This window comes from Vibrio hannami (assembly GCF_029589055.1).
Lineage (GTDB): Bacteria > Pseudomonadota > Gammaproteobacteria > Enterobacterales > Vibrionaceae > Vibrio > Vibrio hannami.
This window is the reverse complement of sequence record NZ_JARQZP010000003.1, coordinates 1,786,480-1,999,375: the sequence shown is the minus strand read 5'-3', so window position 1 is coordinate 1,999,375 and position 212,896 is coordinate 1,786,480. Positions and strand designations below refer to the sequence as shown.

The following is a 212,896-nucleotide window of genomic DNA, read 5'->3' as shown; positions in this document are numbered from 1 at the left end:
GGCAACCTCAATAAATATAGGTAACTGGCTTGGAAGTGACTTCATAAACTTTAAGTTAAATCTGGTGTTATTTATGGTTTATAGATGGTTAATAAAACTTAGACTACTATTCTCCGCAACACAACAAGAGAGCGAGAGATTTTTATGTTTAAGCACACATTAACCACGTTAGCAGTGTCCGTTTCTGTTTTCGCAAATGTATCAGCATCCGAAGCCCAGCCTATTGAAAAATCGGTTGAGTCTGTCATTTCACTACCTGCCGGTCATTTTTTTGAGAACCTTACGTTTCAAAATAAGGAAGAGCTGGTTGCGACCGATTACACCGGAATGTCGCTGTACAAGTATCATGAAAATGGTCAGGCGACACTCTGGTCTAAAGTAGACGGCCACCCTGTTTCTATCCGTTTTGATGAGCAGGGAGAAGGTCTGCTATCGGTACATGAAACGTCCATATTAGAAGGCAAAAGCTTTCTCAACAGTATGGCCTTGTACAAGGTTAATAAAACTGGCGAACTGACCAGATTACTGGGTATCGAGTCACCAGCTTTCTTAAATGGCATGGCTTACCTCGGCAATAGTAAGTACCTGATTGCGGATGCGATCAATGGAAAAATCTACCAGTTCGACATGAAGACCAACCAATTGATGACCTGGCTTGATAACGCGATATTGCAGCCGGAGCAGGATCGTCCCGGGCTACCAGGTGTTAATGGTATTCAGCTATATAAGGGAGCGCTCTATTTTACGAATTCTGCGAAACAGTTACTCGGGAAAATAAACCTGCAGGATCAAAAAGCAGGTGCCATCGAGATTATAGAATCCGGTATTCAGGCTGATGATTTTGTTATCGATGGTGACGGTACCTGGTTTATTACCACCCATCATCACGAAATCATTAAATTGACCGCTGGAAAAGAGAAATCTGTGGTGTTGAATCATGGTATTGCGGGCAATACCGCTATCCAGATGAGCAGAAAAGAAGCCGGAATCTTTTATATCACTAACGATGGTGGCCTGCTGTTTGGTGGCAAGGACAATGCTGGCTTGCACAAAGTGAAATTTTAATGTTCTTTGATGACGAAACAGATGGGGGACGATTGGTAATGGGCTCTGAACGTATAAAGGCAAAAGAAATCTTAACACTTTACGGAGCAAGTAATGCTCAAAAAGAGGCAATACTTCCACACAGTGCGGATGGTGAAGAAATGAAGCGAAGGAGTCATTATATCGTTTTGATTCATGAGTCTCTGAAGATTCTGCTTCGTGATGATATCTCCAGACGTGACTTTATGCTCAAACCTGGAAAGGGAGATCTTTTTAAGAAAAGGCCCCCCTTGTTGTAATGTCTACTGGGTCAGAGCAGGACATAAAGCAGGTGTATGAAGTGATCAGAAACATGCTCTGCTTTTAGCCCCGACCAGAAAACTTATCGATATGATACGTATGTTATGAGAGCGATGAATCACCATGGCTTTCACCTCGGTAGACTTCGGTTTACCGTGGTCAGGACAGTGGACTGAGTGAACCCCAAAAAGGTGAAGCGTTTATAATGCATGGTGGAGCACGCTGTAGAACCAGCCCTCTCTCCCACCATATCCATTCTACTGATTACGTTTTTTCTTCTTTTTACCCGTACCAGCAGGTTTTGCTCGTGGTTTCATTGGTGCAAAGTAAGCTTCACTTTGATCCTCTTCCACTTCAAAGCCCTCAACCTGTTCACGCTCTAGCTGAAACTTATTCTTCTTCTCTATCACTTTAAAGTGGTGGTAATCATCATAATCTATAAGTGATAGCCCAAGGCCGACTTCGCCTGCACGACCACTTCGCCCAATTCGATGCATATAGTCAGCTGGACTACGTGGAAGGTCAAAGTTAATAACCACTGGTAGCTTTTCTATATCAAGGCCACGAGCCGCGATATCGGTAGCAATAAGTACCTGAATCTCACCAGACTTAAACCCTTCAAGCACACGAGTACGAGCACCCTGCCCCTTATCACCATGGAAAACCTCCGCAGTGATGCCGCGTTTTGACAGTTTTTGAGCTAAGTGGTTACAAGCATTCTTGGCATTAACAAAAATCAAAGTCTGTCGCCACTGGTGCTGTTTGATTAGGTGCGCAAGTACAGCTGTCTTCTGACCTTTGTTAACACTAAACACGCGCTGTACCAAAGTACTGGCTTCCGCACTCTGTAATTGAACTTCAACTGGGTCGTGCAACAAGCCTTTAGCCAGGTTCGTAACTTTTTCAGGGAACGTCGCAGAAAACAGTAATGTCTGCTTCTTCTCTGGTAGTAGTGTAAGAATCTGATTGAGTTCGTCGGTAAATCCTAGGCTCAACATACGGTCGGCTTCATCGAGGACGAGTGTTTTTACCTGATCCAACTTAATGGCGTTATTAGATACCAGATCCAGCAGTCGACCCGGAGTCGCGACAATAACATCACTACCACCACGAAGAGCTTGCATTTGAGGGTTCACCGAAACACCACCAAATACTGCAACCGTTTTGATCTTATCTCTAAGATGGTACGAGTAGGATTTAATGTTGTAAGCCACCTGTGATGCTAACTCACGAGTTGGAACTAAAATCAGGTGAGACACGAAGTTGCCGCGGCGGTTATGTGATGTATCTTGCTGGTAAATTTTTTGCAAAATTGGCAACGCAAAAGCGGCTGTCTTACCAGACCCGGTATTGGCACCGCCAACAATATCTCGCCCTTCAAGTATGTGAGGAATAGTATGAGATTGAATTGGAGTCGGATGGCTATATTCCAGAGATTCTAGTCGCTCTACTAAGGTTGGAATCAAACCAAGATCGGCAAATGTCACTTGCTGTGTGTTATCTGTCATTACGATGAGTGGCTCAGTGCTGGGTAAAGGTTGTGCATAGTATGCTATTTGCCGCGAAGATGTTAGTTATAATGCAAATCTCTACTACGTTCTAACCTGAGGAAACTTTCTGTATTGAAATAATCATGTCTATATCACGCAAATCAGTTTTTGGTACTTATCTGAAATCGTAGCAAGTTCAGTTTATAGGCTGTATTTTCTAGTCGTTTTTGATTGATTAAAAGTTTGTCTGCTTTTCATTTCTATGCGTACAATGTTTATTAGTCACACAATTGCTGATTGCATACTGAAATAAATGTTCTGGATAATAATATTACTCATAATCGCGATATGCGTATTCCTGCCGAGCCTGTGGGTCAAGCACGTGATGGAAAAGTACAGACAGCCGGCTGATCGCTACCACAATCAGGGAAGTGGCGGTGAACTTGCGCGCCACCTGCTGGACCGCTTTGATCTAGGTGACGTCGTGGTAGAGGAGACCTCTGCCGGTGATCACTATGATCCAGTAGCAAAGGCTGTGCGTCTGACGCCTGACAATTATTCAGGGTACTCCCTTACTGCAGTGACTGTGGCCGCACATGAAGTGGGGCATGCCATTCAGGATTCAAGTAGAGAACCATTGTTCCTAACGCGGCAGAAACTCGTTAAGGCTGCCATGGTCGGCGAGCGTATTGCCGGCATGATGCTAGTGGCTGCTCCGCTTGTCCTAATGCTAACTCGCCTGCCTCAGGCGGGCGCTCTAATGATAGTAATCGGCGTTGTTTCAATAGCACTAGGTACCTTGGTGCACCTATTGACCCTTCCGGTTGAGTTCGATGCCAGTTATGGCAAGGCGCTGCCAATCCTTAAGAAAGGTGACTATCTGCACGACGGTGACCTGAAGCACGCGGAGAAAATTCTTAAGGCGGCGGCGCTGACCTATGTCGCTGCATCACTAACCAGCTTGTTAAACTTAGGGCGATGGATCGCAGTGCTCCGTCGATAGTGGATGTTTGATGCCAGAGGCTCGCAAGTGATGTGTCTCTATCATGGTCTTCGCTCAATCATTACATCCATCCCGACCTTATTACGTCTCATTACTACATTAGTTTTGAACCTCCTGATATTTGGATCGTCGAAAAATAGTCTATGGGTTAATACCTCGAAGTCTTCCATATCTTTCGCCAAGCAAATCACCGCAAAATCTGCTTCTCCAGTAATGTAGTAACATTGCTGTACTTGGGGCTCATTAATCATTCTTTTTCGAAAATTATCTAGCATATCGGAGCGCTCTCGCTCCATTTCGACTAAAACTAGAAAGGTCATTTTCCACCCCAGTTGCTCTGGGTCAAGAACAGACACATCTCGCAGAATGACACCACTATCTCGTAACCGTTTTATTCGCCTTTGGACTGTAACCGTTGATAACCCTACTTCATCGGCGATCAGGTCAAGAGGTGAACGACAATCTTCCTGAAGAATAGAGAGTATTGCTAAATCAGCTTTATCAAGTTCTATCATAGTTTTCCTAGATCATCCGTATGCATGAGTCATTTTAACACTTATCGCCCGATATTGATGGATAACCATCAAAAGTACACATAAGTATGAGGTATAGACATCATCTAGAAAAGTTAAGCTATAAAAAAGCACACAGAACTTGGATGTATGATGAACAAGGTAATTTCAGACTATATAGAAATATCGTGTCCAACGAAGCCACTGTCATGGCTAACACACTGTACAGATTATGAACCAACTCCATTGACAGAGTTAGCTCCTGTTGGTGAGGCCATAGGGGGCTCGACTTTATTTATCAAAAATGAAACTAGCAGAATGGGGCTTGGTTCCTTCAAAGCTCTCGGGGGAGCGTATGCCGTTTTTTCTTTGGCTGAAGAAAAGCTGGGTCGAATTTTGAAACGGACTCCCAGCCTAAAAGAGGTAATGCAATTAAGTCATGATTATTTGAAACAAGAAACCATTTGTTGTGCGTCAGCAGGAAATCATGGTCTCTCGGTTGCAAAAGGGGCAGCTCTTCTCGGCTTGAAGTGCGAAGTGTGTATATCTGAGCAGGTTCCTAGGATATTTGAAAACCGTTTGCAGCAATTAAGGGCGAAAGTAATACGTGCAGGAATGACCTACGAGGAATCCATGAGCAACGCTTTGTCTCGTTCACAAGCAGATAAAGTCACTCTCATTACAGATTCATCATGGGCAGGTGAAAAGTACTATCCCTCTTTAGTCATGCAGGGATATTCGGTATTGGCTCAGGAGATGCTAGATGATTTTAAGCGATTAGCCCAATGGCCGACACACGTTGTGTTACAGGCTGGTGTAGGAGGTATGGCAGCGGCTGTAACTCAACACATACGAGACAAATGGCCTGTACAACCTGAAATTATTGTGGTCGAACCCGAATGGGCGAACTGTTTACAGCAGAGTGTCAAACATGGGGTTATAACCTCTGTTAAAGGGCCTGTTTCAAATATGGGAAGGTTAGACTGTAAAGAACCTTCAATCTTGGCATTTGATATCCTCAAAGTAGGTGCAGACAGCTTTGTTACTGTCACAGATGAACAGGCTATAGAGGCTAAAAACATGCTTTATAGCCACGGTATCAATACAACAACATCGGGAGCTGCTGGATTAGCTGGATTAATGTTTTCCACCGTTCCAAGCAATGCTAGACCATTGATCATTGTTACAGAGACCCAATGAGAACGAAAAACAATTTGAACAAGCATAATCCAGCGAAAACCAACAGATCGTTTTTAACAACTTTAAACGATAGATTAGTCAGATGAAAAAAGCGCAAATCTTAGCCTTTGGCGAACCAAGTTTACATATTCCAAGTGCTGAAGTTGATATCAACGAGCCTGGATTGTCCGACGAAATTGAACAACTAATAGTAGCTTTAAAAGAATTCCAGTCTGAGCATGGCTGGGGTAGAGCTATGGCTGCACCGCAAATTGGTATAAACAAGCGTATGATTGCTATTAGGATTAAGCAAAACACCCAAGTATTAATTAACCCTCAAATTACCCGTACAAGCTCAAAGAAAATGGTGGTCTGGGATGATTGCATGAGCATGCCTAATATTGCTGTGGAAGTAGAAAGGCACTGCAGTATCGATATCCGCTATACAGATGAGAGTGGACAGCAGTGTTCGTTGACCAATATAGATCCTGATTTCTCCGAACTTTTGCAGCATGAAATTGATCATTTAGACGGTATTGTAATGACAGATAGGATAATAAGTGGTGGTGCAGTCATTCAACGAGACCTAGTGGAAAAGTATGAGAGACATAGGGAGCTAGCAAAACGACATAGCGGCAGATAGCGGCAAAGCTGAGGCCTTCCACAATACTGGGAAGGCCTTACTTAGGATCACTACCTACCAATGTACATGTCTTGAATAGTACCATTGGGAACGCAGTACTTTTGCTAATGGTTGGCAGCGTTGAGATGGTGAAAGAAATCTCCCATTCCTGTTCACTTTTTAACAATTCGCGTACAGTTTCACATTTACATATTTATACTATTGTTAATAACATTAGGCTAAGTGGCAGATACAGGACTATCTTACTTAGCATTCAAATTTCTATTTATTATCTTGTTAATTTCACCACTGAGAATAAGTTGTTTTTTCCCCGAATCGAACTCATCAACAAGTGCTTTATCATTACACATTATGGTGTATTCCGTTATAGGGAAAATATTGTGGTAATCTACAGCGTCAGTTCTATTACTCAATATAATAGAAGTATTTGAAACCATTTCCATCCATAATTACTACATCAACTCGTTCTCTAAACAGCATCTCAAGTGAATCTGCTAGGTGTTCAACTTCAAAGTAACTCGAGTTGTTATCAGCCATCTTCTTGAAGTCATGACCAAGGTATTTAGATGCTCCAGGAAAGGCAAGAATATTTTTGCCATAAAGGTCATTGATAGAGTTTATTTTGAGCAGGGACCTTTCCAAAGTAATAGCCTTATTATGAAAACTTGAGAAGGCCTCGGTCGATTCAAAGTAACCTCGCTTTGACTTTAGTTCAGGTATAGATGGCGCAACACAGTCAAATCTATCTTGTGTAAGCATTATCATTTCTACTCGCTTTATTGGAACGTAAGTCAAAGCCAGTTCTCTCCCTGCGAAGGAGGCTTGTCGAATATCGTGTTCAATCCCTCCATAAAGATGTCTGTTGTCATCTATTAGGTAGTGAGGTGGAGCATTGTGACTGGCATGAGGTACCGCAATATTAATCAAGCGCTCTGAGGCCGCTAGTGAGTGTCCACCCAAAACACAAAAAATATGAAGACATATTAATGCTAATCTCATGTCAGCCGTCACCCAATAGATACAACATGTTAACTATAGCATTGATTGAGAACGAAGTGCTGTGGTGCATTAAGTAATGCTTTAAGTGCATAGAATAGAATCGTGGCTTAAACAAAATGATGGAAGAAACTGTCCAATTCACTTGTGACGAATATACGCAAACTTCGGATCCTATCATGAGCAACTTTCTGAAACGAAGTTTTATGTCTGCATGATTATGTAATCCTGATGAATGGTAGATCTAACTACTGAACAGTAGTTTTTCTAAGTTAGAAATCGCGGATTACTCCAGTTTAGGCAAGTTTTTATGTAGTGGTCAAATTGATTTGGCCACTACATAGTCATTCTTTAGAATATGCAACTCCTACAGACTGTTAATCTTGTTCAGCTCTGAAACAGGGCAATACATCTTGCTCAAAATACGGAGCTTGGTTAACCCAGAACATGTAGTCGATATTTAAAAACTTGTCAGCAAATGAGTACAGCATGGGAACGATGTTATTTCTCTGGTCGACTATCTTTGTTGTGCCAATTTTTCCTATGTAATTGCCGTCTTGAATAGCGATACCTAGTGGGACGCTGTATTCATTCTCGTGCATCATTGCTAGCGTATGGTTTAACTGCCCTCGACGGCGCATCATCAGGTCAGGGGCACCTAAACCCACTCCAATTTGCTCACCATAAGCATAAATCTCTTTTAAATAACCTTTGTCTTCCCACGGTAGCCATTCACCGGGCATGAAGTTAGCATATTGCATGGTAACGCTCTTTGTAAATGCTCCGCGTAGTGAACGCATATTGGCTTTGATGCCTTCAACATATTTTTCCTCTGAGAAACTTAGATCAGTTTTTGGATCTGCTGCCGCGGCGGTTTCTTGTAAATTAATACCTTCAATTCTACCGTCATACACTTTGCCAAGCTCTGCTATGAGCAAAGCAAATCGCTTTTGTACTACTGGGTTCCAACGTTTAGCACTCCAACCATCTTGGTTACCATTATCATCAAACCTTGGCACAGAACCACCATCAAACTCAACACTATTGAGATAGTCAGGAACACCTCAAAACTCTATGCTGAAAGTGGCGTCTTGAAGCTGTACAAACAGCCTTTTCCCATGAGCTTTAAGATACTGATAATCTTCTTCAATAATCGAAAAATCGTATTGACCTTTTTTGGGCTCAAGCAAAGCCCAAGGATACATAACTTGGGCTCCGGAAAAGCGTTTATTGGTCAAAAAAAGTGGTCTTTAAGAGCAGTACGATTACGCGCAAAGTAGACAAAGTGTTTTATATCGTCCTGCGCAATTGGGCAGGTAGCGCTTAGGTGGTTTTTGTATTCATTTTTATATCTATCTACTGGATTCTCCCACTTTGCAGTAGCCGAGATACTCATGAGCAGCGTTGCCGATATGCCAATAGTCAACGATATTTTGGAGAGAATTGTCATAGTTTTAGGAGTTACTCCAATTGATTTGACAATAGGGCTTTGCCCTAAGAACTAATACTCCCACCGCACCGTTATCAACGGTGCAGTGTTTCAACTGCTTTAGTCGTTTTATCCAGATTATCATCCACTTTATCCGGGATCTTACTGGCGATCGTCACATACAAGCTGTCTATCATCGCCAGCTTAACCAAACGGGCGATGCCGTTTTTACCCAACAGTGGCTCCGGAGATGCCGGGGCATATAGCGGGTAGTCAGAGAGCTGAGAAAGCTCGGCATGGAAGTTATTGGTTATTGAGATGATTGTTGCGCCAGACTGTTTTGCTACACGCACCGCATCCATCAAATCTACGGTTTGACCGGAGTGAGAAACCACCAGCACTACATCTTCTTCAGATAGCACACTGGCAGACATCAACATTAAGTGTCTGTCTCTAGGCACCGAAGCTCTAATGCCAAACCTTAATAGCTTATGCTGAAAATCTTCACAGATGATGGTTGAACCACCCACGGCAAATAGCTCAATGTTTTTGCCTTTAACAATCGCATCTGCTGCCGCACTCACCATTTTAGCATCGACAAAGTTCAGGATTTCGGTTAGCGCATTAATCGAGTTTTGTAGAACCTTTGTCACTATCTGTTCGCAGTTGTCATCGGGCTGAAGCTGTTCGCTAGGCGCATAGGTTTCTGAACCTTTATGAGCGTTTAACGCGTCTTTTAACTGCTTAAACCCACTAAATCCCAGCTTTTTCGATACTTTTACAATCAATGCAGTTGATACGCCTAAGCGTTCAGCCACTTCTTTAATTGACGTCGATTTCTGCAGGAAATGAGGCTTGAGAAAGCTTTCCGCAATAGACTGCTCGGTACGTGTTAGCGAAGGCATACGCATACGTATATTGGGTATTACTTGATTGACATCCACAGACAATAACATTCCTTGTGAAACAATCGGCTCATTATACATAGAGAGTACCTGTTCGTCATGATGGCGGCGCATGGCCGCCATACTGTTTTAAATTAATTGCCAGTGGGAACCAGCCACAGCCTGCTTGCTGCTAAGTACCAAGCCTGCTTTTTGCTGGTTATTAATCGCTTTACCAAAGAATCGAGAGGTCGAAACAGCTTCACCTTCGTTAATGAAGACTTCAACACAAGAGTGGTCACGTAGCACTCGTAGAGAAGTCACATCACCTTCCCATAGAATCATTTCCCACTCACCGGTTTTAAGGTTTTTACGGCATGTTTCTAAACCAACTTCCGAAGTGCTAATTCGGAAATCATCCGCAACATCTATCGTCATTGAGATGCCAGTTAGATCTGGCAGATAAAGCTCTACTGATAAGCCATCCAGTTCGATAGTTTCTGCCTGGAACACTTGCGGACTCTGGCGCAATTTTTCCAGCTCTTTAGCTGGCTTCTGTATAACTTTGTCGCCTTTTAGAATCAGTTCTCTCGGGCAGGTCATCTGGTGAATCCAGCCAGATTTAATGGTTGGCTGATAAGCTTCAAACTCATCAGGCTTACCCATCCAGCCAAAAATGATTCTGCGTCCTTCTTCATCTTCCATTGTCTGCGGAGCGTAGAAATCAAAACCATGGTCCATCAATGTGCCTGCACCGTGTTCAAACACAGCATTAGAATGATCAAGGTTACCTACATGGTAAGTCACATCAAAGGTTTCAGTTTTTACGCCTTCTTTCTCTACCCAGTTTTTTGGACAAGAGACAAGAACATGCTTACCTCCTAACGGGAATAGATCCGGGCATTCAAGCATAAAGTCATCAGACTGGTAGCCGTTGTTACCATCGCCAAATACTTCTCCAATCAGTTCCCACTGATTCAGGTCAACAGATGAGTAAAGAAGAACCTGTCCTTTGTAATTCAAGTCTTCTGCACCCAGAACCATGTAATACAGATCGTCATACTTCCAAACCTTTGGATCTCGCACATGGCCGCTGTACCCTTCTGGTAGCTCAAGGACAATACCCTGCTTCTCCACCTGCCCTTCTTTTTCAAGAGTTGCGCGACACTGATAAGCCGTACGCCCACCATCTGCGTATTTAACATTCCCGGTGTAGAACAGCTCTAACTTGCCATCAACTACCAGACCAGAACCTGAGTAACACCCGTGAGTCTCAAAATCTTCTGTCGGCGCCAAAGCCAAAGGCTGATGTGTCCAGTTAATCATATCTTTACTGGTTGCATGTCCCCATGCCTTCGCACCATGAGTACAGGCTTTTGGATTCCACTGATAAAACAGGTGGTATTCACCATTAAAGTAAGCGAGACCATTTGGGTCATTGAGTAAGCCCAAAAGCGGAGAGAAGTGCCACTGAGGACGATGGTGGTCATCCCCCATGTTCGACGCATGATTAAGGGAAATAGCGAGGATATCGTTAATATATTGCTGATCTCTTGTCATATTCGATTTATTCATCAAAAACTCCAAAGCCCCTTCAGTCAGGGGCTTTTATTAATTGCCTGTTTTACCTGTTATTTCTTTTCCAGCATCTTGTCACTGAAACCAAACATGTAAGTCAGACCGAAGGCAACACCACAGCTCACTGCATGTACCAGGAAGTAAGACATTAGCTGACCATCAAGGTAAAGCAGTGTGCCTGGGATTACTGTTACAGCCATGCCGCTTGCTGCCAGCCCTACCATTTGTGCAGTGAAGCCACCTAGCGCACCACCAACCAGAGCGAATACGAATGGGCGGTAGTATCTTAGGTTCACACCGAAGATTGCTGGTTCGATAATGCCCAGGAACGCAGATACTGTTGATGGGAAACAAAGTGCTTTTAGCTTCTTGCTCTGAGTCTTAATACCAACTGCAAGACACGCTGCACCCTGAGCTGAAATCGCACCAGTGATTAGTCCGTTGAATACGTTACTGCCTTCGTTAGCCAGTAGCTGGATTTCAAGAAGGTTAAATACGTGGTGAACACCAGTAACAACAATCAGGTCCCAAACAAAGCCGATAAACAGACCACTCAGACCAAACGGAAGCTCAAGCAGGTAAGTTGTCGCATCTACCATTGCTACTTCAAACGCATGGAAGATAGGACCGATAACCAGCAGAGATACCACACTCATAACAAGCAGAGTCAGGAATGGGGTCAATACCAGATCAAACGCTTCAGGCATAACTGAACGGATACGGCGCTCTAACTTCGCTGTCATCCAGCCCGCAATAAATGCCGGAATAACAGAGCCCTGATAACCTACTACCGGAATGAAGCCAAAGAAGAGTAACGCTTCTGCTTCACCAAAACCGACGGCCCAGGCATTCGGTAGTGCTGGGGAAACCAACATCAGACCAAGCACTAAGCCAATAAGGGGCGTACCTCCAAACACTCGGCTGGCAGACCATGCCACCATCGCTGGTAAGAAAATAAATGCTGTATCAGTTAGGATTTGTGTATAAAGGATGAAGTTTGCTGATATTGCGTCTGGAGTCAGGCCAAATACTGCCAGTACTTCCGGACGAGTAATCAGGCCACGCAGTCCCATGAACAGACCCGTGGCAACCAGTGCCGGAATAAGAGGAACAAATACGTCACTGAAAGTACGAATCGCACGTTGCAGCGCTGTACCCTGCTCTCCTGTTACCTGCTTCATCTCCGACTTGCTTGAAGTAGAAAGATTCAGGCTTTCTACCGCTTCAAATACGCGGTTTACCGTGCCTGTTCCAAAAATAATCTGATACTGGCCGCTGTTAAAGAAAGCACCTTTTACTTTATCTGTTTCCTCGATGCTTTCTTTATCAATCTTGCTTTCATCAGCCACCATCACTCGTAATCTCGTTGCACAGTGTGCAACAGAGATGATGTTATCTTTTCCGCCTAATGAGCCCACCAACTCTTCGGCAATCATCGCATATGACATGGTTATCCTCTGTTTCATGTTTGTTGATTAACTGCTTATTAAATTAGCCCAAGATCTTCCTTTTTACTCCAACATAGATCACAAAAATAATCATTTTGTGTACTTTTTATATTTGTGAATTTATTTGTGCACTTCTTTTATCATTATATTACAATAACTTATTATGTCTTTGAGCAATTTCGTGTATTTTGTTTGTTTACTATTGTGAATTTTATTGTAAACTTTCCATAAATTCGTTCATTAGTGAGTAAGAGATATGAGAATTGCGATTGGTTGTGATCACGTAGGTATTGAGCACAAAGAACTGGTTATCAGTCACTTAGAAAGCAAAGGTATTCAGGTTATCGATCTGGGCGCGCAATCTGCAGAGAGAACCGACTACCCGCAATATGGTTTAGCGGTAGCAAATGCAGTGGTAAAAGGAGACGTTGATCTTGGTGTTCTTATCTGTGGTACCGGTGTTGGTATTTCATTAGCAGCCAACAAAGTGCCGGGCATCCGAGCTGTCGTTTGTAGCGACCCTTATACTGCTGCTCTCTCAAAAGAGCACAACAACACCAATATACTGTCATTTGGTTCCCGCGTTGTAGGTATCGAGCTGGCAAAAATGATTATCGATAGCTGGTTAAACGCAGAGTTTGAAGGTGGCCGCCACCAAAACCGTATCAATCAGATTAAAGAAATCGAGGAGTTACAACATGCCTAAGTTTTGCCCGTCGATGATGTGCGTCGACTTTTCTAAACTTGCTGAAGAGTTAAAAGAGCTGGAAAAAGCAGACGTAGATATGCTGCATATTGATGTTATGGATGGTCATTTTGTACCAAACTTTGCATTAGGCCCTGAAGATATCAAAGCGATCCGAAACCTGACAAACATTGATTACGATGTTCATTTGATGCTATCTGACCCAGACCAGTTTATTGATCTGTTTGCTTCTTTAGGTCCAAAGTTAATGTACGTGCATGCTGAAGCGCCACCTCATCTTCACCGTACCCTTGGAAATATTCAGGCTAAAGGTATCAAATCTGGTCTGGCTATTAATCCGGGTACACCACTGAGCGCGATTGAAGATGTGCTGGATGTGACTGACGTGATTCTTATTATGTCTGTAAATCCAGGGTTTGCTGGTCAGGCATTTATCGATAACGCATACAACCGAATCGATCGAATCATCGAGATGATCGAAGCTAAAGGTACGAACACAAAACTTGCTATCGATGGCGCGATCAGCCCACAAGTTATCGAAAGACTGCAAGATAAGATGGAGTACTTCATTCTTGGAACAGCTGGCCTGTTCGGCAAAGAAAAGAGTTACGCTGAAACAATGAAAGATCTTAGAAATCTTGGACAGCAAGTGGCAGCATAAATAAAGAACATATCTTAACAACGTCAGTAATAAGCCCAGTAACCCCAACTGGGCTTTCTATATCATTGGATATACTTACTTAAAGATAAAAAAGTGCCACTGCCCCAAACATCCCGGCCGCAGCAATCAGCTTTTTACGCCAGACAGACGCCGGTTGTTTAACCTGATGACGGAAGAAGAGATAAGCCAGAATAACGCCAATAACCCCTCGCAGTGACTGGACAACATTGCCGGACACAACACCAGAAATATTAAAGCCAATAATCAGGAATATCACCGCAACAAACCAGGCTAGTGCAACCCATTTGGCCTGATAAGCCATTTTAAAACTTACCTTCATTGGCTTCATTAACGGAATAGCAAACACACCACATACCAGGTAGTTAATACATATAGTGGCAAAAGACTGTTCGACCGGAGAAGCATCTATCAGGTTGTGGGACAACTGGGTAATAGACATATCAGACAGGCTATAGAAAACACTCGCGCCCAAAACCAGCATCAACGGGGCAATGTCTATCTTTCCCGACATAGAAGAGAAATACCAACCCAACGACAGAATCAACCCTATAGATATCCCCTGCATCAGATTAAATTCTGCTCCGAAAAACACGATAGAGATAACCGCCAAAACAGGAATCTTTAACGCTAATAGTGGTGAAGCAATAGATGCGTCGCTACGCCTGATAGCATTAATTAACAAATACTGTGCGATAAGATAAGGCGCATTGATTTTGAAAAAGTCCCAGGCTAAATCAAGCTCAATCAACCGCCAATATCCGAACACCAACGTCGGGATAAGTGCAAACAGGCCGATACACACATGCACCGCTACCAGTAACTTTACACCATCAATATTGTATTTTTGTTGGCAACTTTGAGTCAGCGTATAGTTCAACGCCTGAAAAGTTGCCCCCAAAAAACTGGCGATAACACCTAATAGCATTTAGAAACACTCATGAAAGGTTTGCTGTGCTCCAGTAAGCACCATGCTCCGGCAGGATATGACAGATCAACTGATACATAGCATCATTAATACTGTCGTCCTGAAGGGCTCTGACTATCGAATTATGTTGTTCGAAAGAACGCTGAAGATGCTCTTCGTTTCCACCAAGGTGGTTTCGGGCAGTCGCCATTCGAGCAGAGATCAGAGCATAAGACTCCTGAAAATAGCGGTTATCGCACAAGGAGATAAACGTCTGATGGAACTGATTGTCCAGTTTCAGGTACTCAAGCGTACTAGAGTTGCTCAAACAGACTTCCATTTTATCGAGAATAAAGCAGAGTTCCTGAATCAACTGTTTAGGGTTGTTCTTCCAGGCTAGTTTTAACCCTTCGGATTCAATGAAATACCGAAACTCCAACAGCTCGGTAAACTCATCAGCTGTTACATGAAAAACAAAGGTTCCGCTCTTTGGTTTGATCTGAACCAGACCTTCGCTTTGAAGTCTTTTTAAGGCGTCACGTATTGGGGCTTTAGTTGCATTTAGCTTATTGGCAAGCACCGTCTCGGATATCTTCATACCCATAGGCAAAGTGCCAACAATTATCATCTCCCGAATTCGACGGTAAATGACATCTTTAAGTAGGTCTTGCTTCATTTATACATCACTCGCAAATCTTATTTTGTATTATTATATAATTTAATTGTTTAATCTGAAATGTCAAGAAAACGAGAAAAAGGAGCATGAATCATGCTCCTTTGATTCCAATACTCATACATTACAACAAGATAGAAGGTAAGACCAGTGACAATTGTGGAATGAAAGTTACCATCATTAGCATGACTAACATTGCAAATAAGAACGGTGTGATCGATTTCACCAAATCTTCAAGGGAAACATTCGCTACACCCGTTGCTACAAACAAGTTAGCACCCAATGGTGGAGTACAGAATCCGATGGCAAGGTTAACCGTCATAATGATACCGAAGTGAATCGGGTCCACTCCCATTGTCTGAACAATCGGTAGAAGGATTGGTGTCAGGATGATGATGGAAGCGATGGTTTCCATGAACATACCAACAATCAGTAGCATGATATTTATCAGCATTAGTACGATTAATGGATTCTCGGATACCGATGTAATCATGTTTGCGACTTCTACAGGTACACGCTCCAGGGTAAGTAGTCGACCAAACGAAGCCGCCATCACCACCATCACAAGCACAGTTGCTGAAGTTAAGCCTGCTTTTAGGAACACACTGCTCAGATCGCCGATCTTTAAATCGCGGTAGATATAAAGACTGATCACCAATGCATACACTACCGCTACACCAGCAGCTTCCGTTGGCGTGAAGATACCACCGTAGATACCACCTAAGATAATCACCGGAACAATCAGAGCCCACATTGAATGCTGACGCCAGCCTTTCGGTGCGCTTTCATCTATGGAAGAAATAGCATCTTCCATTCTCTTAGTCGCGCGACTAGCTGGGAACAAGTTCTTGTTAACGTTCAGCTTGGCCACAAGCATAAAGCCTAAACCGAACAGCAACCCTGGAATAACACCTGCAAGGAAGAGTTTACCAATAGACTGGTTTGCCGTTACACCATAAATAATAAGCGGTATGGAAGGCGGGATCATAACGCCAGTAATACCCGCTGCCGCCGTAATTGCTGCAGAAAATGGGCGTTTGTATCCTACACGTTCCATTTCAGGAATCATGTTAGATCCAATCGCTGCCACGGTTGCTGGTGATGAACCAGATATTGCTGCAAAGAACATGCTTGCCAGTACGTTTACGTACGCTAGGCCCGCTTTAAAGTGACCAACCAGATTATAAGCAGCGCCAACGATTCGCGATGACAATCCACCACGCTGCATGATTTCACCAGCCAGAACAAACAATGGAATCGCCACTAGCGGGAAAGAGTTGCCCCCCATTACCGCACTTTTCGCAAGTAGAGTAATGTTTGGTGTTTTTGGCAGATATTCCAAAACAACCAGTGAAGATACACCCAAACAAATCGCAACTGGTGCACCAAGAAGTACTAATAAAAGAAATACACCAAATAGAGTAACAGTAACCATTACTTACCTCCCTCGTGCGACAATGAAGAATCCGGAGTCTCTGTCTTAATCAACGAGGAGATATCCTGATAAAGGTTTTGAAGTAAGCGGAATGCACTTAACAGAGCACCTACCGGCAAAGAACCATAAAGCCATTGCATACTGACTCGTGTCTCAGATAGTGGCCAGTAAAGTACAATCGAACTTTGTCTTGCAATGATCGGGCTTGAAATCTGCTCCCAACCATAGATGAACAGTTTCACCATACACCACAGTACAACCAGGTTTACGAGGATGTTGATGATGTCAAAAACTCGCTTCGGAAACAGATTGATTAACGCAGTAACAGAGATGTGTTTGCGTGTTTTAAAACCGTAACTTACCCCAACCCAAATAAACCAGATGAAGCACCAACGGACAAATTCCTCACTCCAGGGTAATGAGTTACTAAAGATGTAGCGCATTACTACCTGCAAAAAAATCCAGAAAACGATGTTTGCCAGCAAGAAGTTAATCATCCAGGCTTCAATGTTTTCGTCTAATATTTTCAACCATTTCATTATGTAATCCTCTGACCCGGCTATATAAATAGCCGGGTCGTGATGGCTGTTACTTGTTTAGTGCTTCAATCAGTTCAGGCTCAACCAGTTTCGTGTATTTCTCACGAATCGGTGCCGTTACTTTCTGGAACTTCGCTACTTCTTCTGGTGTCAAGTTAGTCACAGTTACACCCGCTGCTTTAATAGCAGCTAATTGTTCCTGCTCTTCGCTTGCAATCACCTCCTGCTGGTAGTCAATTGCACGCTCAAGTGCAGAATCGATTAGACCGCGGTCCTTATCAGACAGACCTGCATAGAAATCTGGGTTAGCAAGAACCATGTGCGTAGAGTAAACGTGGCCCGATAGCGTCACACAATTTTGAACTTCGTAGAAACGAGAAGAATAGATGTGGCCTAGTGGGTTTTCCTGTGCATCAACCACACCTTGCTGAAGTGCAGAGTAAACTTCGTTGAATGACATTGGAGTCGGGTTAGCACCCATCTCTTTAAAGGCATCCATATGCGCTTCAACCTGCATAGTACGAATCTTCACACCACTCAGATCAGAAGGTTGCTTGATTGGGCACTTGTTACTGGTGATGTTACGGATGCCGTTTTCCATCCAGCCTAAGCCTTTGATTCCGAACATTTCTACTTTATCAAGTAGCTTGTGACCAAATTCGCCATTCAGCGCTTTCAATGCATCAGCTCGGCTACCAAAAGTGTATGGAAGGCCAGGTACAGAGAAGGCTGGATCCCATCCTGCCATTACTTCAACAACAGGCGCTGTCATATCAACGATGCCGGACTGTACTGCTTCGGTCAGTTCGCGGTCACCACCAACCTGACCATTCGGAAAGATATCAACAGTAATTTCATTGCCAGACTCTTTTTCTACAAGCTCTTTAAACTTCACCCACGCTTTGTGCATGTGGTAGGTGTCAGCCGCTCCATGACCAACACGGATATTCGTCTCAGCAAAGGCTTGTGTACTAATTACGCCTGAAATTGCGATTGAAAGGGCCAGGCATAGGGTACTTTTTTTCATGTTTATGTTCCTTCGTATTACATTTCAGAATTGACATTTCAGTTTGCCTTTACATTCTGACCTGATATTTCACTCATTTTACGTGATCTTGATCTTCTTTTCTAAAAAATGGCGCTTTTTCAACCTGTTTTGGTGACAATTATCACAAAAACTAACATGTCAGCTTGTGAAAACGCCATTTGAAAACTTAAATAGCATCAAAACTAACATGTCAGATTTAGGAAAAGCCCATGAAAAAAGTAGTAGTAATTGAACCTGGATATCTGGATTACAAGGAAGAAGAAAAGGTTCTTAGTTCTCATCAAGCCCAATTCACTTCACTACCAATTGGCACTGCCAAAAGTGAAATCCTAAAAGAGGTAGCTAACGCAGATGCAATTATGGTTCGCGAAGCCATTGTTGATGCCGAAATTCTGGATGCAGCCGAAAACTGTAAAGTGATTGTTCGTTACGGCGTTGGTGTCGACAACATCGACCTTAACTACGCTAAAGAGAAAGGCGTTTACGTTGCGAATGTGCCTGATTACGGTTCAGAAGATGTTGCAGAACACGCCGTTTCACTATTAGTTGCCGCTACTCGCCGTGTAGTTACCCGCGATAAAGATGTTCATGATGGTAAGTGGGGCATCGGCCAGGCAGAACCTATTCCACGTATGGGTGGCAAAATACTTGGTGTTGTTGGTTTTGGCCGTATCGCTCGCTGTTTTGCAGAGAAAGCTTCTGGCCTTGGCTTCCGCACTACTATGGTGTTCGACCCAGCACTTACTGAAGAACAAGCTAAAGAAGTTGGTGTACAAAAAGTTGACCTGGAAACTCTTGTATGCGAATCCGACTTTATCTCTCTGCACGCACCTTTGAATGAACATACTCGTCATATGATCAATGGCGACCTTATCAGCAAGATGAAACCTATGGCCGTACTGGTTAACACCAGCCGTGGCGGACTTGTTGACGAACAGGCGCTTTATGAAGCGCTAAAAGCAAACAAAATTCATGCTGCTGGGATCGATGTATTCGAAACAGAGCCAGTTCCGCAAGACAACCTTCTATTAACGCTACCAAACGCAATCTGTACCGACCACACAGCCTGGTTCACTGAAGAATCTGTTGTTGAACTTCAGCACAAAGGTGCTGTGGAAGTACTGCGCGTCTTTGATGGCGAAAAACCAAACAACTGGGTTAACCAGTAATCACCGAATATTCAATTTATTAAACGAAGGAAATAACCATGTACAGCAAAGAAATCATCGACGGATACCGTGACATCTTCTCAACCGCTTCAATTGCAGATGCCTGTGATCTGCTACTTGGTAAAACAATGTATCTGCCTTTTGATATCAAAAACCGTATCAACGAGAAAAAGATTGTCGGCCCAGCGGTAACAATTGTTGAAGAAGCAACACTTGAGAAAGTACCACCACAGCACGCTCTGGATGCTATCGATGAGTCTGAAGAAGGCAGCATCATCGTAATCTCTGGTGACAAAGCACTTGAAACAGTAGCGGTTTGGGGTGGCCTGATGACAGCTGGTGCAGTAGCGAACAAGCATGAAGGTGCGGTTCTTAACGGTGGTATGCGTGATATCGCTGAAATCCGTCGTGACTACGACTTCCCAGTTTATTCAAAAACTATCTCTCCGGGTACAACACTAGGTCGCTTTAAGACTGTAGCTGCGAATAAGCCAGTTCAAATCGGTGAAGCACTAATCCGTCCGGGAGACCTAATCATCGGTGATGTAGATGGTGTGGTTTGTGTACCTCAGGAACACGTAGAAGCGGTACTTCGTGAGTCTCAGTCTATCGACTCACGTGAACTGGAGCAGGCAAAACTGATCATCCAGAGCGGTTCACTACGTGACGGCTTAGCTAAATACGGCCGTATCTAACTTTTCATTGTAGCAGCCGGCTGGTTACCCCTTTTCCAGCTGGCTTTTTTGTAAGAGATAAAAGTATGACTATTGATATTCTTTCGTTTGGTGAGCCACTGTTCGAATTCTCTCAACTTCCGGGTCAGACAGAAGCTGTCTCTTACCTGAGTGGTTTTGGTGGCGATACCTCTAATTTCTCGGTAAGTGCTGCTCGTCAGGGCGCAAATGTTGCCATCCTTGCTCATTTAGGTAGTGATGTATTCGGTGATCAGTTCGTAGACCTGTGGGAAAAAGAAGGCGTAAAAACTGATTTTGTTGTTCGTAATCCGGATGCACCTACTGGTATCTATTTTATTTCTCACGATGAGCGCGGCCATCACTTTACTTTCTATCGCAAAGGTTCTGCTGCTTCTCTTGTGACTCCACAACAAATCCCTCTGGGTGCTATTGCCGAAGCAAAACTGCTTCATACTTCTGCAATTACCCATGCAATTAGCGATTCTTCCAGCGACGCTGTATTTGAAGCGATTGAAATGGCAAAAAGAGAAAACACCATGATCTCTTTTGACACCAACCTTCGTCTTAAACTGTGGCCTCTTTCAAGAGCAAGAGCAGTTATTCACGAAACTATCCATCACGTTGACTTCTGTATGCCTAGCCTAGATGAAGCTCAGCTTCTTACTGGCCTTGAAGATGCAAATGATGTTGCTGATTTCTATCTAGGCCTTGGCGCTAAAACAGTTGTCCTAAAAATGGGCAAAGATGGCGCGATGGTAGCAACCGGTGACAGACGCTTTACTGCAGGAGGTCACAGAGTGGATACCGTTGATGCAACGGGTGCAGGTGACTGCTTCTCAGGGGCATTCCTAAGTCAGGTAGTAAAAGGCGAAACGCTTGAACACGCTCTTGCCTATGCAAACTGCGCAGCAGCCCTGACAACAACGGGTTACGGTGCTGTCGCTCCAATACCAACAACTGAGCAAGTATTGGCATTTAAAGCTGAGGTAAAAGCGTAATGAAGGAAGCTCTAGAGCTACTAGCAAAAACCAAAGTTGTGCCAGTGATTCAGATCGACAGCGTCGAAGATGCCATACCTCTGGCAGAGACCCTGATCAACAACGGACTTCCTATTGCGGAAGTCACCCTTCGCTCACCAGCAGCACTGGAAGCAATCCAGGCGATAAGCCGACGCTTTCCTGAGATGTTACTTATTGCTGGAACAGTAACGAACCCAGAACAAGCGGATCAGGCCATCGAAGCAGGGGCAACCATGGTTGTTTCTCCCGGCTTTAACCCTGAAACCGTTCGTCACTGTGTTGCCCGCGGCATCGACATCATCCCGGGTGTTGCTACTCCAGGTGAAATGGAACAGGCAATGAACTTTGGCTTAACCACACTCAAGTTCTTCCCTGCTGAAGCAAACGGTGGTGTGAAAGCTCTTAAAGCGGTTTCTGGCCCATATAGCCAGCTAACGTTTATGCCAACAGGTGGCATCACTACCTCTAACATCTCCGACTACCTTTCGCTGCCTAGTGTGGCCTGCTGCGGTGGTTCATGGATGGTAGACAAGAAACTGGTAGCGGCACATAAGTGGGACGAGCTCGCGGTATTAATTCGCGAAGCCGTAGATTTAGTTCAAAACTAAACATCCTCGATTTTCTGGCGAGCCCTACTCTCCGGGCTCGCCTCTTTTTTATAGATTTAATAACGCAATACTATCAACAACAAGGAAACAAAGATGAAAGGAAAATATCTATTCACCCTTACACTACTTTCAACTTCTGTCATGGCTGCTTCTGCACCAGCACCCGAGCTAGAAGTTGTCGCAGAGTGGGACTCATTGCCGTACCTGGTAAAGGATAAAGCGACTAAACAGCGCTGGGAAAAAAGCGACATTTATGGCAAGGCTCTGATGCAGGGTGTAAAAGTAGATAAGCAGTCTGAACTCTATGTAACGACAGCACGCTGGGGTGGCCCGGAAATTCCGGCAACACTTTCTCGCCTTAAAAAAGACGGTAGTGAGTATAAGCTGGTTCCTTATCCTTCAGAGAAGATGAATGATATCAATAACCCTAAAGGTTTGAAGGCGGTATTAGGTTTTGAAATCGACCGTAACAACGTGATGTGGATTCTCGACCAGGGTCATGTTGCTGGTCAACCGACTAAGCCCGGTGATGAAAAGCTGGTTCTTTGGGATATCAACAAAAACAAAGAGATTCAGCGTTACGAATTTACCGATAAAGACAGCAGCAGAACGTGCTCATTCCTTAATGATGTAGCGGTAGATAACGATACTGGCTTTGCTTACATCACCGACTCAGGCATCTTCTGCCAACCTCTTGATGGTGGCCTGATTGTTTACGATAGCAACACAAACTCAGCAAGACGCGTGCTTTCAGGAACCAAGTTTACCAACAACGAGAAGAACTTCTTCTTTAACATTAACGGCAAACCAGTTCTTTCTCAGAATGCGATGTTAACCGGTGCTGATGGTATCGCATTGTCTGGTGACAAGAACACCCTATACTGGACGAACCTGACTGGTAATACACTGTACTCGATCGAAACAGCAATTCTTCGCGATTTCAGTCGTTCAGAAGCTGAAATTCAGGCGAGTGTAAAAGAGGTGACTACCCTTCCATCAAATACCGATGGCATGACAGCTGACCGCGACAACAACCTTTATATGACGGGTCTGACGATTAACGGCATTATGAAGCGCGACGCGAAAACCGGCGATGTTACCCGTCTGGTATACGATGACACAATGGTTTGGCCTGATACTCTTGCATGGGGACCAGACAACAACATCTATATTTCGTCAAACAATCTGCATACACACGTAGACGGCAAGATGAACTTTAAAGATCCGAAAACAGCTAACTTCAAAATCTGGAAGCTAGCCGTGAATAAGAAACCTTACTCTGCTGAGTAATCGATAATCCTTAAAAAAAACAATAATTAACTCCACGACTCTCGACGCATTGCCTGGCTATAGGCCAGGCTTTTTTCAGTTCAACGATCCTTTTTGCCCTTGCCTTTGTTCCCGCTACTACTTCCCCTATTACTATTACCACTCCCTTTACTTCCTATATTGCTTTTATTATTGCTGTTCTTTTTCACGCTTTTAGTACTACTTTTTTCCGTCTTTAAAGTCCCGGTTCCATTTCCCGGGTTTGAGTACTTAGCGTGACTTGCCAGCTCACTTTCAGAGATAAAGCCGTCTTTATCTTTGTCAAATGAAGGGAAAGCACTGACACCATCTCGATCGTCGGTTTGCTCATCTTCATCGAGGTTCACAGAGCTTCTATATGCATCGAATTCTTCGGCGCTTATCAAACCATCAGAATCAGTGTCCAGCAAATTGAAGTCTGGCTGTGTTTTGCTTCCATTCGCAAATGATGAACCAAGTGAACCGATAAACAGTATATTAATCAGTATCAGTTTCCCTTTCATAACACTCTACCTATTTCTTAATATTTGTTGTCTTCGTTATTAAAGCGTAGTTAATAGCCGGACACAGTTCCATGCTTTCCAAAACACAGTGGCAAGAATTGTTCAACTTCGGATTCAAATGCACCAACAGACAATAACTGACTAACCCTGATCTTATGTGTTGTTAGCTCAAACCTAATAATACAAAACTCGAGGCTCTTCATGGGTAATGTTTGATTTTCACTAACAGACTGTTTGGTTAAATATGCCTAATCAAACGAGTCGTGATTCTATAAATTGTCTTGATTGAAGACTTTTATTGAGGTGTTAGATGATCAACAAATATATATTCGCTGGTGTAGTAGCTCGTCAAAAAACTAGGAGGAAGTAAAAGTGAAAAAGTACTTAGTTTTTGCAGCTGTCGTTTTTTCTGTTCTGGGATATTCCTACAAAGCGCTATGCAGCGATACAATTCACCTTGCTGCTTATCATGGAAATGAAGCTAAAGTCGTCGAACTACTTAAGCTAAATCCAGATCCTGACGAGCGTGATTCATATGGCGGAACAGCTCTTCATGCAGCAATGTTCCAAGATAATATAAAAATTGTTCAGCTGCTTATCGACGCAGGATACGATGTAAATGCGGTCGGTCCTCGCAATGGCTATACGCCGCTGCATGATGCAGTATGGGCTGACAACCTTCCAGCTCTCAAGCTACTTATTGCTAATGATGGCAACCTATCCATCAAGGGTCTAGATGGCAACACTCCTTTGGAAAAAGCTAAAGACGAAGGGAAAGATGAAATCGTTGAATACTTAACTGGCCTCCAGTAAGAGATCCAGCTATTGGCTTGCTAAGACGCTTTAGCAATTGGTGGGGATTCTTTAGAATCTTCCAGTGAATTCAGAAGTCCAACAAAATGGTTGTTGGACTTCTCACCATACATGGTCTTTTCCAACTCGTTGACCACACTAAAGTAGATCTGCCCCTGAGCAACCAGGTTAGAAGCAGTAAGAAAACTCATCCTGCCAGAAAGGCAAGCTGTCATTAGTTTTCTAAGGGAGCGCGCAAGTATCATTTTCATGTTTGCGCCTAGTTTTGGCGGAGCCTCTTCTAAACCCATAGAGGCAACGACATTTGTCACAGCCTTATAAAGCCTATCGTGTACTTCGCTAGAGAATTGCAGATACAGTTGCTCACACTGCTGACGTTCCACTGGATTTCGGGGAACAATCTTCATCAAAGCTAGAAACTTAGCTACAGAGCTACCTGATACATTCCTGTTTACTTGTCTGGATTCCATTCAGCACTCAGTACAACATTTAAAGAGATACTAGGATTATGAAGCATCTTATTTAATTATCCATCAATAAGATCGATTTTTTGACTATATTTCATAAATTTATAAATAATCTGGCATCAGTATTGTAATTATTTATTAATTTAATTATGCGAGTAAATGCTGGGTTATATTCACCCCTGAAACATGTAGTATGCTTTGTGAAGGGATACTCTCCCAACAACACCTTTTATCCAATGGCTCAGATGCGAATATCAGATTATTGGCCTGACGAGCAACAAAAACCGTTGGCGGCTGGTTGTCGGAGCTATAACGGACAACCCAAAACTCGTCACCATTTGAAATACAGATCGATGCCTTAAACGGATCAGTTATGGGCTTTTCACACATAAGCTCATTAATGTCACTAATTGTTTTCCTAATTGCTTCTATAGGTTCTACTTCTAAACCATTTTGCAGCATTAGCAAAAATATTAGCTCACTATCTGTGGAGCCTTTTTTCAGCAAATATATCGGCTCCGATAACTTCCTTTCCAGCTTAAAGCGAATACTTTCAAAGCCACCTATCTGACCATTATGCAAAAACATCCAGTTGTTATGAATAAAAGGATGGCAGTTTGAACGTGATACCTGCGTTCCTGTAGAGGAACGAACATGTGCCATAAAACGGCGTGATTTAATATGGTGAGTAAGCGCTAGCAGATTTTGATCATTCCATGCTGGCAGAACTTCATGGAACTGCCCTGGAGTATCTCTTTCCGTATACCACCCCAATCCAAATCCATCAGCATTGACTCTTGTAACGGCTTTTCGCGCATCCAGGCTCTGGTTGACTAATGAATGCTCCGGTTCATAGACCAGCTCATCCATATATATCGCTTCTCCCTGGTATGCTAACCAACGACACATAAACTTCTTCCTTGATAATAATCCTGCAATCAATAGAACACATCAAACAGACAAATGTAAAGTGTCGCTTTTCTGAGCCACGCCACCTACTCCTTATCTACTATAATATCAGTACGCCCCACCATGTATATATGGAGCATACTCATGAGCATCATTCGAAATGTTTTTTGCCTGATCCTAACTACTTTATTGTCCGCTTTGGTTTACGCACAAAAACCTAATATTCATATGAACTACATTGTTGTGCTGGATGAAAATGCCGTTCCAGAGAGTGTCGCATCTGAAATAGCGCAAAATGCAGATGGTCACGTCGGGTATGTGTTTAATCACGTTATCAAAGGTTTTTCTATTTCTGTACCTGAAAAAGCGTTAAATGGCATTGAGAATAATCCTAAAGTCTCTCATGTCGAAGAAGACATTGCTGTCACCGCATTTGCACAAGAAATTCCTACCGGTGTTGAACGTATTTATGCAAATTACACAGCGCTCAGAATCGACGGAATTGATAACTACCGGGTAAATGTTGATGTTGCGGTTCTGGACACCGGTATTGATTTTGAGCACCCCGATTTGAATGTGTTACGAGGCGCTAATTGCATGGTTGCTTCTGGCGGACCTCCTTGGGCACGTAAGTACTATTGTGATGAAACTATAAGTGCAGACGATGATCATTATCATGGTACGCACGTAGCCGGAACCATTGGCGCTCTGGATAATGACTTTGGTGTTGTAGGTGTTGCTCCCGGCGCTCGCCTTTGGGCTATAAAAGTGCTTGATTCAACCGGCTCCGGTTCGTTAGCTGGCATTATCGCTGGTATCGACTGGGTTGTGGCTCAAAAAGAAATAGAAGTCATTAATATGAGTTTGGGTGGCGCAGGTGAAAGTGTAGCAATGAACGAAGCCATTCAGTCTGCATACCAACAAGGCGTTTTTGTTGTTGTCGCGGCTGGCAATGAGAGTGACCACAGTATCAACTATACGCCTGCTAACGCACCTTATGCGTTTACCGTATCAGCACTTGCGGACTTTGATGGCTTAGCAGGCGCCAACGGCTCACCAACATGCCGACCAGATGAAGATGACACATTAGCTAATTTCAGTAACAGGGATAACACCGGCAACATCATAAATATCTCAGCGCCAGGTGTGTGTATTAAGTCAACGTATCCTATCGAAAGGGGTGAATATAATACAATTAGTGGTACCTCCATGGCATCCCCACATGTTGCTGGAGCGGCTGCTCTTCTGGCAAGTAACGGCTTAACCCCTAGTGCTATATGGGACACATTAATTGATAACGGTAACTCTGGCTGGGTGGATGACTCCAGTGATGGTATTCAGGAACCTTTGTTGGATATAAATTTGGCGGTATTTGATCCAACTTTAGTTGCCGTTGATGATTCAGGACAAAACTCGCCTCCTAGTGCTGCATTTACGTCTGACTGTACGGAACTAACTTGCAGCTTTGATGCATCAAGTTCCTCCGACAGTGATGGAAGCATAAATTCCTATGAATGGGACTTTGGAGACACTGCAATTGACACAGGCGAGACTGCATCTCATACATTCACAACAGATGGTACTTATACAATCACTCTTACAGTGACAGACAATGAAGGAGCAACTGACCAAACTAGTAGTTCAGTCACCCTAACAAGCAGTGACGATACGACATCCACACTTACCTCTGAGAGTATTAATAACGGCTCAACATGGACCGCTATTGTTTATTACAACGAAGAGCCTAGGCCATTACTTTCCGGTTCATGGTCGGATGGAGGCACGTGTACAGGCCAAACAGAATGTGTGAATAGCGGTATTAGGAAAAACCAGGGCAGTATTGTCTTTACCAGCGATGGCGGACAATCAATTATCGTGAATAAACCATAACTTTGCAGTTCAATAATAACTATCTTCCACCGGGATAACCATTTCCGGTGGAAGTTTCATAGTCGACCAGCCCCATACTTAACCAATCAAGCATACCTAGCCGAAGTAAGCAAAGTGAAATTCATCGATCTATAGGCAATTATCGCTCGTATTACAAGCTTATGTTCTAAACTTCATTGGATTAGATAATTTTTTTGTTGGAGCACATAAAATGAAATGGATGTTTCTATTTGTTGTTTTTTTGGTTTCATTACCAACCCACTCCGCGACTCAAAAATACATTCGCTACATGTTCAATGGCGAACAAAATTATGGAAGCTTAGAAGGCAATATAATCAAACCTATACAAGGTGATATCTTTGGTGATTTTAGCGTCATAGATGACGAGCTAAATATCGACGATGTTGAAGTATTGCTTCCAACAGTACCTGAAAAGGTCTTTGCTGTTGGTATGAACTTCGCGAGCCATCTGTCTTCTCCCTCAAATCAACCTCCCCCATTATTTTTAAAACTACCCTCCTCACTTCTACTTTCCGGGAAAGATCTAACACTACCATTGGATGCCCGAAACGTTCACTTTGAGGGCGAGTTGGTTTTAGTCATTGGCAAAGTGGCAAAAAACATCTCTGAAGCAGAAGCAAAAGAGGTCATTTTTGGTGTCACTGTTGGTAACGACATAACGGAAAGGAGCTGGCAAGGGCAAGACCTTCAATGGATGAGAGCGAAAGCCGCTGACAATTTTGGTCCGATCGCGGCCACTATCACTCGAGGCGTTGACTATGAAAATGTGTTGCTCACAACCAGGCTAAACAACAAGATTGTTCAGCAGGAAAATACCCGAAATATGATTCACAGTACCAGCAAAGTTGTTAGTTATCTCAGCAAATACTTTACCCTGAAACCTGGCGACCTCATATTTATGGGGACTCCCGGTAGAACGCAGGCACTATCTGATGGAGACGTCGTTTCCGTAACCATCGACGGTGTTGATACGGTTGAGAACGTCATTCGTTATTGACGGTATAAGCTGGCATTAAATACTAATGCCAGTTCGCTTCATCTTCCCTGCCCTCGAACACAACGGGTTTGTCAGCACCAATTAACTGACTAATTTTAATCGGGCGGCCAGATTCATCTAGCTCCACCAGCCCTATACCCGAATGATTTAGCAATCGCCTTCCCGACTTTGCCCCAACAGGTTTACGTGGTGTTATTCGCATTTTCCTGCGCCTTGTAAACCAGTTGAGCGGTGAACGCGGGGAGTAAAGCCAACGGTTTAGTTTGTCGAGGGTTCCGAGTAAGGGCTCAGGGAAACTGTTCTTAAGACCACTACTACATATTTGCCAGATTTCCGGGCTATTGTGGCGCCCTCGGAGCTCTATATCGTAGACAAATGAATAGTGCACATCGCCGCTTAACACCACAAAGTGTTGAGGTGTTTTTCGGTGACAAAACACATTTAAGATTCCGTGTGCGGTCCCGGGATGCGCCATCCAGTATTCAGCATCAACTGCAAGTGGATAACCGAAGAAGGTGACCACGCGCTGGATGACTTCAATCAGTTTTACACCAAAAATGGGGGCTGCTGAAACAAGGAGAACAGAGGAGTGTCCGCTTAAGCGTCGTTGTAAATCAGTTAGCGCTTCCCAATCCAGAAGACCGGAAGGCTGAGTCGGTGAAGACTCACTACGCCAGCGTCGCGTGCGTGTATCCAGTACAACCAAAGGTGGCGAGGTATTCCAGTCAAAATCCCATGACTCTAGCTTAATCAGATCGTCCAGTAACTCGCTATACGTTGATTGTTCCAAATCACCTATAGCGTCCTGAATATTGTTCATCAACTGCCTGGAGAAAATCTGTGGATTATTGCCCCATGCCTGATTAATCAGATAAGCAAGTATGCCGTTACCGATCATTCTTCGAGAGAGCGGATGGTTATATACCGTCTCTTCCCAGTGACGATGCAGGTTAAAATCATCGGTAACATCGTGATCATCCATGATCATCGCAACAGGAATATGAGCAAATAGCCTTTGCACATTATCAAGGCCGGAAACAAACTTCTCGATTACCTCTCGCTCCTGTTGATATTTCGCCATTTTGGCATCATCAAGACTTACCGGTGCGTCCAAATTAATCAGTTTCAAGGAGCCGGAGACCATGAAAGCAGGTAACAAGCTAAATACTCGCCCAGTGTTATCAGATGATTTTCCGCCGTCGTACTGGTAAAAACCGGTTTGCGAGCACCACCAAACAACACTCTGAGTAGATTTTCACTCTCATCATTGCTTGGCAAAATATGAGTGCGACCATAATAACTGTCTGAGTGGTTATAAAGCTCTTCACTGGTCATAGACGAGGAACTATCCGTCTCCGTATTCCAGCGCTCTATTGGGAATGAAAGCGTAGTTGATAGCTGATGAATGGCTCTTAGCATAGGACCTGCAACATCGTCGGCATAAATCTGATCGCCAGACATAACCAACATGGATGGCCACTTCTGTTGTAGTTCTGAAGGATTACCGGAAAGCAAACCGGCTAAGTGTTTATCAGCTTCCACCAGTCCATCAGTCCCTTCATAGTGCGGCTTGCGGCATGAGCCATGAAGGAGAGAATTAACCCTCTTAGGAATACAAAATTGTAGTTTCTCTTTACCGGGGTAGAGCAAAGTTGGGACAAGTTGTGTGATATCTTTCCAATCGTGTTCACCGCTGTCAGAAATACGCAATTGCAAAACGTAGCCGATCATCTGGTCGACCGGCAGTTCATCAGATAGAGCAATATTAACCATCTGATACTTAAGATTTGGTGAGAAGTTCAGGCAAAGATTGTTGTCAGAACCAGCTATAAACTCATAGACCTGTTGAGAATCAGATTCAGGCATAAGAGTGAGCCTAATATCCACATCACTACTGGTCGCCAGCCAAAGGGTAATCTCTGTTGTGGAAACACGACGCAAGATTGGACCTGCAAGCACTAGAGGCAGAATTTGATCAGTATTCATAGTCAACGAGTCAAAGCTCCTCTGTTTGGTAACACGCCGGATATGTTATTAAAAATAACATATCTATTAGAGCCAAAGTAAGTCAATATATTCTTGACCCTGTACCGCACTACAAGGTTTATACTTTGCTTAACGCTTTAATTCAGAAGGGTATGGAATGACGTCACTCACCCGAGGTCAGCTCGCCAAACACCTTGGCATTACAACCGAAGCGATTCGTTTCTACGAACAACAAGGATTAGTGAATCCACAACGAGCTACAAACGGCTACCGTAAATATGATAATGAATGTATTGAAAAACTAAGATTCGTTCTCCACGCCAAAGAGCTGGGGCTTTCCTTGAGCGATATTCAGGAGCTTTTGTCGATTCAGATCCAACCTGCGCAACATACCTGTCAGGACGTAAAAAATATTACACAGGCGAAACTGCATGATATTGAACAGAAAATCCTTCAATTACAGCATATGCATAACGCCCTTAAAGTAATTCATGAGCGTTGTTGTGGTGGTACCCACTCTGCTGAAAACTGCACAATCCTCACCGCGCTAGCAGCAACACAATCATAGTAGGCTTATCATGAATATTATCTCAACGTTTTTATCTACATTGCTGGACCTTTGGCTCGATGCTGCTTTTTGGTTGATTATTGGATTAGTCATCGCAGGGTTGTTAAAAAGCTTTCTGAGTAGCAATAATTTAGCTCATCACTTTACGGGGCCGGGTCTTTGGCCAGCGATAAAAGCAGCTATCATGGGGACTCCTCTACCTCTGTGCTCATGTGGTGTTATTCCTGCGGCGATAGGGTTACGCCGCGCTGGTGCGACAAAAAGTTCAACGACAGCTTTTTTAATTTCTACTCCTGAAACCGGTGTGGATTCGATTTCCATCTCATACGCGTTACTTGGGCCATTTATGGCGATTATCCGACCTATCGCTGCCGTTACTACTGCAATCGTTGCAGCGGCATTGGTGTTGTTCATCGATAAAGAGGATGAACCTGAAAAAACAAAAACTGATGCCGCAAAAGAGCAAGGAGCGAGTTCTTGTTGCTCTAGTGGTTGCAGCAATAAAACTTCCGTTCCTAAAGAGAAGAAAGAGCATTGGTGGAAAAAACTTTGGGAAGGACAACGTTACGCTTTTGGTGAACTGATCGAGGACCTGTCGCTCTGGTTAGTAGCTGGGCTGGTAATCTCCGCTTTAGTCGTGACCTTTGTACCATCGGAAGCATTGGCTGAAATCAGCCGGGGTCCATGGGCTATGTTGTTGATGGCAGCTATCGGTGTACCAATGTATATCTGTGCATCAGCATCGACGCCGCTTGCCGCAGGTTTAATGTTGGCAGGAGTATCACCGGGGGCTGTATTGGTTTTTTTACTTGCTGGCCCTGCAACCAATATGGCAACCTTAGGGATTGTGCATAAAGAGCTTGGTTTACGATCACTCATCAGCTATTTAACTGGCGTAGTTGGTGTCGCTATTTTCTTTGGGTATCTAACTAACTTCCTGATTGATAGTTTTTCCATAAACATACAGGCTCAGCTGGCTAGCAGTAACCAACTTCTGCCACCAAGCATTATGTGGATTAGCGGCTTAGTTTTAACCCTGATTATTGCTAATGACTTCTGGAAGAGGCTGCGTCCAAAGACAAAGCAAACGAGCTGTTGTCAATAAAGGGAAATTTGGAGTACTGACAATAGAGAAGATCATACAATCTGAGACACCATAGACAAACTAGCAGGGTTACTGTTTAACAAACTGAGTATTCAACCAATAATAAAGCTATCAAATGGATTTGATGAGGTACCAGCATGTGAAACAGATTCCGCTCTTTTTGTTGATGTTTTGCAACTCCATCTATGCGGGGCAGGAGTTGACTATCTGGCACGACAAATATCAGGCAACCCCGCTATTTGAACAGATCACCAATGATTTTCAGTCAGAAACGGGGATTCAACTCAAAGTTCATTACATGCCAACTAGTGTACTGAAACTAACTGCTTTGAAGAAATCTCACACCAGTACAGCCCCTGATATACTAATCGCACCGTCAGATTTTATCGGCAATAGAAGTGCACTAAGCCTATCTAAAGTGCCAGAAGAGCTGAACAATGAATCTTTACTGCTTGCGAAAGCAAGTGTTACAGATGATGGAAAGCAATTTGGTATACCTCTATTATTCGGAAATCATTTACTCCTCTATTACAACAAACAACTTGTTCCTGAGCCAGCCCGAAATTGGACACAATTGCTTGAACAAAAACCTCTGCTTGAGAGCAAAGGGGCATCCGTCATCAATTGGAAAACAGGAGAGATGTACTGGGTAATCCCATTCCTGACAGCATTTGGAAAAAGCCCTGTTGATGTGGACACTATCCATTTCGATAATAAGGAAATACAGCATGGATTAGAATTATTAAAAAAACAGGCAGAAGTTTTTGGAATAGATTCAGGCTGTGATTACAGTTGTGTATATCAAGACTTTGTTGACGGGAAAGTAGCCTATTCTATAAATGGCGATTGGGCTTATCAGTCATTAAGTACCGAAATGGCAGAAGATTTAGGCGTTTCTTTGATGCCTGAAGTTAATGGTCAACCAATGCACTCTTTCTATTCTTCTATTGCGCTACTTTTTCCCAACCATTCATTAACCAGTAAAAAACAGCAAGCGATTAATGAGTTCATCCAATACATTCGAAATGATGAGAATCAGCTGCTACTCTATCAATACGTAGGAATGATGCCAGCGACTACTGTAGCTTATGACCTGGTAGTTAAACAGCAGGAAGACATACAAAATTTCAGAGTGTTACTGGAGCAACTAAATCGATCGATTCTTATGCCTCCAAACCGAGCAATGTCTGCTGCATGGCAAGGAATGGCGAAAGGCGTTTCTCTTTATATGAGTGGAAAAGTGAGTTCGGAGAAAGCCATACAGCTAATGCAAAAGCATTCTTTAAGAGAACTAAACCGACTGAGTGAAACTACCGAATAGCAATGAATCAGACCTATAAAAAACTGCCTCGTATCAGAGTTCTGCTTATCGTATTTGGTGTCGCAATGGCCATTATTCCGGCCGCAATTATTAGCACACTTTTGATCGCCACGTTGCAGAACGATTTAGAACAAAAGGGGTATGAACTTTCTCAGTTTCAGGCCAACCTTTTGGCAGACAGGGTCTCATCTGAGTTAGAAACGTTAACAGCTAGGCTTTCAGAAGTCGCCGCTGACAGTGACGTGTCTGCAGCAGCCAGAAGTAGTGTCTTTTCAGACGATGCCCTGATGAAGATCGAAAGTGCTCTGTTGGATACTGATCTGGATTCAGGAGCCATTATATTTGATAAAAATAGGCAACTAACCGAAGCAACACCTGTCGAGTGGTTACTGCTAGATGAAGAATTTTTTCACGCTACCGATATACCAAACGCGAGTGAATCAAACGACATTCGATTCGAGTTATTGAGCCTTCCCAATCCTTCCAAGGAATCAGAGCAACTCGAACCAACACTGGTATTCTACATACCGCTCCATTTGCAAACTTTAATAGAGGCACCCGCCAGCACCAACACAGGGACTCTTGCACTACTTCGTCCCGTATCATCTATAGTAAACGCAATTTCCGACAACGCTATAGAAGCTTCTCTTCTATCACTGACATTGAACGATATAAATATTTACAGGAGTAGCGCACTTCCCTCCGGGTTTATTCGTAACGAAAGCACAAGAACGATAAATGAGAAGCTGAAGATCTCGGTAGAAATGGGGGTACCATTTGCTCCAATTAAAAACCAGATAGAACAGTATACTGTCAGGCTGATTTACGGTCTTATTGCTGCACTCATCGTGATATCGGTTATTTCATTTATAGGCATCTGGCGACTGTTGGCACCTTACAGGGAAGTAACTGAAACGGTAGAAAAGTTATCTCAAGGTAATTACCAACAGATTGATATCAAGCCTGTATTTCAAGAGCCAGCTCAGATCATTGATTTGCTCAACGTTCTACAACGCAGAGTTATCCGTGACCAATCAGAACTTGAGCATTTGGTGGAGGAGAGGACTAAGCAGCTTTTGTCCGCAAACATGGAGCTGGAAAATACTCTTGAAGAGGTACGCAATCTACAAGAGCATTTAGTGGAATCAGAAAAAAATGCCCAGCTTGGCAAATTAGTTGCTGGTGTCGCCCACGAAATCAACACCCCTTTAGGTAATTGCATGACCGCAATGTCTGTCCTATCAGAACATATAACCGATTTGGAATCCAAATTTGGGTCAGGAAAGCTTACTAGCGATGAAATGAAACTTCACCTGGAAGCATGCACAACAGCCATTCCTCTCATCGAAAACAACCTGCAGCGAAGTGCCACCTTAGTTAGAACTTTTAAGGAAGTTTCCGTTGAGAATGTCTGTGGAAACAAACGAGAAATCTTCGTCAAGCAATATCTCGAAGAGGTCATCACTACGTTACATTCTGAAATCGTAAAATATCAGGTATCGTTTGAGATAAACGGTGATGAAACCCTAATTATCAATACTGATGCTAGTGCGATTGGGCGAGTGTTCAGTCAGCTAATTCTGAATAGCTTAAAGCACGGTTTTACGGCACAAGACAAACACCATATCACCATTAACTATCGAAAAATCGGTACTCAACTCGAGTTAAGCTACATGGATGATGGTAAGGGAGCGGATGATGAAGCTCTCGAGAATATGTTCAATCCATTCTACACAACAGGCCGCCACTCAGGGCATACAGGTCTTGGGCTACATATTGTATATAACATTGTTTGTCAGAAATTGAACGGCTCTATAAAAGTTACAAGAGTAGGCGAAACAAAAGGCTTACTCTTTAATGTCATTTTCCCTGTTAACAATGAGGTTTGATTAAGTAGATGCTCCGCGACCTCATTGTTAAGCGTTAAGAAAAGTTCTTGGTCCATACTGGTGGAGTACCGATAACCTCTTGCACAATGTCGAGGAAACTCTTCACCAAAGGTGGTTGATTTCTGTGGGAGTACATCGCATAGATATCACCAAATGTAGGCAGTTCATACTCAGGCAGAAGCTGAACCAGGCCTTGCGATTTTAGATCATCAGCCAGCATAAAGTGACCAATTTGCGCATACCCTAAACCAGACTTCGCCGCCTCGACGATCAACTCGGTTTCGTTCACTGTATATTGCCCCCACATAGTATAAGAATGAGGTTCAGAAATATTTGGCCCAGATGAGATATGAAGCTTATCAATCAATATATTTCCGTTTGAATAGATGATTGATGGAAGCTTAACCAACTCTTCCGGAGTTTCGGGTAAACCATACTTTTCGATAAATGATTCCGACGCAACAAGTGACACGCTGTTTGGTGCCAACCTTCTTGCGATCATACTGGACTCACGGATTGGCCCAATGCGGAAAACCAAATCAAATCGCTCACCAATCATATCCACTCGATGGTCGTTCAGTACCAATTCAATTTTTGCTTTAGGATACCTGGATACAAAAATCTCTGCCGCTTTGTGCAAATACATGCGCCCGAACATGGTAGAGCTGGAAACCCGAACATTCCCTTGAGGCTCACTGTGGAAGGTTTCCGCCATATGTTTGGTTTCTTCCAGCAAGTCTGTCACTTTTTGCGCTTGGGAAACCATTTGCTCCCCTACTTCAGTGAGAGAAACAGAGCGGGTTGTTCGGTTAAGCAGCCTTACGCCTAAAGCGTCTTCCAACTGCTTAATCTGTTTAGATAAAACAGAACGATCAATATTACGACTGTCTGCGGCTTTAGAAAAAGAGCCGTATTTTGCGACATCTAACAGTAGTTCAAGTTTACTGGCAAAATCCATCACACACCTTCATACAGATTTTTAAACAAATATTAGCAGACACGGCCATTGACATTTATACGCAAAATTGGGATTCAAAATCCCAATTTCATTAAAAGTAATAGCCACTCAATCTGTTTTTTATCTCTAAAAAACTGCCCGCTTGGTCCTCTATTGTCCAAAGTGGCCAGCCACACCGCGGTTTCAGCGCCTTTTTCCGGAGAACGAGTTGCAGCTCTACCTCCCATTCTTGTTCTGACCCAACCAGGACACAAAGCGTTGATCTTCACGCTACTTGGGTAGTTATTCGCTGCAACTTTGGTAATGGCATTTAAAGTAGCTTTACTAATAGAGTATGCCGTAGGGCCACTCAGCCCGTCAGAAAATGCTCCCCAACCGGAAGATACATTAACGATACGACCATACCCGTTGCTGGCCATTTTATTGCCAAAGAACTGAACAAGCTCGTAAGCTGACAGTGCATTCACCTGCATTGAGTACATCAGATCTGAACTGCTCAACATTGAGAAGTCTCTTTCTTCAAGGACTCCGGCGTTATTAACCAGTACATCTATTTGAGGGAACTCAGCATCGATTTGCTGTATCTGTTTGCTGAGTTTTTTTGGATCAGAAAGTTCCAGTTGTACCACTGACACATTTCCGTAAATTCCGCGAGCAATTTGAAGTCCCTCTTCTTTATCGCGGCAAGCCAGCAGTACGTTAAATCCCTGTGCTGCCAATGACTCTACAATCGCTTGACCAATGCCTCTATTACCACCAGTAACCAGCGCTGTTTTTTGGTTATTTGTCTTCATATTTCACCTCAAATTAAACAGCCCGTTACCTGGGATAAGGGCAACAGGCTGCTTTATTAGCTTCAATGGCCAACTATTCCTTCGAATAGTTGACTCATTTATTTACTTCGTTGATTCAGCAAACTTTTCGAAGAACTTGTCAGACTCGTAAAGGTTGCCAGAGAAGTTTTGAACTCGCTGGATTTTGCCATCTTCAATCTGGTAAAGAAGGAGCCTGGTTACGTTGTTTAGACTGCTACCACCTGATAGCTGTGAATTTTAAAGTTACCTTCAGCATCAACAGATACTTTCCAGTTCTCGTTGAATAGCTGGTTAATGCTTTCACCATTAGTCAGCTCGCCTTGAACACGAACTCGTAGCTCTGCGTCATACTCAGATTCACCTACAGGTTTTAGCGAAATCTGTTCGATAAGGTGAGTAACACCTGGCTTAAACATGCCAAGAAGCGACTTGTACCAATCATTGAAGCCAGCAATACCATTGAATGTGCTGTTTGGATCAGTCAGAACAAGGTCTTCTGATAGTCGCTCAAGGAAATAACTGTTGTCTTCTGGTAGTTGGTCAAATTTGTCGAACCACTGCTTTACGAACATTTCAAACTTCGCTTCAACAGAATTTGATAGCTCATCAATCTTACTTAACAGGCGGCCTGCATGGTCGCGTGCACGCGCTTCAACATCTTCCTGTGTGTTATATACACCTGGGATATAAACCATACGGTGAGTGTAAATTGGCTTCTGGAATACCATGCCAGCAAGGTAAGCGGTTTGCTGTAGTGGGTAAGTAAGCTGTTCAATAGTAAAGTGGTTGTAGCCAAGTGGGTCGTAAGACTCTTCAGGGCCACCTACAGTGAACGAAAGGATGAAGTGCTTGTTCTTAAGTTTGTCACCTTCAGGACCAAATGCGAAGTTGAAAGCGAACACATCATCAAGCCATTTCTTTAGTAGCGCAGGCACGGAGTACCAGTAATATGGGTACTGAAGAACCACAACATCTGCATCAACAAGTGCGTTTTGTTCTGCTTCGATATCAATTTTGTAATCTGGGTAAAGTGTGTCCAGACGGCGAACATCAATACTCTCGATATTATCTTGTAGCTCGTTTAGGATAACTTTGTTTGTCCACGACTCTTCTAGGTTTGGGTGACCAGAAATTACGACTACTTTGCTCATGTTAACTCCAGGTTGAAATCATTTCTCAGTTGGTGAGTTTATTTTAGGTTTTCGAATGATAAATTCTAGATGACACAGACCTAATAGACTGTTAGCCTTTTCCTTACGGAAACTAAAAAATGGATTTAGAGATGAAGGGTGCAGGAGCAAGTTACAATCAAATCGTAATTTTTCACACCATTGCAAAGGAAGGCAGCATCAGAGGTGCGGCTCGTAAGCTGGAAATGGCAGCACCTTCTGTTAGCCAGTCACTTAAGCTACTGGAAACAAAACTAGGGCTTCCGCTGTTTAGCCGTTCAACCCGCCAGATGAGCCTGACAGAAGCTGGGAAGTTCTTACTCGAAAATACCACCGATGCTATCGCTTCTCTCGATTACGCACTTGAAGGTGTTCATGATCTGTCTCATGCTCCCTCAGGTAAAGTGAGCATGACCGTTCCTCGCTTTGTATACCAAAGTGTCATCCGCCCTATTTTTCCCGAGTTCTGTAAGCTTTACCCTGATATTGAGCTGGAGATATCGGTGTCAGACACTTCTGTAAATATCATTAAAGAAGGCATAGACGTCGGTATCCGTTTTGGCGACAGGATTGAAGAAGGACTTGTAGCCAGAAAGCTCACCGATCCGGTGAAAGAGGCTCTGTTTGTGTCACCGGACTACAAGCAAAAAAATGGGATTCCTGAAGTACCTCAGGATCTCGAACAGCACAAGCTGATTCAATATCGATTTGGTGCTTCAAATAAACTGGCACCGCTATTCCTCAATGAGAGCGGCAGTACCATTACGGTAGAGATGCCACTCGCTATGGTAGTGAACGATACCGATATAAGTATTGATGCGGCCAAAGAAGGTATTGGCATTGGACGCTTCCTTGCACCGTTAACAGAAAAACACTTCAAGGATGGCTCTTTAATTCCGGTTCTAGAGGATTATTGGCACGAAATTCCAGGGCTCTACGTCTATTTCTCGCAAAATAGCCAAAAAGCCAGAAGAACTCGGGTACTGATCGACTTCCTTATAGAAAAGGCCAAATTAAACGAGATTTAACTGTTAGATTTTTCCTAATAAATCATTAGGCATTCATCTCCTAATTAATTACACCTGGATTGAATAAAATTAATCCGAATTAAACTGGAGATGTGTATGGAAAACTTTATCTACAATATTCCGACTCGTGCCTATTTTGGTAAGGGCCAGGTATCTAATCTTGGTGCAGCAATCAAAGAGTTTGGTGGTTCAAAAGTACTGCTTGCTTACGGCGGCGGCTCTATCAAAACCAATGGCATTTACGACGATGTTGTTGCTCAGTTTGAGTCACATGGTATTGGATTTGTCGAACTAGCAGGTATCAAGCCTAACCCTCGGGTAGAAAGTGTTAACGAAGGCGTAGCGCTATATAGAGAAAACGGCTGTGATTTTATCCTTGCTGTTGGCGGTGGCTCTACTCTGGATGCTGCAAAAGCCATTGCAGCAGGCGTAAGCTACGAAGGCGATGTACTGGATTTATTGACAGGCAAAGCCGAAACTAAAAATCCCGCTCCACTAGGGACGATTCTGACTATGGCAGGCACTGGCTCTGAAATGGATCTTGGTGGTGTTATCACTGCTGGCGAAGACAATAAAAAGCTAGTGATCATGCATCCTGAACTCTTCCCTAAGTTCTCTATTCTTGACCCAGAATATACCTTAACTGTACCAGCCCACCACTCAATGGCAGGCTGCGCCGATATTCTTTGTCATCTTATGGAGCAATATCTAACACCAGAGTGCGGAGCTGATGTTCAGGATCGAATGAACGAAGGCTTGATGAAGGTTGTACTGGACAACTCAGCCAATATCCTTGCTAACCCTCAGCGAACATCATGTGGGCAAGCTCAATGGCTCTGGCAGGATTCCAACTACTGATTGGCAAGCCAGGATTTATGTTCCCTATTCACTTTATCGGACATGAACTTTCCAGCCTGTACGACATGACACATGGCGTGACGTTGGCACTTATTACTCCGGCATGGATGGAGTACACAGTTAAAGAAGCGCCTGAATCACTTTCTGTATTTGCTAAGTTCGCCCGCAATGTTTTCGACATTCGCGAGTCTGACGATATGGCGGCATTCAATGCTTCGATTGATAAGCTGAAAAGCTACTACTCAACCATCGGTATGCCTGAAAACTTACGCGCTGCCGGTGTGGAAGAAGACAAGCTTGAGTATCTGGCTGAGAAAGCAACAGAGAATGGCCAACTAGGCGCATTTAACGCTATCGGAAAACCAGAAGCGTTAGAAATTTTAAGAGCAGCTTTCTAACTTACTCTTTTTGAACCTATAAATACTGCTATCAAGGCTTCTCTCGTAGAAGCCTTATGTATAAGGAGAAGTCATGGAACAAAACCAGAAATCTCATCCAGTTAACGTAGAAACACCGATCCAAATTGAGAAAAAGTTAGTTCAACGAGCCTACTTAGACAAGGTCACAGAGCTAGCTCGAAAAACGATTAAAGAGCTATTCAACCACTACCCTTCAAAATAAAAACTACAGCATCGGAGAGATTTTTTATGCTTGTTATTACTGTATCCGCAATCATTAAACCAGAGTTCAAAGAAGTATTTCTTACCCATATGAAGTCACTGGCAGCAACTATTCGCGAAGAGTCTGGTTGTGTTAATTTTGAACAGAATTTCAGCATTGATGATCCAAATAAATTGTTCATCTACGAAGAGTGGGCATCCATCGAGTTGTTCAAGGCACATATGGTCACTGAACATATGCAAGCTCACTTTGCCAAAGTAACCCCATGGGTTGAATCTATCGAAATGAAGTCATTAGAAGCTGAAGAAATTTCAGGGTTAATGGAGTAAAAGGTTCTCCAAAAAGTAGTTTCTCCTTCGGCACAGATATAGAAGGAGAAACTACGTAGAAAGGTTACTGGATCAAACCAAATGCACGAGGTAGCGCTAAGCTGATTTCAGGGATAAAGGTGATAGCAAGTAGAGTTACGATGAGTAACGCACAGAAAGGAATCACAGACTTAATAACACTTTCTATTCTGGCTCCACTCACACTACAGCCCACAAACAGAGCCGTACCTACTGGCGGTGTAGCAATACCAATACATAAGTTAAAAATGATCATCATTGCGAAATGAATTGGGTGCATTCCCAATTGCTCCGCAATCGGCATAAATATCGGTGTAAAGATCAATACCGCCGGAGTCAAGTCCATGAACATACCAACCACTAGCAAGATAAGGTTCATCATGATGAAAATGATGATTGGGTTATCCGAGATAGAAAGCATCCATTCGCTAATCAGGCTTGGAAGACCAGTGAAAGCCATCGCCCAGGACATGATGGTAGAAGCACCAATCAGGAACAGCATGATCCCTGTAATTTCTGCTGTTTCTACCAGTATCGTCCTCATTGCTTGCAAATCTAGGCTACGATAACAAAGTGATAAACCAAAGGCATAAAGTACTGCGATACAGGCACCTTCAGTCGCGGTAAATACACCACCGATAATTCCGCCAATAACAACAATTACCAGACCAAGGCTGGGCATTGCCTTAAGTGTAATTTTAAGCGCTTCACCCGCGGACACGGTTTGATTTGCTGTCTGATAACCGCGTTTTTTGGCGATAAAATAAGCCAGAACCATACAGGTTACGCCCATCAAAATCCCCGGCACATAACCCGCGATAAATAGCGCTGCAATCGATGTACCACCACTCACAACAGAGAATACAATCAGTGAGTTACTTGGTGGGATAAGCAAGCCAGCCGGGCATGACGCAACGTTCACCGCTGTAGAAAAAGATTTATCGTAACCTTCTTTTTCAAGTTCTGGTTCCAGTGTTTTGCCTACTGCCGCCGCTGCTGCAACTGCAGAACCAGAAACCGAACCAAACAACATGTTCGCAATAACGTTTACGTGGCAAAGGCTACCTGGGAGTCTACCAACCAATATCTTCGCAAAATCAACAAGTCGGGATGCTATTCCCCCACGGTTCATAATGTTACCGGCGAGAATAAAAAATGGAATCGCGAGAAGGCTAAAACTATCGATCCCCGTAATTATCTTCTGCCCTGCCGTCATAAATGCCACGTTGGTAGGCATAATCGTACACATGATAACCAATGAAGACATCGCAATCGCAATTGCGATAGGGATACTAAAAGCGATTAAGCCCAAAAATAAGCAAAGAAGCCAGAATCCTACTGAAATATCCATATTAACCTCGGCTTCCTTCAGTTCGAGTAAATAGCTCTAATGTATTTAGAACAATATAAAGAGTCATAAGCACTGCTGAAATTGGCAATATCATATAGACGTATGACATTGGAAGTTGGAGTGCTGGAGAAAGTTGGGTGCTGGTTCTGCCAATCAGTTGTAATCCACCTTTTAACATCGCTGCATTAATAAAAGCGATGGAAACCAAATTGATTAGTAGGTAACAATATTTTTGATAAGAAGTTTTAACGGAACCAACAAAAAGAGTAATGGCTAAGTGGCCATTTTTGCCAAATAAATAACTTGCACCAGCAAGCCCGAACCAGATCATCAAATAACGAGCAGCCTCATCAGTCCATGAACTTGGATCATTTAATACGTAACGACTAAACACCTGCCAGGTTACTGTGATAACCAGGCTAATGATTGAGACACCGCAGAAGAAGAGAACTACTTTATCAATCAGTGTTTTTAACGCATGAATGTTTCTATACATAACGACTATTTCCTAACGACAATGCGCCAGGTGTTAGAACCCCTGACGCATTAACAATCAATTCAATTAAAGAGCATCAATTGCGTTGATGTAATAGCTTAGTACAGGGTCTTGTTTAGCAGCAGTGATCATAGGAGACACTTTTTCACGGAACTTAGACTTATCAACTTCGATAAACTCTACGTTACCTTTCTTAGCTTTTTCCATGTTTGCAGCATCAATTGAAGCCCAGATTTTGATCTCTTCTTCCATAGATTCGCGAGCAGATTCTTTCACTATTTTTTGCTCAGTTTCTGACAAGCTACCCCAGGTCGATTCAGAAATCATAATCAGGTCTGGAGTAATCATGTGCTGGTCCATTGCGTAGAACTTAGCAACTTCCATATGCTTCATTTCTACAAGGCTAGAGATGTTGTTCTCAGCCGCATCGATTACACCTTGCTGTAACGCGGTGTACACCTCTGTAAATGGCACTGGCGTTGCTTTTGAGCCAAGCAGACGAATCATCTCAATCATAGTTGGAGATTCTGGTACACGAATCTTAAGACCCGCTAGGTCATCAGGAGAGTGAATTGGCTTAGAGCTGTAGAAGCTGCGAGAACCTGAATCGTAGAATGTAAGACCAAGGAAGCCTTTACCCGCACTAGACTGAAGCATTTTTTCTGCTGCATCGCTACGAATGAACTCGTGCATATGCTCAGCACTTCTGAACAAGAATGGGATCGAAACTGCTTTAAAGGTTGGTTCAAAAGATTCTGCCAACGATCCATTGATTTTTGCCATATCAATCGCGCCAGTTACAACTTGTTCAGCCTGATCACGCTCAGAACCCAACATGCCGTTAGCGAAAATACGTACATCCATCTCACCATTCGACTTCTCTTTAACTTTCGCCGCAAAGATTTCCATGCCCTTATGCGCTGCACTGTCTAAGTTCATCGCATGACCTAAAGTTAATGTTCTCGCCTGTGCACCACATGCTAATAAGATTGAAGCCGCTGCTAGGGTAAGAGTAGTTTTTTTCATGATACTTCGCTCCATGAGTTTGAAATTTTATTGATTACAAATCACCGCGTACTGGCATGCTTTGTATGACAATTAGAATAACAACCCAATCTTTTGTACTACAATAGCACTTATATAAATCTGTGATAACTCGTGCAGCAATTTATAGATACGGCATATTTTTTGTGATTTGGTTCATAATTCAATAAAAGGCGCAGAAATGAATGGGTAAAGTAATTCCGCCAGGATAGATATGTATGACTTATATGGAAAATTAACGGACATTTAGGTAGAATTACATCCTACAAATAAGAGTAAACATACAGATAGAAGCGATAAAAACAGGAAGGGGAATGGTAGTAATAGCCAGTTTAGGACTTACCTGTTTGATAAGTCCTATTCAGTTTATTACCATAGCTTTCCAACAGGTAAATAGAAAAGATTGAGGGCCATTAAACCAAAAATAGTGAAAATGGTAATCTGCATACCCAACACGCGCCCTTTAAAGCTTTCTGACAAGATTGCCTTGCCGTGAAGCACCCTGCCAATAATAAATGCAATTCCAATTAGATGAATCATCCACGGACTAGCACCGTTATATTCAACAAGCGCCATAAGAATTAGAGTAATAGGAATATAATCTACTGAATTACCATGCGCACTTCTTGCAATCTTAAGGGCTTCCACATCGCCGTCAGCATAGGCAACTTTATTGCTTCTTCTTTGCTTAATTACCTGAAAAGCAAGCCAAACCATTAGTCCAGCTAAGATAGACGCATACAGCGCTGTTATCATCAAGAGACTCCTTTTGATAATGCTCTACTCTGTTAATTTAGGATGATCGTAAGTACCAAGCTTAAGGTTATTTTGTATTTCCTGGTAAACACCATTCGCCTTAATATTTTTCAACCCCTGATTAAAAAGCTCTATAAACTCATGATTTTTCGGTACTTGTTTTGTTAGTATCAGATGAAACTCTCTGGTACCTATCACTGTAGGAGAAAACCTAATTTGCGCCCTCTGGTCAGCGCTAAGATTATTCTTCATGAAGTAACTGCCGACATGCCAGTCATAGGGAACAGCATCAATACGCCCGGCCAGCAGACGGGTGAAGAGAGTTTGGTAGTCACGCGCACGATCTATGTGGAGTACACCCTTTTCCTGAGCTGACTCTAAAACGGGGTAAAAGGTATGAAGCGTACCACCGATAGTTTTTCCAGCTAAATCGTCCATCGTTTCCCAGTCGACCGGATTTGAGCGCAGAGAAAACAGGACCTGATAATCTTCCATCACGACATCGGAAAAAATGAAGTTTTTTGCTCGCTCGTCGTTGTATATCCACACTATAGTGCCATGCCAGATTTCTCCAAAACTACTAGCGCCATCTTTTGCATACTGGAAGGAGCGCTTCCAGGGGAAAAAACCGTATTCAACATCGACACCAACCGATGCAAATGCTTCAGATACCAGGTGAGACGCATAGCCATAATGAGATAAGTTTTCAGATAAGTAAGGAGGCCATTCCCCATTGGTTAATCGGATCGTCTGGTTAGCCTGTAAAGGAAGCGAGAGTAATACGCTAAATATCCAGACTACAACCCAAGGCATGATAACTCCCGAAAAGTGACATATCTTTTTGATACCTTTTACAATCCTAGCAGTTATTTCCCTTCGAGTAGTTGATCAACGCCTGAATATGTTGATCGTATACAACTTCACAACATTAGCTCTTATCGTCACCTTCCTGACGATAAGAATAAGTATCTTCAAATCGCGATAAAATCCAATCACCAGCAGTTATTGGAGGATACCCCCTACTCCATTGGTTTCTTTCAGGCACCCTATCAACGTAGTTACCGGAGTATCGAAGTCTGGCTCTAAAAAAAACGGCATTGAAAAGCGGCTTCGCCCACTCGTTGGGCTTGTAACCCGATGTTTAGTTGAGCGGTATATATCGTTCGTCCATCGTTGCATCAGATCACCGATATTTACGACAAAGCTGCCCGGTACAGGTGGTGCATCCATCCATTCATCTTGCTTGTTAAGCACCTGAAGCCCACCACTTTGGTCCTGATATAGTAAAGTGATACAGCCGTAATCACTGTGAGCGCCGGCCCCATTGCTCGCCTCAAGCTGGCTTGGATAATGCAGCATTCGTAGCACAGAGATTGGCAGATTAAAGTGACGAGTAAAGCGATCTTCAGGCTCCTTAAGCGCCAGAGCCATCGCTTTTAGAACCCTGAGACCAACATCCAGTGTGAGCGAATAATGTTGGGTAACAGCCTGAGTAAAACCATGGATATCCGGATATTGGTTAGGACCATATAGTTTAGGACAACGGCTAACTTGTGAATGGTGAGGCGAGAGATCCAACGCCATATCGAAAGACTCTTTGCAATCCAGTTCACCTAGTGGATCCAGTTTCTCTGCACTTAATCTCCCCCAACCTCGATGATTATTACTGTGCTCAATGGAAATCTGCTGTTTCTTGTCTATTGGTAAATCAAACAACGTATCAGCCATCGACTCGATATCATCAAACTGTTTTGGAGGAATTCCATGCCCAGTAATGTAAAAGAAACCCAATTCTCGGCATGCATTATCGATTTGCTCTATGACAGGTTTCCAATCTTCTCGGTTGTCGGAACTCAGGGGAGAAATATCTATGATAGGAAGTGACATACTAACTCCTGTTGTAGGTGCGCTATGAATATAAGCACCGCCTCATGTTATAGTTTCCTCCTACATAGCAAGAACCTGACCAACAAGACAGATTAAATTTAGTCATTAAATATCAATTCGTTAGAAATCCTCACATCGCACTACTAAGATCTATGCACTATAAAAACAAGCCAGAGAGAAAAAATGCACTGCTTTGGTTATGGGTAACTAACGGAATACTTCACCTGAACAAAATCATTTGCAAAAGCGGTCGATTCTGCCTGCTCCAGCTTAATGTCCTTATTCGTTTTACCAAACAATGGTATTCCCTCTCCCAATAGAATCGGAGCAAGGGTTATGGTCATTTCATCAATCAGCTTAAGATCCAGGAAGGTCTGGATGGTTCTACCACCATCGATATAAGCGTGTTTGAAGCCTTCATTTTCAAGTTTAATGAGCAAAGCATGAAGATCGCCGGAGTACATCTCTACCTTGTCTTTCATATTTTGAGGCGCTTCTTTCAAGGTATTACTCAGGACAACGATTTTTCGTGGACCGTACGGCCATTGTTCCGGTACTAAGTTCATAGCGGAGATGACTTCCATTGTCGAACGCCCCATTATCAGGCAATCAACGTCCTTCATATAACTATTCCAACCGGTATCGACTTCGATTTCTGGCTTTCCAGCCGAATGCAACCAGTCCAGGCTGTTATCTGTTTTAGCAATAAAACCATCGACACTAGTTGCTATAAATACGGAGCATTTCATATTTTTATCTCTATACAGTTTTTAAGGTAATCGAACCCATTCCCTTGGAATAAAAGTGAACTTCTACTACAATATTCTACACCGTAGAATTTAAACAAAGTTTAGCGATCAAGAAGAATGTCTGTCAAGGATAAAAAACGAGGACGACCTAGAGGTTCAGGTAATCAATTAAGCTCTGAAGCCATCATGGAAATAGCTAAAGATCTGATGAAACAAGAAGGGAAAATTCCCAGTATTCGAAAGTTAGCTGCTAGCCTGGATGTTGATGCTATGGCGATTTATTACTACTTCGAAAACAAAAATAAGTTGCTAGAGGCCATTACCACCTCTCTGGTTAAAGAGATTTATCTGCCTCAAGAAAGTGCTAATTGGGAGTCAGAGTTACAAGCGTTGTGTGCCAGTTACCTTAAATTACTAAGTGATTACCCCGGTTTGCTAGAAACACTTCTTAGTATGAAAGTTGAAGGGCCCGCCGGCGTTTTTGCAGAAAGGTTTATGGCCGTGATCAAACCACTGGAACTAAGTGACGAGTCGTCCACTGACGCGTTACATTTATTGGTCGACTACCTTCATGGTTTCGCGCTAGCAATGAGTTGTAACGACGACAAGCAAAAGCTAAATGTAGGGATGATTGAAGGCTCGCTAAACATGTACTGCATCGCAATCAAAAATGCGTGACGACTCGAAACGTCAGCGAAGCCCATGAGGTTCAGTTACTAACCTTCAGACTCAAACTCCAGAAAGAAGAAATCGTCCATAGTCAGGATATCCGAGTCTTTGAAATCCACTAACTTAGTGAGTTCAGCCTTACTGTGCTCGAGGTGGGCAATCATTGCAGTTCTGGCTAACTCTGAATCTCTTTTTTGCAGAGCCATAAAGATGTTTTTATGTACTTGAGTCAGTTGGTGTAAAGGTCGATTACCAGTGGCTAAAACAGAATTTTCAGGGGACAAAAATAGACCACATATTGGGAAGCCTTGTTGAGGACAAATCCTTGTTGGAAGAGGATGGGCTGGATCAGTTGATTGCTAAGTATCGAGCCAGATGCAGCCAGCTCTTTTCTGAAGAACTGGTGCCGATAGAAGGCGTTGTTGAAGTACTGGATACTCTGTTAGAAAAGCAAATTTCAATCTGTATTGCATCTAATGCGCCACATGAAAAAATGAATGTAACGTTGCCTTTAACAAATCTATCCCATTATTTCGAAGGACGCGTATACAGTGCTTACGACGCAGACAAATGGAAACCAGATCCGGGCTTGATTCACTATGTTATGGATAAAATGTCAGTGTCGGCTGAAGAGTGCTTATTTATAGATGATTCGATTGTTGGTATCGAGGCGGGCATTCAAGCAGGAGTGAAAACACTATACTTTGCTCATGATCAAAGTGACGACGAAGCGTTTGAAGAATCTCATCAGCTCTTCAAAGTAAATAATTTAAAAGAGCTACTGAGTTACATTTGATTTTGGATCGATAAATCCGGTGATAGCTCGCTTTACATTTCCTAAATTCAGGGCATAGCCAGGCGAAGAACTACAAATTCGAGCATGGAGTACCCATGCTCGTGCATACGACCTCTTTAACCCCAGTAACTGATCGTTCCTTCCCACTGGTGACGGCCAGAGGCAGGGTCAATATAGCTACCATAGACTTTCATAGCATTAAAGTTCAGAACTAAGCTTACCACTTCTCCACTGTCTTCTAACCAACTGACAAACAGAACGTTAGGAGCGACTTCTACAGCGCTGTATTGCTCGTTACCTGTCGAACCTTGCATACTTCCTTTAGTACATAGCCAGGTGCAGTGGTTTTGATCAAATGTGACGGAGTACGCTTCACCACTTTCGTATGAGTATTCAACCGTGTTTCCTAGAAATTCCATAAAGTTACCAACCCTATGTCTTTACTATTATTTAAGGCTATCTATCTTGCCGCTCACGACGAAATGATCTTCTGCCGTTGATGCAACAGCGTTGATAGTACGGTTTTCTGAGTTTAATACTGCTGTGATGGTCAGGCCATTACTTTCGTGCCAGGTAACAAGATATCTATTATCACCAAGATCCACAATGTCACTTATTTCCTCAACAGCAGATAACCCTTTTTCTTCACCTGCCAAGCCTTCCCATTTCACTTTACCGTTAGGAAAAGTGAGTTTGTATTGTGCACCGGCAAAAGCACCTTCAGTATAAGTGTAGCTAACGGAATCAAAGGGTACAGTCGGCTGAGCCATTGCTGATAAAGATAACGCTCCAGTTGAAATGACGAACAAAGCGAGAAGTTTTTTGACTGAGTTTTTCATGGATAAAGTCCCTAACAATTAAGATTGGTTGTTCTATAGATCGCGAGAAGTTATACCAGTGAAGGTTCTTACTTCTGCGCATATTTCATTCAGTGAGAGAAGTGTAAATACATCAACAATTCAGAACAACGCTCTTTATCGGAACTCATTGTTGCAACTTGAGAAACAATAAGAACATAACCCTTGAAGTTAAGTAGGAATAACCTGTTTACTGAGTCGAATTTCCTTCAAAAACTGATACTAGAAAGTCTATAAATGCTCTCGTTTTTTCGGGCATAAATTTTTTTTCAGCAAACAAAGCATGTACTTGGTAGCTTTCAGTCTCGTAATCCGTTAGCAGGTGAATTAGGTTGCCCTTTAGGCATTCCTGTTCAGCCAGTAAACCTGACACATTGGCGATCCCTAATCCTTGTATCGCTGCTTCTATAACAGCTTGAGTATTGTTGAGGGAATAGTTACCGCTAACCAGAATATTTGCGGTGTTTCCATTAAAGTCGGTAAAGTTCCAAATGTCCGGAGGTGTCCTATACATATCGAGTAAACAAGAATGGTCTGTAAGATCTTCGGGAGTATGTAGCGGTGGGGAACAAGAAAGATAAGTTGGAGAAGCCACCAACATATCTTGAACTACTCCGAGTTTTCTTGCATAAAGGGAAGAGTTTTTCGGCTCTCCAACCCTTATCGCAAGATCAAATGGCTCATTGTATAGATCCACCAGCCGATCGCTAAAATCAAACGATATTTTGAGATCAGGGTGCTGTTGGTAGAAGCTGGATAATTGCCCGACAATAATTGTCCATATCTCCGGCGGAAGCGTTACACGCAGGCGGCCGGTTAATGACCTTTCCATTAACGGGAGCTTTTCCTCAATGTACTCAAATCTATCAATCAGGTCAGAGGATTGCTCATAGAGATACTCACCCGCTTTTGTAAGGGTTAAAGTTCGTGTTGTGCGCAGAAATAACTTACAGTTTGCCCATTCTTCCAGGTTAGTTAGGTGGCGTGATACCGATGATTTAGCTACCCCTAACTCATTTGCGGCTGAAGTGATACTTCCGGTTTTAACAATAGCTCTAAAGGTTCTAAACGCAGTCAGGCGATCAAACATGTGTTCCTCTTGAAACGGATTTTCTTACCCAGGAGTTATTTTGGTTAGCATTATAGATTGCTGCTGCTTCACCGTTTTAAACTCCTTATGATACTTGTCTCCATAGTAGTTAGGTAGGCTTTTTAGCTGATCGTTAACTGTACTCTTCACAATACTGCATGTCACTCTCAGCTCTCTGTACTTTATAAAGCCTATAAATAGTTACCATATTCGCCAGAATAAAAGACCCTTCGATTAACGAACCACCAATTGAGCCTAGCCAAATATTGTGGCTAAACCAACAGAATGAGTTAAACATAATAAATAAACGAAGGTGAATTCCTTGCCTAGAGAAGAGTCCCCAGGTTGCTATTGATGACCCTATGACCGTAAGCAGTTCTAAAAAGTGAGTAACATTAGGCAGAGTCATACACCACATCAAAGCAATAAAGAACCACATCACTTTTCGAGATTGCGTCTTTACAGATATAAACATTCGCACAGCATTGATTAGCACACCGATTGCTGCGACCACCGCACCCATTAAGATAAAGTGAACCCCCATAACGATACAAAAGCTCATCATCTGATAACGAAATCGGATATCGTCCTTCTGAGAAAACGCAGTTATCCCGACCAGGAATGCGATACCACCGACAGCTTGTGCGACTAAATTTTCCATAGCACCTATTTATTGCTTAATAGTTTCAATTGGTTACTGTTCCTTTCGTCTAATAACGCAAAAGCGTGTTGACCTAGAAAGATCGACACGCCTTTTGAATTGATTTCTGGTTATTTGATGAGATCCTTCATCACTTTCATAAATATTTTACATACTAATCTGTGATTTTCTGTCCGAGCTTTGTGAGAAAGCTATTCATCAAAAATATTTTTACATTGGATTTATCTAACCAGAGATGCAGCCTCTTTCGCCAGCTGGCCAATTTCTTCCCACTTACCTTCATTGATTAGCTTTTTGTCTACCATCCAGGTACCACCGCAAGCAATAACACGAGGTATAGACAAGTAATCATTGACATTCTTAGGGCTAATACCGCCCGTCGGCATAAGTTGAATATTGGTATACGGCGCAAGCAGAGATTTCACCATAGCGATACCACCAGAAGCTTCTGCGGGGAAGAACTTAAGCGTTGTAAGCCCCATTTCCAAAGCCGCTTCGACTGTACTTGGATTGTTCACGCCAGGTACGATATCAATTCCCAGCTCCTGGCACGCTTTAACCGTATTTGGATTAAAACCTGGAGAAACGATAAAGGTGGCACCTGCTTCTTTCGCAGCGATAACCTGCTCACGATTTAACACGGTGCCGGCTCCGATTAGCATGTCTGGCTGCGCTTCTCTTAGTAGTCGGATGGCTTCCACTGCTGCGTCAGAGCGAAAGGTAATCTCTGCTGCTGGTAGGCCATTTTCTGCTAGCGCTTTGCCTAAAGGAATGATGTCTTCTGCGTTATCCAAAGCGATAACTGGAATTACTTTGATTTCCTTTAGTTGTTCAATTGTCGTTGTCATGTTTGTTCCTATATCTGGCTGATGTTCAGCCAGTTTCTAAAATGTTTTAGTGATGGTTTCTGTTGCCGCGTTCGGTACGATGGCACCTTTGTGTTGGATAACCACTCCAGCGAGTTGGTTACCCCGAGCGCAACACTCCTCTGGGGAAAGCGCCTGCATATAGCCGCTAAGAAATCCTGCATTAAATGAGTCTCCTGCCGAGGTGGTGTCCACGACTTTTTCCACTGGCGTGGTAGAAATGGTTAAGTTTTCAGCTTGCGAGAAATCTCTGAACAGGCAACCTTCAGCCCCTAATTTCAACACCACTTTGGACACACCAGAATCAGCAAGACGAGCAAGCGCACTATCCGTTGATTTATCACCCCAGATGTCTTGCTCATCATCAAAGGTAAGCAACGCAATATCGCAGAAAGAGAGTAGTTCGGAGTACGTTTTTCTTACTGTTTCCCACTCTTCATTCTGAGGCCAAAGCGCCGGACGGAAGTTAGAATCAAAGGCGATTGTCACACCCTTCTCAGCCAAAGATTTAAGCAGTTTCAATAGTTCGAAGCGATCCTGCTCCGGCAAAATCGCCAGACTAATCCCACCAAGTAAACCATATCCATCTGCTCGAGCTGTTCTGCCACCTGACCAAACTGCGGATGCTGCATCATATAGCGTGCGGCGGATTGGTTACGCCAATAGAGGAAGGTACGTTCTCCGTTTTCATCCAGTTGGATCAAGTACAGCCCAGGCTGACGAACGCCGTCTCTCAACACCATTTCTGTGTTGATGCCCTCATCTTGCCAGCGCTGAACAATACCTTCACTCAGTGGGTCATTTCCCATTGCAGTAACGTACCGAACCTGTACATCTTCGCCCGTAGCGCGGCTCAGGTAAACAGCCGAGTTCAGGCTGTCTCCTCCGAAGGTTTGATGCATCTCGCCGAACGGTTTACCGTTCAGTTCGATCATACATTCGCCGATAAGTGCTATTTGTTTCATCGGGATTACTCCGCCGCTTTGAAGAAGTTTTCAGCGTTATTGAAACAGATGTTCTTAACCATTGGTGCTAACAGTTCATCCTCGTTTGGCACTTCACCGTTCTCAACCCAACGCCCCAGCATGTCACAAAGAATGCGACGGAAATACTCATGACGAGTGTACGAAAGGAAGCTGCGAGAATCGGTAAGCATACCGACAAACTGACTCAGCAAACCAAGCTGAGCTAATTGCTCCATTTGGCGCTCCATGCCATCTTTTTGATCGTTAAACCACCAGCCAGAGCCGAACTGAACCTTACCCGCAATACCGCCACCCTGGAAGTTACCAATCATGGTCGCCATCATCTCGTTATCACGAGGATTCAGGCAGTAAAGGATGGTTTTTGGTAGCTCATCCGTTCTGTCCATTGCATCAAGCAATGATCCCAACTCAAACGCAAAGGTGCGATCGCCAATTGAATCAAAACCTGCATCAGGACCAAGCAGCTTAAACATGCGAGTGCTGTTGTTACGCTGCGCACCAATATGCAGTTGCATTACCCAACCAAGCTTATTGTATTGCTGACCAAGCCACACCTGAACAGCAGTGCTGAACTGGGCTACCTGAAGTTCGCTCAGTTCGTCTCCACGCAAGCGGCGCATCAGGATCTTATCCAGAGTTAACTCGGTTGGTATCGCCGAATAGCGCACAATTTCCATTCCATGATCCGCTGCGCGGCAGCCATGTTGGTCAAAGTGTTCAAGACGACGAGACAGTGCTGTTAGCAAGTCTGCAAAGGTTCTGATTTCAACATCTGCAACCTGACCTAGCGTCTGGATATAATCTGCGAAGCCATCCAGCTCAATCTTAAATGCTTTGTCTGGTCTCCAGCTTGGGCGAACCTGAATATCAAAGTCGCTATCTTTAGCGATAGCAGCGTGATGCTTTAGAGAATCAACTGGATCATCGGTGGTACCTACCATGCGTACGTTCATCTGTTTCATGATGCCGCGAGCGCTAAACTCCGATGTTGCAAGCATCTCATTACACTGGTGCCAGATCTCTTCTGCGGTCTTTGGACCAAACAGCTTTCCTGCAATGCCAAACGGACGACGAAGCTCTAAGTGAGTCCAGTGGTAAAGCGGATTGCCTAGACACTGAGGGACTGTTTTTGCCCACGCCATGTACTTGTCGAAGTCAGAACTATCGCCTGTAATTAGCTGCTCAGGAATACCCGCAGAGCGCATACCACGCCACTTGTAATGATCCCCTTCCAACCAGATTTGACCAAGGTTATCGAACTGACGGTTCTGTGCAATCTCAGCCGGATTCAGATGGCAGTGGTAATCAAAAATAGGCTGCTCTTTTGCATACTCGTGGTACAAACGCCTAGCAGTATCAGTAGTTAGCAGAAAATCGTCACACATGAATTGTTTCATTTCACACTCTCCTATTCTTATAGCGCTGCCACGGTAGCGCGAGCCCCGTTATCAATCAGAGACTGGTAAGCAGTACTTACCGCATCAATCACCTGTGGGTTTTGGCCCAGTTCAGGTGGGAAAATCGCTTCCACAGAAAGTAATGCTGGAACCACCGACACATTCAGGCCATGCTCATCGCAAATCTTACGTAGTGTTTCAACCATTGGGTCTAATACGTTGATTTCGTTACCCTGCTCATCAACACCCGCAACGTAACGCATCCAACCTGCGATTGCGGTTGCTAACCAGGAGAAATTGCTACCCTGCTCAAGGTGGAACTTAAGGCTGCCACCCATACGTTGAGGGATCTTCTGGCTACCATCCATCGCAATTTGCCATGTCTGGTGTTTCAGGCTTGGGTTTGTGAAGCGGTCAATCAGCAACCTAGCGTATGCTTCCAAATCAGTACCTTCTGGCATATCCAGTGAAGGTGCCTGTGCTTTCATCATCATGTCAAACGCGGCTTTACGGTAACCTTCATCGGTCATGGTATCCGAGATGTGTGCATAGCCACCAAGGTAACCAAGATAAGCAAGGAATGAGTGAGAACCATTGAGCATACGAAGCTTCATCTCTTCGTATGGCACAACATCGGCCACAAATTCAGCGCCAGCTACATTCCAGTCCGGGCGACCGGCAACAAAGTTATCTTCAATTACCCACTGACGGAATGGTTCACACGCGATACCACATGGGTCATCACAGCCTAGTAGCTCTGAGATTTCGGCTAGCGTTTCTTCCGTCGCTGCTGGCACAATGCGGTCTACCATGGTGCAAGGGAAAGTCACGTTCTGTTCAATCCATTCGCCCAACTCGGCATCAAGTAACCTGGCAAATTCAAGAATAGCTGCTTTCGCAACGTGTCCGTTCTCCTGAACGTTGTCACAAGACATAACGGTAAATGGTGTAAGACCACGCTCACGACGCAGTTTTAGTGCCTGAACAATGTATCCAAGAGCAGATTTAGGCTGTGTAGGGTTCGCTAAGTCAGCCTTAACCAACGCATTTTCTTTATCCAGCTTTCCGGTTGCCGGGTCTGCACAGTAGCCTTTCTCTGTGATTGTCATTGAAACGATAGCCACTTGAGGCTCCGCCATTTTCTCAATAACCGCTTCTTCGCCGTCAAAAGTCGGATGAAGTGACTCACAAACCGAACCTATCACCTTCACATCATTTTTTTCAGCGCCTTTTTCAGCGACAGTGTACAGATGATCCTGTTCTCTCAGTTGCTCTATCAGTTCTTCACCACCAAATAGATTTACCTCACAGTATCCCCAATCACTATCCGTTTTCTGAGCCAGTTCATTAGTAAACAAAGCCTGGTGTGCGCGGTGAAATGCGCCGAAACCAAGGTGAACTATCTTGCTTTTTAGTCGGCTACGATCATAGCCAGGTAACGCTACCCCTGAGTTCAGTTCTGTATTTGAGATGTTGTTAGTCATTTGATTTATTCCTTATCTGATTTCGCTCAGTGGAAGCTTGTCGCCATTTGCGTAAGCCTTTCCGTTAATAGTGATACTTCTCTGCTCAGAAGCTGGTAACTTGATAGCTAATTCTGTGTAAGCAGGAGTGAAGTCACCACGAGTCTCAATAGTCAGTTCCACCGATTCGAGTGAGCAGTTCATCTTGATATCCAGGCTCAGGAACTCACCGTCCAGATAGCGATTGGTTTCGCCATCATCATCAAACAGACTAACTGACGCCTCACCGCACCCTTTAAGTGGGAAGAGCTCAAGTGAGCGTTTCGTGTCTGAAGCAGCAGAGCTATAGGCAACACGTTCACTGGTCGGCAGAACAGTACCTGCACGAACCATCAACGGCAAAGTTTCTAATGGTGCGTCTACGGTAATGGTCTGCTTGCCTGCGAACCATTGTCCTGTGTAGAAGTCGTACCACCCAGTTGCGTTGTCTGGCAGATAGATGTCTCGCTCGCGCTGACCTTCTTCCACTACAGAAGCAACTAATAGATCTTTACCAAGCAGGTAGTCATCGCACTCTGCAAAGGTATTGGCATCATTTTCATGATCCAGGAAGGTCGGGCGCATCATCGGTTCGTCTTCGCTGTGTGCCTGCCATAGCAAGTTATAAAGATATGGCATTAAGCGGTAGCGAAGTGCCATCGCATCGCGGATGATTGGCGTCACCTCTGGATACATCCACGGTTCATTTACACTGCCATCATCATTCCATGAATGGATAGTGAAACGAGGATGCATAACGCCGTTCTGTACCCAGCGAGCAAATAGCTCAGGATCCGGACGTTCACCGGCAAATCCACCGACATCATGACCAAGGTTATACAAACCTGAAAGGCTCATTCCCAGCCCCATGCGAATGTTGTACTTCAGGCTGGTCCAGTTGGTGCGGTTATCACCACTCCAGGTTTGAACATAACGGTTCATGCCCGGACAACCTGAACGTGAAATCAGATAAGGGCGAATTTCTGGTGCATATTCAACCTGCGCTTCATAAGAGGCGCGCATCATTAACAGAGGTTGTAGCGGACGGATCAGGCTAACAGGGATCTCTTTACCAAAGCCGTGACACCGTGCGCCTTTGTCCCAGATCTCGTACTCATTGTTATCATTCCAGGTTGAGTCGATGCCTTTATCCAGCAACTGCTCTTTCACGTTATCCTGCCACCACTTGATGGTATCCGGGTTAGTAAAGTCCAAATGAGAACCGTCAGCATCCCAGAATACCGATTTTTCTGGCTCGTCCACTTCTGAATCGCGGATAAATAAACCCTTCTCTTCTGCTTCGCTGAATCTTGGGTGATCGTGCAACAGGCAAGGTTTAATGTTTGCTGCCAGCTTCAGTCCTGCTTCGTGGAACACATCCGACATCGCATTTGGGTTTGGCACTTTGTCGTAGTTCCAGTTAAATACGTATCGCTTGTTGCCAATCGATGTATAACCGGAAGAAAGCTGGAACGAGTCGCATGGAATACCGTTTGTTGCACATTTATCAACAAAACCTTCTAGTAGTTCCTGAGCGTTCTCTGCATCGGTGTACTGCATGGTGGAACCACTGTAACCAAGGCTCCAACGAGGACCAAAGATAGTACCGCCAGTCAGGCGAACGAATTTCTTAGAGACATTCGCAATGGTCTTACCCAGCATCATGTAGAAATCCAGGTCGCCATCTTCTGCGCGATAGCTACGGTACTTCACATGGTAATTATCCAGCTCGTTACCTAAATCGAACCAGCAACTAGCCAGGTTATCGTAGTAAAGACCGAAGCTCACCGCTTCGTCCTGCTCAGTCACACGAGTGATATAGAAAGGAATATGCTTGTATAGCGGGTCAGTGCTTGCTGCATCGTAGCCCATCGCATCCAGATTACGCATCTCAAAGCGGCGGCCACTGCGGTTTAGGTCACCCGCTTTCTCTCCCAGACCGTAATATTGGTCTGACAGGTTTCGATTCATGAAGTGCGCAACAGCGTTGTCAGAAACACCTAACTGGTAAGCACCCGTTTTACGGTCTGAAGCCAGCGGTAACCATTTCTCATCTGATTTATATTCCCACTCCATCCACAATGGTTGATGCAGCGTTAGGCGCAGCGCTTCTGTTTCGATAGTCAGGCGCTCGTCTTCGTTAATCAGATTGAACTCAGGGCAGCTAAAGCCCTCTGTTGAGAGCCTGTCTCGTCCTTCCCATGCGACGTCTTTACCATCTGGCGCGACGGACCAGCTTCTGTCCAGCCTCGCCTCACCTTTGTTTTTGAACATCACACGAATGATGTCTTGTTCTAGTACGAAAATATGCAGAAGATGACGTCCATCGCACTCAATATCGATGCGATTATTTTCAGTCGCTTTAAATTGCCACTGTTTTACAGATTTCATAATTATTTCCTAACGATATTAGGGCGGAGTGCTCCGCCCATATTCAATGGATTAGTAACCTAGTACTGTTTGAGGAAGAATCAGACTTAGCTGAGGGATAAATGTCACTAGCATCAGAGCCAGAATCAGTACCGCATAGAATGGCAGCAATGGTTTTACAACTTTGTCGATCTTCACTTTACCTACAGAACAACCGATAAACAGCGCACTACCTACTGGTGGAGTACAGATACCGATACATAGGTTAAAGGTCATCATGATGCCGAAGTGTACCGGATCCATACCCAGGTCCATCGCGATTGGCAAGAAGATCGGAGTAAAGATAAGTAGCGCCGGAGTCATATCCATAAACACGCCGATAATCAGAAGAATAATGTTGATTATCAGAAGGATGATGATTGGGTTTTCAGATACCGCCATCAGTGCGTCACTGATCATGTAAGGAATATCAGCATTCGCCATCGCCCATGACATGCCCATAGACGCGCCAATCAGCAGAAGTACGATGGAAGTAGTAACCACAGACTCAAGAACAATACTTGGTATCTGTTTTAAAGAAACTTCTCGATAGAAAACTACCGCTAGCAGAAGGGTATACACTACCGCAATCGCCGAGGCTTCAGTTGCTGTGAAGATACCACCTACGATACCACCCATGATAACCACAATAAGGCTAAGGCTTGGCAGTGCATCTAAGGTCTTTTTGATTACTTCAGAACGAGTTGGCTTAGGTGATACCGGGTAGCCACGCTTTTTCGCGAAGTAACCTGCAACTAGCATCAAGCCAAGACCCATTAGCATGCCAGGGATGTAGCCTGCTAAGAACAGTGCACCGATTGAAGTACCGCCAGAAATTAGTGAGTAAACAATGAAGGTGTTACTTGGCGGAATCAAAAGACCTGTCGGACATGACGTAATGTTAACCGCAGCAGAGTAAGCAGGGTCATAGCCTTCTTTCTTCTGTAGAGGAGCCATTGTGCCACCAACCGCAGCTGCAGACGCTACTGCTGAGCCGGAGATCGCACCAAACATCATGTTTGCAATCACGTTTACGTGCGCAAGTGAACCTGGTAGGCGACCACCAATGACTTTAGCAAACTCGATAAGCCTTAGAGCGATACCGCCCTGGTTCATAATGTTACCAGCGAGGATAAAGAACGGAATCGCCAACAGAGCAAAACTGTCCAGACCGGAGGCCATTTTTTGTGAAATTACCGCTATCGCAGATTCAAATGGTAACTGCAGCATTACCGTCAATAGTGACGCAACACCGATACCAAAAGAAATAGGTACACCTAGTCCAAGAAAGAGGAAAAAGGTACCAAACAATACAATTATTACCTGCCATTCCATCAGATTTCTCCTTTTATATTATTAGGTTAGCCGTTGACAGGCTTTTTCATCAGGTTGAGGTTATGCATCACATCTTCCAGCAGGTAGATGGTCATAAAGAATCCACTAAGAGGAATCGCGGCGTACACTAAACCCATTTCAATTCCCAGCGCAGGAGAAACCTGACCGGTAGACAGAGTTTTAAGCATTAGCGAACCGCCACCATAAATCATGATAACGACAGCAAAGAAAAGGCTGATTAGATTGATAAGCAAGTGTAAGGCAGCTTGTTTGGGTGGGTTGTGCTCCAGTTTAAAAGAGAGCAAGTCGATTGCCAGGTGGCGTTTTTTGCCAAGTGTGTAAGCAGCACCCATTAGACCAACCCAGATAAATAGAAAGCGAGCAATCTCGTCCGTCATCGTACTTGGGGAGTTCAAAACGTAGCGAGAAAAGACCTGCCATACAACGCATATCACCAGAAAGCTACTGAGCGAAATGCAAAACATAGACAGAGACTTATCCATCACTGAAATGAGCTTTTTCATTGTCCAATCCGTTTGTTTTATTAGTGATTCGATTCTCCACCAGTCACTTTATTAACCAGCGGTATGATTTTGTCTCATTATATTGCTTATACATCTCAGACCAAGAGAGATAGATCACACTAAATTGGCCAGACCAATTTGTATATTTTTGTTTGTGATGTCAGTCATCTTTTCGAGATGGTTTTATTGATGACCAAAAGATATTAGGCCAAATTAAAGTGGAAACAACGTGGACTGACATCTGTTCACAAAAAATAGATGAACAGAAGTAACTACAAGAAAGAGCAAACTAACCCGATTCAATACTCATATATAAAATTGAGAAAATGGAGAATACTATGTTTGGGAACAAAACTGCCGTAGCAACATTAATTTCATGTGCTATCGCTGCCACTGCTGCTTTACCTGCATACGCTGCAACAACGTTTAAACTAAGCCACAACCAGGACAGAAACCACCCAGTTCATAAGTCCATGAAATATATGGCAGATGAAGTTAAGAAACTGACTAACGGTGAAGTAAAAATCCGCATCTATCCTAACGGTCAGCTTGGTACTCAGCGTGAATCGATGGAGCTAATGCAGAACGGCGCATTGGATATGGTGAAGTCTAACGCGAGTGAGATGGAATCCTTTGAGCCAGCTTACGGTGCATTCAATATCCCTTACATTTTCCACGACCGTGACCACTACTACCGCTCAATGGAAGGCGAAGTTGGCCAGAAAATTCTTAAAGCATCTGAAGACAAAGGCTTTATTGGTCTGACCTATTATGATGGTGGTTCTCGTAGCTTCTACGCAAACAAAGAGATCAAGAGCCCTGCAGATCTGGCAGGCATGAAGATTCGTGTTCAGCCAAGCCCTACAGCAGTAAACATGATCAAACTAATGGGTGGCTCTCCTACCCCACTTGCTTACGGTGAACTATACACTGCACTTCAGCAAGGTGTTGTAGATGGTGCTGAAAACAACCCTACTGCACTAACAAACTCACGCCATGGTGAAGTAGCTAAGATCTACAGCATGGATGAGCACACAATGATCCCTGACGTACTTCTTATTAGTACAACATCATGGAACAAGCTGACTGACGAGCAAAAAGACCTGGTGAAACAAGCTGCTGATGATTCAATGGCTTACCACAAAGAACTGTGGACCAAGATGATCGACGAAGCAATGGATAAAGCTAAGAGTTCAATGGACGTTAAAGTTGTAAGTGTTGACAAACAAGCGTTTATTGATGCGGTTAAACCAATGCATGATGAAGCATTGAAAAACCCAGCAATCAAAGACTATGTACAAGGTATTGATGCTCTAGCTAAGTAATCACCACGACAGGAAGCCCTGCTCGGGCTTCCTGAATTACCTTAGAAGCTATTCCTGTTTAGCTAGATACGCTTAGCAAGCAGAACTGGATAAAGAGTAATAGCATTTATGAAACGAATTTGCTCAGAAAAATACATTCGCCGCATCAATGCAAGTACCAATTGGTCGGGTATTTAGATATCATGTCAGACCAAATTTCTGAGCAATAAGTTATATGACGGGTTAAATCATATGAGTAATTCCAAACGTCTGTACCAGCAGATTGGCCTGAAACTGAAGGACAAAATCTCAGCTGGTGAGTTCAAGGTAGGTGATAAGTTACCACCTGAACGTGAAATTGCTGAAAGTATGGAAGTGAGCCGTTCGGTTATCCGCGAATCACTCATCATGCTTGAGCTACAAGATATCGTCAAAGTTAAAAAAGGATCCGGTGTTTTTGTCATCAACACTCCAGAACAAGCTCAACAACTGGCGGCTGAATCGCTTAAGCCAGCAGAAGTTGTTGAACAGGAACAGGATGACGATGCTGGACCATTTGAAATGCTTCAGGCGCGTCAGTTTCTTGAAAGCCGCATCGCAGAATTTGCAGCATCTCAAGTTACTAAAAATGACATCTCGCGCTTGCGTGAAGCATTAGACATGGAACGCATGCATCTGGAGAAAAACGACCTCGATTATGAAGGGGACGAAATGTTCCACATCGTAATCGCAGAGGCAACACAAAACAGTGTCCTGTGCGATATGGTGCGAGAGATGTGGGTTCGAAGAGAGAAGAGCGCGATGTGGCGACAGTTACACGAGCGTATTTCGAACCAGGATTATCGTCAGCGTTGGTTGGCGGATCACGAAAAGATCTATATGGCATTGGTTCGCAAAGATCCTGTCGCAGCACGCGAAGCAATGTGGCAGCACCTTGAGAATGTAAAAGAAACCCTGTTTGAGTTATCTGATGTGGATGACCCAAGATTCGATGGATTCTTATTTAGCTCTTACCCGGTTGCTTCGTAGAACACTATTGACTCGTAAAACACAATAAAAGAGCAAACATAACCCGCTCTGCATTTAAAGCTCAGAAATTTAAAGGTGAAAGTTATGGAACAAACATGGCGTTGGTATGGCCCGAACGACCCTGTCTCGTTAAACGATATCAGACAGGCTGGTGCAACTGGTGTTGTCACCGCTCTACATCATATCCCTAATGGTGAAGTCTGGACGATAGAAGAGATTGAAAAACGCAAGTCGCTATTGGAAGCCAACGAACTAACATGGTCGGTAGTAGAGAGCGTTCCGGTACACGAAGAGATTAAGACTCGAAGTGGCGATTACGCCAAATGGATCGATAACTACAAAGCGTCTCTGGAAAATCTGGCACGCTGCGGAATCGACACTGTGTGCTATAACTTTATGCCTGTTCTTGACTGGACTCGTACCGACCTTGAGTATGAACTAGCTGATGGTTCCAGAGCGTTGAGATTTGATCAAATTGCTTTTGCGGCTTTTGAACTTCATATCCTTAAACGCCCAGGAGCAGAAGAAGGTTACTCCGAAGAAGAACAAATACAAGCTAAAGCGTATTTTGATGCCATGTCTCAGGCAGACATTGATAAGTTAACGGCTAACATTATCGCTGGACTTCCTGGCGCGGAAGAAGGTTATACCCTTGATGAGTTCCAGGCGCGACTAGACACATACAAAGATATTGATCGCGATACGCTACGCAACCATATGGCCCTGTTTCTGAAAGAGCTAATGCCTGTATGCGAAGCCCATGGCTTGAAGCTGGCAGTTCACCCGGACGATCCACCGCGCCCTATTCTGGGCTTGCCTCGAGTAGTATCAACTATCGAAGATATTGATTGGCTAACGGAGAATGTTCCTAGCCAGATGAACGGCATTACAATGTGTACAGGTTCTTATGGTGTGCGTGGCGACAACGATTTGGTCAATATGATCGAAAAACATGGAGACCGTATTTACTTCACCCACCTGCGCTCAACTCAGCGAGAAGAAAACCAGATGAGCTTCCACGAAGCTGCACATCTGGAAGGTGATGTGGACATGTACAATGTGGTAATGGCACTGCTCAAAGAAGAAAACCGCCGTAAAAGTAATGGCGAAACCCGCCTGATACCAATGCGACCAGATCACGGCCATCAGATGATTGACGATCTTAATAAGAAAACCAACCCAGGTTACTCCTGCATCGGTCGACTTAAAGGTCTCGCAGAAATCCGTGGTGTAGAGATGGCGCTTCAAAGATCGTTCTTTGAGTAGTCTGCCCATTACTTGTTTCAGCACCAAACGGCTCGCATAACGCGAGCCGTTTTGCTTTATACCTACCAATTATTGCTGTTTTAGATAACTTGGTTTTGCCTGTCTGTGCATTGATAAGATACCAGCGTCATCGGATATTGAGCCTTACTGATAAATTAGATACACAAGCTTGTTATCTTTCGGGAGATTCGATACCACCATGAAAAAATCACTATTTACCACTGTTCTATCTCTGTCGCTCTTTTCTGCTGTAAGCCACGCTTCGCCAGAGCCAGTGTGCAATAACGAAACTATATGCGAGCTGGGCACTCAGGCAGAGCAAGCATTCTTTGAAGGCTTTGCAACTGGCGACTGGACAGGCTTTAAACAAATGCTGAACAAAGATGACCTTATCTTTCAGTTTCCTGACGGCCCCTTCAAAGGGCGCTCTGTAGGAAAGCAAGGTTACGACAATATCATCACATGGATTGACCATAACGTTAAAATGGAGAACCGTATCCACGAGAGCACCAGAAACCAAAGATTTGGTGTCAATGACTGGTACTACTTTGCTGATGAAGCAAAAGGAACGTTTTACGATAAAGACTATGTAGGTAGCCACTTTATCGGATTTAGATTTAACAACGGAAAGATTGTTGAATACCGAGAGTATGTGGGCGATCTAACCAACTGGAAATAACACAAGTTAAAGTAGGGAGGAGTAAATAACGCTCCCCCCGACACCTATTTCTTCTATCGGCAATATAGCCACTCAGATATGGATGAGCATATTGCTTTCTATGAGATCCGCCGTATTGATTGGGCGGAAGCAGCTAACTCAACCCCATACACAACCCCTACAGAATCACAAATAGACTAAAACTCCAAAATTAATCGCACTTAATGACACAAAATTCACATTAGCAATCATTATTGATATTTACTTGCTGATTTTTTGGTTTAAAATCGCCAACATTATCGATGGTCAGATACTACTGGCCAATTTATTCCTCATAGGTAATCAAAAATGAAAAAAGCAGTATTAGCCCTATCAGTGGCTGCAATAGCTTCACCAGTAATAGCAGATGAAAACGCTCCAAACCCAAGTGACCTGACCCAGGTTAACTCTTTTGCATTCGGTACGGTAGATAACGACGGCACTGTAAAAGGTATGGTTGGTCTTGCTGGTCAGTATTCCGAAGGAAACAACTTTATCGGTCTTGTAGAGCATGGTACAGCAACTAAGAACATTGACGGCAAGAAAGCTCAAGACTCTCGTCTACGTTACTTTCAGGTGCTGGATACTGATATGGCAGCTATGCCACAAGCGGGTTTCTCTGTTGACTACATGAAAGGCTGGGAACATTACAACGGCACGGGTACTGACATTGTTGCCCTTGGCGCCATCGCAAAAGTAACCACACCTTGGGAAGAACTAGCTATCTTCCCTAACGTTGCATACGTTACTGGTAAAGCAGAAGCTGGGAACATGAAAGCAGATCTTTCTGGTTACCAGGTAAACCTATTTGGTTCTCTGGTAGTAGGCGAAGCAGGTGAATATATCGTATTCCAGCCTCAGTACATGCACCTTGACGGCAAGCCTAGATTTATTAATGCAGACAAAGCTACGGCTGACGTATTTAAAGTAAAAACGGGTTACGGTCAGGCAATCTCAGCAGACGGTAAATGGTGGGTAGAAGCATCACACACCTACACACGCACTGACGCAGAACTAAAGACTTCAGGTACGAACCTAATCAAAGATAACGATAACAAGTTTGAAGTTGGTGTTTCTTACTACTTCTAATTGCTACAAAGAGGCCTACCTAATAGGCCTCTTTTCGTACGAGCAGTCAAAAGCACCTGGGCGCTAACACACCAGATGTTTTACCCATTACGTTAAACATGGGCTTAAACGTAGATCGAAAGCGGCCGCTAAATAGCGGCCGCTTTCGACACAAATTTGTTCTGCTAGTACGAATTAGCAACCATCTTTCTTGTAGATGAATGAGAAGGTGCCTTTATCAGCATCCTGGTTTACCTCAACATGACAAGCGTTGTCACTGTTCCACTCAAGACCTTCTAACGTGACATATGTTTTCTCGTCACCAGCGAAAGCAACCTCTTGCGACTGATAAACTTCATAGCCACTTAACTCTACAGCATTCTCCAGGTTCACTTTAGTATTCTTAATGTGGCCTTTTACCGTTTCAATTTTAACGCCATCCACCGTAATGTGACTTGCAGGATCTTGCTCTACACCGTTGATCGCAGCTTTACCAAACACAATGCTATCTGCACCACGAACAGCCCCTTCTGCTGCTTTAAGAGTGCTAATACGCGCGTCAGACTGAAGATTTAAAAACTTTGGTGCCGCAGTAGCAGCTAGAATACCCAGGATTACGATCACAACGACCATTTCGATAAGTGTGAAACCACTTGCTGTCTTTCTCATTTCTTTTCCTCATAGATTGATCGAATTCCTTGCTGGCAATCAGTCGAGGAACATCGAATTAAGATTTACGGGGGCGCATGCTACTCACCAAACCGACAAAATCAACCCAGTTAATTTCATATATGACACCAAAAAGACTATTAAAAATCGTTTATACTAACAAAAAGCCTTGCTCACTCTAGCGTGAATCAATTATGTCAATTTTGTGCAAATTTTATTTTGTGAGGTTTCTAGTTTTATTTTTGAGCAATAAACACTCATCCAAACCACCACGATTGGAACCAAAAGCACATAAAACCTAATAAACCAGATCTAGATCAGTAATTAACCAATTCATAACAATCATATTTGGATTTAACAAATCAATTATGATTTAATTGTCGGAAATATTGTAAAACCAGCTTCATTATTGATAGAGAGAATGACCAGGGATACATCTGATGTCATATATGCAGTCAACAGATGAACTAAAAAGGTTGAAGCGCTAGGTGATACACAGTAGCTGTATAATCGAATTGAAGGTAAATACATATGTTTAAGTTTTTCGTAAAGCGACCAAAGTTCGCCGTCGTGATCAGTATATTGATCACGTTAGTGGGTGTACTGGCAGCAATGCAATCGCCAATTGGTCGTTATCCTGACGTATCTCCGGTAACCATCGAAGTTTACACATGGATGGATGGTGCAAGTGCGGAAGTAGTAGCTAAGTCCGTAGCTCCGGTTATCGAACAGCGAGTTAACGGTACTCCTGGCATGGAGTACATGAAGAGTACAAACAACTCCGATGGTTCTTACTACCTTCAGGTGGTGTTTAACAACTCCGTAGATCCAGACAGAGCCGCAACACTAGTTAAAAACCGGGTTGATCTGGCAATGCCGGAATTGCCTAGCTCTGTGGTCACCAACGGTGTAACGGTAGAAAAATTCACCAGCGGTATGGTGATGGCCGTTGCTGTAACAGATGAATCAGGACAAGCTAGCGAACTTGAGATCAACTCATTCTCTGGCGGTCAGCTAAAAGAAGCGCTTCAGCGGATTAACGGTGTATCTAAGGTACAGATTGTCGGTGAAAAGAAATACGCGATGCGTGTTTGGACTGATCCGGTGAAGATGGCGAAATACCGCGTAAACATCGATGATATCGGTTATGCAATCACAGCTCAGAACAAAATTGCCGGTGCCGGCCGTATTGTTGGTGACAAGCTTGAATACTCACTGTCCGTTGATGGTGGTCTGAGTGAAAAAGCGCAGTTCGAAAACATTGTTATCCGTAACGCATCACTGTCTAGAAAAATTTTACTTAAAGACGTCGCACGAGTTGAGCTTGGAAGTGAAGCCTACGTAGCTAACGCTTATGTAGACAGTGGTAAAGGCTCTCTGATCTTTATCTATCGTACTCCGGATGCGAACGCAATGGATGTTGGTAGCCAGGTTAAAGATCTTATCTCAAACATCGATACTCAATTCAAAGTTGAGCCAGTATACGACACAACAGAGTTTGTCGCTGGCGCAATCCATACTGTAGTCGAAACCCTAGTACTGGCCGTTGCTATCGTATCAATGGTAACTCTGGTGTTTATGCAGTCTATCCGACTAACACTGATTACCGTTACTGCAATTCCGGTATCTCTGGTTGGTACTTTCGCCTTTATGCAGGCCTTTGGTATCGACATCAACATCATCTCAATGTTCGGACTGGTTATGGCGATTGGTATCGTGGTCGATGCCGCCATCATCGTAATCGAAAACGCAGAAGTAAAACTGCACGATGACCCGAACATCAGTATCGAAGATGCGATCATCGAAGCTGGTGATGTGGTTGTATCTCCTATCGTAGCAAGTGCGCTTGTACTATTAGCGGTATTTGCTCCAACCGTCTTTATGGACGGTATGACGGGAATTATCTTTGGTCAGTTCGGTATCGTACTCTGTTCTTCTGTAGTGGTAAGTACCGTTGTTGCACTTACGCTTACTCCTGCTCTTTGTGCGCTATTTATGAAGCGCGAGAAAAAAGGCGTACTAGCAAGAAGTATCGAAAAGCTAATCTCATTCAAGATTGGTGGCTTTACCATGCTAACGAAAGGCGCAGTTCGCCTTCCGATTTTATCTATCGCTCTACTTGGTGGCTTGCTTTACCTTACCGCTCAGGAAGGTCAACAGCTAAGCCAGGGTATGCTTCCAGAAGAAGACACCAACGGTGTATTCGTTATCGCTTCTTTCCCTCCTGGTACATCTCTACCTGTAACGGATGCAGCATTTAAGGAGCTGAGTGACGAAGTAATGCAACTTGAAGGCGTGAAAAACGTTATTGGCGCAAGTGGCTTTAACCTGTTAACCAGTTCTCCAGAGATGAACTCTCTGATGATGGTTGCAACTATGTCACCAATGACAGAACGTAACGTATCAGATGCTCAGCTGGCAGAGCAAATCAACGGCATTCTTGCAACGAAAACAGAACAAGGTTTGTTTGGTTTCGCATTTAAACCACCAGTAATCCCAGAACTTGGTACTGTTAACGGTGTTAGCCTGACTATCAACGACTCTCTGTCTCGTTCTCCTGCGGAGCTAGCGGTACTGGTTGGCGGCATTCTTGAAAAACTGAATGCGAGTGATGACATCAACATGGCTTACACACAGTTTAACGTTGATAAGCCAGCACTTAAGCTGAATCTTGATCGTCTTGCTCTAGACAAGTACGGCGCAGACTACTCAAGTGTAATCACTGGCCTGCAAACTTTTATGGGCGGCATGTACATCAACACATTCAACATGAACGGCCGTAACTACAAGGTAATGCTTCAGAACGATCCAAGCTTCCGCAAAAATCAAGAAGCACTGGGAGAGCTAAACTTCGTTCAGGGCAATGGTCGTACTATTCCGGCGACTAAGGTACTAACGATTGAAGAGATTTCCGTACCTTCATTCCTTGATCGCTTTAACGCTATCCAGTCTGTTGGTATCGACGCGATTCCATCAGTATCAAGTGGTGACGCAATCCGCTTTATTCAGAACATGGACCTGCCAGAGGGTATCAGCATTGAGTTCACTGGTACCGCTCTTGAAGAGATCAAGGCTGGTAACCAGGTAGTGGTTGTATTTTCACTAGCGCTACTTATCTGCTTCCTGGTACTGGTAGCACAGTATGAGTCATGGTTAATTCCTACAGTAATCATGCTGACTGTACCAACTGCAGTAACCGGTATCGTTGGCGGTGTAATGTGGCTTGGCGGAGACATCAACATGCTAACTCAGTTAAGTGCGGTCCTTCTTATTGGTATGACAGTACGAAACGCTATACTTATCGTAGAATTTGCTAAAACACTACGTGAGCAGAAAGGACTGTCAATAAAGGACTCGGCAGTTGAAGCACTTCGCCAGCGAGCACGAGCAGTGTTTATGACTGCATTCAGTTTCGGTGTTGGTCTTGTCCCTCTGATGCTGGCGAACGGTGTTGGTAGTGGTGGTCAGCAAGCACTGGGCTTCGCATCGTTCGGCGGTATCGTAACGGCAACCTTTATTGGCTGTATATTCGCTTGCGTGTTCTTTGTTGTTATTCAGCAACTACGTGAGCTGGGCAAAGCTAAGCCAGCAGTTTAACCAAACTAGACATGATGGCTGTATCTGTGCAGCCATCTTACTAAACTTTTATTGCACTCCTGGAGTCATAAAACATGAAAAATATCAAATTACTAAGCCTTGCAATACTAACTGTTGGTGTAGTCGGGTGTTCACAAGATACTTCTGAAAAACCAATTGGCATGGCTAACCCAGCAAGCGAATACTGTGCAGAGGTCGGTGGTGAATCTATCATCAAAGAGACCGAAGATGGTCAGTTAGGTTACTGCAAACTTGAAGATGGCGTACTTATTGACGAGTGGGACCTGTACCGTTCTCGTAAAGAGAAGTAAGATCTTACGTTTAGTTTGAAAAAATGGCCTGACAGCGATGTCAGGCCATTTTTCTATTAAGTGGTATCTGTATGTTTATTTGGCTTCGTATACTAGCTCACCATTAAAGTAAGTCTGCAATACTTTGGTATCGTGCACGGTACGAATTTTCTCATCAAAAATGTTTTTGTCCAGCACGATAAAGTCTGCGTATTTACCTTCTTCGATAGAGCCCAGCTTGTCACCTAAACCAATCGCTTTTGCACCGTTAAGTGTTGCAATTTGGATAGCCTCTTCCAGTTTAATAGCACTGAAATCAAACGCCGTTGTCTTTGAACCACCCGGTACTTCACGAGTCACCATAGATTCTATCGCAAGCCAAGGGTTTGGAGAGAACGCTACGGTCCAGTCAGAGCCGTATGAAATAAGAGTACCTTTGCCAAGAAGCTGGCGAATTGGCCACATGTATTTAACGCGTTCGCCAATGTCTTTTTCGATGATACCTATCGCATCAGATGGGAACCAAAGAGCTGGAGATGCCTCATACACCACGTTCAGCTTATGGAAACGTACGTAGTCTTTCGGGTTAGTAAATGTACCGTGCGCAATACTGTGATAGCGGCCATCATCGCGGATAGGAAGTTGAGAAAGGTTATCCAGCATCATACTGATAGAGCCATCGCCAATCGCATGCACTTTGAAAACAAACCCTTGCTTCTCGAGACGCTCCATCTCTTCCATCACGTCTTCCTGAGGAATTCGTAACATACCTTTGTATTTTGTGCCGATAAACGGTTCCAGCATTACAGCAGTTCGACCTGCTGCTGAACCATCCAAGATGTACTTAATACCGTACGGGTAGACGTGTTCGCTGGCAAACTTATCTTTGTTATCGATAAGATACTGCTGTGCATCTTTAGCGCTCTGCTCAGGAGTATTAAGCGGAGATGAAATACTCACATGCATACGGATTTTCATCTGGTCTTTATCTTCGAGATATTTATAAGCATCGAAGTTTCTCTTTACACCGTATGCATCATTCATCGCAGTAACGCCATACGAGTGCATTTCAGAGAAAAATGGCTTCATACCTTGATCAGCCCATACTTCCAGTGAAGGGTTGTCGAGCGCAGCAGTTACCCACTCCGAAACGGTTTCCCTGACAACACCGGTAAGCTCACCATTTTCATCTTTTACCAGAATACCACCAGCAGGCGGCGCGGTATCTTTAGTGATATTAAGCTCTTTAAGTGCCATGCTGTTGAGTAGCATAGCGTGAGCACCCTGATCCCAAAGGGCTACTGGTCTATCATCGATGATCGCGTCCAGTGACGATTTGTGAGAAGGAACGTCGGTACCCGATATCACCTCGCCATTGTCAGCTAACCAGTTAAGGTTACCGCCGTATATCCATTTTTTGTCAGGATACTTAGCGCGATACTCTTTCAACTTTTTGGTGACAGTTTCCCAGGAGTCCATCGGTGAGACAAAAATGTTAAGGTAGTTGTCCGCGCCCATATCAGGGTGAATATGCTCGTCCACAATACCCGGCATCACCATTTTTTCGTTCAGGTTTACAAACTTTGTCGATTTGCCCTTATATTTACCTGTTCCTGCAATATCACCAACGTAAATAATCTTCCCGTTCTCTACAGCAAATGCTTCCGCCCATGGCTGAGCATCATTAACGGTGTATACGTTTGCGTTGTAATAGATATAATCAGCGTCCGCTTTAACCTCTGCGTATACGCCAAAGCTCAAACAAGCTAATAGAGAGGTGATTGCTACTCTTTTCATCATTCATCCTTTTACATCGGGGTTTCGTAACAAAATAAACCTGTGTTACTCTCAAGTGTATATTTTTTAATACTTTTTAAGTAAAAATCACATTTATTGTAAATATGCATACACACACAAGATTGCCGCATGTCATTATATACACATGTAAATCATAAGTAAGAACAATATGAACAAAATGAAAATTAGTTTAGCTGTTGGTTTGCCTCTTCTCTTTAGCCCTTTAGCAAATGCCGACAACTTCATCACAGACTCAGTGGACGACGATATCGTCGTGGCCGGGGATATTATTCAGGTTGCCCTGCCCTTGACTGGCCTGTTTGCAGCCTGGGTTCATGATGATCCAGAGGGCGCGAAGCAGCAGGCTTATACGTTGGGAAGCACCATAGCAATCGTACAGACGGGTAAGTTTGCTGTGGGTAGAACCAGACCAAATAAATCGAATACCGCATCCTACCCATCCGGACACACGGCGGCTGCGGTCTCTGGTGCCTCGTTTCTTTACAATCGATATGGCCCAGCCTGGGGCTTACCGGCCTATGCGGCTGCCACTTTCGTAGGTGCGAGTCGCGTTCACGGAAATCGTCATTTTGCTGATGATGTGTTAGCCGGGGGTGGTATTGCATTTTTAAACAGCCGTTACTGGGTATCTGAGTTTGAACGCGATGGTGTTAACGTTATGGCAGTACCAAAAGATGATGGTGTGATGCTAACGGTTCAGATTGAGAATCAGGCTTTTGACTACAATAAACCAAAGAAAAAAACCGTTCTTGCACGTGATTATCGATATAAACATAGCTTCACGCTGAACTTAGGAGCTGATCTTCATGATTCAATGGGCGATATTGATAGTAACCCGAGCTTTGAAAATTCCGAACCTCTTGACCCCAACCAACCATTTTCGAGCGCCCTTTACGAATACATGATCGACAAGGATAGCTCTATCGAGGTTGCCCTAAACCCAAATGAAACTCGTCGTGAAGGTACCATCGTCGGTACGTTAGTTTTAGATGATCACACCTATAATGATGGTGAAGAGTTTATCGCATCCCTTCGTCAATGGGGTTTTGGCGCTAACTATATGAAGCATTGGCGTTTAGAAGATAACCTGAAAGTGGCTGCTGGCGCAGGTCTGTTTGGTTACCATATTCAACTGCAATCGGAACTGATTGAAGGCGGCAAGTACGAATCTATCAGAGATAATTTGTTACTCCCATCAGTAGCGGCCAAAGCACAGTACTTCTTCGCACCACAATGGTCAGTTACCAGTCGGATGGATCTTCAATACCTTGACGATCATTCATTCTATGCAGAAGCGGGGGTTCACTATCACGTAACACCTTCATGGCAAGTGGGTGCGCAGTATGGCTATCAGCATAGTAACTGGAGAGATATAAAGTTAAGTTACGATGCACACGTGGCCATGATCAGCATAACCAATCGTTTTTAAATCGCGTTTTCATACAAAACTAAAAGGGCGAACTGAGTTCATTCAGATCGCCCTTTTATTATCTTGTGCAGTCAAAAACTGTTATCGACGTTTCGCCCAGGTTCCCCAACAAGCGATACCCAACACCTCAATTTCGCTTTCAGGAAGTGAGTGTATTGGATTTCGCGAAGTATCATCCCCGTACCAAACATGAACCGTATCCGCTACTTTAACCAGAGTGAAAAAGTCTGGCACCGGGTTGTCACCGATACGAGCCAACACTAGATCATCATTTACCCAGTTAGCACTGGTATCGATAAGTGCCGCACAATCCCATGTGTGTGAAATATTGCCTTGTGCAGGGTAAACCACACCAAAGTGTCCGCTATGTTCTTTATGAACTGGCATCTTAGTAACAACTGGCGCTTCACCAGTTTCAAGAAACCTAGCGATATCCGCACGGCTATACACATTTACTGTTACCGCTTCACTGGTGACCATCTTATTCACTGTGTCTTCATCGGTGTACTTATCACCAATACCAAATGCCAGCCAGTGAGGCTGAACGCCTAAGTATCGGGCGATATCAGAGATCTCTTCTACACTCGGATAGGTACGATTGTCAGATCTGGACAAGTATCTGCCTACTGTCGCCTTACCTCTGCCTATACCATTCGCTAAGCTCGCGTTGGTCTCACCTCGCTCTTTCAGCAAAGCGACTATTCTGTCCTGATAATTTTCCTGCATCGGTAAATCACTCACCTATAACAATTTTTATTGAAATCAAATATGAAACATAGCCAAAGGTAAAACAGTTACCCTGACAATTCAATCGAAAGCGATGAAAACTGAGATTTACATCATTCTCGGAGAGGCAAAATAGCTCAATTTACATACTTCTCCGTACTGCTAAGTTGCCATTTTCGATTTCAAAAACCCACTTATGAAACATTCCCATTACATCAAAGCTACCTATGTCAGGAAATTATCAAGATGGTGTCAAATACGAAAAATGAGTATTCACATATGATATTTGAGTGTGTAACATCCATCTCGAAATCAAATATGAGACCAACAACTTAGCTTAGGTTCACATTTAGCACATGGAATTGGTCAAGTTTCATTACTCTATACAACTTAGGATAAACTAATGAAAAAACTAACAGTAGCATCAGCTGTACTAGCAGCAATCACCGCTTCTTCTGCATTCGCAGATACGTCTGTAGAGGTTTACTCTGATCGCAGTACTTCTGCTGGCAATTTTTTTGAAGGTGCTAAAGGTGCCACTCAAGGCGTTGTAATCGGTCACTCTCCGATGGAAAACCTTGGCCTTGCTGCTGAATTCACAACAAACAAAGAAATCGACCTAGGCGTAGCTTACAAGTTCGACGTTACTGAAAACTTCTACGTAAAACCTCAACTAGGTTATGTTGTTAAGTTCAAAGATGGTTACGCAGACTCTTGGGATGATCTACCACCACTTAAGCCAGGTGACTACACAAGACTAACTATTGAAGATCCAAACTCTGATGTTGTAAAAGCAGGCCTAGAAGCTGGTGCCGCTTTTGGCGAGTTCTTCGCATCTGCTCGTTACCGTATCGATTTTGATATCGAAGCTGACAAAATTTCAGGTACAAACGTTAAAAACGGCGCATCAACTAACTTCTATAAAGAAAAAAGCCGTATCGGTCGTACTGACCTAATGGTTGGTTACAACATGGAAGCGGTAACACTTACTGCTAAAGCTATCCATAAGTCTCAGCTAAACAAAGATATTCGTAGCATCAACAGCACGTTTGGTGACACAAACTCTTTCTGGACTAGCGAAGTTAAAGCAACTCTAACTAACTTTGACAGCGTTGCTCCATACGTTCAGTTCGCTCGTAACCACGACACTAAAGACAACCAAATCAAGCTAGGTGCTAAGTTCGCGTTCTAATCGCACCTAAACCTCTCGTTTCAAACTTTTATTAAGTAATTCATTGGGAAAGGACTCCCCTGTTTACACATAGGTAATATTCCAATGAAAAAAACAATATTAGCTCTAACTCTTTCTACTGTATTTTCTGGCGCTGCATTTGCGGAGTCAGCTAACCTGAACGGCTTTGGTGATGGCGCCAGACTGACTCATTCATACAACAAGGTTGCAGAGAAGATCTCTGAAATCGACCCTAATCTGGGCGAAAAATTTACACGCTATGTAACTGGTGGTGCTGACTCTCGTGAAGAGCGTCGCGAAATCGCGTTTGAACTAGTTCGTGATGCACACGAAAGCGGTAACGGTGAAGCAATTCGTGAAGCATTAAAGAACGTATTCGTTAAGCACGATGGCAACCCTGTGTATGCAGATAAAGCGATGAGTGCATCAAACTCTCTAATTGCCGATGCAGCGGCTTATGCTCGTGATAACAATATGGATGTTGGTCTATCTAATAGCGAACTAAACAAGATCGTTACCGACAACTACAAGTGGGACGGTCAGGATATCGAAAAAGCTATCGAAGCAAACCACAAAGCTGTAAAAGAGCTTGAGAAATACCAGGAAGAAAACGATCCTGCTCGTATCATCAGTAAAGAAGTTGACGCTCGTATCGCTAAATCATCTGACAAGCTATACGCAGCAGGTGACCGTGAAGTTACTAAGCTAGAAACTGCCCTTACTAGCGTAAACGACTCTATCCGTGCTGATGGCGCTGCTGCTGTTAAAGCTTCTGAAGGCAAACTATACGCTGCTGGTAGCCGCGAAGTTGCTAAGATGGAAACTGCTCTTACTAGCGTAAACGACTCTATCCGTGCTGATGGCGCTGCTGCTGTTAAAGCTTCTGAAGGCAAACTATACGCTGCTGGTGGCCGTGAGGTAGCTAAGATGGAAACTGCTCTTACTAGCGTAAACGACTCTATCCGTGCTGATGGCGCTGCTGCTGTTAAAGCTTCCGAAGGCAAACTATACGCTGCTGGTAGCCGCGAAGTTGCTAAGATGGAAACTGCTCTTACTAGCGTAAACGACTCTATCCGTGCTGATGGTGCTGCTGCTGTTACAGCTTCTGAAGGCAAACTATACGCTGCTGGTGGCCGTGAGGTTGCTAAAATGGAAACTGCATTAACAAGCGTAAACGCTTCTATCCGTGCTGACGGCGCAGATCAAGTTGCGGCACTACAAGCTCAAATAGACCAGCTGAAAGCTTCCGAAAACAATGGCACAAACGATATCAGCGAAGACCGTATTCGCCTAGATGACGTTATCGCCAACTCAAAAACGGCTTACAAAGAGCTAAAGCACGACTCAGAGTATAACCGTTCTCAGGCTGACCTAGCTCACCGTCGCATTACAGCTACTGACGAAAACGTAGAGTACAACCGTTCTCAAGCTGATCTGGCTCATCGTCGTATCACTACAAACGAAGAAAACGTTGCATACACCCGTTCTCAAGCTGACTTGGCTCACCGCCGTGTTACTGACCTTGAGCAAAATGGTATTGCTGCTGGTCAAGCTGCATACGATAAGCTAAACGCTGCTGGTAGCCGCGAAGTTGCTAAGATGGAAACTGCTCTTACTAGCGTAAACGACTCTATCCGTACTGACGGTCAGACTGCATACAACAAGCTACGTGCTGAAGGTGGCCGTGAGGTTGCTAAGCTAGAATCTGTTGCTGATTCTCTGAACAAGAAAATCGACTCAATGGAAGGCGATGGCATCGAATACGTTCAGGCTAAAGCTGATGAAGCAGTTAAGAAGTCTTCTGCAAAGCTACGCGAAGATGGTGGCCGTGAAGTTGCTAAACTAGAAACGGCTCTTACAAGCGTTAACACTGCTATCCGCGCTGACGGTCAGAAAGCTTACAACAGCATTCAGGCTCAAGGTGGTCGTGAAGTTGCTAAGCTCGAAACATCACTTACTAGCGTGAACGATGCTATCCGTTCGGATGGTGCTGACCAAGTTGCTGCTCTACAAGCGCAAATTGATACGCTAAAAGCTAAAATTGACGAAGCTGGCAATAATAGTGGTAGTAAAGATGCTGTAATTAGCGAAGAAGTTAACAGACGTATAGCTTCAGCTAAAGCAGAAGGTCAAGCGGCAATCGACGCTCTTAGAAAAGAGATTTCTGAAAACGGCGGTAGCAACAATAGCGAAATCAGTAAAGAAGTTGATAAACGTATAGCTGAAGCAGCTGAAAAAATCGAAAGAGAAGCTGGTACAGTTGAAAAAGAAGCAGGTAAACAAGCTGCTCTAGCTTCTACTACGCTTTCTAATCACGAAAACCGTATTGGTTCTCTAGAACAAAGCATGGAAGCAATGGGTAACAGAATGCTAGCTGTTGAAGAGCGTATGGACGGTGTAGTTGCATCTGCTCACGCTATCAGCAACGCGCGCCCTGTTCTTTCTTCTGCTGGTCAGTACGGTGTTGGTGTTGGTATCGGTGGTGCTGGATCTAAGAAAGCTCTGGCTCTAGGTGGCGCTATGCAGTTCACTGAAAACTGGTCTGGCTCAATGTCTGTAAACTACGAGACAAAAGGTAAGGTTTCTTCTCACCAGTTCTCTGCAGGTGTTGGTGCTCAATACGTATTCTAATCAAGAATAACGTACACCCACTACAGAAGAGAAGTGTCTAAATGGCACTTCTCTTTTTCCCTAAAATAATTAAATCTCTCCTCCAATTATATAGGTCTGTTATGAATGATTTAACCAAGCACGCTACCGCTGCTTATATCTGTCTTATTGTGACACTTGTCGCTATCGGTTTTAAAAACATCCCTAAAGCGTTTGCCTCTCCTTTTGTAGAAAGTGTTCACTATGTGACTCTTGATCAGGACACTACCACTGAAAAAGAAGTTAAGGTTTTCTACTCTCCATACTGTAAGCCTTGCGCAGCGGTTCATACCCCACTACGCACTATTGCTAAAAAAGCAGACGTTGAGTTTGTAGATATCCCTGTAAAAGTTGGCCCGCTAGGCGAAGAATTTCAGGCAAGCATTGCAACAGCAAAGAAACAAGAGCTGGGTCATGAGTATGTTGATAGCCTGATGCAGAGCATTCACTTCAAGCCAAGTATTGCACCCAAAAGCAAAGATGATCTGGCAAACCTGCTGGAAACTTGTGGTGGCAGTTCAGTTGATTTTCGTCAAAGCTGTAAAAATGTAGCAGACGAAGTGGCATTGTTCGACAAACTAACAGAGCAGTACCGCATCACTGCTACTCCAACCATTATCGTAAATGGTAACAAGCAGATTAAACTGACTTCTCTTAAGAGCATGGCTGAGTTAGAACAACTTATTTTTGAACTAAGCAACTCTTAATCCATCCGAGCTACCTTAATCAATTCAGGTCACATGGGATGTGACTATAGAACCGGATCTCCCCCACTTTTTATTCAGCTTCAGCTATAGAGCTTTGTTCCATGAAGGTTTAGTATTTAGCCAATAACTATTTCAACACGTAAGACTCACAAGGAATGAATGTGGATAGTAAAACCCGCTCTGAGTTAGGAAACATCCTGACAGATCAAGAAAAGCTTCTGGAGATTCTTTCTAAAAACACCAATGCGTTGGAAGAATACCCAAACCTACAGTCCTACCTTACATCGAACAACCAAAAATCTGTCGAGTATCGGAAAGCACTGCGCGAGAAAAAGTTCACCAAAGAAGATTATCGTGACGCTATTCTGGAAATTCTAGACTGGTTTGGCTACGAAACCTGTACAGAACTGAATATGGACTTTGTGATAAACAGTGTTGCAGAAAAAGTCGGCGCCGATATCGATGCAATTAAAAACCTGACAGTTAAGGATATTGGTGCAGAAAATATCAGTCGACTACTGCATATGATGGGTCAGGCGATTTACGCTCAGGTAGACGACAAACCTTCTTTTCCCTGGGAAGCAACTAAGGGCCAGACAAATCATGCATTCTGGAAAAAGTGCCATCTTGCCTATGATGCGATGGTCAATGAAGGATATAGCAGCCATTACAAGCTGAACCTGTGGAGCCAGGCAACGATTGGGGTTTCATGCCCGCAAAGTTTCCCTAAATTTGCTCGTACTTATGGGGATCCGAGGTTAATTGAAAGCTGGCGTCAGTGGGCTGAATGGAGTGATGAGTAAGATCAGGTGGATATGATTGAGTAGATTCCTGCCTTCGCGGGCGCGCGAGGTGACGGGAATCTAATAGGGTCAGGCTATTGTTGTTTTATAGATTCCTGCCTTCACAGGAAAGACGGGGTTATCTTGGCTCCTAGTGAGCCACTCCACCACCCATGTTAATCATGGTTACACCACCAACAATCAACAGAATTCCAATCATTGTATTTGCGTTCGGGATGTTGCCCAGTACAGCCTGCACCAATGCAATTAATACGATACCAGTACCACACCAGATTGCATAAGCAGTTGAGCTAGACATACCACCCGCTGTAGCCAGAGACAAGAAGTAGAAAGCACCAGCGTATCCAGCAGCAGTACCTAATGAAGGCATTAGCTTAGTGAAGCCTTGAGTTAAAGGTAATAGTGTAGTTGCGATAACTTCTGAAATAATTGCGATTGCTAGATAACCCATGATGTCTTTCTCCTTCTCTTTGGTATGGGTCTATATTGCAATATCTTCCCATTTCAAGTGAATTCAATCGAAATTAGTGTTCAATTGAAATGCCAACATTAAATCCTTACCCACCTATAACAATCACATTTGATTTATTTGATTAAATTACAAATCACTATTGATGCACGGATATCAATATCCTGCTTCGTTATCCGATATAAAGAGGAATTACATGAGTATTGTTGCTAAAAGCAGAAACCACTCGAGCTCGGGCAATCTAAGCTTCGACTGGAAAGCCAAGCCACGTAAAACGGGAGGAAAAGATGCAAACAAGATATCTGAAATGGCATTCGAAGCCGCATTCGATTCCTGGAGTGAGCTATTGAAATGCCAAAAGAGTGATTCTAATGAGTAATAACAACAACGATTCACTATATTCGCTTGGTTTTACCCTTATCTGGACAGTTGTCGGCGTTGGTACATTTTTGGCGCTCTCATTGCTGCTCAATCTCGACATGATGATTATATGTATTGGAGTGCCGTTGATTCCTCTGATTGGGTTTTCATTGTCGGAAGAAATCGACGCAAGAGAACAGGACGGCTACTAATGAAAAGGCTTGAGTACTTTCTAACAATAACTGCTCCAATTTTATTAACCCTGATCACGTGTGGAATTACTCTTTTTGCAGAGCAACCAGAACGGGTCGGCGTTGCTTTTCTATACCTTGGCGGATTATTTGGCTCTATCTGGTTAATAGGCCTGATGATCCTTTTGGTACTGGAAAAGTACGTAAAGATTATTGAAGAACAACGGGCAAGAGATATCACCCGGCTGTTTAAATAACCGCAGCTGTATCTTCGGATCCGGCAACGACAAAACTCTTATCCAGCATATAACTGGCGATCCATGCGGTAACAGGTGCCACAATAATCAAAGCAAGGCTGCCGATCAGTGTACGGCAGATCTCTGAAGCAACCAGCTTCATATTCAGGATCTGCATAAGGCTGTTTCCTCGGGTTGCAAACAACATTAGAAGCGTTAAAAATCCACCAGCATAAGCCAACAGCAACGTTGTAGTCATGGTGCCGATAACCGCATTGCCTACTCGCAGGCCAGATTTAAGTAGATCGGAGCGGCTGATTTCAGGGTTGGTAATTTTAAGCTCTTCCATGGTTGCTGCCATTTCCATAGCCACATCCATTGCTGCGCCGCTGGCACCAACCAGAATTGCTGCATACAGGATACCGACCATATCGAGCTTCATTCCGTTTTCAAACAATAGCGGCTGTGCTAAAGGCTGAGTCATACCATCCAGGTGAAGCAATCTGCCAACAATCACACATAAAAGGGTTGTAACTAGAAGCCCGGCTGTCGTCCCCATTAGCGCTGCTTTGCCTTTAATTGTCCATCCCGCAACTGACAGGATGATCATTCCACTTAATACAAACACTGTAATGCTGGTAATCAATATTGGTGAGAATCCTGCCAAGAGCCCTGGTATCAGGATGCCAAAAATAATTCCAACAGAACCCATAAAAGAGAGTAGTGAGTAGAGCCCCACCTTTCGTGCATACATCAATAAGCCGCAGGCAAATAAAACCAGCAACCCAATCAGCACTGGTAATCGAAACAGAGCGACCGCGTGATAACGTCCATTCTGCTCTGCAACAACAATTCGGTCACCCACCTCATAAAACTCGTCGTATTCCATCGCTCCGACCAGCAAGTTGCTGATCTCTATCTGCTTACCCTCTACTTCAACTTGTAACTTTTGATCCCCTAACCTGCCTGTACCAACAATAGTGACTCGCTCATTGTTTACTACATCAACAGTCGCAATGTGGTGTGATACAGAGCTATCGTTCTTGAATCCAAAAGAGAGGTGATACATAAAAGCCGCTACCAAAGTAGCCAGAAGCAGAGTGAGTGCGCGCATGGAAAGAAATCCTTTAGAACCGATAAAAAGCAAGGCAGAGGTTAAACCCTCTGCCCGGAAGGAAGTTTATTAGTTGCAATTACAGGCCAATTTTAACGTCCATCAGATTAGCGAGTTTCTTAGCAACGTCAGTGTTATCGCTGAAACCACCGAAATCAGTAGAAGCAACACCGATTGCAGATACCGGTACCTGAACCGCAGTGTGTGCGTAAGAAGTCCAGTAAACGCCTGCGCGCTTAGATGCAACGTGAGCAACAGCCATCGCTACTGGGTCATAACCACCCCATGCTTTTTTGGTATCTTTGTTGCCAGCATCTACGAAGTCCATTGCTTTTTCGATAGAAGCTTTTTCTTCTGCAGTAAGGTCGTTCATACCAAACTTGCTTGCGATGTGAGCATAAAATGCCTGACGGTCACCTTTAAGCTTCTTCTTGTAAACATTCTCAAGACCGTCATCGATTGACTCTTTGAAGTCAGCCACTTTGTCCAGGTTCATAAAGTACTGTTTGCCAAGGCCAAGACCCATACCGCCCGTTTCGTGATCACCCACTACTACGATTAGCGTTTCATCTTTGTGCTTGTTGTAGAACTCCACGGCTACTTTAACCGCATCATCAAATGCGATTGTGTCATGGATGTTGCCAGCAACATCGTTCGCGTGGCCTGCGTGGTCAATACGACCACCTTCAACCATCATGAAGAAGCCTTCTTTATCTTTAGAAAGAAGCTCAATACCTTTTTCTGTCATCTCAGCCAGAGAAGGAACGTTAATGTTCGCATTGATGCGGTCAACTTCGTAAGGCATGTGAGATTTTGTAAATGCAGCAAAAACTTTATCCCCAGATTTAGGAGCGTAATCCATAAATGACACAGTAGAGTCTTTACCGATAAATGTTTTGTAGCCTTCGCCTTCAAACTCTTTTACCAGGTTACGATCATCTTTACGCTTTGAACCTTCACCAGAAATAAAGTGACGGTAGCCGCCGCCTGCAAAAAAATCGACTTTAGAGTCAACAAAATCAGCTGCGATTTCGTTCTCGTTGTTGCGGTTTTCGTTGCTCGCTGCGAATACGGCTGGCGTTGCGTGAGTCAGACGAGTAGAAGAGACAAGGCCTGTCGACCAGCCTTTTTTCTCTGCGCCTTCAACCAGTGTTGTTAGCTTTTTACCATCCGGAGTTTGAGAAATAACACCATTATCAGTCTTAACGCCAGTCGCAAGCGATGTACCTGCCGCGGCAGAATCAGTAACAAGAGAGCTTGAAGACTGAGTAGTAATAATGCCTGCTGTTGGCAGAGAGTTAATAGTCAGGTGGTAGTTGGCATCGTTCTTCTGATCCTGAACATAGTATTCAGCGATCTGGCGCTGAGCAGAACTCAGACCATCACCAATCATAAAGAAGACATATTTAGGTGCTTCAGCCGCGTGAGTTGCTGCACTTAGCATAATAGAAGATGCGATAAGTGCCTTATTAAAGTTAGACATAACATTCCTTGATTTTTAGTTATTACTTAAAAAGCAGGAAATTTATATTCTTAAAATGTTTCAATTTTATTTATTTAAAATAACCAGATAATAGTGGACTTATTTCTTGATTAATATCAAAAATACGACTTATTGAAATGCACATGTAATCACAGTGAAATAAACATTCAATTCCCAAACAATTACAACAATTTACAATACATTATAAAGAAAGATCTAATTAAGCAGATACTTGTATGCACATACCAAAACATCATTTACACTAAAAACAGGCAATTAATAACCACTAATTTTTGTACGCGCTTTTATATTTCATAAATTAAATCATAGATTTTATTTATGAAATACAGACAACTCAAACAGGTAACTAAAAATAATTCTTATTTAGCTTTATTTAAAAAATCAGAAATCACTAAATTTTAACTATGCGATGTATTTGGCGAAATGCGTAATGGATAACGAATATATTCAAAAAAACAAATTAATACATTAGATAAGTAATGAACAAGAAAACACTTCCTATAATCACCGCTAGCACCTTAGCCCTGCTTTTCTCTGCAAATGGATCTGCAACTGAACAAAATCATTCCTTACCTTCCGGTCAAAAATGGTTAGACCATGTAGAACAAGGCTTAATGCCCTACTGGATGATGGATTCTGCACAGGGAAAACCGATGGGTAACTTTCCTACCTTCAGATGCGATGATGGCACTGTGCTTGATGTCGCTGATGTTTGCCCGGAGCTTAACGCCGGTTGGATAGCGCCGAATTTTGGACGCGAATACACTCGAATGAAGTCACGTCAGACCTATGCCTATAGCGTTATCTATCACCTAACTGGGAGTAAGCAAGCGCTGGAACTGGCGCAAAAAGGCGCTTACTACCTAATTGATAATCTTCAGGACAAAGAGCACGGCGGATTTATCTCTTTCACCGAACGAGGTAAACCCGGATTAGAATGGCAACAGCGCACATCACAAGATCAAGCGTATGCACTTGTTGGTTTGGCTATGTATTACTACCTAACCCGCGACGCAAAAGTTGAAAGAGCTTTAGTCGATCAACAAGCGTTTATATTCGACAAGTATCGGCTTGCTGATGGAGAAGGGTTAGCTTGGATACTAAAAGATGGTGATGGCCAGAGTGCAAAACAGCGCGAACTGGTAGCGCAATTAGATCAGATAAATGCTTATCTACTGTTAGTTGCCCCACTTCTGCCAGAACCAACGAAGAGCAAATGGCTTACTGACCTTAACTGGCTAACAGAACAGATGCTCACCCACTATCATTCCGATGAAGAAACTCGTTTTTACGGCTCGGTACACCACAAAGCAATGATGATGCAGGACGCAAAACACAATGACTTCGGCCACACAATTAAAGCTTACTGGATGACGTTGCTGACATCACAAGTGGTCGATAACAGCCAATGGCAGAAGTTTGCAATTGATGGCATCGAAACCACGCTTTCCAGAGCAAGTTACCAGGTAGAGTTTTCGCAGGTTGCGGACTACTTTGGCGACGATCTGAAGAAAGAGTGGCAGGGAGAAAAAGTATCTAGTTGGATGAGCCGTCCGTACAACCAATGGATCTCTTCCTGGGAATGGGCAGAACTTGATCAGGCTGCAATAACGCTTTCACTGATTGATGGCTCTCAAACCGACAAACTGCGGAACACCTTACCTACTTACATGGATGTCTGGGTTGATCATCAATATGGTGGTGTTGGCCTTGGTCCAAAATCAACCAAAGCGTTTCATTGGGGCAATGGGTATCATCAGTTCGAACACGCTCTTATTGGCTATCTGTTTGCCAGCCAGTATGAAGGTAAGCCTGCTACGTTGTACTACGCATTAGACAAGCCTTATTCAGAAGTCCTTCAGCCTTATTATTTCAAAGCCAGGCTTATGGATATTGAACCTGTTCAGCTAAAAAAAGGAGTCAGCGGGCAGAAGGTTCAGTTCACAAACATTTCTCCTCTGAAAGATAACCAGAGATAGTTGCTTGCGATGCAAAAGCTTCAATGTAGGCGGCAAATGCCGCCTACTGTTTATAAGGACTAAAAGCCTTCCAGAACAATTTTGCCTTTCGCTTTTTGAGACTCCAGCAAACCATGAGCTCGTTTTAGGTTTTCTGCATTGATCTTGCCGAATCGTTCACCGACTGTGGTTTGAAGCAACACTTCATCGATCATCCCGGCGACAGCAGCTAATATTTTGTGCTGCTCAATGATATCTGCTGTTTCAAACAGAGAGCGGGTATACATAAACTCCCAGTGCAGCGAGATACTCTTCTGCTTAAGCGGAAGAATGTTAAACTCTTGCGGATCATCGATCAGGCCAAACTTACCTTGAGGTTTGATGACCTTCACCACTTCTTCCATATGCTGTTCTGTTCCGTTTAAGCTTACAACGTAATCCACACAACTCTCTTCACCCAGCTCTTCGCTCAGAGGGTTTCTGTGGTTTATCACCTGATCCGCTCCCAGTTTCTTCAGCCACTCTGCTGTTTCTGGCCTGGAAGCTGTCCCAATCACTTTTAGCTTGGTTAATCGCTTCACGAGCTGAACCATAATCGATCCCACACCACCAGCTGCGCCGATGATCAAGATACTCTTTGGCTCAGTCGCATCCACTTCCAAACGGTCAAACAACATTTCCCATGCAGTAAGCGTTGTTAAAGGTAGCGCTGCGGCTTCGGCGTCAGACAGTGTTTCAGGCGCTTTACTTACAATTCGTTGGTCAACCAATTGAAACTCTGCATTGGTACCCGATCGCGTTAAGTCACCTGCATACCAGACACGGTCACCGGGCTTAAATAGCGAACATTCATCACCAACTTGCTCAACAGTACCAACTGCATCCCAACCAAGTACCTTGTATTCACCTTCAGCTGGCTCTGCTCTCATTCTTACCTTGGTGTCTACAGGGTTTACAGAAATGGCACCAACCTTTACAAGTAGGTCTTTTCCTGACGCTACAGGTTTAGGTAACTCAATATCCTGTAATGATTCAGGATCGTTAATAGGTAATGCACGCTGGTAACCGATAGCTTTCATGATTGACTCCGAATAGTGATAGGGAACTACAGGAACTGATATTAATTGAGGATTATTTTTTGAAAAACTACTACTATTGAAAAACACTTTTAACCATTTTTTGAAAATGAAATCATTACAAGATATTCAGGTTTTTATAGAGACAGCGAGAGCAAACAGCTTTTCTGAAGCAGCCCGTAATTTAGGCCAGACTCCAGCAGCTATCAGCAAAGCTATCCAAAGGCTTGAGTCTGAACTCGGTTTTAGTTTATTTATCCGTTCAACTCGCAGGCTAAGGCTTTCCAAGCAAGGCGAGCAATATTTGCCTTACTGTATTAGTGCGCTAGACCAATTGCAGGAAGGGCTAACCAGCATCGATAACAGAAAACAGTCGCTATCAGGCTTGTTAAAAATATCGATGCCCTCGGATACAGGGAGGGTGATCTTGATACCCTTGCTGGATGAGTTTTTGGATATGCACCCCAATCTAAGTGTTCAGGTACACCTCTCTGATAGTTATGCCGATATCTATAGCCACTCCATTGATATAGCACTCCGTTTTGGCGAACCGTCAGACTCTTCACTTATCGCGATGCCCGTTGCCAAAGGAAACCGCCGAATTCTTTGTGCGTCGGACTCATACATTCAGAGCCATCCGGCCATCGATTCTCCAGATCAGCTTACTGAGCACAATTGCCTCTGTTTTTCTGTACATGAAGGGCTGTTATCAAAGTGGAACTTTACTCATCAGCTAACCGGGGAGACAAAAAAAGTAACGGTAGACGGCAACCGTAAGGCAAGTGATGGAAATGTGGTTCGCCAATGGGCGATAAACGGTAGAGGTGTTGCCTATAAGTCATTAATTGATATAGCAGAGGATCTTAGGAGCGGAGCGTTGATCGAGGTTTGTGCAGAGTGGCGAGGTGAGAACGCCCCTCTCTATATGGTATTTGCAAACCGTAGTCAGTATAGTCCTGCTGTCCGGCAGCTAAGGGAATTTTTGCAATCCCGTTTAGATAAGTACCTTGAGTATATATAGTCAGCCTGAGGGCACTAGAGTGTATTCTCAAAAAATGTTTGATAATAATTCAAACGTACCCGCGTTTTTCACCGCGCTAAGTTAACGTAATATCTCCCCCAATAGCTCACAACTTATTGGACTCGTTTAATGGCTCTTCCTAATTTTCAGCAAGGTCCTATCCGCCCACCTTCAGAAGCAAATAGTTTATTGACTCGCACCACTCAGGGCTGCCCTTGGAATAAATGTAATTTTTGTACTCTATTTGAGGGCATGTCATTTTCTGTTCGCCCTGTCGAAGAGATTAAAAACGATATCTGGGCTGCTAAATCTTTTTATAAAAGCCGTCAGTTTGAAACCTGCTTTCTTCAGGACGGAGATTCGTTCGCGATGGATACAGAAGATCTTTTGGACGTACTGAAAACCCTCAAAGAAGCGTTTCCAGAGTTAAAGCAGATAAGCTCTTATGGCCGGGCTCAATCTATGACAAAAAAGTCTCCGGAAGAGATGAAGGCAATATGCGATGCTGGATTGAACATGCTTTACTGTGGGATGGAATCTGGCTCTCTTGATGTTCTGAAAAAAATGAAGAAAGGCATCACTCCGAAATCAATCTTAAAATCTGCGGAATACGCCAAACAGGCTGGAATGAAGATGATGACCTTTATCATTATTGGTTTAGGCGGAAAAGAGCTTTCGGACTCGCATGTCACTGAGACAGCGCAGCTGCTTAACCAAATAAATCCAGATGAGATTAGGGTCCTTTCTCTCGCCGTTAAGCCTGGCACAGAGCTTGATCAAATGGTTCAAGATGGCAACTTTACTCCGCTAACCGAATTAGAAATGGTTCAGGAGCAAAGAAAGCTTATCAGTATGCTGAACGAGGTTAATGGAAGCTACGGTAACTTCCATTCTATAAACCTGTTAATGGAATTAAATGGCTCACTTCCACAAGATAAAGAGTACTTCCTGAACACAATCGATCGCTTTCTTTCAATGAGTTCAAATCAACAAAACAATTTTATGCTGGGAAGACGCATTAATTACTACACCAAACTAGATGATATGAGTAACCAACTGTTTTTCGATTCAGTTCAACACGAGCTGACGCGTTTCACAGAAAGCTCACCAGGCAAGCTTGATGAGCTATTTTATCAACTGCGTCAGCGTATGATTTAAATAGCTTCGCCAACAATCCCCTTCTCAGACAACCGGGTCAGAATCTCACTGGCCTTTTGTCTGAACAAATCTCTAAGTTGCCTAACTCCCGGAGTAATAGACTGCTTACTTGGGCAGATTAGCCATAGCTCCGTCGGCGTGGGCTTAAACTCCGGCATCACATTCACAACTTTCCCAGAGAGAAGTTCTGAAGACATATCCAGGCAAGATTTTATTGTTACCCCTTGGCCTGCAACACACCATCGCTTTACGAGGTCACCATCATTCGAAGCTCTATTGCCTTTGAGCTTCACTTTGTGCTCTTTTGTTCCGTTTGAAAACTTCCAGCTATCCTGCAAGGTATCATGTAGCTGATAAAGTAAGGCATTATGTGAAACCAAATCGTCAGGGTGTTTTGGCTCACCATTTTGCTCTAGATACTCTTTGGTCGCACATAACAGGCGCGGGACATCACAAATCTTAAAACCATACATGTTTGAGTCATTGGGAGAGCCATAGCGCAATGCCATATCGATTGAATCACGATAAAAATCGATATTGCTGTCGCTGATATTGCTTCTAAGAGTGACGTTAGGATTGGCATCCATAAACTCGTCCAGCCACGGCGTTACCAGATTGCGCCCCAGGTCGGATGAGAGCGATATACGAATTTCTCCATCCAGAGTATCCTGCTCTTCTTTAATATTCTGTTTGGCGAGATCAAGCATCAGTAAGGCCTTTTCGCACTCAGGAAGATACCTTTCTCCAGCAGCCGATAATCTGAGCTGACGAGTCGTACGAATAAACAACTCTGAGCCGAGCGCTGCTTCAACTCTTTTTACAGCAGCACTAGCTGTTGCAGTTCTCATATCCAGTGCAGTAGCAGCGGCTGTGATGCTGCGAAACTCTGCAACCTTTAATACAACCTGTAAATCTTCTAAAAGCATCTTCTGCTCCCGTTTTGTATACGCACAAAAGGCCGACTATTGAAATAGTCAGCCTTTTTGAACCAATCCTCTGGTAATCAATACCATCTGATCGAATTAACCGATTTGAGTCATCTCGTTAAGAGTAAACACTTCAACCGCGCCTTCTGTAGCTTCCACATATTCTTTCAAGTGTTGGTTACCCATATGTGCCTGCCAAAGTTCACGTGATTCCCAGTTCTCGTAAAACAAGAAGTGTTTAGGATTCTCATTATCCTGATGCAGATCGTAGTTGATGCAACCTTCTTCCGCGCGAGTAATGTCAATAAGCTTAAGTAGCTCAGCCTTTACCAGTTCAATTTTGTCTTCTTTAGCGATGATGTTAGCAACGATTGTTAGTTTAGCCATTGTAGTGTCCTCTGATTCAATAGAGCGATGTGTGTCAACGAGAGTAATCATAGCTCGATATAACCACGCCAAAAACAGCCAAATCTTAGAATCTTTATCAAAAAATATTTGATAATTACGCTAACTCTATCAAACCTCTGTAAGCTATTACCTATCACTACTTAACGTAAAGGTGTAATACTCCTGATTGTAATAGATGCTTGAAACTTCAAATGGAATATTGTCGTCCAGGTAGGCAGTAGATGAAGCGTTTAACACTGGCTCGTCCCGTTTTAGTCCTAAATGCGTTCTTACTTCCTGTGATGGAAGTTCGGCTCGTATCTGTTTTTGGCTGCCCATCACTTTGAATCCGTGCTGCTCAACATAGAGGTACTTGGAACCATTAAGATCATCTTCTGAGAGATCTTTAAACGGCTCGTAGAGCATATGGGTGCTTTCGTATACAAATGGAATATCACCAATCAGGCGAAGACGAGTCATTAGCCATACCGCAGTGCCTACTTCTACCTTTAAAGCCTCAGCTACCTTTTCATTAGCTACGTCCTTAGACAAGTGAAGTAGCTTGTTTTGAATAGGCGCATTAAGAAACTCAGCCACTTCACTGGATGTCAGATGTTTATCTAGTGGAAGAGACATTTTAAACTCAGCCTTAGGCTCGGAAACGAACGTCCCTCTGCCGCGCTGCCTTTCTACAACACCTTGCCTGACAAGATAGTCGACCGCTTTACGAATCGTCATCCTTGAAACGCCGTATAAAGCCGTCATCTCAGGCTCTGATGGCAATGCATCTCCCGGTTGCAGTTCACCGTTACTGATTTTCTCTGTTAATAGCTGCTCTATCTGAAGATAGATGGGAATTGGAGAGTGCTTGTCTATCATGGTTAGTTCTAAGTTTATTAGCCGCTGAGTTTTACCATACTACCCTGAAGGGGTTATCTAGACAACTCTACAACCTGTAACTTTTTTCTTCTTTGATCATAAAATTCAGAAATCGACTAAATAACTAATTATCAATCAGTTAGGTTGAACACGGCGATTTTTTTAAATTTTTTACTCTAATACATAACGTGATGACAATCACATCAACAAACTAGTTGTATAGACAACTATACAGAATGAGCGTTTAATGCACCCATAAATAGAACATCACAAACTAAATTTTCAAATTACACATGGAGTATCTTTGTTATGAAGAATTTTGGGTCTAAGTTGCAGGACTTAGGAAAAGCACTGATGATGCCGATTTCGGTAATCGCTGCTGCAGGTATTTTCCTTGGTTTGGCCGCCGCTCTTCAAAACCCGAACATTACTGGTCAAGGTTTCAACCAGCTAGAAATTGTTCAGCTAATTCTTGGTTTCATTCGTAAAGTTTCTGGTTCCCTTTTCGGTAACCTACCCCTATTTTTTGCTGTTGCTGCTGCCATCGGTATGGCGAAAGACGAAAAGCCAACTGCGGCATTTGCTGCTATCGTGGGCTTTATCGCAATGCACGTTGGTGTTAACTACAGCTTGCTAGCTCAGGGCCTTACCCCGGCAACCACTTCTGTCGATTATCTTGTAGGTCAGGGTATGGATCGTACATCTGCAATGATGTACGCCGCTGAGTTTGGTCGCACTCTGGGTATCTTTACCTATCACATGAGTGTTTTGGGTGGTGTAATTGCTGGTCTTATTGCCGCATACCTGCACAACCGCTTCTACACAATCACTCTGCCAACAGCGATCAACTACTTTGGCGGCCGTCGTTTCGTGCCGATCATTACTGTTATCGTTCTTCCGCTTGTAGGTGTATTCCTGTCGTTCATCTGGCCAACTATTGGTGCTGCTATCGCTAGCATCGGTCAATTTATCGGTGAAGCAGGCAGCTTTGGTACATTCCTGTTCGCATTCACTGAACGCCTTCTTATTCCTACTGGTCTTCACCACATCCTGAACGAAACTGTTCGCTTTACCCCAATCGGTGGCGTGGCAACCGTTGATGGCGAAAGCATTGTTGGTGCATTAAGTATCTTCAACACATGGCTGGCAGACCCAAGCTCTATGAGCCTTGATACTGTGCGTGAAGCTTCTCGCTTCCTTGCTCAGGGTAAGATTCCGGTAATGATGTTTGCACTTCCTGGTGCTGCACTAGCAATGTACCACTGTGCACGTCCTGAACATAAAACTCGCGTTAAAGCGCTAGTACTAGCGGGTGCTCTGGCTTCATTCACAACAGGTATTACTGAGCCACTAGAATTCAGCTTTATCTTTGTTTCACCGATTCTGTACGTATTCCATGCAGTGATGACTGGTATGTCGTTTGCACTGGCGCAGATCTTCGGCGTAATCATCGGTAACGTTCAGGGTGGTGTAATTGACTTCCTGGTATTCGGTGTTCTTGGTGGTACTCAAACAGCATGGTGGTATGAACTCGTCCTTGGTGCTTGCTACTTCCCGCTGTACTACTTCGTATTCCGCACTGTGATTCTGAAGATGAACGTGAAGACTCCAGGCCGTGAAGATGAATCTGAGACAGTCACTATCAATGCCATGCCTGCTTCTGAGAAAGCAAAAGAGATCATCGAAGGTCTTGGCGGTGCAGACAACATCCAACTTGTAGATAACTGCTTTACTCGCCTTCGCGTAAAAGTACTGGATATAAACAAGATTAAGGACGATTCACTAATGGCAACGGGGGCCTCTGGTATCAAACGTGCAACCGACGTTGATGTGCAGGTTATCTATGGTCCTCAGGTAGAAGCTATTGCCAATGACGTGAAACGAGCTCTGGCTTAATACGGACTCTTATTTCCCCCTACTCTGTTAAATATTTGACCCCGGCTATTCCGGGGTCCGCAATCAAATTTGTTAAGTGAGATGTAATCATGACTAAAGCTTTTAATATCGTATTGGTTGGCGGTGGTTCAACCTGGACTCCTGGCCTGCTTAAAGCGCTTTGTAAGCGTAAGGAATCTTTCCCTCTTAAGCGCCTGGTAATGTTTGATGTAAACGCTGGCCGTCAGGAAGTGATCGGTGAGTACGCTAAACTGCTTTTCTCTGAAGAGTACCCAGAACTGGAATTCGAATATACAACGGACAAAGACGTTGCATATAAAGATATGGATTTCGTTCTTTGCCAGATGCGTACTGGTGGTTATGAGATGCGTGAGAAAGATGAGAAGGTTCCTCTGGCTCACGGTGTAATCGGTCAGGAAACGTGTGGTCCTGGTGGCTTCGCATACGGTATGCGTTCTATCGGTGACATGGTAGAGATGGTTGAAGATGTACGTGCTCGCGCTCCACAAGCATGGATCCTTAACTACACTAACCCGGCTGCAATCGTGGCAGATGCACTTAAGAAACGTTTCCCTCAGGATGAGCGTATTCTTAACATCTGTGACCAGCCAGTGAACCTACTTCGTTCATACGGTCGTCTTCTGGATGTAAACCCTGATGAGTTCGATCCAGTATACTTCGGCCTAAACCACTTCGGTTGGTTCACTCATCTGTACAACCAGGAAGGCGAAGATCTTGCACCTAAGCTAAAAGCATATATCGCTGAAAACGGCTTCATGCCAGTTGATGCTGAGCAGCGCGATCAGTCCTGGTTAGACACATACGCAGCCGTTGCTGACATGCTTCGTGACTTCCCGGATTACCTGCCAAACACGTACCTTCAGTACTACCTGTACCCAGAGTACAAACTTTCTAAGCTTGATCCTGAGTACACTCGTGCAAACGAAGTTATGGATGGCCGTGAGAAGCGTGTATTTGACGAGTGTCGTCAGGCAGTTATCGATGGTACAACTCAGAACTCTACAGTTGTACACAACGATGCACACGGCGACATGATTGTTGAGGTGGCAGAGTCTATCGCATTTAACCAGAAGCGTAAGTTTGTTGTTATCCTTGAAAACAACGGCCTTGTAGCCAACCTTGATGACGATGTTATGGTTGAGGTAACTGCTGAGCTAGGCTTCAACGGCCCTCGCCCATACGGTGTTGGTAAGATCCCAACCTTCTACAAAGGCATGATCGAGCAGCAGTTTGCTTACGAGCGTCTAACTGTAGAAGCATGGTTTGAAGGTTCTTATACCAAAGCACTTCAGGCGCTAACGCTTAACCGCACTGTGGTTGATGCGAAAAAAGCTCGTAAAGTCCTTGATGCACTTATCGAAGCAAACAAAGGTTACTGGCCAGAACTTAAGTAATCTTATAAACGACTAATTCAAACTCGATTTTTTGCCTCACTCCTTGGAGTGAGGCTTTTTTGTTCTGATTTCACGGTCAAAGAAGCTCACTCAGATTCTTCACCACATAATCTTTACGCCAACGCTGGCAATCATCACCATACTGACTAGGCTTATTTCATCTGATCCGTTAATCAACAGACGTGAGGGTAGTCATTATGGCAAACTCAGAAGTTCAGGAACTCGAACAACAAATTTACGAGCTAAACAAAAAGCTTGTCGATCTACGTAAACACAACCCCGACAGAGAAGAAGTTCGAAATTATAGCTTCAACGCTCTCAATGGTGACGTGTCTCTACTTGAGCTATTTGATAACAGGGACAAGCTTCTGGTTATCCACAATATGGGGCAAGGTTGCCGATACTGCACACTTTGGGCTGATGGGTTTAACGGCTTTATCCCTCATTTAGAGTCCACCATGTCTGTTGTTTTAGTATCAAAAGATACCCCAGAGATACAGCGACAGTTTGCGAACTCAAGAGGATGGCGTTTCAATATGGCTTCTCATGAAGGTGGGGAGTACATAAAAGAGCAATCTGTACTTCAGGGAGAAAACAACATGCCCGGTGCCGTTGTGTATGAGAAAGAAGGTGATCGGATATACAGGAGAAGCTCATGTATATTTGGTCCGGGAGACCTCTATTGCTCTATGTGGAGCTTGCTCGGATTAGCAGGTATGAGCTCCTGCCGATTGGACGCCTCAATATAACTATTGGAAGCGTCCTGCCAGGATGGATGACGGTGGAGAGAACTTACCTGAGTAACTAGTTACGACTGGCATACACGTTGGTCAGAAACGCACCTACACCATTAATGGCTACATCATAATTGTATGTTTTCAGGTCTTCCGAATCGACTGTACCATCATTGTCATCATCGTCTCGATTGATGATCTCACTAATACGGGAACCAGTGTCATCATAACTGGTTAGCTGGTAGCGGCTGCTATCCTCAGAACCGTCAGCATCGTCATCGTCATAGCGGGTATATTCTCCTTGAAACCCAAGGCTCGGTGTATGGAATACGTAACGGCGGGTGCTACTGAGAGTGACACCATCCTGATAGACTTTTTGAAGACTGTCTGTTGTCTCCCCCTCCTCATTTAAAGAGTAGGTTTCCTGAGAACGATAGTTGACGATATTGTCACCATCGTAATCATTCCAGTAGCTATATTCAGTCTGGTGGCCGCTATCGTTATACACGTTTACTTGTAACGATTCGGATTCTAAATCATCCCCACTTGTGTAAGTTGCATCGCTTGAGCTAAGAACATCGTTATTGCTATTGTAGGTTTTTATTTCGAGATCATAGTAGTCATAGGTATCGTCTGCATCGATATCTTTGTCTGTTCTCTTTTCAGTGACTAATCCTGCAGAGTTATATGTGTAGGTAATAAGCTCTTGCGAATCAAGAACATCTTCGTCGTCGTATTCGAGTTCATGGATGGTTTTTACTGTACCGTCATTGTTATACGTGTGGGTTTGTATGACAGTATCACCATTAGAGCGATCCTGGGTTTCGACTTCTAACCACCCCTTTGAGTTATAGTCATAGTGTTCCGTACTTGCCGAATCAGGTGCCCCATCTCCGTTATAGTCGTAATAGGAAGTTTTCGATTCAACCTGACCTAACAGATTAAAAACGTAGGTATACCCTCTTTCAAATGTACGGCTTCCAGAAGAGTTGTATTTGGGATAACGCAATGCCAGCAATCGTCCCATATCATCGTACTCGTAGACATACTCATTCGTCACAATATCTTGATCATCAGCAACAGACACCTGTTCTTTGTAGCCTTTGGCTGAATAGAAATATGTGGAGGACTGATCTACCGTACTGTCATTGCCAGTATCGGTTACCAGGGTATCCAGTTGATAGTACGTCATCTCTTGTTCAGCGATATCATACAGATAAGCAATAGATACCATGGGCGTCACTGACCTGGTCGTAGATAGCTCATTAGCTAACTCAATGAGTGTTTCCTCATAAAAAATATCTGGAGAAACGTTTAAATCGATATCTGTGGTCACAAGGCTTTGCCCGGAGTACGACGAAACATCTATGCCATTATCTAAAACGCCGTCGTTGTCGAGGTTGGCCAATAATTGAATCAGATTAGCCAATTCCTGAAAGCTTTCGAATCCTTGGCCATCAAAGAATGCTGTGCCCAGGTCTTGTTCATTATCCGGGAAATCAGCTAATACTAAACCCTGGCTCGCATCGAATTCTGCAAGCTCTTTTCCCAGTAAAGAAATAACAACAGTTTCTCCTTCGATATACTGGTAATCACCGTTTGACAGTGTTCCCGATTGAGTTTCCGTTGCGTACTCTAACCCCGTAATACTCAGGTTGAGCAGTTGGTTTGTTTGTGACTCTTGATCAGTGGTGCCTGTTTCATCTGTATCATTTGGCATACAGGCTGCTAATAACAACGATAACAACACTGATGCAATAACAATTGGATTCATGGTTGTTTTTCGCTCTTATTAAAAAATACTATTCGAGTTTTTTCTCTGTCCACCAGTGAGCAGAGAGTACAAACGCATTGAGAAGCTAATACCTTCAACTGAATCCCAGTGCTCAACTAACTTGCCTTGATCTAGACGCCAGGTGTCGATGATGTTCATCCCTTGAGACTCGTCACCTCGGTGCTTTGCTTTTAAAGTAGCGTGAGAGTGCAAAATCACGTGTTCCCCATCAACAAAAATATGCTTCACGTCGTAGCTAAATTCAGGGGAGGTCTTAACTAAAGCGCTAACCGTTTTCACGACCCCTTCGATACCATCCGGAATCGTTCGGTTGTGTTGTGTATAGGTTTGTCCTGAAAATCGGTTAAGAATCTCGTCAAAGTTATGGTCGTTCATGATCAGCTGTACAAACTTCACAACTGCTTTCGCATTACTCTGATCTGCTTCACTCCAGTGTGGCTTGCTGAGAGATTCGAAATTAATAATTGGTCTTTCCATGTCATTTTCCTAATCAGCCAGAAGATACTCATTAATATAACTTGCAAATTGCAAGTTAATATATTTGCTTGCAGTATGCAAGTTAAATACAATGAGGAACGCTGTTTCGAAAGGAAAACTATGATGCCGAAACGATCTAACTGCCCAATTTCAAATGTTCTCGATCTTGTAGGTGATAAGTGGAGCTTGCTTATCCTGAGGGATTTAACGTTTTTTGGTAAATGTACCTACTCTGAACTCCAGACTTCCGATGAGAAAATGGCGACAAACATTCTCTCCAACCGATTGGAACGTTTAGAACTAGATGGCTTGATCAGCAAAGAACCGGACAAAAGGGATAAACGACGCAAGGTTTATCGGCTCACTCAGGCGGGGCTAGATATGATGCCGATCATGTTAGAAATGATGATTTGGAGTAGTACTTATGAGCCAGTGACTAATACCCACCCTGAGGTAGTAGAAAGAGCTAAAAATGACAGGGAGAATTTGATTAAGGATTTGCTGGCGATGATGAAAGATCGGGAGGTATAGACCAAAAGCTATCTGGTTATCACTCTCGCCTTACAACGACATCCAATGACGCAAAGTTAGCAGCGCTCGATCAGCAAAGTTCATGGTTTTGATATTGGCTTTTACTTCTTTGGCTAGCGCAGGCTCGTCAGTGATAATGCTGTCGACTCCAAGCAGGTATAGTCGTTCCATGTTAGCCGCGCTGTTAATGGTCCACACTAGCACTTCTTGCTGACGCTGCTGAATCTCGATAATTCTCCATGGATTGAGCCACTGTTCGCTGACCATGAGCATGTCGACATCGCGCTCTAGCTCCGACTCGCCAAAGCTAGCCGCGTATATGAGCGCAAAGCGCAGCATGGGCGGCCTAATTGCGCCCATTTGGGCCATCACGTTCGCCAGCAACTCACTATCTAAGCTCGACAGCACCATCGCCTGGGAGTAATTTTGCAGCAACTGTGAGATTGCATCAGCCAGCTCAAAGCTTTTGTTATAACGTTTGAGCTCTATGTTAAACTCAATCTGGTCGGCATAGTTATCTAATAGGTCGGAGAGCAATGGTGGCGGCAGATGCTTTTGCGCTAAGTAGGCTTCCTTAACCTGTGCATAAGTAGCATTTTCAACCACTAGCGGGTCACCAATCATACGCCCCAGATCGCGATCGTGGAACACTACAATCTGTTTATCTTTGGTCAGCTGTACATCAATTTCGGCGCTTCGAACGCCTAGCTCAATCGCATATTTTATGCCCGCTTCACTGTTTTCAGCGCGCGCAAATCCGCCAGCTCGGTGTGCGGTTACATACCCAAAGCCATCAGTTTGCAGGCGAGTAACAAAGTCACGCACGTCGCTATAGCCAGCATGACCAGCCAGGGAGCTCACCACCACGATTGCTATCGTCATGATCGCCGGATAGCGTGTTTGCTGGTTCAGCCCTGCTCGTCGCTGAGTTTGATTGACCAGCTTTAGTTGTTTAGTTCGCAAGCGCAGTATATAAAACTGACAACTGGCGTAGATAAATCGGTCAACAAAGCTAACCCCAAGTGACACCGCAAACAGCAAAAGCCCCGATGCCATTAACCATGGATAGCGTTCAGGATCAGAAGTGGCCCATAATAGTGCGGGTTCCAGGGCAATAAAGAAGCTCGCCAACAAGATGGCCGCAACCATAATTCGAAGAAAAAGCCACGCGACATGACCAATCACGATGTGCCAATAAATACTGTGACTTAACCGGCGCGCCTGCTGAAACAGAGACCATTGTGAACAGTTTTGGAACAAGCTCAATGGCAACGCCAGCCACCAATTCGCCCAGTAACGTAGCACCAGCAGCACCACGGGTAGTGTGACGAGTACCAGCAGACCAACAGCCCACCATAAAGAGCTTGTTTGATTAGTTAAATAATAATTGATGTCCCAGTCATTAAGCATCATGCCAAATATCCAGCGCCCCACCCACACAATACTGACCAGCAATAAACTGATCCCGACCGACTGCGCCAGAACCACTTTAAACATTCGCCATGTGCGCTGGATTATCAGGCCTACGGTATCGAATATGGAGCGTTTACCGAGTTCGTGCTGTGCTAGCAAAATTGAAATGGTCGAGTGCTCGACAAAAAATATAAAACTGAGCTGGCTGACAAACCAAATACTCAGCAAAAATCCGACCGGAGACAAAAAGAAAGACAGCAACTCCTGATTAGCAATTGCCGTTACCCCATAGACACTCATTAACTTTGAGGTCACCCAAATATCTAATGGAATAAACAAGGTGATTAACGTAGCGCGCACCACCAGATAACTGGCGAGCATCTGCCAACCACTAGCTTTGAGACGGTGCCACATAAAGTAAAAGATATGGCGACTACGATGAAGAAACGCGCTTAACACTACAGGGTCATAAAGATTTAAAAGAGTGAGGCGCTATAGTAGCACCAGGTGATTGTTACTTCTATCCACGTGTTACCTATTTCAATTGAACACTAAGTTCGATTGAATTCACTTGAAATACTCCAATACCGCAATATAAGCACATACCAAAGAGGCACTACTTAAAACCTTAAACGAATTAAGCACAAAGGAAGAAAAACATGAAAAAGTTAGCTATCGCACTGGTCATCGCAACATCTAGCATCTGGTCTGCTGCTACTCAGGCATCAGTTATGCTTCCAATCAAGCACACTATCCAGTATTTCATTACTGATTCGAACTTCAACATGAGTGAGTTTGAAGAGTTCACAACTGAGAACGGCGAAACTTTCAATATTCACGCTTCTATGGATGAACCAAACCGCGTATTGGTTATGGATACTTCATGGTCACCATTGCCAGAACTAACAAGCTCTATGAGCGAAAAAAAGGGTCGTACTGCTGGCCTTGAATATGCTAAATCTCAAGGTGTTGAAGTTAAGTTGACTGACGCCGATTACCACTACCACAACGGTGCCTACGGTTACTCGTTTACTGTGAACGCAGTTTCTACAAACTAGTACCGACAAACTAATAATAGAAAGAGCGCTGTTTATTCAGCGCTCTTTAGCTTTTGCTCTTCTTCTAACCGAACCTTCTGCCGGGTTTTAACGTCTTTCCATGATTCGCCTGATTCAATTCCGGAAACTCGCTCATCATATTTCTGACTGGCACGTTTTAGTACTGAAGATAGCTGCACACCCTGCTCTTTCTCTAGCGCAATAACAGCGTTGAGATAATCCCAAAGCACATCGCCGAGTTCATCTTCCAGGTAGCACACTCGAGACTTTGGAACTTCCTCTACAACCTCATCAACTTCTTTTTTGATTTCAGAAAGATAGGTTTCAGATCCATTAGACCAATCATTACCTTCATCAAATAAAGATTTTCTGCGTGCGATTTCGATTAGTTTTTCAAAGTCTTTCATCTTATTTATTATCCTTTTCTGGATGTTAGATTCGTTTGGAACTCCTATATTCCAGTTATAATCAAGTAAATGTAAAAACAGACACCACTTTGATGCCTGTTTATTTATAGCGTTAGCTCACCTTTATTCTTCAATGCCAGCGGTGGGCGTAACCGAACCCGGAAGATGTTTCACCCTTTTGGCAACTTCATTTTGTTTGCCCAGGTTGAATGGGCGCGCATCAGGGCTTCCCAAGTAGCCACAAACACGGCGAGTGACAGAAACTGTAGCAGGATCATGGTTACCACATTTCGGGCATACAAAGCCTTTGCTGGTACAGTTAAATTCACCCTCGTAGCCACACTCATAGCACTCATCTATCGGTGTATTGGTTCCGTAATAAGGCACGCGGCTGTAGCTATAGTTCCAGACATCCTCCAGAGCTTCTATATTGCGCTGCATATTCGGGAATTCACCGTAACAAATAAAGCCACCGTTCGAATGCTGAGGATAACCCATTTCAAAGTCTATCTTGTCGTAAGGGTTTGCATCCTTACGAACATCCAGATGGTAGCTGTTGGTGTAATAACCCTTGTCGGTAATGTCATCAATAACACCAAACTCTTTAGTATCCAGAGCACAGAAGCGATGACACAGATTTTCACTTGGTGTGCCATAAAGGCTAAACGCATACCCGGTTTCGTTTTTCCAGGAATCTACAGCACGCTTTAGGAAGGCAACGATTTCAAGACCTTTCTGAGTAAGTTCAGGCTCATCGAACATATGACCTTTATCTTTACCTTTATAAAGGGCTGTAACGGTTTCATGCACACCAATATAGCCAAGAGAGATGGAGGCGCGTCCATTTTTAAAGATCTCAGCGATTGAATCTTCAGGTTTTAGGCGAACACCACAAGCGCCTTCCATATATAAAATAGGTGCAACCGATGCAGGCACGTTTTCCAACCTTTCAATTCGGGTATCAAGTGCCTTACGCGCCATCTGAAGACGCTTATCAAGAATTTTAAAGAACTTAGCTTCATCTCCTTCGGCCTGAATTGCGATACGTGGCAGGTTAAGGCTAACCACGCCTATATTGTTGCGCCCATCATGGATGAGTTCACCATTCTCTTCGTATGGATTAAGGAAGCTACGGCAACCCATTGGGGTTTTAAATGAACCCGTCACTTCAACAACTTTGTCATAGTTCAGGATATCCGGATACATGCGCTTACTGGCACACTCCAGCGCCAACTGCTTGATATCATAGTTCGGATCCTGAGAGTTTAGGTTAAGACCATCCTTGATAGCAAAAATCAGCTTAGGGAATACTGCTGTTTTACGGTTCTTACCCAAACCAGCTAGTCGATTTACCAGTATAGATTTCTGGATCAGTTTTGCAGCCCAGCTAGTTCCTAAACCAAAACCAAAAGTAACAAACGGTGTCTGGCCATTGGCAGTGTGAAGTGTGTTTACTTCGTATTCCAGTGACTGGAAGGCATCAAAACACTCTTTCTCTGTTCTTGATTTGGCAAAAGCTTCAGGATTAGGAATATCCCACTCTTTAGCAAGCTCCAGGTTTTTTTCATGGCTCGCCATGACATAAGGCTCAAGGATCTCATCAATGCCATTGATAGTTGTTCCGCCATAAATATGGGAAGCGACCTGAGCAATAATCTGTGCGGTTACCGCAGTCGCAGTAGCAATCGATTTTGGTGTGTCGATTTCAGCGTTGCCCATCTTGAAGCCGTTAGTAAGCATTCCACGCAGATCAATCAACATGCAGTTAAACATTGGGAAGAACGGTGCATAATCCAGATCGTGATAGTGAATATCACCGCTCTCATGAGCCTTAACAACGTCTCTTGGAAGGATGTGAGTTTTAGCGTAATGCTTAGCAACGATGCCCGCCAGCAGGTCCCTTTGTGTCGGGATTACCTTGCCATCTTTGTTGGCATTTTCGTTTAGAACATCAATATTGCTTTGCTCAATCAACCCCTGGATTTCCTGGGTCAGAAAGCTTTTCTTATCACGAGAGATGTCACGGTCATGACGGTATTCGATATAAGCCCGGGCCACCTCTTTGTGTGGTCCCTGCATCAACTCATCTTCAACTAACGTCTGAACTTCCTGAATATCGACTTCGTACTTATCTGAAAGACTGGTCTGAACCTTATCCGCTACTTGTTTAGCATAACCTTCCGTGCTTTCACGTCCTGTTGCTTCTGCTGCACTCATTACAGCCAACACTATACGCTCCGCATTGAATGGGGCTCTTGAACCGTCTCTCTTGATGACTACGACATTACTCATGATATTCTCACAGCCTTTATATGGTGCTATTAATTATGGGAGGCACAATATATAGTGTTTGAAAATTTTGTCATCCGATTTTTTAGCTGTGAAAACTGAGATTTTGTTTTGTTGGTTCTTTTTTTGTTCAGCTGAATTTTGAGGTCTCGTTTCGGCGGCCTCAAAGAAAGTTAAAGAAACGTTTACAAAAGTCGTCAATTAAGTAACATCTGTCAATTGTCGTATTCGATTGATTATATTCAATGTTGTCTTAGTAAAAGGGCTCGTATCAATGATTTCTTCGCTGCACGTTAGCTTAACCACAATAAATAATAACAAGTATTTTCAGGCTTTCACTGTTGTGGTTATTATCCTCGCGGCACTGTCCATAGGTGCTAACACGTTTGAACTACCAACAAGCGTGAGCGTAGCGATTCACTGGTTAGATCAGTTTATCCTTTTGTTTTTTCTGGTTGAAATTGTCATCAAGTTCTTCTCATACAAACATAAACTAGACTTCTTCAAGAGCGGCTGGAACTGGTTTGACTCAATCATCGTCGTTGGGAGCCTAATACCCACCGCAGGGCAAGGTATATTGATTGCGCGCCTGCTTCGCGTATTCAGAGTGCTTCGACTGGTATCGGCCGTACCTCAGCTTAAGCTGTTGATTAATGCTTTGTTCAAAGCTATTCCGAAGATGGGTTATATCGCTGTGTTGATGTTTATCATCTTCTACATCTATGCCGTTGTAGGAAGCTTGTTATTTTCATCTATCAACAAGGTTTTATGGGGCGATGTCTCGATATCTATGTTGACGTTGTTCCGGGTGGCTACATTTGAGGATTGGACAGACGTCATGTATGAGACCATGGAAGTTTATCCAATGAGTTGGGTGTTCTATCTTACCTTTATCTTCCTTACTGCATTTGTATTTTTGAATATGATGATTGGTGTGGTTATTGAAACCATGACGACAGAACATGCCTTAGCAGAACAAGACAAAGAGTCTGACGATCCAATCATCACCTCGGAATACGAATCAAGGCAAATATTTGCTACCCACAATCAGGTAGAGCAGCTACAAAGAGAGCTCTCAGAAATTAAGGAGCTCTTGAAGCAAAATAGAGCATAGAAAACACATATAACACACATGATAATCAACTGAATATCAGCGCTAAATTTCGATAGATTCCTGACTAGGGCTCAGACTATTATCCCATTTTTGCAATTCACTTGTCCCATATCGCTTATTTTTTTCATCCCTCAGGCCAACTAATATTTCTCCCGTACCTTGATAACGAATGACGGCAAGTTGCCGAACAGGAGAAGAACATGAAAGCGGTAGTATTAGAACAAACTGGCGGTAGCGACAAACTTATCTACAAAGAAATCGACAAACCAGCACTAAAAGAAGGCCAGGTCCTGGTTCAGATAAAAGCAGCACCAATCAACTTCATCGATACGGTTATCCGTGAAGGCAACATGCCTCCGGGTATGATGCCAGAATTGCCGTTCATCTCTGGTGTTGAAGGAAGCGGTATTATCGCTTTGAGCAGAGTAATGTTTCGGACATCATCGCTATAATCATCATAAACATCCTGATAGGTAATATACGATGCAACTCCTATGAACAAAGTCCAGATTAGAACGACAAAATAGAATGCAAGCCAGATATTATTTTTAATAAACGCCATATTTCCCTGCCAATCTCTGATATTGAACGAATCACCCGCCGTGGTTTTATTTATGTGTTGTCATAAGAGCAATAGCAGTTTCTTCCCTGAGACTTAGCCTTATACATGGCTTCATCTGCTCGATGGTACAGTTCTTCGAAGCTCAGCAAATGACCGCTTGATGTTGCTCCACCAATACTGACCGTACATTTTACGTTCTTATAGAGATTATAGACGTTCAGTTTCTGGACATTTATACGTATTCTTTCCGCAATGGTTGCCGCTTTCTCGCGGTCTGTTTCTTTTAAGAGCACTACAAACTCTTCACCACCTAACCTGGCAACATAATCCCCTTTTCGTAACGCTAGTTTGATAGTGTTTGCGATTTCTATCAGAACCTTATCGCCAACTGGGTGACCATACGTATCATTTATGTTTTTAAAGTTATCAGCATCTATAACCAATAAGCTTACATGCGAAGAATTTTTCTCGTTTAAATCAAAGTATTCTTCCGTCAGTTTGAGGAAAGTTCTTCGATTAGGTACACCCGTCAATGAATCAACTTCAGCCAGGTGCCTCATATGCGCCAGCTTCTGGATATGGTGTTTCACCCAATGAATACAGGCGGACATAAAAAATATAAACCCCAATGTTCTTACAACATCTTCAGCGATGTCTAAAAAACCTCGCACCTCAAAAAACTCATCCATAAAGTCAATCGCGTTACCTACAACCAAAAGAGACATGGAGATAAATAGAGCTTTGTAAACCGTTGAATCTTCTCTAAGCTTTTCCAGGCTGAATAGCAAGTAGACACATGCAATAGTCTTCGCTAACTCTGTGACTACATCGGTAGAGTCAGGGATAGCAGAGGGATAATAAAGTGCAATAAAACCCGATAGTAATAGAGTAATGATTAAAGTAGCGATAGCTCTACTTCGTTCTCGTATAATGCTCATTTTAATCTACCCGGGGACAATGACGCTCTAATATAAACACTAGTACATTATTAATACATTGATGTACTGTTAAAACTATCTCCCTTTCTTGTTAGAAAACATTACCACATTAATCTCGGCCTCTCCTAACGGCTAAAGGTAGGCTACCAAAACTTATCCTTCACTAATTATTGTCATAAATAACAAGAGTAAATTGTTTTTATCGTTCTTTTTCTCACCTGAGTACAGACCTATGATGCCATCTTTAACTCTGAAGTTAAGTTTGTTCCTGATATATCAGGACTGACTGCGACAATAATTGAATAAGGAATAAAGATGCTTTTCAGTAACCTGAAAATGGGTCAGCTAGAGCTTAGAAACCGTATTGCAATGGCACCTATGACCCGTTCACGCGCAACCCTACCGGGCGATCTGGCTAATGATATGATGCGCGAATATTATCGTCAGCGTGCTAGCTCTGGTTTGCTAATCTCAGAAGGTATTCCTATCTCTACATTGGGTCGTGGTTTCTCCTTTACTCCCGGTCTGTACACCGAAGAACAGGTTGAATCCTGGAAACCAGTAACTAAAGCTGTTCATGATTTGGGTGGCGCTATCTTTGCTCAGATATGGCACGTTGGCCGTACATCACATAAAGCCATTACAGGTGGAGAACTGCCAATTTCTTCGTCTCCGGTTGAAGGAGTTAGCCCTGCATTTGGCCCTCTTGCTGAAGGGGGTTATGGTTTCCTGAAGACAGAAATCCCTCGCGAAATGAATCATGGAGATATCCAGGAAGTGATTCAGCAGTATGTGGTAGCGGCAGAGAATGCTATTGAGGCTGGATTTGATGGCATCGAACTTCACGGTGCTAACGGCTACCTTATCGAACAGTTTATGCACAAAGCAACCAATAAGCGCACTGACGAATATGGCGGCAGCGATGAAAATCGTATTCGTTTTGCTGTTGAGATAATTACAGCGGTAGCCAATGCAATAGGTGCGGATAAAACCGCTATTCGATTATCTCCCTATCTAACCATTGACCATCCGGCTGATGACTTTGATATGCCAACGACAGTGCTTAAGTTCCTTGAAACAATTGAACCACTAGGTATTGCTTACGTGCATTTCTCTGAGAATGTGATGAACTTCCGCGAGGTACCGATCACTTTCCGCCAGCAGGTACGTGATGTATTTAGTGGTAAGGTCATTATTGCAGGTCGATACACTAAAGAATCAGCCCAGGAAATGCTGGACACTGGTCTGGTTGACCTTGTGGCGTTCGGTGAACCCTATATTGCAAATCCTGATCTGGTGTATCGCTTTAAGCATGACTTAGAGCTTAACGAAGGACATCGTGAAACATATTACGGCGGCGCGGAAGAAGGCCTTATCGACTATTCCGTTGCTGACCCCGAAGTGTTCGCAACTGACCCGGCGAAAGAACAGGCCGAAGCGTTTATTCTGAACTACTACAGCAAGTTTGACGCTCGTGCAGACACAGATGCATTTACAGAAGATTTCGATTGGGATGGGTTCCTGATGAGTACTCCGGATCGTAAAATTCGTACCGAACAGGAATACTTGCTGTTTTACGCTGAAACAAACGAAGTCTTTGTTGATAGCAACCATAAGGTCGAGAACTTTATGTTAACCAGAAAAACGGCTGACAGCATTGAGGCCACATGCGATGTCACTTTCACCGCCAATCAAAAGCCAGATCCACTAACTCCGATAGAAGTAAAAGGTCGCGTACGCTTTGTTCTAAAGCAAGGTGAAAAGGCTAATACCTGGAAGATTAACCGATACCTGGTTGACGTTGATTAACAGAGCTTTCGTTATTAAGTAAAGTTGGTCAGGTGGGTAGTAATGTTCACCTGACTTTTACCAGACAAACCCCGCCACTTACCAAAAATGAAATCTTAGAAATACGAATTATACTTATAAATATCAATAATTTAAGATTGAATCATTTTCTGATCGAACACACATTATTGAACTCATTTGCTAGTTCAATGAGCCTGAGTTGATATGATAATTTCTATAAAGTCTGGAGGCAGTTCTTTACTACTTAGCAGCCGTATGCCAACTCTCTAACCACTCCTTTCGTTAGAAGCGAAATCAGTTCTTACCGAGCTTGACCGACTCAATATCCAACTATTGCTTTCAGAAAATTCGCATTTGTCGTTACTACTTTTTTGCCTGTATCCAGGATATTTCTGATCCGACTCCGCGAATTAACAAGAATTATTAATAGCTTAAGGAGATAGAACTATGAGTGATATTGCACTATCTATCAGCTTGTTATCGCTGGTAGCAGTGCTTGGATTGTGGATAGGGAACTGGAAAGTTCGCGGTGTTGGTTTGGGTATTGGCGGTGTGTTGTTCGGCGGTTTGATCGTCGGCCACTTTGCTCAAACTCTCAACGTAGAACTCGACAGACACACCTTACATTTTATCCAGGAATTCGGCTTAATATTGTTCGTTTACACTATTGGTATTCAGGTTGGCCCTGGCTTTTTTGCTTCGCTTCGAAGCTCCGGACTCAAGCTCAACGGGTTTGCTGCACTAATAGTAGGTTTAGGCGGTCTCGTTACCGTTATCATATATCACCTCTTTGATATCCCGCTTCCGGTTGCGCTTGGTGTGTTCTCTGGAGCGGTGACCAACACGCCATCTCTGGGGGCTGGACAGCAGATCCTCAGTGAACTAGGGGTAAGCAGTGAAATGATCGGCTTAACGGGCATGGGTTATGCGGTCGCCTACCCTTTTGGTATATGCGGTATTCTTCTCACCATGTGGTTGCTCCGACTGGTCTTTAAAGTAGATGTAGACAAAGAAGCAGAACAGTTTGAAATAGCCAGCGGGCAGAAAAAAGAGGGCTTACTGTCGAAAAACGTCGAGCTGAAGAATACCAACCTGAATGGCCTTCCTCTGAGCGATATTTTGAGTCTAACCAAGGGAGAGTTGATTTGTTCAAGGTTGAAGCGCGGCAGTGACCTCATTATCCCCGATGAGAAAACACATGTAGAGTTAAACGACTTTCTCCATCTTGTAGGTGAAGACAACGCACTTGAAAAGGCCATTCTAATCATTGGTGAAGAGGTTGAAGCCAATCTTTCGACCAAAGGAACAGAGTTAAAGTCTCAACGCATTGTTGTAACCAACGAAAATGTATTGGGCAAAAAGATTGGCGATCTGGCTCTCAAAGAGAAATACGATGTTGTGGTTTCTCGCCTAAACCGTGCGGGTGTTGAATTGGTTCCGAATGCAGAAACTTCACTGCAGTTTGGTGACATACTCAACCTGTTAGGGCATAAAAGTGCTATCAATTCAGCCAGCAGCGTATTAGGTAATGCGCGTCAAAAACTGAATCAAGTACAGATGCTGCCAATCTTTTTAGGCATCGGACTTGGTGTGCTTCTGGGCTCCATTCCGATTTACCTTCCTGGCCTACCGGCTGCGATTAAGCTTGGCTTAGCTGGCGGACCTCTGTTAGTTGCTTTGGTTCTGTCTCGAATCGGGAGCATCGGAAAGCTCTACTGGTTTATGCCACCTAGTGCCAATCTTGCTTTAAGGGAAATTGGCATTGTTCTTTTCCTTGCGGTTGTCGGACTAAAATCCGGAGGTGGCTTTGTAGATACTCTGGTTAATGGAGATGGTTTCAGCTGGATGGGCTATGGGGTAATGATTACCTTTACACCGCTCGTTACCGTTGGTGTTCTAGCCCGAATATTCGGAGGACTTAATTACCTGACAATCTGCGGTATGCTTGCCGGCTCAATGACCGATCCACCAGCACTGGCATTTGCAAATGGTCTGCATCCTACAAGTGGAGCTTCAGCGCTTTCCTATGCAACCGTCTATCCTCTGGTAATGTGCTTACGAATCTTGTTACCTCAGCTTCTCGCTATTTTACTCTGGGCGGGTTAACGCTCTACGAGCTCAAATTGGAGGCCTGGATTGATATCTGGGTCTTGTCTTATGCCCACCTAGAACACCGAATAAGTAGTCATAAAGCCAATATACTTTTGTCGCCGAGGGCAATAATGGGAGCGCTTGAAACAGCTCTTTTCTGTTATGATTTCTGTAACGATAGTTCGGTTTTGACAGTGGAATTAGCAATGAACGAAAGTAAAAACCTGCTGGTATTTCTTGATGTTGTCGATCAGGGAAGCTTTGTTAATGCAGCCAAATTGCGCAATACCGATCCGGGAAGAGTGACAAAACAAATCAAGTCATTAGAAAACGAGTTAGGCGCGATACTTCTCAACCGTTCAACCCGATCAATGTCGCTCACGGAGGTTGGAGAAAAAGTTTACGCTAAAGCTCGTCAGATCAAATTGCTAATGGACGAAGTTAATGATATTCCCCACGACTATCAGCAAAAAGTGCAAGGGGTCGTAAAAGTCACTTCCCCAGTATTTATTGGCAGAAAGTATGTAGAACCGGCAATACGCTCAATACAAACTCAATATCCTGAAGTAGTGTTTGAGTTGGAAATAACGGACGCTCATACCGATATCATAAAAGAAGGCTATGATGTGGCAATCAGGCAGTGGGAGCCTAGAGATTCCAACCTGATAGCCGTTAAGTTAACAGACGTTAGCATGAAGCTGGTTGCCAGCCCTTGCTTTATCCAAAAGCACGGCAAACCAGATTCTGTTCAGGATCTTGCTGCACTGCCTGCCTCTTTATATCGAAGAAAAAATCTGTTCAGAAATAAGCTCCAGTACTTTAATGATGACCACGAGCTGGTATCAGAAACGCTGAATGGCAATTTTGTAGTCAATGATGCAGATCTAATTGTGCGTGCTGCGCTCGCCGGAAATGCGTTTGCGCAGATAGCCGATTATATGGCAGATGATTACCTTGAATCTGGTGAGTTGGTTCAGATACTACCGGATTTATCACTCCCTCCGGAGCAGTCAGTTTATGCCGTTTATCCTCATCGAGGCGCAACTAAAGGCACCAGATTGCTTATTGAAGAACTAAAACAGTTATTGAAGAGTTAAAATATTCGCTGACGGTGAGTAACCGATATACAAAGCGAAGAGCAGTACATTCTGTATGCGAATGTAAATACAAAAAAGCCGCTCTTACAGAGGAGCGGCAATCGAAATACACATATTATAGTTTTAGGCGTTGTGGAGTCTTATTCGATAAGTCACTAGACTATAGCTGGATACGTCTTGTAGCGTACATCCATCATCTGTTCCATACAATGAATAACCTGGCAACTATAACCAAACTCGTTGTCGTACCATATGTACAGAACACATCGGTTGTCCTGAGCTATGGTAGCAGCGCCATCTACGACACCAGCATAGCGAGAACCTACAAGATCACTTGAAACGATTTCGGTCGACTCAGTGTAGTCAACCTGTGCTGACAATGGAGAATTCAAAGCAATATCGCGAAGATAAGCATTCAACTCATCTTTATTTGTGCTTTTCTCAAGATTCAGGTTTGCCACAGCCATTGATACATTCGGAGTTGGGACACGAATCGAATTTCCGGTTAGCTTACCGGCTAACTCCGGCAGCGCTTTGGCTACCGCAGACGCTGCACCAGTGGAAGTTAGAACCATATTCAATGAGGCACTACGTCCCCTACGCTCTCCTGAGTGGAAATTGTCAATCAGATTCTGATCATTAGTAAAAGAGTGGACGGTCTCAATATGACCAGAAGTTACACCAAACTTATCGTTTATCGCCTTAAGTACCGGTGTAATAGCGTTAGTCGTACAGCTTGCTGCGGAGATAATGGTGTCTTCTGGTTGAATAACGTCTTCGTTCACACCAAATACCACATTTTTAATTGCACCTTTGCCTGGTGCTGTTAGTAGAGCCTTTTCTGCCCCCTGGCACCTCACATGCTGGCTCAGGCCTTCTTGATCACGCCATACCCCGGTATTGTCTACAACAAGAGCATTATTGATACCGTAGTCGTTATAGTTAATATCCTCTGGTTTGTTTGCATAGATAACCTGTATGTTGTTGCCATTTGCAATGATAGCTTTGCGCTCTTCATCGACAATTATGCTGCCATTGAACTGACCATGTACGGAATCTCGCCTCAAAAGGCTGGCTCGCTTTTCCAGATCGCCCTCTTTACCACCACGAACAACGATAGCACGCAAACGCAATGGATAGCCCGGGCCACTTTTTTCTATCAACAGACGAGCAAGCAGTCGCCCAATACGCCCGAAACCATATAGGACAACGTCTTTTGGTTCAGACACGCTCCCTGCGTTCATAGCATTAGTCAAAGCGGTATACAGAAAATCTTTCATCTGATCTTCACTATCATGAGATGACCAGTATTGGTGAGCCAATTGCCCAATATCGACTCGGCAAGGAGATAACTCACTTAACTCCGTCAGAGCCTGAATAACCGGAAGAGTCTGTTGTAAAGATAAAGGGGAACCAGTGTAATGACGAGCCAGGCGGTGTGTTTTGATGATGTCTATTACATATGCATTAACCAGGGTTTTGCCAAACAAAAGTACTTCCACGCCTTTCTGGCGATAAAGTTGACGAATCATAGGGGTAATGGTTTCCGCAATCGTTTGGCTAGTTTGCCATTCTTGTAGGTGTTTTTCTGGGCTCATTTCATTGGACCTTTTGAATTACTTTGCTTTACATAGGGGGCTGACTACTCAACTCAGGCTGATAGACAAACCCAGGTTATCGGTAGGTTATTTAATTGTTATATTTTTTATTTGGCGGGATTGTATATGCCAACTCGTTATTCTGCTAGGAAAAATAACACCGGCATTACTTGCTGATTTTATAGATAAAAACAGCCTAATAAGTAAGTTACATAGTCAATTGGTCATATTGACTTTTAGTTAACATGTTACTTATTTTTTATCAAAAAATACTCATAACGCATTTTTAAATGAAAATGGTACTTATAAGTAAATGGGCGTGTGATAGAGATCGGTATTAGGCCAAAGCTTCCCTTATTTTTATGAATTTTATGCGGTTTATTCCACTGCTCTTACCAGACAAACTTAGTGACTATTATTTAACAAAGAATAAGTCGGAAACCGAGTTAAATTTATTTGCTTTTCAAACCTAATAGAAATAAAAAACGCGCCAGTATACATGCCAGCGCGTATTTCATGTTGAGGAAATGGGAAAGGTTAAACCTTAAAGAAATCCAGCTCACTCTTTTGAGTTTCTGCCAACTGTGAGAGTTCTGCAGAAGCTTGAAGCGTCTCGTCAATACCTGACACGTTCTGCTGAACCAGATCAAAAGCCAGTGTTGTGTTCTTAGAGATATCTTCCGTTACACTAAATTGCTCCTGAGCAGCAGTCGCTACCAGGGTATTGATCTCTGAAATAGACTCTACTGCCGTAGATATCTCTTCAAAAGAGGCTTTAACATGGTCTGCTAACTGAACAGACTGCTCAATAAGCTCGACGTTTTGCGCCATATTGCTTTGTGCCTTCTCTGACTGGGTTTGCAACTTCTCAATGATATCCTGGATACTAACTGTCGATTTCTGAGTTTTTGATGCAAGGCTTCTTACTTCGTCAGCTACCACTGCGAACCCTCGTCCATGCTCTCCAGCCCTTGCCGCCTCGATAGCAGCATTTAACGCCAGTAGATTAGTCTGTTCAGATATCGAGTTAATCACCTCTGTTACCGACCCAATTTCAAGCGCAAACTGCCTTAGCTCATCCACAATACCTGCACTATCGTTGACAGATGAATTAATCGAATCCGTCAGGCTGATATTCTTCTCTAGTGTTAACTTACCGCTTTCCACATTATCTTTTGCACCCTTAGCCTGATCCTCTGCAGCCACTGCTTGCTGGCTTACTTCCTGAGAGGTAGATGACAGCTCATTTATGGCAGTTGAAATTTGCTCTACCTGGGACAGTTCTTCCTGAGCATTAGCTTTTGTATCATTCATAATGACATTAAGCTGCTGAGAAGCTGACGATACACTTTCAGATATACCATGGGTATTTTTAATTAGCTCAGAAAGCTGACTGGATAGTTTGATAAGTGAACGATAAATTCCCGTTTCTTTACCTGTATGACTTAATTTCTGGGTAAAATCACCCTCCGCCATTTTCTCCATAAGAGATGCAATTTCATCTGGTGTACCGCCTACTGGTTTAAGAACCATTTTTTCAAGTGTAAGAAGTAAAACACCCAACGCAATAAGCAAACAAACGACACCAATTATCATTGAAGTTGTTAACTGACTGCTTGCACCTTGTTCAATTTTAGAATCTTTGATGAACGTAACAAATTTCCAACCCGTTACTTCAAGCTGGCTCCAGAACGCGGTAAAACCAGTGTCTTCGCCATCTACAGAAGCGCTATAATGAAGCTCTGGTGAGCTGGCGCTAAAACTCTTATAGAGAGGTCGTTCCTGATAGATATTCTTGCCCAGAAGATCTTTATATGGTGAAACTAATATTGTTCCATCGTCAGAATACAAGAACATATCTTCACGCTGGTACAAGTTACCTAGAAGGGCGTCCAGGTAAATTGAAGTTATAACAGCAACCGAGTTATCAATTTTGTACGCTAACACAACAATGTCTTTTTGGGTTACAGCGGATACAAAGGGAGCGGAAACAAAAAAGCTTTTTCCTTGAACAAACATAGCGTTGTAATAAGAACGATTAAGCTCTTTTACATTAAAGCCTTGTTTTTCACCCTTAACATTGTAAATGCCACCATCTCGATCAATTAAGTATGCCCCTTCAATGAACTGCTGCTGCGTTCTGTAAAGCATCTCAAGTTGAGTAATGGCTTCTTTAGAAAGCCCATTATCAGATATATCAGCAGTACTTGCTTGCACACCGGATAAAACACTTCGATAACTATTAAATTTCTGCGTTAAATCTACATCAACGGTAGCATTTTTTTCCATAAGTATGCTTTTGTTCAGAAAAACACTTTCTTTTTCAAAAGATAAGAAACTGACTGCGATAAGTACTGCGATTATGGCAAATATAATCGTACCTAGCGTGGCTGAGATTCTCAGCTTAAACTCATTCATAAATATCCCCGACATAATATAATCTAATGTTGTATTTAAATTTATAATTAGTAGTCGCTAATTTATAACATTCTGTGTGTTGTATATCGACAGTAATATTGCTGGTCTAGCCACTTATTACGCTTATCTATGCATCTAGATCAATTTTTTATCAAAGGCTCAAACTCCGCCCTTCCCTTCCTGGCTTCATCACGTAAAGTTCGAGCAATGATGTTCTATACTTGCATAAACAAATAACTAAAACGCTTACAAAACGAGAAGCTCTATATGCGCATCAATCTTGTCGTCAGTTCGTTAATGATCCTATTTACTCTGTGCTCATCATTAGCATATGCAAAAAATATCACCATCATAGACAGCTATCATTCAAGTTACCCATGGGGAAAGGCTGAAAGGCAAGGGTTAGAAGAAACCATTAACCCTTCGTATAAGCTGACTTATTATGAAATGGACACCAAAAGGATTGATAAAGATCTATTTCAGGCCATAGCAGATGAGATTTGGTCAAATATAGTAACGAACAGACCAGACCTGGTCGTTACTATGGATGACAATGCGTTGAAATACCTGGGACAACGCATCGTAAATGCGGGGTTCCCCCTCGTTTTTCTCGGCGTTAATAATGATCCCAGAACCTATTTTGATAACCACGAATTACCCAATAATGTAGCCGGAGTACTTGAACGCCCTCCACTAAAGCAAAATCTAAATCTTATTTCTCAATTGGTTCCTACGTTAAATAAGCGCGTACTAATCATGATGGACAGCGGTACGACTTCTAATAGCATCAGATTACATACTCTCGACGACAAAGATGTTATCGATGTTGATGGCACAACATTAGAAGTGTTTATGACCAATAGTTTTAGTGAATGGAAATCTCGGGTTACCACACTAAATAGAGATAACTACGATGCACTTGTGATCGGCAGCTATGCATCGCTTAGAGACAACAATAATCAACAAGTCCCTGATGACACTGTGTCCGAATGGACATGTATACATAGCGGTATTCCTGTATTTACTTTCTGGCAGCACGGCGCAGGGAAAGGAAAAGCGATGGGTGGCATAGCCGTTAGTGGCTATTTCCAGGGAGCTAGTGCTGCAAAGGCAGTGAATCAGATCTTAACTTCCGGAAAATTTCCTTATGTCGAAGTTCCTGAGATTGGCGAAGTAATATTGAGCGAAGAAGAGCTGTCGAGATGGGGAATCGAACTGCCTAATTTTATTCGTAAGAGAAGTATTATGCTTGAGTAGACTAAACAGGCCTGCGAAAAATGCAGGCCTCTGTTCTTCCTGGCAAGAAATTGCAGTGTTCTTTTGTGATCTTAATCACCTTTTTTATCCATTCATTGTTGAAAATTAGTCATCAATCCAAAAAGTGGAATTCAAAGCAACTAATTGAATCTGTATAGTGTTTTCTGGTTATTGGAGCCAAATAAAGGATTTAGAGGTACTTATAATGAAATTATCAATTGTTGCTGTAGTTATGGCACTTTTTCTAGGCGGCTGTTCAAATACATGGGAAGGCGTAAAAGATGACTCTTCCAAAATCTGGAAGGACACAAAAGAAGCCGTTCACGAAGCGACAGAATGAGCCTAAACCAACTAGTGAGCCTGTGACTACCACAGGCTTATTTGTCTCAGCTTTCCCCAAGCAGGATGTTTTTCTTGAGGTTTCTATCCTTAATGTAATCCACAATATGTCGTATCTGACTGATGGTATGGCGTTTTCCTAAGTAGTAGGCAAACATTGTTCTGGTTCTAGGGCTTAGATCCTGCAAACTCAACTTCACCACGTTGGAATCAACGATCATCTCTTCCGGTATCATGCCAATAAAATGTCCACCTTTAACAGCGTGATACGCTAAGCTCAGGTCGTCGACAACGAGTTGTGCATTGGGCTGAATCATTCGCTCTTTATGTTCTTTGTCGACAAATGCCCAGGAACGAGCGGGCATGGAAACCACACACGGTAATAAACTAAGCTGCTCTATGGTTATCTCTTGCGGATTGATTTTTTGAGACTTCACAAATTCTTCACTGGAGCAGATGGAATATGGAATATCCCATAAACGCAATGCTATAGCAGACGAATCCACCAGCGGCCCCACCCGAAAAGCGAGATCGATATTTTCCTGAACCAGGTTAAGATTCACATTCGACAGCGAAAGTTCTAACTTGAGTTCATCATACTCAGAAGCAAAATCAATCAACCAGTTTCCCAGAAAGTCCAACCCTGCTCTAACAGGCATAGACACCGAGAGAGCCCCTTTAAATGTCACTTCGCTATCTATTGCTAATTCAACGGAGTTTCCAAGTGAATCAAGTAGTGGAGCACAATCTCTATATAGCTGCTCTCCCCGATGAGTGACTTTTACCTCTCGTGTGGTTCGATGTAAAAGGTGTAATCCTAAAACGCTTTCCAACGCATCGATTCTTCGACTAACGGTGCTATGGGGAATACCCAAAGCCTCAGAAGCTTGCTTCATACTCCCCTTTTCAACTACCGCACAAAAAACATTTAGATCATCAAATACTCGTTTCATCAGATACTCTTTTACACAAAGCTAACGCTTGCTCATTATCTCAAATTTGCAATTAATATATCTAGCATTTCTTACATAGAATTGACTGATGCATCGTGGTTTGAATTTGCTCAGACTGTTATTCTTCCTTCTTTTGTCAGGAGGGTGAATGAATGTCTGATATGTATACCAAACACGCGGTAAAATATGGCGAAGCTGTAAAAGATAATATCTACAATGCCCACCTTGAACGCCCATCAACCATGGCACTACTAGATGATGTTAAAGGCAAAAACGTAATTGATATGGGATGTGGGTCCGGTATTTATGCCAGTTGGTTGTTGGAACAATCCGCCAATAAGGTAACTTGTCTCGACCTATCCGCAAACATGGTTGCCCTAACAAAAGAATCACTTGGCAACAATGTAGAAGCCTACGTTCAGGATATATCTGAAGGCCTACCGAAAGAAAGTGATAGCAGCGCAGATGTGGTTATCTGCCCGCTGGTTTTACACTATATCAAAGAATTGAAGCCTGTTTTCGAAGATGTATTTCGAGTATTGAAACCTGGCGGCTACATGGTATTTTCCACCCACCACCCTTTTGTCGATTTCGAATACTCAACCAGTGGGAATTACTTTGAGTGTGAACACGTCAATGATGAGTGGAACACCATTGGTACTCCGGTAAAAGTCAGTTTTTACCGCCGGTCATTAACCGAATTGTGCGAGGCCATTACTTCTTCTGGTTTGGTAATTTCCAGGCTCAATGAAGGCAAGGTTAATGAACAGGTAAAAAAGATGTGTGAATCCACTTATCAACGCCTAAAAAACAATCCTAATTTCTTGTTTGTCCGATGCGAAAAACCTGTTCAATAATGGTTTAACCTTTGCTGCGACATCTATGCTCAAGCGACCTGACTCTGTTTTGCCCCAAAGTGAGTTGAAGCGAAACCTCTCTAGTTCACGATACCAGTGAGGTTTCAATACATTTTCTAATGACTAAATCTACAGCACCTCGGAAAGCATTACCGTTGGTACGCGAGATGATGCTGCATTCAAAGCCATTTTATGAATCATCGCATCTGTAGTAGTGCAGCAATCTTCAATAATTGAAACCTTATATTTTTCTGCCTTCTTTGATATAGCAGTATGCGTAACGCAATTTTGTGTCATCATCCCGCATATGAGTAATTCATCAATACCAAATTCTTCTAGTGATCTCATCTAAACGCGTTTGATAAAAGCTATCAGCATGTTGTTTTTGTATGACTTCAGCGTTGGGGCATATGGAGATTATGTCTGGGTGAATCTTTACACCTTCGCTACCTTTTTCAAAGAAAGGAGCCATTCCCTTGGGAGCCGAAGATATGTGTTGGATAAGAAAGACAGGAATCTGTTTCTGGTTAGCTTTACAAATTAGTTTCTTAATATTTATCAGAACCTTACCTGTATTCCATAGCGGAAATTTACCTTTGAAAAAGTAATCGTTTTGAATATCAATAATAATTAATGCAGCTTTGTTCATTTTTGTTGTCCTCTGTTCTCACTTTTTGTTCAGAGAGATTATGAGCAACTTGATGTCGTTTTTTTAGTGGTTAAAATGACATATAAAGGGCAAAAACTGACATAACTAGAGATTTGAATGATGAAAGTATCCATTGGTATTTGCGAGTATCCTTCAGTATTAAAGTCTGCAGTTTTTGGTCTTGAAGAGATGTTTATACTTGCAACCAGAGTTTGTCGAGAACAAGGGATTAAGGTCTCATTTGAACCTATCATTATTTCGCATGATGGGTTGATAGAGGATAGTTTCACCGTTATTTTGCTACCGCCAGCTTCAATAGGCAATTACTACTTAGCACCTGAAGCCAAACTTATTGAATGGCTTAGAAAGCAATATTCCAAAGGTAGTGTTCTGTCATCTGCTTGCGCGGGGGTCTTTATTCTCGCTGCAACGAACTTGCTTGGAAAGCGAGAAGTTACAACCCATTGGGCGTTAGCAGAAACATTTACCAGAACGTTTTCGGAAATTCCTCTTAACAGCAATAAAATACTGATCGACCATGGGGACATAGTGACGGCAGGCGGTATGATGTCGTGGCTGGATCTCGGGTTTGAACTGGTCGCTAAATATTCATCTCCTCGGGTTGTACACCAACTTGGTAAAACACTTGTTATCGATACTGCGCAGAGAGAACAGAGTTATTATAAGCAATTCAAACCATCGTTCGATCATGGTGATTTGATGATAGTTTCAGTTCAACAAATAATGCATCAAGGATATGCAGAACCGTTATCGATAAATCAGTTAGCGAAGCAAGTAAGCATTACTGAACGTACTATGCAAAGGCGGTTCCTAAAGGCTACGGGTTACAACCCAAATCAGTATTTGCAGCGTCTTAGAATACAGAAAGCATGTGACTATCTAGAAAGTACAAAGCATTCATTTGAATGGATATCCCACCAAGTTGGTTACGAAGATATCAGTGCATGTCGAAAGGCCTTTATCAATATTGTAGGATTAACGCCACGAGAGTTTCGAAAGCGGTTTTCCTGATTAAAACTCAGTCTCTTATGGTTGAACCGATTCTGCCCCTTTTCTACTTAGCGCTTTTACTCATTCATACCTTGTTAACCGTAGTTTGCCGTACTCAAACTTATCCGATTGGGTTAATAAATCAGCATCTCTGATATTAGCGTCTTTTCCCCGAAAAGAATCAATACGTTCTTAAAATAGCTACTTGTTGAGATTCGGAGACTTCAATTCTGTAATGGCTCATTCGGAGGGGGTTGAGTTTAAAACTAATTATTGTTAGCTTGATGGGATGAGACATATCCCAACACCTTCGTCATTTTTCTTTTGGTGGCGCTCTAAATAGAGCGGCACGGGATTCTCACATTCTTAAGCTGCTGGAAGGTAGCTAAGACTGTGTTCTGATTATCTCCAGTAGCGATCTATTTACTAGGAGATAAAAACATGAACACTAACCAATTTTCTGATATTTCAGAAATCATTTTAACCGGTGACAGAGCTACAGGCCCATTGCATCTAGGCCACTATATTAATCGTGACTTCCTCCTCTGAAAACCTGACTGAAATTGAGCAACTTCGTGCTCTGTTAGCAGAGAAAGAAGCACAACTTCAGAATAAATCTGAACGTATCGAAATTTTAGAAGAGGTGGTTCGCCACCTGAAAATCAAACGCTTTGCCCCAAGCAGCGAGAAAACCAATTCTGACCAGTTCCTGTTGTTCGATGAAGCTGAGCTTTGTACCGACCCAGAGCTTGAAAAGCACGAGAAGCAGGACGAAGAGAAGAACAAAAGCAACACCTCCAAACCTCGTGGTCGTAAACCACTGTCCAGCGATTTACCACGAGAACAAATCTTCCTATACCTGACCGATGAAGAAAAGACGGGCGCGAAAAGCACTTTCTTCGCTAAAGTAAAAGAAGAGCTGGATATCGTGCCTGCCAAAGTTCGTGTACTGGAATACATGCAGGAAAAAGCCGTGTTCGATACGCAAGACGGTCAGAAAATGGTTACTGCACAAATGCCCAAACATCCGCTGCCTGGTTCATTGGGCAGTGTCAGTCTGATTGCTCATGCGATTACTTCAAAATATGTCGATGGTCTTCCGCTTTACCGAATCGAAAAGATGCTAAGCCGTTACGGTGGCGATATCTCCAGAGCCACATTGGCCAACTATGTAATGAAATCGGCACAGGTACTTCAGCCTCTGGTGAACCTGCTTAGAGAAAAGCAGAATGAAGGCCGTATCGTTGCGATGGATGAAACCCGTATCCAGGTACTCAAAGAGCCAGGTAAAGCTGCGACTTCCGACAAATATATGTGGGTATCACTCGGCGGACCACCTGGTGAGCAAAGTGTGTTGTTCCATTACGACCCATCCCGAAGCGGAGAAGTCCCGCTTGAGTTACTTGAAGGCTTTAAAGGCTACCTGCAAACCGATGGTTATGCGGGCTACAATGCTACCTGCCGAGAATATGGTCTGATTAATGTGGGCTGTATGGACCATGCCCGCCGTAAATTTATCGAAGCGCAGGATGCCCAACCGAAAGGTAAGAAAGCCAAAGTCAGCAAGGCAGATACCGCGCTTGGGCACATCAATAAACTCTACCATATCGAACGGCAGATTAAGGGGCTGAGAGAAAAAGCAGGTTATACACCTGAACAGGTGACGGTTTATCGTCAGGAGCACAGTGTTCCGATATTGGGTAAGCTGAAAGCCTTCCTGGAAAAGAATGTCTCCAAAGTTCCTGCTGACAGTCTGACGGGTAAAGCCATCTCCTACATGCTCAACCAGTGGTCCAAGCTTATCGTCTACTGTACAGATGGGGAACTCCGCATCAGCAATATCCTGGCAGAAAATGCTATCCGACCGTTCGTGGTTGGAAGGCGGTCATGGTTGTTCGCAGATAGTTCTCAGGGAGCAAAAGCCAGTGCAGTCTGCTACAGCATCGTGGAAACCGCAAAACTGAACGAGCTGGAACCACACGAATACCTCCATACCCTGTTGACTAAACTGCCGTATGCCGAAACGGTAGAGCAGATCGAATCCCTTCTTCCGTGGAATATCGCCAGGAGCTAATACTCCTGGCCGTTCACTTCAATACTGCCGAGTAATAAACGCTTACTGACATATTGAACGTACCACCAGTCCAATCGAAGTTCGCTAGTACGCTCACACCGCCACACTCATCCGATTTTGACGAATGCGTATCGAAGCTAAACATATCCCCATCCAACTGCTCCGTAGCAATAAAACTAGCCTCACTAGCATCTACTTTAAGATCGTTCCTCAAATAGACTTTTGTATCCTGCCCGACTGATGTAATACGTTGAAGTGGTCCCCGATTTTCGGACATGACTTTAAGTGATTGCCTCTAGTAGTACCATCATTTGCCTGTGATATTTTAATTCAAAATTTATAAGTCATTTATGGTTCACCATAAACTAAAAAACCCTTAACGTGAATTAACTCATTAAGGGTTTTGGTATCATCTTATTTTTAAGCGATTGTTGACGCTTTTGTTACTTTAGTGCTTTCAAGTTTACGTTCAGACTTAACTAACAAGGTACCGATCAGAGCTAAAATCGCTGCAATAATGACAAACAACATTCTCCCCCACAATGGGTTTGGGACTAAGGTCAGGCAGAGAATAAAGACAGACGCAATAAGCACCATCTTACCTAGCACGCTGTTTTGTTTATTATCCATCGCAACACTTTCTGGGCTGTCTTCAACCACAACTTCAGTGTCCACATTCGTAAAGAACTGTTTAACTTCAGCTTCTCGTTGTGCTGGCAGTCCCTTGTAGAAGAACTGTGAACAAACAAAGAACGGTAGTGTAATCGACATGTGTCCGATCAAACCTAACGTTACCGATTTCATCTCTGTGTATTCACGTGACGTCAGTGGTTGGTCTAAGCCCAGAATCGATTGTAGCGCTTCCGGTGTTAGAACAAAGGCGATAAACCCTGACACACACATACCTACGATAACGGTACCCCAACCTGCCCAATCAGGTGTTTTCCTGACGAAGAAACACATGATCGAAGGAATAAGGATTGGGAAGCCTATAAGCGTGCTCACCAACATCGTTAAATCAAACAGGCCAAACTCTTTCAATGATGTTAGGAAAAGCGCTGAAATAATAATGACAATACCAAACAGAGCCGTCAGTAGCTTACTCACAAAGATAAGGTGTGAGTCAGAGTGATTTTTACAGAAGTATGGTTGATAAACACTCTTCAAAATAATACCGGCATTGCGGTTTAACGCTGAGTCCATCGAAGACATGGTTGCAGCAAACATCGCAGCAAGCATCAAGCCAACCATGCCCACAGGCATTTCTCGACTTACAAACATAAAGTAGGTTGCATCAGCGACTTTGTGACCTAGTCCAGCCAAGCCCCATGTACTTGTATCTGGGTAATGTGCTGCTACATACCACGCAGGCACAAACCAAAGCAGTGGACCGATAAGCATTAGCGTACCGGCTAAGATCGCTGCTTTACGAGCATTTTTGGTATCTTTTGCTGCAATATAACGGTAGGAATCTACCATGTTGTTGGTACTAAAGAACTGTTTAATAAACATGAAGATAAACCAGCCAACAAACAAGTACGCGTGGTTGTATCCGTCACCAATAAATGGCTGCTCAGGAAGACCTGCCTCAAGAAGTGGTGTCAAGCCACCAGATTTCCAAATCGCTACTGCACCCGTTACTAACGTCATGGTTGTCAAAATGATCATCTGCATGAAGTCTGATGCGATCACCGCCCAGCTACCTCCAACGAGAGACATGAACAATACAACTGAACCAGCAACAATAATTGTTAGCTCTAGCGGCAGCCCAATTACAGCACTAGTAAACACAGCCAGTGCATTAATCCAAATCGAAGCTTGGAGAACACTCAGCGGAACGTTAGCCCATGTGAAAATTTGCTCGTTCACCGGACCAAGTCGCATGCGAACACCTTCCAATGGTGTTTCTACTCGCATTTGACGTGCTTTTGCTGCAAAAAACAGATAGTTACACAGGTAGCCAAGCGCGTTTGCATAAAAAACGGTTGTCGCTACTGCAAATCCACCTGTTAGTGCTTTACCCATGTGCCCAGTAAACGTCATGGCACTAACCGCTGTCATGAATGATGTGGAACCCACCATCCACCAAAGCATTTTACCGCCCCCACGAAAATAATCACTTGTGGAATTACTGAAGGATTTGAATAAGACCCCAATTGCCACAAGGAAGCCAAAATAAACCAGTACGATTACTATATCAATCATGTTTCTTCCCTTTCATTATTTTATTTCAACGTAATTTATTTTAATTTGCTCGTTTTACCCGAACATTAATCACAATCTCACCTGAATAGATAAGTGACAAAAGAAGTTAGAATAAAAATCTATTCTTTTGTTCATGAGTCACCAAAATTTCATTTGAGAACCTACTTCACAATCAATTAAAACCAACATAGTAAAGCTACAATCTATACTGATTTAGTGAAATGATAATTTTTGGTAATTTTGAGGCCAAAATTTGCATAGTGTGTAAGTTAAATAACTGAGAGTTAATTGACGCCCCAGATATATTATTTTTTTGGATAATTCCAGGGCGGGCATAATATTTACCACTTATAATTAACAACTATATATTTACAAATAATCACAGATCGATATCTTAAACTCGACCTCAAACTTTTAGGATCGTTGATTCACCAGAGACAGAAATTTAAAATAAACTCTGAGCTCAATATCTAAAGCGTTAGATAAGCAACCAAGCTGACCAAAATAACGATCATAGTCGCTGAATAAACGTGACGTTCAGACATGCGTTTCATTAAATGAGCAGCGACAGGGACACCAAGAAATGAACCGATAAAAAATAAGATTGCGGTATGAATATCTGACTGTCCACCTTTTGCATACCCTGCTGCGGTAATGGCAGATAGACACAATGCCAACACTACCGAAGAGCCAACAGCTTTCTTAATATCCACATGCAACACATTGTTAAGGACAGGGAGAAGCAAAACACCCCCACCAACGCCCGTTGAGCCTAAAACTGAACCACAGAACATACCAGACACAATCGCTTTTTTGGTGTTTGTTTTAGGCACCGAAGTGACTCCCTGCTTGGCCTTAGACGAGCTTTTGTAATTAGAGAACACAGAAACCAGGGAACAAGCCATGACAATTGTCACTAGCCAAGCCACCATCTGCTCTGTCCTTTGCGAGTAAAACGGATGTGTGCTGAAGTAAACGACCAGCTGTGTGACCATCAAGGTAACCGGAACCGCCCCAACAAATAGTAGTGCTATCTTGTTCCACGATACGTTGCAAGCTTTTATGTGTACTAGGGAAGCATTGATTTTGACCATTGCTGAAATCATACTTGCAGTACCGACCGCCAACACTGGAGACATGCCACAAAACAACTGTAACATTGGTATTAACAACACACCTCCACCGACCCCAGTTAGCCCCAAACACAGACCAAAAATGCTTCCTAAAAGCAGCTTTAATGCCACTGCATCCGCAGACCACAAGTTCGTCAACAGCTCATAGAATGGCATAAACCATCTCCTTAACAACCAAAAACAAAACACCTTTTTAATTAATCCAATCTAACGTACCAATTAGTATTTAATTTATGGCGCTGATCATATTTCGTCTGTTTTTTTTGAAGTACACTAACCCTTACAGTAGAACGCAATGACGGCATTATGACGATACCAATACCAACATCATTGAAAGAGATGACCTGCAGACTCACCGTTGGCAAACGAGAAGCCGTCTACTTTAGTCACAGCAAAGCATCTGGGTTCTATCGCGTTGAAAGTGGATTTATCGGGCTTTATCAAGTGGCAGAAACCGGAAAAGAATCGTTACTAAGGTTGTATGGGAAGGGATCGTATTTTGGGTATCGCTCTTTATTTACCTGTCAGCGCTATCCTGCGACAGCAAGGGCTATGGAAGACAGTGTTGTCAGTCGGGTGAATGTTCAATCCTTTGAAGACTTACAACACATATCCCCCTCACTGAGCAAAGCACTCACAACCGAGGTATGCCAAGAGTTGGGTGAAGCCGAGCGACGTCTCGTCCAGTTTAGTGCTTTCAATGCTAAAAACAGGATTATCGATGCGATACAGCATTTCTTTACGCACTATCCCCACTATCCTTGGACCTATCGCGAAATTAGCGAATATAGTGCTACCGACGTCACGACAGTGATTCGTTTTTGTAAAACTCTTAAGCAATCCGGTGTGCTTTGCAAACACCATCGCAAACCCTACCCGCTCAATTTATCAAAACTGACAAGCCCCCAACAAGTATCCAAGGAAAGCGTTGAATGAAAAAGCCAAGATCTAAAAAGTCACCATGGCGTGAAGAAGGGAACGCTCCGGATTATCGCTTCTCACTTGCCAACGAAAGAACTTATCTTGCATGGATTAGAACATCACTCGCCTTGTTAGCCGGAGCTATTGCTCTCGACCAACTGACTCCAGAGCTTGCAAACCCGTTGGTGCGACTGCTGCTTTCTTGTTTCCTGTGTCTCTGCTCTGGCGCCGTTGGTATCTATGCTTACCGACGATGGTCTCACAACGAACAGGCGATGAGGCTAAACCAAGAGCTCCAATACACATCGAACATGAAGATTATTAGCGCAACCATTTTAGTGCTTACCTTCATCATCGCGTTGGCTATCACTCTATGAGTACGGTAAATGGTCTGCAGTTAGAACGCACTGTCCTGGCCTGGCTACGAACACAGTTGGTTCTATTTTCCATCGGTGTAGTATTGGTAAAGGTGTCGATCACTCAAGATGCCTCTCTCACTTATCTATGTGGTGCAACAGCAATGGTGGTTGCCATCATGTGCACTCTCTCCCACGCGAGAATGATCAAGTTGTTTACTTCAATAATAATAATGCTGATAGCAGTAACCTACGCCTTAAACATGCTTTCTGATGTCTTCATAGGAAAACTACAATGAACCAAATTACCAACTGTCATGTGATGGCCAAGCCATCTGGTTCGGTATGTAATATCGACTGTGATTACTGCTTTTACCTAGAGAAAGAGAAACTCTACCCTGATAGACAAAAGAACTGGCGTATGGATGAGAAAACGCTTGAGGTGTTTATTCAGCAATATATCGATGCGCAGCAGGGAGATACCGTGCAATTTGCCTGGCAAGGAGGAGAGCCTACATTGCTCGGCATAGACTTCTATCGCACGGTTGTTCAATTGTGCGAACGTTATCGGGGCAACAAAAAGATCTCACACGGTTTTCAAACTAATGGGATTTTGATTAACGACGAATGGTGTGAGCTGTTCAAACAAAACGACTTTTTGATTGGTGTTTCTATTGATGGACCAGAAGATCTTCATGATGCCTATCGCACCAACACGAGCGGCAAAGGTACCCATCGCAAAGTTGTCGATGCGATCGAGTTATTAACAAAACATGGTGTCGAATTTAATACCCTTACCGTCGTCAACGATAAGAACGTCAAACACCCACTTAAGGTCTACCAATACTTAAAAAGCATTGGATCGAACTTCATTCAGTTCATTCCATTGGTAGAGCGACAAGAATCCGACCAGCTAACAAGCGATACCTGGTTGGTTAACCCAGATCAAAAAAATGGCAAAGTCACACCTTGGTCGGTCCAACCCGATGAGTACGGCCAATTCCTAAATACCATCTTCGATTACTGGATTACCAAAGATGTAGGACGAGTATTTGTTCAACAATTTGATACAACGTTAACGACCTGGCTTGGGCAACCGAGTCCAATTTGTGTATTTTCGCCAAAGTGCGGGCATGCATTTGCCATCGAGGCGAATGGTGACCTATATCAATGTGACCACTACGTCTATCCAGAATATAAACTTGGCAACGTCCATGACCGTACAATCCAGTCGATGAACAATAGCGAAGAAGCGATTAATTTCGGACTCAACAAATCTAAACAACTGAATAGTAGTTGTCTGTCATGTCGATACAGATTCGCTTGCCATGGTGGTTGCCCGAAACATCGCTTTTTGCCAGGACCAACAGGTGAACTCGACCATAACTATTTGTGTCAAGGATACTTTAGCTTCTTCGACCATTCTCAGCATGCGATGGCTTACATGGCAAAGCTAATCAAACGTGGCCAATCACCAGCCAAGATTATGGAGCAGTTTTCGAGTAACCCGATGGAAAGGGTGGGTAGAAATGACGCCTGCCCATGTGGTAGCAGTAAGAAATATAAACACTGTTGTGCGTAAATGGCATCGGTTGACCGACGGTTATTGAGAACATAAAGTAACCGGGCGAATAGACTGAAGAGCCCGGTATCAAAAAAGTCCATAGTGGCGACACTATGGACTTTATCTCTTAAGCATAATAGCAACAATTTACGCGTTAACTGTACTTCCAAAAACTATGCTTCTAAAATTTCGGGTTTCGTTCCTTCAATGCGATAGATCTCGTCAAGAAGAAGTTGTCGTAGCTTTTCTTTAACTGGTTTCAAATCCTCGTTAGCAACTAAGTTTTCTAACTGATTAGGATCGTTTACAAGATTGTATAAGAACTCTTCTTGATAAACCGCACTTTCTTTCTCAATCAAGCCACTTTGGTCCGGAGCCGATACCGAGTATGTCCATGTGTTTGTACGAATAGCACGGCCAATTTGTGACTCACTGATCTGAATGAAACTCACATTGTCTCTCTTGGCATTATCAATGTACAAATCTTGGAGTGGTTGACCTTGCATGTAGCTCGGAACATTGATTCCAGCAGCCTTAAGCAGAGTCGGAACAACGTCGATAATACTCGCGTGATCGTCAATCACCTGACCCGCTTTCGCTCGTGGATCGTAAATCACGAATGGGATACGGATCGAAGAGTCGTGACATGAGCGCTTGTATTCGCTGTTACGTGTCTTGAAGTGAGAGCCGTGATCACTCAGATAGATGATGACAGTGTTGTCATCTAGCCCTTTATCTTTCACTGCTTGGCGGATTTTACCCACGTTTTGGTCTAGGTTGTTACAACACCCTAGATAGTCTGGGTACTCCTCAGCCCAATCACCATCAACAAATGGTTCTAGATCGCCAGGCACCTTGAAGTTATTCCATTTCTCTTGCGAGCCATGAGGGCCTTCGTAGGTTTTACGATCATTCTGATGATGCGGTTCTAGGTAAGACAAGAACAAGAAAAACGGCTTCTCTTCTTGGTAATTACCGATGTAATCGGTAGTTAAGTCAGTCAAAAAGTCAGCACGATACACATCTTCATCCCAACTTACCTTGTTGCCATCGATGTCAAACATGTGTCCACCGTAGCCATGTGAGGTACCCTCTAGGATATCTGATGCAACCCAGAAGTCTTTATAACCACCGCGATATTGTTTTGGTATTGCTGTGAAACAGTTGTCGATCGTTTCACCTGAACTCTCTGTTGGTGCCGCTACAACAAAGCCCTCATGAGCTGTGTTGTTTGAGGCTAGGTGCCACTTACCTACGTAACCGACGCTATACCCCTCGTCAGAAAGAAAGTGAGCCACGGTTTTTTGACCTTGAGGGAGAATGATGTCATTTCGGAAGCAACCTGTTTCGGTTGGATATAGCCCCGTTTGCATTGTCGAACGTGTAGGGCCGCATACAGGGTTAACTGTAAATGCGTTCTCGAACATGACACCATCGCGTGCAAGTTCATCGAGATTTGGGGTCACGGGCAGTTCCTGACCGTAACAACCTAACGTATCCCAACGCTGTTGATCGCTAAAAATTACAATGATGTTCGGCTTGTTCATATTTACCTCTTGATACTTATTTGTTTCGTAGCATTAGCTGATCGTCATTACGCTAGATAAAACATCTCTGTTAACTCTGTCGATTTTGGACTGCTATCAGGATTCGTCTCCATGATATCTTCCATATGACGCCACCATCTCTGACAAGCTTCAGTTTTTGAAACGTCGTTCCATTTATCTATAGATTCTAACTCGACATAACCAAACAGACAACCGGTCTCCTGATCTAGAAAAATGGAATAGTTGTTTGCACCTGCTTCTTTAAGCACCGTAACTAAATCAGGAAAAACGTTATCATGACGCTTTTTGTATTCTTCAAACTGACCGGGGTTAACTTTGAGTTTAAACGCTTTTCTAATCACCTAACGCCCCCTCAAGCCAGTGCTTTTTCATTCAACGTAACGTTGAATGCAGACTCTAGTTCTTTAAATTCTTGCGGTTGAATAGTCTGTCGCTTGCCACCCATTGCAAGAACTTTAACGAGTATCTCAGCTGCCTTCTCTGCCGTATCCATCAAGCCAAACGCTAGGCTTAGGTCTTCTGCAGAACAGAATGTGCCATGATGAGCCCAAATAGCGACATCATACGTTTTCATCAACTCACTCGTGTGCTCTGCGATAGCGCGGCCACCAGGTACCATCCACGGAACAATACCCACACCGGCAGGAAATACCACCGGACACTCGGTCGCCATTTCCCACAATTCACGGGTAAATATCTCAGCTTCAAGTGGCAAGACAAAAGTAAGCGCGATTAAGTTTGTCGTGTGAGAATGCATAACGACTCGATGCGCACCATCCGTAACGTCAAACTTAACTGAGTGGTTCATAAGGTGCGCTGGTAGCTCACTCGTCGGCTTCGCGTTATTAATAAGCCCCCAGAGAGTTCTGTACTGAGTACCATCTTCTGATACTTGAATGATTCCCGCATTCTCTTCAATACACACTTCTACGTTTCGAAAGTACTTACCGCTACCTGTAACGATAAAGAATTCATTGGCCAGATTAGCGACCGTCACGCCGATGTCCGCCCATTGCGATGCCTCATCAAAAAATGGACGAGCCTGTTCGACTTCGGATTCAGTCAAACGGTAGGACAAGTTGCCACCATTACGCTCATGCCACCCTTTTAGCCAGGCATCCTGGGTCGTTTTTTTAAACTCTTGTATAAATGCTAACTTATCCATTATTTGCCTCGCTTAAACAAAACGTCTTGTTCGTATAGTTCGACCGCTCTAAACCAATCTTCGTTTGCTGGTACATCGTTTGACTCACAGAAGTAGTTCCAAATATCACCCATTGGGTAGGTTTTTAGCTCTTCCATTAGAACTAGGCGCTGAGTGAAATCACCTTCATTTTGCAACTCAGTCAACTTATCATGCGGCATAAGCATGGCTTCAAGCAGTGCTTTTTGCATATTGCGTGTGCCCAATACCCAAGCGGCTACGCGGTTGATACTGGCATCAAAGAAATCTAGGCCAAGGTAAACGTTATCCAAGCTATCAGTACGAACCAGCTCTTTTGCAATTTCTCTAACTTCATCGTTTAGCGTTACGACATGATCACTGTCCCAACGAACAGGGCGAGTCACATGCAAAGCAAGCTCATCTTGATAAAGCAACATAGATGAAATCTTGTCAGCAACTGACTCCGTCGGGTGGTAGTGGCCATTGTCTAACAAGCAAAGTTTATTGTTCGCAATCGCGTACCCCATATAAAACTCATGCGAACCAACCGTGTAGGATTCAACACCAATACCGAATACCTTTGACTCTACCGAATCCTTGTTAAACTGCTCATCAACGTCTACCGCGAAGATCTCATCGAGTGACTCTTTTAGGCGCTGGCGCGGTTCAAAGCGATTACTTGGGGTATCTTTATAACCGTCTGGAATCCAAATATTTGTTAGGCAAGTTTGCTCTAATTCCTTACCGAAGTATTCGCCAATCTTACGAGAAGCAATACAGTGCTTAATCCAAAAATCACGGATCTCTTTATCAGGGTGAGACAACGTCAAACCTTCACTTGCATTTGGGTGAGAGAACAAGCTTGGGTTAAAGTCCAAGCCAAGGTCGCGCTCTTTCGCCCATTCAACCCAGCCTGCAAAGTGCTCTGGCTTTAACTCATCGCGATCAACTGCCACACCATGTGTCTCTGCATATAAGGCATGGAGGTTAATTTTATGCTTACCAGGGATAAGGCTCAGTGCCTTGTCTAAGTCTGCACGTAGCTCTTGAGCATTCGTCGCTTTACCTGGGTAACTACCAGTGGCGGAGATACCACCAGACAGTTCATGAGCCGCTTCTTCGAAACCCGTAACATCGTCGCCCTGCCAACAGTGAATAGAGACTTTAACGTCCTTCAATTTCTCAAGCGCAGCATCAACATCAATGCCCCATTTAGCGTAAAGTGATTTACTCAGTTCGTATCTATCTTTTAAACTCTGTTCCATGATAATTCCTAATTAAATGCTGTTTCTAATATAGTTTTTTGCTTGTTTTAAATGGGCAATCTCACCCATGGATAACATTTGTACAATGATATTTCCCACTCCAGTCGCCTCCACTGGACCGACAATAATTTCTTTATTGGTTTCCTGTTCAATAAGCTCGTTCAACAACAGGTTCTTGCAACCTCCGCCAATAACATTAATCTTATCTACCTTTTTACCGGTAACACTGACAAGTTCTTCAATATACTGGTTATAAGATTTAGCCAGACTTCGATAAACACACATGCAGACTTCACCCGTTGTTTGGGGGGTGTCCTGCCCTGTTTCTTTACAATAATCGCTAATTTCTTCAATCATATTTTCGCTGACAAAAAAGCGTTCATTGTTGACATCGATGACGGATTTAAAATGACTCGCCTCTCGAGCAAGATCAGCTAGCTCCGCGTAGGAGTACTTGTAATCCAGCATCCTTGAGACTTCTTGAACTGTCCAAAGTCCCATGATGTTCTTCAAAAATCGATATCGCTTGTTATATCCACCTTCATTGGTGAAATTACTTTCACGAGATATATCGGAGACGATCGGCTTATCAAGCTCGGTACCTAATAGTGACCAGGTTCCAGAACTCAGAATCACCCCATCATCATCTAGATCGAGAACACTCGCGATAAATGCAGACGCGGTATCGTGTGTTGCTGGCAACACGACTTCACAGTCAAATCCGACCGCTTCTTGTATTGTTGACTTCAGATTGCCAAGACGATGACCTGGATATTGAGGCTTAGAAAAAATATCTCTACTAATACCGCATACTTCCAACAAGTCTCTATCCCAATCATCACTATCAAAGTTCAACATTTGAGTTGTGGTTGCATTGGTATACTCATTGGCTTTCACACCAGTTAGGAGATAATTAATATAATCAGGGATCATCAAAAAGAGCATGCTGCTTGCTTATTTTTTGAATCCACAGAACTCATCTGATACAGAGTGTTGAACTCCATAAACTGAATGCCTGTTTTACGATATATTTCGCGATGTCCAACTTGATCGCAGACGTCATTCATAACACCTTTAGTACGACTGTCTCGATACGAAACTGTGTTACCTATAACGTTATCGTCACTATCAAGAAGAACAAAATCGACACCCCAGGTATCAATACCGATGCTTTTAGGTATTTTCCCCAAGAAAACACATTGCTTTAGCCCCTTAATAATATGGCTAAATAGCTTATCGACTTCCCAACATAACTGGTTATCGACAGATGTGAGCTTGTTTTCAAAACGGTATATTTCTTCAAGCACTATTTGTTCATTCTCAATATGACCTAATAAGTGCCTTCCACTAGAAGCACCTATATCGATTGCCAAAAAGTAATTCATAACTATCTCCCAGTGTTTGAATTAATAATACAAGAAACAACAGTCAACAAAATGCGCTAAATTGCCCTTAATGGTGTCATTTTTTGCAACTCTCTAGTTGGTATTATTGCTGGCCAGTCAGGAAGCTTTCAATGACTTCAGTGCGTTTGTATTTACTACTCACTATGCGATTTAAATCTTGAATCTGGACAGAAATAAAAACATAAAATTTCAATTAAAACCAGATGGTTAAGGGCTGGTTAGCGCTCATGATTTAGATGCATATCGATGGAAAAATGAAATGAGAACTCAGAGAAAAGCAGGTTAATGTGATTGATAGATTGGAACTTAAAAAAACCAGCTACCAAAATTGGTAACTGGTGTACTAGAGTCAACTTAAACGGGGATGCTTAAATTTTAGCTTTTAAACATGTTAATTTTTGCAGTTATTTACACTGAATTTAAGATTAATCTTTGTTAACAAACGAGACAATTTCTGCACAAGGAAAAAACAAATACCATTATATTGTATTACAAAATTAAGTGTGCAACATATGACACCTGGCTAAGCAAAAACAATTATTGACCATGCCAATGTCTATATAAATACTAATCGTTGTTTGATTATATCTTACAGATAAGGCGATACAATATGAAAAGAGTTGCGTTATTATTATGCAATGGATTTGAGGAAGGTGAGGCGATCAACGTTGTTGATATATTACGTCGTTTACAGATTTCAGTCACCCTATTGTCTTGTGAAGTTGAGGCTAAACTCACTTCCTACCATGGAGTAAAGATCGTTACTGATGAACTGTTCGCTGACAACATTGAGAGTGACTATGAGGTTGTAATTCTTGTGGGAGGGCCGCCTAATACAGACAAACTCGGTAACGATAGTACGGTAGTTCAATTCATTAAGAAGCACATAGACAAAGGAGCTTACATAGCTGCCCTCTGTTCTTCTGGAGCCAAAGTCCTAGCTAAAAACTCACTACTAGGTTCCCATCGTTATGTGTGTTGTGGTGATTTTCATTTAAACTACTCCGATGGTTCATACATCAATCAACCCGTCGTAATTGATGGTCAATTTATATCCGGTCAAGACTATGGTTATACCATCGACTTTGCATTCGCGGTGGCAGAGGTCCTACTGGGAGATACGAGAACAAGGTCAACTGAGATGAGTGATGTAGATTGGGTTGCAAAGCATATTAACTACCGTCGATTTACCGACTATTGGCTTTAACAATAGTTGAGAACCTTTAAGTTTATCCACAATCAATAATATGAAAGAAGCCAACAAGAACATGTTGGTAGCGGCCAATTTGAGCGTACTGAAGAAGTGGGTTTCCGATGGGGGATTTATGTCGGTGAAACTCAGGTTGTTGATGATATCTTGGTTTTAGTTACTGGTGTGAGTATGAAATAGACTTTTGATACATCTAAGTGTGATGACCAACATAGGTAAGCATTATTAATGCTGATCTGCTTGATTCGAATCATACCAACTTTTGCGATCCCAAGTTGGCAATCTTAGCCTACTTGGGAAGCAATATAAGCAACAAACTTGCGGTATCTGTGTATTACCATAGACTTATTTCGCCATTTCTACTGCTGCCATAAGGTGCGCCTCAAATTCCTCTTCGGATGTTATTGCGACTAACGTATTGTAACTGTAATACTCAGCCCCCGGCACAGATAATCCCTAGCCATAAGAATGTTAAAAGGTTAAAGGAACAATGCGTCCATATGAAGGATATTTTGCTTGTTGCATTGTGAGTAATAGACGTGTAGGTTCTTGCCCTAATTTAGTGAGTGTTACGATATTCTCTCGGAGATACACCAAACTTGGCTTTAAACTTCTTATAGAAGTCACTGGTATTCGAAAAGCCCATCTCTATTGCGAGATCGTTAATACTTATGTTCTTGATCTTGATAATCTCACAGAACTTATTGAATCTAATTTCCCTAAGGAGATTATTGAATGTGACACCACTCTCTTTTTTAATCAGCTTAGAAAGATTATAGTTTTTCATTTTAAGTTGATCAGAAATCTCATTTAAGTTGGCGGTTTTGAGATTTCTCTCCATATAGGTAATTACTTTACAGAGAACACCTTGATCATAAGATACTTTTTCAATTCTTATAGGCTCTTCAAGCGTTAGATCAAGCACAAGGATACCGAGTAAGAACTTAACGCGAGGCTCCATCAAATCTTCATCACCGTCGAGTTCTGAAAGCATTTCATTGAGTGACCCCTCAAGTCTGCCATTCCCTTTGGTTGAGAAAATAAGTGCTGAGGTAGAAGACTTTTTGAATACAACATCTGTAAAAAAGTTAGACAAATTACAAGTTTCATTGATGAACTCGAAGATATAGCTGAAGAATTTTTTGTGGATAATGAAGTTTACGATTATATCGTCATTACCTGTAGGGTATATTTCATGAGTAACACCAGGACCTAAGAAAAGCAGGTCTCCTTTTAGAAGCTCCACCTCTTCATTCTCGATTACTTGCACCGACTTTCCGTTTAGGACGTAGCATATCTCAACATAATCATGGCTGTGTGCAGGGTAGTGTATAAAGCGAGTATGCTTTCTTATAGAAATCATTTTTCCAGTCGGGCACACTTTGTCAAAAGATATGATGTTACGGTATCTATCAGTAAAAATACTATTGTCAATACCGGAGTTTTTATAGATGATGCCTTCTTCCTCAACATTAGTAGACCTCATCTTTTCAATAAAATCATACAGCTCTCTATCCATAATAAACCTCACTTAGAACCCAATTCTATTCATGTGAAGTGACGCAAACATTGGCTTACTTTCGACCAAGATTTGCCTTACACAGCAACCAATCCAAATATACATGCAAAATCGAAATGAAATTGAACCGGTGTTTTAATTGTGAGTCTGATCAACAATAGGGAGACGCAAGCGGTGAAATTTTGGGTCCCCTTCACGATGGCTTTAGCCCTTTATGAGGTAATAAGACTACGTCAAACTTATGTCATAGCTGTCCAACTCTATCTCTATGAGGCTGAATCTACCATTCCTTGTGATACCGATAAGTCATCGTGAAAGTGAGCAAAAAATGATGTTTTGGAGTGCAAACCTCTGTATTTATTGGTTAGTTATTGCCAATTAAAATATACGATCAGTAAGCATCGGAGGTTGTAATGAATTACTTTTTGGCAGTTGATATTGGTGCATCCAGCGGGCGGCATATACTGGGCCATTTGGACAATGGTAAGCTAAAGGTAGAAGAAATTCATAGTTTTAACAATCAAATCTACCAAGTAGACGAGCAGCTCTGTTGGGATCTAGATTATCTGTTCTCTGAGATAATTACTGGTCTTCGAAAATGTGCAAAGCAAGGGAAACAACCCAGAGCATTGGGTATTGACACTTGGGGGGTCGATTTCGTCCTTCTGGATAGTGAAGACTGTATGATAGGCCATGCGGTGTCTTATCGTGATAGACGAACCAATGGAGTGATGAAAGAGATTTGTTCCCAAGTTGGTAGTGAAGAGCTCTATGCAAAAACGGGTATCCAACTTATGGACTTTAATACCATTTGCCAGTTAAAGACGCTCTCCGACGAAACTAAGTGCCAAGCCAAATCATTCCTCATGATCCCTGATTATTTAAACTACTTGTTGACTGGGAAAAAAGTAAACGAGTATACAAATGCTACTACGACACAACTGTATAACATAGAGACCAACAGATGGGATGAGGAACTTATCGAATTTGTCGGACTAAAAAAAGAGGTATTTCATGAAGTTTTACCTCCTCTATCAAAAGTCGGTAATCTAAAGCAAGCGTTAGTCGACGAACTTGCCTTTGATTGTGAAGTGATTCTACCACCGACTCATGACACCGGGGCGTCATTTATTGCAAGTAGCCTAAATATAGAAGATAGCGGCGTTATTCTCAGTTCGGGAACTTGGTCCTTATTAGGCAAGGAACTACTACAGCCAATCGTTAGTGAACAGTCAAGACTAAAAAACTTTACTAATGAGGGTGGAGTAGATAAACGCTACCGGTTTCTAAAGAATATTATGGGTTTGTGGATTGTCCAAGAAGTGTCCCGCAACCTTGACCATCGATACTCATTTTCGGAACTCGTTAATCTAGCAAGGGAGGCTAAGGACTTTGCGTCCATTATTGATGTCAATGACCAAAGATTTTTTATAAACGACAACATGATAGAAGAAATTGTTAATTATTGTAGGGAATCTGGCCAAACACCACCTTCGACAGTCGGGGAAGTTAGCGTATGCGTCTACCGTAGTTTAGCTATTTGTTACAAAAAGTATATTGATGAAATGTCAGAAATAACTGGGCAGAATATCAGAACTATTAATATTATTGGTGGCGGGTGTAAGAACGATTTTCTCAATGAATTAATAGAAGAAGAAACAGGTTGTAACATAATTGTTGGCCCAGTTGAGGCCACGGGTATAGGTAACATAGTTTCCCAGATGATTGCTATGGAAGAGGTTTCGGACATTTATAGCGCTAAAAAAATTATTGAATGTAGCGAAGTGTAGATTTCTGCAAATATTGACATTTTTTACTGCAATAGTACGCGTTTTTTGTGGTAATAGTTCTTGATAAAATAAATATAACGTCACTTATATTGTATGCGCTTAATACTCGGCGTAATTCCCTAATTCAGGTGAGGACCCAGGGCAAGATCATGAACGTTTTCTGATCAATTTCAGGTCAAAATTGACCTGACGAGCCGAGTATGATCTTATGCTCCTCTTTTGAGGAGTGACCATGAAAATCGACACTATCAAAGAACATTTCAGCATCATCCGTGACGAACGACAAAGTGCAAAAGTGGACTACCCACTGTTTGATATTTTATTTGGTTCGATATGTGCGGTTATAGCCGGAGGCCAAGGCTGGACCGATATTCGCGAGTACGTTCTTGGTCACCACGAGTGGTTTCTGAAACAGGGCCTGTTTGAAAAAGGGGTACCCGTTGATGATACCTTTGCTTGTCTTATTGCAAGTATCGACCCTGCTGAATTTCGTGACTGCTTCCTATCCTGGATGAAAGCGGTGCACAAGTTGACCGGTGGTGAGGTAGTTTCCATTGACGGCAAGACCTTACGTGGCTCCTATGACAGAAACGACAGACAAAGCACCATCCACATGGTCAGTGCTTACGCCAATGCTAACCAACTGGTACTAGGCCAGCTCAAAACCGATAGTAAGAGCAATGAAATTACCGCGATTCCAGCACTGATTACTATGCTCGACTTGCGAGGTGCCATTGTAACGATTGATGCGATGGCCTGTCAGACCAAGATAGCCAAGGCGATCACTAGCAAGGGCGGGGATTACTTGTTGGCTGTTAAGGGTAATCAGGGCACATTAGCGAAAGCCATACAGGCCGCATTTGCTCCATATCGTCGTGCACCAGTAGACAAAGCGACATGTCAAATCGAGAAACAGAAAAGTCGGGTTGAAGCGCGAACTTGTCATGTACTGGATGCCAGTGAGTTGGAGGGGGACTTTTCTACGTGGATTGGGCTGACCTGTATTGTGATGGTTGAAAACTACCGTGCGGCAAAAGGCAAAGAGCCAGAGTTGGAATACCGCTACTACATCAGTTCAGCCAAGCTGTCTCCAGAGCAGGCAGGAAGTGCTATCCGAGCCCACTGGGGCATTGAGTCAATGCACTGGATTTTAGACGTGAGCATGCGGGAAGATGCCTGCCAGATCTATCGAGAAAACGCGGCTGAAAACTTGGCAGGATTAAGGCATATGGCCCTCAACATGCTCAGAGCCGAGCCAACCAAGATTAGCGTACCAATGAAACAGAAACGCTGCATGATGAAAACTGCTTTTTTAGAGCAAGTCCTTGTGGCCGGATTTAAATCAATGGTTAAATCCTAAACACTCATGCGGACACCCTGGGTGAGGACCGATAATGATATACCCGTGATCATTGAAGATGCTTGATTTTCCGTAAAAACAGGATCATGCTACGCTACTATGAAAGTAACGCTATCTCCACAGACGAAACAAGAACTCGAACAGATGCACGATTCCGCTCGTGACAGTCGAGTGTGCGACCGTATCAAAGCGGTTCTGCTTGCTTCTGAAGGCTGGAGCAACGCAATGATTTCTCAGGCGCTTCGTATTCATGAAACTACGGTTGCACGTCATATCAATGACTATTTCCAGTCTGAGAAGTTAAAGCCTGAAAATGGTGGCAGCCACAGCAGAATGTCTGCTGCTCAAACCATGCAGCTCATTGAGCATTTGGCTGAGAACACTTACTTTCATACTCACCAAATCGTTGCCTTTGTAGAAGCAGAATTTGGTATTCGCTATAGCGTGGCGGGTATGAATAAATGGTTACATCACAATGGGTTCTCATACAAAAATGCCAAAGGGTGTGCCTCATAAGTTCTGTCCAGAAATGCAGCAAGCCTTTGTCGAGTTTTACAATAACGTCCTCAAGCCGAGCGAAGCTCCTGTATTGTTTATGGATGCTGTCCATCCGACTCAATCGACAAAACTGAGTTATGGCTGGATTCGAAAGGGTCAGGACAAGCTCATTGAAACAACGGGTAGCCGTACACGCCTAAATCTAATCGGTGCGCTTTCGCTGGAAAACATTGGTGCAACGGTCACTGAAACGTATGAAACCATCAACAGTGAGAGTATTGTTCGCTTTCTTTGGAAACTTAAGAAAGAGCACTATCCACTGGAGCAGAAAGTACACCTGATCTTAGATGGCGCAGCCTATCATCGAACTGAATTGGTGAAAGATGCAGCAAAAGTACTTAATATCGAGCTTCACTACTTACCGCCATACAGTCCGAACCTAAATCCGATAGAACGGCTCTGGAAAGTGATGAATGAGCATGCTCGGAACAATGTTTACTTCTCATCCAAGAGAGAGTTTATCTCCGCTATCAAAGAATTTTTCGATGTGACACTACCAGAAGTTGCAGGCTCGTTGGTATCTCGAATTACGGATAATTTTCAGCTACTCAAACCTGCATCTTCAAGTTGAACGGGTATAGTAAGATCCTGTTTTTCTTCATATGATGTTTCACCTAATGTTGGAATTAAGTACATTTTTTAAATATATCCTTGCACGCCTAGTTTTGTATTTAATTAAATAAGCCACCTAATTTAAGTGGTTTACTCACGCGCAAGTATTTATATTTTGCTTAGGTTACTCACCCTAAACAATGTAAATAATTGGTAACTGCTACATCAAAGTTTGCATCGAAATGTAATACTATATATTAAGTATTAGTTAACGTTCTTACTTAGTACTGAGGGATCCCCTCATAAATCCCCCAGTGCATAGCCAGCTTTCATGAGCTGCTCAGCTAAATCCACCGCCGCTGCGAAGAGGTGTTGAGTCGTAATCTCGTAGTCTGGTCTTCTGAGGACTTCCATACCTAATCGAACGGTAGACAGGACATTTCGATTTCTGACTGTATTCGCTTGAAAGTGCCTGTCCCCCCCTTGTTGCTGTGCATGTATTCCTGCCAGCCAAAACATGAGTTGCAGCATTAAAGCTATCAGCAAAATAATATCGAACCTTTTGGGGCAACTAGTGCGGCTTTGACGTAGGCCTAATCCGTAAGCGGGACTCTTTAAGTCTCGGAAGGTTTCCTCTATCTGCATGCGCTTCGCGTAAAGCCTCACCAACTGCTTGGGAGTACGAGTCGCCGTTGGTAAGTTAGTTGCCAATACCCATGGCTCCTTTGCTGAGTCAGAGTACACCTTGGGCGATGGATGGTGACAGTTTGTTCGGGTAGAACGCTGATTCTTGCGACCTTTAGGCAATGCTCTATACAGCGCTATTTGGCAGTTGATGGCATTACTTTTGGTCAGTTTTTGATAACCAAGACTTTTGGCTCTGCTAGAGGCTTTGCTATGTAAGCTACTGACTGGCTGCCAATTTTCGGCACCTAGTTCAGCAAATTGCACTTTACCTCTTACTCGACTCAACCAGTACCATCCGTGTTCTTCAACGGATTTGTACCACGGCACTTTAAATCCAGCATCACTGATAATAAGTGGGGTCACATCAGAAGGTAAAATGCTTGCCAGGTCAGATAAAAACTGATCATGAGCAGACTTAGAACACTGTTTTGAAAGTGGAAAGGCCTTTTCATATAGAGTGACCGAACGGCCTTGTAGCGCCACTGATGCGCGTAGCACCATAAGTCTCTTGTGTTCACGGATATCAGACCAATCGACGAGAACCACTGGCATGGGGTTGCCCGCACAAATAAAGCTAGCATGCCAACGGTAAACGGCGAGTCTCTCTTGATGTAGGTGATGGTTACCTAAAAGGCGATCCATCCGCTTTATGTTGTGCTTAGTTCTAGCTTGGCAGGGTAAGTTGCGACCGAGTTCAGTGAGCGTAAGGGTTTTGCTATCAAGCAATGCGCGGCAAGCTAACATCAAGCTATTAAGTCGCTTTAAGTGCAGTTCGGGGCAGAATTTGTAGAGAGAGTCATGTAAGATATTGAGTTCGCGCATCTTGTTGTTTGGTTATTGTTTTTTGGCGAAACCATTTGATCACATGACAAGATGTGCATCTACCTTAACGTGATGATTTTTATCTAAATCATCAGGGGATTCCTCAGTACTTAGTAACTTTATCTATAATGACTTTGTGTGTTGTTAATTATTCCAGAATAATTTTATTGACTTAATGTAATACAATAGAGCTTTCAGTTGACGCTACATCTTTATGTATCGATTTAACAAGATGTTTAATTTAAAGTCATTACCTTAATCATGTTTAGTATTAGGTGAATATAAGATGCTTACCATTCGAGCAGACGCCCTCACTCGCTAACATCTTGTGAGGTTGGTTTCGTTAAACAAATGCTCGCCATAGAAAATACGACAATCAAGCACCATTCCAATACCAACTCGATACAAAAACGCCCGATACTCTATATCAGGCGCTCATATTCATAACTTGTAGCTTAGAATATACTCAACATTACTAACATCACACCACAGTTTCTTGGGCGAACGTTTCTTTTTTCTCAACAGATAGTTTTGTCACCAGTTTAGATAGAGCTTCTACAAAGTAGTAATCACCATATATAAGTGAGCAATTTACACCTAAGCCTTTAGGGCAGTTGAACGCTCCTCCTGTTAAGATTCCCTGCTGGGTATCATCACCTACTGTACAGTAGTTGTCGTACAGACTCTTGAGGATTCGATTAGCAGCATCAAAATAGTGAGCTTTCTTTGTTTCATCTTCAACAAGTTCAGAAATAAGAAGCATACCGCTCGCAGCACACGCTGCGGCCGAGGTATCTCTTGGCGTATTTTCATCCCTCGGAGCTCTAAAGTCCCAATGTGGGACTGAATCTTCTGGTAACTGATCAATAAAGAAATCAGCGGTTCTCATGGCTGCTTCAAGGTATCTTGGCTCTTTGGTATATTTATAACTTAGTGCACAACCATGAACCGCCCACGATGCGCCTCTACTCCAAGCTGAGTCCTCATTGTAGCCTTGACCACCGTAGTAACTCTTTACATCGCCAGTCATATAGTCAAACTCAACCATATGCCTTACTGAACCATCTGGCCGAATAAACTCTTTAAGCACTGTATCAGCATGCGCCATGGCAATCAGTTTGAACCGCGGTGCATCGAGTTGATCGGCAGCCCAGTACAAAAGAGGCAAGTTCATCATGCTGTCGATAATACTCAAACCTCTCGGGTCTGCAGCACTTACATCATTCTTGTTCCAAGCAGTTAAGAAACGCCCATTAATGTTAAATCGGCTCGCCAAATGACTTGCGGCTCTAAGTGCGCGATTTTTAGAGCGCTCGTTGCCAAACAATTCATACTGTTTGATCGAAGTTAGTTGCCACATAAAGCCAACATCATGGTGGATATTGACATATTCATCAAGTGGGCCATCCATGGTCTTCTCACGTGCTATTGCAATGTCTTTGAACGGTTGGTAGTGCTCTTTCTCATACAGCAACCATAGCAGGCCAGGCCAAAAGCCGACAACCCACGCCCAAGGTGCGTGGGTATCTTCATAATGACCCTCCGATGTCATGGAAGGAAACTGTACTGAAATGTCTTCGCTGGTAAATTTGACTTTCTCAAACACACTTTTCCAAGCATCATTTGCCCACGTTTTCTCTGAATCCATTGCTATCCCTCTACTTCTTTCGGTGATAATTGATAATTGCGTTAAGTTTATAGGTCAAATATAGGGGAATCACCTTGGAAAAAACATGTCTGTTTTTGGTCTAATCAGGGGTGATTTTTGCGATGGTCGGTGGGGTTATTACATAGTTACAGCTCAAGCACAAACACCAGCTCGATAGTTCGTGTTTTAAACCATACACTGAATTTCGTACATACCTATCCACCTTAGCTTGTTGAGTGCTTTGAGCATGGCTTAAACCTCACCAACTTGTTCGTTGTAATTTAGAAGCATGAGTGAAGCAACTAGTAGTTGTTTTACGCGATGCATAGTGGTCTCCGACAATAAACGCTTTTGGTGACCATATTTCTACTTCCAACGTTTTGTTCAAGCAACAGAGACTTGGTAGCCATCTGTCAAATTAGGTGGATGACCCCCTTTTGCTCTAACTTACTTTTGTCCATTTTCGCTTTCTGACCTCAAGTAAACTTGCATGATTATGCGAGCATCAGTTTAACCTGGTACCCATACTCTTGCCTTTATTTACCTGAGTGTCCACTCACACTCAGGTTTTTTTGCTAAGCAAACTTTTCCTGTGCCAGTCGCACAACCGGCCGATCATCAATCGGGAAGTGGATTAGCGCCGCGCAGAATGCCAGTACCACAGTAGACCACCAGATAGGCTCATAGGAACCGTAATAATCGTAGATACGACCACCGGCCCAGGCACCGAGAAAACTGCCCACCTGATGAGTCAGAAACACCAGGCCATAGAGAGTGGAAAGATAACGAGCGCCAAAGATCTGCCTGACCAGGCCGGAAGTCAGTGGCACTGTACCTAGCCAGCAGAAGCCGATAGCACCGCCGAACAGCGCTGCAGTCGCCTCGGTTACCGGAAGAGTAACAAACGCCAGGATCACCAGGGTGCGCATAAAATAGAGCGCGGACATGACGTAGCGCTTATTGAACCTGTCCCCCATTACCCCCCAGAAATAGGAACCAAATATATTGAAAATACCGACATAAGCTAGCGCCATCGCTGCCGTTGACGCTGAAAGGTTCTTGTCCGCCAGATAACTTGGTAGGTGAGTGGCGATAAACATGACATGAAAACCACACACAAAAAAGCCCGCATGGATCAGCCAGTAGCCCTTATGAGAGAAGGCTTCTCTGAGCGACTCCTTCAGTGTCTGTTCGCCGCCGGTAGCGGCATTGGCTTGAGCTTGTTGCGGTTTACTGCTTTTGATAAACAGCGCAAACACAACGATCAGCCCGCACAGCATAGCAAACACCTGCAGGGCGCTCTGCCAGCCAAACTCGCCCAGAAGCAATTGGGCACCCGGAATAACCGCAAACATGCCAAACGATCCGGCGGCCGTAGTCAGACCAAAGGCCTTAGCTGCATGCTGCGCCGGAACTACCTTGGCGACCGCCCCTAAAATAATCACATAGCTGGTAGCGCTAAGCCCCAAGCCGACCAGCACACCCAGAGACAAAAACAGCATATCAGCCTGACCGGTAATAGACGTCAGGCCCAGTCCAAGCGCATAAGCAAATGCGCCGGTGATGATCACACGTTTCGCACCCCACTTATCGGCCATCATACCAATAAAGGGTTGAAACAGACCAAACAACAGGTTTTGCAGTGCAATCGCAAAGCTGAACAGCTCACGACCGGTGTGAAAATAGTCGGAAACCGGCATCATAAAAATACCAAAAGACTGGCGGATACCTAGGCTGATAATCAGGATACCAATGCCAAGCCATACCAAAGGCGGAAAGCGAAAAATACTCATTAAAAATGGTTCTCTTAGTGATGATGGTGTGCGTGGTGATTCTCGGATTTACTGCTGTTCTGATGACAACCGCTGCCCATCCCCTGCTCGGCCAGCAGATTCAGCAAAGGCTCCGAGTGATGAACGGCTATCAGGGTAACAATTAGCAGCACCAGCATTCTAAGTAGCTGTGCCGGAAGAGATTGAGAAAACATACGTCTTTACAGAGTGTGAAAAGGTGGGCGCATATTAAGGGGCTTATCATTATGTATCAAATGATCCTTTTTCATTGTATACATGCGTTAGTGTAATACCAATCAAAGATATCAATTACAAAATGCCAGTTCATGTCCGCCTTGCGATCGGTTTTTTGCACCGAATGACGATACTTATTTTTTTCATCTTCAGATTTAATTACCCAATAAGAAAATTGTGATTCTGTCCTGTAACAGCCTTTGCAAATATCGCCATACTCACCCTCTACATGGAAGCTGATAATATCGAGATGTACTGCTGTACTATCCAAGCTGTTCAGCCACTTTCACTGCCAGCACCTGATAAAGCGCAGACACATCTGCACCAAACAGAGAATCAAGACAACGACCTAATACATCACATTAAAGAATGAATAAAACATCATGACTTATGGATAAGTGAAACATCGAGAACAGGTAACATCTTGCTTAGTAATTTTGTCCATTTTCGAGCACGAGCGGCATCACCTGAAGTGGTGTCGTTCTGCTGTCTGGAATGTGAAAAACATCTCTGTTGGGTAGATTTCGTCCGAAGCTTCAAACACGTTTCTGTCCATCTTTGAGTCAGCGAGACTTCCGCTGACTCATCTTTGCCCCAAACTGTATATGGAATCCACGTATTTGCAAAGTGACCAAGCAATAAAAGTTAAGATGCGTACGTATATTCGGCTTCTATTTAAGGGAGCTACCCTCTAGCCTTAGATGTTTGCGCACCTACTGTCCTCAACGAGCTATCAGCTTATATTAGCATTACAGAATGGCCAGGTTTTCAGTAGGTTGGTCTTACCCTTTCTGCTTCATCATTTTGCAAAAATCAAATTAATCAGCGTTAAGTAGAATAGGTTTGTAAGTCGTCTCATGACGAAGCATTGCCCATGCTGTTCTTACGATTTTATTGGCCAAAGCAATACAGGCTTTTTTGAATCCAATTCGTTGAATTATCTTGATTAACCAAGCATCTTTTTGCGTTCTTGGTTCTTCTGGTAACCTTCCGACATATGACATAGCGCCTAGATAGAGTAGTGACCTCAACTCTTTAACGCCGCCACACTTATCGATACCAATCATAAAAACCTTGCCACCAGAACTATGCTGTTTTGGTGTTAGTCCAACGAACGCAGACGCTTGCCTGCCATTTTTAAACTGCTTACCATCACCAAGGGTTGTGTAGAGCATTGATGCTGTTGTTTCACCAACCCCTTCTATCTCCATTAGTCTTTTACAAGGCTCAATCTGCCGAGTCAGAGCATTTTTCTCTTTTTCAAAGGCTATCAATTGTGCCTTGAGTTGCTTGTATTGCTCCCAAAGCATTGAAAGAACAGATACAACATTCGTGGGGACAGATGAGGGATTATCTAGGATCTCGCGGACGGAGGCTTTCAGTCCTTTCTCACCTCTAGGGTTAGCAATTCCGTAACCAAGGAGTGTTCCACGAATATGTTGCCCTAATGAAACAACGCTACGAGACAAAAAACGGCGACTACTCTCAAGCGATTGCATTGATTGCTGCTCTAAAGACTTTGGACGGCTGTATTTGATGCCGATTTGGATAGCTGAGTTCGCAATAGCAAGGGCATCATTGTGATCGGTCTTATGTCCTTCCAAATAACCTTTTACTTTTTTAGGATTAATAATTCGGACATCATGCCCATGCTCTTGAGCGAGCTGCCCCCAATAATGGCACCCACAACATCCTTCCATCGCAACGATGGAGGGCTTTGCGTTGATAATGAACTCTTTAGCTTTTTGTCGGCTAAAAGCTTTGTTAAAAAGTAGTTCACCGTGAACACTGATGTAGCAGATCTGAAGAACGTTTTTAGCTAAATCGATAGCGATAACATTGGTAGTAAGCATGGCGGAATCCTCATGTATCTCAGCACTGAATTAAGTTTAGAGTGCGTAGGGGAGAGTGGATTCCATACATCAAGATAGATTGGTTCCCAGCCGATAAATTTCGCCCCTGATTTATCGGCGCTGACAGAGCGAACGGAAGCTAGGGTGCGGTGAAAGCTTTCTCCCAAAAGGGTTCATTTTCAGGGTAAATGGAAGTAAAGAGCAATTTACATATCTATTCAGTTGAGCTAAAACGTTCGCGCAGTTCAACAATTTCATCTTCACATATTCCTAATGATTCCAGAAACCGTTGATGAGCTTCTGGTTCCGTTTTTTCGAACTGGATGTGCCAGTTAATCATGTCTTCTTCACTAAGACCTGACGCTGCCATTAGCTCTGTCCAGCGCTCTTTGGTTAGTATGTCAGGTGCTATGAGAGAACCTTGGTTCAGGAGAGCAACAATCGCCTTTTGCTGCTTCCGCAAGCGTTGAATTTCATCTTCAAGAGCATTGAACTGATTGCGCAGGATTTGTTCCTGTTCATGCTCACATTCTGACTCTAGCAGAGGAGCGATCTCTGCTACAGGCACGCCATATGAACGGTAAGAAACAATGCTCTTTAACCGATTGACCTCTTTATCCCCATAAGTCCGATACCCGTTGGAAGTTCGATTTGCTGGCTTTAATAGTCCAGCACGCTCATAGTATAGAACGGTGGTTCTTGATATTTTGCACTGTCGTGCTAAGTCAGTGATAGTTAGCATATTTTCTACCTTCTTAGGGCGATTTTCTGCCCGATAGCAGATTTCGTCAGTGGATATATTTGAGGGATCACTGCGCTCAGAATTAGAATGCTCGCTCCTATCAAAGCCAAACTATCTGGAATTTCTGAAAATATGAAGTAACCCAGTACCAATGAATAGATGATACTCACATACTGAACGTTCGCAATTATGTTCGCTTCCCCATACTTGTACGCTGTAACTCCAATCCATTGCCCCACAGAAGAAAGTAGCCCAACCATAATCAGCAAACCAAGCTCATTCAAGGTAGGCCAGTACCAATTACTGATACTTGGTAATAAGGCTATAAGCCCAACAAAGATAGCTTGATAAGCCAGTAGCGTTATTTTTGGTTCCGTCTGGGCTACCTTTCTGACGCAGACTACAGCTATCGCGGCTCCTAATGAGGCTACCGCTCCAATCAGAACAAAAATAAATGAGGTTTCATAGAATTTCGGTTGAACAACTAACATCACGCCTACAAACCCAACAACTATTGTAAATAGTCGAGAGCCGCTAAGTTTCTCTGACAGAAATGTTTTTGAAATCAGTGCGACAAACAGCACCTGAAGAAAGCCAAGTGCCTGTGCATCAGCGAATGGCAAATTGCTTACTGTGATGAATCCGAAATACAGAGCAAAAAAAGCACCTGTTATCCTCAATACATGTAACTTAACCTTCTTAGGTTTTAGCAAAACTTCAATGTTGGCTCTTATGGCGGGCAACAATACCAAAATAAAAACTATCTGGCGGAATAGCAATATCTGAAAGGTATCGATTGAACCACTTAGCATGCGAACCATCATACCCGACAGAACAAATAGCGCGGTAGAAAAAAGCGCAAGCAAAACACCCTTGAGGTAATCAGGCATAGAAATCAGAGCATTCAGTTTTAGACTAGACATAGTACTTCCTCTTGAAAACCGAACACATTGTGAACCCGTACCCTGTAGACGGGTCAACAAGGAATAGCACAGACAATTAATTAGTTTATGTGAAACGAGAAAGGGGGGATTGAATACTTAAATAATAGGTTTGCATAAACAGGTTCTTACAACGCTGAGTCATTATGCTCGAAATTGTCCATTTTCTGTCATGAACGGCATCACCTGAAGTGGTGCCGTACTGCATTTTGAGATGCCAAAATTTATCCGAAGGGTAGGTTTCGTCCGAAGCGGCTAAGAAGGTTCTGTCCAAAAATGATTCGACGGTGACAGATTTTGGATGGTCAATCTTTTAACTTTTATCGGTTAACTTTTTCATTTCTCTGTTCAACCTTGCACTTTCAGCGACAACGAACTCGGGCATACCAAACACCCTTAAGTTTCCTGCCAATACCAGGACAACACCTAATACCGAGATCCATGTCCATTCGTAGCCTTCAAATATTGTGGATAGGGATAGTGCCACCAGCGGAAAGAGTACTGTGCAATACGCCGCTTTCGCAGCACCAATTCTGCCTACCAGAGCAAGATAGGTATTGAACCCGACAACCGAACCGATTATCGCTAAATAGACTAACGCAGATAGGTAAGTTGCATCCATGGTTACGCTCAATGGTAATCCCATAAACAGCGCTATAACCACAAGGTAGATTGCTCCGTAACCCATTGCCCATGCTGTCGTTGGCAATAGAGGCATTTCCTTCTTCTGACTTCTGGCAGAAACCATGTTCCCCATCGAGAAAAAATAAGTGCCAAGTATGCTAAGCAGCAACCCTTTCAGCACACCCAAATCCATTGCTGCACTCATAAACTGGGAAGCAAAAAGAAGCACAACGCCAGTGAAACCCATTAGTGCGCCTTGCAAAAACACACCAGATGGACGCTGTTTTTCCAGCAACCAAAGGTTAAAGGCATTTAGAATTGGAGCCAGCGAAAACACCACGGCATTCAAGCCGCTCGGCAGATATTCCGTTGCGTAGTAGAAGCAAAGAAAATTATTGGAAAACAAACATAAGGCCAACAATGCCGATACCTTATGGTTCTCAATGGAGAGTCGGGGTAGCGCATTTCTGAGTTTCAAAATGGCAAGTAAAACGATGGAAGCAAGACCAAATCGCCAGGCAACAGAGACCACAATAGGCGTATCGCCAAGTTGGTAAGCAATGGCTAACCAGGTAGAACCCCAGATAAAAACCGTGACAGTGTATAAAATCCCATTCATCTTGTTTATCTCCCTACTACTTGATTCTTGTGTTCACCACCCTATCTGTTCCTGATAACGCATTCGTTCAAAATCCTGCTATTTTTATAGATTCTTGCGGTTTTATTTCATTGGCTATTCACTCACGTTAAAAAGCCAGTATATTTAAATAAGAATTATTAGCGGCTCTCTGGAGAAGGATTTCTGTGCGAGTGAAGAAACAGGGCGTTTTTGAGGTGTTATCCCACAACACTGCTCAACTACACAAGGATGTCTGGTCGGACAACGGTATGGGGTCGGCTGTCTGGAGTAACAGCCATGGCAGTGCCAGTTATAATAAGCCCGGCCACCACACGCTGAGCTTTTATCTGCAAGGCGGCGAGAATACTAGGCGCATTATGCAATCGGGCAACCAATCTGGTGGGGTCGATAAGCTGTGTCTGATGCCACAGGATCACCGTTCTGACTGGACCTTCTCTGCGCCATTCCACTTTTTCCATTTCTATTTCGAACAGAAACATCTGCAGAAGTTCGCAGAGCAAGTGTTAGACCAAGAAAGTCGCCATATTGAGCTTGCTGAACGCACGTTCGTAGACGATACCTTTGTAAGCCAGCTTATTCGGGAAACGATGCTGACACTAGACTGGAATAGCCCTACCGATAAGTTGATGATGTCTCACTCACAACAATTGTTGCTGCTGCATCTAATGCGTCAGTATTGTCACAATACGCCGACCAAATCTATCACGTCAGGAGGGTTGTCTGTTTCCAATAAGAGGAAAGTAGCCGATTATATTGAGGCAAATTTGGCGACTCCATTTACTCTAGGTGATTTGGCAACACTAGCAAACCTCAGCGAATTTCATTTCGCCAGAATGTTCAAAACTAGCTTTGGCTGTACGCCTCATCAATATGTACTGAGCAGACGTATCGAACTGGCAAAACAGCTTATGTTGTTTCCTTCTAAGTCACTTGCAGAAATTGCGTTGTCTTGCGGTTTCTCTTCTCAGCAGCACCTATCGCAACAGTTCAAAAAACGGGTGGGCGTGACGCCAGCTCAGTTTAGACGAGGTAGTGCTGATTTAAACTAGCCTTTAATTCTTATTGAGCTCATCATCTAGCTCAACATAAAGCGCTCTAAACGTCTCGATTAACCAGCGTATTTTGGCATTGTGTCCATTGCGTTTATGCCAGATCATAGTGAAAGGAATGAGCAATTTCTCCTGATACTCTTTTTCCAAAGGAATAGGCAGGCATACAAGGTCTGGATATAAATTTGCAACGTAATGCCGACAGTAATCCGGCGCAGTTGTCAGCATATCGTGGCTAGGCTGAGCAGCCATATGTAAAGACTGCTCAAAGCTCGACATTGTCAGCGCAACATTCCGCTGCTGACCGATTTCGTCCAGAACATTATCTAATGCCCACTTCTCACTGTTCTCCCACACGATACCGATATGTGGATACTTAAGATACGTTTCGAGGTTCCACTCTTCGTTTAGCGCCGGATGATCCTTGTGCAGAAATACTTGTGGCAAATCGGAGAACAGCACTTCAAAGTCAATAAAGTAAGGCAGTAGGTCTAGCGACTCTTTCGATTGAGGGTGGCTCTCCCGCCCGGTGAAACCGATATCAGCTTCACCCCGAATAATCGCGTCCAGTGAGTCGTAATCCCAACTGTTAGTTTTTACTTTTGCCTCGGGATACTGGCGGTGAATTTTCTTTAACAAACTATTCAGTATCACCAGAATTAAAGGCGACTCAATCATCAAATTGAATCGCATCCCTTTGGCAGACACATCACTTCGCTTTTCCAGAATCTGACTGCTCATTTGCAGCCAGTCTGAAAGCTCTTGTTCCATACTCTGAATAACGGGTGTGAGAACCAGCCCATTCGGCGTTTTTACAAACAGCGGGTCATCAAACCAATCTCGTAATTTATTGAGCGATTTACTCACCGTAGAAGGTGTCACATTCAGCTTTTTCGCGGCTTTTGACACACTCCTTTCCTGCACAATCAGTTGCAAAGTGATCAGTAAGTTCAGATCAAGACGAGTAATTGACTTCTTCATTCTGGATACCCGGAGATGGACGAGGTATCAATAATATAAGTGAGACGCTAATTATGCTACCTAATGCCAGTATTAACGCCAGAATTGTCAACGCATCAAAACCCACCATTCCCATTAGCCAAATGTATAGTGCAGAACAACATACCTGACATACCCCCAGAGCAGAGCTAGCAGCACCAGCACGCCTTGAAAAAGCACCTAACGCCTGACTCATTGCCACCCCGAAACCAATAGAGAATCCAGCACAAACCAATCCAAAGCTTATTAAATACCAGATAGTTTCCAGAGCTAACTCATTCGCAAGTACAAGCAGAATTGCAGCAAACCCAAACAAGAACTGAGCGGTCATCATTAGCGTTCGCTCTTTGAATACAGAAAGAGCAAAAGGCGCAGAAAAAGAGACAACCATACTCACCAATGCCGTTGCTGCCATCGTGGTTGAATATGCTGCACGATCAAACCCTAGTTTGCCCATGATAAGCATTGGTGAAACATTCACGTAAGCCAGAATGATGGTGGCACCTAAAGAAGTGATGATTAAGCGACTCACAAAAAAACTGTCTAACAATGATTCATTCGCAGATAGAGCAGCACCGCTTACGGCATCCTCATGCTGTTGAACGTTTGGTCTGGTTTCTTTAAGAACAAACAGCGATAAAAGGCACACCACCACTCCCATTGTTGCCATGGTGGTAAACAAGCTGGTCCATGGAAACTTCAGCATAATTAGGTGACCAACCACAGGAGCCAATACAGGAACGATACAGGTAACCCCATTAATAGCGGAGAGTACCTTGGCGCGGCGTTTGTCATCTAATACATCTCGCAGAATTGCAAATGCCACGACATAGCACGAACCAGCTCCAACTCCCTGAGCAAATCTTGCTGCCAGAAACAACGGCACATGATCCGCAGCACCTCCCAGAAATGACGCGATAATAAAGATAACCGCACCACCAACAGCAAATGGCTTTCTGCCAATGGAGTCGGCTAAACGCCCGACAAACAACATAGTGGCAGTCATACCTGCAAGGTAGACTGAAAAGGCGATGTGTAACTGTGATTCGGTTGCATTCAGATCGGAAGCGATCTGCGGCAATCCAACCAGGTAGAGATCAATAGCGGTTGGGTAAAGCAACACCAAAGCGAAACTGCATAATAAAAATCGAAGCATTGGTCGTAACCTCCTATAAGTTTGGGAGGATACTAATTTGCTCTTATCCAACTATCGAGTGAGTGTTACGACAACCGTTTTTTCCTCTGGCGACACCAGTTAACCAGATGTAAACTCTTTCAGTTTTTCAATCAAAAGCTCTAAAGGTTCCGAAAGCGGATTTGATGCTAACCAAATAGCATCTGAAGACCAGCGATAAACCGCTTCGTGCTCGGCTTTAAACTCCACCAGCTCGCCGCTTTCAATCAGGTGCTGACATTGAGGGATTGGCTGATTGCCCCACCCTAAGCCATTTCTAATAAGCTCCAGTGCGCAAGGGAAGCTATTAACCTGATAATAGTGGTGGCTTGCTTTCTGCACATCGTCGTGGCCCAGATTCTGGAAAGAGTGCAAGATTATCTGGCGCATTTGGCGACGAGTATGCTGGGTAATTTCATCACCAGACTGAATACCAAACTGCTTCGCGTACTCGGGGCTGGCAACCGATGCAACTTCAAATGGACTCAATTTGGCCATTGCGACATCTAGGGTGTAATGCTCGGTGGAAAGCACAATAGCCAAATCAACCTCGCCATCATGCATACGTTGAATACACTGCTGAGTATCCCCTTCTACAAAAATCAGGTCTAATGCAGGATAGTGGCGAGATACTTCCGTGATGGCTTTTGTTATTTGCATACCCAGAATAGAACTATCAATCGCTAACGTTAGCTTAGATGGCAGGTCCTCAAGAACATTCAGAGCGCGATAGTTGAACTGGTCGACTTCAAACTTAATCGCTTTTGCATACTGATAAAGCTCTTCCGCTCTCTGGTTAGGTGTCAAGGCGCTAGCATGACGCTCAAACAGGTCGAAACCCAGATCTAACTCCAGGTTACTTATTCTTTTACTTAGCGTCGACGCGTGCTTTTTCTCTTTGTGCGCCGCAAGCGCAAAACTACCATGCTCATAAACTGCGATAAAAGCCGCTAGCTGTTCAAAGTTTAAATTCATATCTAAGTATCCGTTGCACAAGGTGTTTGGTTCACAAAAGGATTGTAGCATGAAAATCTTTCATGCTGAGCATGCTCCTTTGCTTCTTAGTTAGCAAGTTTGTGGTTCGCTGTAGATGTGAATAATACCCAATCACCGAGTGTAAATGATCCTTAGCTGCGGTGTTATTTCTGAAAACAACACCCTGCCTCAGTGATCACATACCATCCAAATAAAAACAAAGCAGTGATGATTAAAAACCGAACACTTCAGATGTGGGCGAGACGCCTGCATATCTACACTTCGATGGCTCTTTTACTGGTTGTACTGTTTTTTACCGTAACAGGCATAACGCTAAATCGCGCTGAACATTTTGTTGGCACCACCAGAGTGGACGAGCAACAAATTTTAGTCCCTGAATCTACTCTGTTTAAAACGGGTTCAATCAAAATAAATCGGGAGTCATTAATCGAGTTTCTGAGGCAATCTGCTGATGTAAAAGGCTTTGCTTCAGAGTTAGATGTTTACACCGAATTTCATCAAGGTGAGTTAGAGCTTGGCGAAGTGACCATGAGCTTTAAAGCTCCGGGATATAGTGCCGCTGTTTTTATCGACATGACCAACCGCGTTGCAAATATCGAACAGAGAGATTATGGCGTCATTGCCCTACTTAATGACGCACACAAAGGTCGAAACTGCGGACCAATATGGCACGCCTTTATCGACATTACCGCGATTTTAATGACGGTGTTTATCCTCACCGGTTTTATTCTGATTATGCCCAAACGGCGCACATTTATCCTTTCCGTTAAATGGATGACCGCAGGCAGTATTGCCGCGGGAATGTTCTACTACTTGGCCATCCCTTAATACTCGACTTCCCATAGGTTTGTTATTGTGAAAAAAGCTTCCTGGATTATTCCTTTATTATTTTCTTATTCCACTGTCTCTGCACCTCTTTCTCCTGACGCTAAGCTAGAGGTGATGTTTCGTCTTCCTGCTATTGAAGATACTTCCTATTCCCGCCCCTTCTCTGCTGTTTGGATCGAAAACAGTCAAAAGCAAGTGGTAAAGACCATTCTTTTATCTGCAAGTAGTGGGGAATGGTTAAAAGACCTACGCCACTATTGGCGCAAAGTAGGTCGTCACGGAGGCGACCACGTAGATGGACTAACATCTGCTACCCGATCATCTGGCAACTACCGGCTAACCTGGGATGGGCGAAATGAAGAAGGTCAAAAGGTGGAGCAAGGAGAGTATACCCTCTTTGCAGAAGTGGTGAGGGAGCATGGCAACCACAGTATCGTCCGTCAAAAGCTCAGCCTAACTGACGAACCCTCTGTTTATGTTATTGAACCTGCGCAAGAAACCGGACAAATCAATATTAGCTACCAGTTTTGGTAACACAGCAACAGCATGAACTTTTTTCACGCTCAGCATGAATTTCCACATCATGGTTAGCAAGTTTGTGAATCCAGAAAAAGGTGAATAATGGCCGCTCACAAAAAGTGAAAAATTATATTTAATCCACTGGAGTTTATTGTGAAAGCAAAACAATTTTTAGTGTCATCTCTAGCGATGTCACTGGCGTTTGGCGCTGCTAGCGCTATCGCAGGTGAAAACGCAGATACTGTTTACATCAACGGTCAGGTTTATACCGTTAATGAAGATCAAGCATGGGCAGAAGCCTTTGCAGTAAAAGATGGCAACATCGTTAAGGTAGGTAACAGCAAGGAAGTTGTTGCATTTAAAGATGCAGACACTGAAGTCGTTGACCTAAAAGGTCAGTTCGTACTACCGGGTTTCATCGATGCACACACACACCCTGTTCGTGTAGCGATGATGGAAAATGTATTCTTCAACCACAGTGCATTCGATAAAGTCACTCCAGATGAGTTCGGTAAGCTACTTCAAGAATACGTAGCGGGTAAAGGTTCTAAACTTGAGTGGGTTTACGGTAAATCTTTCTCATGGGAATTCTTCCACGGCACTGGTATCCAGATGGATCGCCACTTCCTGGATAAATACGTTCCGGATCGCCCGGTAGCAATCGAAGATGACGGCGGCCACGTTGTTGTTGTTAACACTAAAGCACTTGAAGTTGCAGGCATCACTAAAGATTCAGTTGCTCCTGAAGGCGGTAAGTATGGCTACGATAAAGATGGCGAACTAAACGGTCACCTAATTGCAGGCCCTGCCATTCAGTCTGTACTGATCCACCACCCTCCGCACCGTCAAGCAGACGTGACCAAAGCGGCTCTCGACTCAATGAGGACGAACAACGCATTCGGTATCACGGGTATGAAAGTAGTAGAAGGTGACCGCGAGCAGATGCAAGCGTACCACGACCTGGAAAAAGAAGGTCTTATCTCTGCTGACGTTAACATGCACCCATACCTGCGTGAGTTCTTCTTCGGTACTGACATCGCCCCTGCACTAGCAGAAAAAGATAAGTACGAAACTGAGCACTTCCGTATCAACGGTGTGAAAGCGTTTATCGATTCATCTTTCTTCGGTCGTGCCGCAGCTGTAACTAAGCCGTATAAAAACTCTGACGATCTGGGCAAGCTATACACGCCTTACGAAGAGTTTAAAGACATCATGGTTAAGTACAACGGTATGGGGCTTGCGGTAACAACTCACTCAGTAGGTGACCGTGGTACTTCTCTGGTACTTAAAGCGATGGAAGAGTCTGCGAAAGTGAACGGCATCGAAAATGTTCGTAAGCTTCGTAACCACATTGCTCACTGCTTCCTGGTACAGGATGAAGATTTTGGTCGTGCGAAGAATGTAAACGCAATACTTGAGTTCTCTCCAGCGGTTTGGTTCCCACACCCACTGTGGAAAGTGCTTGAAGAAGATATGCATGAAGATCAAATCATGAGCTTCTTTCCAATCAAACAAGCGGCTGCTGAAGGTAACGTATACATCGCATCTCCAGACTGGAGCCAAACGCCTCTGGACCCAATGATGCACATCGAGACACTAACCACTCGTCGTCTACCTGGTATGCCTATGGATGCTGAAACATTGAACGCTGATATGCAGATCCCTCTAGAGACTGCTCTACGTGCGTACACTATCAACCCAGCATACGCTATGCACCTTGAAGACAAGGTTGGTTCTCTGGAAGAAGGCAAAAAAGCTAACTTCCAGATCATGACTGCAAACCTGTTCGAAGTTCCTAAAAACGAACTAATGCAGCAGTACGCAACTAAGGTTTACTTCGAAGGTAAGCTAGTTGCAGAAAACAGCCAGAAGCCGGTTGAAAATTCTGAAAAGTAATGGCTTAGCTATTTCAGATTAACTTCAACACCTAGTATCGTCATTCCGCTAGCCGTGCGCCCGCGAAGTCAGGAATCTAAACAAATGTATTAGATCCCTGCCTTCGCAGGGATGACGAACTTTATCGGGCTGCCATAGGACTTGGCATCAACAAGTCACATGGCAGCCCGTTTTCGTTTTTTATATACCTTAAAAAGGTGTGACCGATGTTTTCAGATCGAAGAATTCGAACATCCATAACCGCACTAATCATCGACCTGGTGTTGACCGGATTTCGAGTGCTACTTGCGTGGTTGACCGCTAGCGTAGCGTTAACTGCAGACGCACTGCACTCCTTTACTGATGTGCTGGTTTCTTTTGCACTGATGCTAAGCATGATTTACCGCTTTAAGCAGGAGCAATCTGATTGTGACAACAGAGTAAAACGAGCAATCAAGGTCGAAGCGATTGCAGTAATCCTAGTCTCCTTGATGATCCTGGCTGTGCCGTTTGAGATCTATCAGCAGACACAAGATATGCGATTTACCAGTATCCAAAACATCTGGTGGGGTATTGCGGGTATTGGTGTGGTGATGCTGACGCTGTTGTTTATCTCACAGCTAAAAATGCTGGTAGGTATTGAGACCGGTTCTGAAGCTCTGAAAGCAGATAGCCAACACACCAAAGTTGACCTAATGACGTCTGGTGCAGTACTTCTTTCGCTGGTGGGCTCATTGGTTGGAATCAACATTGATGAATACGTCGCCCTACTTATCGCCGCGATGATCTTTATCACGGGTATTGAACTGCTAATTTCTGGCATTCGTTCTCTATCGGGTCGCGAGGATAATGAGATTTCGCTCTGGAACTGGTGCTACCGTCATTTGATTGCAGCGCTTCCTCATATTCCAGTCGAAACAATGGTGAATGGCGGTGTTCGCTTGTTCCGCAAATCATGGAAGCCAGCACTTTCAATGCTAGCTCTTGTCTATCTATCGTCAGGCATTACGGTTGTACCGCAAGGTTTTGTTGGCGTTCATAGCCGTTTCGGCAGGATTATCGGCCAGGATATTGAGCCGGGTTTAGTGGTAGCAATGCCAGCCCCGATTGAAAAAGTAGAACTACTACCATCTGGTCGCCTGTACTCAATCAGTATCGGCAGCAAGAACTCTTTTATGCGTCCATCGTATGGCTCAAAGCTTTGGTACTCGGTAAAACAGAGTCAGGTGAGTCGTGAAAACGCCGACTACCTGCTAACTGGCGATGAGAAGCTGATGTTTTTAACCGCTGAACTACAATACCGCGTCAGTGAGCCAAGTGCAGAGCTAACCAAGTTCAACAACGTTGAGAATTTGCTGACCAATCTAGCTAACGCAGTATTAGTTAAAAACAGCACTAAACACGATTTTGATCAGCTGCAACAGTTTGGTTTTAGTGACTATGCCGATGATCTTGCACAAGCAATTCAGGATGAAGCAGCGCTCTTTGATCTGCCAGTCGAAATCGTGTCAGTAAACGTGCAGCAGATTGAGCCACCAGCTTATCTTGTATCGAAATACAGAGATGCACTGGATGCGTATCAGGAAAGCCGCACCATGGTAAACCAGGCAAACGCATGGAGTTTGACAGAAATTCCAGCCGCTCGTGCCGAGCATTTCAAAGTAACATCCAACGCTAAAGCAGAAGCAAGCAAGCGCCTTCACTCTGTCGAAGGCGAAACGGAGCGCTTTAAGCAACTGGCAAAAGTTTATAACAGCGCTCCTAAAGCATACCGATTTAACCAGCAAGTGGACGCCGCACAACGTGCTTTATCCGGCAAACCTTTTACCCTGATCGACCCTGCGTTTAGCAGCCATGACTTCCGTATTTGGGGAGGGATGCCAACTTCAGCACCGGGGGCTCCACTGGTGAAATCCAACTCAAACACAGAGAAAGCCAGCGAATCTGAAACCCTTCTGGCAGGTTTTGATGAAACAGTGCCAGTTAAAGAAAAAACATCTAAATCTACGACAAAGCCGAGCTCCGGTAGCTTGCCTTACTATGAGGGTTTGAGCGAGAAAGAACGCAAGTTAGATGCTGAGCAACGTGAGTTATTAAACAAATTACGAGTATTTAGTACAGGTCGATCATCATGAAAACTCAAGCTATGAAAAATAAAATTTGGTGGGTAGTTGGTGGACTACTTAGCGCCTACATTGCAGTTACCTGTTTTGTTTCTGTAAAAGAATCTGAATTTGCAGTGATCACCCAGTTTGGAAAGCCAGTTAAAACAGTATCTGAAGCGGGCGCTGTGATGAAACTTCCAAACCCAATTCAAGCAGTAACTCGTCTTGAGAAACGCGTTCAGATGCTAAGTCTGGAACCAGGTGAGTACAGTACTCGTGATCGTCGCAATGTCGTGGTGGACAACTACGTGGTTTGGCGCATTGTGGATCCAATCACTTACCTAACCAGCGTACGTACTACCGAAATCGCAGAGCAGCGCCTGAACACAATCACTAACTCGGAAGTGGGTAGCATGTTGGCTTCTTACCCATTGGGAAAGATCCTGAATGTAAACAGTGAAGAGAACCACCTGGATACGCTGTTTAAGCAGGTTTCAGAGAGAGTAAACACCGTCAGCCAGCAAGAACTGGGCATTGAAGTATTAGCTGTGCGTGCTGTGAAGTTTGGTTACTCGCCACGTAACCTGAAGTCTATCTATGACCGTATGAGCTCAGAGTGGGAACGTCTGTCTAAGAAATACCGAGCAGAAGGTCGTGAAGAAGCAGAAAAAATTAGGTCACAGACAGAGCAAGAGATTATTGAACTGAAGTCTTCCGCGTATCGCGATAGCCAGGTCATCAAAGGCCAAAGCGAAGCAAAAGCAGCTGAACTTTACAGCGAAGCTTTTGAGTCAAACCATGACTTTTTCGAGTTTGTTCGCACCATGGAAGCATACAAAGCGGTATTTGGCAGCAATAGCCAACTCATTCTGCCATCAGACTCCGAGCTGTTTAAGCAACTGGTAGATCCTAAGGTTCTAGGTAAAAGCGCTAACGAAGTGCCTGAGAATGAGGGCGAATAATGAGCTGGAAGCAAGATGTAAGTCAGGTTACTCAGAAGATTTTTCTTAAACTGCGCTGGTTACTATTGGGGTTCGTAGTTGCTCTGTACGCAGTAAGCGGGCTCTACTCTGTGGATGCTGACCAACGCGCGGTTATCAGTCGCTTTGGTGAAGTTATCGAACACAACGTTTTACCGGGAATGCATTACCGACTGCCGTGGCCAATAGATAACGTAGAAACCCTTTCGGCAGTGGAACTTCGTTCCATCAATATCGACTTTACTAAAGAACCAAATAGCGGACTGATTGGCGCAGAGCTTACAACTGGCAAAGGTGATTTAATTGAGCTTGCGCTTCAGGTTCAATACAGCATCCCTAACCCCGGACAGTTCTTAAGCGGTGCCATTGATGGCGAGGCGATTTTGCGAAATATTGCAAAGGCTCAGGCAATCACCTACGTAAGTCAACGAGAGCTAGATAGCTTACTCACCACCGGGCGTAGTAATTTCCAGACCTGGATGAAAAGCGCTGTGCAACAAGAGCTGGATAGCTTTGACTCGGGTATTCAGGTAACTAACGTGATGCTTAACCGCCTAGAAACGCCAAAAGTAATAAAGCAAGCCTATGATGATGTGCAGATGGCTCCGGCAGCTAAAGAGAAGCTGATTCAGGATGCGCTTGGTGAGCGAGAGATCAAGTTGGCTCAAGCTCGCAGTGAAGTGGTAAAAAGCTCTAGACAGGCACAAGCCCAGGCAAAGGCAAGAGTCACCAATGCTCAAGGCGACGTAGAGCGCCTCAGTACACTGATTGCAAGCCTTGAAAAAGAGCCTGAGCTGGCTAAAAAGCGTCTATATCTGGAAACGTTGAAAGAGATTCTTGAAAGTGCCCAGGTTAGTTTTTTAAATCGGGACAGAGCGGAGCGTTAAGCTCCGCTACTCTCAACACTTTTCGGTTCTCTATTTGCCAAGTGGTGTTTAAGATTTGGATACGCTTCTAAAGCAGATGGGTTCTTCGCCAGAATATCCAACAACACTTCAATATCAGTTAAAATATCACCTAGTTCAGATCTTGCTCTTAAATCCATAATCGTTACCTCTACTTGTTTACCTAAATCTGTAATCAAACCACATTGAATGATTTATGTGGCTCAGTTATTTGATGAGGTAATAATGTCAAAAAGATCATTAGTAAGATATTTCATCGTTCATTGAATTTCGTAGAAATAACCATGCAATCCGATAACGTTTTTTAACTCTATACCACGCTGCCTAGCCAAATATAAACATATTATATAAGTCATTAATGCCCTGGGAGTTGTTATCATGAACAAAACTTCAATCACCATCGCCATTACTACCGCTTTATTGAGCACAGCAGCGATTGCTGATGAAAGTGTAGAAAAAGTTAACTAGGTTCATGATGATAAAGCCTGGAGTGCAGAGCTTTAAGTCGATAGAGGATACATGACTAGTGATGTTACTAGCGTTGGTTTTAAGTACGAAGCTTCACGTTATAGAGGAGTTGCTGATAGTAAAGGCTGGGTAAACGCTTATTTCTATTTTTAAAGGTTTGTACCAAATTCTTCACACAATCAAAAGCGCTCGCGAAATTGCGAGCGCTTTTAAGTTATAAACTCTAGGAGCTACCGCTTTAAGAAGCATCACTTCCACCATGGTAGAGCTAGATATTAATAGTTCTTGATGTGAACCATGTCGTGGTCTTTGTCTGTGTAGATAGACATATCTACTTTCTTACCATCGATGTCGTAGAAGATAGTGGTCACTGTACCAATCATCTCACCACGGCCTTTGTACAGAGGCTTAGATTGCATTGTGTCTAGAACGTCAGCGAACTTAGTCCCTTCGCCGTGAGCGTCTAGTAGTTTTTGGCCTGCTTGCTCACGCTCTACAGTGTGACCACCAAATGCGCCTTTCACGAACTCGTGTTGAACAAAGCGTGAGTGGTTTGAGTGAACCATGCCTTGAGCGTAGTCAAAGCGAGTATCTGATTTGTAGCCGTTCTCAACGTTCGCTACTTTACCTTTCTCTGCATCTAGGATGATGTAAGAGAAGTAAGTCGTTGCTGGGCCAGCATCGAACACTTCTTTTACTTCTTCAGGTGTCTTAGCGTTGTAAACGTCCCAGGACATTTTGTAAGAAGGAACTAAGTTATCTGCCAGGATAGGGCCATTGTCGTACTGACGTGCGGTACCTTCATCAGACATAGTGTTCATTAGTAGTGGCTGACCACCAGCTGTTACACCACCGTAAGGAATCAGGCCAATCCAGGTTTGAACAATCTTGGTTTCACCTTTTTCGTTCGTATGATTTAGGTACATTAGGCCTTCATAGTTGATGCCCATGTAGTCAAAGTTAGCTACACCCCAGCCTTTGCCTTTACCATCAACTTTACCCATAACGGTACATTTAGCTGGTGCTTCGTCTTTCTTCTTACCTTCTTCAAGGAAACCAAGACCACCTGAACGCTGAGATTCAAATACCGCTTCGTCACTCATGCCAATAGATAGCAGGTAGTTTGGATCTCAGGTTAAGTGCGTCAGAAAGCCCCTGAATATACGCAGCTGAATCTGGTGCTGTTTTCTTCAGGTTCGCAAATACGTGGTTCTTTTTAAATGTCTCTGAAAGACTTTCAACACTCATGCCTTCAAGCATCGCGCCTAGTGTTGCATCAAAACGCTGAATACCTGCCAGGATCTGCTCTTTACCTTCTTCACCAACGTGCTTACCTAGCTCATAAGTTGTACCTGTGAATTTAATTTCAGCAATCTGGTCAGTATGTTGGATAAGTTCTGCATTTGCGTTCATTGCAACGACAGCTAGTAGTGAAGCCAATAGAGTCTTTTTCATGATTTCCTCGTAAAGTACCGTGTGTACTGTTATCTCGATTTAGAGGTACTTTACAACTCATAACATTACTAAGTTTTACTACGATTTTAATAAAAACTAGTAAAATGCAGTTTGCCTAGGGTCTGTTGACCGTTTGAGCTGATTTTTGCAGCAGTTTGTGGGTTCTTTATACAAGGCAGAGGCTTTGAAATGTAGTTGCCCTACCTGAGAAGCCGATAACGCAGTAGAAAGGAGCCACAAACGCTGCCCGAAGGGTTCGGCTAAAAGCGTTTTACTCTTTGTTGAGAGGTGTTTTGCTTAGAATGACTAGGCTACAAACCTCTCGCCGCGATTAAAACGCTTTTATCTCGAACAAAATTTAACCGCAAAAGGTCAACAGACCCTAGAGGAGTGCTTGAGTATAGTAATAATGAAGTAGTAAAATTTGGTGATGGGTTCAAACAAACCAAAGGTTAACAATGAACAAAGATGTAGCAGCGGAGTTCGGACAGCTCATCGCTTCTCAGGAAAAACTGCTTACAATCCTCGCAAACAACCAGTCAGCTCTGGATGAGTTCCCAAAACTGAGGGAATATGTAGCAGAAAGAAACCCAAATACCCGAGCCTACAACAAGCTATCCAAAGCAAAAAAACAAGAGTTTTATGAAATTCTGGATGCGCGCATCTTCTGGTTGGGGTACGAAAGTTCCCAGGAGCTTTACAAAAATGCGAAGCTGAACTTCCTTATCGAACGTGTAGCACTTTTGGTGGGAGATGACTTATCAAAGATCAACAGCCTGACAGTACAAGATATCGGTGCGGAAATTTTAGTAAAATACCTCAACCTGATTTCCAACTCTCTGATTGCTCAGGATGAACCAAGACCATCATTCCCCTGGATGGCAGAAAAAGGACGTTGGGACCCACAATTCTGGGCAAATGCTCACTTAGCATTCGATGCCTGGAACAGTGGATACGCGAGTCATTACAAACTAGATAGCTGGTGTCAGGACAACATTGATTGCCGTGCGCCCCAGTCAAGTATCAAGTTTTTCAAGGTGTTTGGCGATCCAAGAGAAATTCCTGAATGGGCGATGAAGTATGGGGATAAAGAAAAATAATTTGAAAGGAGCCTATTTCAGGCTCCTAAACCTAAGTAATAGTTACTTCATCTCTTCAACAGCTTTTAGTAGCGTTGGTACCACGTCTAGGAACGTCATGTAAACGGTACGCGGATGCTGCCAATCGTCTTGCGCACCATGCATCTTGATTACTGTCTTAGTTGCAGGTTCACCAACCGTTACCTGACCTGATACACCAACGAAAGTGATGAAACGACGACCATCAACATTTAGTACACGGATTTGGTCTTTGTACCATGCATCAGCAAGAAGTTTAGCAAAACCATCGTGTTTCCAGGCACTACGTACTTCCTCGTTACCTTCGATGAGGTCGTCGATAAACTGCTTAGGAATCACCTGCTCACCTTTACGGTTCTTACCGTCGTTCATCAGGATATCCATTAGCTTAGTGCCGTCACGAGCGGTAATGTGAAGACCACCTGAAGATACGGCTTCACCGTCGCGGTTAGTCATCATCTCTGCACCGTACTCTGCACCCATTGGTTGGAAGATACGCTCTTCTAAGATCTCGGTGTAACGCTTACCTTCCAGACGCTCCATAATTTGCGCTAGCATCTCTGTATTCATACAGATGTAGTCAAATGCTTCACCTGTCGCTACGTCATCACGCTGTGGAAGCTCACGAGCGAAGTCCATAATCTTTTTGTATTCAGGGAAGTAACGGCTTGGACCATTCTAATCCTGAATTTCAGACATACGCTCATCGTATAGAAGACCCGGAGTGAATTCGATCTTGATACCAGAACGCATATCAGCCACTTGCTCAACTGTAGCGTCACGGAAGCCCGGAGAGTCTTTTAGCTCAGGCAGGTACTTAACAATTGGGTCTTTCATGTTCACGCGACCTTCCGCTACGAACGTAGACAATAGGACACCTGTGTATGATTTAGTTGCAGACATCTCAAGGTGAGTTTTCGCCTTGTGCATGCCGTTCCAGTACTGCTCGTGTACTAACTCACCATCTTTAAGAACAACTAGAGATTCCATTTTCAGACGGAAAGGAATAATTGTGCTTAGTGGGTACTCACCATCAAAGTCGTGACCAGTTAGCTTGTCTAGGTCTAGAAGTTGTTTTGTCTCACCCAGATTCCAAACATAGTCACCTGTGTTCATCTTGATGTGATGTGTGAACTTGTACGCTTGTTGGTAAGTTAGAGATTCATTCTCTCGATCCCAGTTATCTTGCGTGATGCCAATAGCTCCTACTTGCTCCAGAAACGCCGCATCAGGCTTGTGAACTTCAACTGCTTGCGCTGCAAAAGAAACACCCAGACCAACAGCTAAAGATAGAATCGACTTTTTCATGTTTTTCGCCTCAATTTAACCACCCGCTTAAACAATAGATACAACATTTAAGTTGTGTGGTGGTTCAGTTATTTGATGCGGCGATAATGTCAGATATTTTTTCACTAAGGTATTTCATCGTTTTTAGAAATGCTTAGTAATAGGAACACACTTATTGCATGCAAATATCGCATGCCCAGACCCACACCAGCGCGCATGCCGAGCGAGTTTGTCATTACAAAAGTGCGAGCATAATAAATGCTGCAAAATCAACAAAGACTGGAATAAGCAATGACTCGTAAGAAGTTTTATGTAGAACTAAATGACAACGTACTGGATAACCCGTCTCGTCGTGGTTTCTTCAAGAAAGCAGGTGGCGCGGCTGCCCTAACTATGGCGGTAAGCCCAATCGCTCAAGCGGTAGGGAATGCAACTCCTGGTGATGCGCGCAATGTAAAAGGTAAGCTAGTGCTTTACGTCAACGGTAAAGTTTATCAGGGCGACAAGTTTAATCAGAACTGGGCTGAAGCATTCGCAGTTAAAGGCGATAAGTTTGTACAAATCGGTACAACCGAAGAGATTTTGAAGCTACGGCAGAAAGATACCCCGGTAGTTGACCTACGTGGTCACACGGTTGTTCCTGGCCTAATCGATGACCATATGCACCCTGAAATGTGTGCAGAGCAACACAGCAACGTAATCATCGATGAAACATCGACAACTTACGAACAGTTCAAAGAGATCGTCGCAAAAGAGCTGCGTGAACACCCTGAACGTGAGTGGGTATTTGGTGCAAACCTTGATTACCTATGGGATGACGGCAGCAACATCAAGATGTTCGGCCAACCTTCACATAAGAGCATCATTGATGCAGTGGTTTCAGACAAACCTGCATTCTTCTGGGAAGCCTCTGGTCACGCAGCATTAGTAAACTCAAAAGCACTAGAAGTTTGTGGCATCACAAAAGACAGCCCAGATCCAGTAGGTGGTCATTACGTGAAAGACGAGAACGGCGAGCCAACAGGTGTTCTACGTGAACTAGCAGCACACGTGGTGTGGGAGAAATTCCTACTAACGCTACCTAAGCCAGAAGTGCTTGCTAACGAGCAGCTAAAACCAATCTTTAGCTACCTAAACAGCCACGGTCTAACCTCTGTGACTGAACCATGGTCTCGTGAGATGTACGGCCAAGCGTATAAGTACATGGACAACAACAACGACCTAACCGTACGTCTAACCACTTACGCAACTGACATGGTAGATTTTGCAACCCCTGAGATGCAAGATCTGGCGAAGCAGTACATCTACAACCACAAAGACTACACCGGCAATATGGTTCAGATGGTGGGTGTTAAGTACATCCTTGATGGTGCAGCAGCTGGTCAAACGGCGATTGTTGTTGAACCATACGAAGGTACGAATTACCACGGCCCTTGGCGTAACACACCTGAAGACTACCGTGCAGGTCTACACCGTTACGATGAGATGGGTCTGGTAGTACACGCACACTGTGCGGGTGATGGCGCAGCTCGCATGGTTATTGATGCAGTTGAAGAGCTACGTAAGAAGCCGGGCAACAACGCTGACAAACTTCAGCACCGTATTGCTCACACTGCGATGATCCACCCAGACGATATCCACCGTATCGCTGAAAACAACATCTGGGCTGAGTTCTCACCAGTATTCTGGTACGACATGCCAGCAACTCAGATTGCTGCACTGGACTTGGGTGAACACCGTATTCAGAACTACTTCTTCCCTGTGAAGCCAATCGTTGATTCAGGTGCAAGCGTGTCTATTGGTACTGACTGGGCGGTAACGCCAGCAAACCCATGGGTTGCACTAGAGACTATCGTGACCCGCCGCGGCCCTGGTCTAACTGAAGGTCCAACTCTGAACGCTGAAAAGCACGCTATTCCGCTAGAAACAGCGTTCTGGATGTACACTCAAGGCGGTGCAGATAGCCAAAAACTGGGCGACAAAATCGGCTCGATTTCCGAAGGTAAATTCGCTGACTTCGCAGTACTTGATCAGAACATTTTCGACGTAGCAATCACTGAGGTTCACAAGACCAAAGTGCTAAGCACTGTCGTTGGCGGCCAAGACGTTTACCTAAGCTCAAAGGTTGAAAACCTTATCGATATGAAAGAGCTTGAAGGTAAATACGCAAACCAGAAAATGACGTTTGCTACTAACGGTCGTCATATCTGCTAATTCACTTAGCTTAATCTAAATAACCCCTGGTATTGGCATATTTGTAGATGCGGGGGTTATTTTTTCTTATTTAGCGTTTTCATTTAAAGAGTCAATCAACATTTTTAATGGCTCTGAGAGTGGCTTTGAAGAGAGCCAAATAGCATCCGTTGACCAACGCAAGTGGTATTCAAGCTCTACATCAAATTTGACCAGATCTCCACTTTCAATAAGGTGCTGACATTGTATTAACGGCTGATACCCCCACCCGATGCCATTGACGATAAGCTCTAAAGCAGAAGGAAAACTGTTGACACTATATACATGGTGACTTCCTTTTTGAATTTCATCGTGTCCCATATCATGAAAAGACTGTAAAACAATTTGGCGCATTCTTCGGCGAGTCTGCTGGCTCAACTCATTTTCAGGATTCACATCAAATTTTTTGGCGTACTCTGGGCTAGCTACGGACACCAGTTCAAATGGAAGTAACTTCACCAACCCTATATCCATCGAATAGTGTTCTGTTGAAAGCACAATGGCTAAATCAACTTCACCCTTATAAAGCCTTTGAATGCACTCTTGTGTGTTCCCTTCGATTATCACAAGATCTAACGCTGGATAACGATCCGTTACTTCTACAAGGGCTTTTGAGATACGCATACCTAATACAGAACTATCGATAGCAAGTGTCAGCGTTGACGGGACTTCCTGAAGAACACTTAACGCTCGACAGCTAAACTGTTCCACTTCGAATGTTACGGCTTTTGCGTATTCATATAGTTCCGCCGCGCGATGGTTTGGTACAAGGGAGCTATTACGCCTTTCGAACAACTCGTAACCAAGCTCAATTTCTAAGTTGCTAACTCTTCGGCTAAGGGTAGAAGCGTGCTTTTTTCTTTGTGGGCGGCAAGAGCAAAACTGCCAGTATCGTAAACCGCAATAAACGCCGTTAGTTGTTCGATGTTCACTTCCATTAATAGCTCTCGTCAAAAGTTCTTTTCGTTAGAGTGCTGTATTTTAGCTTTAAAGGAGTGGCGTGAGGAAACGGTTTTTGTTGCTAACAATCTTTTGGTTATGGAAGAAGCAAGGTTGAGCGCATTCGCGAAATAAGTGAAAAACTATACTCTCGGAGTAATTTCGCAGTAAGTTCGTACAAACTTACCGTCATCATCATACTTAGAAGTTCCATTCAGTATGGTTGATAAAGTGGTTCCATCCTTACGTTTAATCATCAAATGCACATCATTAACGTAACCGTAGCCTTTTAGTTGCGGGAAGTTTTTTTCTACCTGCTTAAGTGATTGGCTATCTAGAAACTCTGTAAAGTGTCTTCCGATAGCCTCAGAACAGACATAACCCGTTAGTTTTTCCCACTCAGGGCTTACATCGATAACGACCCCAGACTCGTTAAGGGATTGGACAGCGCGATAACAGCTCTGCAGATCCATACTGTGGGAACGAATATTGATCAGAGATTGCTTGCTAACCTTTAAATCGACATTTTTTTGCGTCTGCTTAAACTGATTTTTTTGTTTATACATTTCAGAGTCAGCTCGGTTAATCATGTCCTGCATCGTATCTTCTTTACCCTGAAGTTGTGCGCAGCCAAAACACAAGCTCCAATTCTTCCCTTTCTCCTCCCCTAACAAGCGATACCGTTCTTCTATTCGCTTCATGGTCTTTTGTGCCTGCGCTTTATCGCAATCAACAAATATCACCAAGAACTCATCCCCACCCAGGCGCGAAGCGTAATCGGATTGACGAACGCATGTCTCTATCGCCGTAGATACACCTTTAATTAAATCATCTCCAGCATCATGCCCATATTTGTCATTGGCCTCTTTCAGGTTGTTGACATCTATAAAGCCAATAGCTACAAGCGATTTCCGACGTTGACTAACCAGAATACTTTTCTTGAGATGTTCATATATTGCCTGTCTATTATATAGACCAGTTAAGGAGTCATGATAAGCCTGAAAATTTAGCTCTTGAATAAGGCGCTCTTGTTCATCATGAGACTTGTAAAGTTTATACGACATTAATAATGCCATTGGAAACAACATGATAAACGCCATAAATATTGCAGAAGTTAGAATTTGATACTCTTCAGAGATAACTGAATGAGGTACTCGCATCACAATATATAAACTTTCAAAATTAACTACATTGTGCAGAGGAAAATCGACGAACTTTAGCCGGGTAAAGTAGTACTCTTCACCTTTATAGTTGACTAGCCCTTTTTCACGTTCTTTTATTTGATTCCATATTTCAGAGTAATCGCTGGAAAAACTAACCTGCTCTTTATCCGGGTACATGAATAGCCAGTTTTTAGCGCTTTCTTGATGATTGAGAAAATATCCATCTTCATTTAGCAGATAAACCAAATCGCCTTCGTGACGATTTAGCGATTCCAACAAACTGATGACATTGGTACCGAGATAATTTATTACACCAATCCCAAGGAAGGTATTTTCAGCGGAATACACTGGTGTTGAAAAACGAAGGACAGGTTTTACTGGAAATTCAATTTGGCCACGTTCAACATTCAAATCGAATTTGGAAATGTAAACATCACCCGACGCCAATTCTTTTGTTGTATCAAAATAATATCTCCCTTTCTTATTTTGCAGCTTACTTTCCGGTACGTTTGTTAGAGATAAATCCTCGTTCTGATTTATCCTGATAACTTCGTTACCTTCTTTGTCTAATAGTCTTATCTGATCATAGTTGTGATGGAGCATGCCAAACTTCATCATCACCGAGGTTAGCTGTTGTATATCTTCAGGCGTATTGGTTTCTAAGACAGATCGGGTTAAATTGTTTTGGGAGAAATAAAAAAGATCACTGCTAACTGATTGGTATTTTTCGAGCAACTGAACCCTCATGTCTTCAATTTCTGAAAACTGATTGCTTGCTCTTTGAACGGTGATTTTCTCGTAGGTTACGTAATAAATGAACGCAATAACCAGTGATAGAAAAAATGTCACATAAAATGCGTACCGTAAGAATCGGGCTTTACCTTTCAAGGTTAACTTATTGATGATACGGCCAATCAAGCTATCCCCTTTCCTTGAGGTTATTGGATCATTTGGCTGGCTTCTCGACAGCCAACTTTGTCGATGAATCAATTTATAAGTATGACATATGGATTCTAATCGTAATAGCTTGTTTTTTTATTAATGGGAACTGAACTACCGGGGGTTTACTTCTCGATATACGCTCCGGTAGTGCAGATATACTTAACTAACTTAAATTAACCTTCAACTTCCCCGGCGGTATTGGCAGGGATTGGGTTTGCTAAACCAACAATATAACGCTCGATAACCGGCAGAGATTTGTCTTCTTCTTCATGCATAACCCAAAGCTGCTCTACTCTGAGATCGGTATAGCGACCGTCTTTGAAGTCACCACGCCAACGAACGAAAAACTGCGCCTGATACTTGCCATTCGCCAGATACTCAACATTTACGCTTTCAATTTCATGGTCATCTGTTTTCAATAAAGAATGAATCCAACGGTGCCACTCTTTGAACTCTTCACGCGAACGCACCTTGTAATCTGGAAAGTCGACAAAAACATCTTCAGCAACCAGATCATGAAAAGCTTCTGCATCCAGGTGAACATTTTCACATGTAGCTCTTTCGTACATAGAAAACACTTTATAGACAAAGCTTTTGATATCGTTCTTGGTAAACTTACGAGAACGAAATGCTTCCATCAAAGCCTGATATTCAAGTGTAGGAGTATAGTTATCCATCAATTATTCTCCCAAAGTAAATTCTTTTGATTCGAACGTTTTCATATCAACCCAATCAAACCATGGACGAGCTTGCTCAAAATGCTCTGCCATATGTTGGCTTTCCAAATGAACCTGAAGGTGCTCAATCGACTCCCACTCTTCATACAAGAACAGAGTATTAGCATCATCAGCCGTAATATTTTGCTGGTAAGAAATACAACCTTCTTCCGCACGAACAATCGGCGCTAGTTCAGCCATATGCTCTAAAAATGTCTCTTTAAATTCTGGTTTTACCTTTCCTGCAACAGTTACAACGATCATGATAAGTCCTCATTAGGTTACGATTCACACATCTTAGGAGCTTTTTTATTTCCGAAAAATACAAAAAATGACATAATGAAATTATCTTTTTTGGCAAAAATAGTTTGTTCGCATGAAGAAAATCGATCCTAAACTGCTTCAGGTATTTGCAGATGTTGTTGATCAGGGAAGTTTTACCGGAGCAGCAGATATTCGAGAAACCAATGTTTCTTACATCACCAGGCAGATCAAAAAACTTGAATCTGAACTCAATACTTCTTTACTAAACCGTTCAACCAGAGCAATAGCATTGACTGAGTCCGGCAAGCTGGTTTACGACAATGCCAAACAAATCAACGAGCTGGTAAAAAATGTTTCGACCATTGCAGAAGATCAGTCGGATAAATTAAGTGGCACACTGAAGGTCACCAGCGCTGTTTATCTGGGCAGAAAGTTCTTGTTTCCGATAGTAGAAAAGCTTTGCGACCAGTACCCTGATATCAATATCGAGCTTCAACTTAATGACCATCAGGTTGATATCATCAAGGATCGATTTGATATGGCAATTCGGGTCTGGAAACCTCGCAGTGTTGATCTGATAGGGCAAAAATTACTGGATGTACATTTGCTGCTTGCTGCAAGCCCGGAGTTTGTAAATAAGCATGGTCTGCCTCAAAGCCTGGATGATTTAAAAGATCTGCCTGCGATTGTTTACGGGCGTAAAGGCCACACCAACAAAGCGTTTAACTATTTTGATGCTGCTGGAGAGCTACGTTCGCTCGATATCAACGCCAATATCTGCATTAATGATGCTGAACAGTTAAATTTATGCGCTGCGAACGGGAATCGTTATTTCGTGCCCACCAATTTTATGGCAGCAGAGAAAGTAAGAAGTGGTGAACTAATTCAGTTATTACCAGATCTTAAGTTCTCGGCTGATGAAGCCATCTATGCCGTTTACCCGAATCGTGAGCTATCCAAAGTCGCTAGGCTGCTTATTGATGAATTGAAGAAGGAGCTACAAGTCTGCAACTTGTAGTTTTAATCAATAGGTACTTCCAGCAAGTTTAACTCTTCAACGGCTTCGTTCCAAAGGCGCTCAATGTCACCCGTTCTGCTCATATATGCGAGCATTTGAGTTACTTTAGGGATCAGTTCCTGATGGCGTTCATGAATGTAATGATAAAGCGCATGTCGCACCCAAACATCTCCAACTGGAATAATATCTTCTGCAGACAGAAGCGTTAATTGATAACGCCCATCCAGTTTAGAAGAAAGCGCTATATCGGCTCTTTTAGAGCGAACAAACGACATCATCGCCGATGATTCAGTGAACTCGACCACACGATCAAAATTCATTGTGGCGTCAAGAGTATGTTGCACACCACGAACAATCGCATACTCATAATCGGCTTTTTTGTCTGGTTCAAAAACAAAGTCTGAACGGGAGAAAGCTTGCGTTTCAATATAAGCAATTGGTATTGGAATTCGTATAAGTGCACGATTGGTATCGCCATAAGACCATATCCGTAGCATCTCTCCATCTTTGCCATCATGACGGGACTCATAAAGCGCTCTGCGAGCTGGCATTGCATGGATAACTATCGATATCCCCAACCGCTTATACACCTCGTAGATGACTTTTTCGCCAGCAATTTGCTCTGCTAACCCTTCTATACGAACAAACTCAAGCGTATTTGCCAAGGAATAGCGCGTTGGGAAAATAATTAAAAATGCAGTCAAAAGTATCGTTAGGGTTCTACTCATCGAGTGCTACCAAATGCCAATTACTAAATGAGTATAGCTCAGGTACTGACACTCCTATCATAAACTTGAAGGTATTCAACCATCCTCTAGACTTAAGGATAAATAAAAACCACATCGAAGCAAAACCAGGTCGTTTATTTTCAGGATGAATACACTATGAGTGCAAAAATTAGATTATTAAGCTTTACCGGAATACTCTTCGCTTCTGCAATACTCCTCCTTACGCTAATCAGTTTTTTTAACTTTAAATCAGCATCAGTAGAAAGCTACACTTTTGCCTTAAACAATCAGGCTTACTTAGTCTCCAACGCCGTGGAACAAAAAGTGCAAAGGTATTTTGATAGCCTGAATATTGCCAGTGCTAGCCTAGCAATTGATAGCGAAGGGAATATTGATGTTGAGCAGGTGACACAAAAGCTCAAACATATAGAAGATAGCCTTGGTGTTTTGGCCTCTTATGTAGGTTTAAAAAGCGGAATAACCTACCTACCTGCCGGTGAAATTAAAAACTTTAACGCTAAGACGTTGAACCGAGAATGGTATAACCGACTTTTTGCAGGGGAGAAGAACATAATAACGACACCTTATACCAGTAGTGCTGGTAATCTGGTGATGGCGCTTGGTGTACCTGTTATGAGAGACGGCAAGGTTGTAGCAACATTATGTGCCAATATTCCCGTAAACGCGATTTCTGAGTTCATTGAAAGCTTAACCGATCAAAATCAAATTTTTGCGGCGCGTGAAGATGGCTTCATACTTGCTGCGAAGTACCCCGACTATGTAGGTAAAAACCTGTTTGAAGAACGTCCATCGTATAAACAATACAATGACAACCCTGGTAGTAGCCATAGTTACACGTTCGATGGTAATGAGTATTTTGTAATCAATGCGAAAGCCGACGCGACTGGCTGGACTATTTGGGCGTGGGACAAGCGAGAAAACATAAACTCAGCATCAAACAGCAACCTCATTGAAGGCCTTTCCCTTGCTGTTGTTTTAATCCTGTTGACCCTGGGAATCACATATATCCTTATCACAAAACTGATGTATGCACCGATTGGTGGTGAGCCTAAAACGATAGAGAGAATGGTAAAAAGTGTCTCTGAAGGTAACCTTAATTTACAGGTTCAAAGCAATGGCAACGAGTCTGGTATCTTAGCTGCGACACTAACTATGGTTGCTAACCTGAGAACAATTATTGAACGTATCAACGAAGCAGCTGAACACCTCAATAACTCTTCTGATCAGATGTCGAATGCTGCATCAGATGTTAATCGGAGCTCTGAAAGCCAGATGATGCAGCTAGAGCAAGCTTCAACAGCCATGAATGAAATGACAGTAACTGTTGATGAAGTTGCTAGAAATGCTTTGCAAGCTTCCAGTGCAGCTAAAGAGGCGCATGACCATTCGGCACAAGGGATCTCTGTTGTTGGAGAGATGAATCAGAATATTGTGACTTTGGTGGATGGTATCGAAAACGTGGTTCAGGTTAATAACAAACTTGAACAAGAAACCCAAAGCATTGGGGGTATTTTAGAAGTTATTGACGGTATATCCGAACAAACTAACCTTTTGGCACTGAACGCGGCTATCGAAGCTGCGCGTGCAGGTGAGCATGGGCGTGGATTTGCGGTGGTTGCAGACGAAGTACGGAATCTGGCGAATCGAACCAAAGAGAGCACTAACGAGATCCAGGAGATGATCACGCGGTTGCAAAGTGAAGCTCAACGCTCCGTTAAACTGATGGAAGTTAATGTTTCGGATGCTCAGGCAACAGCCGCTAAATCTACTGAGGCAGATAGTGCGTTGCAAGCAATCAGAGACTCCGTTTCAATCATTCTGGACATGAATAATCAAATTGCGACAGCTGCAGAAGAGCAGACCCACGTAGCTGCGGAAATAAACGCGAATGTGGTAGAAATCAATGATCTCGCGAAGTCTACCTTTGAAAGTTCAAACAGCAACACCGCTAAAGCCAAGGAGCTAACGAATATAGCCACCTCTCTAAACCAATCGGTAGATACATTTAGGCTTTAACTCACCAATCAACATTGTCCTTTCGTGGCGATTTCACGAAAGGGCAATCTACCTAAGTATGACCCAACTATTGGGACGTTAAGTAACTTCGGTCAATAATTCCTATGTTGTTGGCTCAGTTTGGACTACTTTATGGCACGCTACGTATGGTACTTATTTGGTTTAGTACTACCTACTCAGCACTACTTTTATCTGAAGCGAGCAACAAAAAAGCAATTTTGTGCAAAAAGAGTTCAATTATCTTCAATCAACCACGACTCATCCTCGGTAAATTAAACACACTTCTCAGGTGCTTGTTGAAATGGTTGTGAGCACTTTTGTTACCGTACCGAAAGATAAACATGTGGGGTTTAGGATGATTAAGAAATCGATAGTTTTAGCATTAGGACTTTGTGCAATGACATTACAAGCTAGTGAAATGACGCGAGATGAAGCAAAAATCGCGCAAACCGCAAAAAGCATGGCAACCCTTGCTGATCGCAACCTTTACGATGCGCTGGAGCAAATGTTCACGCCAGAAGTTGTTATTGATTACACATCTGCATTTGGTGGTGAAGTATCTTCCATCAAACGTGGTGATTTGATGAACAACTGGGAAGCACTTTTACCTGGTTTCGACGTTACCTACCACGATATGACCAACATTAAGATTGATCAGGATGGTGATAACGCAGAAGTGACCGCAGACATCGTCGCTAGCCACTACATCGGCAAAGACGGATTCTGGCAAATCTCTGGTTCATACACTTTTGAGATGCAGAAAACGGACGCTGACTGGCAAATCTCTTCTCTAACACTTAACGCTGGTGATGAACTAGGCACGCGTGATGTTCTAGGCCAGGCCATCGAAGCAGCAAAGACTAAGTAATACAATCCGTATTTAAAAAAGCGCCCTGATAAGTGATTATCAGGGCGCTTTTATTATCTGGCTAAAGTTCTAGATAGGTAATTAACTAGGCAACTTCAGCGGATCATCTGAAGGGTCGACCTCTGTCAGTAGCCCTTTTATCAAGCTAATACAGCCAAGTAACAAGATAATGGTAAATGGCATAGCCGCAATGATGGTGATCGACTGCAACGCCTGGATAGACTGCGTACCACCAATCCACAACATCACCATAGCAATAACACCAGAAATGATTGCCCAAACCACTTTCTGCTTCAGCGGTACTTCCAGCTTACCACCAGCTGTCATGCTATCAATTACAATAGAGCCAGAATCCAGAGTCGTAACAAAGAATACGATGATAAGCGCTACTGCAATAACAGAAAGCAAATTGCCAATTGAGTATGCATCTAGCATATAGAATAGGCTAAGAGAAACGTCCGTTATCCCTTGCTCAATACCAAGCAAACCGACTTTATCTATGATTTGTTCAATAGCAACGCCACCAAATACAGACATCCAGGCTGTCGTTACCAAAGTAGGGATAATCATCACACAAACAAGGAACTCTCGAACCGTTCGTCCTTTTGAAATACGAGCTACAAACATACCGAAGAATGGCGCATAGGCTACCCACCATGCCCAGTAAAATACCGTCCAGCCGTGCAACCACGTTGTATCTTCTCGGCCCGTTGTCTGGCTGAGAGGGACGATATTTTTCACATAGCCCACAACAGCGGTCATCAATGAGTCTAGAACCGTAGTGAAGTTTAGAACAGCGATAAACCCAAGGAACACAAATGCGATGATCATGTTCAGGTTACTTAATAGCTTTACACCACCATCCATACCACGAATTACAGAGATAATGGCTAAGCCCATGATCACCAGGATGATAAACTGCTGTAGGTATAGGCTGTTTGCGAAACCGAACACATGGCTAATACCACTTGCCGCTTGTGAGCCCCCTAAGCCTAGTGATGTCGCTAGACCAAACAGAGTAACCAGTACCGTTAATACATCGATTACGTCACCAATTTTTCCCCAAACTCTGTCACCCAGAAGCGGATAGAAAACCGAACGCATCGATAATGGAAGCCCTTTATTGTATACAAAGTAAGCAAGGCATAGCGCCGTCATGCCGTAGATAGCCCATGCGTGCAGTCCCCAGTGGAACACCGTTGCTCCAAGTGCAACTTCGCGCCCTTCAGGTGTATACGCTTCAACGTTTAAAGGAGTGCCGTACCAATCTGTGAAGAATGCCGTTGGCTCCGCCACACCCCAGAAAATTAGACCAATCCCCATACCTGCGGCAAATAACATCGCAATCCATGAGACGGTAGAATACTCAGTCTTTGCTGTATCTCCCCCAAGGCGAATTTTACCCAGTGGTGAAACAGCAATAACAACAGCAAATAAAAGTAGTAAGTTTGCTCCCCACATAAACAGGAAGTCGAAGTTTGATAAAACAGCACCTTTGACTGAATCAATGGCTGCTTTTGCGTCGGCTGGCGCAAGTGTTAGCAGTGTAACGATGAAAAGAATAGATAGGCCAACAGAGGCGGTGAAGACTGTGTTGTGGACATCCATGCCCCATTTATTAATATTATCTTGTCCAACTTGATAATCTGTAGAATCAATACTGTATTTTTTTGATTTAAAACTCATAAATTATGATGTTTGCGTACTCGAATTAACGAATAGAAAGACCAACTCCATATCCAATTAATATTTGATTCAGCGAGCTCTAACCATTTAGATAAATAAAAAAAATCACTCACCTGGAGTGATTTTTGGCTACAAGCTAAATCCCCAAGGCGGGAATTCTAACACAAAAGTTGGGGACATCGGATTTCTATTCTTAACGTTAATTATTAAGACTCATAAATAAAACTCAAGCATCATTAATGGTCACTTTTAAGGAAAGAGAGTATCATTTTCTTGCTCAAGTAACCCTTGAGCTTGAGCTAATTGCTCAACCAACACCGGAAGTTCATTGCTATAAAATTCTGGCGTATAATCAGCCGCTCTACGCGGTAATGCGCTCACAAACTGATCCATGTGGAGACGGATAAATACAGCGCTATTATTTTCGGGTTGTTGAAACTTTTCCCGAACCACCATCAGTAGGCTTTTTAGTACTTCTTCAAACTCTTCTACACTTTTTGCCGTCGCTGGTTGAAATAGGAAATAGTGACTAGCTAGCCTGAACATCGCTTCTTCTCCTTGTTCGGATAAAACACCTAACTCGCCTAAGCGTTGGAGATCTCCCTTAAAACCACTTTTTATTCGGTCTATGTTAGCAAGTCGCTTGTTAAATATGGCTTCAGATCTTTTTCTGCGTTTGTTTTCCCGACGGTAAAAAATGCCAAATACGGCAAGTACAACTAAAACCAAAATAAAGACAATCACATTTATCATATCTAGGCCCTTAACCAAACGACTCTTTAATATACTATCACTATACTTATTGGTAACCCACAAGTGCTTGAAACTGAATATCAATCACTGTTCGAAATTCAACGTTACAGTACGATCTTCCACCTCGATAATATAAAAACCATTCTGAGACAAATAATGAAAAATAAAACTCCTCTATTACTGCTTGCCCTTATTTCCTCCCCTGCATTAGCCCATAGTGACGCATCCGGTAGTGGCTTTATGTCTGGAGTGACGCACCCTATTTTCGGTTTGGATCACCTTCTTGCGATGCTTAGTATCGGCATTTTAAGTGCGCAGCTAGGTGGTAGGTCTATCTGGCAACTACCGACGACGTTTGTTCTGGTAATGGTTATTGGCGGCGTATTAGGAATGCTTCAGGTTCCTATGTTACCGATAGAACTGGGCATCGCTCTTTCAGTATTGGTATTGGGTGCTGGTATTGCACTGGATAGGAACTTATCGTCTAGACTCGCGATAGCCTTCGCTGCTTTGTTTGCTGTTTTCCACGGCTATGCTCATGGATTAGAAATGCCGAGTATGGCAAGTCCTGCAAGCTATATCGCCGGATTTATCATAGGCACAACTGCTATTCATATTATCGGTGTCTTCATTGGTGTTTTCTCCACTCAATGCAATACACGAAGAAAGGCTCTAAGAGGTTTGGGAGCAAGTATTATGTTCAGTGGCGTCTACTTTTTAGCTGGAGCCTGATGCCTGGAACCATTTTGCGCTCTGCGGAATGCAGCTAAATCAAACAGTTTCGATTTAGCTGCTTAAAGCCTTTAGTTAAGAAGTATAACCACCACAGGAAAGGCGATAATAAACGCCAGATAACTGTAGAACCAGAACGTATTCGCCAGATCACCATCCAGGCGATAGAGCACTGTTGGCAACGTAGATGTAAAACCTGTCGGCATTACCGCAAGCAGAATGCAAACCTTAGCCACAAGTCCATCGTAGATAGACCAGAGTCCGAATACAGAAATAAGCAACACGGAAACTACTGGAGATAACACGGCTCGGGTTAACGAGACCTTCATTGCCAATTTCTTCCATCGCTCGCCACCTCTTAAGTTAAACGTCAGGCCAACAGCAAAGACCATCAACAAACTCCCTGTAGGAATTACATATTGATTGATATCCCCGATTAACTCCGGTCTTGGCACACCACTTAGATTTAAAACTAACCCAAAAAATATCGCACTGATTGCCGCTTGAAATATCGGGTCACTGATAAATGACCTTTTACCTGCGGCAAAGTTATCTTCACTACAGCGTCTGGCGTAAGGATATAGTCCAGCAAAGTAGATTAGTTCTTCAAACAATTTATAAAGTGCTACTAACGCAACACCGCTCTCTCCAAATATAAAAAAGGCACAAAGGTTCCCAAGCGCACCTAGATTATAAAAGCCGGTGACCGATACTAACGCTCCGGCTTGTCTTGGCTCTAATCTTTTAAACTTGACTGTGGCTAACCCAACCAAACCACCAAATAAGATTACTCCTAATCCAACAATAGGAAGAAACAGTAATTGAGCCTCTATTTTGGGTAACTGCCAGATGGAAGAGAAAATGGTATACGGGATAATAGCTAAAAGAGTTAACTTCCCCAGAAAAGGACTCAGTTGCTGGCTATATGACTTATATCTGCGCTGAAATAATGTACCCGCAACAAAACAGATGGTAATAAACGTAAATAGAATAATGAGCCTTTCGTGCATTTGCTCACCCACACTTACTGAATAGAAAGAGTTGAATCATCATAACGATAATTCCATTTTAAAGTAAGGAACATCACTCTTATAAAATCGCTGCCCTTCTGTTTGCATCCCTAAGCGCTGATAAAAGCCAATAGCAGCCTCTCTTGCGTCGCACCAAAAATAACCGATATTTCTCGTTTTCAGATAGCCTAAAGCGTATTCAATAAGAGCAGTCCCTATGCCCTGCCCCTGATATAAGGGATAGGTAGCGAACTTTCTTAATCGGGCTTTATTGTTGCTAATATAAATTGATGCCACCGACACTATTTCACCATCTATTTCAGCACCAAGATGTAACCCCTCTTCATCCCCTTCAACAATGCAGAACTCGACGGGCTTATTCGGCCAAAGAACTTTGTGACGAACCGGAAGAGCCTCATCTAAACTAATTTCTCGAATATTCATTAGAATGGTATATGTGATCTTGCTCAAAATTTAACAGCTAGTGTACATCATTGATGTTTCGTGGACTACCGCAACGAATATTCCCGTAAATCCCTACAACCGGATTTACCTCATTCATAACTTTCATATATGAATGAGCTTCATTTGTGACTTAGCCCGTTCAATTCAAGTGATAAATATATTAATGTCTTAGCACAGTGAAGAGTCGGACTAACCTTACATGCCAGAACAAACCATAGACTGGAAAGCATTTGCAGACCAGCAATCAGACGCTCGAATAAAAGCAGAAAAATCCCTTGAAGAGATGCGACGTTTCTTATTTGAATACTTCTATAGCCTTGGGCCAGATCCAAAAGAGAACATATCTATCGTGGTTCAAACTCTGGGCAAAGTGCTTGGTTCAAGCGTGGCCCTTTATAATCGGCTAGAGTCTGGTGTGCTTAAAACATGGTGTATTGATCATGAACCAGATGGGTATAGGCGCGAAGATACTCCTGACGGGCACATCTGTTATGAAATGACAATCTGCCAACGTTGCAATAGTAACCTCACTTCGGTAGTACTCGATGACCTAGAGGGCACTGACTGGGAAAAGCTAGATTCGAATGTTTCTGAATATGGACTGAAATCCTATCTGGGATTTCCGGTTCTTTTAGAGGGTGAGGTTGTTGGCTCACTGTGTGTAGTTGATACTGAAAAACGTCAGTTTACTGACATAGAAAAATACATCATTGAAGCCTTTGCATCCGCGATTCGTCTTGAAGAAGAGCGCCTGGTAACTCAGGAAAAGCTGGCAAAAGCGAATGAAGATTTGCAGAAGAAAAATGACGAAATCAGAGCCCTTGCTCTGACCGACTTATTAACTAAATTGCCAAATCGACGTGCAATGATGGACGTGTTAGAAAAAAACGTCGCTATACTGCAACGCAGCCTGGTTAACCAGAATAACAGCGATGAATTTAAAGGCTTCTCTATCGCGCTATGCGATGTCGATCATTTTAAGATGATTAATGACAATTACGGTCACAATTGCGGGGATGATGTACTCGCTGTTATCGCCGATATTCTTTCACGTTCGTTCAGACCGCACGATCATGTGGCGCGATGGGGAGGTGAAGAGTTCTTGATCATATTCCCGGATACAGATTTAGATACCTCTGCCGATATCGTTGAACGCTTACGTAAAGAGATTTCTAAGTTAAGCTTTTCCCATAAAGACGAACATTTTCAGGTAACCATTACCTTTGGTGTCAGTAGTTGTACTCCAGACAACATAGACTTAAAAAGCTGTATTCACGACGCCGATATGGCGCTCTACAAAGGTAAAAGAGAAGGAAGAAACTGCGTAAGAAAAGCCAAATAAAAAACGCCGAGTATGATGGCTCGGCGGCAGGCTTCAAAGGAAAGCAAATACAACAAAAAATGAATTACATGAAAAATTTGGTTAAGTAAGGTCTGTAGGCCTGAGAAGAACCGAAGTTAATCTGCGTATTGCAGTGACATACGGGTAATTTTCCCTCCATCATTCCACCAGTAATGATAATGGGCGTTCCAGGCACTCCACTTGACTAGTGTCTTGGCATAACCCGGAGATGTTTCCAGTATATCTTTGTGTGAGAATGAATCGCCCGATGGGATGACTTCATTAAGCGCCCATCGTCTTATCGCACTTTGACCTTCAAACGTCCGAGAAACATCAACCATTACAGCATCATCGGTAAAACACGCCATATACGCATCAATATCTCTCGCCTGCGTACTGCTTTGATAACAGTCAATTGCTGTCGGTAGTGGTTGTGCAACAGTAGATCCTGCCAACAATAATAGTGATAAAAAACCGTATTTCATCTATGAATCCCCCTCGCTTAATCTGTATACAGAATAGCGAGAGAGAAGTATTCAGGATTGAAAATTGCTGCCTGAGTTTTGGTATTTTATTGCTTTAGCCTTGCTTACCCTAAGGTCTTTCACCTCTTATTATAATGCCGGAACCGGAATGATCTTCAGATCACTCATCGCTTCATCATCACGCAGTTTTTTAAGCGGCGCGTATTCAGGAGAGTCATGCCATTTTTGTGCAGTTTCCAGAGAAGGCCATTGCTGAATGACACAAACCTCTGCACCTACTTCACCATAAATAGCCGCTGGAGCTTTGTTAATAGCAATCGTCTTACCACCATAAATTTCCGTTGTTTCAGAAACCTTTTCACCATAGCGCTTGAACGCTTCCATGTCTTTGATATTAAACTGGATATAAACGTATATTGGTTGCATGTTGTTCTCCTGATTTTACACAATATTTTACTTACATGATTTATAACCAGTAGAGGGTAAAAGGTTATATCAGTTATAACCAAAGGTTACTGATCGTATAAGCTCCTATAAGTTAAAATAGGCAGGAACACCCCATATCTACGAGGTCAGCATGATTCCATCACAGCTTCCACTGTTTATCGTCGCAGCACAGGAAGGCAGCTTTTCGGCTGCTGGTCGAAAATTAGGAATCTCTGCCGCAGCAGTAAGCAAAGGGGTTGCTGCGCTTGAAAAGCAAACCGGAGTCCGGCTATTTCACAGAAATACTCGACAGTTTTCTTTAACTGAAGACGGTTCGACACTTTATCAGCAAGTCTATCCTCTGATTTCTGAAATCGAAAACAGCATTGATGGACTGACAGAGCAAAACAAAAGTCCTGCTGGGAAAATAAGGGTTAACCTACCGGATAGTTTTGGCCGTGAATTTATCATGCCTCATATCCCTGAGTTTCTTAAGATTTACCCTGACATTGAGTTAGATCTGGTCTTTGACGATCAGGTTTTAGACATTATTGAAGAAGGGTTCGATATCGGTGTTGGCAATCAGATAAATGAAGATAGTCGCCTGGTAGCCAGACCTTTATACAATATGCAAGGTGGCCTATTTGCCAGTAGAGAGTATAAAGAGACCGTTGGACTACCAACATCTATAGAGGAGTTGGCAGAACACAACTGTATCGCTTATCGTCCACTCTCTTCGGGCAGAAAATTCTTCTGGCCTCTGATGGACAGTAAAGGTGAGCATATTCAGTTTATCCCCAAAGGCAATCTGAATATCTCTAATATTAGCGCGGCTAAAATCGCTATGGAGAATAGTCTTGGTCTCGCCTATATGGGGAAGTGGCATGTGGAAAAAGATCTGGAACAAGGCGATGTTGTTCCTGTTCTTGAATCTTCCTGGGTTTCACCAAGACCTGTCTGGATCTATTACTCTTCGCGGGATAACCTGCCTAAGCGCATTCGCTTGTTTATCGACTTTATTATTAGTCGAATTAGCTAAACACCCTGATATTTAGTTAGCAGTTGGGGGCCATGGACGGTGCTGCTCTGAGTCTATCCATTCTCTTACCCATAGAGGTAGATTCCCCTCTGTGTATTCAGCGCCAATCGCGTTAGCAACCAATGATGGATGAACCAGCCCATCTTTTGATGTAATACCTGCACGAATCAATACAGAAGAACAGGGCTTGTCCTTTACCCACATCGATTGCTCAAGGTAGAACCATTTATCATCAACGCCAACGCATTGAGTTTTCATAGTAATATGGTCGAACATCTTAATACGTTTACGATAACGAACTGAACTTCCAGCCACCACCAACGCCCATTTATTTTTCATTAGGGCCTTATCTAAATTGCACCGAATCGCCACATCCATTCGCCCAATGTCGTACAGAGTGAGCACCCTACCATTGTTCATTTCACCCCACATATCAATGTCCCACGGGTGACAGTAGAATCGGATGGCACTTTGATCAGTAAAGGCAATTTTGGAGCGCTTCTTTGCCTGAAGGGTTGTTTTAATAAATCGAAAGAATGGATACATATCTACAATCTCTGAAACACTGGAGGCTTATTCTCTTAGTGCATCTACTCTAACGAATTTACTCTGAACAACAAACTGCTTGTTAATAAAATGTGAAGAAAACACAAAGAGCTATCATCATGACCTAGAGCAACTCCCTACCATGAGAAATAAGGCCAAAAACAACTTTAATAAAAACCCATTCACAGCATAAATAGATAAAACAGTGGTTAAACTTTTTTCTGCATAAACACCCTGCTAAACCGATAGAAAGCCCAAATATACCTAGACATTCATTTGTAATAGTATAACATTCCAGATCTTAATGAGATTTGTTACCATTTATTTCAACTTTGATTTGTAACACCCAGTTTTTCGGAATTCAGATGAGCGCTATCGCTAAGAAACTTGCAGAGTTTGCTCTGGTTGTACTGGCCGCAACATTACTTACCTACTTTCTTACCTGGCTTAGCCCCGGAGACCCAGCGCAGATCTCATTTTGAAGCCAGAGGTGTATCGCCTAGTGAAGAAGCACTTCGCAGTATGCAAATTTCAATGGGCTTAGATAGACCATTTATCGTGCAATATTTTGATTGGTTGTCCGGTATCTTACAGCTTGATGCCGGAACCTCTCTCAAAACTGGCGAGCCGGTGTTTGACATGGTTAGCCACCGGATGGGAATGACGTTCAAGCTTGCTGCATGTGCAATTCTCATCATGGTTTTCTTTGCAACATTATTTGGTGTTTTTGGCTCACTTTTAAGAGAGTCAAGGGGGGAGCTATTCCTTCGTATATTTGCTTTCGCCGCGATTTCTATCCCTGATTTTTGGTTAGGTTTAATGTTGATCGTTGCTTTTGTAGTGAACTTAAACTGGTTCAAAATCACAGACCCATATGCTGCTTCCAGCATTGTATTGCCTGCTCTGACGTTAGCTTTGCCGCTTATTGGTCGATATACCCGCCAAATCCAGGCGATGATCGAAGAAGAGATGAGCAAGCCTTATGTCGTGGGAGCTCGTGCACGAGGTACCAAAGAGAGCGTGATTATATTGCGACATGTACTGCCATCGATATTAGGCGGACTATCGACACTGTTTGGACTCTCATGTGCTCTATTGCTTGGTGGTACCGTCGTGGTGGAATCGATTTTCTCATGGCCAGGGCTTGGACGCATGGCATTAGAGGCTATCTCATTTCGGGATTATCCAGTACTTCAAGCATACGTAGTCATTATGGTGGTCATCTACATGAGCGTGAGTTTACTGTCTGATATGGCAGCTTCACTTCTGGATCCTCGCTTGAGTACTAAGGGTTAACAGAGATGAACCATTCCCTATTTAATAAAAAACATCAGTTCTTCCTGGCGTTGTTCGTTGCTTTGCTCACTGTGGTGATCGCATTACTCGGGCCACTGTTAGCACCCCATGATCCACTTGAAGCCGATTTTTTATACATACTCTCCCCTCCAAATGACGTGTACCTACTCGGCACCGATCAGGTGGGGCGAGATATTCTGTCACGCCTTTTACACGGTGCTGCAGTTTCGCTAGGCATAACCTTTGGCATGCTTGCCATTATCTTTGTACTCGGTATCTGCATTGGTAGCTTAGCCGGAATGCGAGGTGGTCACACTGATACCTTTTTGATGCGACTATCTGATGCATTGCTGGCTTTCCCGGATATGGTGTTTGCCATTGCAGTTGTTGGGTTATTAGGCCCCGGCATCATTAACATGATGATCGCGTTAGGCATTATCTGGTGGACTAAATTTGCACGCCTGAGCCGAGTGCTAATTAAATCTGAAATGCAGAGCGAGGCCATCATAGCCGGACGTATGGCAGGTGCTAGCAACTTCAAACTGTTCTGGAGTTATTTACTCCCAGCTGTGATGCCGGCACTACTTACTCAACTTAGCCTCGATATCGGCAATATGATGTTGGCAATGGCTGGTTTGTCATTCCTGGGGCTAGGCATTCAACCGCCGACTCCAGAATGGGGAAATATGCTAAGTGAAGGCAGAACTTACCTCCAGAGTGCCCCCTGGCTGGTGATATACCCTGGTATAGCAATTTTTATCGTAGTAATGATTTTCAATATCTTAGGCGACACAACGCGTAAATACTTAAACCCAGAACGCAGCTAGTACGCCAATTTATCAAGGACTATAAAAAATGAAATTTATTCACATCCTTTTGCTTTCGTTAAGTGCACTGCTATGTGCATTTAGCGTTCAGGCAAATAATTCAGATAAAACCGTCAACATGGCGCTATTTTGGATTGATGGTGACGTAGAACCAACAACAGCCTGGAACGGTTGGACACTGAGCCGAGTTGGTGTAGGTGAAAACCTTATCCAAATCGATGAAAACTTGAAGTTCAAACCTATGGTTGCGTCGAGTTGGAAGCAGTTAGATGAGCTCACAACCGAGTTCACTATCCGCGAAGGTGTGGTATTCCATAATGGTGAAAAAGTAGACGCTAAAGCAGCAAAAGCCTCTATTGAGCGTGTATTGAAGCTAACAAACCGCAAAGATATGGTGTTACCTATCGAATCAATAGAAGCCGACGGCATGCGCCTGGTGATCAAAACTCAATACCCTTATGCAACACTTTTAAATGAGTTAGCTGATCCGCTTTATATTATCGTTGATGCCAACGCAGCTGAGAACAATGACGATTTTCGCTTTAAGCCAGTTGCAACAGGTGCATTTAAAGTAGAAAGCTTCAATGCAGAGACTGGCTTAGTACTTAAAAAACATGCGGCTTACTGGAATGGTGAACCAACTATCGAAACCATCAACGTTAAGTACATTCAAGATCCAGCCGCGCGTTCGATGGCGCTACAGTCTGGAGAGCTTGACCTTGCCACGCAAATTAGCCCAATGGACCTTACTATCTTAGAGAAAGATCCAAAGCTTAGCGTCCTTACCGGTCCTAACCTACGTATCTTTTTCTTGCGCACTAACTTTAACCACCCGTGGATGAAGCTTCCTGAGTTCCGTCAAGCAATTCGCCATGCAATTCGAAAAGATGTTTATGCTGGACGTATTGCCGGCGGTATTCCTGCACGTGGTCCATTTAATGACTTGCTGCCATTTGGTCTGAGTGGTGATGATGTCTACACCTATGACATGGAAAAAGCAAAAGCACTGCTAGATAAAGTTGGTATTAAAGACACTGACGGTGACGGCTTCCGTGAGTTTAATGGTGAGAAGATCACCCTTAAATATATAAGCATGCCTAATCACGGCTCAGTGGCTAAGAACATCGGTATCGCAATGCAGTCGGAGCTTAAAAAAGTTGGCATCGATATGGAAGTGCTACAGATGGAAAACCATACTGAAGCGGCAAAACAAGGTCAGTATGACTTTCTTTATGAACGCTGGACGTCAGCTCCAACACTGGATCCACAATACTTCCTGGAATCGAGCTTTAAAACAGGTGCACACGGAAACTCCGGTGGTTACAGCAACCCACAGTTTGATGAACTACTTGTCAGGCTAGAACGTGTAACGGATAAAGAGCAGCGCAACGAACTCGGTCAGCAAGGTTCTAAACTACTGATGGAAGATGCTGCCGGTATTTTCTTGTTCTACCAACGTGGCAATCTGGTGCACAACAAACGTCTTGACGGTATCTACAGATTCACTTCTGAAATCTATTATGTAGACGATCGAATAAAGCTTGCTAAGTAATAGATTAAGAACAGATAAATGACACAACCTATTCTTGAGGTTAACGACCTTTCGGTATCTTATGACCATACGAGTCAGGTATTAAAGAAGGTTGGTTTTACTCTACAGCAAGGAGAAATCCTTGCTGTAGTAGGTGAAAGTGGCAGTGGAAAAACCACCCTGATACGCACCATTATCAACCTCCTGGGCAAAAGTGCCACTATCGACTCTGGAACAATCCGGTTCGATGGTATCGATTTATTCACCCAAAATGCTAAGCAATGGCGAGCATTACGTGGAGGGTGTATCGCTATGGTATTTCAAAACCCCGGAGCAACCCTGAGCCCAATGGTAAGTATTGAAAGCCAGTTTATCGAAGCTATCCGCAACCATAGAGCCATCAGCAAAGCCGAAGCCAAGCAAGTCGCTCTGGAAGAGATTAGCAAACTAGGATTAGCCGATCCGCATGGTATTTTGAAATCTCGCCCCTGGCAGCTAAGTGGCGGCATGAAGCAAAGAGTTGCTATCGCTATTTCACTTGCCATGCAACCAGAGCTTATCTTAGCGGATGAGCCGACTTCAGCACTGGATGTATCAACTCAAGAACTGGTTCTTGATGAGCTACGTAATCGCAAAGAAAATCACAATACGGCTGTAATTATGGTGAGCCATAACCTGGCTGCCTGTGCTGCAATTGCCAATAAAATTCTGGTTATGAGAGATGGCGAAGTTGTTGATTATGGTACGTTAGACGAAATCCACTCTCGTGAAGAAGGTTGCTACACCTGCGAGCTACTCGACGCAGTACCAACATTGAATCCGTCAGTTAAGGAGCCAAAAAATGACTGAACTGGTTCGGGTAAAAAAATTAAATCAAAGCTTCCTACGGAATGGTGAACGATTTCACGCATTAAAGTCTGTGAACATTTCGATCAATGAGGGCGAATGTGTTGGCATTGTTGGGGCAAGTGGCTCTGGTAAATCAACTTTAGCAAGGCTGTTGTGTCAAATCACAACCAGCGATAGTGGTGAGATCCTGTTTCAGGATAAACCTCTATCTGACTGGAAACTAGCTGAGTACTACCAGCAAGTGCAGATGGTTTTTCAGGACCCCTTTGCTAGCTTTCCTGCAAGAATGACCGTTAAAAAATATCTTTTGGAACCCTTTATTAACTTTAAGTTGATCGATAAGTCCCAATCTGAAGCGTTAGCTATCGAATTGCTTGAACGAGTGCATTTACCAAAAGATCTGCTTAACCGATACCCAAGCCAATTGTCGGGTGGTCAGTTGCAGCGAATTGCGTTTGCTCGTGCTACCGCTCTATCCCCCAAGCTGCTTATTTGTGATGAAGCAACATCAGCGCTTGACGCAACCATCCAAAAACAAGTAGTAAGGCTTTTCCTGGAATTAAAACAAAAATTTGGCTTTGCCTGCCTGTTTATCACTCATGACCTCGCTCTGGCAGAAATGTTGTGCGACAAAATCTATGTGATGCATGAAGGTCAGGTTGTAGAAGAGCTAACGAGTGGTTGCATAGTAGACGAAGCCACTCATGAAATGACGAAAAAGCTCGTTGCAGCAAATTTAAGTCTATCTCGTTCACTAAGGTAATTGAGCACCTATTTATTCTATTTAAGTCGAGTTTAATCAAACATGAACCTGTCTCATAAAGACTACTTTAAGATTGCTTTTCCATTTATTGTATCTACCGTAACCCAACCTCTGCTGGGTGCAGTAGATACCGCCGTTATAGGAAAACTTGGTGTCGCGGAACTGATTGGTGGCGTTGCCATTGGTACCATTATTATGAACACCTTGTACTGGCTGTTCGGTTTCTTTCGTGTGAGTACTACAGGACAGAGTGCCATCGCACTTGGCAAAAATGACCCTGCAGAACAAGCGAGCAGTTTATTCCGTCCTTTTGTCCTAGCTTTGTGCGTTGGTTTAGTATTTATTGCGCTACAAGTGCCAATTTGGAAAGGTGCCGAATGGATAATTAGCCCTGATGAAGTAGTTGGACAAAACGCTCGAATCTATTTCGATATCATGATTTTCGGTGCACCGTTTGTTTTGCTTAACTACACCATTATTGGTTGGCTAATGGGACAAGCAAAAGCAAAGGCGACCCTGTTCACTCAGGTATTTGGTAACGTGCTTAACATTGTGCTCGACCTGATATTTGTTCTTCATTTCGAAATGGGCATCGCTGGCGTTGCTATAGCTACTCTAATTGCACAAATCTCCACTTTTGTTATTGGAATGGCCATCGTTCTCAAAACCTGTCGGTTTTCCCTGTTCGACCATATACAAACAGCAAAGATGTCTCGCAAAGACCTTAAAGTCATTGTCTCTTCAAACATGGATTTGCTATTACGAACCGTATGTTTGCTGACATTCTTCAATATGATGGCGCGTGTAGGCTCGCAGCTTGGCTCTGATGTTTTGGCTGCCAACGCAATCCTTATGCAGGTCACTTTTATCGTAAGCTACATGTTTGACGGTGTAGCCAACGCATCAAGTGTATTCGCTGGTAAAGCGGTTGGTCAGAAGAACCCCAATTTACTGAATAGTGTTATCAAGCTAAATACTCAGTGGACCACTGCATTTATTCTGGCTATGACACTGTTTATCATTTTGTTTGACGATCAAATTGTAATACTGTTTACCACACTGCCAAAGTTAATTGCGATCTACTCTGATATGAGTCCTTGGCTGCTGGCATTCCCGGTAGTGGCAGGCTACGGCTTAACCTTCTATGGTATTTTTACTGGAACAGGCACCACTCGTCCGGTGCGTAACTCGACATTTTTCACACTGATGCTGTTTTTGGTTGCGCAGATGGTTGCCGTTCCACAGTGGCAGAATCATGGTTTGTGGTTAGCATTCACTCTGTTTTATGTTGGGCGTTTTGCATTTTTGTATCCTTACATCGGCAAGGTTAAGGAAAAATGCTTATAGTTGGATCGAAGAAGTAATATCTAGTCTAAATCGTTGTTTGACGAATAAGAACAACATGAGTAACTTCTACCCATAAGAATTAAGTTACTAATTTATAATACTATTTATAAGTTAGTGACCTTGAGTGCAGGTAAAAATAAACTCCGAATGAAAAATATCCTTAAATTTGTCATTGTCAGTAACCTTCTTGCTTTCACCCTTACTTTCACGGTAGAAGCAACCACTTCAGTTCTTGGGTTAAAGTACTGGTCTGACTATCTTTTTCTTCAATGTATTCATACTGTGGGGAATCGCTGGCATTCTATTTATGTATCCACCCAAAGGCGGCATTGGTGTTTCTGATGAAAAAGCGGAAAGGGTCGCCGACTCAATGGTAGACAGAGCAAAGGTGAATGAAATAGACAGCGCAAGACTCAATGACAATACCAACATGTATGCAAAACTGCTAATTGCAGGCATTCCTGCCCTATTGGGATGTGTTGTTCAGAGTTTGTTCTTCTAAGTGTCTGAGTTATACCGTCAAATAAACTTTATCGGAACATCTAGATATTTTAGATGTTCCGACAAAGTCCTTTCATGATAAAAATTATATTTATACTTATTACTAATAAGTATAAAACTCTAATAAAACTTTAATATAAAACAAACCTTCAATTTCTCATTAATAATATTATCACTAACAAGCTTTATAACTACACTTAGATCACCACATTGAAGTGGTGCTTCTGTTGATATTGAATAATCAACTGTTATCAACATGATTTGTTGTTTTTCTAATTTACTTGAATAAGGACATAGTAAAATGAAAAAACTACTCTCATTAATAGCCTTAGGTATGTTAGCACCTATGGCAAGTGTAAACGCGGAAATGCCTGTATTTTCTGAAACCTATGATATAGAACCAGCTTATTGTGAGGGCCTGAATCTGCATGGTGTTATGTATTCATTCACTGTGGATGGTTCACCTAGTATGGCTTGTATGGCCGGTACTTACACTGGACCGGGGATCACAAATAATATCGATGCTCCTAATATTGAAGGCACCTCTGCGGGGATCCTACACTTAACCTTTGATGTACCAACCACCATAATCAGTTTTGGTATAGCGCAAAATACGTTCTCTGGAAATCAAGCCGTGTATGTCGACCTATATCGTCCAGGTGTAGGCTTGGTTAGGGAAGAGGTCATGTTGGATCTACTTGCTGACCCTGGTTTTGTTGGTGGTTTATTTGAATATGATGGTCCCGCAGTTAAAACAATGACAATAAGTCATTCAACTATTTCTAGTCGATTTGCTATAGACAACCTAATGTATTTCAGACCTAAAGGTCAAATGAAATAACTTATTTATAATAAAGAGTCACTCCTAAGTTGGAGTGACTTTATTTTTCTAATCGAAAAGTTTATAAGCGTTAATTAATATATCAACTATTAGTTATTTACTTTCAAAAATAATTAAGCTTCTACTCTTTTGGAAATTCTTTCCGTAATAATAACCTTTCTGTCGTTGGTTAAGTCTATAGACCACCCTTCATTCGTCGTTATATCAATTTGCTCACCACCGAATGTTTCCGCTTTTACGTTCAACGTCATCAGAACTTTGTGGGCCGATTTAGTTCCTTTTTGAACAGCCAGATCGGTCACTGTGTGTTTTACAGTACCCGGCTTCAGAACTTTACGAACGCCTTCCATCCACTCAACAAAGCCTTCATGAGCTTTATAAACCTGACCATCTAGATCAAAATACGTCGTCAAAGTAAAGTGAGCCGTGAAGTGACCGTTCTCTTCCAGATCATCTGACGCCGGGAACCAGTCGTTTAGTAAGAAATCTTTGATGTATTCCTCTTCAGAAAACTCAACAATTCCCTTCATCACTGCAACCAGCTCATCAGCATGATTTTTAGCTCGTGCTTTAACAGATTTTTCACTGTGATAAATACCCGGAACATAAGCCATGTCGTGACTTCTGACTGCACGATGCCACAACATACGTGCTTTTAACGCCGTCTCTTCAAATGGCGCAAGTAGCGTATCAATATAGAAATGGTTGGCACCACCTGGCTTATAGAATGAATCACCGCCACCAGCGGTTGTAGAAACAATCAGATGTTTACCAACCAGTGCATTTCCGTTTGGACCGTATGCCCAACCGAACTCAAGCACTTCATCAAGGTAGTGCTTAAGGATCGCTGGTGAGCTGTACCACCACCATGGGAACTGAAATACAATTACATCCGACTCTTCAAGTGCTTTTTGTTCTGCTTTTACATCAATCTGAAAATCTGGATACATTTTGCTGATATCGCGGACTTCCACGTTAGGCATTTGCAGATCAATCTGTCTGATGATCTCTTTGTTTGCGTAAGATTGCTCAAATCGTGGATGAGCCAGAATCACTGTGGCTTTCTTCATCTTAATTACCTTAAATTTCTGAGTATGACTGCCCAGTATTATGGTTATTAACAGTGTTGTAGGTAGATGGGAAATGGTTGGAACTGATTCAACTTTTGGTTTTAAGTAACACCACTTATTTTTGATGATTATCAATGTAGCAAATAGCCATTCTGCACTTTCAACCTGAAGTTAAAGGTAAATCAACCATTACCCTTCTACACGGAAGGAATCCAAACAGGAATAATGCACTCAACACGTAACCCACGGAGATAAACATGAAAAAGGTACTTATTCTAGGTTCAACTGGTTTGATTGGTAACGCACTTACAGAGCTTCTTGAAGGCAAAGCTGAAGTGATTGGTTCTTCATTTAATCACCCTGAGAACCCTGTCGACATCTCGAACCCGGAATCTCTGAAAGCTCTGTTCGAAAAAGTAGGCAAAGTGGACGCAATTATCTGTACAGCTGGTGTCGCAAGAATTGCTAACTGGCACGAAGCTCCAGACTCAGAGTGGGAATTTGGTATTAACAACAAGATGATGGGACAAATCAACACCATCCGTTTTGGTGAGCAGTACGTAAATGATGGTGGTGCAATTGTTCTTACTTCCGGCATCCTGGCTCAGTACCCATTTGCTGGCAGCGGCATTGTTACAACCGTAAACGCTGCGGTAGAAGCGGCTATCAAAGCGTCTGTTACTGAAATTGATCGTATCCGAATCAACGCTGTATCTCCTGGCTGGGTAGCAGAAACAATGATTGCTATGGGCATGGATCCAGAACCAGGTATGCCAGCAAAAGACGTTGCGCAGTACTACATCGACCTAATGGAAGAAAGCACTTCTGGTGACATCGTTATCGCTGCGAAGATGTAACGATCCAAATTCTTACGGCTTACTTTAACTTGAAAGTAAGCCGTAGAACGTTCATTTTTAGTAGCAACAGTGTTTTTAACGCAGTTCTGACATTAATCGCCATGCATCTATCTAGATTACACACTAATTAATTTGCATGGATATATACGATGAACTTTACAGAAGCAGATCGCGAAGCGTTAAATGGCATTTGGATGTCTCAGAAAGCCAAGATGAGGTTGACTCAGATGGAGATCGTAAAAAAGCTCGGGTTAACCCAGTTGGAGTTCTCTAATTACCTACGTGGTGCGGTTCCTCTGAATATTACGTTCATCGAACGCCTGTGCCGTATTATGCATGTAGAACCTGCACTGGTTATTCCGTCTTTAAAAGTAAATCCAGAAGAGTCAGCTAAAGTGGTTTATTTAAAAACCACTGTCAATGTAGATGGCGCTATTCAGAATGCATATATTGATGGCAATCAGGTAGTTATTGAGTACGCTCACCTGGTTAATTAATCGACGTCAATCTAATATCAGTTCTTTAACTGCTTTACATACTGCCCGGGAGTTAAGCCAAACTGATTCTTAAATGCTCGTGTAAAGTGGGACTGATCGTTAAACCCTAAATCATGTCCTACTGCAGCGATATTGACATTGTCACCAAACAGCAACTCTTTAGCCTGATCTAGCCTCTTATTCATCAGGTATTGGTAGGGTGTCATACCCACCAGTTTTTTGAATTCCCGCAGAAAATAGAACTTACTGCACCTTAGAAGATCGGCAAGGTCATCTACTGAAATTTGTTGCCCGATATTATCAGTGATGTACTGATCAACTTTGTCCACCTGTCGTTGATCGAACTTGGAAGAAGTGATCTGATCATTTTGCAAATCAATATAGTTTGAGTAGTTCTGGATATAGCTGGTTGCCAGCAAAGAAATCAGGTTCTTAAGGTAAACTCGGCCATTTCTTCCTTTCGTTTTAGCCTCTAGCATAAACAGCTCAATGACACCCTTGATCGACTCATCCATAACATTGTAGTTATTAAGAAACTGCAGCTCCTTGCCTTGTAAGTTCAATGGACAGTTAGAAAGAAACTCTTCCTCCTCAATTGCCAGAATAACAAAGTAGCAAGGCTCAGAAATATTATGGGTAAACGGTGTTTTCGGTGGATTGATCCAGATATTACCGGGGCTAGTTTTCAGGTCAGTTAAGCTACCGTCCTTTTCCGCACTCCAGGTCAGATCTTTATCAAGTGCCAAGGCAAAATAAAAGTATGGCGTATAGACATTCTGAGGATAAAAATGAGGAGAGTTTCCTTTTTCAATGATAACTCCCGGCCAGTCCAGACCACTCGCAGAGAGCTCGATATCCAACACTTTCCCACAATCAGACAACTCATTTGAGTCAAAGTCGAAAAATTTAAGATCAGACTTCATCACCAATTTCCTTTTATTCCCGGCGAATATTTAAACCATATTTCGTGCAAAACTATACTTGAGTATAGCGGAAAACGCCCTGACTCTAACTGATAAAATACTGAATCTCAAGGCAAGAAAGTCTTACAATCAAGCACAAAAATCCGAGCAATAATCTTCAATTCAAATGCTGCAAATTCTGTTACGGCTGGTTATTTGTGCATCACTTCACATTTCTATTTTTAGTCAACAAAAATCCAGTATTTCGAACATTTTGCATACTTATTGGCATGCGGTTTTTGATTAAAGTTGTAACCGATTTAACCAAATAATAACATTATTCAAAAGGAAGCCTCATGAACGAAAGCTCGAAAAAATATCTGGATGCCCTAGGAGCCGATATTCCCCTTACCCCGCAAATGTTAGATGAGTTAGACACTCATGGTTTTACCATTATTCACAATGTGATTGATGAACACTGGCTACAGGAAATGCGTCGAACGTTCGATATGTTGGTAGAAAAGGAAGGCGACAATCTTGCGGTAGAACACCATCAGGAAGAGACGGTCACTCGCATTGCAAACCTGATTAATAAAGGAACCGTCTGGGAAAAAGTTTGGGCTCACCCTACCGTGCTTGCGGCATGTAAACATATCTTTGGCGGCGAGTATAAAATATCCAGCTTAAACGCCCGCGAAGCGCATCCGGGTGGAGGTCATCAACCTCTCCATGCAGATTGGAAAAAGCCAAGACCTGACTTTCCAAAAGTCCACCTCGTAAACTCTATTTGGGCAATAGACGATTTGACCAAGGAGAACGGCGCACCACGAATCATCCCCGGCACTCACCTTCGTCCAGAGCTTCCTGAGGAATACCTGGATGATGTGGACGGACCTCATCCGGATGAAGTATATCTGGAATGTCCGGCTGGCAGCATTATGATCTTCAACGCTCATACATGGCATGGTGGAACGGTAAACCATGCAGGCACGCGCCGAAGAGTACTTCATGGACTGTATATCGACAGAGAAGACACCGCGCAGCAGGATCAACGCAAATGGTTAACCCCGGAAACAGCCAACAGGCTGACACCTGCTCAAAAATGGCTTTTAGAAGTCGATTAAAATTAAGATTAAGGCTTTGAGCAGCTCCTCTCAAAGCCTTAATAACATAATTTTATTATTACTATAAATATAGATAATTTCATATTATAACTAACCATCCATATACTTCTCACCAACAAAACACACACCAGTTCATTACTAAAATCTTGGGGCAAATATTATGAAAATGAGTCATGTTGGAATCATGGTTGGAGATATGGATAAGGCAGTTGAGTTTTATACTAAAGCACTTGGCCTTCGCCTTATTATGGACAACACACCAGTTATCGAAGAGCGTGAAACCGCGATAGGCAGAATGTGTATTGCTGTCTTTGGTGAAGGTTTCAAGGGCTTCAACATTGCTCACCTGGTTACAACAGATGGTATCGGTGTCGAACTATTTGAAATGAAAGAGCGCGAAGATCGCCATGTAGTTGATTTTTCTAAGATCGGTATTTTCCATTTCTGCCTACAAACCGATGACTTTGAAGGCGCCATTGCTCGTACAGAACAATACGGCGGTAAAGTAAGAATGGATATCATGCGCTACCACCCGGAAGACGATAACAAACCAGCGAAAATGGTTTATCTGGAAGACCCGTTCGGTAACCTGTTTGAACTGTACTCTCACACTTATGAAGAAACTTACTCTTCTGAGTATGAATAAGTAAGGAGCCAACTATGAAATTCTTGCACACCATGATCCGTGTTACCGATCTGGACAAATCTATTGAGTTCTACTCTCAGGTTCTTGGTATGAAGCTTCTTGATCGTTTTGAAAACCCTGAATACCGCTACTCGTTAGTGTTCGTGGGTTATGAACAAGGCGGTCCTACTATTGAGCTGACTTACAACTGGGATACAGATTCGTACGAAATGGGTAATGCTTTCGGTCATCTTGCGTTAGGTGTAAAAGATATCTACTCAGCATGTGATGAGATCAAGGCACGAGGCGGCAATGTGACGCGTGAACCGGGTCCAATGCTGGGCGGTACAACCCATATTGCGTTCGTAAAAGATCCTGATGGTTACCCAATCGAACTAATTCAACTTGAAAAATAAGCGAGTGTGATGATGAAAGACGCGTTGTTTCAACCTATTCAGCTTGGTTCTTTATCTCTGAAAAACCGCATTGTTATGCCACCTATGACTCGCTCACGCGCAAGTCAACCGGGCAACACAGCAAACAACATGATGGCAGAATATTACGCTCAGCGAGCATCTGCTGGTTTGATTGTAGCGGAAGGAACTCAGATTTCAGAAATGGGGCAGGGATATGCCTGGACACCCGGTATTTACACCCCTGAGCAGATTGCGGGTTGGAAAAAAGTAACCGATGCAGTTCATGTTAAAGAAGGCACTATTTTCGCACAGCTTTGGCATGTTGGTCGCGTTACTCACCCGGCAAACATTGGTGGTCAGCAGCCTATTTCATCTTCAGCCCTAAAAGCTGAAAATGTGAAAGTGTTTATAGATGATGGTAATAACGCACCAGGTTTTGTTGACGTGGTTGAACCTCGTGCAATGAACAAAGAAGATATTCAAAGCGTTATCTCTGAATACCATCAGGCAGCACTCAACGCTATTCAAGCAGGCTTTGATGGCATCGAGCTTCATGCAGCTAATGGTTACCTTGTAAATCAATTTATCGACTCAGAAGCAAACAACCGTACCGATGAATATGGTGGTTCTGTTGAAAACCGCCTGCGCTTCCTGAAAGAAGTGGTTGAAGCAATGGTTGAGGCTATCGGTGCAGATCGTGTTGGCGTGCGATTAGCTCCATTTACTTCGTTGAATGGTACCGTTGATAGCAATCCGGTCGAAACGTACACCGCAGCGGCAGAACTTCTAAACTCGCTTGGTGTGGTTTACATGCACATTGCAGAAGTAGACTGGGAAGACGCACCAGAGACACCATTAGAATTCAAAAAAGCAGTAAGAGAAGCCTATAAAGGCACCATCATTTATGCTGGTAAATATAACGGTGAAAAAGCTGCTAAGGCGATTAACGATGGCCTTGCTGATATGGTTGGATTTGGTCGTCCGTTTGTTTCAAATCCAGATCTACCTAGCCGAATCGAAAATGGTTACCCGCTAACAGCTCATGATCCAGACACCCTGTTTGGAGGTGCTGAGAAAGGACTTACTGACTATGCTGAATATCAGGTAGGTTAGTTAACCCTTGATATTTACATTGTAAACTAGCTAAAAACAGCGAAGTTCGAATCGTTAGATTCCTTCGCTGTTATGCTCAACCTGCTTCGCAATCTGTTTTTTACACCGGATAACAATGCTTATTTTTTCGTCTTCAGTTTTATTTATCCAATCAGCAATTTCTTCTGAGGTTCTGTAACACCCTTTACAAATAGCGTGCTCATCAAGCTGGCAGCTGCCTATGCAAGGAGTGATGATACTTGTATTGTTTCCTATAAACATCTCTTATCTATCTAACCTGTTTTATAACCTGAAGATTTATAAAACCATAACTTGTCATTAAAGTTCAGGCAATCCTTGATTCTACCCGGAAAGGCGTTTATATTTTCGCCGCCGAACGGGCACATCCTAAAATGCACACTCGCTATTCTGCCATCACTGGTGCATTTATATTGATGTTTAAAACTTCCATGTTACAAAATCTTCGACCTTTCATTCATGAATCTGGTGCTTTGATGCGCCTTTCTACACCTATCATTTTGACTCAAATTGCTACTCAGGCGATGGGGTTTGTCGACACAACAATGGCTGGGCAGGTGAGCCCTGCTGATCTGGCAGCGATTGCACTCGGTAGTAGCCTGTGGCTTCCGGTCTTGTTGCTGCTTCGCGGTATCATTATGGCTCTCACTCCCGTGGTTGCTTATCACCGTGGCGCGCGTAACCACAAAAATATCTCGATTGAATTTTTCCAGATGGTTTGGCTGGCATTACTTTCCAGTATCTTACTCATCACCTATCTGGCTAACGCAAAGCCTTTATTGGAGTGGATTGGTGTCGCCCCGGAAATTATTCCTATTGCAAGTAACTATGCCTTAGCATTGGCATTTGGCGTGCCGGGCATAGCACTGTTCTATACCTTGAACTGCTTCTGTGAAGGAATGAATAACACCAGAGCGCCTATGATCATTTCAATTATTGGCCTGCTAGTAAACATTCCCGTTAACTACATACTAATTTACGGAAAATTCGGATTGCCTGAGTTAGGAGCTGTAGGCTGTGGCTGGGCCACCAGTCTTGTTTATTGGTTTATGTCCGGGTTATTGCACTCCTATATCAAAGGGCATCATCACTACAAAACCATCATCTGTTTTTCGCATGCAAAGCCAAAGCTAAAAGAGATGCTTCACCTGCTGAAACTTGGCCTGCCGATTGGAATGAACATTGCGGTATGTGGCAGTATTTTTGCCGTTATTGCTCTTATGATTGGCCGTATAGGGGCAGATAATGTTGCTGCAGCACAGATAGCACTAAATATCTCAAGTATGACTTACGTTATTCCAATGAGTGTTTCATTCGGGATTACCGTTCGTATCGGATATGCACTAGGTGAAAAAGACGAACTGTGCGCAATAACCCGTAGCAAAATAGGGATCATGATTGCAGCACTTCTTTCATTGTGCTCTGTTGTTATTCTCCTGCTATTCCCAGAACAAATTATTAAGCTTTACACCAACGATCCCGAAATCAGTGCTACCGCAGCAACATTACTGGTATTAACCGCTATGTATCAGTTTAGTGATGCCTTACAAACATCAACCAGTGGTGCGCTTCGTGGTTATAAAGACACTAAAATCCCAATGTTCCTGGCTATCGCTTCATATTGGGGGCTGGCACTACCAATGGGTGTAGTGTTGGGAACAACGGACTACATTGTTCCAGCGATGGGAGAAAAGGGCTTTTGGGTCGGAATCCTGACAGGGCTAACTGTCGCTGCGGTGCTTATGTTACTACGGCTAAGGCATGTCATTAATAGCCGTACATCACTGCCAATTAATACTGTATCGATGAGTTAGCTTAGAACGTAAAAAAGCCCTGCTTGGAGTCAGGGCTTGTTCTTAATCTTTGTTAAATCTGTGATTAAAGATTTGCTTCAAAGAACTTAGAAAGTGCGTCTACTGAGTTCTTTACTGGTTCTGGCTGGTCGTAGAAATCAAACTGAGTTACGCCTTCTAGCCATACTGATTCTACATTGTCACCCGCCGCTTCAAGATACATGTGAGCACCTGCTGGTAGAGCCATTGATTCAGAAGCTACCATTAGAGTAGGCTGAGTCAGTTTTTCTGCGCTTAGCTGAGCGTTGTAGTTCAACCAACCGTCCCATGATGCTACGTTAAACTTGTTGTCGTACGCAGGGATTAGACCACGGTCAGTTTCTGTATAGTAAGGTGCGTTGTACATTAGTGCGCCTTCGTTTGTTGTGCTTGCTGCTTCGATGTATACAGGCTCATCTGCATTCTTCGCTGCTTCTGCCGCTGCAAGAAGACCTTTCACGCTCTCTTCACCACCGTAGATAGCTGTCGCCATAGGTACATCGTGAAGCCATGGTGCAACTACTGCTGCCGCGCTTACTTTGTCGTTACCCGCTACTGCGTCAAGCATGTAACCTGCTGAAGCACAGATACCAACACCAGCGATACGGCTACCATCAACTTGCTCAAGCTCTGCAACTGCATCAATTACTGCACGGATATCGTCTGTTTTACGTGCCGGATCTTCAAGGTAACGGATAGCGTCTTCTGATTCACCCCAACCACGGAAGTCGAAAGTCAGTGTTGCGTAGCCTTTTTCAGCCATTGCCGCTGCGTAAACTGCTGGCATTTGCTCTTTAACTGTTGTCCATGCACCTGTGATGATAACAACTGGTGGCTTCTCAACACCTTTAGGAAGGTAAAGATTAGCGGCCAGAGAGCCTACTCGTGTGTCTAATTGAATCGCTTGCATAGTCGTGTTCTCTGTAATTTGAGTGGTATTTTGTTCTGCTTTATCACTGCTTGAGCATGCTGCTAGAGAGAGTGCACCAAGTACTGATATCAAAAGTTTCTTAAACATGGGTTAGTCCTCTGACTGGTTAACTATTTTCCCGTAACCTTTATTGTTGTGTTGGGTTGTTCGCTTAACTTGGTTATAGAATAGCTAGACTGGACTTTTTAAGATTGAAGATTACTGCTCGAGTTTTTGTACTTTATTGCAGTCTATTTTTAGACTTCGGAGTACGAGAAAAGGAACCGAGTTTCTTTGGTACTAAAAACCGTTTTCAACTTAATTATGGAATTCTCGTCCATAGTGTGTTGACAGAAAACGGGATTCAGATCACATAAAAAAATAGTATGGTTATCTGGCACAAGTTAAATTGATTTTTGAGAGCGTCATGGAATTCAACATCTCACAACGGTACATTTTCAACCAATCAAAAAGTGTTCTAATCGACACAGCGTCTGAAAATGCTGAAATTAAGCTAAATAGTAATCATAATAGAATACTACATCTTTTAGTCGAGAATCCTAAACAGGTTATCAGCAGAGATGAACTCCAGGATCACGTCTGGAGAAGTCAGGGTATTATGGTCCATGACTCCAGTTTAACGCAGGCTATTTCTACGCTGAGAAAGGCTCTTGGGGATTCAACTAAAAACCCTCAATACATCAGAACAGTGCCAAAGCGTGGTTATCAGCTTATCGCTGATGTGGTTGACCTATCACCAAAACCAATCATCGAAGAATCACCAGAGATAGTTGATGTTCCAGCTCCGATAAAGGATCCAAAAAAGAGAAGAAACGTTGGTTCAACCTCGATTTTCTTTCGGTAACGAGATTTTTTCCGGGTATGGTGTTTACCGCTACTATGTGCGTTTATTTCTATAATTTGATTTATAAATCAAGTTAGTTCAAACAACAGAGCTCCTATACTCCTTTCTGGCATCATTTAGACTAGTGATGCTTGATGGTTGAAATTGCTCACTGTTAAGAGGGGTAATCTTGTCGATTCTGGACAGAATAGACATAAATTGCCCAAGATCAGTTTGTTCATCGGATGAAACCTGACTGACCTCAATGATCTGTTGCACCTCTTTTAGCTTCAACTCAATATCGGCTGACGGCTGCCGGGTATAGTGAATAAGCTCACGAATCGTCTGGAATAGGCGATCTCAAAATAAAGCTTGAGCATTGAGTGGCAAACCAGCATTGAAAGGATGTTGTTTGTTGTCGATACCGTTCTCACACCTAACAATAAAACTGGCGAATGACTTTCTTCAGGCTTATTGCTGAATCGACCGTTAGGTCATGAAGCTTAAAGCGTGATTCACTAAGCTCTAGCTCATTCACCAGGCTGTGATCAAAAGAAACTGGCACTCCATTGTAGATGGCATTGATAACTAGCCCTTCTACCAACTGTTCTCCCGCAAGAAATAGGTGCATGGATTCCAGGCTAACACCAATTTTTTCAGGCTCATCAAAGCGAACCATTACTTCTGAATTTGAGGCACTGACGTCTGTACCCGGAAATATCTTCTCAAATAACGACACCAGCATTTGTTTTGAACTAATCACTCTATCCCTCTGTTTTTCTATACCTTAAACTTCTTCAACTCTTTTTCGACTTTTAGAGCCAAAGTCTGCAATGTTTCACTATTTTCGGCGATGATTTCTGTGTTACCCGCAACTTGCTGGCTTCGGCTAAAAAAAGCGTCCACATTCTTGTTTATTTCCTCAGCCACTATGGTTTGCTGCTCTGTTGCGGTTGCAACCTGAGTATTCATATCGTTAATTTGAAGCGTATTTTGCTGAATCTGTTCCAGAGATAAGCCGGATTTTTCAGACAGTTCGATGGTCTCGTTCATCTTTTCGTGACTTCTGCGCATCGACTCATGTGCCGTTACTGAAGAGGTTTGCAAGTCACTAATAATGCTTTCAATCTCTGTCGTAGATTCTTGTGTACGCTGGGCAAGGCTTCTGACCTCATCAGCAACTACGGCGAAACCACGTCCCTGCTCACCGGCTCGTGCGGCTTCTATTGCAGCATTAAGTGCCAGCAAGTTAGTTTGATCAGCGATGTTCTTAATCACTTCCAGAATATTGCCAATTTCTTCACTGCGACTACGCAGTTCACCAATCCTATCGTGGCTGGTTTGAATCTCTTCACTTAACTGATGAACGCTTTTGAGAGCCTGATCCACTATGGTTTTGCCTTCATCAGCCTGCTCTGCCGTATCTTTCGTACTTTTAGAGGTGACGGTCGCAGTTTGTGCGATCTCCTGAACCGTTGTAGACATTTCGTTAATCGCCGTTGAAGCCTGTTCCGTTTCTTTAAGCTGGTTCTCCACCGTTTTCTTAGTCTCGGTGGCTGTCTGGGCCATTTGTCCTGAGCTTGTTCTTACCTGTTCAGATATATCTCTTACAGAGGTAATGATGGATTGGACTTCAGACATAAATGCATTGAAAGAACGAGCGACACTGGAAAATTCATCTTTGGTATTTACATCTAGTCTGGCTCGTAAATCTGCATCACCGCTTGCCACTTCGTCCATAGCATCGGTAATCCAGTTGATGCGGTTAAAAATGCCTTTAGCCACAATAAACAACGCACCAGATAATACGACGATGATAATCAAGACTATCAGCCCAAGATTGGTGGCAAAACTTCTGAATAGCAGGTTTACGTTATCAAAATAGAGGCCAGTGCCCACATACATCTGCCATGGTTCATAACCCATCACATAGGCCACTTTCGGTTCAGGATCAGTTTTGCCTGCTTTCGGCCAGTTGTGGTCGTAAAAGCCACCGCCACTTTTTGCCAAAGCGATAAAGTCCCGTGTCATCGGTTTCCCGGTTCCAGGGTCTTTGAGGTCAATAATATTTTCACCAACGAGCTCTGGTGCACCACCCATTGCGATAAAAGTGCCTTTGTAATCAACGGCAAAAAGAAACTCCTGACCGTTGTCATAACGCATGTTATGGACGATCTTAGCGTACTCTTTTTTTGCTTCTTCAAGGCTTAACTCACCGGAGATAACTTTTTTGTTGAGGTCTTCAGCGACACCCACCGTCACTTCCGTTAGCGATTGAATCTTGTCGTACATCAGGCTCATCATAAAGCCTTTGCTTTGATACAAGGCCACAGCACTAAGTGTACAAATAGAAAGTATGGTGGAAATAACCACCAACCAAATTCGTTTTTTTACCGACATACCACAACCCCTACTTAATTAGAGAATTAGATCCGTTCCGATCCTGTTCTTGAGGTGCCAACTATTTAAACGTTAATCTAAAGCTATTGGATAAAGCGGAGATGCCTAATCCCGTCATTGTTTTTATATTGCTGTGAGTCATGTTCAAGTCTGACTCATTAAGGTGACTCATTATTCCTATCACCTTAGAACCTGCACTAATTCCAGCCTTCGCTCCTGCTGGAGAATCTTCAAACACTAGGCAATCCTTAGCGTTAATTTGTATTCTTTCTGCCCCCAGAAGGAATGGTTCAGGGTCTGGTTTGCCTTTCGTGATCGCATCTGAAGTAATAAGCGCATGTGGCACTGGCAGCCCTGCTGCCTTTATTCGTGCGCTGGCAACAGGCATTGGCCCTGAAGTTACAATTGCCCATGGCACCTTATAACGCTCTACCAGCGCAAGAAATTCAAGCACACCCGGCAATGCCTTAACATCAGAAACATCTTTGCTTTCCTGATCTTTAAGCCACTGAATCTCGCTAGCAATATACTCATCCGATTTACCCGCCAGAAACTCTCGAACCGTCACGAATGCTGGCTTGCCATGAAAGACTTTAGAAACCTCTGAATAGTCCAGATTGTTTCTGTCGCACCAGTGACTCCAGCACCTGTCTACAGCCGCGTTTGAATCAACCAGTGTTCCATCTAAATCAAAAAGAATGCCTTTGAAATTCATCATAATTTTTTGCCTTATACAACCTGGCGCAACATGCCTAAAAGATTGGGAATAAAATAAAAAAGAAAATAGAGATGGTATCTGGGTAGCAAAAACCATTTCTATTTATCTTGGTTTTATTAACGTCGAGAAGGGTATAAAAGAGCGGCGCTGAACTAGCGCCGCTTTTGTCAGATTAACGCTCAGAGATAACCTGATTTGATATTTCGCGTAGCTTCTTAACACTGATGCGAACAGCTTCTTCTTCTAGACCAGTCCAGTCTTTATGCGGGAAGTCGATTTCTACCGCCATAAAGCCCTGGAAGTCAGCTTTATCTAGGATACGAGCAAGCTCAAGGTTGTCTACAAGACCCATACCTACTGGTACACCCGCGAAGAAGTGCCACTCTGTTGGTGGAACGCTAGTATCAACCATCAGGTCTTTAGTGTGCGTCGCCATTACGTGTGGAGCCAGTTTACGCATGCCTTCGATTGGATCGTCCAGCAGACGCAAGAAGTTACCCGTATCGAAGTTCACACCGAAGTATTTAGAATCTACACCTTCGATGATCTGCATGATTTCGTCAGCGGTGTAGTCGATGTGGTTTTCGATAGCCAGTTTAACGCCAGCTTCTTCAGCAATCACAATCGCTTCACGGAACTGAGCAATAAGCGCTTCAATCTGTGGCTGGTGATCTTCATGACGGAACATAAGAGAAGAACCACAAACACGCATTACGTCTGCACCAATTGCAACCGCGCAACGAATCTGCTCTTTCATGTCAGCGAACGCTTCAGGGTTCTGACCACGCTCAAGACCATCAGGGTGACCCCATGCGTATACACGATCCAGACCGTGCTCATCCAGCTTCGCTTTGATCTTAGCCAGAGTTTCATCATCACGACCCGGTAGGAAGCAAGACTCAAGAGATACACCGTCACAACCTACACTTGCAGCGAAGTCGATGAACTCAAATACAGACATTTGTTTTTCTGGTGTTTCTTGTCCTGGGTATACTTCGCCAAAGAAACGGTGGAAACAGTAGCTATCAATTCCGATTTTCATTTTATTTCACCTATTGAATTTGTTTTTATTTATTACTCAGGGATCTTAATCCACTTACCTTCTACGCTAGACTGATAGAAGCCTTCCAGAACCTTCATCAGGTGCAAGCCATCTTCAAAAGTCGCGTACTCTACTTCACCATCGAAATCTTTCTCTAGAGAGCCATAGAACTTAGTGAAGTTGTGTTTAAATGCATCAGGGAAGCCTTCAACGTGACCGTTCGGGTACGTAGATACAGCCATACTCTCTGGAGATACGTTTGCAGACTTAGTCGCAATCTCGTTGTGCTTATCGCGGTGACCTACCCAAAGCTCAGTGATAGAATCCGTATCCCAGTGAACTGAAAGCTCAGTACCAGAAACAATCAGGTCAGTCTTATTCTTACGGCCAGGCATTACCTGAGAGATAACCGCAGTACCGATAGCACCGTTGTCAAAACGCATCATCAGGTTACCGTGGTCTTCAGTGTTGATTGGGCGTCTTGTGTAAGTCATGTCGTCAGATGCTTCAGCAAAAGTCTCAACTTCACCTTCAGGTTGTAGACGCTCTTCCCAAACTGTTGCGTACTGAGCCATAACCTCAACGATACGAGAACCTGTTACGTTTTCAGCAAGGTCAGCCCAGTGCAAACCGATATCAGCCACACAACGAGAGTTACCAGTGTTTTCACGCTCAACGTGCCAAGAGTAATCAGTCTGCTTAGACATCCAATCCTGAACATAACCACCGTGAACGTTAAAGATGCGACCTAGCTTGCCATCTTTAACCATCTGGCGCATTTCAGTAGGCATTGGGTAGAAACGGTTGTGGAAGTTGATACCACCAGTCATGCCAGTTTCGTTCTTAACCTTCACCATCTCTTCCGCTTCTTCAGGGTTAAGACATAGTGGCTTCTCACACATTACGTTAATGCCAGCGTGCATTGCATCTACAGTGATTTGGTAGTGAGTGTTGTTTGGAGTACAAACGTGAACTACATCCAGATCTTCTTTTTCGAACATCTCTTTGTAGTCGTAGTAGTACTTCTCAACGTGCATCAGCTCTGCTTTTTCTTTCGCATTGAAACTGTCACAGATAGCAACAACTTCTACGTTACCCATACGGCGCAGCGCTTCTACGTGGCCAAGGCCGATAAAACCAGTACCGATTACGGCAGCTCTAAACTTTTGCATTTGTTCCATCCTTCTATTGATTTTGTTGTTTCCGGCAGCGGCTTTAAGACCCCCGTAAAGCCGCCACCAGAGACTTTTTATTCTTTTCCTCGTTCCCATGGTCCCCGTGGTAATGAGTGTTATGTTTTCTATTTTTATTAGTCGATAACTTTCGCGTTCCAGTTAAACACGCGAGCCATTTGCTGAAGTTTCGCCTTCTGATTACCTACGATAATCATCTGGTGGTGGCTTGATAGCTCATCCATCACCTTCTCGCCATCTTTGTAGCGAATTAGAGATGCGTTACGTGCATCGGTACCAGGGAACTGCAGGTACTCATCGATGTTTGCTGGAATGATTGCGATTTCGTTGAAGTCCTGGTGAATCTTAGCCAGTGTGATTTCACCAACAGGCAGCTCACAATCGATCATGTATGCGTTGTCATCAACGATTTCCAGAACCTTAGGTACCATCTTCCACTTCGAACAGAAGCTACGGTTTGCAAGGCCGCCGTAACCACAGTGAACACCTAATGCACAGTTGTCTGGCTCAGGAACATCCGGGAATGCATCCATCTTCTCGTGAGCGATTGCAGCCATACCAACAAGGAATGGGTAGATGTTAGTCATCATGATTGGCTCATACAGAGAACGGTACATGATGTAAGTACTTAGCATGGTTAGCGTGTCACCTTCACAACACCAGATGATGTCTTCTTTTTCGAACAGCATGTTCCATACAAGACAAGGAGTAGTTGCACAGCTTGCAGATTCGTTCAGACAGTTCGCACCGATACCTTCTACATCACCCACTTCATAGATAACTTCTTTGATAGCGATGTAAAGTTTCGCTGGTAGTAGTTGCTGATGCTGGTTAAGACCCTCGTTTTCAACATCCCATGACTCCCAAAGCGCAAGTGCTTCTTCGTCAGAGATTTCAGCAGCGCGCTCATTTACGGCTTTCCAGCTGCGGTAGATGATCTGAACGCCTGTTGCTTCTTCCATACGCTCAGTACACTCTTGCTCCCACCAGTAGAAACGCTTAAAGATACCCGGCTGCATGCCTTCGCCTGGATCGTCCTGGAACATAAGGAACTTAGCGCCCTGGTTAAGGTGAGATTTAACACCAATAGATCGAAGAACCACTTTACCCAGTTCAACGTTGTATGGAGAGAATACGTTCATGCCACGAGCACGTAGGTAAGAAACGATTTCCCAGTCCCACATTTCTACTGTGCCGAACTTAGAAGTCAGAACAACCATTGGCAGATCGTACTTGCTTAATTCTTCCTGGTGACGGAAAGCAGCAAAGATGAGCTGAGGGAATACGATAGCATCAGCTTCTTTTGGCAGTTCCTCACCAACTACGATTGGGTCAAGAAACTCTGCTTCTTTGCCGTACATCTCTTTCAGACGTAGCATTTGCTCGTCGAACTCCAGTTTCTCTCGATCATTAGTCTCGCTGAAAGTCACTGGGACTAATTTTGCTCTAATATCTAATTTCATTGCTCCCGCCTTTTCTTTTCGAAAACAGCCTCAGGTAATACTGAATGCCTAAATAACTGTTCAATCACTTTATAGGTTCAATATACTCTTTATTTTTGTTTTGAAAATGCAGTTTTCGTATATTTGTGTGTTACGTCAAATTATCTTTGTTTTATTTTCGAAAAATCACGCTATTTTCATTAAAAAAGCATGTTCTCAAGACCAAAATATCAACAAACACCACTATCAGACTAGATAAAGTATAGACAAGAGGCATGCGTTCGACATTGTCGAACATTAATGTGACTAAAAAGCAAACAAAAAATCGAAGAAAAGATATGAAAAAGAAAACTTTCAATATAAAAGCTCAATTTCATTATTACTTTTATCAAAAAGGCAATAAATAGGTGTGTATTTCGGATTGACATGAGAGAAGAAAACGCGAATTATTTTTGTTTTGCAAATTAAAACAAAAAAGGATGGAAACGGATACGTGGAAATCCGCTCCCATCGAAGGTGAGATTCATTATGTAATGAGTATTGTAGTAATTAGAATTTGTTAAATATTAACTTGTTAAATATTTTTTAGCTCAACGAAGTAATCGTTCATATCTACGCACAGCTTACTGTAGAGGCTACGATACTTGTTGTATTTGTCCTGATCCTCAGTGTTCGGTTCATAAGAACGCTTCACTTCAATATGTGCTTTTGCAGTTGCAGCCACATCGTCGATAACACCAATCGCGTTACCCGCCAATAGAGCGGTGCCCCATAATGCTTCGTCGTGTCGGGACATAATATCCACTCGAAGATCACAAACATCAGCGATTATCTGAGGCCAAACCGAAGAGTTCGCACCACCACCAATCATCTTGATGGATTCCATCTTGATATGAGGGTAAAGCTCTCTGATTGAATCTACCGTTAACGAGATTTCGTAAGCATAGGATTCAAGTAGTGAACGATAGAAATGCGCAGGCTTATGCATCAATGTATGACCAAGGAACATGCCTTTGATGTCCTCGTTAAATGGCATATTGCTACCGCTTAACAGGCCAATACACATAAGGGCATCTGAGCCTACTGCGATCTCTTTAGCTTCAAGATCAATTTCAGTAAACTCGCGACCTTCACAGAAGTTGTCTTTAAACCACTTAATGATGATGCCAGAACCAGGAATATACTTGTGCAGGATATAGTTGTTATCCGTAGCATTTAATAGCGCATCGTAGTTCATCGATTTCAGGTTCGGAATGTACTTGTCTACCATGCAGCTCACTGCACCGTAAGAGGAAGCTTCGAACACTAGGTCATTGATCTCTGAAACATTTGAGCCAACAATACCAGCCACTTTGTCACCAGAACCAGAAACCAGAGTTACGTCTGGGCTGAGTCCAAGCATCTCTGCATATTGCGGTGCCAGTGTTGCCACTTTTTCGTTTGATTTGGTAATACGAGGCAGCTTATCAATTGAGATACCTACCAGGTCACATAGCCTCTTGCTCCATGAACAATTTGCGATATCAGCAAGACCAGTCCAGGTGATGAAAGAACTATCGATAGTGGTATCTTCGATTCGGCTTTTCGCCATTTTTGCGATGATATAGCTGCTTATCATCATGTACTTTTTCACTTTGGCAGCATCTTCAGGGAACTCTTTTTCGAACCACTCAATTTTTGGTGCCATAAGAGGAGAGTTGGTACCTGAAATTTCAACCAGTAAACGGCTGTGCTTCTGAAGCATGTTTTTCGCATATGGGTAGTAGCGAGTATCCAGAGAGCAAGACCACGATGTGATATCATTTAGCTGCTCATCTACGCCCATTACACCAGCCATCTGACCAGTAAATGCGATAGATTTAACGCTTGCTGGATTATCGATTTTATCTAATGCATCTTTGAAACAGGTAAGAACAGAGTCGAAAATGTACTCACCGCTTTGCAGGAAAACACCTGCACTTGGGTTGTCGATTTTCATCTCTTTTGTTGATAACGC

At 43.3% G+C, this 212,896-nt stretch carries 204 protein-coding genes and 4 pseudogenes (1 of these 208 cut by a window edge); 98 read left to right on the top strand and 110 right to left on the bottom strand.

Translation table 11 applies throughout. The features are described 5' to 3' along the window. Positions 1-144: 144 nt before the first annotated feature. Both P7F88_RS10745 and P7F88_RS10740 read left to right on the top strand, forming a co-directional pair. Positions 145-1,065 carry an NHL repeat-containing protein gene (locus P7F88_RS10745; protein WP_277824496.1) on the top strand — a complete coding sequence of 307 codons (921 nt, stop codon included), beginning with the start codon at positions 145-147 and terminating at the stop codon, positions 1,063-1,065. Continuing rightward, positions 1,065-1,343, top strand: coding sequence for a hypothetical protein (locus P7F88_RS10740; RefSeq protein ID WP_277824494.1), 279 nt, complete (start codon positions 1,065-1,067; stop codon positions 1,341-1,343). Before P7F88_RS10745 ends, P7F88_RS10740 begins: the two co-directional genes overlap by 1 nt. A gap of 258 nt (positions 1,344-1,601) precedes the next feature. Here P7F88_RS10740 and P7F88_RS10735 read toward each other — a convergent pair whose 3' ends face one another. Further along, positions 1,602-2,852, bottom strand: a complete 1,251-nt coding sequence (locus P7F88_RS10735) for a DEAD/DEAH box helicase (protein ID WP_277824492.1) — start codon at positions 2,850-2,852, stop codon at positions 1,602-1,604. 295 nt (positions 2,853-3,147) lie between these two features. On the opposite strand from P7F88_RS10735, the gene P7F88_RS10730 reads away from it, so the two are divergent. Further along, entirely contained in the window at positions 3,148-3,837 is a 690-nt protein-coding gene (locus P7F88_RS10730; RefSeq protein WP_277824490.1) for a zinc metallopeptidase, read from the top strand. A 41-nt stretch (positions 3,838-3,878) separates the two neighbouring features. Here the strand turns inward: P7F88_RS10730 and P7F88_RS10725 are convergent, their stop codons facing one another. Next, positions 3,879-4,352, bottom strand: a complete 474-nt coding sequence (locus P7F88_RS10725) for an Lrp/AsnC family transcriptional regulator (protein ID WP_277824488.1) — start codon at positions 4,350-4,352, stop codon at positions 3,879-3,881. Positions 4,353-4,499: 147 nt separating this feature from the next. On the opposite strand from P7F88_RS10725, the gene P7F88_RS10720 reads away from it, so the two are divergent. Next, entirely contained in the window at positions 4,500-5,549 is a 1,050-nt protein-coding gene (locus tag P7F88_RS10720; protein WP_338405554.1) for a diaminopropionate ammonia-lyase, read from the top strand. Positions 5,550-5,631: 82 nt separating this feature from the next. After that, positions 5,632-6,171, top strand: coding sequence for a peptide deformylase (locus tag P7F88_RS10715; protein WP_277824484.1), 540 nt, complete (start codon positions 5,632-5,634; stop codon positions 6,169-6,171). Positions 6,172-6,576: 405 nt separating this feature from the next. On the opposite strand, the gene P7F88_RS10710 is transcribed toward P7F88_RS10715, so the two are convergent. From P7F88_RS10710 to P7F88_RS10690, 5 genes are all read right to left on the bottom strand, one after another. Continuing rightward, complete coding sequence (locus tag P7F88_RS10710) at positions 6,577-7,170, bottom strand: transporter substrate-binding domain-containing protein (RefSeq protein ID WP_277824482.1); 594 nt, start codon at positions 7,168-7,170, stop codon at positions 6,577-6,579. A 374-nt stretch (positions 7,171-7,544) separates the two neighbouring features. Continuing rightward, positions 7,545-8,186 carry a hypothetical protein gene (locus tag P7F88_RS10705; protein ID WP_277824480.1) on the bottom strand — a complete coding sequence of 214 codons (642 nt, stop codon included), beginning with the start codon at positions 8,184-8,186 and terminating at the stop codon, positions 7,545-7,547. 505 nt (positions 8,187-8,691) lie between these two features. Continuing rightward, positions 8,692-9,615: an SIS domain-containing protein gene (locus tag P7F88_RS10700; protein WP_277824478.1), complete on the bottom strand. Its 924-nt coding sequence runs from the start codon at positions 9,613-9,615 to the stop codon at positions 8,692-8,694. Between the two features lie 15 nt (positions 9,616-9,630). Continuing rightward, the gene (locus P7F88_RS10695; RefSeq protein WP_277824477.1) at positions 9,631-11,055 is read right to left on the bottom strand and encodes a glycoside hydrolase family 32 protein; all 1,425 of its coding nucleotides are present in this window, start codon (positions 11,053-11,055) and stop codon (positions 9,631-9,633) included. 56 nt (positions 11,056-11,111) lie between these two features. After that, positions 11,112-12,506: a sucrose-specific PTS transporter subunit IIBC gene (locus tag P7F88_RS10690; RefSeq protein WP_277824475.1), complete on the bottom strand. Its 1,395-nt coding sequence runs from the start codon at positions 12,504-12,506 to the stop codon at positions 11,112-11,114. Between the two features lie 256 nt (positions 12,507-12,762). Here P7F88_RS10690 and rpiB point away from each other — a divergent pair, with 256 nt between their 5' ends. Together rpiB and rpe are read left to right on the top strand one after the other, a co-directional pair. Then, positions 12,763-13,212, top strand: a complete 450-nt coding sequence (rpiB, locus tag P7F88_RS10685) for a ribose 5-phosphate isomerase B (protein ID WP_277824473.1) — start codon at positions 12,763-12,765, stop codon at positions 13,210-13,212. Next, positions 13,205-13,873, top strand: coding sequence for a ribulose-phosphate 3-epimerase (rpe, locus tag P7F88_RS10680; protein ID WP_277824471.1), 669 nt, complete (start codon positions 13,205-13,207; stop codon positions 13,871-13,873). Before rpiB ends, rpe begins: the two co-directional genes overlap by 8 nt. 79 nt (positions 13,874-13,952) lie before the next feature. On the opposite strand, the gene P7F88_RS10675 is transcribed toward rpe, so the two are convergent. From P7F88_RS10675 to P7F88_RS10655, 5 genes are all read right to left on the bottom strand, one after another. After that, a complete protein-coding gene (locus P7F88_RS10675) occupies positions 13,953-14,819 on the bottom strand; it encodes an EamA family transporter (protein ID WP_277824469.1) in 867 nt (288 codons plus the stop codon). A gap of 10 nt (positions 14,820-14,829) precedes the next feature. After that, the gene (locus tag P7F88_RS10670) at positions 14,830-15,474 is read right to left on the bottom strand and encodes a GntR family transcriptional regulator (protein WP_277824467.1); all 645 of its coding nucleotides are present in this window, start codon (positions 15,472-15,474) and stop codon (positions 14,830-14,832) included. A 121-nt stretch (positions 15,475-15,595) separates the two neighbouring features. Then, positions 15,596-16,906 (bottom strand): TRAP transporter large permease, encoded by a 1,311-nt coding sequence (locus P7F88_RS10665; RefSeq protein WP_277824465.1) that lies wholly within the window; start codon positions 16,904-16,906, stop codon positions 15,596-15,598. Next, positions 16,906-17,445 (bottom strand): TRAP transporter small permease, encoded by a 540-nt coding sequence (locus P7F88_RS10660; RefSeq protein ID WP_277824462.1) that lies wholly within the window; start codon positions 17,443-17,445, stop codon positions 16,906-16,908. The genes P7F88_RS10665 and P7F88_RS10660 overlap by 1 nt, the downstream gene beginning before the upstream one ends. A 49-nt stretch (positions 17,446-17,494) precedes the next feature. Next, on the bottom strand, positions 17,495-18,472 hold the full coding sequence (locus P7F88_RS10655) for a TRAP transporter substrate-binding protein (protein WP_277824460.1): 978 nt from the start codon (positions 18,470-18,472) through the stop codon (positions 17,495-17,497). A 230-nt stretch (positions 18,473-18,702) separates the two neighbouring features. Between P7F88_RS10655 and P7F88_RS10650 the strand changes: the two genes are divergently transcribed. From P7F88_RS10650 to P7F88_RS10630, 5 genes are all read left to right on the top strand, one after another. Beyond that, on the top strand, positions 18,703-19,662 hold the full coding sequence (locus P7F88_RS10650; protein WP_277824459.1) for a C-terminal binding protein: 960 nt from the start codon (positions 18,703-18,705) through the stop codon (positions 19,660-19,662). 38 nt (positions 19,663-19,700) lie between these two features. Beyond that, positions 19,701-20,357 carry an RraA family protein gene (locus P7F88_RS10645; protein WP_277824457.1) on the top strand — a complete coding sequence of 219 codons (657 nt, stop codon included), beginning with the start codon at positions 19,701-19,703 and terminating at the stop codon, positions 20,355-20,357. Between the two features lie 65 nt (positions 20,358-20,422). Further along, a complete protein-coding gene (locus tag P7F88_RS10640; RefSeq protein WP_277824455.1) occupies positions 20,423-21,355 on the top strand; it encodes a sugar kinase in 933 nt (310 codons plus the stop codon). Further along, entirely contained in the window at positions 21,355-21,984 is a 630-nt protein-coding gene (locus P7F88_RS10635) for a bifunctional 4-hydroxy-2-oxoglutarate aldolase/2-dehydro-3-deoxy-phosphogluconate aldolase (RefSeq protein WP_277824453.1), read from the top strand. The genes P7F88_RS10640 and P7F88_RS10635 overlap by 1 nt, the downstream gene beginning before the upstream one ends. 93 nt (positions 21,985-22,077) lie before the next feature. After that, positions 22,078-23,274, top strand: a complete 1,197-nt coding sequence (locus tag P7F88_RS10630) for an L-dopachrome tautomerase-related protein (RefSeq protein WP_277824451.1) — start codon at positions 22,078-22,080, stop codon at positions 23,272-23,274. Between the two features lie 80 nt (positions 23,275-23,354). Here the strand turns inward: P7F88_RS10630 and P7F88_RS10625 are convergent, their stop codons facing one another. Next, positions 23,355-23,795: an EF-hand domain-containing protein gene (locus P7F88_RS10625; RefSeq protein ID WP_277824449.1), complete on the bottom strand. Its 441-nt coding sequence runs from the start codon at positions 23,793-23,795 to the stop codon at positions 23,355-23,357. A 372-nt stretch (positions 23,796-24,167) separates the two neighbouring features. Between P7F88_RS10625 and P7F88_RS10620 the strand changes: the two genes are divergently transcribed. Next, positions 24,168-24,608: an ankyrin repeat domain-containing protein gene (locus P7F88_RS10620; protein ID WP_277824447.1), complete on the top strand. Its 441-nt coding sequence runs from the start codon at positions 24,168-24,170 to the stop codon at positions 24,606-24,608. A 20-nt stretch (positions 24,609-24,628) separates the two neighbouring features. On the opposite strand, the gene P7F88_RS10615 is transcribed toward P7F88_RS10620, so the two are convergent. Then, entirely contained in the window at positions 24,629-25,078 is a 450-nt protein-coding gene (locus P7F88_RS10615; protein ID WP_277824445.1) for a hypothetical protein, read from the bottom strand. Between the two features lie 144 nt (positions 25,079-25,222). After that, positions 25,223-25,984: a class II glutamine amidotransferase gene (locus P7F88_RS10610; protein WP_277824443.1), complete on the bottom strand. Its 762-nt coding sequence runs from the start codon at positions 25,982-25,984 to the stop codon at positions 25,223-25,225. 144 nt (positions 25,985-26,128) lie between these two features. Between P7F88_RS10610 and P7F88_RS10605 the strand changes: the two genes are divergently transcribed. Both P7F88_RS10605 and P7F88_RS10600 read left to right on the top strand, forming a co-directional pair. Then, complete coding sequence (locus P7F88_RS10605) at positions 26,129-27,874, top strand: S8 family serine peptidase (protein ID WP_277824441.1); 1,746 nt, start codon at positions 26,129-26,131, stop codon at positions 27,872-27,874. A 211-nt stretch (positions 27,875-28,085) separates the two neighbouring features. Next, a complete protein-coding gene (locus tag P7F88_RS10600; RefSeq protein ID WP_277824439.1) occupies positions 28,086-28,892 on the top strand; it encodes a fumarylacetoacetate hydrolase family protein in 807 nt (268 codons plus the stop codon). A 22-nt stretch (positions 28,893-28,914) separates the two neighbouring features. Here the strand turns inward: P7F88_RS10600 and P7F88_RS10595 are convergent, their stop codons facing one another. Further along, positions 28,915-30,021 carry a metallophosphoesterase family protein gene (locus tag P7F88_RS10595; protein ID WP_277824437.1) on the bottom strand — a complete coding sequence of 369 codons (1,107 nt, stop codon included), beginning with the start codon at positions 30,019-30,021 and terminating at the stop codon, positions 28,915-28,917. Next, positions 30,018-30,884 carry a hypothetical protein gene (locus P7F88_RS10590; RefSeq protein WP_277824435.1) on the bottom strand — a complete coding sequence of 289 codons (867 nt, stop codon included), beginning with the start codon at positions 30,882-30,884 and terminating at the stop codon, positions 30,018-30,020. The genes P7F88_RS10595 and P7F88_RS10590 overlap by 4 nt, the downstream gene beginning before the upstream one ends. A gap of 151 nt (positions 30,885-31,035) precedes the next feature. Here P7F88_RS10590 and zntR point away from each other — a divergent pair, with 151 nt between their 5' ends. The 4 genes from zntR to P7F88_RS10570 all read left to right on the top strand — a co-directional run bounded on the left by zntR (position 31,036) and on the right by P7F88_RS10570 (position 35,761). Continuing rightward, the gene (gene zntR, locus P7F88_RS10585) at positions 31,036-31,446 is read left to right on the top strand and encodes a Zn(2+)-responsive transcriptional regulator (RefSeq protein ID WP_277824433.1); all 411 of its coding nucleotides are present in this window, start codon (positions 31,036-31,038) and stop codon (positions 31,444-31,446) included. Positions 31,447-31,456: 10 nt separating this feature from the next. Beyond that, complete coding sequence (locus P7F88_RS10580; protein ID WP_277824431.1) at positions 31,457-32,551, top strand: SO_0444 family Cu/Zn efflux transporter; 1,095 nt, start codon at positions 31,457-31,459, stop codon at positions 32,549-32,551. A gap of 139 nt (positions 32,552-32,690) precedes the next feature. Continuing rightward, on the top strand, positions 32,691-33,872 hold the full coding sequence (locus P7F88_RS10575; protein WP_277824429.1) for a sugar ABC transporter substrate-binding protein: 1,182 nt from the start codon (positions 32,691-32,693) through the stop codon (positions 33,870-33,872). Between the two features lie 2 nt (positions 33,873-33,874). Next, complete coding sequence (locus tag P7F88_RS10570) at positions 33,875-35,761, top strand: sensor histidine kinase (RefSeq protein WP_277824427.1); 1,887 nt, start codon at positions 33,875-33,877, stop codon at positions 35,759-35,761. A 34-nt stretch (positions 35,762-35,795) separates the two neighbouring features. Here the strand turns inward: P7F88_RS10570 and P7F88_RS10565 are convergent, their stop codons facing one another. The 3 genes from P7F88_RS10565 to P7F88_RS10555 all read right to left on the bottom strand — a co-directional run bounded on the left by P7F88_RS10565 (position 35,796) and on the right by P7F88_RS10555 (position 38,685). After that, positions 35,796-36,719 carry a LysR family transcriptional regulator gene (locus P7F88_RS10565; protein ID WP_277824425.1) on the bottom strand — a complete coding sequence of 308 codons (924 nt, stop codon included), beginning with the start codon at positions 36,717-36,719 and terminating at the stop codon, positions 35,796-35,798. 74 nt (positions 36,720-36,793) lie between these two features. Beyond that, positions 36,794-37,513, bottom strand: a complete 720-nt coding sequence (locus tag P7F88_RS10560) for an SDR family NAD(P)-dependent oxidoreductase (RefSeq protein ID WP_277824424.1) — start codon at positions 37,511-37,513, stop codon at positions 36,794-36,796. 227 nt (positions 37,514-37,740) lie between these two features. After that, a complete protein-coding gene (locus P7F88_RS10555; protein ID WP_277824422.1) occupies positions 37,741-38,685 on the bottom strand; it encodes an NAD(P)H-dependent oxidoreductase in 945 nt (314 codons plus the stop codon). Between the two features lie 119 nt (positions 38,686-38,804). Here P7F88_RS10555 and P7F88_RS10550 point away from each other — a divergent pair, with 119 nt between their 5' ends. The 5 genes from P7F88_RS10550 to P7F88_RS10535 all read left to right on the top strand — a co-directional run bounded on the left by P7F88_RS10550 (position 38,805) and on the right by P7F88_RS10535 (position 41,539). Continuing rightward, complete coding sequence (locus P7F88_RS10550) at positions 38,805-39,731, top strand: LysR family transcriptional regulator (protein ID WP_277824420.1); 927 nt, start codon at positions 38,805-38,807, stop codon at positions 39,729-39,731. Positions 39,732-39,827: 96 nt separating this feature from the next. Next, the gene (locus P7F88_RS25815) at positions 39,828-40,589 is read left to right on the top strand and encodes an iron-containing alcohol dehydrogenase (protein WP_422127779.1); all 762 of its coding nucleotides are present in this window, start codon (positions 39,828-39,830) and stop codon (positions 40,587-40,589) included. Then, positions 40,547-40,987, top strand: coding sequence for a hypothetical protein (locus tag P7F88_RS25810; protein ID WP_422127777.1), 441 nt, complete (start codon positions 40,547-40,549; stop codon positions 40,985-40,987). Before P7F88_RS25815 ends, P7F88_RS25810 begins: the two co-directional genes overlap by 43 nt. A 73-nt stretch (positions 40,988-41,060) precedes the next feature. Beyond that, complete coding sequence (locus tag P7F88_RS10540; protein WP_277824418.1) at positions 41,061-41,210, top strand: hypothetical protein; 150 nt, start codon at positions 41,061-41,063, stop codon at positions 41,208-41,210. Between the two features lie 26 nt (positions 41,211-41,236). Then, complete coding sequence (locus P7F88_RS10535) at positions 41,237-41,539, top strand: putative quinol monooxygenase (RefSeq protein ID WP_277824416.1); 303 nt, start codon at positions 41,237-41,239, stop codon at positions 41,537-41,539. Between the two features lie 64 nt (positions 41,540-41,603). Here P7F88_RS10535 and P7F88_RS10530 read toward each other — a convergent pair whose 3' ends face one another. From P7F88_RS10530 to P7F88_RS10500, 7 genes are all read right to left on the bottom strand, one after another. Continuing rightward, positions 41,604-42,908: a TRAP transporter large permease gene (locus tag P7F88_RS10530; protein WP_277824414.1), complete on the bottom strand. Its 1,305-nt coding sequence runs from the start codon at positions 42,906-42,908 to the stop codon at positions 41,604-41,606. A gap of 1 nt (position 42,909) precedes the next feature. Beyond that, a complete protein-coding gene (locus P7F88_RS10525; RefSeq protein ID WP_277824412.1) occupies positions 42,910-43,404 on the bottom strand; it encodes a TRAP transporter small permease in 495 nt (164 codons plus the stop codon). Between the two features lie 66 nt (positions 43,405-43,470). Then, positions 43,471-44,430 carry a TRAP transporter substrate-binding protein gene (locus P7F88_RS10520; RefSeq protein ID WP_277824410.1) on the bottom strand — a complete coding sequence of 320 codons (960 nt, stop codon included), beginning with the start codon at positions 44,428-44,430 and terminating at the stop codon, positions 43,471-43,473. A gap of 387 nt (positions 44,431-44,817) precedes the next feature. Further along, entirely contained in the window at positions 44,818-45,204 is a 387-nt protein-coding gene (locus P7F88_RS10515) for an MAPEG family protein (RefSeq protein WP_277824408.1), read from the bottom strand. 24 nt (positions 45,205-45,228) lie between these two features. Beyond that, the gene (locus tag P7F88_RS10510; RefSeq protein WP_277824406.1) at positions 45,229-46,017 is read right to left on the bottom strand and encodes a substrate-binding periplasmic protein; all 789 of its coding nucleotides are present in this window, start codon (positions 46,015-46,017) and stop codon (positions 45,229-45,231) included. Between the two features lie 189 nt (positions 46,018-46,206). Next, positions 46,207-47,091, bottom strand: coding sequence for an isopenicillin N synthase family dioxygenase (locus P7F88_RS10505; protein WP_277824404.1), 885 nt, complete (start codon positions 47,089-47,091; stop codon positions 46,207-46,209). Between the two features lie 197 nt (positions 47,092-47,288). Beyond that, positions 47,289-47,840 carry a dihydrofolate reductase family protein gene (locus P7F88_RS10500; RefSeq protein WP_277824402.1) on the bottom strand — a complete coding sequence of 184 codons (552 nt, stop codon included), beginning with the start codon at positions 47,838-47,840 and terminating at the stop codon, positions 47,289-47,291. 117 nt (positions 47,841-47,957) lie between these two features. Here P7F88_RS10500 and P7F88_RS10495 point away from each other — a divergent pair, with 117 nt between their 5' ends. Continuing rightward, positions 47,958-48,518: a TetR/AcrR family transcriptional regulator gene (locus P7F88_RS10495; protein ID WP_277824400.1), complete on the top strand. Its 561-nt coding sequence runs from the start codon at positions 47,958-47,960 to the stop codon at positions 48,516-48,518. 38 nt (positions 48,519-48,556) lie between these two features. Here P7F88_RS10495 and P7F88_RS10490 read toward each other — a convergent pair whose 3' ends face one another. Further along, positions 48,557-48,715: a hypothetical protein gene (locus tag P7F88_RS10490; RefSeq protein ID WP_277824398.1), complete on the bottom strand. Its 159-nt coding sequence runs from the start codon at positions 48,713-48,715 to the stop codon at positions 48,557-48,559. A gap of 65 nt (positions 48,716-48,780) precedes the next feature. On the opposite strand from P7F88_RS10490, the pseudogene P7F88_RS10485 reads away from it, so the two are divergent. Further along, positions 48,781-49,305, top strand: a pseudogene (locus P7F88_RS10485) (HAD-IA family hydrolase); the annotation flags it as partial. A 116-nt stretch (positions 49,306-49,421) separates the two neighbouring features. Here P7F88_RS10485 and P7F88_RS10480 read toward each other — a convergent pair. The 11 genes and pseudogenes from P7F88_RS10480 to P7F88_RS10430 all read right to left on the bottom strand — a co-directional run bounded on the left by P7F88_RS10480 (position 49,422) and on the right by P7F88_RS10430 (position 60,932). Beyond that, positions 49,422-49,724 (bottom strand): phenolic acid decarboxylase, encoded by a 303-nt coding sequence (locus P7F88_RS10480; protein WP_277824396.1) that lies wholly within the window; start codon positions 49,722-49,724, stop codon positions 49,422-49,424. A 27-nt stretch (positions 49,725-49,751) separates the two neighbouring features. Beyond that, positions 49,752-50,144: a MoaF-related domain-containing protein gene (locus P7F88_RS10475; protein WP_277824394.1), complete on the bottom strand. Its 393-nt coding sequence runs from the start codon at positions 50,142-50,144 to the stop codon at positions 49,752-49,754. A 208-nt stretch (positions 50,145-50,352) separates the two neighbouring features. Then, positions 50,353-51,252 carry a LysR family transcriptional regulator gene (locus P7F88_RS10470; protein ID WP_277824392.1) on the bottom strand — a complete coding sequence of 300 codons (900 nt, stop codon included), beginning with the start codon at positions 51,250-51,252 and terminating at the stop codon, positions 50,353-50,355. A gap of 133 nt (positions 51,253-51,385) precedes the next feature. Further along, positions 51,386-51,913, bottom strand: coding sequence for a YgjV family protein (locus tag P7F88_RS10465; RefSeq protein WP_277824390.1), 528 nt, complete (start codon positions 51,911-51,913; stop codon positions 51,386-51,388). A 221-nt stretch (positions 51,914-52,134) separates the two neighbouring features. Continuing rightward, complete coding sequence (locus P7F88_RS10460) at positions 52,135-52,761, bottom strand: bifunctional 4-hydroxy-2-oxoglutarate aldolase/2-dehydro-3-deoxy-phosphogluconate aldolase (RefSeq protein ID WP_277824388.1); 627 nt, start codon at positions 52,759-52,761, stop codon at positions 52,135-52,137. A gap of 36 nt (positions 52,762-52,797) precedes the next feature. Next, positions 52,798-53,744 (bottom strand): annotated as a pseudogene (locus P7F88_RS10455) (sugar kinase). A 5-nt stretch (positions 53,745-53,749) separates the two neighbouring features. Further along, positions 53,750-55,162, bottom strand: coding sequence for a glucuronate isomerase (gene uxaC, locus P7F88_RS10450; protein ID WP_277824386.1), 1,413 nt, complete (start codon positions 55,160-55,162; stop codon positions 53,750-53,752). 17 nt (positions 55,163-55,179) lie between these two features. Further along, the gene (locus P7F88_RS10445; RefSeq protein ID WP_277824384.1) at positions 55,180-56,646 is read right to left on the bottom strand and encodes a mannitol dehydrogenase family protein; all 1,467 of its coding nucleotides are present in this window, start codon (positions 56,644-56,646) and stop codon (positions 55,180-55,182) included. Positions 56,647-56,658: 12 nt separating this feature from the next. Then, positions 56,659-59,055: a glycoside hydrolase family 31 protein gene (locus P7F88_RS10440; protein WP_277824382.1), complete on the bottom strand. Its 2,397-nt coding sequence runs from the start codon at positions 59,053-59,055 to the stop codon at positions 56,659-56,661. A 51-nt stretch (positions 59,056-59,106) separates the two neighbouring features. Next, entirely contained in the window at positions 59,107-60,408 is a 1,302-nt protein-coding gene (locus P7F88_RS10435; protein WP_277824380.1) for a TRAP transporter large permease, read from the bottom strand. A 26-nt stretch (positions 60,409-60,434) separates the two neighbouring features. Then, complete coding sequence (locus P7F88_RS10430; RefSeq protein WP_277824378.1) at positions 60,435-60,932, bottom strand: TRAP transporter small permease; 498 nt, start codon at positions 60,930-60,932, stop codon at positions 60,435-60,437. Between the two features lie 338 nt (positions 60,933-61,270). On the opposite strand from P7F88_RS10430, the gene P7F88_RS10425 reads away from it, so the two are divergent. The 5 genes from P7F88_RS10425 (at position 61,271) to P7F88_RS10405 (ending at position 66,317) form a co-directional block, all read left to right on the top strand. Next, positions 61,271-62,257, top strand: a complete 987-nt coding sequence (locus P7F88_RS10425; RefSeq protein ID WP_277824376.1) for a TRAP transporter substrate-binding protein — start codon at positions 61,271-61,273, stop codon at positions 62,255-62,257. Positions 62,258-62,488: 231 nt separating this feature from the next. Then, complete coding sequence (locus P7F88_RS10420; RefSeq protein WP_277824374.1) at positions 62,489-63,265, top strand: FCD domain-containing protein; 777 nt, start codon at positions 62,489-62,491, stop codon at positions 63,263-63,265. A gap of 84 nt (positions 63,266-63,349) precedes the next feature. Continuing rightward, positions 63,350-64,531 carry a mannonate dehydratase gene (uxuA, locus tag P7F88_RS10415; protein WP_277824372.1) on the top strand — a complete coding sequence of 394 codons (1,182 nt, stop codon included), beginning with the start codon at positions 63,350-63,352 and terminating at the stop codon, positions 64,529-64,531. Between the two features lie 199 nt (positions 64,532-64,730). Next, positions 64,731-65,210 (top strand): nuclear transport factor 2 family protein, encoded by a 480-nt coding sequence (locus P7F88_RS10410; RefSeq protein WP_277824370.1) that lies wholly within the window; start codon positions 64,731-64,733, stop codon positions 65,208-65,210. A 327-nt stretch (positions 65,211-65,537) separates the two neighbouring features. Continuing rightward, a complete protein-coding gene (locus P7F88_RS10405; RefSeq protein WP_277824368.1) occupies positions 65,538-66,317 on the top strand; it encodes a hypothetical protein in 780 nt (259 codons plus the stop codon). 174 nt (positions 66,318-66,491) lie between these two features. On the opposite strand, the gene P7F88_RS10400 is transcribed toward P7F88_RS10405, so the two are convergent. Continuing rightward, complete coding sequence (locus tag P7F88_RS10400; protein ID WP_277824366.1) at positions 66,492-66,965, bottom strand: type II secretion system protein; 474 nt, start codon at positions 66,963-66,965, stop codon at positions 66,492-66,494. A gap of 531 nt (positions 66,966-67,496) precedes the next feature. On the opposite strand from P7F88_RS10400, the gene P7F88_RS10395 reads away from it, so the two are divergent. Together P7F88_RS10395 and P7F88_RS10390 are read left to right on the top strand one after the other, a co-directional pair. Then, positions 67,497-70,562 (top strand): efflux RND transporter permease subunit, encoded by a 3,066-nt coding sequence (locus tag P7F88_RS10395; RefSeq protein ID WP_277824364.1) that lies wholly within the window; start codon positions 67,497-67,499, stop codon positions 70,560-70,562. Between the two features lie 74 nt (positions 70,563-70,636). Next, positions 70,637-70,873 carry a putative hemolysin gene (locus tag P7F88_RS10390; protein WP_277824362.1) on the top strand — a complete coding sequence of 79 codons (237 nt, stop codon included), beginning with the start codon at positions 70,637-70,639 and terminating at the stop codon, positions 70,871-70,873. A gap of 75 nt (positions 70,874-70,948) precedes the next feature. Here the strand turns inward: P7F88_RS10390 and P7F88_RS10385 are convergent, their stop codons facing one another. Further along, positions 70,949-72,649, bottom strand: a complete 1,701-nt coding sequence (locus P7F88_RS10385; protein ID WP_277824359.1) for an amidohydrolase — start codon at positions 72,647-72,649, stop codon at positions 70,949-70,951. Positions 72,650-72,818: 169 nt separating this feature from the next. Here P7F88_RS10385 and P7F88_RS10380 point away from each other — a divergent pair, with 169 nt between their 5' ends. After that, entirely contained in the window at positions 72,819-74,099 is a 1,281-nt protein-coding gene (locus P7F88_RS10380) for a phosphatase PAP2 family protein (RefSeq protein ID WP_277824357.1), read from the top strand. 81 nt (positions 74,100-74,180) lie between these two features. Here the strand turns inward: P7F88_RS10380 and P7F88_RS10375 are convergent, their stop codons facing one another. Continuing rightward, positions 74,181-74,825 (bottom strand): helix-turn-helix domain-containing protein, encoded by a 645-nt coding sequence (locus P7F88_RS10375; RefSeq protein ID WP_277824355.1) that lies wholly within the window; start codon positions 74,823-74,825, stop codon positions 74,181-74,183. Positions 74,826-75,228: 403 nt separating this feature from the next. Here P7F88_RS10375 and P7F88_RS10370 point away from each other — a divergent pair, with 403 nt between their 5' ends. From P7F88_RS10370 to P7F88_RS10355, 4 genes are all read left to right on the top strand, one after another. Further along, positions 75,229-76,017, top strand: a complete 789-nt coding sequence (locus P7F88_RS10370) for a hypothetical protein (protein ID WP_277824353.1) — start codon at positions 75,229-75,231, stop codon at positions 76,015-76,017. Positions 76,018-76,101: 84 nt separating this feature from the next. After that, positions 76,102-78,648: a YadA-like family protein gene (locus P7F88_RS10365; RefSeq protein ID WP_277824351.1), complete on the top strand. Its 2,547-nt coding sequence runs from the start codon at positions 76,102-76,104 to the stop codon at positions 78,646-78,648. A 101-nt stretch (positions 78,649-78,749) separates the two neighbouring features. Next, positions 78,750-79,373: a thioredoxin domain-containing protein gene (locus tag P7F88_RS10360; protein ID WP_277824349.1), complete on the top strand. Its 624-nt coding sequence runs from the start codon at positions 78,750-78,752 to the stop codon at positions 79,371-79,373. A gap of 161 nt (positions 79,374-79,534) precedes the next feature. Beyond that, positions 79,535-80,176: a hypothetical protein gene (locus P7F88_RS10355; protein ID WP_277824347.1), complete on the top strand. Its 642-nt coding sequence runs from the start codon at positions 79,535-79,537 to the stop codon at positions 80,174-80,176. A 130-nt stretch (positions 80,177-80,306) separates the two neighbouring features. Here P7F88_RS10355 and P7F88_RS10350 read toward each other — a convergent pair whose 3' ends face one another. After that, entirely contained in the window at positions 80,307-80,627 is a 321-nt protein-coding gene (locus tag P7F88_RS10350) for a DMT family transporter (RefSeq protein WP_277824345.1), read from the bottom strand. Positions 80,628-80,841: 214 nt separating this feature from the next. On the opposite strand from P7F88_RS10350, the gene P7F88_RS10345 reads away from it, so the two are divergent. From P7F88_RS10345 to P7F88_RS10335, 3 genes are read left to right on the top strand one after another with little or no spacing between them, the layout of a single operon-like run. Further along, positions 80,842-81,024: a hypothetical protein gene (locus P7F88_RS10345; protein ID WP_277824344.1), complete on the top strand. Its 183-nt coding sequence runs from the start codon at positions 80,842-80,844 to the stop codon at positions 81,022-81,024. Then, positions 81,017-81,217: a hypothetical protein gene (locus P7F88_RS10340; protein ID WP_277824342.1), complete on the top strand. Its 201-nt coding sequence runs from the start codon at positions 81,017-81,019 to the stop codon at positions 81,215-81,217. Before P7F88_RS10345 ends, P7F88_RS10340 begins: the two co-directional genes overlap by 8 nt. Beyond that, positions 81,217-81,453 carry a hypothetical protein gene (locus P7F88_RS10335; protein ID WP_277824340.1) on the top strand — a complete coding sequence of 79 codons (237 nt, stop codon included), beginning with the start codon at positions 81,217-81,219 and terminating at the stop codon, positions 81,451-81,453. The genes P7F88_RS10340 and P7F88_RS10335 overlap by 1 nt, the downstream gene beginning before the upstream one ends. On the opposite strand, the gene P7F88_RS10330 is transcribed toward P7F88_RS10335, so the two are convergent. Further along, entirely contained in the window at positions 81,446-82,546 is a 1,101-nt protein-coding gene (locus P7F88_RS10330) for a YibE/F family protein (RefSeq protein ID WP_277824338.1), read from the bottom strand. The two genes, P7F88_RS10335 and P7F88_RS10330, sit on opposite strands and share 8 nt — an antisense overlap. A 79-nt stretch (positions 82,547-82,625) precedes the next feature. Further along, entirely contained in the window at positions 82,626-84,029 is a 1,404-nt protein-coding gene (locus P7F88_RS10325) for an alkaline phosphatase (protein ID WP_277824336.1), read from the bottom strand. A gap of 524 nt (positions 84,030-84,553) precedes the next feature. Here P7F88_RS10325 and P7F88_RS10320 point away from each other — a divergent pair. After that, positions 84,554-86,029 carry an AGE family epimerase/isomerase gene (locus P7F88_RS10320; RefSeq protein WP_422127821.1) on the top strand — a complete coding sequence of 492 codons (1,476 nt, stop codon included), beginning with the start codon at positions 84,554-84,556 and terminating at the stop codon, positions 86,027-86,029. A gap of 59 nt (positions 86,030-86,088) precedes the next feature. Here the strand turns inward: P7F88_RS10320 and P7F88_RS10315 are convergent, their stop codons facing one another. Continuing rightward, positions 86,089-87,087 carry a zinc-binding alcohol dehydrogenase family protein gene (locus tag P7F88_RS10315; protein WP_277824332.1) on the bottom strand — a complete coding sequence of 333 codons (999 nt, stop codon included), beginning with the start codon at positions 87,085-87,087 and terminating at the stop codon, positions 86,089-86,091. Between the two features lie 106 nt (positions 87,088-87,193). Here P7F88_RS10315 and P7F88_RS10310 point away from each other — a divergent pair, with 106 nt between their 5' ends. Both P7F88_RS10310 and P7F88_RS10305 read left to right on the top strand, forming a co-directional pair. Beyond that, a complete protein-coding gene (locus P7F88_RS10310) occupies positions 87,194-88,105 on the top strand; it encodes a LysR family transcriptional regulator (RefSeq protein WP_277824330.1) in 912 nt (303 codons plus the stop codon). A 129-nt stretch (positions 88,106-88,234) separates the two neighbouring features. Beyond that, positions 88,235-89,263 (top strand): B12-binding domain-containing radical SAM protein, encoded by a 1,029-nt coding sequence (locus P7F88_RS10305; RefSeq protein ID WP_277824328.1) that lies wholly within the window; start codon positions 88,235-88,237, stop codon positions 89,261-89,263. On the opposite strand, the gene P7F88_RS10300 is transcribed toward P7F88_RS10305, so the two are convergent. The 3 genes from P7F88_RS10300 to P7F88_RS10290 form a co-directional block, all read right to left on the bottom strand. After that, complete coding sequence (locus P7F88_RS10300; protein WP_277824326.1) at positions 89,260-90,189, bottom strand: LysR family transcriptional regulator; 930 nt, start codon at positions 90,187-90,189, stop codon at positions 89,260-89,262. The two genes, P7F88_RS10305 and P7F88_RS10300, sit on opposite strands and share 4 nt — an antisense overlap. A 96-nt stretch (positions 90,190-90,285) precedes the next feature. Then, positions 90,286-90,576: a putative quinol monooxygenase gene (locus P7F88_RS10295; RefSeq protein WP_277824324.1), complete on the bottom strand. Its 291-nt coding sequence runs from the start codon at positions 90,574-90,576 to the stop codon at positions 90,286-90,288. Positions 90,577-90,723: 147 nt separating this feature from the next. Further along, complete coding sequence (locus tag P7F88_RS10290; protein ID WP_277824322.1) at positions 90,724-91,455, bottom strand: GntR family transcriptional regulator; 732 nt, start codon at positions 91,453-91,455, stop codon at positions 90,724-90,726. 309 nt (positions 91,456-91,764) lie between these two features. Between P7F88_RS10290 and P7F88_RS10285 the strand changes: the two genes are divergently transcribed. The 3 genes from P7F88_RS10285 to P7F88_RS10275 all read left to right on the top strand — a co-directional run bounded on the left by P7F88_RS10285 (position 91,765) and on the right by P7F88_RS10275 (position 95,515). Next, the gene (locus tag P7F88_RS10285) at positions 91,765-93,351 is read left to right on the top strand and encodes a PTS transporter subunit EIIC (protein ID WP_277824320.1); all 1,587 of its coding nucleotides are present in this window, start codon (positions 91,765-91,767) and stop codon (positions 93,349-93,351) included. Positions 93,352-93,440: 89 nt separating this feature from the next. Then, positions 93,441-94,766, top strand: coding sequence for a 6-phospho-alpha-glucosidase (locus P7F88_RS10280; protein ID WP_277824318.1), 1,326 nt, complete (start codon positions 93,441-93,443; stop codon positions 94,764-94,766). A 197-nt stretch (positions 94,767-94,963) separates the two neighbouring features. Continuing rightward, entirely contained in the window at positions 94,964-95,515 is a 552-nt protein-coding gene (locus P7F88_RS10275; RefSeq protein WP_277824316.1) for a DUF899 family protein, read from the top strand. A gap of 55 nt (positions 95,516-95,570) precedes the next feature. Here P7F88_RS10275 and P7F88_RS10270 read toward each other — a convergent pair whose 3' ends face one another. Next, positions 95,571-97,274, bottom strand: coding sequence for a hypothetical protein (locus tag P7F88_RS10270; RefSeq protein WP_277824314.1), 1,704 nt, complete (start codon positions 97,272-97,274; stop codon positions 95,571-95,573). A gap of 18 nt (positions 97,275-97,292) precedes the next feature. Beyond that, positions 97,293-97,772: a nuclear transport factor 2 family protein gene (locus tag P7F88_RS10265; protein WP_277824312.1), complete on the bottom strand. Its 480-nt coding sequence runs from the start codon at positions 97,770-97,772 to the stop codon at positions 97,293-97,295. Positions 97,773-97,892: 120 nt separating this feature from the next. Here P7F88_RS10265 and P7F88_RS10260 point away from each other — a divergent pair, with 120 nt between their 5' ends. Beyond that, entirely contained in the window at positions 97,893-98,303 is a 411-nt protein-coding gene (locus P7F88_RS10260; protein ID WP_277824310.1) for a winged helix-turn-helix transcriptional regulator, read from the top strand. Positions 98,304-98,333: 30 nt separating this feature from the next. On the opposite strand, the gene P7F88_RS10255 is transcribed toward P7F88_RS10260, so the two are convergent. After that, entirely contained in the window at positions 98,334-100,097 is a 1,764-nt protein-coding gene (locus tag P7F88_RS10255) for a glycerophosphodiester phosphodiesterase (RefSeq protein ID WP_277824308.1), read from the bottom strand. A gap of 278 nt (positions 100,098-100,375) precedes the next feature. On the opposite strand from P7F88_RS10255, the gene P7F88_RS10250 reads away from it, so the two are divergent. Then, positions 100,376-100,774: a hypothetical protein gene (locus tag P7F88_RS10250; RefSeq protein ID WP_277824306.1), complete on the top strand. Its 399-nt coding sequence runs from the start codon at positions 100,376-100,378 to the stop codon at positions 100,772-100,774. Positions 100,775-100,806: 32 nt separating this feature from the next. Here the strand turns inward: P7F88_RS10250 and P7F88_RS10245 are convergent, their stop codons facing one another. Next, complete coding sequence (locus tag P7F88_RS10245) at positions 100,807-101,181, bottom strand: MazG nucleotide pyrophosphohydrolase domain-containing protein (RefSeq protein ID WP_277824304.1); 375 nt, start codon at positions 101,179-101,181, stop codon at positions 100,807-100,809. A gap of 123 nt (positions 101,182-101,304) precedes the next feature. Continuing rightward, positions 101,305-103,473, bottom strand: a complete 2,169-nt coding sequence (gene nrdD, locus P7F88_RS10240; protein WP_277824302.1) for an anaerobic ribonucleoside-triphosphate reductase — start codon at positions 103,471-103,473, stop codon at positions 101,305-101,307. Between the two features lie 271 nt (positions 103,474-103,744). Here nrdD and P7F88_RS10235 point away from each other — a divergent pair, with 271 nt between their 5' ends. Both P7F88_RS10235 and P7F88_RS10230 read left to right on the top strand, forming a co-directional pair. Continuing rightward, on the top strand, positions 103,745-104,584 hold the full coding sequence (locus P7F88_RS10235; RefSeq protein WP_277824300.1) for an ion transporter: 840 nt from the start codon (positions 103,745-103,747) through the stop codon (positions 104,582-104,584). A gap of 200 nt (positions 104,585-104,784) precedes the next feature. Next, the gene (locus tag P7F88_RS10230; RefSeq protein WP_277824298.1) at positions 104,785-105,036 is read left to right on the top strand and encodes an alcohol dehydrogenase catalytic domain-containing protein; all 252 of its coding nucleotides are present in this window, start codon (positions 104,785-104,787) and stop codon (positions 105,034-105,036) included. Between the two features lie 160 nt (positions 105,037-105,196). Here P7F88_RS10230 and P7F88_RS10225 read toward each other — a convergent pair whose 3' ends face one another. Then, positions 105,197-106,084, bottom strand: a complete 888-nt coding sequence (locus tag P7F88_RS10225) for a GGDEF domain-containing protein (protein WP_277824296.1) — start codon at positions 106,082-106,084, stop codon at positions 105,197-105,199. Between the two features lie 315 nt (positions 106,085-106,399). Here P7F88_RS10225 and P7F88_RS10220 point away from each other — a divergent pair, with 315 nt between their 5' ends. The 3 genes from P7F88_RS10220 (at position 106,400) to P7F88_RS10210 (ending at position 111,081) form a co-directional block, all read left to right on the top strand. Further along, positions 106,400-107,893 (top strand): alkene reductase, encoded by a 1,494-nt coding sequence (locus P7F88_RS10220; RefSeq protein ID WP_277824294.1) that lies wholly within the window; start codon positions 106,400-106,402, stop codon positions 107,891-107,893. Positions 107,894-108,340: 447 nt separating this feature from the next. Further along, complete coding sequence (locus P7F88_RS10215; protein ID WP_277824292.1) at positions 108,341-109,999, top strand: putative transporter; 1,659 nt, start codon at positions 108,341-108,343, stop codon at positions 109,997-109,999. A gap of 191 nt (positions 110,000-110,190) precedes the next feature. Next, a complete protein-coding gene (locus P7F88_RS10210) occupies positions 110,191-111,081 on the top strand; it encodes a LysR family transcriptional regulator (protein ID WP_277824290.1) in 891 nt (296 codons plus the stop codon). 155 nt (positions 111,082-111,236) lie between these two features. Here P7F88_RS10210 and P7F88_RS10205 read toward each other — a convergent pair whose 3' ends face one another. Both P7F88_RS10205 and P7F88_RS10200 read right to left on the bottom strand, forming a co-directional pair. After that, entirely contained in the window at positions 111,237-112,679 is a 1,443-nt protein-coding gene (locus P7F88_RS10205) for a glyceraldehyde-3-phosphate dehydrogenase (protein ID WP_277824287.1), read from the bottom strand. Positions 112,680-113,216: 537 nt separating this feature from the next. Next, positions 113,217-115,097: a methyl-accepting chemotaxis protein gene (locus tag P7F88_RS10200; protein ID WP_277824285.1), complete on the bottom strand. Its 1,881-nt coding sequence runs from the start codon at positions 115,095-115,097 to the stop codon at positions 113,217-113,219. Between the two features lie 267 nt (positions 115,098-115,364). Here P7F88_RS10200 and P7F88_RS10195 point away from each other — a divergent pair, with 267 nt between their 5' ends. Together P7F88_RS10195 and P7F88_RS10190 are read left to right on the top strand one after the other, a co-directional pair. Beyond that, positions 115,365-116,354 carry an ABC transporter substrate-binding protein gene (locus P7F88_RS10195; RefSeq protein WP_277824284.1) on the top strand — a complete coding sequence of 330 codons (990 nt, stop codon included), beginning with the start codon at positions 115,365-115,367 and terminating at the stop codon, positions 116,352-116,354. 205 nt (positions 116,355-116,559) lie between these two features. Continuing rightward, positions 116,560-116,694 carry an entericidin EcnAB gene (locus P7F88_RS10190; RefSeq protein ID WP_277824282.1) on the top strand — a complete coding sequence of 45 codons (135 nt, stop codon included), beginning with the start codon at positions 116,560-116,562 and terminating at the stop codon, positions 116,692-116,694. A 46-nt stretch (positions 116,695-116,740) separates the two neighbouring features. On the opposite strand, the gene P7F88_RS10185 is transcribed toward P7F88_RS10190, so the two are convergent. Then, the gene (locus tag P7F88_RS10185) at positions 116,741-117,646 is read right to left on the bottom strand and encodes a LysR family transcriptional regulator (protein ID WP_277824280.1); all 906 of its coding nucleotides are present in this window, start codon (positions 117,644-117,646) and stop codon (positions 116,741-116,743) included. A gap of 152 nt (positions 117,647-117,798) precedes the next feature. Here P7F88_RS10185 and P7F88_RS10180 point away from each other — a divergent pair, with 152 nt between their 5' ends. After that, positions 117,799-118,503: a class I SAM-dependent methyltransferase gene (locus P7F88_RS10180; RefSeq protein WP_277824278.1), complete on the top strand. Its 705-nt coding sequence runs from the start codon at positions 117,799-117,801 to the stop codon at positions 118,501-118,503. Positions 118,504-118,632: 129 nt separating this feature from the next. Here the strand turns inward: P7F88_RS10180 and P7F88_RS10175 are convergent. Then, positions 118,633-119,152: pseudogene (locus tag P7F88_RS10175) on the bottom strand (cysteine hydrolase family protein). A 117-nt stretch (positions 119,153-119,269) separates the two neighbouring features. Between P7F88_RS10175 and P7F88_RS10170 the strand changes: the two are divergent. Then, positions 119,270-120,184 (top strand): GlxA family transcriptional regulator, encoded by a 915-nt coding sequence (locus P7F88_RS10170; protein ID WP_277824276.1) that lies wholly within the window; start codon positions 119,270-119,272, stop codon positions 120,182-120,184. A gap of 511 nt (positions 120,185-120,695) precedes the next feature. Next, a complete protein-coding gene (gene tnpC / locus P7F88_RS10165) occupies positions 120,696-122,237 on the top strand; it encodes an IS66 family transposase (RefSeq protein ID WP_277824274.1) in 1,542 nt (513 codons plus the stop codon). Between the two features lie 13 nt (positions 122,238-122,250). On the opposite strand, the gene P7F88_RS10160 is transcribed toward tnpC, so the two are convergent. The 3 genes from P7F88_RS10160 to P7F88_RS10150 all read right to left on the bottom strand — a co-directional run bounded on the left by P7F88_RS10160 (position 122,251) and on the right by P7F88_RS10150 (position 125,731). After that, positions 122,251-122,514 (bottom strand): hypothetical protein, encoded by a 264-nt coding sequence (locus tag P7F88_RS10160; protein WP_277824272.1) that lies wholly within the window; start codon positions 122,512-122,514, stop codon positions 122,251-122,253. 143 nt (positions 122,515-122,657) lie between these two features. Then, entirely contained in the window at positions 122,658-124,442 is a 1,785-nt protein-coding gene (locus P7F88_RS10155) for a sodium:solute symporter family transporter (RefSeq protein WP_277824270.1), read from the bottom strand. Positions 124,443-124,912: 470 nt separating this feature from the next. Further along, the gene (locus P7F88_RS10150; protein WP_277824268.1) at positions 124,913-125,731 is read right to left on the bottom strand and encodes a sulfite exporter TauE/SafE family protein; all 819 of its coding nucleotides are present in this window, start codon (positions 125,729-125,731) and stop codon (positions 124,913-124,915) included. Positions 125,732-125,881: 150 nt separating this feature from the next. On the opposite strand from P7F88_RS10150, the gene P7F88_RS10145 reads away from it, so the two are divergent. From P7F88_RS10145 to P7F88_RS10130, 4 genes are read left to right on the top strand one after another with little or no spacing between them, the layout of a single operon-like run. Further along, on the top strand, positions 125,882-126,511 hold the full coding sequence (locus tag P7F88_RS10145) for a Crp/Fnr family transcriptional regulator (protein ID WP_277824266.1): 630 nt from the start codon (positions 125,882-125,884) through the stop codon (positions 126,509-126,511). Continuing rightward, positions 126,508-126,873: a YidH family protein gene (locus P7F88_RS10140; RefSeq protein ID WP_277824264.1), complete on the top strand. Its 366-nt coding sequence runs from the start codon at positions 126,508-126,510 to the stop codon at positions 126,871-126,873. The genes P7F88_RS10145 and P7F88_RS10140 overlap by 4 nt, the downstream gene beginning before the upstream one ends. Next, positions 126,870-127,151, top strand: coding sequence for a DUF202 domain-containing protein (locus tag P7F88_RS10135; protein WP_277824261.1), 282 nt, complete (start codon positions 126,870-126,872; stop codon positions 127,149-127,151). Before P7F88_RS10140 ends, P7F88_RS10135 begins: the two co-directional genes overlap by 4 nt. Further along, on the top strand, positions 127,148-128,434 hold the full coding sequence (locus tag P7F88_RS10130; protein ID WP_277824259.1) for an anaerobic sulfatase maturase: 1,287 nt from the start codon (positions 127,148-127,150) through the stop codon (positions 128,432-128,434). Before P7F88_RS10135 ends, P7F88_RS10130 begins: the two co-directional genes overlap by 4 nt. A gap of 155 nt (positions 128,435-128,589) precedes the next feature. Here the strand turns inward: P7F88_RS10130 and P7F88_RS10125 are convergent, their stop codons facing one another. The 6 genes from P7F88_RS10125 to P7F88_RS10100 are packed head-to-tail and all read right to left on the bottom strand — an operon-like array spanning position 128,590 to position 133,799. After that, positions 128,590-129,963 carry a sulfatase family protein gene (locus P7F88_RS10125; RefSeq protein WP_277824257.1) on the bottom strand — a complete coding sequence of 458 codons (1,374 nt, stop codon included), beginning with the start codon at positions 129,961-129,963 and terminating at the stop codon, positions 128,590-128,592. A 47-nt stretch (positions 129,964-130,010) separates the two neighbouring features. Continuing rightward, the gene (rhaM, locus tag P7F88_RS10120; protein WP_277824256.1) at positions 130,011-130,325 is read right to left on the bottom strand and encodes an L-rhamnose mutarotase; all 315 of its coding nucleotides are present in this window, start codon (positions 130,323-130,325) and stop codon (positions 130,011-130,013) included. An 11-nt stretch (positions 130,326-130,336) separates the two neighbouring features. Continuing rightward, positions 130,337-131,149: a rhamnulose-1-phosphate aldolase gene (gene rhaD / locus P7F88_RS10115; RefSeq protein WP_277824254.1), complete on the bottom strand. Its 813-nt coding sequence runs from the start codon at positions 131,147-131,149 to the stop codon at positions 130,337-130,339. After that, complete coding sequence (locus P7F88_RS10110) at positions 131,149-132,414, bottom strand: L-rhamnose isomerase (RefSeq protein WP_277824252.1); 1,266 nt, start codon at positions 132,412-132,414, stop codon at positions 131,149-131,151. The genes rhaD and P7F88_RS10110 overlap by 1 nt, the downstream gene beginning before the upstream one ends. A gap of 12 nt (positions 132,415-132,426) precedes the next feature. Then, positions 132,427-133,359: a rhamnulokinase gene (locus P7F88_RS10105; protein WP_277824250.1), complete on the bottom strand. Its 933-nt coding sequence runs from the start codon at positions 133,357-133,359 to the stop codon at positions 132,427-132,429. Continuing rightward, entirely contained in the window at positions 133,347-133,799 is a 453-nt protein-coding gene (locus P7F88_RS10100) for an FGGY family carbohydrate kinase (protein WP_277824248.1), read from the bottom strand. The genes P7F88_RS10105 and P7F88_RS10100 overlap by 13 nt, the downstream gene beginning before the upstream one ends. Before the next feature lie 631 nt (positions 133,800-134,430). Between P7F88_RS10100 and P7F88_RS10095 the strand changes: the two genes are divergently transcribed. After that, positions 134,431-135,027, top strand: coding sequence for a DJ-1/PfpI family protein (locus P7F88_RS10095; RefSeq protein WP_277824246.1), 597 nt, complete (start codon positions 134,431-134,433; stop codon positions 135,025-135,027). A gap of 562 nt (positions 135,028-135,589) precedes the next feature. Here P7F88_RS10095 and P7F88_RS10090 read toward each other — a convergent pair. Further along, on the bottom strand, positions 135,590-136,549 hold the full coding sequence (locus tag P7F88_RS10090) for an AraC family transcriptional regulator (protein ID WP_277824244.1): 960 nt from the start codon (positions 136,547-136,549) through the stop codon (positions 135,590-135,592). A gap of 413 nt (positions 136,550-136,962) precedes the next feature. On the opposite strand from P7F88_RS10090, the gene rhaB reads away from it, so the two are divergent. From rhaB to P7F88_RS10075, 3 genes and pseudogenes are all read left to right on the top strand, one after another. Next, a complete protein-coding gene (gene rhaB, locus P7F88_RS10085) occupies positions 136,963-138,339 on the top strand; it encodes a rhamnulokinase (RefSeq protein WP_277824242.1) in 1,377 nt (458 codons plus the stop codon). A 232-nt stretch (positions 138,340-138,571) separates the two neighbouring features. After that, a complete protein-coding gene (locus P7F88_RS10080) occupies positions 138,572-139,699 on the top strand; it encodes an ISAs1 family transposase (protein ID WP_277824241.1) in 1,128 nt (375 codons plus the stop codon). A gap of 99 nt (positions 139,700-139,798) precedes the next feature. Further along, positions 139,799-140,828: pseudogene (locus P7F88_RS10075) on the top strand (IS630 family transposase). A 281-nt stretch (positions 140,829-141,109) separates the two neighbouring features. Here the strand turns inward: P7F88_RS10075 and P7F88_RS10070 are convergent. The 8 genes from P7F88_RS10070 to P7F88_RS10030 all read right to left on the bottom strand — a co-directional run bounded on the left by P7F88_RS10070 (position 141,110) and on the right by P7F88_RS10030 (position 150,772). After that, positions 141,110-142,318: an IS4 family transposase gene (locus P7F88_RS10070; protein WP_277824239.1), complete on the bottom strand. Its 1,209-nt coding sequence runs from the start codon at positions 142,316-142,318 to the stop codon at positions 141,110-141,112. 481 nt (positions 142,319-142,799) lie between these two features. After that, on the bottom strand, positions 142,800-143,966 hold the full coding sequence (locus P7F88_RS10065) for a glycoside hydrolase family 88 protein (RefSeq protein WP_277824237.1): 1,167 nt from the start codon (positions 143,964-143,966) through the stop codon (positions 142,800-142,802). 575 nt (positions 143,967-144,541) lie between these two features. Then, the gene (locus P7F88_RS10055) at positions 144,542-145,759 is read right to left on the bottom strand and encodes an MFS transporter (RefSeq protein ID WP_277824235.1); all 1,218 of its coding nucleotides are present in this window, start codon (positions 145,757-145,759) and stop codon (positions 144,542-144,544) included. Positions 145,760-145,773: 14 nt separating this feature from the next. Continuing rightward, positions 145,774-145,953 (bottom strand): hypothetical protein, encoded by a 180-nt coding sequence (locus tag P7F88_RS10050; RefSeq protein WP_277824233.1) that lies wholly within the window; start codon positions 145,951-145,953, stop codon positions 145,774-145,776. An 858-nt stretch (positions 145,954-146,811) separates the two neighbouring features. Then, positions 146,812-147,846 carry an IS110 family RNA-guided transposase gene (locus P7F88_RS10045; RefSeq protein WP_277824231.1) on the bottom strand — a complete coding sequence of 345 codons (1,035 nt, stop codon included), beginning with the start codon at positions 147,844-147,846 and terminating at the stop codon, positions 146,812-146,814. Positions 147,847-148,060: 214 nt separating this feature from the next. Further along, positions 148,061-148,588: a MerR family transcriptional regulator gene (locus P7F88_RS10040; protein ID WP_277824229.1), complete on the bottom strand. Its 528-nt coding sequence runs from the start codon at positions 148,586-148,588 to the stop codon at positions 148,061-148,063. 5 nt (positions 148,589-148,593) lie between these two features. Continuing rightward, positions 148,594-149,511: a DMT family transporter gene (locus P7F88_RS10035; protein ID WP_277824227.1), complete on the bottom strand. Its 918-nt coding sequence runs from the start codon at positions 149,509-149,511 to the stop codon at positions 148,594-148,596. 331 nt (positions 149,512-149,842) lie between these two features. Then, positions 149,843-150,772, bottom strand: a complete 930-nt coding sequence (locus tag P7F88_RS10030) for a DMT family transporter (protein ID WP_277824225.1) — start codon at positions 150,770-150,772, stop codon at positions 149,843-149,845. 185 nt (positions 150,773-150,957) lie between these two features. Between P7F88_RS10030 and P7F88_RS10025 the strand changes: the two genes are divergently transcribed. After that, complete coding sequence (locus P7F88_RS10025; protein WP_338405553.1) at positions 150,958-151,842, top strand: helix-turn-helix domain-containing protein; 885 nt, start codon at positions 150,958-150,960, stop codon at positions 151,840-151,842. A gap of 3 nt (positions 151,843-151,845) precedes the next feature. Here the strand turns inward: P7F88_RS10025 and yidZ are convergent, their stop codons facing one another. The 3 genes from yidZ to P7F88_RS10010 form a co-directional block, all read right to left on the bottom strand. Further along, entirely contained in the window at positions 151,846-152,823 is a 978-nt protein-coding gene (gene yidZ / locus P7F88_RS10020; RefSeq protein ID WP_277824223.1) for an HTH-type transcriptional regulator YidZ, read from the bottom strand. Beyond that, positions 152,798-153,997 (bottom strand): MFS transporter, encoded by a 1,200-nt coding sequence (locus tag P7F88_RS10015; RefSeq protein WP_277824221.1) that lies wholly within the window; start codon positions 153,995-153,997, stop codon positions 152,798-152,800. Before P7F88_RS10015 ends, yidZ begins: the two co-directional genes overlap by 26 nt. Before the next feature lie 99 nt (positions 153,998-154,096). Further along, positions 154,097-154,990 (bottom strand): LysR family transcriptional regulator, encoded by an 894-nt coding sequence (locus P7F88_RS10010; protein ID WP_277824219.1) that lies wholly within the window; start codon positions 154,988-154,990, stop codon positions 154,097-154,099. A 225-nt stretch (positions 154,991-155,215) separates the two neighbouring features. Between P7F88_RS10010 and P7F88_RS10005 the strand changes: the two genes are divergently transcribed. From P7F88_RS10005 to hflK, 6 genes are all read left to right on the top strand, one after another. Further along, positions 155,216-155,839, top strand: coding sequence for a PepSY-associated TM helix domain-containing protein (locus tag P7F88_RS10005; RefSeq protein WP_277824217.1), 624 nt, complete (start codon positions 155,216-155,218; stop codon positions 155,837-155,839). Positions 155,840-155,866: 27 nt separating this feature from the next. Then, complete coding sequence (locus P7F88_RS10000) at positions 155,867-156,373, top strand: DUF2271 domain-containing protein (RefSeq protein ID WP_277824215.1); 507 nt, start codon at positions 155,867-155,869, stop codon at positions 156,371-156,373. A 138-nt stretch (positions 156,374-156,511) separates the two neighbouring features. After that, entirely contained in the window at positions 156,512-158,254 is a 1,743-nt protein-coding gene (locus P7F88_RS09995) for an amidohydrolase (protein ID WP_277824213.1), read from the top strand. 206 nt (positions 158,255-158,460) lie between these two features. Beyond that, positions 158,461-160,368: a cation efflux transmembrane domain-containing protein gene (locus tag P7F88_RS09990; RefSeq protein ID WP_277824212.1), complete on the top strand. Its 1,908-nt coding sequence runs from the start codon at positions 158,461-158,463 to the stop codon at positions 160,366-160,368. 11 nt (positions 160,369-160,379) lie between these two features. Continuing rightward, complete coding sequence (gene hflC, locus P7F88_RS09985; protein WP_277824211.1) at positions 160,380-161,300, top strand: protease modulator HflC; 921 nt, start codon at positions 160,380-160,382, stop codon at positions 161,298-161,300. Continuing rightward, positions 161,300-162,205 carry a protease modulator HflK gene (gene hflK / locus P7F88_RS09980; protein ID WP_277824210.1) on the top strand — a complete coding sequence of 302 codons (906 nt, stop codon included), beginning with the start codon at positions 161,300-161,302 and terminating at the stop codon, positions 162,203-162,205. Before hflC ends, hflK begins: the two co-directional genes overlap by 1 nt. On the opposite strand, the gene P7F88_RS09975 is transcribed toward hflK, so the two are convergent. From P7F88_RS09975 to P7F88_RS09965, 3 genes are all read right to left on the bottom strand, one after another. Continuing rightward, positions 162,202-162,363: a hypothetical protein gene (locus P7F88_RS09975; RefSeq protein ID WP_277824209.1), complete on the bottom strand. Its 162-nt coding sequence runs from the start codon at positions 162,361-162,363 to the stop codon at positions 162,202-162,204. The genes hflK and P7F88_RS09975 overlap by 4 nt on opposite strands. A gap of 603 nt (positions 162,364-162,966) precedes the next feature. Continuing rightward, positions 162,967-163,794, bottom strand: a complete 828-nt coding sequence (locus P7F88_RS09970) for a carcinine hydrolase/isopenicillin-N N-acyltransferase family protein (protein WP_277824208.1) — start codon at positions 163,792-163,794, stop codon at positions 162,967-162,969. After that, positions 163,787-164,146: a C45 family peptidase gene (locus tag P7F88_RS09965; protein WP_277824207.1), complete on the bottom strand. Its 360-nt coding sequence runs from the start codon at positions 164,144-164,146 to the stop codon at positions 163,787-163,789. The genes P7F88_RS09970 and P7F88_RS09965 overlap by 8 nt, the downstream gene beginning before the upstream one ends. A gap of 458 nt (positions 164,147-164,604) precedes the next feature. Between P7F88_RS09965 and P7F88_RS09960 the strand changes: the two genes are divergently transcribed. Then, positions 164,605-165,246 (top strand): hypothetical protein, encoded by a 642-nt coding sequence (locus P7F88_RS09960; RefSeq protein WP_277824206.1) that lies wholly within the window; start codon positions 164,605-164,607, stop codon positions 165,244-165,246. Between the two features lie 42 nt (positions 165,247-165,288). Here the strand turns inward: P7F88_RS09960 and P7F88_RS25665 are convergent, their stop codons facing one another. Then, positions 165,289-165,903 carry a serine hydrolase domain-containing protein gene (locus tag P7F88_RS25665; RefSeq protein ID WP_338405552.1) on the bottom strand — a complete coding sequence of 205 codons (615 nt, stop codon included), beginning with the start codon at positions 165,901-165,903 and terminating at the stop codon, positions 165,289-165,291. Between the two features lie 39 nt (positions 165,904-165,942). Continuing rightward, positions 165,943-166,572 carry a serine hydrolase gene (locus P7F88_RS25660; protein WP_338405551.1) on the bottom strand — a complete coding sequence of 210 codons (630 nt, stop codon included), beginning with the start codon at positions 166,570-166,572 and terminating at the stop codon, positions 165,943-165,945. A 270-nt stretch (positions 166,573-166,842) separates the two neighbouring features. Between P7F88_RS25660 and P7F88_RS09950 the strand changes: the two genes are divergently transcribed. Then, complete coding sequence (locus tag P7F88_RS09950) at positions 166,843-168,765, top strand: amidohydrolase (RefSeq protein ID WP_277824205.1); 1,923 nt, start codon at positions 166,843-166,845, stop codon at positions 168,763-168,765. A 66-nt stretch (positions 168,766-168,831) separates the two neighbouring features. Here the strand turns inward: P7F88_RS09950 and P7F88_RS09945 are convergent, their stop codons facing one another. The 5 genes from P7F88_RS09945 to P7F88_RS09925 form a co-directional block, all read right to left on the bottom strand. Continuing rightward, a complete protein-coding gene (locus P7F88_RS09945) occupies positions 168,832-169,578 on the bottom strand; it encodes a LysR family transcriptional regulator (RefSeq protein WP_277824204.1) in 747 nt (248 codons plus the stop codon). A 20-nt stretch (positions 169,579-169,598) separates the two neighbouring features. Then, positions 169,599-169,721, bottom strand: coding sequence for a hypothetical protein (locus P7F88_RS09940; RefSeq protein ID WP_277824203.1), 123 nt, complete (start codon positions 169,719-169,721; stop codon positions 169,599-169,601). Positions 169,722-169,865: 144 nt separating this feature from the next. Then, positions 169,866-171,803: a sensor domain-containing diguanylate cyclase gene (locus P7F88_RS09935; RefSeq protein WP_277824202.1), complete on the bottom strand. Its 1,938-nt coding sequence runs from the start codon at positions 171,801-171,803 to the stop codon at positions 169,866-169,868. 197 nt (positions 171,804-172,000) lie between these two features. Then, the gene (locus tag P7F88_RS09930; RefSeq protein WP_277824201.1) at positions 172,001-172,504 is read right to left on the bottom strand and encodes a hypothetical protein; all 504 of its coding nucleotides are present in this window, start codon (positions 172,502-172,504) and stop codon (positions 172,001-172,003) included. A 3-nt stretch (positions 172,505-172,507) separates the two neighbouring features. Then, positions 172,508-172,807 carry a putative quinol monooxygenase gene (locus P7F88_RS09925; protein ID WP_277824200.1) on the bottom strand — a complete coding sequence of 100 codons (300 nt, stop codon included), beginning with the start codon at positions 172,805-172,807 and terminating at the stop codon, positions 172,508-172,510. 112 nt (positions 172,808-172,919) lie between these two features. On the opposite strand from P7F88_RS09925, the gene P7F88_RS09920 reads away from it, so the two are divergent. Continuing rightward, complete coding sequence (locus P7F88_RS09920; protein ID WP_277824199.1) at positions 172,920-173,825, top strand: LysR family transcriptional regulator; 906 nt, start codon at positions 172,920-172,922, stop codon at positions 173,823-173,825. A 2-nt stretch (positions 173,826-173,827) separates the two neighbouring features. Here P7F88_RS09920 and P7F88_RS09915 read toward each other — a convergent pair whose 3' ends face one another. After that, complete coding sequence (locus P7F88_RS09915) at positions 173,828-174,553, bottom strand: hypothetical protein (protein ID WP_277824198.1); 726 nt, start codon at positions 174,551-174,553, stop codon at positions 173,828-173,830. A gap of 156 nt (positions 174,554-174,709) precedes the next feature. On the opposite strand from P7F88_RS09915, the gene P7F88_RS09910 reads away from it, so the two are divergent. Both P7F88_RS09910 and P7F88_RS09905 read left to right on the top strand, forming a co-directional pair. Next, entirely contained in the window at positions 174,710-176,590 is a 1,881-nt protein-coding gene (locus tag P7F88_RS09910; RefSeq protein WP_277824196.1) for a methyl-accepting chemotaxis protein, read from the top strand. Between the two features lie 397 nt (positions 176,591-176,987). Beyond that, positions 176,988-177,458: a nuclear transport factor 2 family protein gene (locus tag P7F88_RS09905; RefSeq protein ID WP_277824194.1), complete on the top strand. Its 471-nt coding sequence runs from the start codon at positions 176,988-176,990 to the stop codon at positions 177,456-177,458. 81 nt (positions 177,459-177,539) lie between these two features. Here P7F88_RS09905 and P7F88_RS09900 read toward each other — a convergent pair whose 3' ends face one another. After that, a complete protein-coding gene (locus P7F88_RS09900) occupies positions 177,540-179,144 on the bottom strand; it encodes a BCCT family transporter (protein ID WP_277824192.1) in 1,605 nt (534 codons plus the stop codon). Positions 179,145-179,393: 249 nt separating this feature from the next. Further along, positions 179,394-179,897, bottom strand: a complete 504-nt coding sequence (locus tag P7F88_RS09895) for a hypothetical protein (RefSeq protein WP_277824190.1) — start codon at positions 179,895-179,897, stop codon at positions 179,394-179,396. 156 nt (positions 179,898-180,053) lie between these two features. Here P7F88_RS09895 and P7F88_RS09890 point away from each other — a divergent pair, with 156 nt between their 5' ends. Then, positions 180,054-180,629 (top strand): HupE/UreJ family protein, encoded by a 576-nt coding sequence (locus tag P7F88_RS09890; protein ID WP_277824188.1) that lies wholly within the window; start codon positions 180,054-180,056, stop codon positions 180,627-180,629. 71 nt (positions 180,630-180,700) lie between these two features. Here the strand turns inward: P7F88_RS09890 and P7F88_RS09885 are convergent, their stop codons facing one another. Next, positions 180,701-181,639 carry an AEC family transporter gene (locus tag P7F88_RS09885; RefSeq protein WP_277824186.1) on the bottom strand — a complete coding sequence of 313 codons (939 nt, stop codon included), beginning with the start codon at positions 181,637-181,639 and terminating at the stop codon, positions 180,701-180,703. A 39-nt stretch (positions 181,640-181,678) separates the two neighbouring features. Continuing rightward, positions 181,679-182,083, bottom strand: a complete 405-nt coding sequence (locus tag P7F88_RS09880) for a GNAT family N-acetyltransferase (RefSeq protein WP_277824605.1) — start codon at positions 182,081-182,083, stop codon at positions 181,679-181,681. Positions 182,084-182,303: 220 nt separating this feature from the next. Here P7F88_RS09880 and P7F88_RS09875 point away from each other — a divergent pair, with 220 nt between their 5' ends. Continuing rightward, positions 182,304-183,446 (top strand): sensor domain-containing diguanylate cyclase, encoded by a 1,143-nt coding sequence (locus P7F88_RS09875; protein WP_277824184.1) that lies wholly within the window; start codon positions 182,304-182,306, stop codon positions 183,444-183,446. 116 nt (positions 183,447-183,562) lie between these two features. Here the strand turns inward: P7F88_RS09875 and P7F88_RS09870 are convergent, their stop codons facing one another. Both P7F88_RS09870 and P7F88_RS09865 read right to left on the bottom strand, forming a co-directional pair. Next, a complete protein-coding gene (locus P7F88_RS09870) occupies positions 183,563-183,931 on the bottom strand; it encodes a nuclear transport factor 2 family protein (protein WP_277824182.1) in 369 nt (122 codons plus the stop codon). A 129-nt stretch (positions 183,932-184,060) separates the two neighbouring features. Beyond that, on the bottom strand, positions 184,061-184,357 hold the full coding sequence (locus tag P7F88_RS09865) for a DUF1330 domain-containing protein (protein WP_277824180.1): 297 nt from the start codon (positions 184,355-184,357) through the stop codon (positions 184,061-184,063). 151 nt (positions 184,358-184,508) lie between these two features. Between P7F88_RS09865 and P7F88_RS09860 the strand changes: the two genes are divergently transcribed. Next, complete coding sequence (locus P7F88_RS09860; RefSeq protein WP_277824178.1) at positions 184,509-185,396, top strand: LysR family transcriptional regulator; 888 nt, start codon at positions 184,509-184,511, stop codon at positions 185,394-185,396. Between the two features lie 12 nt (positions 185,397-185,408). Here the strand turns inward: P7F88_RS09860 and P7F88_RS09855 are convergent, their stop codons facing one another. Continuing rightward, positions 185,409-185,942 carry an acyl-CoA thioesterase gene (locus P7F88_RS09855; protein WP_277824176.1) on the bottom strand — a complete coding sequence of 178 codons (534 nt, stop codon included), beginning with the start codon at positions 185,940-185,942 and terminating at the stop codon, positions 185,409-185,411. 522 nt (positions 185,943-186,464) lie between these two features. Between P7F88_RS09855 and P7F88_RS09850 the strand changes: the two genes are divergently transcribed. From P7F88_RS09850 to P7F88_RS09815, 8 genes are all read left to right on the top strand, one after another. Continuing rightward, positions 186,465-187,238, top strand: a complete 774-nt coding sequence (locus tag P7F88_RS09850; RefSeq protein WP_277824174.1) for an ABC transporter permease — start codon at positions 186,465-186,467, stop codon at positions 187,236-187,238. Between the two features lie 5 nt (positions 187,239-187,243). Continuing rightward, positions 187,244-188,065: an ABC transporter permease gene (locus tag P7F88_RS09845; RefSeq protein ID WP_277824171.1), complete on the top strand. Its 822-nt coding sequence runs from the start codon at positions 187,244-187,246 to the stop codon at positions 188,063-188,065. A gap of 28 nt (positions 188,066-188,093) precedes the next feature. Beyond that, entirely contained in the window at positions 188,094-189,617 is a 1,524-nt protein-coding gene (locus P7F88_RS09840) for an ABC transporter substrate-binding protein (protein ID WP_277824169.1), read from the top strand. Positions 189,618-189,635: 18 nt separating this feature from the next. Continuing rightward, positions 189,636-190,445 (top strand): ABC transporter ATP-binding protein, encoded by an 810-nt coding sequence (locus P7F88_RS09835; protein ID WP_277824167.1) that lies wholly within the window; start codon positions 189,636-189,638, stop codon positions 190,443-190,445. Further along, a complete protein-coding gene (locus P7F88_RS09830) occupies positions 190,438-191,208 on the top strand; it encodes an ABC transporter ATP-binding protein (protein ID WP_277824165.1) in 771 nt (256 codons plus the stop codon). Before P7F88_RS09835 ends, P7F88_RS09830 begins: the two co-directional genes overlap by 8 nt. A 42-nt stretch (positions 191,209-191,250) precedes the next feature. Further along, a complete protein-coding gene (locus tag P7F88_RS09825) occupies positions 191,251-192,555 on the top strand; it encodes an MATE family efflux transporter (protein ID WP_277824163.1) in 1,305 nt (434 codons plus the stop codon). Between the two features lie 307 nt (positions 192,556-192,862). Then, on the top strand, positions 192,863-193,057 hold the full coding sequence (locus P7F88_RS09820) for a hypothetical protein (RefSeq protein WP_277824161.1): 195 nt from the start codon (positions 192,863-192,865) through the stop codon (positions 193,055-193,057). A gap of 300 nt (positions 193,058-193,357) precedes the next feature. Beyond that, positions 193,358-193,897, top strand: a complete 540-nt coding sequence (locus tag P7F88_RS09815; RefSeq protein WP_277824159.1) for a hypothetical protein — start codon at positions 193,358-193,360, stop codon at positions 193,895-193,897. 113 nt (positions 193,898-194,010) lie between these two features. Here the strand turns inward: P7F88_RS09815 and P7F88_RS09810 are convergent, their stop codons facing one another. Next, positions 194,011-194,967, bottom strand: coding sequence for an NAD(P)H-dependent oxidoreductase (locus tag P7F88_RS09810; RefSeq protein WP_277824157.1), 957 nt, complete (start codon positions 194,965-194,967; stop codon positions 194,011-194,013). A gap of 257 nt (positions 194,968-195,224) precedes the next feature. On the opposite strand from P7F88_RS09810, the gene P7F88_RS09805 reads away from it, so the two are divergent. Beyond that, a complete protein-coding gene (locus P7F88_RS09805) occupies positions 195,225-195,824 on the top strand; it encodes a short chain dehydrogenase (RefSeq protein ID WP_277824155.1) in 600 nt (199 codons plus the stop codon). 149 nt (positions 195,825-195,973) lie between these two features. Beyond that, the gene (locus P7F88_RS09800) at positions 195,974-196,321 is read left to right on the top strand and encodes a helix-turn-helix domain-containing protein (protein WP_277824153.1); all 348 of its coding nucleotides are present in this window, start codon (positions 195,974-195,976) and stop codon (positions 196,319-196,321) included. Positions 196,322-196,338: 17 nt separating this feature from the next. Here the strand turns inward: P7F88_RS09800 and P7F88_RS09795 are convergent, their stop codons facing one another. Then, entirely contained in the window at positions 196,339-197,244 is a 906-nt protein-coding gene (locus P7F88_RS09795; protein WP_277824151.1) for a helix-turn-helix domain-containing protein, read from the bottom strand. A gap of 335 nt (positions 197,245-197,579) precedes the next feature. Between P7F88_RS09795 and P7F88_RS09790 the strand changes: the two genes are divergently transcribed. From P7F88_RS09790 to P7F88_RS09775, 4 genes are all read left to right on the top strand, one after another. Beyond that, positions 197,580-198,347, top strand: a complete 768-nt coding sequence (locus P7F88_RS09790) for a phytanoyl-CoA dioxygenase family protein (protein ID WP_277824149.1) — start codon at positions 197,580-197,582, stop codon at positions 198,345-198,347. 160 nt (positions 198,348-198,507) lie between these two features. Then, on the top strand, positions 198,508-198,993 hold the full coding sequence (locus tag P7F88_RS09785) for a VOC family protein (RefSeq protein WP_277824147.1): 486 nt from the start codon (positions 198,508-198,510) through the stop codon (positions 198,991-198,993). 14 nt (positions 198,994-199,007) lie between these two features. After that, positions 199,008-199,388 carry a lactoylglutathione lyase gene (gloA, locus tag P7F88_RS09780; protein ID WP_277824145.1) on the top strand — a complete coding sequence of 127 codons (381 nt, stop codon included), beginning with the start codon at positions 199,008-199,010 and terminating at the stop codon, positions 199,386-199,388. 12 nt (positions 199,389-199,400) lie between these two features. Next, positions 199,401-200,501 (top strand): alkene reductase, encoded by a 1,101-nt coding sequence (locus tag P7F88_RS09775; protein WP_277824603.1) that lies wholly within the window; start codon positions 199,401-199,403, stop codon positions 200,499-200,501. A gap of 54 nt (positions 200,502-200,555) precedes the next feature. On the opposite strand, the gene P7F88_RS25805 is transcribed toward P7F88_RS09775, so the two are convergent. Beyond that, on the bottom strand, positions 200,556-200,762 hold the full coding sequence (locus P7F88_RS25805; RefSeq protein ID WP_422127738.1) for a DUF1289 domain-containing protein: 207 nt from the start codon (positions 200,760-200,762) through the stop codon (positions 200,556-200,558). 188 nt (positions 200,763-200,950) lie between these two features. Between P7F88_RS25805 and P7F88_RS09770 the strand changes: the two genes are divergently transcribed. Next, positions 200,951-202,333 (top strand): MATE family efflux transporter, encoded by a 1,383-nt coding sequence (locus P7F88_RS09770; RefSeq protein ID WP_277824601.1) that lies wholly within the window; start codon positions 200,951-200,953, stop codon positions 202,331-202,333. 64 nt (positions 202,334-202,397) lie between these two features. On the opposite strand, the gene P7F88_RS09765 is transcribed toward P7F88_RS09770, so the two are convergent. Next, positions 202,398-203,369 (bottom strand): alpha/beta hydrolase, encoded by a 972-nt coding sequence (locus P7F88_RS09765; RefSeq protein WP_277824143.1) that lies wholly within the window; start codon positions 203,367-203,369, stop codon positions 202,398-202,400. 319 nt (positions 203,370-203,688) lie between these two features. On the opposite strand from P7F88_RS09765, the gene P7F88_RS09760 reads away from it, so the two are divergent. Next, positions 203,689-204,126 carry a winged helix-turn-helix domain-containing protein gene (locus tag P7F88_RS09760; protein WP_277824141.1) on the top strand — a complete coding sequence of 146 codons (438 nt, stop codon included), beginning with the start codon at positions 203,689-203,691 and terminating at the stop codon, positions 204,124-204,126. 78 nt (positions 204,127-204,204) lie between these two features. On the opposite strand, the gene P7F88_RS09755 is transcribed toward P7F88_RS09760, so the two are convergent. From P7F88_RS09755 to P7F88_RS09720, 8 genes are all read right to left on the bottom strand, one after another. Next, positions 204,205-204,384: a hypothetical protein gene (locus tag P7F88_RS09755; protein ID WP_277824139.1), complete on the bottom strand. Its 180-nt coding sequence runs from the start codon at positions 204,382-204,384 to the stop codon at positions 204,205-204,207. A 157-nt stretch (positions 204,385-204,541) separates the two neighbouring features. Further along, positions 204,542-204,868, bottom strand: coding sequence for a hypothetical protein (locus tag P7F88_RS09750; protein ID WP_277824137.1), 327 nt, complete (start codon positions 204,866-204,868; stop codon positions 204,542-204,544). 17 nt (positions 204,869-204,885) lie between these two features. Then, entirely contained in the window at positions 204,886-206,505 is a 1,620-nt protein-coding gene (locus tag P7F88_RS09745; RefSeq protein ID WP_277824135.1) for a methyl-accepting chemotaxis protein, read from the bottom strand. A 61-nt stretch (positions 206,506-206,566) separates the two neighbouring features. Next, positions 206,567-207,223, bottom strand: coding sequence for an HAD-IA family hydrolase (locus P7F88_RS09740; protein ID WP_277824133.1), 657 nt, complete (start codon positions 207,221-207,223; stop codon positions 206,567-206,569). 172 nt (positions 207,224-207,395) lie between these two features. Continuing rightward, complete coding sequence (locus P7F88_RS09735) at positions 207,396-208,265, bottom strand: sugar phosphate isomerase/epimerase family protein (protein ID WP_277824131.1); 870 nt, start codon at positions 208,263-208,265, stop codon at positions 207,396-207,398. Between the two features lie 32 nt (positions 208,266-208,297). Then, on the bottom strand, positions 208,298-209,437 hold the full coding sequence (locus P7F88_RS09730; protein ID WP_277824129.1) for a Gfo/Idh/MocA family protein: 1,140 nt from the start codon (positions 209,435-209,437) through the stop codon (positions 208,298-208,300). Positions 209,438-209,574: 137 nt separating this feature from the next. Then, on the bottom strand, positions 209,575-210,921 hold the full coding sequence (locus P7F88_RS09725; protein WP_277824127.1) for a hypothetical protein: 1,347 nt from the start codon (positions 210,919-210,921) through the stop codon (positions 209,575-209,577). A 553-nt stretch (positions 210,922-211,474) separates the two neighbouring features. Then, positions 211,475-212,896: the 3' portion of a xylulokinase gene (locus P7F88_RS09720; protein WP_277824125.1), read on the bottom strand. The gene runs 84 nt beyond the window's last position; 1,422 of the gene's 1,506 nt are visible here — the last part of the coding sequence; its start codon lies beyond the right edge, outside the window — the gene reads right to left on this strand; its stop codon occupies positions 211,475-211,477.

What these genes read in the sequence shown, in the direction of transcription:
- P7F88_RS10230 (WP_277824298.1), top strand. Translation starts at nt 104,785, where the DNA reads ATGAAAGCGGTAGTATTAGAACAAACTGGCGGTAGCGACAAACTTATC.
- P7F88_RS10325 (WP_277824336.1), bottom strand. Translation starts at nt 84,029, where the DNA reads ATGTCTAACTTTAATAAGGCACTTATCGCATCTTCTATTATGCTAAGT.
- P7F88_RS09805 (WP_277824155.1), top strand. Translation starts at nt 195,225, where the DNA reads ATGAAAAAGGTACTTATTCTAGGTTCAACTGGTTTGATTGGTAACGCA.
- P7F88_RS10370 (WP_277824353.1), top strand. Translation starts at nt 75,229, where the DNA reads ATGAAAAAACTAACAGTAGCATCAGCTGTACTAGCAGCAATCACCGCT.
- P7F88_RS10650 (WP_277824459.1), top strand. Translation starts at nt 18,703, where the DNA reads ATGAAAAAAGTAGTAGTAATTGAACCTGGATATCTGGATTACAAGGAA.
- P7F88_RS09840 (WP_277824169.1), top strand. Translation starts at nt 188,094, where the DNA reads ATGAAATTTATTCACATCCTTTTGCTTTCGTTAAGTGCACTGCTATGT.
- P7F88_RS10095 (WP_277824246.1), top strand. Translation starts at nt 134,431, where the DNA reads ATGAAAAGAGTTGCGTTATTATTATGCAATGGATTTGAGGAAGGTGAG.
- P7F88_RS10220 (WP_277824294.1), top strand. Translation starts at nt 106,400, where the DNA reads ATGCTTTTCAGTAACCTGAAAATGGGTCAGCTAGAGCTTAGAAACCGT.
- P7F88_RS10505 (WP_277824404.1), bottom strand. Translation starts at nt 47,091, where the DNA reads ATGTCACTTCCTATCATAGATATTTCTCCCCTGAGTTCCGACAACCGA.
- rhaB (WP_277824242.1), top strand. Translation starts at nt 136,963, where the DNA reads ATGAATTACTTTTTGGCAGTTGATATTGGTGCATCCAGCGGGCGGCAT.
- P7F88_RS09905 (WP_277824194.1), top strand. Translation starts at nt 176,988, where the DNA reads ATGACATTACAAGCTAGTGAAATGACGCGAGATGAAGCAAAAATCGCG.
- P7F88_RS10295 (WP_277824324.1), bottom strand. Translation starts at nt 90,576, where the DNA reads ATGGCTAAACTAACAATCGTTGCTAACATCATCGCTAAAGAAGACAAA.
- nrdD (WP_277824302.1), bottom strand. Translation starts at nt 103,473, where the DNA reads ATGAGTAATGTCGTAGTCATCAAGAGAGACGGTTCAAGAGCCCCATTC.
- hflK (WP_277824210.1), top strand. Translation starts at nt 161,300, where the DNA reads ATGAGCTGGAAGCAAGATGTAAGTCAGGTTACTCAGAAGATTTTTCTT.
- P7F88_RS10375 (WP_277824355.1), bottom strand. Translation starts at nt 74,825, where the DNA reads ATGCAGGAAAATTATCAGGACAGAATAGTCGCTTTGCTGAAAGAGCGA.
- P7F88_RS10700 (WP_277824478.1), bottom strand. Translation starts at nt 9,615, where the DNA reads ATGCGCCGCCATCATGACGAACAGGTACTCTCTATGTATAATGAGCCG.
- P7F88_RS10035 (WP_277824227.1), bottom strand. Translation starts at nt 149,511, where the DNA reads ATGTCTAGTCTAAAACTGAATGCTCTGATTTCTATGCCTGATTACCTC.
- P7F88_RS10420 (WP_277824374.1), top strand. Translation starts at nt 62,489, where the DNA reads ATGAGTAATTCCAAACGTCTGTACCAGCAGATTGGCCTGAAACTGAAG.
- P7F88_RS10530 (WP_277824414.1), bottom strand. Translation starts at nt 42,908, where the DNA reads ATGGATATTTCAGTAGGATTCTGGCTTCTTTGCTTATTTTTGGGCTTA.
- P7F88_RS09725 (WP_277824127.1), bottom strand. Translation starts at nt 210,921, where the DNA reads ATGAAATTAGATATTAGAGCAAAATTAGTCCCAGTGACTTTCAGCGAG.
- P7F88_RS10435 (WP_277824380.1), bottom strand. Translation starts at nt 60,408, where the DNA reads ATGGAATGGCAGGTAATAATTGTATTGTTTGGTACCTTTTTCCTCTTT.
- P7F88_RS10135 (WP_277824261.1), top strand. Translation starts at nt 126,870, where the DNA reads ATGAGTACGGTAAATGGTCTGCAGTTAGAACGCACTGTCCTGGCCTGG.
- uxaC (WP_277824386.1), bottom strand. Translation starts at nt 55,162, where the DNA reads ATGAAACAATTCATGTGTGACGATTTTCTGCTAACTACTGATACTGCT.
- P7F88_RS09860 (WP_277824178.1), top strand. Translation starts at nt 184,509, where the DNA reads ATGATTCCATCACAGCTTCCACTGTTTATCGTCGCAGCACAGGAAGGC.
- P7F88_RS09835 (WP_277824167.1), top strand. Translation starts at nt 189,636, where the DNA reads ATGACACAACCTATTCTTGAGGTTAACGACCTTTCGGTATCTTATGAC.
- P7F88_RS10560 (WP_277824424.1), bottom strand. Translation starts at nt 37,513, where the DNA reads ATGAAGACAAATAACCAAAAAACAGCGCTGGTTACTGGTGGTAATAGA.
- P7F88_RS09960 (WP_277824206.1), top strand. Translation starts at nt 164,605, where the DNA reads ATGAACAAAGATGTAGCAGCGGAGTTCGGACAGCTCATCGCTTCTCAG.
- P7F88_RS10605 (WP_277824441.1), top strand. Translation starts at nt 26,129, where the DNA reads ATGAGCATCATTCGAAATGTTTTTTGCCTGATCCTAACTACTTTATTG.
- P7F88_RS10445 (WP_277824384.1), bottom strand. Translation starts at nt 56,646, where the DNA reads ATGACTAACAACATCTCAAATACAGAACTGAACTCAGGGGTAGCGTTA.
- P7F88_RS10540 (WP_277824418.1), top strand. Translation starts at nt 41,061, where the DNA reads ATGGAACAAAACCAGAAATCTCATCCAGTTAACGTAGAAACACCGATC.
- P7F88_RS25810 (WP_422127777.1), top strand. Translation starts at nt 40,547, where the DNA reads ATGTGGGCAAGCTCAATGGCTCTGGCAGGATTCCAACTACTGATTGGC.
- P7F88_RS10030 (WP_277824225.1), bottom strand. Translation starts at nt 150,772, where the DNA reads ATGAATGGGATTTTATACACTGTCACGGTTTTTATCTGGGGTTCTACC.
- P7F88_RS25665 (WP_338405552.1), bottom strand. Translation starts at nt 165,903, where the DNA reads ATGGACTTCGCTCGTGAGCTTCCACAGCGTGATGACGTAGCGACAGGT.
- P7F88_RS25805 (WP_422127738.1), bottom strand. Translation starts at nt 200,762, where the DNA reads ATGTTTATAGGAAACAATACAAGTATCATCACTCCTTGCATAGGCAGC.
- P7F88_RS09890 (WP_277824188.1), top strand. Translation starts at nt 180,054, where the DNA reads ATGAAAAATAAAACTCCTCTATTACTGCTTGCCCTTATTTCCTCCCCT.
- P7F88_RS10160 (WP_277824272.1), bottom strand. Translation starts at nt 122,514, where the DNA reads ATGTCCGAAAATCGGGGACCACTTCAACGTATTACATCAGTCGGGCAG.
- P7F88_RS10080 (WP_277824241.1), top strand. Translation starts at nt 138,572, where the DNA reads ATGAAAATCGACACTATCAAAGAACATTTCAGCATCATCCGTGACGAA.
- P7F88_RS10110 (WP_277824252.1), bottom strand. Translation starts at nt 132,414, where the DNA reads ATGGAACAGAGTTTAAAAGATAGATACGAACTGAGTAAATCACTTTAC.
- P7F88_RS10495 (WP_277824400.1), top strand. Translation starts at nt 47,958, where the DNA reads ATGTCTGTCAAGGATAAAAAACGAGGACGACCTAGAGGTTCAGGTAAT.
- P7F88_RS10430 (WP_277824378.1), bottom strand. Translation starts at nt 60,932, where the DNA reads ATGAAAAAGCTCATTTCAGTGATGGATAAGTCTCTGTCTATGTTTTGC.
- P7F88_RS10725 (WP_277824488.1), bottom strand. Translation starts at nt 4,352, where the DNA reads ATGATAGAACTTGATAAAGCTGATTTAGCAATACTCTCTATTCTTCAG.
- P7F88_RS10140 (WP_277824264.1), top strand. Translation starts at nt 126,508, where the DNA reads ATGAAAAAGCCAAGATCTAAAAAGTCACCATGGCGTGAAGAAGGGAAC.
- P7F88_RS10350 (WP_277824345.1), bottom strand. Translation starts at nt 80,627, where the DNA reads ATGGGTTATCTAGCAATCGCAATTATTTCAGAAGTTATCGCAACTACA.
- P7F88_RS10100 (WP_277824248.1), bottom strand. Translation starts at nt 133,799, where the DNA reads ATGAATTACTTTTTGGCAATCGATATAGGTGCTTCTAGTGGAAGGCAC.
- P7F88_RS10475 (WP_277824394.1), bottom strand. Translation starts at nt 50,144, where the DNA reads ATGAAAAACTCAGTCAAAAAACTTCTCGCTTTGTTCGTCATTTCAACT.
- P7F88_RS10045 (WP_277824231.1), bottom strand. Translation starts at nt 147,846, where the DNA reads ATGCTTACTACCAATGTTATCGCTATCGATTTAGCTAAAAACGTTCTT.
- P7F88_RS10330 (WP_277824338.1), bottom strand. Translation starts at nt 82,546, where the DNA reads ATGCGCGCACTCACTCTGCTTCTGGCTACTTTGGTAGCGGCTTTTATG.
- P7F88_RS09965 (WP_277824207.1), bottom strand. Translation starts at nt 164,146, where the DNA reads ATGAAAAAGACTCTATTGGCTTCACTACTAGCTGTCGTTGCAATGAAC.
- P7F88_RS10365 (WP_277824351.1), top strand. Translation starts at nt 76,102, where the DNA reads ATGAAAAAAACAATATTAGCTCTAACTCTTTCTACTGTATTTTCTGGC.
- P7F88_RS09920 (WP_277824199.1), top strand. Translation starts at nt 172,920, where the DNA reads ATGAAGAAAATCGATCCTAAACTGCTTCAGGTATTTGCAGATGTTGTT.
- P7F88_RS10510 (WP_277824406.1), bottom strand. Translation starts at nt 46,017, where the DNA reads ATGCCTTGGGTTGTAGTCTGGATATTTAGCGTATTACTCTCGCTTCCT.
- P7F88_RS10010 (WP_277824219.1), bottom strand. Translation starts at nt 154,990, where the DNA reads ATGAATTTAAACTTTGAACAGCTAGCGGCTTTTATCGCAGTTTATGAG.
- P7F88_RS10410 (WP_277824370.1), top strand. Translation starts at nt 64,731, where the DNA reads ATGAAAAAATCACTATTTACCACTGTTCTATCTCTGTCGCTCTTTTCT.
- P7F88_RS10265 (WP_277824312.1), bottom strand. Translation starts at nt 97,772, where the DNA reads ATGGAAAGACCAATTATTAATTTCGAATCTCTCAGCAAGCCACACTGG.
- P7F88_RS10720 (WP_338405554.1), top strand. Translation starts at nt 4,500, where the DNA reads ATGATGAACAAGGTAATTTCAGACTATATAGAAATATCGTGTCCAACG.
- P7F88_RS10345 (WP_277824344.1), top strand. Translation starts at nt 80,842, where the DNA reads ATGAGTATTGTTGCTAAAAGCAGAAACCACTCGAGCTCGGGCAATCTA.
- P7F88_RS10065 (WP_277824237.1), bottom strand. Translation starts at nt 143,966, where the DNA reads ATGGATTCAGAGAAAACGTGGGCAAATGATGCTTGGAAAAGTGTGTTT.
- P7F88_RS09875 (WP_277824184.1), top strand. Translation starts at nt 182,304, where the DNA reads ATGCCAGAACAAACCATAGACTGGAAAGCATTTGCAGACCAGCAATCA.
- P7F88_RS09815 (WP_277824159.1), top strand. Translation starts at nt 193,358, where the DNA reads ATGAAAAAACTACTCTCATTAATAGCCTTAGGTATGTTAGCACCTATG.
- P7F88_RS25815 (WP_422127779.1), top strand. Translation starts at nt 39,828, where the DNA reads ATGGAAAACTTTATCTACAATATTCCGACTCGTGCCTATTTTGGTAAG.
- P7F88_RS10520 (WP_277824410.1), bottom strand. Translation starts at nt 44,430, where the DNA reads ATGAAAAAAACTACTCTTACCCTAGCAGCGGCTTCAATCTTATTAGCA.
- P7F88_RS10490 (WP_277824398.1), bottom strand. Translation starts at nt 48,715, where the DNA reads ATGGCTCTGCAAAAAAGAGATTCAGAGTTAGCCAGAACTGCAATGATT.
- P7F88_RS10555 (WP_277824422.1), bottom strand. Translation starts at nt 38,685, where the DNA reads ATGAGCAAAGTAGTCGTAATTTCTGGTCACCCAAACCTAGAAGAGTCG.
- rhaD (WP_277824254.1), bottom strand. Translation starts at nt 131,149, where the DNA reads ATGGATAAGTTAGCATTTATACAAGAGTTTAAAAAAACGACCCAGGAT.
- P7F88_RS10270 (WP_277824314.1), bottom strand. Translation starts at nt 97,274, where the DNA reads ATGAATCCAATTGTTATTGCATCAGTGTTGTTATCGTTGTTATTAGCA.
- P7F88_RS10690 (WP_277824475.1), bottom strand. Translation starts at nt 12,506, where the DNA reads ATGTCATATGCGATGATTGCCGAAGAGTTGGTGGGCTCATTAGGCGGA.
- P7F88_RS10735 (WP_277824492.1), bottom strand. Translation starts at nt 2,852, where the DNA reads ATGACAGATAACACACAGCAAGTGACATTTGCCGATCTTGGTTTGATT.
- P7F88_RS09885 (WP_277824186.1), bottom strand. Translation starts at nt 181,639, where the DNA reads ATGCACGAAAGGCTCATTATTCTATTTACGTTTATTACCATCTGTTTT.
- P7F88_RS10310 (WP_277824330.1), top strand. Translation starts at nt 87,194, where the DNA reads ATGAAATCATTACAAGATATTCAGGTTTTTATAGAGACAGCGAGAGCA.
- P7F88_RS10105 (WP_277824250.1), bottom strand. Translation starts at nt 133,359, where the DNA reads ATGCTCTTTTTGATGATCCCTGATTATATTAATTATCTCCTAACTGGT.
- P7F88_RS10525 (WP_277824412.1), bottom strand. Translation starts at nt 43,404, where the DNA reads ATGTATAGAAACATTCATGCGTTAAAAACACTGATTGATAAAGTAGTT.
- P7F88_RS10055 (WP_277824235.1), bottom strand. Translation starts at nt 145,759, where the DNA reads ATGAGTATTTTTCGCTTTCCGCCTTTGGTATGGCTTGGCATTGGTATC.
- P7F88_RS10275 (WP_277824316.1), top strand. Translation starts at nt 94,964, where the DNA reads ATGGCAAACTCAGAAGTTCAGGAACTCGAACAACAAATTTACGAGCTA.
- P7F88_RS10280 (WP_277824318.1), top strand. Translation starts at nt 93,441, where the DNA reads ATGACTAAAGCTTTTAATATCGTATTGGTTGGCGGTGGTTCAACCTGG.
- P7F88_RS09900 (WP_277824192.1), bottom strand. Translation starts at nt 179,144, where the DNA reads ATGAGTTTTAAATCAAAAAAATACAGTATTGATTCTACAGATTATCAA.
- P7F88_RS10400 (WP_277824366.1), bottom strand. Translation starts at nt 66,965, where the DNA reads ATGAGAAAGACAGCAAGTGGTTTCACACTTATCGAAATGGTCGTTGTG.
- P7F88_RS10380 (WP_277824357.1), top strand. Translation starts at nt 72,819, where the DNA reads ATGAACAAAATGAAAATTAGTTTAGCTGTTGGTTTGCCTCTTCTCTTT.
- P7F88_RS10130 (WP_277824259.1), top strand. Translation starts at nt 127,148, where the DNA reads ATGAACCAAATTACCAACTGTCATGTGATGGCCAAGCCATCTGGTTCG.
- rpe (WP_277824471.1), top strand. Translation starts at nt 13,205, where the DNA reads ATGCCTAAGTTTTGCCCGTCGATGATGTGCGTCGACTTTTCTAAACTT.
- P7F88_RS10290 (WP_277824322.1), bottom strand. Translation starts at nt 91,455, where the DNA reads ATGATAGACAAGCACTCTCCAATTCCCATCTATCTTCAGATAGAGCAG.
- P7F88_RS10565 (WP_277824425.1), bottom strand. Translation starts at nt 36,719, where the DNA reads ATGGATTTTGCCAGTAAACTTGAACTACTGTTAGATGTCGCAAAATAC.
- P7F88_RS10155 (WP_277824270.1), bottom strand. Translation starts at nt 124,442, where the DNA reads ATGATTGATATAGTAATCGTACTGGTTTATTTTGGCTTCCTTGTGGCA.
- P7F88_RS10425 (WP_277824376.1), top strand. Translation starts at nt 61,271, where the DNA reads ATGTTTGGGAACAAAACTGCCGTAGCAACATTAATTTCATGTGCTATC.
- P7F88_RS09820 (WP_277824161.1), top strand. Translation starts at nt 192,863, where the DNA reads ATGTATCCACCCAAAGGCGGCATTGGTGTTTCTGATGAAAAAGCGGAA.
- P7F88_RS10250 (WP_277824306.1), top strand. Translation starts at nt 100,376, where the DNA reads ATGAAAAAGTTAGCTATCGCACTGGTCATCGCAACATCTAGCATCTGG.
- P7F88_RS10460 (WP_277824388.1), bottom strand. Translation starts at nt 52,761, where the DNA reads ATGACAACGACAATTGAACAACTAAAGGAAATCAAAGTAATTCCAGTT.
- P7F88_RS10610 (WP_277824443.1), bottom strand. Translation starts at nt 25,984, where the DNA reads ATGTGTCGTTGGTTAGCATACCAGGGAGAAGCGATATATATGGATGAG.
- P7F88_RS10405 (WP_277824368.1), top strand. Translation starts at nt 65,538, where the DNA reads ATGAAAAAAGCAGTATTAGCCCTATCAGTGGCTGCAATAGCTTCACCA.
- P7F88_RS10675 (WP_277824469.1), bottom strand. Translation starts at nt 14,819, where the DNA reads ATGCTATTAGGTGTTATCGCCAGTTTTTTGGGGGCAACTTTTCAGGCG.
- P7F88_RS10550 (WP_277824420.1), top strand. Translation starts at nt 38,805, where the DNA reads ATGGATTTAGAGATGAAGGGTGCAGGAGCAAGTTACAATCAAATCGTA.
- P7F88_RS10040 (WP_277824229.1), bottom strand. Translation starts at nt 148,588, where the DNA reads ATGCTAACTATCACTGACTTAGCACGACAGTGCAAAATATCAAGAACC.
- P7F88_RS09870 (WP_277824182.1), bottom strand. Translation starts at nt 183,931, where the DNA reads ATGAAATACGGTTTTTTATCACTATTATTGTTGGCAGGATCTACTGTT.
- P7F88_RS10285 (WP_277824320.1), top strand. Translation starts at nt 91,765, where the DNA reads ATGAAGAATTTTGGGTCTAAGTTGCAGGACTTAGGAAAAGCACTGATG.
- P7F88_RS09790 (WP_277824149.1), top strand. Translation starts at nt 197,580, where the DNA reads ATGAACGAAAGCTCGAAAAAATATCTGGATGCCCTAGGAGCCGATATT.
- P7F88_RS10385 (WP_277824359.1), bottom strand. Translation starts at nt 72,649, where the DNA reads ATGAAAAGAGTAGCAATCACCTCTCTATTAGCTTGTTTGAGCTTTGGC.
- P7F88_RS10225 (WP_277824296.1), bottom strand. Translation starts at nt 106,084, where the DNA reads ATGAGCATTATACGAGAACGAAGTAGAGCTATCGCTACTTTAATCATT.
- P7F88_RS09930 (WP_277824201.1), bottom strand. Translation starts at nt 172,504, where the DNA reads ATGGATAACTATACTCCTACACTTGAATATCAGGCTTTGATGGAAGCA.
- yidZ (WP_277824223.1), bottom strand. Translation starts at nt 152,823, where the DNA reads ATGAAGAAGTCAATTACTCGTCTTGATCTGAACTTACTGATCACTTTG.
- P7F88_RS25660 (WP_338405551.1), bottom strand. Translation starts at nt 166,572, where the DNA reads ATGAAAAAGTCGATTCTATCTTTAGCTGTTGGTCTGGGTGTTTCTTTT.
- hflC (WP_277824211.1), top strand. Translation starts at nt 160,380, where the DNA reads ATGAAAAATAAAATTTGGTGGGTAGTTGGTGGACTACTTAGCGCCTAC.
- P7F88_RS10600 (WP_277824439.1), top strand. Translation starts at nt 28,086, where the DNA reads ATGAAATGGATGTTTCTATTTGTTGTTTTTTTGGTTTCATTACCAACC.
- P7F88_RS09925 (WP_277824200.1), bottom strand. Translation starts at nt 172,807, where the DNA reads ATGATCGTTGTAACTGTTGCAGGAAAGGTAAAACCAGAATTTAAAGAG.
- uxuA (WP_277824372.1), top strand. Translation starts at nt 63,350, where the DNA reads ATGGAACAAACATGGCGTTGGTATGGCCCGAACGACCCTGTCTCGTTA.
- P7F88_RS10695 (WP_277824477.1), bottom strand. Translation starts at nt 11,055, where the DNA reads ATGAATAAATCGAATATGACAAGAGATCAGCAATATATTAACGATATC.
- P7F88_RS09795 (WP_277824151.1), bottom strand. Translation starts at nt 197,244, where the DNA reads ATGAAGTCTGATCTTAAATTTTTCGACTTTGACTCAAATGAGTTGTCT.
- P7F88_RS10015 (WP_277824221.1), bottom strand. Translation starts at nt 153,997, where the DNA reads ATGCTTCGATTTTTATTATGCAGTTTCGCTTTGGTGTTGCTTTACCCA.
- P7F88_RS10245 (WP_277824304.1), bottom strand. Translation starts at nt 101,181, where the DNA reads ATGAAAGACTTTGAAAAACTAATCGAAATCGCACGCAGAAAATCTTTA.
- P7F88_RS10665 (WP_277824465.1), bottom strand. Translation starts at nt 16,906, where the DNA reads ATGGTTACTGTTACTCTATTTGGTGTATTTCTTTTATTAGTACTTCTT.
- gloA (WP_277824145.1), top strand. Translation starts at nt 199,008, where the DNA reads ATGAAATTCTTGCACACCATGATCCGTGTTACCGATCTGGACAAATCT.
- P7F88_RS09760 (WP_277824141.1), top strand. Translation starts at nt 203,689, where the DNA reads ATGGAATTCAACATCTCACAACGGTACATTTTCAACCAATCAAAAAGT.
- P7F88_RS10255 (WP_277824308.1), bottom strand. Translation starts at nt 100,097, where the DNA reads ATGCTCGCCAGTTATCTGGTGGTGCGCGCTACGTTAATCACCTTGTTT.
- P7F88_RS10580 (WP_277824431.1), top strand. Translation starts at nt 31,457, where the DNA reads ATGAATATTATCTCAACGTTTTTATCTACATTGCTGGACCTTTGGCTC.
- P7F88_RS09785 (WP_277824147.1), top strand. Translation starts at nt 198,508, where the DNA reads ATGAAAATGAGTCATGTTGGAATCATGGTTGGAGATATGGATAAGGCA.
- P7F88_RS10360 (WP_277824349.1), top strand. Translation starts at nt 78,750, where the DNA reads ATGAATGATTTAACCAAGCACGCTACCGCTGCTTATATCTGTCTTATT.
- P7F88_RS10340 (WP_277824342.1), top strand. Translation starts at nt 81,017, where the DNA reads ATGAGTAATAACAACAACGATTCACTATATTCGCTTGGTTTTACCCTT.
- P7F88_RS09770 (WP_277824601.1), top strand. Translation starts at nt 200,951, where the DNA reads ATGTTACAAAATCTTCGACCTTTCATTCATGAATCTGGTGCTTTGATG.
- P7F88_RS10440 (WP_277824382.1), bottom strand. Translation starts at nt 59,055, where the DNA reads ATGAAATCTGTAAAACAGTGGCAATTTAAAGCGACTGAAAATAATCGC.
- P7F88_RS09895 (WP_277824190.1), bottom strand. Translation starts at nt 179,897, where the DNA reads ATGATAAATGTGATTGTCTTTATTTTGGTTTTAGTTGTACTTGCCGTA.
- P7F88_RS10535 (WP_277824416.1), top strand. Translation starts at nt 41,237, where the DNA reads ATGCTTGTTATTACTGTATCCGCAATCATTAAACCAGAGTTCAAAGAA.
- P7F88_RS09850 (WP_277824174.1), top strand. Translation starts at nt 186,465, where the DNA reads ATGCAAATTTCAATGGGCTTAGATAGACCATTTATCGTGCAATATTTT.
- P7F88_RS09940 (WP_277824203.1), bottom strand. Translation starts at nt 169,721, where the DNA reads ATGGAAGTGAACATCGAACAACTAACGGCGTTTATTGCGGTTTACGAT.
- P7F88_RS10710 (WP_277824482.1), bottom strand. Translation starts at nt 7,170, where the DNA reads ATGAGATTAGCATTAATATGTCTTCATATTTTTTGTGTTTTGGGTGGA.
- P7F88_RS10570 (WP_277824427.1), top strand. Translation starts at nt 33,875, where the DNA reads ATGAATCAGACCTATAAAAAACTGCCTCGTATCAGAGTTCTGCTTATC.
- P7F88_RS09975 (WP_277824209.1), bottom strand. Translation starts at nt 162,363, where the DNA reads ATGGATTTAAGAGCAAGATCTGAACTAGGTGATATTTTAACTGATATT.
- P7F88_RS10260 (WP_277824310.1), top strand. Translation starts at nt 97,893, where the DNA reads ATGATGCCGAAACGATCTAACTGCCCAATTTCAAATGTTCTCGATCTT.
- P7F88_RS10145 (WP_277824266.1), top strand. Translation starts at nt 125,882, where the DNA reads ATGACGATACCAATACCAACATCATTGAAAGAGATGACCTGCAGACTC.
- P7F88_RS09990 (WP_277824212.1), top strand. Translation starts at nt 158,461, where the DNA reads ATGTTTTCAGATCGAAGAATTCGAACATCCATAACCGCACTAATCATC.
- P7F88_RS09915 (WP_277824198.1), bottom strand. Translation starts at nt 174,553, where the DNA reads ATGAGTAGAACCCTAACGATACTTTTGACTGCATTTTTAATTATTTTC.
- P7F88_RS09775 (WP_277824603.1), top strand. Translation starts at nt 199,401, where the DNA reads ATGAAAGACGCGTTGTTTCAACCTATTCAGCTTGGTTCTTTATCTCTG.
- P7F88_RS10715 (WP_277824484.1), top strand. Translation starts at nt 5,632, where the DNA reads ATGAAAAAAGCGCAAATCTTAGCCTTTGGCGAACCAAGTTTACATATT.
- P7F88_RS09910 (WP_277824196.1), top strand. Translation starts at nt 174,710, where the DNA reads ATGAGTGCAAAAATTAGATTATTAAGCTTTACCGGAATACTCTTCGCT.
- P7F88_RS10630 (WP_277824451.1), top strand. Translation starts at nt 22,078, where the DNA reads ATGAAAGGAAAATATCTATTCACCCTTACACTACTTTCAACTTCTGTC.
- P7F88_RS10655 (WP_277824460.1), bottom strand. Translation starts at nt 18,472, where the DNA reads ATGAAAAAAAGTACCCTATGCCTGGCCCTTTCAATCGCAATTTCAGGC.
- P7F88_RS10670 (WP_277824467.1), bottom strand. Translation starts at nt 15,474, where the DNA reads ATGAAGCAAGACCTACTTAAAGATGTCATTTACCGTCGAATTCGGGAG.
- P7F88_RS10200 (WP_277824285.1), bottom strand. Translation starts at nt 115,097, where the DNA reads ATGAATGAGTTTAAGCTGAGAATCTCAGCCACGCTAGGTACGATTATA.
- P7F88_RS10070 (WP_277824239.1), bottom strand. Translation starts at nt 142,318, where the DNA reads ATGCGCGAACTCAATATCTTACATGACTCTCTCTACAAATTCTGCCCC.
- P7F88_RS10730 (WP_277824490.1), top strand. Translation starts at nt 3,148, where the DNA reads ATGTTCTGGATAATAATATTACTCATAATCGCGATATGCGTATTCCTG.
- P7F88_RS10300 (WP_277824326.1), bottom strand. Translation starts at nt 90,189, where the DNA reads ATGCTTTTAGAAGATTTACAGGTTGTATTAAAGGTTGCAGAGTTTCGC.
- P7F88_RS10215 (WP_277824292.1), top strand. Translation starts at nt 108,341, where the DNA reads ATGAGTGATATTGCACTATCTATCAGCTTGTTATCGCTGGTAGCAGTG.
- P7F88_RS09825 (WP_277824163.1), top strand. Translation starts at nt 191,251, where the DNA reads ATGAACCTGTCTCATAAAGACTACTTTAAGATTGCTTTTCCATTTATT.
- P7F88_RS09740 (WP_277824133.1), bottom strand. Translation starts at nt 207,223, where the DNA reads ATGATGAATTTCAAAGGCATTCTTTTTGATTTAGATGGAACACTGGTT.
- P7F88_RS10625 (WP_277824449.1), bottom strand. Translation starts at nt 23,795, where the DNA reads ATGAAAGGGAAACTGATACTGATTAATATACTGTTTATCGGTTCACTT.
- P7F88_RS10335 (WP_277824340.1), top strand. Translation starts at nt 81,217, where the DNA reads ATGAAAAGGCTTGAGTACTTTCTAACAATAACTGCTCCAATTTTATTA.
- P7F88_RS10515 (WP_277824408.1), bottom strand. Translation starts at nt 45,204, where the DNA reads ATGATAACAGCGCTGTATGCGTCTATCTTAGCTGGACTAATGGTTTGG.
- P7F88_RS10745 (WP_277824496.1), top strand. Translation starts at nt 145, where the DNA reads ATGTTTAAGCACACATTAACCACGTTAGCAGTGTCCGTTTCTGTTTTC.
- P7F88_RS10195 (WP_277824284.1), top strand. Translation starts at nt 115,365, where the DNA reads ATGCGCATCAATCTTGTCGTCAGTTCGTTAATGATCCTATTTACTCTG.
- P7F88_RS09745 (WP_277824135.1), bottom strand. Translation starts at nt 206,505, where the DNA reads ATGTCGGTAAAAAAACGAATTTGGTTGGTGGTTATTTCCACCATACTT.
- P7F88_RS10180 (WP_277824278.1), top strand. Translation starts at nt 117,799, where the DNA reads ATGTCTGATATGTATACCAAACACGCGGTAAAATATGGCGAAGCTGTA.
- P7F88_RS10480 (WP_277824396.1), bottom strand. Translation starts at nt 49,724, where the DNA reads ATGGAATTTCTAGGAAACACGGTTGAATACTCATACGAAAGTGGTGAA.
- P7F88_RS10315 (WP_277824332.1), bottom strand. Translation starts at nt 87,087, where the DNA reads ATGAAAGCTATCGGTTACCAGCGTGCATTACCTATTAACGATCCTGAA.
- P7F88_RS10390 (WP_277824362.1), top strand. Translation starts at nt 70,637, where the DNA reads ATGAAAAATATCAAATTACTAAGCCTTGCAATACTAACTGTTGGTGTA.
- P7F88_RS10465 (WP_277824390.1), bottom strand. Translation starts at nt 51,913, where the DNA reads ATGGAAAATTTAGTCGCACAAGCTGTCGGTGGTATCGCATTCCTGGTC.
- P7F88_RS10125 (WP_277824257.1), bottom strand. Translation starts at nt 129,963, where the DNA reads ATGAACAAGCCGAACATCATTGTAATTTTTAGCGATCAACAGCGTTGG.
- P7F88_RS10185 (WP_277824280.1), bottom strand. Translation starts at nt 117,646, where the DNA reads ATGAAACGAGTATTTGATGATCTAAATGTTTTTTGTGCGGTAGTTGAA.
- P7F88_RS10170 (WP_277824276.1), top strand. Translation starts at nt 119,270, where the DNA reads ATGATGAAAGTATCCATTGGTATTTGCGAGTATCCTTCAGTATTAAAG.
- P7F88_RS09970 (WP_277824208.1), bottom strand. Translation starts at nt 163,794, where the DNA reads ATGAGTGACGAAGCGGTATTTGAATCTCAGCGTTCAGGTGGTCTTGGT.
- P7F88_RS09810 (WP_277824157.1), bottom strand. Translation starts at nt 194,967, where the DNA reads ATGAAGAAAGCCACAGTGATTCTGGCTCATCCACGATTTGAGCAATCT.
- P7F88_RS09765 (WP_277824143.1), bottom strand. Translation starts at nt 203,369, where the DNA reads ATGTTTAAGAAACTTTTGATATCAGTACTTGGTGCACTCTCTCTAGCA.
- P7F88_RS10740 (WP_277824494.1), top strand. Translation starts at nt 1,065, where the DNA reads ATGTTCTTTGATGACGAAACAGATGGGGGACGATTGGTAATGGGCTCT.
- rpiB (WP_277824473.1), top strand. Translation starts at nt 12,763, where the DNA reads ATGAGAATTGCGATTGGTTGTGATCACGTAGGTATTGAGCACAAAGAA.
- P7F88_RS09845 (WP_277824171.1), top strand. Translation starts at nt 187,244, where the DNA reads ATGAACCATTCCCTATTTAATAAAAAACATCAGTTCTTCCTGGCGTTG.
- P7F88_RS09855 (WP_277824176.1), bottom strand. Translation starts at nt 185,942, where the DNA reads ATGTATCCATTCTTTCGATTTATTAAAACAACCCTTCAGGCAAAGAAG.
- zntR (WP_277824433.1), top strand. Translation starts at nt 31,036, where the DNA reads ATGACGTCACTCACCCGAGGTCAGCTCGCCAAACACCTTGGCATTACA.
- P7F88_RS09800 (WP_277824153.1), top strand. Translation starts at nt 195,974, where the DNA reads ATGAACTTTACAGAAGCAGATCGCGAAGCGTTAAATGGCATTTGGATG.
- P7F88_RS10205 (WP_277824287.1), bottom strand. Translation starts at nt 112,679, where the DNA reads ATGAGCCCAGAAAAACACCTACAAGAATGGCAAACTAGCCAAACGATT.
- P7F88_RS09950 (WP_277824205.1), top strand. Translation starts at nt 166,843, where the DNA reads ATGACTCGTAAGAAGTTTTATGTAGAACTAAATGACAACGTACTGGAT.
- P7F88_RS10235 (WP_277824300.1), top strand. Translation starts at nt 103,745, where the DNA reads ATGATTTCTTCGCTGCACGTTAGCTTAACCACAATAAATAATAACAAG.
- P7F88_RS10190 (WP_277824282.1), top strand. Translation starts at nt 116,560, where the DNA reads ATGAAATTATCAATTGTTGCTGTAGTTATGGCACTTTTTCTAGGCGGC.
- P7F88_RS10500 (WP_277824402.1), bottom strand. Translation starts at nt 47,840, where the DNA reads ATGAAATGCTCCGTATTTATAGCAACTAGTGTCGATGGTTTTATTGCT.
- P7F88_RS09730 (WP_277824129.1), bottom strand. Translation starts at nt 209,437, where the DNA reads ATGCAAAAGTTTAGAGCTGCCGTAATCGGTACTGGTTTTATCGGCCTT.
- P7F88_RS10210 (WP_277824290.1), top strand. Translation starts at nt 110,191, where the DNA reads ATGAACGAAAGTAAAAACCTGCTGGTATTTCTTGATGTTGTCGATCAG.
- P7F88_RS10615 (WP_277824445.1), bottom strand. Translation starts at nt 25,078, where the DNA reads ATGGAATCCAGACAAGTAAACAGGAATGTATCAGGTAGCTCTGTAGCT.
- P7F88_RS10635 (WP_277824453.1), top strand. Translation starts at nt 21,355, where the DNA reads ATGAAGGAAGCTCTAGAGCTACTAGCAAAAACCAAAGTTGTGCCAGTG.
- P7F88_RS10305 (WP_277824328.1), top strand. Translation starts at nt 88,235, where the DNA reads ATGGCTCTTCCTAATTTTCAGCAAGGTCCTATCCGCCCACCTTCAGAA.
- P7F88_RS10090 (WP_277824244.1), bottom strand. Translation starts at nt 136,549, where the DNA reads ATGGATAGAGAGCTGTATGATTTTATTGAAAAGATGAGGTCTACTAAT.
- P7F88_RS10660 (WP_277824462.1), bottom strand. Translation starts at nt 17,445, where the DNA reads ATGAAATGGTTGAAAATATTAGACGAAAACATTGAAGCCTGGATGATT.
- P7F88_RS10640 (WP_277824455.1), top strand. Translation starts at nt 20,423, where the DNA reads ATGACTATTGATATTCTTTCGTTTGGTGAGCCACTGTTCGAATTCTCT.
- P7F88_RS09865 (WP_277824180.1), bottom strand. Translation starts at nt 184,357, where the DNA reads ATGCAACCAATATACGTTTATATCCAGTTTAATATCAAAGACATGGAA.
- P7F88_RS10645 (WP_277824457.1), top strand. Translation starts at nt 19,701, where the DNA reads ATGTACAGCAAAGAAATCATCGACGGATACCGTGACATCTTCTCAACC.
- P7F88_RS09880 (WP_277824605.1), bottom strand. Translation starts at nt 182,083, where the DNA reads ATGAATATTCGAGAAATTAGTTTAGATGAGGCTCTTCCGGTTCGTCAC.
- P7F88_RS10050 (WP_277824233.1), bottom strand. Translation starts at nt 145,953, where the DNA reads ATGTTTTCTCAATCTCTTCCGGCACAGCTACTTAGAATGCTGGTGCTG.
- P7F88_RS09830 (WP_277824165.1), top strand. Translation starts at nt 190,438, where the DNA reads ATGACTGAACTGGTTCGGGTAAAAAAATTAAATCAAAGCTTCCTACGG.
- P7F88_RS10470 (WP_277824392.1), bottom strand. Translation starts at nt 51,252, where the DNA reads ATGTTTGATCGCCTGACTGCGTTTAGAACCTTTAGAGCTATTGTTAAA.
- P7F88_RS09735 (WP_277824131.1), bottom strand. Translation starts at nt 208,265, where the DNA reads ATGAAAATCGGAATTGATAGCTACTGTTTCCACCGTTTCTTTGGCGAA.
- P7F88_RS10150 (WP_277824268.1), bottom strand. Translation starts at nt 125,731, where the DNA reads ATGCCATTCTATGAGCTGTTGACGAACTTGTGGTCTGCGGATGCAGTG.
- P7F88_RS10395 (WP_277824364.1), top strand. Translation starts at nt 67,497, where the DNA reads ATGTTTAAGTTTTTCGTAAAGCGACCAAAGTTCGCCGTCGTGATCAGT.